Consider the following 230,686-nt stretch of genomic DNA (forward strand, 5'->3'; position numbering starts at 1 on the left):
AGGCAAGGGACTTTGACTCCCTCATGCGTTGGTTCGAATCCAGCTACCCCAGTTAAAAACTTGAGCCGGCGTGGCGGAATTGGCAGACGCGCTGGACTCAAAATCCAGTGTCCTCACGGACGTGCCGGTTCGACCCCGGCCGCCGGTATAGCTTAAGTTTAGCGAAGCATTTTAGCTTCGTTTTTTTGTCTTTTCTGTAGTATTTACTTGCAAGCTAATGCGGAAGATTGAATCATGATTTTACTTGTAAATCCACACTCAACTAATGTAATGGACTCACCATCAAATTGTTTATAGAATCTAGAATGCTAATATGAGTCAGCTCGGTTTGTTGCTTTTCATTCTCTGATTGAGTTTTATTTAGGGCTTAAGAATCTAATTGTATGATTAAATATTTTTTGTGAAAAGCATCTTACTTTTACTGAAAATTCTTGACTCTTTTCTTTTTTGTGGTATAATTAACCAGTAAAGCTTTAACTGGTTAAGAGAAGGAGGAGGAAATGACTCATTTAGCGCAGAAGATCGATCAATTTTTAAATGAAGTTATTTTGAAAGCAGAAAATCAGCATGAGATTCTGATTGGTTCTTGCACGAGTGATGTGCCTTTAACCAATACGCAAGAGCATATTTTGATGCTTTTGTCTGAGGAATCCTTGACAAATTCTGATTTGGCAAAAAAACTGAATGTGAGTCAAGCTGCGGTGACCAAGGCTGTGAAATCTTTGGCTCGGCAAGAGATGCTGCAAGCCTTTAAAGATAAAAGAGATGCACGGGTTACCTTTTACCGTTTGACTGACTTAGCGCAGCCGATTGCAAAGGAACACCAGCATCATCACGCGCATACTTTGGAGACTTATCAAAAATTGGCTGAGCAGTTTTCTGCTAGTGAACAGGCGACAATTGCGAAGTTTTTGGAAGCCTTAGTGGGAGAGATCGGCAAATGAGATATATCACAGTTGATAATCTTTCCTTTTACTATGACAAGGAGCCTGTGCTAGAGCATATTCATTATTTTCTAGACAGTGGTGAGTTTGTAACTTTGACGGGGGAAAATGGAGCTGCTAAGACGACGCTTATCAAGGCTAGTTTGGGTATTTTGCAGCCCAAGCATGGGGAAGTGAAGATTTCCAAGACCAATGTGCGAGGCAAGAAACTGCGGATTGCGTATCTACCTCAGCAGATTGCCAGTTTTAATGCTGGTTTTCCTAGTACGGTATATGAGTTTGTCAAGTCGGGACGTTATCCGCGTAAAGGCTGGTTTCGTCGCTTGAATGAGCATGATGAAGAGCATATAAAGGTAAGTCTTAAATCTGTAGGTATGTGGGAACATCGGGATAAGCGAATTGGTTCTCTCTCTGGAGGGCAAAAGCAGAGGGCTGTAATTGCTCGGATGTTTGCTTCGGATCCGGATATTTTTGTCCTAGATGAGCCGACAACAGGGATGGATGCAGGCAGCAAGGATGAATTTTACAAGCTCATGCACCATAGTGCTCATCAGCATGGGAAGGCTGTCTTGATGATTACACACGATCCGGAAGAAGTTCGTAAATATGCTGACCGCAACATTCACCTGGTCCGTAATCAGGACTCACCTTGGCGCTGTTTCAATGTTCATGAAAGTGACGGCCGACAGGAGGTGAGCCATGCTTAATCTATTTTCCTATGATTTTATGCAGCGAGCCTTCTTGGCAGTTATTGCCATGAGCCTCTTCTCACCGATTCTGGGGACATTCCTGATTTTACGTCGGCAGAGCCTTATGAGTGATACGCTCAGTCACGTTTCGCTGGCAGGTGTAGCTTTTGGATTGGTTCTTGGACTATCTCCCACTCTCACAACGGTGCTTGTCGTCATTGTTGCAGCAGTCTTTTTGGAGTATCTGCGGACTATCTATAAGAATTTCATGGAAATCGGAACGGCCATTCTCATGTCAACTGGCTTAGCTATTTCCTTGATTGTTATGAGTAAGGGTAAGAGTTCTAGCTCGATGAGTCTGGATCAGTATCTGTTTGGCTCCATTGTGACTATCAGTATGGAGCAGGTGATTTCTCTCTTTGTTATTGCTGCTGTGGTGCTTGTCTTGACCTTCCTCTTTATTCGCCCCATGTACATCTTGACCTTTGATGAGGATACGGCCTTTGTGGATGGGCTGCCTGTGCGTACCATGTCCATTCTCTTTAATATCGTGACGGGTGTTGCGATTGCCCTCATGATTCCAGCTGCGGGAGCCTTGCTGGTTTCGACCATTATGGTCTTGCCGGCCAGTATAGCTCTGCGGATTGGGAAAAATTTCAAGTCGGTTATTTTGCTGGCAAATGCCATCGGCTTCTTTGGTATGATTGCCGGACTTTATATTTCTTACTATGCAGAGACGCCAGCTAGTGCCAGCATTACGATTATTTTCGTCAGCTTGTTCTTGCTGGTCAATCTGGTCAAAAAATTTATGAAATAGGAGCAGAAAATGAAAAAAATTAGCTTACTATTAGCAGGTTTACTGAGTATTTTCTTAGTAGCTTGTTCCAATCAAAAAAATGCAGATGGCAAGCTCAATATTGTCACGACTTTTTATCCTGTTTATGAGTTTACCAAGCAGGTGGCTGGAGATGAGGCCAATGTTGAACTTCTAATCGGGGCAGGTACAGAGCCGCATGATTATGAGCCTTCAGCTAAGGCAGTTGCGACGATTCAGGATGCAGATGCCTTTGTCTATGAAAATGAAAACATGGAGACTTGGGTTCCTGATCTGTTAAAAACTTTGAAAAATAAGGAAGAAACAGTTATCAAGGCGACTGGAAATATGCTCTTGCTGCCTGGTGGTGAAGAGGAAGAAGGCCATGACCATGGTGAAGAGGGACATCATCATGCCTATGATCCCCATGTCTGGCTGTCACCGAAGCGAGCTATTAAAATGGTGGAGAACATCCGTGATAGCTTGAGCAAGTCTTATCCTGACAAGAAAGCTGCTTTTGAGAAAAATGCAGCGGCTTATATCAAGAAACTAGAAGCCTTGGACAAGGAATATGAAGATGGATTGGCCAACGCCAAGCAAAAGAGCTTTGTCACTCAGCACGCAGCCTTTAACTATCTGGCATTGGACTATGGTTTGAAGCAGGTGCCAATTTCTGGACTTTCACCAGACAGTGAGCCATCCGCTTCACGCTTGGCTGAATTGACCGAGTATATCAAGAAAAATAAAATCAAGTATATTTACTTTGAAGAGAATGCCTCTCAGGCTCTGGCTTCTACTCTGGCTAAGGAAACAGGGGTAGAGCTTGATGTCCTGAATCCGCTGGAAAGCTTGACCGAGGAGCAGACCAAGGATGGGGCAGACTATGTTTCTATCATGCAGGCCAATCTAAAGGCTCTCAAGAAGACAACTGACCAAGAGGGAGCGGAGATTGCAGCCGAGAAAGAAGAAGACGATAAGACAGTGCAAAACGGCTACTTTGAAGACAGTGCCGTCAAGGATCGGACCTTGTCTGATTATGCTGGCGAGTGGCAGTCTGTTTACCCTTATCTGAAAGACGGGACCTTGGACCAAGTCTTTGACTACAAGGCTAAGCTGACTGGAAAAATGACAGCAGCTGAATACAAGGACTACTATGACAAAGGCTACAAGACAGATGTTTCCAATATCAATATCACAGACAAGACTATGGAATTTGTGGTAGATGGAAAATCCAAGAAATATACGTATAAATACGTTGGCAAGCACACTTTGACTTACTCTAAGGGAAATCGTGGAGTTCGCTTCATGTTTGAAGCGACAGACGAGGATGCTGGGGAGTACAAGTATGTTCAGTTTAGCGACCACAACATTGCACCGACCAAGGCGGCTCACTTCCATATCTTCTATGGTGGCGAAAGCCAGGAAGCACTCTTTGATGAACTGGAAAACTGGCCAACCTATTATCCAAGTAAATTGACCGGTCAAGAAATTGCCCAAGAGATGTTGGCGCATTAATATAAATAAAGTAAGAAGACGGGACTATCCCGCCTTCTTTTTTTGTATATCAGGAAATATGACGATAAAAATACTTGACAAATTACGATTACAAATGTAAACTAATAAAGAGTTAGATTACAAATGTAAATGATAAGGGAGTGTTAAACAATGGAACAGCAAAATATTAGCCAAGCAGAATGGCAAGTGATGCGTGTGCTATGGGCCTATCCACACAGTCGCAGTACAGAGATTATAGCGCGTTTGGAAGCTGATTTTTCCTGGAAGCCGGCAACCATCAAGACCCTTTTGAATCGTCTGAAGACCAAAGAATTTATCGCTATGGAAAAAATCGAGGGCAAGTTTTACTACGATGCTCGGATTTTAGAAGCGGATCATCTGGAAAGTACTTGGCAGGCTCTTTTTGACAATATCTGTAATACTAAACATGGAGATCTTTTGATTTCAATGATTGAGGGCAATCAGTTTAGTCAGGGGGATTTGGAGCGGCTCAGTCAGGTTATAGACAAAAAAAGAGCTTCGGCTCCGCTGGAAATCAAATGCCACTGTCCGCAAGGTCAGTGTCGTTGCGGGCACGGAAAGGAGGCGCATTGATGAGCGAGAAGAAAGAATACAAACTCTCTGGTATGACCTGCGCTGCCTGTGCTATGACGGTGGAGATGGCGGTCAAGGACTTGGAAACGGTCGAGGATGTCAGTGTCAATCTGGCGACAGAACGTCTCAGTTTGCTTCCTAAGGCGGGATTTGATAGCCAGCAAGTGCTGGATGCTGTAGCTGAGGCTGGTTATCAGGCAGAAGAAAAAGGAAAAGACCGACCGTCTGATGTAAGCGAAGAAGCTGAGATTAAAGCTCAGAAATTGCAAAAAAAGAAACAAGAGTTGCTGATTCTTTTGATTACGGCTCTGCCCTTGCTTTATATCTCGATGGGCAGTATGGTCGGTCTTCCTCTGCCTAGCTTCTTGGACCATATGGCGCACCCTTTGGTCTTCGTTCTGTCACAACTACTTTTGACTCTGCCTGCTGTGTGGATTGGTCGTGGTTTCTATCAGAGGGGATTTCGCAATCTTATCAAGAGGCATCCTAATATGGATAGTTTGATTGCGGTGGGGACCAGCGCAGCATTTTTCTACAGCCTCTACTCGGTCAGTCAGGTTTTTCTTGGTCATCATCCCTTTGTTCATCAGCTTTATTTTGAGTCTGTTGCAGTGATTATTGCCTTGGTTCTTCTGGGTAAATATCTGGAAAGTTCAGCCAAGGGGAGAACGTCTCAGGCGATTCAGTCTCTGCTTGAGCTAGTGCCTAGTCAGGCGACAGTGATTCGTTATGGTGAGGCTGTGACCATTGATACGGAGGAAATCCGAGTTGGAGATATTATCCGTATCAAGCCAGGAGAGCGTATGCCGGTAGATGGCCTTGTGACGGAGGGGCAGACCTTTGTGGATGAGTCCATGATGACTGGTGAAAGTGTCCCGATTGAAAAGAAGGTCGGCGATACCATTACCAGTGCCACAATCAATCAAAATGGTAGTATTGATTACCAAGCAACTAGGGTGGGTTCGGATACGACCTTAGCTCAGATTGTCAGATTGGTGGAGGAAGCGCAAGGGTCTAAGGCACCGATAGCGGCTTTGGCCGATAAGATTTCGCTCTATTTTGTCCCGATTGTGCTAAGCTTGGCTACTTTGTCCGCGCTTGGCTGGTATTTTCTAGCTGGTGAGAGTCTTAGCTTTTCCCTGTCAATCTTTATCGCAGTTCTGGTCATTGCCTGCCCTTGTGCGCTGGGATTAGCCACTCCGACAGCCATCATGGTTGGGACTGGTAAAGGGGCTGAAAATGGAATTCTGATTAAGTCTGGTCAAGCTTTGGAAGCTGCTTATCAGCTGGATACTATTGTTCTTGATAAGACTGGGACGATTACGGTTGGTAAGCCTAGTCTGACAAATCTGTTAGCCTTGAGTGATTTTAATCGGTCCGACTTGTTGCGGTTAATAGCCAGTGCTGAGCAGCATTCCGAGCACCCTTTGGCTCAGGCTATTTTGGCAGCTGCTGAAGAGGAGGGGCTTGACTTAGTGTCTGTCAGTCATTTTGAGGCCGTAATTGGACGAGGCTTATCAGCTCAGGTTGAGGGCAGACAGCTTCTGGTGGGAAATGAAAGCTTGATGAAAGAAAAGAGCATTGACAGCAGTGTCTTTCAAGAACAGTTATTGGAGCTTTCCCAAGAAGGGAAGACAGCCATGTTTGTCGCAATAGATGGACAGCTAGAAGGTATTTTAGCGGTAGCAGATGAGATGAAGTCCAGCAGTCTGTCGGCTGTGCAGGAGCTCCAGTCTATGGGGCTGGAAGTTATCATGCTGACAGGAGATCGTGAAGAAACCGCGACAGCTATTGCCCAGAAAGCTGGAATTCAAAAAGTCATCGCAGGTGTATTGCCAGATGGGAAGGCCGCTGCTATCAAGAACTTACAGGAAGCTGGGAAAAAACTGGCTATGGTCGGAGACGGTATCAATGATGCTCCAGCTCTGGTCCAAGCAGATGTTGGAATAGCCATCGGCTCAGGCGCAGATGTAGCTATTGAGTCGGCAGATGTAGTGCTCATGCATAGTGATTTGCAGGATGTGGTCAAGGCTATCAAGCTCAGTCAGGCGAGCATCCGCAATATCAAGGAAAATCTTTTCTGGGCCTTTGCTTATAATACCCTGGGCATCCCGATTGCTATGGGGCTATTGCATCTTTTCGGCGGTCCCTTGCTCAATCCTATGTTGGCTGGTCTGGCCATGAGCTTAAGCTCAGTATCGGTTGTCGTCAATGCTCTGCGTCTAGGACGCTTTAAAATGAAGAAATATACGGAGGAATGAATCTATGAAACAAATAGTCCAATTAGAAAACTTATCTTGTCAAAACTGTGTCAAACACGTCACCCAGCACTTCCTGTCTATGGAGGGAGTGTCAGATGTGGCGGTAGACCTAGAACAGCAGACAGCCCACGTCACGACTGATAAGCCTTACGGTGCATCTGATTATGAAGCAGCTCTGGCAAAAACAATCTACAGGGTTCTGGATGTGGCAGAAGCTGAATGAATAAAGTCAGTAGCTTTGCGCCCGCCCAGTTGCTAGAATCCTTCTTGTAAAAAGCGATAAAATAATCTATAATGTTACTAATCACATGATTTATCTTACCGTGAGAAAGAGGAGAAAAATGAAGAAAAAAGCTTTACCTTTTTTACTAGCAGGAGCTGCTTTATTAGCTATGACAGCTTGCTCAAACGGCAGTGCTACGAATCAATCAGAGACACCTACTAGCAGTACTGGCTCGGTAACAAGTTCTGTGGAGCAGGCATCCAGTCAATCAACTGCAGCAGCATCTTCAGCGGCTAGCAGCGCTAGCTCAGAGAGTGCGAGCACAGAAAAAAACAAGGAAAAGAAGGAGGCGATGGACATTTCAGCACTTGCAAATGGTAATTATGCCAGCGTTAAAGGAACCTGGCAGGATGCTTCTGGCAACCAGCTTGTTTTTGATGACAAGGGCTTGGTTTCAAGTGTTTATGAATTGTATGGAGCTTCTCTGACAGACTATGGGACTGCTGCTGGCGGTGTCTACGGCGGAGAAAGCGGAGGTTTTCTGATTGAGTTTCTTCCTAAGGGAGTTAAGGTCGCAGACAAGGAAAACTTTACAGATAATTCAGATGTTGGTCAAGACAGAATCTGGACAGGAGTTGGCCTGAATAGCTTTGACGAACAAGGCAGCTTCTATTATCGAGTAGATTAAACGAAGCTTGGTGCTTAATTTTATAGCTTATATGTTGACGAGAGCAGAAGACTATCTGCTCTCTTTTCTTTGGGAGAGTAAGAAATTTTACAGACAAAAAAAGCCTGCCTAAATTAGGCGGGCTTCATAATTTTGAGTTGAATTAGGCTTCACTATGAGGTGTTATAAACTGATCCATAGGGGTTGAAATCACATTCAAGAAGAGCTTGGCGAAATCCTCTGCAGGCATAGGTTCTTCTTTGATAATCCAAATTTCAATGAGGGAATTAATCCATCTAACAACAATTTCCGTAGCCATTTCTTTTGGAATTCCCAATTTTTTAGAGTCAATTTCTAAATTTTGCACGACCCACTGAGTGAAGAAGGTAGATAGATAGTCACTCCAGAAAGGATCGATAGCTGTAGTGTAGAGCACCTTCATCCATTTCCTATGTTCATAAAGGGTAGGAATCATATGTTGGGCAAAGAAACAGAACGGATTTTCTCCATTTCCTTCTTCGTAGCTTTCATACAGGGGCAAAAACGGAGTCATAATTGTCTGGCGGATGTATTGGATAATGTCTTCAACATTACTAAAATGCTTTTTATAGATAGCCTGGCGCGATAGACCAGCTTGTTTTGCAATCTCTGAAAAAGTAAAATAAGACTTTTCAGGATTTTGCTCTGCCAGCTCAATTAAGGCATTAACGACTTTGTCTCGAGTATCTTGGGGCATAAGTACCTTCCTTCTTTTTTATTAAGTTCTTGCTGGTTTGTCTAAAAATAGCGCAAATTCCAACAAAATAGTTTACCGCTTGTCAACTAAAATGATAACACTTTATAGAGGAAATGTCCAATTATTTTTAAAATTTAATATAAAAATATTAAAAAACCAGTCTTCCCTTACAAGGACCGGTTCTGTCATTTCTCTGTTTTTCTTCTAGTTGGTTATGCGATAACAATTTTATTTGAAGGACCAGCTGGACTATCATAGGCAGCAAAGCTGGTTAGGGGTGAAGATACAAGGTTGAGAAATGTCTTAGAGAACTGCTTGCAAGGAACGGGGTCATCCTGAGTGATCCAATTCTCAATAAGAGAACTAATCCAGCCAGCCAGCAGTTGATTGGCCAGGTCTTCAGGAATACCTAATTTTTGGTGGTCAAGATTTAAATTCTGCTCGATCCAGTCCTTGTAACTGGCAGTAATAAAATCGCTCCACAAGGGATCGACAGAACTAGTATATAATATTTTAATGCGTTGGCGTTGCTCATAAATAGCGGGAAGAATCGTTTGAGCCAAAAAAGTGAAAGGATCTAAGTCCGCTTCAGCATTGTTGCTATTCCAGTTGGGGGCAAAGGCTTGCTTTACCATATCTTGGCGAATGTATTCGATAATTTCAGTAGTGTTATTAAAGTGTCGTTTGTAAATAGCTTGTCTTGACAAACCGGCTTCTTTAGCGATTTCTGTAAAGGTAAAACGCGACCTGTCTGGCTGTTTATCTGCTAATTCAAAAAATGCATCTAAAATCCTATCTCGTGTATTAAGAGCCATAATTTTATCCCTCCTATACCATTTTACTTTTTCTGTCTGAAATAAGCTAGAAAATAGCCCGGAATTTTTACTAAAAAAGTTTACACATTGTTAAATGGAAAAATTTTTAGTTTAATTTCTGGACATCATGTCTGTTTAAAAACTGGACGATTTCACAAAAATGTACATAAATCAAGCCAATAATTCTTTTGTTTTAATAAGTTAATATGATAAAATAATAAAAAGTCTTATCAGAAGTCAAATAGAAAGTGTAGTTTAAAGATTACCTAATCTGAAAGATTTATGGGAGGTTTGACTGGACTTTTTATTAAGGGTTACTGATCGGGATAATAAACTATGTTCAGGGGAGAAAAAGATGAAAAGAACAGAAAAAGTTTTGCGATATTCTATTCGGAAGTCAGTTTTAGGTGTTGGTTCAGTCCTTATTTGTGCTCTGTTTTTGGGTCACAGTTTGGTGGCGGCGGATGAGGAACAGCCAGTTGCAAATGCAGTAGAGAACCCAGTTGCTGCATCGCCAGTAAATCAGGATTTGACAACGGTTAGGGAGGCTGCTAACAAGGAAGTAGGCACATTTCTGGCTGAGAAAGTGACAGATCTTGGGAATAATCCAAATTTGTCAGATGAGGAGCTTGCAGCAGCTAAGGACGAAGTCAATCAAACAGCTGCAAAGGCTCAGAATGAAATTGCCGCAGCTGAAGATAAAGAAAGGATTGATCAAGCTAAAGAAGATGGATTGGCAGACATCAACTCTATCAATCCAGTCGGCAAAGATTTACTTCTAGATGAAATCCAAAATGGGAAAGCAGAGTTTGACAAACTTGTAGATAGTAGCGATTTATTGCCTGAGGAGCAAAAGAAAAGTTTCCAAGAGTCTGTAAGGAAGAAGGCTGCAGAAGCAGAAGATGCAATTCAGAAATTAGATGTTAATGCAGCAACAGCAGAGCAGGCAGAAGTGATTCAAGAGCAAGCAGTAACCGAGGAAGATAAGTTTTTCAAATTTATAGCAAGTTCAACCGTAGATTTCACTCTGGCTTCCAAGTTAGCTGACTTGGAAGCAAATCCTAATCTTTCAGAAGCAGAAAAGAAAGCAGTTAGAGGCGAGATAGAGCAGGTTGTGGAAGCGGCCAAGAAGGTTATTGAAGGAGCAGATTCTCAGGAAGTCTATGATCAGGCAAAAGAAACAGCCATAGCCCACTTAGCCAAGATTCACCCTATTGGCAAAGAGCAGTTTTTAAAAGAAATTCAGGAAGAAAGAACAGCCGCTATTGAGGCTGTTGAGAAGAGCCAAAGTATTTCTGCTGAAGAAAAAACGGCAGCTGAAAAGAAAATTGAAGATGTAGCAGACATAGCTAAAAAAGCAATTGCAGCTCATAATGCTTGGGTTGAAAGTCCTGATGATGCTGAAAAAATTCAAGAACAAGTAGCTGCAGAGAAGCAAAGTTTGCTAAAAGTTACGACTGGACTGAAACTAGATCTTGCTCTGTCTGATAAGCTAGCCGACTTGCGGAGCAACCCGAATCTGTCAGAGGCAGAACAGGCTACGGCAAAAGCTGAAGCGGAAGCAACTCTAGCAGATGCGAAAAGAGCGCTTGAAAAGGCTGATACCGAAGAGGAACTGGAGAGAATTGAGGCAGCTGGCATTGCTAGCTTGGACACGATTCATCCAGTTGGCAAAGATTTGGTTTTAGATGAGCTTGAAGAAGAAGTCGACAAGCAAATTGAAGCAATTGAACATCACCAAACACTTTCAGAGCTCGATAAAAAGCAAGCTAAAGAAAAGATTCGAGCAGCATTAAAGGCGGTGACAGATGCGATTGCACAGCTAGATGATAGTGTAGACAGTGCAGAAAAAGCAGAAAAGCTGCAGGAACAGATTGCTGCTGAGCAGACAAAAGCTCTTGAAAATCTAGAAGCGATTGTCAAGAATGCTACTAAAGCTGTGATGACTTCTTCTATTCCAGGTGATTCACCACAAGAAACTAGGAAAGAATTTAGTGGAGGAGTTAGCGACTCTGAGCCAGAAACGGCGACGGCGTCGGAATATGATTTGTTTAGCCATGAAGTTGGAATTCATCCTGATACAGCTCCGCAGTCTTCAGTACAACCAGAATTCAGTGGCAATGTTAATGATTCAGAAGCGGCAACCGTAACACGGCCTGAATTTACAGGAGGCGTCAGCGATTCTGAGCCGATAACAGCTGCAGAGTCAGAGTATGATTTATCTAGCCATGGGGTTGGAACTCATCCCGATACAGCTCCACAGGTGTCTGCACAACCAGAATTCAGTGGCAATGTCAGTGATTCAGAAGTTGCAACAGTAACACGGCCTGAATTTAGTGGAGGAGTCAATGATTCTGATCCAACTATTACAGAAAATAACACCTATGATGCTGGCGTTCAGCCATCAGTTAGGAGTGCGCATCCAGACAGCGCTCCTCAAATATCGGCTCTTCCAGAATTTGCCGGCGGTGTCAATGCCACTGACGCGGCAGTAGCTGATGCTTTACCTTCTTACCAAGTAACTAGTGGTATTTTGTCAGCAGTTGATGGGGCCAAATCAGTACAAGAGCAGTCTTCATTAGCTAAGGTCACTCAGCTTGCTCAGCTTAAAAACAAGGAAAGTAAGAGTGGTGCATCAGTCTTGCCACATACGGGTCAAGCTTCTAATGCTCTTCTTACAGTTGCAGGAGTTATCAGTGCTTTAGGCGCAGCTGGATTGTCATTCCGTAGTAGAAAAAAAGAAGAATAAGTTTTAAAGAGGCCCAGTGGCCTCTTTTTTGATGGAGAAATTTTTCAAAAATTATGCAAACGTTTTACTAAAAGTGCTTGAAAAAGTCAAAAAAAAACGATATAATGGACAATGTGAAAGCGCTTTGCAAACGAGAGCTTGAAAGAAAATATTTTTATTCAAAAGAAGGGGCTTATTATGGTCGAATTAAATCTGAAAAATATCTATAAAAAATATCCCAACAGCGACCACTACTCAGTGGAAGACTTCAATCTTGATATTAAGGACAAGGAATTTATCGTCTTTGTCGGTCCATCTGGTTGCGGGAAATCAACTACTCTACGTATGATTGCGGGTCTTGAGGACATCACAGAAGGAACTGCCTCTATTGATGGTACGGTGGTCAATGATGTAGCTCCAAAAGACCGCGACATCGCTATGGTCTTCCAGAACTATGCCCTTTATCCGCACATGACTGTCTACGACAACATGGCCTTTGGTCTCAAGCTGCGCAAGTACAGCAAGGAAGATATTGACAAACGGGTCAACGAAGCAGCAGAAATCCTAGGCTTGAAGGAATTCTTACAGCGTAAGCCAGCTGATTTGTCTGGTGGTCAGCGTCAGCGGGTAGCAATGGGACGCGCTATCGTTCGTGATGCAAAGGTTTTCCTTATGGATGAGCCTCTGTCTAACTTGGATGCTAAGCTGCGTGTTTCTATGCGGGCGGAGATTGCCAAGATTCACCGCCGTATCGGGGCAACTACTATTTATGTTACCCACGACCAGACTGAAGCTATGACCTTGGCGGATCGTATCGTTATCATGTCAGCGACCAAGAATCCTGCTGGAACTGGAACGATTGGACGAGTGGAGCAGATTGGTACGCCGCAGGAAGTCTATAACAACCCAGTTAATAAGTTCGTTGCCGGCTTCATTGGTAGCCCAGCTATGAACTTCATTCCAGTTAAGCTTGAAGGGAATGAGATTGTCGCAGAAGGGCTGCGCTTGACTGTGCCAGAAGGAGCTCTCAAGGTTCTGCGGGAGAAAGGTTACGAGGGCAAGGAGCTGATCTTCGGTATTCGTCCGGAAGATATCAATGCGGAAGCTGCTTTCTTGGAAACTTTCCCGAATTCAGTTGTGCATGCCAAGATTTCTGTTTCAGAATTGCTGGGAGCAGAGTCTCACCTCTACTGCCAAGTGGGTTCTAGTGAGTTTGTAGCGCGTGTGGATTCACGGGATTACCTAGAAACTGGTGCAGGTATTGACCTAGGATTTGACCTCAATAAAGCACACTTCTTTGATCCAGAGACAGAGAAGACAGTCTATTAATCAGTTGATAAACAAAGAACGCAGACAGGCTTGTCTGCGTTTTTAAAAGGGCTGCTATAACATCATTTTTGACTGAAAGCTGCTCAACTTTTTTCTTGTTTTAGTTTTCCGATAAGAATCTCAGCTGAAATGGTGGCATGTGTAAGCTGCTCCCAATTGATTAGATTTTTTTCAACATGAAAGAGTAAAGGAGTCATCTGCAGCAGGGCAGTTTTCTCCTCAGAATGCAGTTCATGGGTTGATTCTATGGTCTTTCTAGATAGGATGGTAAAGTGTTTCTGGAAATGCTGGATGATATGTTGATTAGAATAATCTTTCTTGTCCAGATACTGAGCAGCTTTTTGTCTAATTTCTTTCAGATGATTTTCTGTTGGGATGACTTTAATGATAAGCCCCTCTTTTTTCAATACTCGCTGAAATTCATGGTAATTAGCTGGTGAGAAGATGTCCAGCAAGACATCCATGCTTTGTTCCTGAACGGGCAAGTGTGCCAAATCACCTACGAACCATTTTACAGCCAGGCTCTGATCACTTTTTGCAGCTAACTGGATGGAATCTTTGGATAAATCAAAAGCGTAAATTTCTTTGTTGGGGAATTCTTCCTGAATTTTTCGAGCATAGTAGCCCTCTCCGCAAGCGACGTCTAGAATGGTCTGTTCTTCAGGCAGGGTCTGCAGCAGATCCTGCAACTCATCTAGGATATGCTGATAAAAGCCGGCTTCCAAGATGACTTTTCTATTTTGAAAGCTCGTTTTGTCATAGTCTCTAGCTTGTTTGACCTGGGGAGCTAGATTGACATAACCGAATTTGGCGATGTCGTAGGAATGGCGATTAAGACACTTGAGGCTGTTTTCTTCCATAGCCAAGCTTTGCTGGCAGAGTGGGCATGCCAGAGCTGGAGCTTGGGCAAAGCGGGCAAGTTTTGGTTTCATAGTCGCTCTCTTTCTATTGTTTTTATATAGCTGAATAGCTTCTTTTTGGTAAGACATAGAAAAATCCGATTTAGGTAATCGGATTTGTATCTTTAGTAGGTCAGGACAAAGTATTTCTTCTTACCGCGGCGGATAACTGTCAGCTCGTCTTCCAGTTTATCTGAGGCGCTAAGGACATAATCTAAATCTTGGATGCGCTCGCCATTGAGGTAGATAGCACCGTTTTGGACATCCTCGCGGGCTTGACGTTTTGAGTTTACCACGCCGGCTGTCACAAGCAGTTCTACAATATTGAGGTTGTCTTCTGCTTGGACCTGATAGTTAGGCACACCGCGCAAACCTTGTTTGAGTTCCTTGACGGACAAATTTTTGATATTTCCAGCAAAGAGCTGCTCAGTGATGTTGAGGGCTTCCTGATATGCTTCTTGACCGTGAACCAGACTGACCACTTCGCGAGCTAGGACTTTCTGCGCCAAGCGTTCGTGGGGTGCTGATTCAAACTGCTGGCGAATCTCCTCGATCTCATCCAAAGACAGGAAGGTGAAGATTTTCAGGAAGTGGATAGCGTCTGCGTCCATGACATTCATCCAGAATTGATACATTTCGTAAGGAGAAGTCTTGTCAGGATTGAGCCAGACAGCATTGCCTTCTGATTTGCCGAATTTTTTGCCAGTAGCGTCTGTAATGAGCGGAACAGTCATCACATGGCCAGTCTTGTCAGCCTTGCGGCGCAGGAGCTCTGTACCTGCTGTCATATTGCCCCACTGGTCAGAACCACCGATTTGCAGGGTCACGCCGTGGTTTTGATTGAGGATGTAGAAGTCATATCCTTGCATGATCTGGTAGGCGAATTCTGTATAGGAAATCCCTGTCTCAATCCGGCTCTTTACGGAATCTTTACTCATCATGTAGTTGACAGTGAAGTATTTCCCGACATCGCGCAGGAAGTCGATAAAGCTGATGCTGCTAAACCAGTCATAATTGTTGACCATTTCGGCCTTATTATCGCCCTTTTCAAAGTCCAGAAAGCGAGAAAGCTGATCTTGGATAGATTTCCCCCAGCCTTCCACGGTTTCCTTGGTTTGGAGGCTGCGCTCTGCATCCCTAAAGGATGGATCGCCAATCAATCCAGTTGCTCCTCCAACCAGAGCGTAGGGTTTATGGCCAGCTAGTTGCAGGCGGCGGCTAGTCAGAATGGCTACCAAGTGGCCAAGGTGCAGGCTATCAGCGGTTGGATCGTATCCACTATAATAAGAGACTTGTCCTTCTTCTAAGGCTTTGCGTAAAGCTGCTTCATCAGTGGTTTGGAATACCAAGCCACGTTCTTTTAGCTCATCAAAAATGTGCATCATGTCTCTCCTATTCTAAAAGCCAAGAAATTGGCTTATCTATATTTTAAATTTATGTTACTCTATTGTATCATAAAGCTTTTAAATAGCAATGTTTCCTTGAAATAAATCATAGATATTTGGTATAATGGGAGGATAACAAGGAGAATCGAACTTGGAACAATTAATAGAAAAATTAAAAGAGTTCTGGGGAAAAGCCCAGCAGTTTATCAAAAAAATACATCTTCCAGAATGGAGCAAGAAAATCGGCAGTAGCAACAACGGCTGGTCTATCGGTGATGTTTTTGCTGTTTTCTTGCGGATTTTTAAACTTCTGATGAATATGGCTTTTGTGTTTATCTTCTTCGGTGGCGTAATCGGTGCTGGGATTGGGATAGGCTATGCAGCTAGTCTTTTCAGCAAGGTGGAAGTGCCCAAGCAGGAAGAGCTAGTCAAGCAGGTGAATAATATCTCTGGTATTTCTAAGCTTACCTATGCCGATGGCAGCTTGATTTCAGATGTTGACAATGATTTGCTCCGCATTCCAGTTAAGAGTGACGCCATCTCTGAAAATGTAAAAAAAGCCGTTATCGCTACAGAGGATGAGAACTTTGAAACGCATAAGGGAGTTGTGCCCAAGGCTGTGCTTCGGGCTACGCTCGGTTCAGTTGTTGGAGTTGGCTCGTCTAGCGGGGGGTCAACCATTACCCAGCAGTTGATCAAGCAGCAGGTGGTGGGCGATGCGCCGACCTTCAAGCGGAAAGCGGCGGAGATTGTTGATGCGCTGGCTTTGGAACGCTACATGTCCAAGGATGATATTTTGACGACCTACTTGAACGTTTCGCCTTTCGGGCGTAACAATAAGGGGCAGAATATCGCTGGTGTGGAAGAAGCTGCTCAAGGAATTTTTGGTGTCTCTGCTAAGGATTTGACAGTGCCCCAGTCTGCTTTTATTGCCGGCTTGCCACAGAGTCCGATTGTTTATTCGCCTTATGCAGCGGATGGCAGTCTCAAGAGTGCAGGGGATTTAGCTCTGGGCTTGGAACGTGCCAAGGATGTGCTCTATAATATGTATCGTACGGGCCATCTAAGCGAGAAAGAGTACAAGGAGTACAAGGACTACGACTTGACCAAGGATTTCAAGCCATCTGAAAGCTCGGAAAAATCTTCGCATGGCTACCTTTATTACACTGCGGTCGAAGAAGCCCAGCAGACCATGTATGAGTACTTGATCCAGCGGGACAATGTTTCCCAGCAAGAGCTGAAAAACAATGACACTGTCAAAGCCTACAAGGAATTGGCTGCTAAAGAACTGAGTGATGGCGGCTATACTGTTACGACCACGATTAACAAGAACATTCACACCGCTATGCAAAATGCAGTAGCCAACTATGGTGGCATCTTGGATGACGGAACTGGTGCAATTGAAGTGGGAAATGTCCTCATGGACAATAAAACCGGTGCAGTGATTGGTTTTGTTGGTGGCAGAGACTATGCTTCCAATCAGAATAATCACGCCTTTGATACGGAACGGTCACCGGGTTCGACCATTAAGCCGATTCTGGCTTATGGGATTGCTATTGACCAAGGTCTGATGGGCAGCGCCAGCGTTCTTTCTAACTATCCGACTAACTTTTCAAGCGGCGACCCGATTATGCACGTGGACAGCCGTGGTACAGCCATGATGGACCTGCAAGAAGCGCTCAATACTTCTTGGAATATCCCGGCTTATTGGACTTACCGCGGATTACGTGAAAAAGGTGTCAATGTCCGTGGCTATATGGAAAAAATGGGTTATTACATCGATGACTACAGCATTGAGAGTCTCCCAATGGGCGGCGGAATCGAAGTATCTGTAGCTCAGCACACCAATGGTTTCCAAACCTTAGCCAATAATGGGACCTACCAGAAAAAATACATGGTTGAAAAAATCACAGACCGAGATGGCAAGGTGATTTACCAGCATAAGGCCAATCCTGTTCAGATTTACAGCCCAGCAGCGGCTACGATTATGCAGGAGCTCATGAGGGGAGTTATCAATTCTGGAGCTACTACGACCTATAAATCCAGAATCAGTCAGGTCAATGGAACCTTGGCTGGAGCCGACTGGATTGGTAAGACTGGAACGACCAACACCAATGGCGATATGTGGCTGATGCTTTCTACTCCAAAGATGACTTTGGGAGGCTGGATCGGTCATGATGATAATAGCTCTATGGCGGCGTTGACTGGTTATAACAATAACGCTTCCTACATGGCTTATATGGTAGATGCCATCTATCAAGCAGATCCGAATGCCTGGGGCGTTGGTGATAAGTTCACTCTTGATCCGAGTGTGATTAAGTCTGATGTACTCAAGTCCACAGGAGAAAAGCCAGGTACAGTAACGGTAAATGGGCGCTCTGTTAATCTCAGTGGTCCGACAGTGCCTAGCTATTGGGCCAAAAACGGCGCTCCGACTACGACCTACCGCTTTGGTATCGGGGCATCAGATGCGGATTATCAGAAGGCTTGGTCAGCTATTCTGGGCGGTTCTACCTCCAATTCTAATTCAAGTTCCAATTCCAACAATAACCGGCAAGGGAACTAGCGCATCAAGAGCAGTTTTAACTTTTCAGAAAGCGGATGAAATCCTTGCAATTTCTAGCTAAATAAGGTATAATGATAGCAATAATTTGTCGTGTGCTTTATTTGAAATATTGTCCAAATAGAAGCTTACAGCAGTTAAATCAAACTTGAATAAGTCAGATTTAGCTGCTCTTTTTGTGCCTATTTTTAGGAAAAACGAATTATGTAACCATAATTTAATTTTTCTGAAAATTAAACAAAAGGGACTGATTGTGGCTGTTTTGCAGCATTGTAAATGACAGAGGATCTTCCTCTGAAAACATTTCACAGAACTCGCCCTCAAAGCGTTAAGAAAAAGATACCTTTCTTCTCGCTTTATCAAGGGCTCAGTATCTTATCATAAAGGAGTAAAAACTTGGCAGGACATGAAGTTCGATACGGTAAACACCGTACCCGTCGTAGTTTTTCAAGAATTAAGGAAGTTCTTGATTTACCAAATTTGATTGAAATCCAAACGGATTCGTTCCAAGATTTCTTGGATCATGGTCTGAAGGAAGTCTTTGAAGATGTACTTCCTATTTCAAACTTTACCGACACCATGGAATTGGAATTTGTTGGCTATGAAATCCGTGAGCCTAAATATACGCTGGAAGAAGCACGTATCCACGATGCTAGCTATTCAGCGCCAATCTTTGTGACTTTCCGTCTGATTAACAAGGAAACAGGTGAAATCAAGACTCAGGAAGTCTTCTTTGGTGATTTCCCAATCATGACTGAAATGGGAACCTTCATCATCAATGGTGGTGAGCGGATTATCGTATCCCAGTTGGTGCGTTCTCCAGGGGTTTACTTTAACGATAAAGTTGACAAAAATGGAAAAGTTGGCTACGGTTCAACGGTTATTCCTAACCGCGGTGCTTGGTTAGAGTTGGAAACAGACTCAAAAGACATTGCCTACACTCGTATTGACCGGACACGGAAGATTCCATTTACCACTCTGGTGCGTGCGCTTGGTTTCTCAGGTGATGATGAGATCTTGGACATCTTTGGTGACAGCGACTTGGTTCGCAATACCATTGAAAAAGATATCCACAAGAACCCAATGGACTCTCGTACAGATGAAGCCCTGAAAGAAATCTATGAGCGTCTTCGTCCAGGTGAGCCTAAGACGGCTGAAAGTTCTCGCTCTCTCCTTGAGGCGCGTTTCTTTGATCCGCATCGTTATGACTTGGCAGCAGTTGGTCGTTACAAGATCAATAAGAAACTTAGCGTCAAGACACGCTTGCTGAACCAAACCATTGCAGAGCCATTGGTAGATGCTGAAACAGGAGAAATCTTGGTTGAAGCTGGTACAGTTATGACCCGCAGTGTCATTGACAGCATTGCAGAGCAGTTGGACAATGGTTTGAACAAAATCACTTATATTCCAAACGACTCAGCTGTCTTGACAGATCCTGTAGAATTGCAGAAGTTCAAGGTAGTGGCACCAACCGATCCAGACCGCGTTGTGACCATCATTGGTAACGCAAATCCATCTGACAAGGTTCGGATTGTGACACCAGCTGACATCTTGGCTGAGATGAGCTACTTCCTCAACTTAGCTGAAGGCATTGGTCGTGTAGATGATATTGACCACTTGGGGAACCGTCGTATTCGTGCAGTTGGTGAGCTTTTGGCCAACCAAGTCCGTTTGGGACTTTCTCGCATGGAGCGTAATGTTCGCGAACGGATGAGTGTTCAAGACAATGAAGTACTGACTCCGCAACAAATCATCAACATCCGTCCAGTAACTGCAGCTATTAAAGAATTCTTTGGTTCTTCTCAGTTGTCTCAGTTCATGGATCAACACAATCCGCTGTCTGAGCTTTCCCACAAGCGACGTTTGTCTGCCTTAGGACCTGGTGGTTTGACACGTGACCGCGCTGGTTATGAAGTGCGGGACGTGCACTATACTCACTATGGCCGTATGTGTCCGATTGAAACGCCTGAAGGACCGAACATTGGTTTGATCAATAACTTGTCTTCTTATGGACACCTTAACAAATATGGCTTTATTCAAACGCCTTACCGTAAGGTAGACCGTGAAGCTGGTGTAGTAACCAACGAAATCGTTTGGCTGACCGCTGATGAGGAAGATGAATTTATCGTAGCGCAGGCTAACTCTAAGCTGAATGAAAAAGGCGGTTTTGCTGAGCCTATCGTTATGGGACGCCACCAAGGTAATAACCAAGAATTCCCATCAGACCAAGTAGACTACATGGATGTATCGCCTAAGCAGGTAGTTGCCGTAGCGACAGCATGTATTCCTTTCTTGGAAAATGACGACTCCAACCGTGCCCTCATGGGTGCCAACATGCAACGTCAGGCTGTGCCTTTGATCGATCCAAAAGCACCTTACGTTGGTACTGGTATGGAATACCAAGCTGCCCACGATTCTGGTGCAGCAGTCATTGCTCAGCATGATGGTAAGGTTACCTATGCGGATGCCGACAAGGTTGAAGTCCGCCGCGAAGATGGTTCTCTTGATGTTTACCAAATTCAAAAATTCCGCCGTTCGAACTCAGGTACTGCTTATAACCAACGTACCTTGGTGAAAGTTGGCGATGTCGTTGAAAAAGGTGACTTTATCGCTGACGGACCTTCTATGGAAAAAGGAGAAATGGCCTTGGGACAAAACCCAATCGTTGCCTACATGACATGGGAAGGTTACAACTTCGAGGATGCCGTTATCATGAGCGAACGCTTGGTGAAAGACGATGTCTATACATCTGTCCACCTTGAAGAATACGAATCAGAAACACGCGATACAAAGCTCGGGCCTGAAGAAATCACTCGTGAAATTCCAAACGTTGGTGAAGATGCCCTTAAAGACCTTGACGAAATGGGTATTATCCGTATCGGTGCTGAGGTTAAAGAAGGCGATATCCTTGTAGGTAAAGTAACACCTAAGGGTGAGAAAGACCTTTCAGCTGAAGAACGTCTCTTGCACGCTATCTTTGGAGATAAGTCTCGTGAAGTGCGTGATACTTCTCTTCGTGTACCACACGGTGCCGATGGTGTCGTTCGTGATGTTAAGATCTTTACACGTGCAAATGGAGATGAGTTGCAATCAGGTGTTAACATGCTGGTTCGCGTCTACATCGCTCAAAAACGTAAGATCAAGGTCGGAGATAAGATGGCCGGTCGTCACGGAAACAAAGGGGTTGTATCCCGTATCGTTCCTGTGGAAGACATGCCTTATTTGCCAGACGGAACACCAGTTGATATCATGTTGAACCCACTCGGGGTACCATCTCGTATGAACATTGGTCAGGTTATGGAGCTCCACCTTGGTATGGCAGCACGTAACTTGGGCATCCATATTGCAACACCAGTCTTTGATGGAGCAAGCTCAGAAGATCTCTGGGATACTGTCCGCGAAGCTGGCATGGACAGCGATGCCAAGACCATTCTCTACGACGGACGTACCGGTGAGCCGTTTGACAACCGTGTATCTGTCGGTGTCATGTACATGATCAAGCTCCACCACATGGTAGATGATAAACTCCATGCCCGCTCAGTAGGACCTTACTCAATGGTTACCCAACAGCCGCTCGGAGGTAAAGCTCAGTTTGGTGGACAACGTTTTGGTGAGATGGAAGTTTGGGCCTTGGAAGCTTACGGTGCTTCTAACGTTCTGCAAGAAATCCTGACTTACAAGTCAGATGATGTCAACGGGCGTTTGAAGGCTTATGAAGCTATTACCAAAGGGAAACCAATTCCGAAACCAGGTGTGCCAGAATCCTTCCGCGTTCTTGTCAAAGAATTGCAATCTCTTGGTCTGGATATGCGCGTTCTTGATGAAGATGACAATGAAGTAGAACTGCGTGACCTTGACGAAGGCGAAGATGATGATGTGATTCACGTTGACGATCTTGAAAAAGCGCGTGAAAAAGCAGCTCAAGAAGCGAAAGCAGCTTTTGAGGCTGAAGGAAAAGAATAAGAATACACACTGATTAGAAAATGAAGAAAGGTAAGAAATAGTGGTTGATGTAAATCGTTTTAAAAGTATGCAAATCACCCTAGCTTCTCCAAATAAGGTCCGTTCATGGTCTTATGGAGAAGTGAAGAAACCTGAAACAATCAATTACCGAACCCTGAAACCAGAACGCGAAGGCCTTTTTGACGAAGTGATCTTCGGTCCAACCAAGGACTGGGAATGTGCCTGCGGTAAGTACAAACGGATCCGTTACAAAGGAATCGTCTGTGACCGCTGTGGTGTTGAAGTAACCCGTGCCAAGGTTCGTCGTGAGCGTATGGGCCACATCGAATTGAAGGCACCTGTTTCACATATTTGGTACTTTAAAGGAATTCCAAGCCGCATGGGGCTCACTTTGGATATGAGTCCACGTGCTCTGGAAGAAGTCATTTATTTTGCGGCTTATGTGGTGATTGATCCTAAGGATACACCGCTAGAGCACAAGTCAATCATGACGGAGCGTGAGTATCGTGAACGTTTACGCGAGTATGGTGCAGGCTCATTTGTAGCCAAAATGGGAGCAGAAGCTATTCAAGACCTCTTGAAACAAGTGGACTTGGAAGCTGAGATTGCTGTCCTCAAAGAAGAATTGAAAACTGCTTCAGGTCAAAAACGGATCAAGGCTGTCCGTCGCTTGGATGTCTTGGATGCCTTCTACAAGTCTGGCAACAAGCCAGAATGGATGGTCCTCAATATCCTGCCGGTTATTCCGCCAGATTTGCGCCCGATGGTTCAGCTGGATGGTGGTCGTTTTGCGGCTTCTGACCTTAATGATCTTTACCGTCGTGTTATTAACCGTAACAATCGTTTGGCGCGCTTGCTTGAGTTGAATGCACCTGGCATCATTGTTCAAAATGAGAAGCGGATGCTTCAAGAAGCGGTTGACGCTTTGATTGATAACGGTCGCCGCGGCCGTCCGATTACAGGACCAGGCAGCCGTCCGCTCAAGTCTCTGAGCCACATGCTCAAAGGAAAACAAGGGCGTTTCCGTCAAAACTTGCTGGGTAAACGGGTTGACTTCTCAGGTCGTTCCGTTATCGCCGTTGGTCCTACATTGAAAATGTATCAATGTGGGGTGCCGCGTGAAATGGCGATTGAGCTCTTCAAGCCGTTTGTGATGCGGGAAATCGTTGCCCGTGATATTGTGCAGAACGTGAAAGCTGCTAAACGCTTGGTAGAACGTGGAGATGAGCGTATCTGGGATATTCTGGAAGAAGTGATTAAGGAGCACCCAGTGCTTCTTAACCGCGCACCGACCCTTCACCGTTTGGGAATTCAGGCTTTCGAGCCAGTTCTGATTGATGGTAAAGCTCTTCGTTTGCATCCGCTGGTCTGTGAAGCCTACAATGCCGACTTTGACGGCGACCAAATGGCTATCCACGTACCGTTGTCAGAGGAAGCGCAAGCTGAAGCACGTATCCTCATGCTGGCTGCTGAGCATATCTTGAATCCGAAAGATGGTAAGCCAGTTGTAACACCATCTCAGGATATGGTCTTGGGGAACTACTACTTGACCATGGAAGAGGCTGGCCGCGAAGGCGAAGGCATGATTTTCAAAGATATGGATGAGGCAGTTATGGCTTTCCGCAACGGCTATGTTCACTTGCATACTCGTGTTGGTATCGCAACAGACAGTCTTAATAAGCCTTGGACAGAAGACCAGAAACATAAGATTTTGATCACAACTGTCGGTAAAATTCTCTTTAACGCGATTATGCCAGAGGAATTGCCTTACTTGCAAGAGCCGACTAATGCTAACTTGACAGAAGGTGTGCCAGCTAAGTACTTCTTGGAGTCAGGACAAAATATCAAGGAAGTCATTGAACAGCTTGAGATCAATGTTCCATTTAAGAAGAAAAATCTTGGAAATATCATCGCGGAAATCTTTAAACGTTTCCGTACAACAGAAACATCTGCTCTTCTTGACCGCTTGAAGAACTTGGGTTATCATCATTCTACTTTGGCTGGTCTGACAGTGGGTATCGCTGATATCCCAGTTGTTGAAGACAAGGCTGAGATTATCGAAGAATCTCACAAACGTGTAGAGCAAATCACTAAACAATTCCGTCGTGGTATGATTACCGACGATGAGCGCTACAACGCAGTTACTGCTGAATGGCGTGCTGCTCGTGAGAAATTGGAAAAACGTCTGGTTGCCAATCAGGATCCGAAGAACCCTATCGTTATGATGATGGACTCTGGAGCCCGTGGTAACATCTCTAACTTCTCCCAGCTTGCTGGAATGCGTGGTCTGATGGCTGCGCCAAATGGACGCATCATGGAATTGCCAATCTTGTCTAACTTCCGTGAAGGTCTGTCCGTTCTGGAAATGTTCTTCTCTACCCACGGTGCTCGTAAGGGTATGACCGATACGGCCCTTAAGACTGCCGACTCGGGTTACCTGACTCGTCGTCTGGTTGACGTTGCCCAAGATGTGATTATCCGTGAAGATGACTGTGGTACAGACCGCGGCTTGCTCATCACTTCTATCACAGAAGGCAAGGAAATGATCGAGTCTCTGGAAGAGCGTCTCAATGGTCGTTACACTAAGAAAACAGTTAAACATCCAGAAACTGGTGCTGTTATTATTGGTCCAAATGAATTGATCACAGAAGACAAGGCTCGTGAAATTGTTAATGCTGGTGTTGAAGAAGTGACAATCCGCTCTGTCTTTACATGTAACACCCGTCACGGTGTCTGCCGTCATTGTTACGGTATTAACTTGGCGACTGGGGATGCGGTTGAAGTTGGTGAAGCAGTTGGAACCATCGCTGCCCAGTCTATCGGGGAGCCTGGTACACAGCTGACCATGCGGACCTTCCACACGGGTGGTGTTGCCTCTAATACCGATATCACGCAAGGTCTTCCTCGTGTTCAAGAAATCTTTGAAGCCCGCAATCCGAAAGGGGAAGCGGTCATCACTGAAGTCAAGGGTGAAGTTACTGCCATCGAAGAAGATGCATCTACTCGTACTAAGAAAGTCTTTGTTACAGGTGCGACTGGCGAAGGTGAATACGTGGTGCCATTTACAGCTCGCATGAAGGTTGAAGTGGGCGACCAAGTCTCTCGTGGCTCTGCCTTGACTGAAGGTTCTATCCAGCCGAAGCACTTGCTGGCCGTCCGCGATGTCTTGTCTGTTGAAACTTACCTGCTTGCTGAGGTACAAAAAGTTTACCGCAGCCAAGGGGTAGAAATCGGCGACAAACACATCGAGGTAATGGTTCGTCAAATGATTCGCAAGGTGCGCGTCATGGATCCAGGTGACACAGATCTTCTTATGGGAACTCTCATGGATATTACAGACTTTACAGATGCTAACCGTGATGTGGTTATCTCAGGCGGAGTGCCTGCGACAGCCCGTCCAGTCCTCATGGGAATCACCAAGGCTTCCCTTGAGACAAATAGCTTCCTGTCTGCAGCTTCCTTCCAGGAAACAACTCGTGTCCTGACAGACGCTGCTATCCGTGGTAAGAAAGACCATCTGCTTGGCCTCAAGGAAAATGTTATCATCGGTAAGATTATCCCAGCTGGTACTGGTATGGCCCGCTACCGCAATCTGGAACCTCAGGCTGTCAATGAAGTTGAAATTATCAACGAAGTGACAGAACTGCCAGATGGATTTGAAACTGAAGAAAATATTGTTCTTAAATAAAGAACTTTCCCTCCCGAAAATCGGGAGGGATTTTTTCTTGCAGCCGATAATTTCTTGCCCGACACTAGATATTATCCTATAATATAATTAGGAACAGTGCTTTTTAATCTCCCCTTTATGACTAAACTATTATAGAAGAATCACGCAAGGTTTCGTGTTTCAGCTTTTTTAGGATAGGAGATGCCACATATATCTTTAATGAGAAAGATCAATGGTTTCTGGTGGTATGATAGCGCTAGGTTATACTATTTTAAAAATCCTAAAATAGTAGGAGGGGCAGGTTTGAAATTTTAAAAAAGAGGAGGTTGGTTTTAATGGTAGTAGTCGAAGATTGTGGAGAACAGTAGCTGGCGTTTATCTAGCTAGCTCATTCATGAAGGGAGGATTTTGAAATATAAAGAGTAGAAAACAATTAGATTACAAATAGAATAATATTTTATTACAATGAATAAAGATTAAAAAATATAGGTAAAAAACACAAAATTCTGCATAAATCAGGGCTTTAAGCCTATAAGTTCTTTCCTTTTTATTTATTTTTTTGAGAAAACCAAAAAATTTCAGCAATTTTAAGTTACAGTTAAGTTAAGAAAATTAAAATAATCTTAAATAAGTTACCAACATGTAAATTACTATTAAGAAAGTATAAAATAATAGTTCATGCTTTGATTATTGAAACGCTTGATGGTAAAATAACTAAGGTTACTTAAAACAAACATTTTTTAGTAAAAAGTTAATATAACAATGTTGATTTTTGGTGAGGAAAAATGAAGAAAATTAAGGTAATGGTTGTTTTTGGAACTCGTCCAGAAGCAATTAAGATGGCTCCACTGGTTATTGAACTGAAGAAGCAGGCAGACTTGTTTGAAACGACAACAGTTGTGACTGCTCAACATCGTCAGATGCTGGATCAGGTACTTGAAACTTTTAAGATTAAGCCTGATTATGATTTGGATATTATGGGGAAGAATCAAACCCTGACAGATATTACTGTCAAGATCCTGCATAAGCTAGATGACATCTTAAAGGAAAACAAGCCAGATATTATGCTGGTGCACGGTGATACGACAACGACTTTTGCGGCTAGTCTTGCAGCGTTTTATAATCAAGTTCGTATCGGCCACGTGGAAGCTGGCTTGCGGACTTGGAATAAATACTCTCCTTTCCCAGAAGAGATGAATCGTCAGATGACTGACTCTTTGACGGACTTGTATTTTGCGCCAACAGATCAGAGTAAGGCTAACTTGTTCAAGGAAAACCATCCGGCAGAAACAGTTTTTGTGACAGGAAATACAGCTATTGACGCTCTCAAGCTGACCGTCCAAGCTGATTATCAGCATGAGGTGCTTGACCGTATTGATCCAGCTCGCAAGATGATTTTGGTGACCATGCATCGCCGGGAAAATCAAGGAGAGCCAATGAGAAGGGTCTTTCGAACTCTACGGCAGATTGTAGATGCCCATGATGATGTAGAAATTGTCTATCCCGTTCACTTGAGCCCAGCGGTTCAGGAAGCGGCTAGAGAAATTCTGAGTGACAATGAGAAAATTCATCTGATTGAGCCTTTGGATGTGTTGGATTTCCATAATATCGCAGCTAAAAGCTATTTCATCATGTCAGACTCAGGCGGAGTACAAGAGGAAGCACCTTCCTTAGGTAAGCCTGTATTGGTACTTCGTGATACAACAGAGAGACCAGAAGGAGTTGAAGCCGGCACCTTGAAGCTGGTCGGTACAGAAACTCAAGCAGTAGCAGAGGCAATGGAAGCCCTGCTGACAGATGAGTCACTCTATCAGGAAATGGCCCAAGCCAGCAATCCATATGGTGACGGTAAGGCTTCGGAGCGGATTGCTCAAGCAATAGCTCACTATTTTAAGCAGACGGCTAGGCCGGAAGAATTTAAGACAGGAGTAAAGAATGTTTAGGAAAAAAGGACTAGAAAAATCATTAGCAGTCTTTGTACTGGCAATTGGACTAATTCTTTTCTACAGTTGGAATTTTGCAGCTAACATATTTTATATCGGAATCGCGCTGATTTTATTAGGTATTTTTAGTGTCTTTGTCCTATCTGATCTCTTGGTGACATGGGCTATGATTCTGGGTGTGGTTATCGCAACTCTGATTTTGCTCTTTGATGTAACCTATCTACCGGACAATCAAGTTCTCTTCTTGCTTTATGTCTTCCCTGTCAGTGCTTGGCTGACCAGCCGAGTGAATTTCTATCTCCATCAGCGCTTGGGATTAGTGCAGGATGACAGTGAAGATGCTGCTGAGGCTTATGAAGAAATGGTTCAGAAAGTAAATCAGAAACAAGCTCCAGCCTTTCAGGCTTTGCTGGTCCATTGGGCACACAATCATCATTTTTATCAAATTCACTCTCGGGAGTACAAGCGGATGCTCAAGAGAATTTTACGACTGCTTAACTGGGACTTCCAGAATGTAGAAACAGTTTACTATGTATCCAATGGTAACTTTCTCGTTCTGGTAGAAGATCTGGATCAGGAAGTCAAGGAATATTTCCAAGAGAAAGTGCGTGACGATTTAACGATGATGCACTTTGAGAATAAGAAAACTGACCAAAAAATTCAGTTTCAGTCCGGCAGTTTAAAATTGAACGCTCAAAACATTGACAAATTCCATAATTTTGATGACGCTTTGAGCAATCTGGAGCGTCAGCTTGAAACCGACATTATCGTAGAATACTAGGAGGTAAACACATGTCTTTAACAGAAGTATTTTTTATCATCTCTATGGTGCTAAGTATCTTTTTTGCTATTAGCTTTTTGGTCCTCTTCATCTATTATCTGGTTATTTACAATCGGGTCAATAAAAATTTTAGGGCGGTGACTCGTCATGATTAGTCAACTTATTATGATTGTCACTCTGTTCTCCATCTGGATATCTCTGGCTTGGGCTTTGGTTATTCTAGGCTCTTCCGTACATTTCTGGATGAAACGCAGTGACTTCAACGTGGATACCAGCCCATTGGAACATTATCCTATGGTTACAGTCGTTGTCCCAGCCCACAATGAAGATGTGGTTATCGCTCAGACAACTAAGGCCATTCTGGATTTGGACTATCCTCATGATCGAGTAGAAGTTCTGCTCTTTGCAGACAACTGCTCGGACGATACCTATCAGGAAATGCTGAAAGTACAGGCTATGCCTGAGTATGCTGGACGCAATGTTATAATTACAGACCGTACAGGTACGGGAGGTAAGGCAGGGGTGCTGAATGATGCCTTGAAGATGGCCAAGGGTGAATATATCTGTGTCTACGATGCGGATGCCATGCCAGAAAAGAATGCTCTTTACTTCCTAGTTAAGAAAGTTTTAGAAGATCCAGAACGTCACGTTGCTTCCTTTGGACGCAATAAGACCCGTAATGCCAACCAGAACTTCCTGACCCGTTGTATCAACCAAGAAATCGTTGTAACTCAGCGTGTTTACCACGTAGGTATGTGGCATCTCTTCAAGATTGGACGGATTCCAGGTACAAACTTCTTGATTAACACTGAGTTTGTTAAGAGTATTGGTGGTTGGAAAAATGGTGCCTTGACAGAGGATACGGAAATTTCCTTTAAGATTATGCAGAGCGGCAAACTGATTGCTTTGGCTTATAACTCAGAGGCTTTCCAGCAAGAACCAGAAACCCTCAAGTCCTACTACTTGCAGCGTAAGCGCTGGGCTAAGGGAAATTACGAGGTGGTTATTGACAACTTCAAGCATCTCTTTAGCGGCGGTAATTGGCGCGTGAAGCTAGAAGTGTTTAATTATTCTTGTATCTTCTTCTGGTTCAATCTGGCGATTGTCTTATCTGACTTGGTTTTCTTTGCCAATGTAGCGGCGATGATTACCCAGCTCTTTATACCGGATGTGCGGATTCCTTTCGCTTTTGATGCTCAGAATATCTATATCGTCCAGCTGATGCTCTTTAACTGGCTTCTGATGATTTTGCTTTATCTTTTGCAGATCAATATCGCCCTGGCTTCTCAGTTTGGACAGGCGACCACCAAACAGATTTGGCTGGCTCTTGTGTCCTATTTGACTTACTCTCAGCTCTTTATCGTTGTTTCTTTAGATGCAGTAGGATCTGTTATCTTGGACAAGATTTTGAAGCGGAAAGAAACCAAGTGGGTTAAAACAAAACGATTTGCAGGTTAGGAGAAAGTGTGAAAAGAACAAGATTAAGATTTATTTGGTTTGTGACAATTCTGGCTGTCTTGGCTGGTATCCTATTGTACACCCGCATGGGCAGTACTCCTAATATCAAAAAGAAAATATACAGCCAATGGTCTAAAGAATATGTCGTAACCAAGGACAAATTGTCTTATATCAGGACGACAAACAGTAAGACTGAAGATGTTGTGCTGTCTGAGGCACAGGGTTATGGCATGGTGATTGCTGTGGATGCAGCTAAGCAAGGCGATGCCAGTTCGGCTGATTTTGAAAAGCTCTACCAATATTATCTAGCTCATCGTCTGAAAGATACCCAGCTCATGTCTTGGAAGCAGACGATTAAGGATGGTAAGAGCAATCATGAAGACGAAAACAACGCTACAGACGGCGATCTTTACATTGCCTATGCTTTGATTCAGGCAGCTAAACAGTGGCCGGACAAGGCGAAAGAATACCAAGATCAGGCTCAGGCTATTCTGAAAGATGTCTTGGCATATAACTATAATGAAAGCAACGGCGTTTTGACGGTTGGGAACTGGGCAAATGCAGAATCGAAATTTTATAATCTCATGCGGACTTCTGATACCTTGCCGCAGCAGTTCCAAGCTTTCTATGACTTGACCAAAGATAAGCAGTGGCTGACAATCCGAGATAACATGCTCGGCAAACTTGAAGCAATCAGCGCTGATAACAAGACTGGTTTGATACCAGACTTTATCTGGGTTGAAGGCGACAAAGTACGGGCTGCTGAGCCTGATACGGTAGAGTCTGCAAATGATGGCTATTATTCTTATAATGCCTGCCGACTTCCTTACAACCTGGCTCAAAGCAAGGATGAAAAAAGTCAAAAAATGCTGAAGAAGATGTTGAGCTTCTTCCTCAATCAAGAAAAGATTTATGCGGGCTACAACCTGAAAGGCGAGGCTCTCAATAGCAATCAGGCTGGCAGCTTTACCGCTCCAGTATTCTATGCGGCTAATAACAATATAGAATTCCGCAAATTAGTACAGCAGAATAAATATCTCTTCATGCAAGGTTTACCGTCAGACAATTACTATGACGCAGCTGTGACGACGATGATTGCTTTAGAAACTTTATAATGCAGAAACGAGCAAGATGAACATTTTGCTTAAGAACATGCAGACAATAGGGTGGGACAAAATGACATTTGTCTCACCTTTTTTAAATATAAAGATTGAGTTTTATTTCCCAGACCGTTAAAATAGAAAGCCTTTATAAGAACACAACATTTGTTCCTAAGGTTATTAAGATTACTATCCGTGAGATTAATCTTCATATTATGAAGAGTGATGCGCTTATCTCCGTTCCAATAAAGTTCTTGTTTTCTGATTTTGAGCAAAATAGTTTTGTTCGTCAAAGAATTCATATATAATATACGGTACAAAGAGAGGACGAGTATGTATTGTGTAATTGAGATGTACGGGGACTATGAACCGTGGTGGTTCCTGGATGGCTGGGAAGATGATATCGTTGCAAAGAAGCAGTTTGATGATTATTATGAAGCCCTTAAGTATTATAAAAGCCGCTGGCTGCAAATGGAAGAGCAGTCACCTTTATATAAGAGCCGCTGTGATTTAATGACAATTTTTTGGGATCCGGAGGATCAGCGCTGGTGCGAGGAGTGCGATGAGAATGTTCAGCAGTATCACTCGCTGTTTTTGCTGGAGAATGACTGCCAGATTCCTAAGAGCAAGTACCGGCCAGGCTATACTAAGCAGAATGGCCTTGAAAAGCACCGAGCTTGCTCAGTTAAACTAAAATCCGCTAAGCCGCTTTAAATCGAAAGAATATATTTTGCAAATCGGATAATAGAGCAGCAGAAGAGACCTAACTTGTTAGAAGTTAAGTTTCTTCCGCTGTTTTTTCTTTTTCTGGATTTTTTGCGAATAGTAAGGTGAGGAGGATATATGGTTCAAGAAATTGCAAAAGAAATGATTAGGCAGGCTCGAAAAGAAGGGGCGCAGGATATTTACCTCATTCCTAAGATTACTTGCTATGAGCTTTATATGAGAATCGGTGATGAACGCCGCTTTATAAAAACTTATGATTTTGAGCTTCTGTCAGCTGTTATCAGCCACTTTAAGTTTGTCGCAGGTATGAATGTTGGAGAGAAACGCCGCAGTCAGCTTGGGTCTTGCGATTATGACTGCGAGGAAGCCAAGGTTTCAATCCGGCTGTCGACAGTTGGGGATTACCGTGGTTTTGAAAGCCTGGTTATTCGACTCCTTCATGATGAAGACAGGGAGTTGCGCTTTTGGTTTGAGCAATTGCCAGAGCTACGTAAGAAAATTCAGGCTCGCGGTCTCTATCTTTTCTCTGGCCCAGTCGGTAGCGGCAAGACGACCTTGATGTACCATTTGGCCCAGCTCAAATTTTCGGATCAGCAAGTCATGTCAATCGAAGATCCGGTTGAGATTAAGCAAGAGGCTATGCTGCAGCTGCAGCTGAACGAAACCATTGGCATGACTTATGACAGTCTGATTAAGCTGTCCCTGCGACATCGTCCAGATCTCTTGATTATCGGGGAAATCCGTGATCGAGAGACAGCTAGAGCAGTGGTTCGGGCAAGTTTGACTGGAGCTACGGTCTTTTCAACGATTCATGCTAAGAGTATTCGAGGTGTCTATGAGCGGCTTTTGGAATTGGGTGTTAGTGAGGACGAGCTAAGAATGGTCCTTCAGGGTGTGTGTTACCAGCGTTTAATTGGGGGAGGAGGTGTCGTTGATTTTGTCAGTCAAAACTATCAAGAGCACGAAGCCGCAGTCTGGAATCAGCAGATTGATCAGCTTTTTGCAGAAGGACATATCAGTGCTGAGCAAAGGCAGACCGAAAAAATTGTCTACGCCTAAGCAGAAAAAGATTATTGAGCTCTTTCATAATCTCTTCAGCAGCGGTTTTCACCTAGCAGAGATTGTAGACTTTCTGAGGCGAAGTGCCTTGCTGGAGGAGGCTTATGTGGCAGAAATGCGGGCAGGCTTGTCAGCTGGTCAGTCCTTTTCAGAGATTGTCAGTCGACTGGGATTTTCCGATAGCGTTGTTACCCAGCTGTCCTTATCTGAGCTGCATGGCAATCTGACACTTAGTCTAGGCAAAATTGAGGCCTATCTGGAAAATCTATCCAAGGTTAAGAAAAAATTGATAGAGGTAGGAACCTATCCTCTCATGCTGCTGGGCTTTTTGGTCCTTATCATGCTGGGATTGCGCAACTATCTTCTGCCTCAATTGGACAGCCAGAATCTAGCTACTCAGCTGATTAATCACCTGCCTCAGATCTTTTTTTGGAGCATCCTTGCTTTAGCTGTCTTGGTTTCAGTGGCTCTCTTTTACTATCGAAAGTCATCCAAGATTCGTTTTTTCAGCAAACTAGCAGCTCTGCCCTTTTTTGGACGCTTGGTACAGGCCTACTTGACCGCTTATTATGCTCGTGAATGGGGCAATATGATTGGTCAGGGTCTGGAATTGAGTCAGATTTTTGCGATTATGCAAGAGCAGCCTTCCCAGCTCTTTCAGGAAATCGGAGAAGATATGGCTGCTGCTTTGCAGGGTGGTCAGGGCTATGCGGAAAAGGTAGCAAGCTATCCATTCTTTAAGAAAGAATTGTCCCTGATGATCGAGTATGGTGAGGTTAAGTCCAAGCTAGGCAGTGAACTGGAAGTCTATGCTGAAAAGACTTGGGAGGAATTTTTCCTACGTATCAACCGGGCCATGAATTTCATTCAGCCCCTAGTATTTATTTTTGTTGCCTTAGTGATTGTTTTACTTTATGCGGCAATGCTCTTGCCCATTTATCAGAATATGGAGGTTCATTTGTAATGAAAAAACTTAATACCTTAAAAGTTCAAGCATTCACCCTTGTGGAAATGCTGATTGTCTTGCTGGTTATCAGCGTACTCTTGCTGCTCTTTGTGCCTAATCTGACCAAGCAAAAAGATGCTGTTTCAGATACAGGAACTGCAGCGGTGGTCAAGGTGGTAGAAAGCCAGGCGGAGCTGTATGAACTGAAGAATACCAATGAAAAGGCTAGCCTGAGCAAGCTAGTCAGTGCAGGAAATATCAGCCAGAAACAGGCAGATTCTTATAAGGCTTACTATGGAAAACACAGTGGCGAAACTCAAGCGGTTGCCAATTAAGGCTTTTACCCTGCTGGAAAGTCTCCTCGTTCTTTTTGTTGTTAGTTTTCTACTACTAGGATTATCTGGATCGGTGAGGGCTGGCTTCAATCAGGTTCAAGAGCAACTCTTCTTTTTAGAATTTGAGCGGCTCTATCAGGAGACGCAGAGGCTGAGCTTATCTGGGCATGAGAAACTTTCTCTCAAGATTTCAGGACGGCAGATTTCCAATGGCTATCAAGAACTGGATTTTCCGCAAACTTTGCAGAATCATGAGCAGCAAGTCATTCAGTTTGACCGGTCCGGTGGGAATTCATCACTCAGCAAGATTATTTTTCAGACGGAGGACAGGACAGTTGTTTACCAGCTTTATATGGGCAATGGCAAGTTTAAAAAGACGACAGCTTCAAGCTAGCATTCTGCTGGAAGCTCTGGTGGCCATGGCAGTTTTTGCGGCTATTGCCAGTCTGCTTCTGGGACAGATTAGCCGGTCTCGTAAAGAGCAGCAGATCCTTCTGCAGCAGGAAGAGGTGCTTCGGGTAGCTCGTATGGCCCTGCAAACAGGACAAGAAGAGCTTCATATCAATGGAATTGCTGTGCGTCAGCTTAAGACAGATAAGCAGCTGCTGGTCTATCACGAAGGGGAGGTAGTTATACGTGTCCAAAAACCTTAAAGTCAAGGCCTTTACTCTCTTGGAGACCTTGGTAGCCTTGCTGGTTCTCAGTGGCGGGGTGTTAGTCTTTCAGGCCATGACCCAGCTCATATCTTCAGAACTGCATCAGCAGGAGAACAATCAACAGCAAGAGTGGCTTTTGTTTGCCGACCAACTGGAGACAGAGCTTTCGCGAAGTCAATTTGATAAGGTTGAAGATAATAAAATCTACATCAGACAGGATGGCAGGGACTTGGCCTTGGGTAAATCCAAGGGAGATGATTTCCGTAAAACAGATAAGAGCGGTCGCGGCTACCAGCCCATGATTTATGGTTTAGAAGCAGCTGACGTCCGTCAGGAAGGTAAGCTTGTCCATCTTCATTTTCGCTTTGAAAAAGGCTTAGAGAGGGAGTTCATCTATCGTGTGGAAGAAGAAAGTTGAGGCTGGTATTTTACTGTATGCGCTATTGATGGCTGCTGTCTTTAGCCTGCTCCTGCAGTTTTATCTCAACCGTCAAGTCAGCAGTCAGCGTTTGCAGCTTTTCAACAGGGAAAGGACGGAAGCCTATGCAATGGCAGTTCTGACAAAAGCTACAGCCAAGGATGATAGCGATGAGATGGAGTTTGAGCAGGGCAAGGCGGTCTACCGTAAGAAAGGGAAGGAACTGGAAATCAGCAGTCAGCTCAGCAGCGGGCATTCCTATTCCTTTACTTTTACCATTTCTAAGAAGGAGGAAGAGAAAGCTAAGGAAGACAAGAAAGCAACTGAGAAAATTGAGAAAGCGGTTTCGGACGAAGCTAGTAAGTCGGACTAATATAACTGTAAAATCTTTGTAATTTTATATATCTTGGAAAGGTTCCTTATTTTTGGTATGATAGGATGAACGGAGGATTCCATGAATTTTGAAAAGATAGAACAAGCTTATACTCTGATTCTCGAAAACGTCCAGAATATCCAAAACGCTCTGGCGACCAATTTTTACGATGCTCTGATTGAGCAGAATGGCATTTACCTAGATGGAGATACGGACTTACAAGAAGTTCTGACCAACGATGAAAAAATCCGCTCTCTGCATTTGACCAAGGAAGAGTGGCGGAGAGCCTATCAGTTTATCCTAATGAAGGCTGCCCAGACGGAGCCCATGCAGGTCAATCATCAATTCACACCTGACACAATTGGTTTTCTGATTACTTTCTTATTGGACCAGCTAGCTCACGGAGAGGAAGCTGATGTATTAGAAATCGGCAGTGGAACTGGAAATTTGGCTGAGACTATTCTCAATCATACCCAAAAGAAGATTGACTATCTGGGTCTGGAGCTAGATGATTTATTAATTGACCTTTCTGCCAGCATTGCAGAGGTTATGAACTCTAAGGCTCACTTTGCTCAGGGGGATGCAGTTCGACCTCAGGTTCTGAAAGAGAGTGATATCATTATCAGTGATTTACCGGTCGGTTTTTATCCAGACGACAGTATCGCCTCTCGCTATGAAGTGGCTAGTCCGGATGAGCACACTTATGCCCACCATCTTCTAATGGAGCAGTCACTCAAATATCTGAAACCGGGAGGTTATGCTATATTTCTGGCGCCGAATGACCTCTTGACCAGCGCTCAAGCTCCTCTGCTGAAAAAATGGCTCCTAGCCAAGGCTCAGTTTATTGCGATGATAACCTTGCCAGAATCTATTTTCTCAAGCAGCAAACATGCCAAAACTCTTTTTGTCTTGAGGAAGCAAGAAGCGAATAACATTCAGCCATTTATCTATCCTCTGCGGGATTTGCAGGATCATGATGAAATGTTTAAATTCCGCCAAAGTTTTCAAAACTGGTACAAAGATAGTGAAATTCAAACAAAATTTTGATATAATGATTTTGAAAACGCTTAAAGAGGTGAAGAAATGTCGAAAACAATTTCTATTAATGCAGGAAGCTCAAGCTTAAAATGGCAACTCTATTTGATGCCGGAAGAAAAGGTCTTGGCTAAGGGCTTGCTGGAACGGATTGGTCTCAAGGATTCTATTTCAACAGTGAAATTTGATGGTCGTTCAGAAAAGCAGGTTCTTGATATTGCAGATCACACGCAGGCCGTAAGAATTTTGCTGGATGATTTGAAACGCTTTAATATCATCGAATCTTATGATGAAATTACCGGTGTGGGCCATCGTGTTGTGGCTGGTGGTGAACACTTTAAGGATTCAGCCCTCGTTGATGAAGAAGTGATTCAAAAGGTAGAGGAGTTGTCTCTTCTGGCTCCATTGCATAATCCAGCCAATGCTGCAGGCATCCGTGCTTTTAGAGAAATTCTGCCAGACATTACCAGCGTGGTAGTCTTTGACACCTCTTTCCATACAACTATGCCGGAAAAAGCTTATCGCTATCCGATTCCGACTAAATATTACACTGAAAACAAGGTCCGCAAGTACGGAGCTCACGGGACCAGCCATGAGTATGTAGCCAAGGAAGCTGCTAAAGTTTTGGGACGTCCAATTGAAGAACTCAAGCTTATCACTTGTCACATTGGTAACGGAGCTTCTATCACAGCAGTTGATAAGGGCGTTTCTGTAGATACCTCTATGGGATTCACACCACTTGGCGGCGTCATGATGGGAACGCGTACAGGGGATATTGACCCAGCTATCATTCCTTACCTGATGCAATACACAGATGACTTTAATACTCCAGAAGATATTAGTCGCGTCTTGAACCGTGAGTCAGGCCTGCTGGGAGTTTCTGAGAAGTCTAGTGATATGCGTGATATCCATGAAGCAATGCGGGCAGGTGATGCCAAGGCTCAATTAGCCAACGACATTTTTGTAGACCGGATTCAGAAATATATTGGTCAGTATCTTGCTGTTTTGAATGGAGCTGATGCTATCATCTTCACCGCAGGAATTGGTGAAAATTCTGTGACCATTCGTGAACTGGTTATTAATGGTATTTCTTGGTTTGGCTGTAACGTAGATCCAGAAAAGAATGTGCGTGGTGCAGAAGGCGTGATTTCCAGTCCTGATGCCAAGGTCAAAGTCTTGGTTATCCCAACTGACGAAGAGTTGGTCATCGCGCGTGATGTCGAGCGTTTCAAAAATCAATAAATTAAGAAAATCCAAAAGCTCAGTTTGACTGGGCTTTTTGTAAGCTTTAAGAAAGGCTTTTCTTGGTTGTTGGCCTTGTAAAAACTGAGCGATTCTATCTCATAGTCACTATCAGCACTTGTTCTCAATACTTGATATACAAAATGCTTGCAGTTAAGAATTGTCTATACAAAAAGAGAAAATTGAGCTATACTAGGAGGGAAAAGGAGGAAGATATGAAAGCGATTCTAAAAAAATTAGAGTACATTCTACTGACTCTGTTTGTCTTATTTCTCAGCCAGATACCATTTATATTTATCCGACAGATGACGTCTTCTGAGAAGAGTTTTTCAGTTGGACAGACTATCTTTGTGCTGGTGGTGTATCTTTTGATTATCTTTTTTGTTCTGAGAATGGCTAAGCAAGAAGAACTGCTGAGTTTAGACTTTAGCTTCTTCAAATGGTCTTCGTTTGGTTGGTTAGCTGTTTCTAATGTTGTCATGATTGGGGTCAACATGTTGGGAGCAATTATTATGCTGCTGGAAGGTCAAGCTATTTCCACTGCTAATCAGGATGCCTTGAATGCTTTATTTCAGCATGTACCCAAGATTTTATTAGTGGTAGGTGCTGTGATTCAGGCTCCTATCTTGGAGGAAGTAGTCTTTCGTGGCTTGATTCCTCAGAAGATTTTTACCAAGCATTATGTTTGGGGATTGGTTGTAGGAGTTATTCTTTTCGGTCTTTTTCATGGTCCGACCAATATCGGCAGTTTTGTTATCTATGCAGGTATGGGTGCTGTTTTAGCTGCTGTTGCTTACATATTTAAGCGTTTGGAAATGTCTATTTTGGCACACATGCTGAGAAATGGAGTTGCAGTACTCATCATGATACTGACAGGTTTGGTGAACAAGTAGGAAAGCAGAGAATATCTGCTTTTTTTGTCATTTGAGGCACAAATTAGGACATTTGAGGGGATTTCTCCCAGCTTGCTCTTACTTCTTCTATAATGATAAGGGAAGAATGGAGAGAATATGCTGAAACTAGAGAAAATCATTCAATTGTTACTACTGGCTATGTTGACTCAGACGGGACTGCTGCTCATGCTTCATCCAATGCCTCATCGCTTGGTCTTTAGTCAGGCTAATCTGCTTTTTATGGTGGGCTTGCTGGGGTTGCTTTTTTGTTGTGCCTTTTATTTTGCCAGAGAACTGCAGGAAATCAAAGATTCCTTGCGTCAGTCAAGCAATTATCGACACTTGCTTTTCTTGTATTTTTTGATGATTTTGGTCAATGCTGCGGGGGTTCTTCTGCTGTGTGGCAAGGAGGTACAGTCAGGACGGGCGGTGGAGCAGATGCTGACGGAGAGTTTTCTGTCATCTTCTCTTTTGCTTCTGGGGATTGATATTGCCGTTTTATCCCCTGCAGCACCGAAATTTGTTGACAGTGACTTTTCTCTTCGCTATCGGAAGAGCTGGGGGATTGCACTAGGTTTGCTCTGCTTTTCCCTTGCGAAAAATCCTCAGGAAACTCTGTGTTTTCTCTCCTATCTAGTTTTGGGACTGGTCTTTGCCCATCTCCTCAGGCCTTATTTTCAGCGTTTGGAGCTGTCTATGCTGGCCCATATTCTCCGAAATATGATTATTCTCAGCCTTTTACCCTTTTGCTTTTAGAAAGTGTTTTGTCAAATAGAAGAATTATGGTAAAATGGTAAATGAAACAAGGGACTAGATAAGGTCTTCTTGTGAAGTCGAGTGCAGTTCATAGGACTGGATGCTGCATCTGCTGAGAGCTTTGCAGTACACTAGATGAGTGTGCCTTTTTTGTTGAAGAGCAGGGCAGTCAATAGAAATGAGATGAAAATCAATGGTGAATCTAAAAGCAATCGCTCCAGATGGCCGAACGGGCCTCTGTGGCATTATCAATGCGACGCCGGATTCCTTTTCAGATGGTGGGCGCTACAACACGGTTGAGACGGCATTGGCTCAGGCTAGAAAGTTGATTGCTGAGGGAGCTCACATGCTGGATATTGGTGGTGAGTCTACTCGGCCAGGCAGTAGTCATTTTGTGGCTATTCAAGAAGAGATAGAGCGAGTCGTGCCAGTCATTGAAGCTATTCGTCGGGAAAGTGATATTGTGATTTCTGTGGACACTTGGAAGTCGGAAGTGGCTGCGGCGGCATTGGCTGCGGGTGCAGACATTATCAACGATATTACTGGTCTCTTGGGTGATGAAAAGATGGCGGAGACGGCTGCGAAATATGGCGCGCCAGTCATTGTCATGTTTAATCCAGTGATGGCTCGTCCTCAACATGCCAGCTCAAAAATTTTCCCAGAATTTGGCTTTGGTTCAGCCTTCACAAAGGAAGAGTTATCTCTTTTTGCAGAGCTGCCGATTGCAGAACTGATGTGGAAGTGTTTTGAGAAATCTTTGAAGGTGGCCGAAAATGCTGGCCTTTCGCGTGATAATATCATGCTGGATCCAGGGATTGGTTTCGGTTTAACCAAGCGGGAGAATCTTCTCATTTTGCAGGAGTTGGATAGTCTCCATCAGGCTGGTTTCCCTATTTTTCTTGGGGTTTCTCGTAAGCGGTTTCTCGTTAGTATCTTAGAAGAAAACGACTTTGAGGTCAATCCTGAGACTCAGGAAGGCTTCGAAAACCGTGATACAGCTTCAGCCCATCTGACTAGCCTTGCGGCTAGCAGAGGCGTTGAAGTTGTCAGAGTGCACGAAGTGGCTAAGCACCGGATGGCTGCTGCCGTTGGTGATGCGATTCGTCTAGCGCAGCAGACAGAAGATCTCAATCTAGGTCAGTATAAGTAAGATGAAAAAACAAGAATTACCTGATTTAAGTTGGCTGGAAGTCTATCGAACAGCCAGTCCCAATTTTGGCTTGGAGCGGATGGAGCGTTTGCTGGAGCTGCGGGGAAATCCACATTTGCGGCTGCCAGTCATCCATATTGCAGGGACTAATGGCAAGGGCTCAACCATTGCCCATCTGCGCCAACTCTTGGAGGTGCGAGGCTTGCGGGTTGGCACTTTCACCTCTCCCTACCTAGTCAGCTACAATGAGCAGATTGCCATTAATGGCAATGCGATCTCCGACCAAGACCTTCAGAGATTACTTTCTATTTACCAAGAGCTTTTGGCTCAGCATGCAACAGACTCTAGCTTGCAAGGGGTGACTGAGTTTGAGATTATAACTGCTCTGGCTTATGATTATTTTGTCCAGCAGCAGGTGGATGTGGCTATTATCGAGGTCGGCATGGGTGGGCTTTTGGACAGTACCAATGTATGTCAGCCCTTGCTGACCGCTATCACGACAGTCGGTCTGGATCATGTGGCCCTGCTGGGTGACAGCCTAGAGGCCATTGCCCAGCAGAAAGCTGGCATTATCAAGCCTGGAGTTCCCATTGTGACCGGTAGGTTAGAGCCAGAGGCTATGGCAGTAGTCGAGCAGAAGGCTGCTGAAAAAGATGCTCCGCTCTTTTCTTGGTCTCAAGCTTATCAAGTGGAACATCAAGAGTCAGAGAAGGGGGAGAGCTTTTCCTTTTCGAATGCCTATCGGGCCAAAGACTCGTATCAAACAGCTTTGATGGGACTGCATCAGGCGGACAATGCTGGACTAGCTCTGCACTTGTGTGACCTATACTGTCAGCTGCAGTCGCTGCCCTTATTGACAAAAGCAGAGGTTGAGACAGCCTTGCTTGCTGCTGTATGGCCAGGGCGTTTGGAAAGGATATCGGATCAGCCGCTCATCCTTCTGGATGGAGCTCATAATCCTCATGCCTTGCGGTCGCTAGCAGCAACACTGGACCAGCATTATCCGACTTATAAGAAGCGCATTTTATTTGCTTGTATCCAAACCAAGGCCTTGGATGATATGGTGAAGTTACTGCAAAAGATTCCCAAAGCAGCTATAAGCTTGACAGCCTTTGCTGATCCGCGGAGTTTTTCTAAAGAAAGCATGCAAGCCTTGGCTGAGCAGCAAGGTCTGTCTTACAAAGAATGGCCGGATTATTTAGCAGATTATTTAGCAGTAGAGCATGAGCCGGATGAGCTTTTGCTGATTACGGGTTCTCTTTATTTTCTGGCTCAGGTTAGAAAATCAATCCTTGAGAATCGCAAGTTAGACTTTGCTGAGCGTCCTTCTCAGTCAAGTCAATTATCAAAAAATAAAAATGAACATAGGAGCATATATGGACACGAAGAAAATTGAAGCAGCTGTAGCCCAGATTATTGAGGCGGTTGGAGAAGACGGAAGCCGCGAAGGTTTGCAGGAGACGCCACAGCGCATTGCTAAAATGTACCAGGAAATCTTTGCTGGGCTGGGTGAGACGGCTGAGGAGCATCTGGCCAAGTCTTTTGAAATCATTGACAATAATATGGTAGTGGAGAAGGATATTTTCTTTCATTCCATGTGTGAGCATCACTTCCTGCCATTTTACGGAAAAGTTCATATCGCCTATGTGCCTAATGGTCGGGTAGCAGGCCTGTCCAAGCTGGCCCGAACAGTAGAGGTCTATGCCAAGAAACCGCAGATTCAAGAGCGATTGACCGTAGAGATTGCTGAAGCCTTGATGGACTATCTGGGTGCTCAAGGAGCCTTGGTCTGGGTGGAAGCTGAGCATATGTGTATGAATATGCGCGGAGTCAGAAAGCCTGGCACTGCAACGGTTACTACAGCAGCGCGTGGCGTTTTAGCGACGGATAAGGACCTAAAAAATGAAGCTTACAAATTGATGGGGCATTGATCTTATCAGTGGTGGAGCATGTCAGGAAAGGCTAGATTATTTTATCAAGGATAAAATGCAGAAACTTGAATCAGAAAGGATAAGAGAATGGATCAGCTGCGCATTAAGGATTTGGAAGTGTATGCCTATCACGGTCTGTTTGGAGCAGAGAAGGAATTGGGCCAGCGTTTTGTGCTGGATCTGATTTTGGACTATGATATGACTCGGGCTGCTAAAACAGGCGACCTGACAGCTTCTATCCACTATGGAGAATTGGCTCATGATTTGACCCACTGGTGTCAGGAAAGCAAGGAAGACTTGATTGAGACGCTGGCTTATAAGCTGATTGATCGGATTTTTCTGACTCATCCTTTGGTACAGAAAGTCAGCTTGGAGGTCAAGAAGCCTTGGGCGCCGGTGCCGCTGCCTTTAGAGACCTGCTCAGTCAAGCTAGTGTGTCAAAAGCGGAAAGCCTTTATCGCTCTGGGGAGCAATCAAGGCAACCCAGCTGCCAATCTGGATGCGGCTTTGGAAAAAATGGCAGAGCAAAATATAAGAATTTTGCAGGAATCAAGCCGTATTGAGACAGAGCCTTGGGGTGGCGTTGAGCAGAATCGGTTCCTCAATCAAGTTGTTGAAGTTGAGACTTGGCTCAATCCTGAGGAATTAATGCAGACGCTCTTGGCTATCGAAGCGGATTTAGGGCGCGTGCGGGAGATCAAATGGGGACCTCGTGTGATTGATCTGGATATCCTTTACATAGGACAAGAAGAGTTTTATAGTCCGGGCTTGATTGTTCCTCATCCTTATGTGGCTGAGCGAGCTTTTGTCTTGCAATCTTTGGTGGAAATCGCTCCACACTTTGTCGATCCCGTGCAGAAAAAAAGTATCCGCCAACTCTGGGATGCAGTCGAAAAATGAGAAAAGAAACTTGTCGTAAGGCAAGTTTTTTTATTGTCTGAACTTTCTCTGAACTTGTCCTTGTATACTAAAGAAAAATCAAAAGGAGTTCAATATGGAACATATGGTGAAAATAGAAGGAGTCTGCAAAAAGCATGGCAGCAAGCAGATTTTAGAAGATATTTCTTTTACAGCTAGAAGCGGTCGGATTACAGCTTTTCTGGGTCCAAATGGTGCAGGGAAAAGTTCGACCTTGAGGATTTTGTTGGGGTTAGATCGGGCGACGTCTGGGACTGCGACTTTTAATGGGCAAGCCTATCAGTCAATGACCTATCCGCTCAGAACGGTAGGTGCAGCCTTTGACGGCATTGGCGGTCTGCCAAATCGAAAGGTCTATGACCACTTGAGGATTATTGCAGCGAGTAATGCTATTCCCAAGTCTCGGATCGATGAGGTTTTGGAGATGACTGGAATCGCTCATAAGAGGAAGGACCTCTTGTCAAGCCTGTCTCTAGGGGAAGGTCAGCGGCTGGGTTTGGCAGCAGCTTTGCTGGGTGATCCTCAGTTTCTTATATTAGATGAGCCGACTAATGGACTAGATCCAAGTGGGATTAAGTGGTTTAGAAAGTTCATCCGTCAGCAGGCTGATTTAGGGAAAACGGTACTTCTATCTTCTCATATCCTATCAGAGGTGCAAATGGTGACAGATGATGTGGTCTTGATTCATCATGGGCGAATTATTGAGCAGGGACGATTGGAAGAGGTGCTGCAAGATTCAGACAGTCTAGAAGATCTCTTCTTTGATTTGACAGAGGGGGTTTAAGATGAAAGAAACGATGTCCTTATTGCATTCAGAATGGTTGAAAATTTGTTCAACCAAGGCTTTCAAAGTGAGTATGGCCTTCATGCTGTTATTGGTGCCTGTCGTATCTTGGCTAGAGGGCCGACAGTATTTATCTGTCGGCTTGGATGCCACACCTGAAACGGTTCCTGGGCTGGCAGAAGCCGTTGATCCGCTGGAATATCTAGGTCTCAACGGGGCCTCTATGGTGGGCATGGTTTTGGTCATTTTAGCTGGAATTTTGGGAGCTATGGAATTTCAGTCTCATAGCTTGAGAACCAGTCTTTTGACCTGTAATAACCGTCTGAAGTTGCTTGTGGGGAAACTCATGATCTTTGCTTGCTTTTCTCTTGCCAGTAGCTTTTTATCAATCTACTTTAGTTATATGGTCATGCATCTGGCTTTAGGAAAGGAAGGGCTTGATCCGATTCTGCTCAATCAGGCAGCTTGGAGTTTGATTTTGTGGAAAACCTTATCTCTAACCTTATTAGGAATCCTTTCATTTTTGTTAGGTTTATTGGCTCGGACCATGCTAGTACCTCTGCTTTTTCTCGTACCCCAGATTTATAATCTGGGAAACTACCTGGCAGCTCACACGAGTTGGGGAGCTTATCTGCCACAACCAGCAGGAGAGTTGTTTGCTGCAACGCCAACTTCCCAATATGTCAACAATCCCTTGCAAGGGCTGTTGATACTTGGTGCATGGTTGCTAGTCATCGGCGGCATGACCTCTCTGCGCTTTTTGAAGACGGATTTAGGAGGGCGCTACTGATGATCAAAGCTCTGCTTAGAAGTGAATGGATTAAGTTCCGTTCTTACTATCTCGCTCTTGGTGCTGCCTTGGTGGTTCTGGTAGTCGTTCCTTTTTTTCTGATGAATCTTGACTATAGTCAGACAGCAGTTGGTCAGACGAAGGCTCTGAGCGAGGTTTTGCACGCCCTCTATCTGGCGCAGCCTGTCATCGTCATCTTTACTTCTCTCTATTTTGCTCAGGAGTTTGTCAAGTCTGGGATGCGAACGAATTTTCTAACCGTATCAAATAGAAAGGCTTGGTTGGCTGGGAAATTCCTTTTTCTGGTCTTGCTGCTCTTGGTCCTCTACAGTATCATTGTAGGCAGCTGTTTCCTTGTTATGCTGGCTCGTTTTGACCTAAGCTTTAGCTGGTCCTTACTGGGGAAACTCCTCTATTACAGCTCTTTTGGTGTTCTCAGCAATCTTTTTCTGGCTTTTTTAACTGCTGGCCTCGCTTTGCTATTTCAATCTTGGGTTGTGCCGGTGTCGGTGCTCTTTCCTCTCTTGATTGGTCTCAGCCGTTTATTGGCAACATTCATCAAGGAAGCAAAATACCTGCCCGATCTAGCTACCCTAAATCTTTTTGAGTATGAAGGGCTTCAGCATTCAATAGATCTCTCAGGGCTGGGAATACAGCTGTTCTGGTTAGCTTTGGTTTGGAGCTCTGCTATATTCTTAACCTTGAAACGAGATGTTCGCTAGAGGTATGCTATAATGGAAATTATGAGACAGTATCGTATTTTGGTGGTTGATGACGACCGGAGCATTTTGAAGCTGGTGAAAAACGTCCTAGAGCTCGATGCTTATGATGTAACGACGCTTGATCGGATAGAAGACCTAGAGCTGACGCATTTTGTCGGATATGACTTGATTCTGCTGGATGTGATGATGGAGCCTGTTAATGGTTTTGAGCTGTGTTCCTACATTCGTCCTCATCTTTCGTGTCCCATCATCTTTTTGACGGCCAAGGAATTGGAGGCGGACAAGGTGGAGGGGCTCTTTCGTGGTGCAGATGACTATATTGTCAAACCTTTTGGGACCAAAGAATTGCTGGCGCGTGTCAGGGCTCATCTTCGGCGGGAGGAAAGACGTGAGGAGCGCTATTCTGAGATTGCTTCTTGTCAATTTTATCCTGAGCGCTATGAAGTTGCCTGTTTTGGTAAAGTCTTGAAATTTTCGGAGCGAGAGTTTAAGTTGCTGCATTTACTAGCTAGCAATCCCAAGCAGACCTTTTCAGCTGAACGCCTGCATACCTTGCTTTACCCAGAAAGTTCAGAAACACAGCTTCGCTCCATCTCAGAATACGTATATCAGATTCGTCAAAAATGCAAACAAGAAGGGCTGCAAGCAATCGCAACTGTGAGAGGAGTAGGCTATAGATGGCAATTAGAACACGAAATTTCAAAAGCCTAGTCTGGACAACCAGTTTAAAAATCGTCTTTTTCCATGTTTTGATTTTTGTGCTTATAGGCTATGAATTTACGCAAGGAAGTGATTATGTCTTTTTTACCTTGTTCTTTTGGGCAGGGAGCTTGCTGCTGATTACTTTTTATCATATTTTGAAATTGCTCCGAAAAATCGACAGGGAAATAAAAATGCTAAAGAGTAATAAGCTTTTAGAAGAAAATCAAAGCCAGCTTTTTCGGATTGAGGAAATGCTCGAAGTCTATAGCGATTTACGGAGCAGCCACCAAGAAAATGCTCGTCTTTTAGAAAAAGAGCAGCAGCATAATCAGGAGTTGATTTTACAGCTATCAGCGACATCGCACGATTTGAAGACGCCCCTAACTGTGATTAAGGGGAATGCTGAGCTCTTGGAATTGGCGCAGTTGGGCCAGCCACAGGCAGACTATGCTGCTGAGATTTTGCAGGCCAGTCACAAGATGGAAGAATATTGTGGCTCTTTGATTGATTACGCTAAGACTTTTCAGATTGATTCTAATCAGTTCAGTCGGCTTTCCTTAGGGAGCTTTTTGGCTTATCTACAGGACGACTGGGCACTGTTCAGCAAACAGGAAAGCTATCGTTTTTATCTCCAAGAAGATTGTGAGCTTAGTCTGATTTTGTTGATCCATTTGGACTATCTCAAGCGAGCTTTGCTGAATATCTTACTGAATGCGCTTGAACATGCAGACCAGGATCAAAAGGAAGTCAAGCTAACGGTATCAGTGCAGCAGGACCAGTTGGTTTTTTCTATCTGGAACAACGGCCTTTCATTTTCAGAGGAGATGCTGCTGGGAGCGGAACAGCTCTTTTATCAGAGTGACCAAAGCCGCAATTCAGCTAATCCCCATCATGGTATCGGCTTAGCCTTTTCTAAGCAGGTAGCTCTCTTGCACGGTGGTCGTCTGACCCTGCTCAATCCAGACCAAGGAGGAGCCTGTGTCAAGTTGACTGTAGCTTTAAAAGGCAAATAACAAAGGAAATCAATAAAGATGATAAAAGAGAGTGGGACAGAAATCGGTAATTCGTTAGAATTCGATTTCGTCGTCCCACCTCCGCACAGTTGAGTAGGGCTGTAAAAGCTGATGAAATCAGCGTAATAGAGCCCACTCAACCACTGCGTCTTGCTCAACAATCCAAAGACAATTGAGAGGCTAGGACTTTTGTCCTAGCCTCTTTTTTGCCGCTTTCTTCTTGACAAAATATGTAAAGGAGACTATACTATATTTGAAAAGTAAAGTTTGTTTTATATTACAGAAAGGAGGCAACCTTGGAAAATCGAATTCAAGAATTACGAAAAAGAAAAAAGCTCAGCCAGGAGGAGCTGGCTGAGAAGCTAGAGGTCACGAGACAAACGATTATTTCTTTGGAAAAAGGCCGCTACAATGCCTCGCTGCTTTTGGCTCATAAAATTGCATCCTTTTTCAATTTAAGGATTGAAGAAGTGTTTCTCTTTGAGGAGGATGAATCATGAAATGGACTTATTTGTGTAAATGGATATTGGCTATTTTGGTGGTGGTTGGCTTATCTTATCTCCATTTTCAAGCCAATTTTATCCCTAAGGAAATCCTGCCTTTTGTGGGAATGTTCCTGATTGTGGTAATTTTGAAAATTTTTCAAGCGTATGAAAAATAGGAGGCCGACATGGAAACACTAACGAAACAAGAATTTAGGAAAAAAATTCAAAGGAAAGTTATCGTGGGGCGAATCTTAACTTTTATCATCTTGGTAGGATTGGCCTGGAGCCACTTTCATTCTCTGGATGATCAGCAGGAAGGAGTCATGGTCGGCATCCTACTGGGGTTTTCTTTGATGACCATTCGGTATAATCTTGCTCTAAGACGGGAAGAAAATTTTGATAAGCTCTACATTCAGGTGACTGATGAGCGCAATCGCATGATTGACGAAAAGACTCGTACTTTGCTTTTTAATATCCTTTTGCTGCTGGCAGCGTGCTTGAGTGTTCTGTCTATGGTTTTCCCAATCATCTTAAATCTCAATCAGTTTCTGACCTTGACCATTATCCTGGTTTTGGGACTTTACTATCTCTTGCGTTTTATCTTGTCTAAGCGTTATTAACAAAAAAAGCTGGCAGAGCCAGCTTCCTCAACAAGCTTTTAACAGAGCTTGTTTTTATTTTCTATAAAGTCGATCATACTGGTAAACGGGGTCCATTGTAACATGGATGCCTAGCTTGCGCAGGACATTTTTGTCTTCATCAGTCAGAGTGACAGTGGAGTGGGCTTCGCTGCCCTTGAGATTGCCGAGTTGCTGCATGGCATGCGCAGCATCCTGATTTTCCATGGCTGTGATTGCCAGAGCCATCAAGATTTCATTGGAGTGAAGACGAGGATTGCGACTGCCCAAATGATTGATTTTCAGTCCTTGGATTGGCTTGACATACTCAGGCTCGATCAGCTTGGTCTCTTTGGCAATGTTAGCTAATTTCTTAATGGCATTAATCAATACAGCAGCCGTAGGGCCAAAGAGTTCAGAGGTTTTACCAGTTACGATTTCACCGTTTGGCAATTCCAAGGCCAGAGCTGGCTCACCAGTGCTTTCAGCCTTGGCACGCGCAGCAACTGTTACCTTACGGTCCAGCGGTGTGATGCCTAGGTCGTTCATCAAGAGTTCGATTTTCTTGACAGCAGATTCAGGAACACGCTCTGCCTTGAAGTCCAGAATCGTCTGGTAGTAGCGACGGATGATTTCCTGTTGAGATGCTTCAATGGCAGCCTCATTGTCCACAATAGCAAAGCCGACCATGTTGACGCCCATGTCCGTTGGAGAAGCATAAGGTGATTTTCCAAGGATACGTTCTAGCATGCGCTTAAGGACTGGGAAAATTTCAATATCACGATTGTAGTTGACAGTGGTTTTTCCGTAGGTTTGCAGGTGGAAAGGATCAATCATGTTGACATCGTCGAGGTCTGCCGTAGCTGCCTCATAAGCTAAATTGACCGGATGGTGCAGGGGCAGATTCCAAACTGGGAAGGTTTCAAACTTGGCGTAGCCTGACTTAATGCCATTGATTTGGTCGTGGTACATATTGGATAGGCAAGTAGCTAATTTACCAGAACCAGGACCAGGTGCGGTCACTACGACTAGATTACGGCTAGTTTGGATGTAGTCGTTTTTCCCCATACCTTCAGGTGAGATGATATGGTCCATGTCGGTCGGATAGCCCTTGATCGGGTAGTGGATGTAGGAGGCGATACCATTCTTTTCCAGCTGGCTGCGGAAGAAATCAGCTGCCGGCTGACCGGAATACTGGGTGATGACCACTGAGCCTACATAAATATCCAGCTCGTTAAAGGTATCGATTAGTCGCAGCACTTCCTGATCATAGGAAATGCCCAAATCCCCACGCGCCTTAGAGTGCTCAATGTTGTTGGCATTGATGGCAATGACAATCTCTACTTGTTCCTTGAGCTCTTTAAGCAGTCTGATTTTATTGTCCGGCTCATAGCCTGGCAGGACACGGGCAGCATGGAAGTCTTCCAGCATTTTACCGCCGAATTCCATGTACAATTTGCCCTCAAATTGATTAATGCGCTCCAAGATATGGTCGCGCTGCAGGTTTAAGTATTTCTCAGAATCAAAAGCAATTTTTTTCATGTATATTTTCACCTCTGCTAAGCATTATAACAAAATTTTCTTCAAATTGGAAAGTTGAAAGAGGAAGTATCAGACAAAAGAGATAGCAGCCCGAATGAAGAACGGGCTGCCTTTTGAAATTAATAGTTGGTAATCGTGTCCACCGTTGAGCGATCTAGCTTTTTGACCAGAGCTTGCAGGAAAGCTTGGGCTTGCAGGAAATCGTCCATGGCATAGAGGGTTTGGTGGGAATGGATGTAGCGGGCGCAGACACCAATGGTAGTAGATGGTACGCCGCCGCTTTGGAGATGGGCAGCACCAGCATCCGTTCCGCCCTTACCGCAGTAGTATTGATACTTGATACCTGCTTCCTCAGCAGTTGTCAAGAGGAAGTCCTTCATAGCTGGCAGCATGAGATGACCAGGGTCAAAGAAGCGAATTAGCGTTCCGTCGCCGATGGCCCCTTGACCACCGTAGATGTCACCCGCTGGGGAGCAATCCACAGCCAGAAAGACTTCAGGGGCAAATTTTGTCGTTGAAGCATGGGCTCCACGCAGGCCAACCTCTTCTTGAACATTGGCGCCGACATAGAGTTGGCTGCCTAGTGGTTGACCAGACAAGGCTTGAGCCAATTCGCTGACCATTAGGACGCCGTAGCGATTGTCCCAGGCTTTGGAGATGATATTTTTACCGTTAGCTGTTAGAATAGCAGAGCTGTCTGGCACGATCGTGTCTCCTGGACGGATGCCGTAGCTTTCAGCTTCCGCCTTATCCACAAAGCCACCGTCAAAGACAATATCTGCAATCTGTGGCATAACTGGTCCGCCAGATCCGCGCGTCAGATGAGGAGGGACAGAGCCTGAGATAAGAGGGATTTCCCGACCTTCACGGGTAAAGAGTTTGAAGCGTTGGCTGCTAACGACCAGTGGGTTCCAGCCGCCGATTTCCACTACGCGGAAGGTTCCGTCAGCTTTGATCTCGCTGACCATGAAGCCAACCTCGTCCATGTGGGCCGCTACCAATACACGGGGAGCATTTTCAGCTTCTGCATGGCGAACCCCAAAGATACCGCCCAGACCGTCGGTGACGACCTCATCGACATGCGGAGTGATTTTTTCCCGCAGGTAGCTGCGAACAGGTGCCTCGTGACCTGAAATAGCAGAAAGCTCTGTTACTTCCTTGATTTTTGAAAATAATGTTGTCATAAACTTACCTTCTTTCTGCTCCCTATTTTATCACTTTTTGCGGTAAATGAGTAGGAAAATCTTATAGCTTGCCTGAATCAAGAGGACTGCCCGCTTAGGAATCCAGCTTCTCCCAGGAAAATCTGGAATATTGTTTGTCGCCTCTGCTCTTTTGTGTTAAAATATTCTACATGAAAGCTAAAAAAATCATTTTAACCACAACCGCCCTTTTGGGGGCTGGAGCGCTGGCTTTTGGGGCAGCCAAAGTCGTACAGGAGCAGAAACGACTGCGTAATCGTGAGGAAATCGTCGAGCTTGTGCGAGATTTCTTTTCCAGTCAGGGTACTATTTCCTGCCTTTATGTCAAGCTATACGAGTCCACAGATGACCGCTTGGTTGGTGGTCTGGTCCTAGAGGATGACCGTCATTTTGCCTTTGTCTATGAAAATGGTCAGCTAAGCTACGAGGAAGAAGCATGATTATCCCTACAAATTTAGAGGGATTGGCTTCTTATGTCAATGATGGGGAGAAGACTGTCTTCTTTTTCACGGCTGAATGGTGCGGAGATTGCCGATTTATCCAACCTTTTTTGCCAGAGATAGAAGGGGAAAATCCTGACTATCGCTTTATCCAAGTGGACCGTGATGCCTATTTGGATCTGGCCAAAGAGTGGGACATTTACGGGATTCCCAGCTTAGTAGTGTTGGAAAAGGGACAGGAGATTGGCCGTCTGGTCAATCGTGACCGCAAGACCAAGAGCCAAATCAATGAATTTTTAGCTAGTATAAGAGAAAAAGGGAGCGTAAAATGATTTTTACCTATAATAAAGAATATGTCGGCGACGTGTTGATGATTATTGCTGCGGACAATCAAGGAGCTAAACTGGCAGCTGAGCGCAAGGGACGGGTAGCGCGTGTTTACCGTGAAGACAATGGCCAGACTGTTGCTTGGAATATTTTTGAGCAGTCAGACCTTTTTGAAATTGCAGAGCGCGGACAGGTCTTTTTGACAGATGAGCAAGTGGTCATTCTCAATCAGGAGCTAAGCAAGGAAGGATTCCCAGCGGACTTGGTCAATGACAGCCAGCCGAAGTTTGTGGTTGGAGAAATCGTTGATATGGTAGCTCATCCAGATAGTGATCACCTGAATATTTGCCAAGTGCAGGTAGCTGCTGATAAGACCGTTCAAATCGTGGCCGGTGCTCCTAATGCCAAAGTCGGCCTCAAAACGATTGTGGCTCTGCCGGGTGCTATGATGCCGAAAGGGAATTTGATTTTCCCGGGAGAACTTCGAGGCGAAAAGAGTTTTGGGATGATGTGCAGCCCACGGGAACTTCAGTTACCTAATGCGCCTCAAAAACGCGGCATCATTGAATTAGCCGATAGTGAACTAGTTGGAACCGCCTTTGATCCAGCCAAACATTGGCAGGGATAAGGGAGAGGATTCAACATCATAAAAAGCTCAGAAATGGGCGGGGTATCCTAATAACATCCGAAATATAAAATAGGGCGAAACGATTTGTGTAGTCGTTTCGCTCTTTTTTTATAGTAATAAATTTAGCGTTATAAATCTATCTCATGCTAATGCTAGAGAAAATAAATGATTAACAGATGAAAAATCAATCTAACACAATGATGAGTATAATGAATTTGCTTCTTACTCATTTTTCTGTCATAGAAAAAACTTACTGAGATCAAAATTAAAAGTATGGATATTAAAGTTTTCAGTAAAAAATTGAAGAAAAATAAATTCAGAAGGGTTAGGGAAAAATAAAAATAAACTTACGATTAATGAGATTTTGGAGCTGCCAATCTTCTTTTTATAAGCAAAATAGGTTGAAAATAATAAGAGAATGGAGTAAACAAAAGCTATATAGTTCATTAGATATCCTCCGTAATCTAAAGTGATTTGTCTTAACAATCACAACACTGTCTCAAAAGAAGACGCAGTCGCTATTACTTTGCGAGTCGGTTGATGATTGAGGAGTGGCTGTGGGAATCTGGCTCGGAGTGCTGTATTTGTATTGGTAGATAAGGCTGTTTAGGCTGTGGTCTTCCAATGCTTTGAGGCGCTTTCTCTTGAAAACAATGCCGATGAGCTGGCTGTCAGGATAGGCATAAATTTTGTGGTGGGGATGGTTAAAGGCTGCAAAGTCATGGAAACCGTCCTCCATCCAAAGACTAATCTCGGATTCTTCACTGTCTCGGCTGTAGCGAGCATGACTAATCTGCTGCATAGGAATGCAGTAGGTGGCAGCTGATAAGAGTCCGCTATAATAGTAGGTTACATTTTCGTGGTCAAAGGAGAGGATAGTCGCATGAATGGTTAGCCTGCGAATAGCAAAGATAAGGAGCAGTAAGAAGAAAGCAGCAACCAGCAGACTAAGGACAAAGAAACTAGTGTCTTTGTAGGGGTTGGAGCTAGTTAGGTAGTCTACGGCAGCCCAGGCAGAAAAACCTCCGAACCACAGAGAAATCAGGATAAAAATAAGATTTTTCACAGGGGAATGTTTAATGGCCATCGGAGCCTCCATTATACAAATCTAATAGGAAGGGGACAAAAAGCTGCAACTTTCCTTTTTATCTATACTATACCACATTTTTTTCACTTTTTGCCTCCTTTTACGAATGATAAGTTAGGAGGATATAAAATGTATAATAAAGTAATTGTAATCGGCCGGCTGACGGCTATGCCTGAACTGCACAAGACTGCGAATGAAAAATCTGTGGCTCGTGCAACGGTCGCAGTTAATCGTCGTTATAAATCTCAGAGCGGTGAGCGTGAGGCGGATTTTGTAAATGTGGTTGTCTGGGGGCGTCTAGCTGAGACTTTAGCCAGTTATGCAAGTAAGGGCAGCTTGATTTCTCTGGATGGTGAGCTACGGACTCGTCGCTATGAGAAGGAGGGGGCGACTCATTATGTGACAGAAGTGCTCTGTCATAGCTTCCAGCTCCTGGAAAGTCGGGCCCAGCGCGCTCTGCGTGAAAATAATAGCGGAGCTGATTTAGCAGATTTGGTGTTGGAAGAAGAGGAACTTCCCTTTTAAGCAAGGAGCAAAGACTGGGAAATGACCTTGCTCTAAAAAATCATCATTCAGTTTTGCAGGATGCAAGATCTGTTTGACTGAAAGTCTATTTCTATCCAGCTTTTAAAAGTTTAATGATGATTGTCGAGGTGGGACCAAGAATCAAAAATCATGGATTTTTTAGATTCTGTCTCACCTCTTTTATTATAGCCGTTTCTGGAAAGATTTTGCTTTTTGGAGGCTTTGTAATATAATAATCCTATATGTTTCATAAAGGCGCTTACGGCATAGGGGGTGAAAAATGGTATCAGCTAAGGTCAAAAAACGGATACAGCATTATCAGAAGAAGGCTCTCTGGCCGCTTTTTATTCTGCTTATCTTGGGTTTGCTTTTTGTTTATTTCAAGGGTGTTCTGCCAGATGAGAAGCAGGTCAAGATTGGGGTGACCTACATGACCATGAATAATGACTTTTACAAGACCTTAAATGCGGAGCTGGAGAAGAAAACCAACCAGCAGGGCAGCAGGCTCTACGTTCGGGATCCTGAGCTGGATGAGGGCAAGCAGAGCCAGCAGATTGACTTTTTTGTCCGTGAAAAGGTTGATGTCATTGTTATCAATCCGGTGAAAAGCAATAGTCCAAGCATTATTTCCTCTCTTCAAAAGGCCAAGAAAGCTGGTATTAAAATCATCGTAGTGGATGCGCCTATCAGTCAGGATGTAAAAGTGGATACGACCATTGTGTCTGATAACTACCAAGCAGGCGTCCTGATTGCCCAGGACATGATGAAGCGCTTGCCTTCTGCCAACATTCTCCTTTTAGAGCACCGCAATGCCGTCTCTGCCATGGACCGGATTCAGGGATTTATTGATACGATTGAAAAACAGCCTAGCTACAGGATTATTTCCCAGAAAGAAACACTGGGCCAGACTGAGGAAACCATGCCGCAGGTCAAAGTGGCTCTAGACGAAGGTTTAGACTTTAATGTAGTTATGGCGCTCAATGATCGAGCAGCTATCGGGGCCTTGGCTGCTATTAAAAATCAAGGTCTTGATAAGAAAATCTCAATCTATGGCGTGGATGGTTCACCAGATATCAAAAACTTTCTGGCTACGACTAGCGATATAGAGGGAACCGTGGCCCAATCGCCCATTCAGATGGGGCGCAAGGTGGCGCAGGTAATTGAGCTGATGCAGGAGGGGAAATCCTACGACAGCCAATACCTGATTCCCGTTCATCTGGTTAATAGAGATAATATCAGTCAATACACAGTTACAGGGTGGCAATAATGAGACCTCAAAAAAGTATATTTTATAGCAAAATAGCCCTGATGGTCATCAATCTAGTTGCCATTGTCTATAATGCGTCCATCTATCTCTTTGCGACCAACTATGTAGCAGCTAAGGGCTTCAGTCACTCGCTTTTGGAGCGTTTGGATGCTATTCCGGGCTCTCCCAGCTTGATTTTCTGGGTATCAATTAGCCTCTATGGCAGTCTGCTTTTGGTCATGTACTATCGCGAGCGCCACCCCAATCAGCTGTCCGTCTATGACAAAGCGACCATTATTGAAATCTTGCTCATGCTGGTCATCTTTTCCGTCTTGCACTCGTCCTACAATGGCTTGATTCTCTTGGTGTTTGCGGATATTTTCTATGGCTCTAAGGAGTTCAATTCTTCTAAGGACAAGAAGTATTGGTTTTCTTTCATTATTTTGAGCTTTGGCATGCTGCTCTTGTCCAACTATGACCTCATGTCGCTCTTTATCAAGCTGCCTTCTCTAGATACCTATATTCGTTTTTACCCAGAGTCCGTCCGGCTGTTGCTGCTTTTTGGCAAGAACTTTCTCTACTCCCTCAATATCGTCGTCTTTATGATTTCTTTGCTCTTCTATATCTTGTCGGCTATTACAGAGCGTCATCGGATTGAGGAAGAGCTGCGCATGGCTTCTCAGGCCAATCGCGAGTTGAACTCTTATCTGGCCTTGTCCGAAAAAATAGCAGAAGATCGAGAGCGGAAGCGGATTGCCAGAGAGATTCACGATACATTGGGCCATGCCCTGACGGGAATTTCAGCGGGTATTGATGCGGTCAAGGTCTTGGTTGATATTGATACCAATCGGGCTAAGGAGCAGCTCAATAATGTCTCAGTCGTCGTTCGAGATGGTATCCGTGATGTCCGCGGCTCGCTCAATAAGATGCGACCGGGAGCTCTGGAAAATAATACTTTGAAGGAAGCTCTGATTAAGATTATCCGTGAGTATGAAGCCATCTCCAACTTAGAGATTCATCTTCGTTACGAATGGGATAATATTGACTTGGATATTGCCAAGGAAGACATTGTCTTCCGGGTGATTCAGGAGTCTATTACCAACTCTGTCCGCCATGGGCATGCCAAGACTATCTGGATTGATCTGCTAGAGGAAGAGTCCTATGTAATGACCATTCAGGATGATGGTGTTGGCTTTGATGAACTCCACTATGGCTATGGCCTCAAGCAGATGCAGGAGCGTCTAATGATTATTGGCGGAAGCGTCCGATTTGAAAATCGGGACGGTTTCTACACGCATATCGAAATCCCAAAAATAGGAGGAAGACATGATTAAGGTTTTAATAGCAGACGATCAGGCCTTGATTCGCGAGTCTCTGCAAATCATCCTGTCAGCCCACGCAGATATTGAGGTGGTCGGGACGGTCGGAGACGGCAAGGAAGTGCTGGAAAAGCTTCATCGGGTACGCCCAGATGTGATTCTGATGGATATTCGCATGCCAGTCATGGACGGTGTTCTCTGTACCAAGGCTGTCAAAGAGCAGTATCCGGATGTTAAGATTATCATTCTGACGACCTTTGATGACGATGAATTTATCTTCTCCGCTCTCAAATACGGTGCGTCTGGTTACATTCTCAAAGGGGTTTCGACAGAAGAACTTCACGAAGCCATTCAGACAGTCTATCGGGGCGGAGCTATGATCAATCCTAATATTGCCACCAAGGTCTTCAAAATCTTTTCACAGATGGCCCAGTCCAATTTTGCTATCACAGTGACGGAGGAAAATATAGAGGACATGAGCCGGACGGAGTGGAAGATTATTCAGCAGATTGGCTTTGGAATTTCGAATAAAGAAATTGCTGCCAAGCTCTTTCTATCAGAAGGGACAGTCCGAAATTACCTGTCAGGCATCCTAGCCAAGCTCAACTTGCGCGACCGAACCCAGCTGGCTATATGGGCTGTGCAGACCGGAGTCACTCAGAGAGATTTTAGTAAGGAAAGCGACAAATGAAGTGGAGACTGAGACATTTGGCCCTACTGGTTGTCCTGATCATATCTGTTGCCCTAGCTTTTGTCTTTTGGGCTTCAGCTCAGGAAAAAGTCCTGCGTATCGGGGTCTATGCTGGCTCTAGCTGGGATGTGCCTAACAGCCGGGAAAACAAGGTCTTGGACAGCCTGATTAAAAAATTTGAAAAGACGCATCCTCATGTCAAGGTCGTCTATGAAAGCGGTATTCCCAAGGATGATTACGCTGACTGGCTGGCAGAGCAAGTCTTGAAAGGCGAGCAGCCGGATCTCTTTATGGTACCGGAAAACGACTTTAGCATGTTGGCTTCGACTGGCGCGCTTAAATCCTTGGATACCCTCCTAACGGATGATGAACGAAAGGCTTTTTATCCGGTGGCTTATGAAGCCGGGCAATATCAGGGAGTCAGCTATGCTCTTCCAGTTGAGAGCAATCCCATCATGATGTGTGTCAATAAAGACCTGCTTGAAAAAGAAGGAATTAGCATTCCTGAGTCAGGTTGGACCCTGGCGGATTTCTATGAGATTTGCAAGAAAGTAACCAAGGATACCAATGACGATGGTGTGGTGGATCAGTACGGTATTACGGATTACACTTGGCAGCAGGCTCTGGTAGCTTACGGCGGTCATCTTACCGATAAATCCGGTATCAATGTAGACAGCTCAGAGATGCACCAAGCCTTGGCCTTTATGAGCAAGCTAGACATGCTCAGCCAGCATTATAAGGTGACTTCTAATGATTTTGATGAGGGGCGGGTGGCCTTCTACCCCATGAGTCTGGCCCAGTATCGGACCTACAAGCCCTACCCTTACCATGTTGCCAAGTATTCTAGCTTTTCTTGGACCTGTATCCCGATGCCAACAGCTAATAGCCAGGTGATGGGAACACAAGTTAAGACCTCGCTCTTTGCCATGTCTTCCAATACCAAGCAAGAAAAGTTGGCTTGGGAATTTATGCTCTTGCTGTCACAGGATAAAGAAAGTCAGCAGGCCTTGTTTGAAAAATCGCAGGGGACCTCAGTTTTACCATCTGTAGTGAAAAGTCAACAGGGTAGAGAAATCTTACAGGCCGATGATTTTGGCTTGGATTCCTTGACTTCTGAGAGGCTAGACCACATGATGAATCGCTCTATCATTGACATCAGTCTAGAAGTAGACCGTCATACGATGGACCGGATGGACTATCTGATTCAAAATGCTATGCAGAATCAAGAGATTGACAGCGCCCTACCGAGCATTCAAAGAGAAATAGAAAGCGGAAAATAATCTGCTTTCTTTTTTATTTCTAATTAAGCCAGAAAAAAGCACAGCTGACTAGACCAATATGACAAATGTCATATTTTTCCTAACAAATGTCATCTGGGCAAAATGACATTTGACAATATGAAACCGATTACAAATCTTGTACAATAAAATCATCAATAAATCCTTCGTCATCTAAAGCCTGACTTGGCTAAGAAGTTGAAGGATAAAGGAGGCAGTAAAGATGAAATACCTTGTACTGGTCAGCCATGGGGGACTGGCTGCAGGCGTGCAGAGTTCCTTGAAGATGTTTGCCGGAGATAAGACGGATCAGGTGATTGCGGTCGGTCTTCAGGAAGGCGAGTCAGTTGATGATTTTGCAGTTGATTTTACTCAGGCCTTGGCTGGCTTAAGCGCTGATGACAGTGTCTTAGTGCTGGCCGATATTGTAGGAGGCAGTCCTCTGACGACAGCAGCTAGCGTCTTAGCTGACATGGGTAAGCTCGACTCAGCAGTTATCTTGGGAGGTTTGAACCTGACTATGGGACTGACTGGCTTGGTTATGAAAGACATCTTAGACGGAAAAGAGCTGGCTCAGGCTATCCTTTCCGAGGCCACAGCTGCTTTGCAGGAATTTGAAGTCGTAAGCGATGTAGCTGACGAAGATGAAGACGACATTTAGTGCTTCCGCTATACATTATAAAAGATAAAAGGAGATTTTAAAGATGACAGTATCATTTGTACGGATTGACGACCGCATGATCCACGGTCAAACAGTCACTCGCTGGGCTAAGGAATACCCTTGTGATGGCTTGATTGCAGTTAATAATGCTGCGGCAGGAAACAAGGTTTTGATTCAGGCCTACAAGGGAGCTTCTGACAAGAAGACTTTTGTTTGGACCAAGGAAGCCTTCAAGGAAAAATCAGGCAAGGTCACCGAGTCAGACAGCCGCTATTTCCTCATTACGAAAAATCCCGTGGATATGAAGGAAATCCTAGTGGACCAAGGTTTTGTACCTGGGGATGTTAAGGAAATCATCGTTGGTCCGGCTAATGACCGTCCGGGAGCTGTTAAGCTGGGCAACAACCAGTCTATCACTCAGGAAGAGGCAGAAGCGATTGAAGCGATTGAAAAAGCTGGTTACAAAGTCAAATTCCAGCTCTTGCCAGATGTTTCCATCGGTTACTGGAGCGATTTCAAGTCTAAATTTGGTTTTTAATTACAATAATGAAAAGGAGAGTCTATTATGACAATTTCTTGGCTGCAAGCCGCTTTACTGGGTCTTTTCGCTAGTTTAGCTTCTATGCCTGGTATGGGTGGTTCTAGTATTGGTAACTACACTTTGGGACGTCCTCTGGTCGGAGGTTTGATTAGCGGGTTGATTCTTGGAGATTTAAAAACAGGGATTATGGTTGGGGTAGCCCTTCAGGTCCTCTATATCGCTCTGGTAACACCAGGTGGAACAGTTTCTGCTGACGTGCGGGCGATTTCTTACATTGGGATTCCTCTCGCAATCTTGTTTGTTCACTCTAAAGGAATCACGTCTGAATCTGCTATCGCTGCAGCAGCTGCACCAATCGGAGCAGCAGTTGGTACTATCGGTACAGTTCTCTTCTATGGAACAGCTACTACAAACTTGCTTTGGCAGCATATTGGCTGGAAAGCTGTTGAAAAAGGCGAATTCAAAAAGCTTTACGCTGTTGACTGGGTCTATCCTTGGATTTCCCACTTTGTCTTCTCTTTCCTTCCAACCATGATTATCACGAAGTTTGGTCCGAATATGGTTGAACTGATGAAGGCCCACCTGCCAATGGATGGCTTCATCATGAAATCCCTCTTTACAGTCGGAGCTCTTCTCCCATGTGTCGGTATTGCCATTCTTTTGAAACAAATCGTTACGAAAGCTGCTGACTTTATTCCATTCTTTGTGGGCTTCACCTTGGCTAAATCACTCGGTCTTAATTTGGTTGCCAGTGCAGTTGTTTCATTGATTTTTGCAGTAATTTACTATGAATTGGAAGTAATCAAATCAGCTCGAGTAACTGCGCCGGCTGGTGGGGCTGACTTTGATGACGATGAGGAGGATATCTAAGATGGCTGAAAGAAAGAAAATAACTAAAAAGACTTTAGCGAAATCATTCCACCATTGGTACTATGGTCACTTGACTTGCTTCTCTCAAGAGCACATGCAGACTTTCGGCTACTTGACCTCTATGCTGCCAATCGTGGAAGAACTCTACAAAGACAAAGCAGAGCAGAAAGAAGCTATGCAGACCTATACGGCTTTCTTCAACACAGAACCTCAGCTCGGAGCTTTGGTAGTGGGGATTACAGCTGGTTTGGAAGAAGCGCGTGCCAATGGTGACGCTGTTGATGGCGAAACTATCAATGGTATGCGTGCCGGTCTCATGGGACCTATCGCGGGTATTGGTGACTCTTTGGTTGTCGGAACTTTGATTCCGGTTCTGCTGGGGATTGCCCTTGGCCTCTCGAAAGGTGGAAATCCTATCGGGGCTCTCTTCTATATCCTTGTCTGGAATGTTCTCATCTATGGCGGTATGCGCTTTGCCTACTTCAAAGGCTATGAATTAGGGGACAAGGCGGTAGAATTCCTTGTAGGACCTAAAGGACAGGCGCTTCGTAAGGCAATCAGTGTCATTGGTGGTATGGTTATCGGGGCAGTTGCTGCAACTTGGGTATCTGTAACGACTTCATTAGAGCTGAAAAATGCTGATGGCGAAGCTTTCCTGAAGTTGCAAGAAAAGATTGATGGTGTTTATCCAGGTCTCTTAACAGCTGGCTTTATCACCCTTTGTTGGTGGCTGATGGCCAAGAAAAAAGTATCACCAAACCTCGTTATGCTCCTCTTGGTTGTCATTGCTTTGATTGGTGTAGCGCTTGGCATCTTTGACCCTCAACTTAAATACTAATTCTCGCTCAATTTTAGGCTGGCAGTAAGTCCGATTTTCTGCTAGCCTAATACAAATTTATTTGAGCAGAGTAAAAGAAAGAACGGAGAAGATCATGACAGAACAAGAATTGATTCAAGGCTATGAAACAGAAATTCACTACCAGAAGCATATGATTGAAAATCTAGGACGCTGGTTCAGTCTCTTCTTTGCCATTGCCAGCATCGGTCTTGTTCTGATTTATCTCTTTCATGAGACCAATCTCCTAGCACTGATTGCAGGAATCGTCCTAGCTCTACTAGGAATCTTAGCCATGCTTTTGTTTGGCTATGGTATCTATAGAGGACGCCTAAATCTGCAAAAAGTGATTGATGATTTTGAAGCAAAACTAAAACTTGCAAGATAGACATTCCCCCTAAAGACAAGTCTGAGAGGATTTTAGCTCGGACTTGTTTTTTTCTTTGACTCTAGGAAGCAGTGAATAAAAAAATAAAATTTTTCTTTCATCTAGCCGGTTTTTTTCTTGACTATTTCTGACCAAGTGATAAAATAATAACTATAGATTAGCACTCGATAGTTTAGAGTGCTAAAAATTCAATCTTTGGAGGAAAACCATGTTAAAACCATTAGGAGACCGTGTGGTCCTAAAAGTAGAAGAAAAAGAGCAGAAAGTTGGCGGATTTGTCATTGCAGGCAACGGCCAAGCAGCGACTAAGACAGGAGAAGTTGTCGCAGTCGGTCAAGGCATTCGTACTTTGAACGGTGAGCTAGTAGCCCTGAGCGTTAAGGAAGGGGACAAGGTTCTCGTAGAAAATCACGCAGGCATAGAAGTCAAGGACGGAGATGAAGCTTATCTCTTAGTCAGTGAAGCCAATATTCTAGCAGTTGTCGAGTAAGATTAGAAGAGAGGAATAATAAAATGGCAAAAGATATTAAATTTTCAGCAGATGCAAGAAGCAGTATGGTTCGTGGTGTTGACATCTTGGCGAATACTGTTAAGGTAACTTTGGGTCCTAAAGGCCGCAATGTCGTTTTGGAAAAATCCTTTGGCTCACCCCTTATCACTAATGACGGTGTGACCATTGCCAAGGAAATCGAACTGGAAGATCATTTTGAAAACATGGGCGCTAAGCTGGTGTCAGAAGTTGCTTCAAAGACTAACGATATCGCTGGTGACGGAACAACAACAGCAACTGTTTTGACACAGGCTATCGTCCGCGAGGGGATTAAAAATGTTACAGCTGGTGCTAATCCAATCGGTATCCGCCGCGGGATTGAAGCAGCTGTTGCGACAGCTGTTGAAGCTCTGAAATCTAACTCAGTACCTGTTTCTAACAAGGAAGCTATTGCACAGGTTGCTGCCGTATCTTCTCGCAGCGAAAAAGTCGGCGAGTACATCTCTGAAGCTATGGAAAAAGTTGGAAATGACGGAGTCATCACCATCGAAGAGTCCAAAGGGATGGAAACTGAGCTGGATGTGGTTGAGGGGATGCAATTTGACCGCGGCTACTTGTCTCAGTACATGGTAACCGACAATGAAAAAATGGTAGCCGAACTGGACAATCCTTACATCTTGATTACTGACAAGAAAATTTCTAACATTCAAGAGATTCTTCCTTTATTGGAAAATATCTTGAAAACTAATCGTCCGCTCTTGATTGTCGCAGATGATGTGGACGGAGAAGCTCTGCCAACGCTGGTTCTTAACAAGATTCGCGGAACCTTTAATGTCGTAGCTGTCAAGGCACCAGGCTTTGGTGATCGTCGTAAGGCTATGTTGGAAGACATCGCTATTTTGACAGGCGGTACAGTGATTACAGATGATCTTGGTTTAGAGCTCAAAGACGCTACGATTGAAGCGCTTGGACAAGCTTCTAAAGTCACTGTTGATAAGGACAGCACTGTGATTGTAGAAGGTTCTGGCAATCCTGAAGCTATTGCTAACCGTGTGGCAGTCATTAAGTCACAGATTGAAAGCAGCACTTCTGAATTTGACCGTGAAAAACTGCAAGAACGTCTGGCTAAATTGTCCGGTGGTGTAGCTGTGATTAAGGTTGGAGCTGCAACCGAAACAGAACTCAAAGAAATGAAACTCCGCATCGAAGATGCTCTTAATGCAACCCGTGCAGCGGTAGAAGAAGGAATCGTATCAGGTGGTGGTACGGCCTATATCAACGTACTGGACGCTGTCGCAGGTCTTGAGTTGGCAGGGGATGAAGCGACTGGTCGTAACATCGTTCTCCGTGCCTTGGAAGAGCCTGTTCGTCAAATCGCTCTGAATGCAGGCTTTGAAGGCTCAATCGTCATTGATCGTCTGAAAAACTCTGAAGCTGGTATAGGCTTCAATGCAGCGACTGGCGAATGGGTTAACATGATTGAGGCAGGAATCATTGACCCAGTTAAGGTGACCCGTTCAGCCTTGCAAAATGCCGCTTCTGTTGCCAGCCTTATCTTGACAACCGAAGCAGTAGTAGCTAATCAACCAGAACCAGCTAGCCCAGCTCCAGCTATGGATCCAGGCATGATGGGCGGTATGATGTAGAAAAATAGTAGGATTATATATTCGTATAAATTAGATATAATCTTTAGCTTATATTTACCAAACAAAAAACTGAGCAGATTTGTTCAGTTTTTTTGATTATAACAAGTCTTGTCCGAAGCTTTCATACTTATGTTTATTGTCAAAATATATTTATATATATGATTAATTTTGTAGTCATATTATCAATGTTTGTTCATTTATTAGGTTGTCAAATATTACAATTTTGTTTCAAAGAATACAAAAAGGTGACGAATGAAACTGTTTCCAACTCCTATATGACAAGGTTTTTGGAGAAATAAACTGGTTTACAACCTGTGTACCAAACCGGAACCGGTTAAGGTAATTAGTTGACTTATGGTCAATCGTATGCTAGTCTAATATATGTAGTAAATTGGAAATGTAAAGAAATCTTAATGTTTTTTACATGTTCAGTAAAAAGGAAAAAAGGAAAAATGGAGGGATTATTTATGAAAAAAATATCTCATACTATTGCGCGCTTTTTCTCAGTAGTCTTTGTGCTCCTCTTTAGCCTGTTTTCTAGCAGTCAATCTGCCAGAGCTAACACGGTAGATGATGTTATCACATCAATCAATGTCTACAATCAGAAGGGTGAAGCACTGACTGACAGCCTTTCCCCATGGGAAAAATTTCAAATTGACGCAAACTTTGCCTTCAATTACGGCAAGGTTCAGCCAGGAGATACTACTACCATTGGACTTCCTGTTGAGTTTGCCTTGGAGGGAGCTGATTTTGAAGTCAAAGATGATGACGGCAATCTCGTAGCGACAGCTGTGGTTGATGCAAGCTCTAAGCAGCTTACACTGACTTATACAGACTATGTCCTGACTCGCTCTCATATTGAAGGGAAAGTTCATCTTTTAGCTCGTGTTGACCATAATGTGGTTCGAGATAAAGGCTCAATCCCTCTGAAACTTATCGTTGGCAAGAAGATCATTGAGTATGGAAAAATTGACTACAAAGGTCTTCCTGGCCAAGCAACTCCTTATACTTTCATAAAATATGGCTGGAATAATGCGGATAATATCAAGAGCATTACTTACAGTCTGAATATCAACCAACAAAATCAAGAACTGGATAATGTTGTTATTTCAGATACTCTGGGCTTTAATACCGGAGAAATTGATCTTAACAGCTTCCAAATTCTTAAAGGTTCATGGGTTGTTGACCCAGCTGATAACTCTTATCGACTAAGTCAGCAACGCGAGGATGTGACAGCAAATTATACGATTAACCTTGCTGCTGACAAGCGTTCCTTTACCATTAACATGGGGCATATCGGTGCCAATGAAGGCTTCTATGTTCGCTATCGTGTTAACTTCCCTACAGTTCCGGCTGATGGAACAGTCTTCCCGAATGAAGCAATCATGCGAGCAGACAATATCGAAGAACAAAAATCATCAGTTGCTGTCCGCTACCAACGTGCGAACGGCTATGCACATGGGGATGTCTATGGTGTGCAGGTGACTAAGAAAGATGAAGCTGGTAAAGCCTTAGCAGGTGCTGAATTCACATTGTACGATGAAGATGGTGTGACAATTGTTCAAAAAGCAACCAGTGATGCTAATGGGATTGCTTCTTTCAGCAACTTGATTAAGGAGCATTATCTGATTAAGGAAACCAAGGCACCAGAAGGTTACCAACTGTCAGATGAAGAGATTCAGGTTAATGCCGCTCAGCTCAAAAATTATGGTTCTGGTATTATTTACAAAGACTTTACCAACCGTAAGGCATTGATTACCGCTTCAGGTACCAAGACTTGGAATGATGACAACAATAAAGATGGCAAACGTCCAGACAAGATTACCGTTCGTCTCTATGCAAATGGCGCCGAAGTCGCTCATAAAGAAGTTGGTCCGAATGATAAGGGTGAGTGGAAGTATGAGTTCACTGACTTGCCAGCGACTGGTGAAGATGGAAAAGATATTGTCTACTCAGTTACTGAAGACCGTGTTTATGGTTATACAGCTACTGTTGATGGTATGAACATTACCAATACACCAGTTCCAGGAGTTCCGCAGCCGCCGAAACCTAGCTCGGACAATAGTTCTAAGAGCAGCAGCAGTAGTAGTTCTAGCTCTAGCTCAAGTAGCAGTAGCACGACTTCTAGCTCAAGCAGCACTACAGGAAGCACTGTTGTGATCATCGAATCAGACAATGGTACTGGCGGAGGAAATGCTTCTAATGTTGGAACCAAGAAAGTTCTCCCTAAAGCGGGTGAGAATGCTAGCTGGATCATGATTGCTGCTGGAGTAGCTCTAGTAGGCTTGGTAGGCTTCATTGTCTTCCGTGCTAAGAAGAAATAAATTTCATCTCTGTTCCCTTAAGGGACAGAGATTTTTTACTCCAACTCCGAATTAGCAGTGGTCGCTTTTTAGAAAGCAGAGTTAAGAATGTTTTTTACAATCAGTCACTATCTTGTATCCTTTTGTTAATCAAGACTGTGATGTTCCGTAATATAGTTGTTTTAAAATAAAAAGCAACTAAGATGTTTCCTAGAACAAATTAGTTGCTCAGAACTACGGGGAAGGCCGCTTTGATGTACAAGCGTGAAGTACATCAAAACTTGATATATAATCTTTCTTAATTCCTAAACTAAAAAAATTATAAGACATCCTTAGGAATATGCTCGGTGTGTGATCATCTTTATCAAGTTTTCGTCAAACACATTTTGCTTCAGTCTTCTCTCGTAGTTTTTTCTATGTGATGCCCCTCCTTTTCTTGTGTCTAAAGGAAGGGGATTTTTTTGTGGAAATTTTCTAGAGGATTATATGTATACGTTTTCAATTATCTTCTTTTTTGTTATACTTGTACTAGAAATATGAGGAAAAGATTCACTCAATTTGAGGAACCAACATTTGGAATAAGGGGATATAAAAATGTCAGAGGAACTATTGAAAGAGACAGTTGTTGAACTGAGTATTGCTGATAATTGGGAAGAGGCAAAAATGGAGTGGACAAAAGCAGAACTTGTAAAAATTGATGCTGATAGAAAACAAAGTTGTTTATGCGGTCATAAAAGCCTCAAGAAAGTATTTGCTATTACTAGGAATGATGGCTCTGGGATAGAGCTTTCTCCAATCGGTTCTTCCTGTATTGAGAAGTTTGAAAATGAAGAACTAACTAAAAGTATAAAGAGAGCAGAAAAAACTTATAAATTAAAAAAGAATCTAAAGTTTGAAGATCTTCGTGAAGTGATGGATGAAGAGATGCTGGAAGATTTTTATAGTAGGGGTTATTTTAAAGAGGATAAAGAAAATGAGTTTAATCCATGGAACGATTATATTCTTTTTAAAATGGCTTTAAGCAGAAAAAATGAGGAACGTCAGTTGGCGTATAATAAGATTGAGCGTATCATTTATGTCATAAATGATTATCTTCATCCAGAACTCAATGAAATATTTGATATTGAAAGCTACAAAGAAAAATTGAAACAGTGGAGGAAGGAGGCGAAGCAAGAGGAGCAGGAGGCTGAGACGAGGAATAGAATTGCTAAAGAAGAAGAGGAAAGGAAATTAGAGGGGGAGCGGCTCCAAAGAGAAGAGGAGTTAAAGCTGCTAAAACGGAAGAACCTTTATGAGAGCTTTGAAGAATTAAAAAAATGGCTACAACAACAAGGAAACAGAATAAGAAGCGAATATGAAGAAAAGCTGAGTAATTTAACAGACCTTGCTGAAAAAGTAAAGGTATTAAAGGAGCTAAAACAATCAGAATTGAAGCAATCCCAAGAAGAAGCAAAGAAAGATGAAGAGCTGGTATTAGAGGCATTAGAAATGAGGGAAAAGGTAAAAGCTCTATATTCAGTCACTCCTAGAGCTAGGAAATGCTTGGAATACCTAGATGCTAATGTACATACAAATAAAGGACACTTGATCTATATGACAAGATTTTTAAAAGAGATAGAGGAAGGGAAGCTGTGATATACGTTTTAAAATTGAGAAAGATTCGAATAAACAATAAAAGTACAAACAAAAAAGCCTTGTAAATCAAGGCTTTTTCTTCTATATTTCTATGCCCCCTGCATGGATTTGGAAAGGATTTTCATATTGAGAGTAATTAAAAATATTGAAATATAAGTGATTTTAGGGAAGTACTTTTAGGTATTTCCAATGTCATGATTTAAAAATGGGGCAAAAGTGGGGCAAAAACGAATGACTCTCATTTGGTTTGAAAACCTATAATATCTGATGATTATGCTATACTAGAAATATAGTGTTGTTATCAATAAATATCAGTGCGAGACTAATCGGAGGATAAAATGGAAAAACAAATTAATGAAAAAATTATCGAAATGGATAGGGAATATCCCTTTTTATTTTGATTTAAATCAGATTTTTGGATGGAATAGTAGATGATAAGACAAAATATCTTTGAACATACAAAAAGACAAACGCCAAAAATGACGTTTGTCTACGTTCTGAGGTAGCCTTTAGGCTCCCTTTTTTCTTAGTAAATACCGATGAGTAATTGCATGCCAAGACTAGTCAGGATGATAGCAATCCAGCAAAGGGCTCCAAGAAGAATGGATTTTCCACTGGATTTGATCATAGCAATGAGGTTTGTTTTGAGACCAATAGCACTCATAGCCATGATGATGAGGAATTTGGAGAGCTGTTTGAGAGGTGAAAAGAAGCTATTGCTGACACCGAAAGATGTGAGAAGAGTAGTTAGCAGAGAAGCTAGGATAAAGTAGAGGATGAAAACGGGGAAGACTTTTTTAAGCTTTACCCCTTGGTTGTTGCCTTGTTGACGGCTTTGCCAATAGGAGAGGAAGAGAGTTATAGGGATAATAGCCAGGGTGCGTGTCAGTTTGACAATAGTGGCAGATTCAAGAGTGTTGCTATTGTAAAGACTATCCCAAGCGCTAGCTGTGGCTGTTACAGAGGAAGTATCGTTGACCGCAGTACCCGCAAAGAGAGCAAAACCTTCGTTGGAAAGATGGAGCCAAGAACCTAGAGTTGGAAAGATAAGAGCTGCCAAGACATTGAAGAAAAAGATAACAGAAATGGCTTGGGCCACTTCTTTTTCCTTGGCGTGAATAACAGGAGCAGTCGCTGCAATGGCAGAACCGCCACAGATAGAAGATCCAACTCCAATCAAGGTAGCTAGTTTTGTATCCAGATTAAAAAAGCGTTGGAAAAAGAAAGCTATAATCAAAGCAATTGAAATAGTTGAGAGGATGACAGGAAGGGAAGATTTTCCAACTGCGAAAACTTGAGAGATATTGAGTCCAAATCCAAGCAAGATAACAGCATACTGAAGCAATTTTTTGGAGCTATAAGTCAAGCCGGCATCCAGTTGTTTATAGGAAGTGAGAAAGGGATGGAGAATCATTCCGATAAAAATGGCGAAAACTGGTGCTCCTACAACAGGCAAGAAGCCTCCTAAAACCCAAGAGATGATAGATATAATAAGACAGGCTAACAGTCCTGCCCAATTTTTTGATAGAAATGACATAAAAACCTCCGAAAAAAAAATACTCCTTATTATAATCTTTTCTGTCAGAAAAGTAAAATAGAAAGTAGGAAGAAGGTTACAAATAAATGGAATTTTGCGGTCAGGGAGCTTTTGTAGCATAATAGATATATGTTCTTTGTTCAATAAGGATGCAAATATGGCATATGTTATTGAAAAAAATGAATTTGATGAGCCTGGACATGTGAAGTAATTATGTGAGATAAGAAAATAAATAAGAGAGTTGAAAATGTACTGCACCCCAAAAGTTAGACAGAAAAAATCTAACTTTTGGGATCAGTACATATCCTCGCTTTTTTTAATCTAATAGCTCCTTATTTTCAATTAAAAGTTCTAAAGGAGATTTTTCTCTTGCTACAATAAAACCAGGTTCATATTGAGTATGTAATGTTCTTTTCTGAGAAGTTGGATCAATATACAACTCTTCTCCATCTTCTGTGTATAGTTGTTTGCCTCTTGTTAGGTAAAGTAAATCCTCTAAGTACTGTCCATCAGTTTGTAGAAAATGTTCGGTGTATTTGACAGCCTTTAAGATCTCACTTACTTTATCAGAGTATTCATTCGATTCAAGAACACTCTTTTCTAATTCAATCTCTTTACTGGTTCCAAAAAGTTGGGTTGGAGTTGCATTAAAATATTCTGCTATCTTATCCAAATTTGCAAAGGTAGGATAGCTTTTTTGTTTTTCGTAATCAGAGATGGACTGTTTACCGATTCCTAAATCTTCAGCTAGTTGAGTTTGGCTTACTCCTTTTTCTATGCGTAGTCGTGCCAAATTGGGTCCAAAATTTTGAATAATAAAGGTCATGGGAAACTCCTATTTTTATTTTTAACTTATTTTATCACCTATAAACTTACAAATCAAGTTTTTAGTTGACTAATTAAAATATTTTTTATAAAATATATTTATAACTTATAAGTAAGTTATAAATAATAAAAAATAGCTCGTAAGTTTAGGATTGGTGAGTGGGGAGGAAGTTGAGGACGAGACTATGACTTATGACTATTCGAAGCCTTGGAGCTAGAAATTGTGTGGACAAGGACAAGGGACGAGCCTGACGGGAAGTCAGGCGAAGTCCTGCAGACTGCCGTCCAGACAATTTCTAGCCAAGCAAAAGCTGGCTATTCTAACAGCCAGCAAAAAGGTACACTTAGGACAACGTCCAAAGAACGACGGAACGAGCAAACGTTGATTTGACGGTGTTTCTGAGGCCTAAAAAATCTAAAAGAAGGGGGGACAATTTTGTTGGTTTCTATACAAGATTTAAGAAGCATTCAAGAACGATGTGATGTAAGAGAATTAGTACAGAGGTTAGATGTCAGTATTGATAGACTAACGGTTATCTGGGATACAGATACTGGTTCCCTAAGACGGATTTTCAAAAATCTGAAACAGGCAATAAGTACAAGAGTTGACTCATTTGAAATATATGATAATGTTCGAGATGATGTCTTTACTTTAGCTAAAGTTTTTAATGAGTATGATTCGATCAATATTATATTTTTTCAATTATCCATTTATGGAGGTGAACAATTGATTCGGATTGATTTCAATCCTAACACTTTAAAAGAATTTGATGGAATGAAAGTATGGAGGCAATTAATGTACTTTGCCAGATTGAATTCATTGACGGTACGTTTGTCTCGTTTTGATTTGGCATTTGACATTTTCAACAGGCCTGAGATTGTTAATTTGCAACATATTAAAGGTGGTGTTACCCATAAGGTCTTCTATGGTCGAGGGGGTGAATTAGAGACGAAATATTGGGGTTCTAGCGGTAGTAATGTACAAGTTAGGTTATATGATAAGAACAAAGAAATCATTGCTCACAAGCGTGAAGAGAAGCTAGATTTGGCTGTAAATCCGTTTTGGTGGAGACTGGAGTTCCAACTCAGAACCAAAGCGATTGGTGAGGAGATGGTCCAAGATATTATGAATCGACTTGATAATTTCGGATTTTATAAGCTAGAACATATTCGAGTGGAGCAAAGAGCATTTACAATTATCTTTCTCAACAATCCTGAACTTTTATCATTGGCTTTTCCAAATTTAAAATCAGACAGCATCAAAAAGAAAAAAACAAGAGTCCGCAAACTATTGAGAGAAGAAACGAACCAATTTGCGGAAGAATTAAAAGAAGTATTAATACAGAATCTCCCTAAATTAAATACAGAATTACAACTACTTGTAGGTGAGTTTCTGAATTTAGAAAATAAATAAGGAGGATAACTATGGATAATAATTTAATTAGTAACAAAGAATTAATTGAAATGGGCTATCGCCCTCATACAGCGAATGATATCATTCATCAGGCAAGAGAATTACTTGTATCACGAGGCTATACATTTTATAATCGCAAACGTTTGATGGTTGTTCCAAAAAGTGTTGTAAATGAGATTCTAGGAACAGAGGTGGCGTAATATGGCAAGTGTTCGTTACCGAAAGCGAGGAGATAGTAATTTATGGACCTATGAAATTCGTAACGAAGGAAAAACAGTTGCTCATAATAGCGGTTTTAAAACAAAAAAACTTGCAGAGTCAGAAGCTGAACCGATTCTGCAAGAACTTCGTTTAGGAAAAAGAATTTCTAGAGATATTTCTCTTGTAGATCTATATCAAGAATGGCTCGAACTAAAAATTCTACCGAGTAGTAGGTCGGAAGAGACAAAGAAAAAATATCTTCTCCGTAAAAACACAATTGAAAGATTATTTGGAAATAAAAAAGTCACTCAAATTCGTGCGAGTGAATACCAAAGAATTATGAATAAGTATGGGCAAACAGTTGGTAGAAATTTTCTTGGTAGATTAAATACTGGGATTCATCAGAGCATCCAAATGGCAATTGCCGACAAAGTTCTAATAGATGATTTTACACAACATGTCGAGTTATTTTCATCCAAAGAACAACAGATGACAGAAGAGAAATATTTACATACAGAAAAGGACTATCTGGATTTACTTTTAACAGTAAAGAGAAAATTTGATTACCAACGTTCAATTGTTCCTTATATCGTCTATTTTCTATTAAAAACAGGCATGAGGTTTGGAGAGTTAATAGCGTTAACTTGGAATGAAGTTGATTTTGATAGAGGACTGCTAAAAACATATAGGAGGTTTAACACCCTTTCTCATAAATTTGTCCCACCAAAAAACAAAACGTCTATTCGGATAGTACCGATAGACGAAGAATGTATTAAGATATTACAAGTTCTAAAAATTGAACAGGAGAATGCTAATAAAGAGCTAGGAATCAAGAATAGGTATAAAATGATTTTTCAGCATTATGGATATATTCACTTGGTACCAGACATTGCAAGTGTCAATAAAGCTTTGAGTGTTCTTTTAAATGAATTAGATATTTATCCAATTATCACGACAAAAGGAGCACGTCATACCTATGGAAGCTACCTCTGGCACAAAGGTTTTGACCTTGGAGTTATTGCAAAAATTTTAGGGCATAGAGATATTTCAATGTTAGTAGAAGTATATGGACACACTTTAGAGGAGAAAATTTTTGAGGAATTTAATCAAATCAGAGATGTCTGGAAAGATTGCTCATAAAAAAATGTGGGGCAAATGATGGGGCAAATCAGTTATAGACAAGCAAAAAAGCCTTGTAAATCAAGGCTTTTTCCTGTTGATTTAGATGCCCCCTGCAGGGCTCGAACCTGCGACCCATAGATTAAGAGTCTACTGCTCTACCAACTGAGCTAAGGAGGCAAAGAAAAAGCTGTATTGGTGCCGAAACTTCACGGTTTGTATTGAACCCGCGCAATTAAGCAGGTGGGCAACTCGCTCTAACTGAAGCTGTTTCCGTGTGAGACGGCCTACATGCTGTTAGAAGACTTTTGTTTCCCTAATAATACAAAAAATAGTCGGTCAACACTTAAGTGTGAAGTCGTACACCACAGCGTTTCTATAATTATGATACCATAAATTTTGAAAAATTCAAGAGAAAAATGTGATTTTTTGCAAACGATGTCATCATTTTTTTAAGTCGTCAATCTTATCCTTAGTCATTCCAAGAGCTCGCTCGTATTTGCCATTCTCATTAGGAGTGAAATAATTGGCGTCTTTTATCTTGTCGGGTAGATAGTCCTGCTTGACCCAATTGCCAGGATAGGAGTGAGGGTAGAGATAGTCCTGTGCGTTGCCCATTTCCTTACTGCCGGCATAGTGGCCATCTCGTAAGTGGCGGGGAATAGGTAGGTTTCCATTCTTTCGTAAGTCAGCTAGGGCCTTGTCCATGGCTAGATAGGCTGAGTTGGACTTGGGAGATAGAGCCAGATCGATAACAATATTGGCAATAAGGATACGGGCTTCAGGAAAACCAATCCGCTGAGCTGCCTCCAGAGCTGTAACAGTATGAACTTGAGCGTCAGGATTTGCCAGACCAATATCCTCGTAAGCGATAACGGTCAAGCGTCGAGCCAGGCTAGGCAGGTCTCCTGCCTCAACGAGACGAGCTGCGTAGTGGAGGCTAGCATTGACATCAGAGCCACGGATGGACTTCTGCAGGGCAGAGAGGACATCGTAATGGCCGTCCCCATCCTTATCCATAGTGATATAGCTCTTTTGCAGGCTGTTTTCCATGACATCGAGCGTGATATGGCGGATGCCCTTGTCATCTTCAGGGGTAGAGAGTACGGCTAAATCCAGCGAGTTATAGGCAGAGCGCAGGTCTCCGTTGGTAGAGATAGCAATGAAATCCATAGCTTCATCGTCTAGCTCCACTGGGAAATCAAATCCTCGCTCCTTATCCGTCAAGGCTAGCTGAATGGCTATCCGGATGTCGTCGTTGCTGAGGGGCTCAAGCTCAAATATCTGAACCCGACTTCGAATAGCAGGGGTGACCGAAAAGAAAGGATTTTCTGTCGTCGCTCCAATCATGATGACCAGACCGCTTTCTAACAGCGGTAGAAGAAAGTCTTGCTTGGTCTTGTCCAAGCGGTGAATCTCGTCCAGCAGGAGCACCAGTCCGCCAGAAAATTTAGCCTCTTCAGCGATCTCCTGCAGGCGCTTCTTGCTATCTACTGTCGCATTAAAGGTCCGAAAGGCATATTTAGTTGTGCCGGCAATAGCCGAAGCGATGGAGGTCTTGCCGATGCCGGGTGGCCCGTAGAGAATCATCGAGGACAGGCGGTTGGCTTCAACCATACGGCGGATGATTTTCCCAGGTCCAACCAGATGTTGCTGGCCGATGATCTGATCAATATCAGTAGGCCGCATGCGCAGGGCTAGGTTTTCTGGCATAAGATTTCCTTTCTGCAAGTGTTTTTCTTGGCTTTTTGTGTTACTATTGTAGATAGTAATATTTTATCACAATGAAAAGAGGAAATCATGGCTAAGTACGGTTTTTTGGAGATATTGGACGAGGAAATGGGGAAGAGCTTTCCTTTTGACTATGAGATAAACTGGGACAAGAAGAATCATGCAGTGGAAGCAGCCTTTCTTCTTGAGGTGCAAAATCCAGGCGGGATTGAGACGGTTGATGCTGAGGGCAATGCTTCGGCTGAGGATATTTACTTTGAGGAAGCCGTGCTTTTCTATAATCCGACCAAGTCTCGTTTTGAGGCCGAGGACTATCTGGCTACCCTGCCCTATGAGCCGAAGAAGGGGCTGTCACGGGAGTTTCTGGCTTATTTCGTGGATTTCCTAACCCAAACGGCTGAGTCTGGCCTTGATGCCCTCATGGACTTCTTAGTAGATCCTGAAGCAGAAGAGTTTGAGATAGCTTGGAATGCTGAGGCTTTTGAAGATGGCAGAGCAGATTTGACTGAGACAGACTTTTATCCTTATCCGAGATATTAGGAGGCGCTTATGGAAAATGCAGAAGAATTAGATTTGCTGCACAAACAGATGGAATTTTCAGGCTGCAAGATTGCCTTGCTCTGTGATGATAAGCTACTGACTATCTTGCGAGACGATATTTCAACCATTCCTTGGCCCAATATGTGGGAGCTGCCAGGTGGTGGCCGCGAGGACGAGGAGACACCTTTTGAATGTGTTCAAAGAGAAGTTTTTGAAGAGCTTGGTTTGAAGCTTGAAGAAGCGGATATTGTCTGGGTTAAGGAATATCAAGGAATGCTTGATCCTGACAAAACCTCTATTTTTATGGTGGGAACCATCACTCAGGAAGAATGTGCCAGCATTGTCTTTGGTGATGAGGGCCAGGCTTATCAGATGATGGATGTGAGCCAGTTTTTAGCAGATGAAAAGGTTATTCCGCAGCTACAGGACAGGTTGATAGATTATTTGGAGGTGCGAGCATGATTTATGTTGAACGGGCGGGAGCTGAGGATTTAGAGACCATTATTGCCATTCAGCGAGCGAGTTTTAAGGCCGTTTATGAGAAATATCAGGATCAATACGACCCTTATCTGGAGGAGCGTGAGCGGATTCGCTGGAAGCTGGTTGAACGGCCCAATAGTTTTTATTATTTTATCAAAGACGCCGAGAAGATTCTTGGCTTTATCCGCTTGAATACGAATGACGAACAGACAGCAGGCTGGATTGGAACAGTAGCGATTTTGCCACAGTACCAGAATAAAGGATATGGCTCTGAGGGGCTTGGTCTGATAGAGGAGACATTCTCCACCATTACACAATGGGATTTGTGCACGGTTTTGCAGGATAAAGGCATGGTGGCTTTTTATGAGAAAAACGGCTATCATCAGACCCATACGGAGCCCGAAAAAGAGGGCATGGATATGGTCTATATGACGAAAACAATGAAATAAACAAAGAAAGGATTGTTCAGTTAAATTTCTAAACTGAACCTGCCCTAAACACTGTGTCAAAAAAGATAAGGTTCTCATAGACGCAAGCGTCGTCAGAGAATTTCCTATTTTGGTCTTAGGTTTTACGGGCTTGGTATTTTAATGATGGACACTTGGCAGGAATTAACGATTGAAGTGAAGCGGGAGGCGGAGGAAGCGGCCTCTAATATTCTGATTGAGCTGGGCAGTCAGGGTGTGGCTATCGATGACAGCGCAGATTATCTGGGGCAGGTCGACCAGTACGGTGAGCTTTTTCCAGAAGTTGAGCAGAGCGAGCGGATCAGGATTACCGGCTACTACCCGGATTCAGTGGATATAGAGGCCATTGCGACCAAGGCCAATGAGCGTCTGGCTGAGCTGGATGGCTTCGGATTGGAGACGGGAGATATTCAGCTGACTCGGCAGGAACTGGCTGAGGAAGACTGGGCGGATAACTGGAAGAAATACTTTGAGCCGGCTCGTATCACACATGACTTGACTATTGTGCCGTCCTGGACGGAGTATGAAGCGACAGCTGGTGAGAAGATTATCAAGTTGGATCCTGGCATGGCCTTTGGTACGGGCACTCACCCGACGACCAAGATGAGCCTCTTTGCGCTGGAGCAGGTCCTGCGGGGTGGTGAAACGGTGTTGGATGTAGGCACAGGCAGCGGCGTCCTCTCCATTGCCAGCTCTCTCTTAGGCGCTAAGGATATCTACGCCTATGATTTGGACGAGGTGGCAGTGCGCGTGGCCCAGGAAAATATCGAGCTCAACCCTGGTATGGAGAATATCCATGTGGCACCGGGAGATCTTCTTCGAGGTGTAGAAATCGAGGCGGATGTCATTGTTGCCAATATTTTGGCCGATATTCTCATCCATCTGACAGAGGATGCCTATCGTCTGGTCAAGGATGAGGGCTATCTGATTATGAGTGGGATTATTTCTGAGAAGTGGGAAATGGTGCGCGAGTCAGCGGAAGCGGCAGGATTTTTCCTGGAAACGCATATGATTCAGGGCGAATGGAATGCCTGTGTCTTTAAGAAAACGCAGGACATTTCAGGCGTGATAGGTGGTTAGATGCAGCAGTATTTTATAAAAGGAAGTCCTCAGTCTCCTCTGGTGGTCACGGATAAGGACACGGCCAAACATATGTTTTCAGTCATGCGGTTCAAAGCGGGCGATCAAGTTACGCTGGTCTTTGATGATGGCGTGAAGCGACTGGCTCGGGTGTTGGACCCCAGTCAGCAGAGCTTGGAAATCTTGGAGGAGCTAGCAGACAATACCGAGCTGCCGGTTCAAGTGACCATTGCCTCAGGCTTTCCCAAGGGTGATAAGTTGGAATTTATCACTCAAAAGGTAACGGAGCTAGGAGCCAGTGCTATCTGGGCTTTCCCAGCGGACTGGTCGGTGGCTAAGTGGGATGGCAAAAAGCTATCCAAAAAGAGTGAAAAACTGGAGAAAATTGCTCAGGGAGCAGCGGAGCAGAGTAAGCGAAATCTGATTCCTGAGATTCGGCTCTTTGATAAAAAGGCAGACTTTCTGGCGGCCTTGGCAGCCTTTGACCGCATCATCGTGGCCTATGAAGAATCGGCCAAAGAAGGAGAATCTGCAGCTCTAGTCCGGGCTCTGTCGGGCTTGCCAGCCGGCGCAAAAGTGCTCTTTATCTTCGGACCGGAGGGCGGTCTATCGCCAGAGGAAATAGCATCCTTTGGCCAAGCAGGCGCTGTGTCAGCAGGTTTGGGTCCACGTATCTTGCGGGCTGAAACAGCTCCGCTTTATGCCTTGACCGCAGTCAGTGTTTTGTTGGAATTGAGCAAGGACAGTCTTTAAAAAGCAAAATCAGCAGCCATTTGGGCTGCTGATTTTTTAATTATTATTGTCTTTCTCGTTTTTTGAAGGCGAAGATTCCTGCAAGTCCAGTCACAACAAGTCCCAAGAGTCCGAGCGAGGCTGTCTTTTCTCCAGTTGCTGGGAGCCTTTCTGCTCCTACCTGTCTGTGGGACGCTTGCTTGTTTGTACTAGGGTCAACAGCAGTCAAGACAGGGAAGTCTACTCTGCTATGCTGCAGGTTGGCTGCTTCGACTGCGATAGTCGGAGAGATTGACTGTTCGATAGGCACCGGTTCAGTTTTCGGTGCGACGTAGACGAATTTGTATTCGCCGAATCCTTCTTGGGCAGATGCCGCTAGATAGACGATGTCTCCGTCAGTACTAATCAAGTTCTTGGCCTTATCAGCTGTCAGGAAGCGCAGGTCCAGTCCCTTGATGGTATCAGCGAAATGCCAGTTCTGATCAGCACTTGGATTGATATTTTTGACAGCCAAGATATAGTTGATGATAGCTTGACGGTTTTCCAGATTGAGGAGACGATTGAGGCTGGCTTCTCGAACACCAGGGAAGTTACCGTTAGACCGGTAGTTGTTGGTCACGACGATAAATTCCTGATTGGGGTCAATCTCTTTGCCTTGGTATTTCAGGTTGCGGACTCGGCTGGCATTTGGGTTGGCCAGTTTGCCTTCGCGGTCGTATTTGTTCGGCTGGGTAATGTCAAACTCATAGGTAACACCGTCGATAACATCAAAGTTATAAGTCCGGTAGTCAGTATTGATGAGATTTTGCGGTTGGTTATTATTTGGGTCAATGGTATTGAATTGGCCAGCTGACATTTCCAACCATTCTTTGAGCTGGGCACCGTTGACCTTGAGGATAGCTGTGACATTATCATAAAGATAGAGGTCTGCTACGTTCTTGATGGCAATAGGACCAGCTGGAATGTCTGTGTAGGCCGTTGCATCCCCACGAGTTCCTGCCTTGAAAGGCGCTGCTGCAGACAGGATAGGAAGGTTGGCTTCAGGCGTGCCAGCCAGCTCTTGCTTAGCATACCAAAGCTGGGCATTGTTGACGATTTGCACAGATGGATCGTCTTTGACCAGAGAGAAGTAGCTTGTAATGGGTGCAGTCGTAGTGCCGACTTGCTGGCGGACATAGTTGATAGTACCTTGGTGGGATTCTTTGGCAATGTCAATGACGCGCTGATCTGCTACATTAGACTTGGTATCTACTTTGCGGATGGAGCCCTTGCTGTCAGTGACTTTCCATTTGCCGTCGGTATAGTTCAGCTTGAGGTCAATGACGCCCAGATGGTCGCCGTATTTTCCAGCCATGGTTACTGGAGTACCGTTGATTTTCCCGTTGACACCGTCTACGCCAGGGTATTTTTCGTAGAAGCCAGTTCCGTTTCCACTTGGAAATTCTGCGTGGGAGTGGCCCGTTACGACAGCATCCACACCTGGCAGGCTAGCGATTTGATAACCTTCATTTTCCTCGCCTTTTTCATACTTGTCATCTCCGATACCAGAGTGAGAAAGCACCAAAGTGATGTCTGCACCAGCCTTGCGCATCTCAGGAATGATATCTCGAATAGCCTCAACAGAATCGCGAACAACCACTTTTCCTTCTAGGTTTGCCTTATCCCAGTTTAGAATCTGTGGCGGTACAATCCCAGTCACACCAATCTTGACGGTCGTCAAGCGGCCCTGAGTATCTGTAAAGGTCTTTTCGATGATTTTGTAAGGCTGATAGATGAATTTACCAGTCGCTGGATCCAGCACATTTGCATTGACAATAGGCAGGCCAGCTGTCTCAATCACGCGGTTCAGATAGTCCAGACCATAGTTAAACTCATGGTTCCCAAGCGTACCAGCTTCAAAGCCCAGAGCTTGTAAGGCAGCGTACATAGGGTGCTGTTCGCCCTTCTCCACAGGATTCACAATGGCCTTGTAGGTTCCAAGCGGCGTTCCTTGGATGGTATCGCCATTGTCCACCAAGAGGACGTTCGGATTTTCTTTCTTGGCCTTCTCGATCAGCACGGCTGTTTTAGCCAGTCCCAAGGTCTCGACCGGCTTGTCCTGATAGTAGTCGTAGTTGACTAAGTTGGTATGGAGGTCGGTTGTTGCCAAGATACGAACATCGACAGTCTGTCCCTCCACGGGCTTAGTGTCCTCAGTAGCCGCGACGTTGCGAGCCATAGCCATCAGAGCATCAGCGTTCCCACTGGCATTTTCTGGAGAAATAGCAGAGCTAGGCTCCGTGCTCTCTGGTGTCGCAGTAGCTTCAGTAGGACTTGCAGCAGTCGTTGGTTTTGCTTCCGCTGCGCTGCTTTCTACTGCAGCAGGATTAGCAGTGACCGGTGCAGTATTTTCATCAGCCTGAACAGCATTTACAGCTGCCGCAAGAGTCGCTGCACTCAAAAGCGCAACCGTTTTTTGAAGGGATGATTTAGACATAATATCTCCTTTGTTAAAATGAATTTCAGACTTATATTATACTATATTAAAACGCTATCATCAAGTTTTTAGAAAACTATATAAGTAATAAGAAGTGTTCAAAAAAATAGAATATAGCCTTTAATAGTAATCACATAATAAAAATCTATTGTAAAATACTTGACAATCATTAACAAAAAAGTTAAAATTGTTAACATAAGATGTTCTATCAAGAACAATTAAATTATAAATAAGGAGTCCAATTATGGCAGAAATTTCATTATCCCCAGAACAGCTCACCTCGCAAGCTGCAGTTTATTCTAATGCTCGCGATCAAATCGAAGCAGCTATTCAGACAGTAAATACTGCTAACGGTGAAATGCAAGCACACTGGAAAGGTAGTGCCTTCCAATCTTATCTTGAACAATATCAACAATTGCATGGTGATGTGGTTAAATTCCAAGAATTGTTGAGCTCTATCAATCAACAATTGGTTAGTTATGCTAATACTGTATCAGAACGTGATACAGCGGATGCAAATAGCTTTGGTTTTAAAGGATAAAAAAAACTCTGGAATGGAGGGATGGGATTGCTTCCTGTCTCTCTTTAATTTAGCCAGAATTCAGAAAGAGGAGAATAAAAATGTCGAGTGCATCTTATTATCAAGGATTAGCTAATCAAGAATCTCAAAATCATGATGATGCAATTTCTCAAAAAGCTGCCGTAGATGCAAAGATTTCTCGCTTAGAAACTGCCAAATCGGACTTATCCACTCAGATAAATAATTTTCAGACAGGTATTATAGATGCCTTAACGAAAATAAAAGGGGAAGATGAATCCAGTTTTAAAGGGGATCGGAAGAATAAATATGCAGAGAAGTACGATTCTGCTAATACTGCTGCTACAACTAATAAAACGAGTCACGACACAAATTTGAGTAGTATAGATGCTAAGATTGGGGAGCTTCAAGCAGAGTCGGCCAGCTTACAGACAGCAGCAGATACGGCCTATAATAACATGCTTAATTATCAGTCTTTGGCAAATTCAGCTAGTTCAGAATAGAGGATGGAAAGATAAATGGCAAATACAGGAACGGATTATGGTGTTTGGACCGGACTGACCAATTCAGTTAGTACAAGCATCTCTGGCATTTCAGATATGGCAGAGTTAACTTTTTCAGCAACAACAATGACTCCTTTTACATCTTTTAATGACGAGATTAAGTCATTTAATACAGCGATTAGCAGTCTCAAGACTTTCACGACAACGGATGTAACTCGTATGAATCAAGCGGCTGAAAATAAAGTGACTGATGACCAAAATCAAGCAAATGCTAAATAGGTAAGTTAGCAGAAAGGAACGAGATAGATGAATGAGATAAGTGACCTTTATCAAAAATCCTTGCTTCAATTAGGAATTGATGAGGGTGAGAGAGCCATTTTGGAGCAAGTGGGTCAATCCTTAATTAGTCAAGGAGATGCATTTCGTAGGCTTCAGTTGGCAATTGTCAAGAAAGAGTCCTTTTATAGCTACAGTAGCTTGCTTGGCACATCTGTTACGATGGAGTTTGATTGGGAACGGGGAAAAGTAACTCTGGCTTATTTAGGCTCGGAGCTCATTTTGTCTATGAAAGACTTTAGAATTTGGTTATCTTATACTGATTTGCTTTTAGCTCCGATCCTCCCCTTGGGCAGTTTGGTAGAGTTAGATCGCGAGCTGCTTCCAGAGGAATTGGTATCCGAGATGGAGAAGGCCAAAGTTCCCCTTATGGCGATGATTACGGGGCGTAGGTTAATCTCTGAACCAGATGATCGGGAATACATAGATTATCTAGCTAGCATCTATCCCTATGGTATGAGGCCAGATATTGAACCTTTATTTATCCCAAGCTATTTGATTTCTCAGGTTATCCAAGAAGGTTACAGCGATACTTTGGATCAATCCTATGTAGATCAGCAGTATCGTAGGGATTATTTTCGACAGAGGATTTTTTCCGTAACACATAGTATTGAAGGAGAAGATAGATGAAAATAGATATGACAGAGGTTCATAACCAGAAGACAGCATTGTCTAACTCACAAACCTCGATTACTACTCAGCTTGAGACAGCTAAGACCTCTTTTGTGAATTTGGTGAGTTCGGAAAGCCTCAAAGGAGATGTCAAGGGAGCAATTGATGCCAAGATTAGCAATCACCAAGTTCCCTTATTGACGAATTTTTCTAATGCATTAGCGGTGCTCTCTGCTCAATATGATAAGACTATTGAACAGTTTAAATCAACAGTTTCAGAGACCGCAGCAGATGCAATTATTGATACGGATTATCTGCAAGGGCTTTTAGATGGTTTTTCGAGTATAGAGACCAATATTAGTACGGTGAATCAAGCAACTGCAAATATTTATAGCTCCATCTCTGATATTATCAGTCTGACGAATCCAGATGCTAGTACAATTACTACTCCTTTGTCAGAAGGAAAGACCATTTTGACTGATACTAAAACCAATATGGCTAGCTTCAATGGTTGGAAGCGGGGAGATGAGTATAGTAAGGTACTGCAGTCGCAAACTCAAACTTTAGAAAGTCTTTCTACTATGGCGGGTCTTTCATTTACTGATGCAGAAGCCAAGGCGTTCTATAATAGCCAAGATTTCTTAAAAGCAGTTAAGAAAATTTCCTCCAAAGCAAATGGCTCAACACCAGTAGAACTGTTAGGATTGGTTTCTAAGACGATTAATAAAGATTTGGGGAAATGGAAGAGGTGGAATGCATATGACCACTTTGTAGCCTTTATGGGTAGGGATGAAGTGAAGCGCATTGCACAAATTCTAGGGCTTACTCCTTCAAAATTAACTAAGGCACTCCTTAAGTCGGATGGTATTTGGGAGATTTTAGACGCGCTAGAAAAGAAAGGCCCTAAAGCATATAAATTTGTCTCAAAGATTCTGGATGGAATGGCAAAGTACGAGTCGCTGGGTAAATTTGGTGGTAAATTGGGCAAAGCGCTAGGTAAAGGATTTGATTGGTTGCAAAAGGCAGCTAGTCCTTTAAAATCATTTGCTAAATGGGGCTTGCAGAAAGTTTCTGGTTTCAAATCTTTAGAAGAAGCAATTAAAACTGGTAAAAATTTAGTTGGTGATGCTAAGTTTTTGGGCAAAGGTATAAAGTTTTTAGGGAAATTAGGAACTGTTGCAACATTCGCAGAACTGGGAATCACTGGTATTTCTAGTGGTATTAATGAGTATTCTAAAACGGGACATGTAGGTAAAGCTGTAGCGGGTGGATTAATTGATACAGTTAGAAGTATCGGTCCATTGGAAGGAGCGACGATAGGAGCTACTATTGGAGGAGCGTTTGGAACAGCAATACCTGTACCAGTTTTAGGGACTGTTTCTGGTGCTGCAATCGGTGCGACAGTTGGTTTGGTTGTTGGAGGAGTAAATTCTGTTGCACAGTGGATAAATCCACATTTATATGATGATGCAAAAAAACTCGCATACGACGGAATTGACGCAATAGGAAAAGGAATTGAGAGTGCTCAAAAAACTGCTTCTAATGTGTTTGGTGGTATAGGCAAGGCACTAGGATTTGGGTGATGGCTTATGATTAAAAAATCGTTATTTAAAGCTAGTTTTGAAGAGAGTCTAAATTTACAGGATGATCCCATTTCAGGAGAATTTTCCAATAAAAATTTAGCATCTGCTCAAGAAAAAGAGAAATACAGAGGTACTCCAAAATCGTATGTATGGTTAACTGTTTTAACAATTGTTTTCATAATCGGTCCTAATTGGCTTATAACAGCTTTAACTAACTACCTTTATCATCATTCTGAGGATTCTCCTCTATTGCCACCGATTCATAATTTCTTGCCTAACTGGCTATTTATTATTTTCTTACTCGTATGGCTTTTACTGATTCTTTTTGGGAAACGCTTTTCTCAGCAGTTTATCCTTATATATAGAGGACAATTTCACTTATTTGTCACATTCCTAATTTGGTTGATTGTCGAAATGAATCTATTTTTATTGACATTTTTGTATAGTACGATGAAAGCGACAGGAACAATCCTTTTCTTTCTTTTGTTTGGGCTTATGTGCTACATTATCGTCCGAAGCAGGCGAACTTCGTTACTGTCATTGCTATATGGCAAACAAGAAGATGCACAAGGCGAACAAGACTGGCTGGGGAGACTGTTTCATAAAGTGGCTGCATTTATCTTCAAATATGGTCTTGGAGTTATTGTAGTTTTGCTTATTTCTAGGTTGATTTTTCCTCAGATGGTAGGTTTTAGATTGGATATCCTAGGAGTTTTGCTTATTTGGTTTGCAGGTGATTTGTTATTTGTTATGCTAGAAATTTTTCTAATATTTCCATTTATGCTTCAAGGATATTACAAATGGAAATACCCAGAAGAATATCGTCAGTGGGAAGGTAAGACTGTAGAGGAATGGTATGGGAAAAAATATTTAAAAAAACATAAGGAGTTATTAGAAAATGAGTAAATCAAAAGAATTATTACCGTTAGGTAGTATTGTTTATTTGGAAGAAGGAACCCAGAAATTAGTTATTGTTGGCCGTGGCGTTATCTTTGATGATCCTGACACTGGGAAACAAGTATTAGCAGATTATATGGGCGTTCTTTACCCTCAAGGCTTACAACCAGAGTCAACAATTTTTTTCCAGCATGAAAATATAGATAAAATAATTTTTGAAGGATATAGAGATGAGGAAGAATCTCGCTTTTTGGAAATTTATCATGACTGGGAATCAGAATTGACTATTCCAAGAAAGGAAATTGTTAAATAAAAAGGTAGTATAGGTGGCTATTCTATCGCAGAGAATCAGTTTTATGATTCTTAATAGAACTAGAAAATCGCTTCATTGTATTGAAGCGATTTTCTAGTTCTCAGCTATTGAAACTGTGGTATAATGGAAGGAGCATGATTCCCGATAGTGTCTGGACCATTATAATGGATATATGACAGAGGTTCATAACCAGAAGACAGCATTGTCTAACTCACAAACCTCGATTACAACTCAGCTTGAGACAGCTAAGACCTCTTTTGTGAATTTGGTAAGTTCGGAAAGCCTCAAAGGAGATGTCAAGGAAGCAATTGATGCCAAGATTAGCAATCATCAGGTCCCCTTATTGACGAATTTTTCCAATGCTTTAGCCGTTCTTTCTGCTCAATACGATAAGACTATCGAACAGTTTAAATCAACAGTCTCAGAGACAGCGGCAGATGCGATTATTGATACGGATTATTTACAAGGGCTTTTAGATGGCTTTTCGAGTATAGAGACCAATATTAGTACGGTGAATCAAGCAACTGCAAATATTTATAGCTCCATCTCTGATATTATCAGTCTGACGAATCCAGATGCTAGTACAATTACTACTCCTTTGTCAGAAGGAAAGACCATTTTGACTGATACTAAAACCAATATGGCCAGCTTCAATGGTTGGAAGCGGGGAGATGAGTATAGTAAGCTCTTACAAGTTCAGGCGACTGCTCTGAAGGGACTGGAAGGAGCAGGTAAGAGTTCCTTTACATCAAAAGAAGCACAGGCGTTTTATAAAGGCACTGCCTTTATGGATGGAGTTGAGGAAGTTACTAGTGCTGTTTCAAGTTCGACACCTTTAAAAATTCTGGCGAATGTTTCGAAAACAGTGACTAAAATATTAGGTAATAAATATGTTCAGCTAGGGATACAAAAAGCAGAAGTCAAGGTTAAAGAAAAGATAACAGATCCTTTTTGGGTTGCTAGACAAATTGCAAAACAAGTTAAGAAATTCGGAATCAAAATGAAAGGTGATGGTTGGAAACGTTTAGCTAAAGATGGGTTAGATCATTTTGGGACTCGTATGCAGAAGAATATTCTGGGGAATATCATAAAAGGCTCTAAAATAAAAAATGGTGCTACTAAAGCTTTAGGTACTTTATCTGATCTAAGGATGGATAAAGGGGTTAAGACCGCACTGAAGGACGTTAAGGATAGTTTCAAAAACTTGAAAACACCCAAGGGGGTTGTCAAATCTATCGGTATTATAGGGACTGTTGAAGCATTATGGGAAGGTAAGGAAACGTATGACAAGAGTCTAAAAAAATATGGACAAGCGACAGCTATTCGAGATGCAGCAGCTCACACAGCTAGTAGTGTGACTGGTCGGGTTCTCGGAGCACAAATCGGAGCAATCGCTGGTTCCTTTATTCCATTTCCAGTTGTGGGTAATCTTGTTGGAGCCTATGTTGGAGGACTGGTTGGAGGTGCTATATCATCAGGTATAAACCATGTATGGGATAAATTTTCTCATGGGGAGTGGAAGTTGCCTAAACTAGGGTGATAGAATTTGGATGAGTAATTAGAAAGAGGTTAGAATGTTTTTTCTTAGACGTCGTCGAGTATTTATTGGCGAGTGTGATGGTCAGGCAGTCTATTATGACCAGCAGACTAGAGAGGCTTTAGCAGCTCCCAAAAGTTTCCTACTCAATACTGAAGGAGCACGTAAGACCAATGCCTATATTCCTGAATTGGTGATTCTATTGATAGCAGGTGGACCTGCGGTCTTCGGATTCTTTTCAGCTTTGTCCATTGGTGTCTATAACTGGACCAGTTTGACCTATATCCTACTATTTTGGTTGGCTGAATTTTTGCTTTTGGTTGCTATTTTTGAGCGAGGATTTTATAAAAATGTTCGCAAGGCTGTTCCAACAACAGAGAAGGTGTTCTACTATGCAGTGTCACATAATTTGATGGTAAGGGATGATAATTTTGACCCAGCTAAGGCATCTGCCACAGTCTACCGAATTGTTCGATGGATTCTTGTGCTTTTTAATTTTCATTCTATATATGTTATTTATAGTTGTATTAAATCATTTGGTCAGCCTATTGAGACTAATTATGAGTTCTGGGGGATAGGGATAATCTGGTGTACAATGATATTGCTTTATAACCAAAACAACCCGGTTCGTTTTGTGAAGATTATGAAACTATACAGTCAAGGGAAAGTACGTTTTAAGGAAGAAGGAGAAGAAAATGACAGATAAAATTTTACCTTTGGGTTCAGTTGTAACCCTCAAAAATGGTGATGATAGTGAAGTGATGATTGTTTCACGAGCTAGTGTAATCGAAGTGGAAGATGGTCAAGGAGGGACTCAGAGTGTCTATTTTGACTACGGTTCAGTAGTTATTCCGAACGGGATGCAGACACCAGACAATTTGTTCTTTTTCAATAGAGAAAATGTCAAAGAAGTTTTATTTGAGGGATATAGAAACGAAGATGAGAAGGCTTTTGAAGAGCATTATGATACTTGGATGAAGTCAGCAGAAGTTCCAAAAGGTTCTATTTAAATAATGATATGAGAAGAATCGCTATATTAGAGCGATTTTTTTCTTGAGATCACTTCGTTTGTGATATAATCGCAGTCGAAATGTCCTTTCAATGTACTTTCTGATAAAAAGATTATGGGAAAGATATCTAGAGATGTTTTGAGTAGCGCAAGAAATAAAAAATACCATTAAATAAAGACAATAGATAAAACTCTGAGCAATAATATTTTAATATTAATCGGTGATAAATCAGAAGTATCTTAGGGAGGTAAGATTTACAGCAATTGAATTGGGTCAGTTTATTTGGATTCAGAATTATATATCATAGTATCTAAATTTATTTAGGTGCTATATTTTTTGTCACAACAGTACAATCTGCTTGTGAATAACTGTTTGAAAGTTTGAATATTAATACAATTCGTGATAAAATAAGACTAATCTTTGAATGAGACTAGTCAATATAAAATTTATTAAAGCTTTTTATGATAGGTAAATGTTGTTTAGAAATATTTATAACGTACTTATTGATGCTAAATATTTTTCTTAGTCTTTTAAGCTAGAAAGCAGAGATGAAATGTTGAAAAAATCAAGTCGAGTTTTAGTGATATTTTTATTGTTATTGCTTACTGGAAGTACTGTTTATGCTAAGGACGGCGAATTAGATTTAAAAACAGATTCGATAACGCAAAAAAAGCAGCGTTCCCAAGGTAATGAAATTGAGCATATTTATGCACCGAACTTATTTATGGATAGAATAGAGCAAGAAGCGACGAAATCTAAAACTGATGCTCAGGAAATGCTTAAGACTGCAAACCAAGCTAATTTCAGTAAGAAAGAAGTTCGGAGTGGTGATGGACTCGACCTCCAAGTTTATCGACAAGCTCTTTTTCAGAACTATCAGGTTTCTGACAATATTATTGTAGACACAGAGGAATCAGGGGTCACAATGATATGGTCAATTCTTGGTGCAGTATTATTTATTGTAGCAATGATTTTAATTGGAATTTATTTAGGAAGGATTTTTCATGGGGGAAAAATATTTAAACGCAACAATTAGATATGAAGATAAGGAAATAGATATTCGCTTTTCTAAACTATTATCTTTACAGGGAGTAAAGATGTTAATGTGTTCAAACAATCTAGATAAAACATTATCTATTCATCAAAATAATTGGCATTTAGAGGTTCGAGGAAAGCTTCTAAGAATAGAACAGCATAGAGCTTTAAAGGAATATCCATTAGGGGATGGAGATGTATTGGAGGTAATTATAAATGAGTGATAAAATTGAAATTAAATATAGCAAGGAAAAGGTCAAGGTTATTCTGCCAGCCAGCCATTTTTCTCGTCAAAAATTATCTACAATTGAAAATTATGTGGATGCTTCCGTGACATTAGAAGATAATGGTTTTTTATCACTAATTTATGATAAGCCAAAATATTCTTATAGTCTTAAAGAGCTTATTGCGGAAGAGATGACAGAAGTAAAGCGTTTGGAGTTGGCTCAGAAAATGGAGTCTTTGACATTCTCTGAGCATAATTTTAAGGTACCTTATATCCATCCGAAAAATATATTTTTACAAGGAAGTGTTGTTAAGATTCTTCATTTTGGTTTAGAAGGAATTATGAGTCCTATACCTTATACTTCAGAGACGTTTCTAATGAGCTACAAGGCTTTGGTTGTCTCTATTCTACGACCAAAACTTGATTTTGAATTACTAATAGATGGTATAGCTGCAATAAGAGATTCATTGGTACAGGATATAGCTGCATGTAAGACATATGATGAAGTAATAAAATATGTTAATGAAGCTTATGACAAAGCTTATCAAGAAGAAAAGAAAACAAAGATAGTTGTTTCAAAACGGAGTTGGCGTATTTTTTCTATTGGAATGGGAATTTTTAGCGTTACAACTGTTGCTTTAGGAGCTTTTGCAGCATATTTTTATTTTTGGTCTATCCCAGTTCAGCGTGCGACAGTGGATGCACAAAGTCATTTTATTTCTAAACATTATGATGATGTGGCAGATGATTTACAAAAATTTCAAGTAAATCGTTTAGGTAAAGAAGCAAAATATGTTTTAGCGTCCTCTTATGTTCATTTAGATAACTTGTCTGAGGAGCAGAAATCAAGCGTTTTAAATACAATCACTCCATCTAGCGAGGAAAATCTTTTAGATTATTGGATTTATCTTGGAAGGGGAGACTATAAAAAATCTCTAGATTTAGCTCAGAACATTGGGGATGATCAGTTGACCCTACACGCTTATACTAATTTATATGAACAAACCCGTGAAGATAAGAATATGAAGGGTGCTAAAAAACAAAAAAAATTAAGTGAATATCGCAAAGAAATCGAAGAGCTTTCTAAAAAACTAGGTGTAAAAGTAGGTGAAGAAAAAGATGAGTAGAGAAGATAAAAAATTTTTTCACAATACAGAAAAAGAACCGGTTTCTAATAAAATTTCAGGGCAAATTAAAGTGGTTATATTTGGCAAGCGACTTTCTTTACTCACTTTTATGGAAGGCGACAGTGCTGAAGTGCAAGGGCTTTTTTTCAACGTGAATGATAGTAAGGTCTACTCTAATGGAAAAGAATTAACCAGAGGAAAAAATACTATTGAAAATAAGACTGTTTTTGTCCTTGAAGAAGAGAGTGACATTTCTGTTAGTTACATCTCTCCTCCAAATCAAGATTTTATTATTTCAAAAGAGAAAGAAGCAGATCTTCTCATTCACTCGAAAGCCTATGTTTTGTTCTCCAATGGTAAAGTGTATCTCTATCCAAATGGCTGTGTCTTCTATTTGAACGAGCAATTGATTTCTTCTGATATTATTTCTGAATTTAAAAAAGGAGATAGTATTTTTGTAGAGAACTATTTTATAGAGTTTTTAGAAAATCAATGGCAAATTTCATCGTTCTTTGAGAAAGCAAATTTTAATAGTCAAAGTGTCCTGTTGGAAGAGAAAAAGTCAATTTATCAATCTAATTTCCCAGTTTATCGTCGTAGCCCTCGAGTACTCCCCACGATATACGATAAACGTCAGAGAATAGAAAAACCTAAAAATCCCCCAACAAAACCTAAAAATGCTATTTGGCGAGCAATTGTTCCACCTTTAGGTATGGTTGCTCTTTCTGGATTGGTAGTGGTTCTAATGGGACGAAATGCCATTATGATGTTGAGTATGGGGGGGATGAGTGTTCTTACAGCTGCATTTTCAATTACGAGTTATTTTACTGATAAAAAAGAGTATAAACAAAAGAAGATAACAAGGGTAGAAGATTACGAGGCGTATTTATTAAAACAATTATCCACTCTACAGAAGCATTATGCAGAGGAAAAGAATATTCTATTTTATCAGCAACCAAATATCAATACGTTAATTGATATGATTATGCGTTATGATGAACGTCTCTATGAACGCTTACCTTTTAATGAGGATTTTATGACTGTCTCGCTTGGCTTGGGAGATATTGATAGTCAGCTTCAAATTGATTATCAAACAGACTTTTTAACCAAAGATAAGCTGACAATTTTTTCTCAAGATTTGTTAAAGACTTATGAGAAACAAAAAGGCGTTCCTGTTACAACAACACTTGCTCAGAATATTGTTGGGCTGGTTGCTCAACATGACATAGGTCAGTTGTTTATCCAGCAACTTTTATTGCAAGTTGCAGCTTTTCATTCTTATCACGATGTAATATTTGTTAATTTGACTTCGCAGGAAGATTATGATCAAATTTGGAAAAAATGGCGGTTTTTACCTCATTTTCTGTTACCAATGATTAATGTTCGTGGTTTTGTACATGATGATCGTACGAAAGATGCTGTGCTTACAAGTCTTTATCAAGTATTACAGTCTCGCATTCAAGACAAGGAACAGAAGGAAAGAACCTTTTTACCTCAGATTGTGATTGTCATTTCAGATGATCGCTTGTTGTCTGGTCATGCTATCAACGAAAGTCTTTCACGAGCAGATTTGGCTTCTTTTGGAGTAACTGTTATTTGGGTAAAAGAAAGTCGTCGTCAATTACCTGAAACGGTAACAACGCTTATTGATTTAAAGAATGGAGATACAGCTACTTTAATCAATAATAGAGGAATATATGTAAACCAAGTTTTTACTCCGTATCCGTTGATAGATGATTATGAAGGTGCTGTTCGTAGTTTAAGTAATCTAATTCATGAGGAAACTCAAAAAAATGCACTTCCTGATGCAATTACATTCTTAGAATTGTATAATGTAGAACAAGTTGGGGACTTAAATATTTCTAGCCGATGGGCTCGAGGAGATACATCGAAGAGCCTTGCTGTTCCACTTGGGGTTCGAGGAAAAGATGATATTGTCTACTTGAACTTACATGAGCGTGCTCATGGTCCTCACGGTCTTGTTGCCGGGACAACGGGATCGGGTAAGTCGGAGATATTACAATCTTACATTTTATCGCTAGCATTAAACTTTAGTCCAGAAGATATTGGTTTTCTCCCAATAGACTTTAAAGGTGGAGGGATGGCAAATTTATTTAAAGATTTGCCACATTTGATGGGCGTTATTACAAACTTAGATGGAGCAGGAATCCAGCGTGCGTTAGCTTCCATTAGAGCAGAGTTGCAAAAGCGTCAACGCCTATTTGGTAGATTTGGGGTCAATCATATTAATGGATATACAAAATTATACAAGGAAGGCCGCTCCGGAATAGAGGGAGATTTCCCTACTGAGCCGCTTCCACATCTATTTTTGATCTCTGATGAGTTTGCTGAGTTGAAGCAAAATGAACCGGAGTTTATGACAGAGCTTGTAACAACGGCGCGTATTGGGCGTTCCTTAGGAATTCATTTGATTCTAGCTACTCAAAAGCCTTCTGGAGTTGTTAATGATCAAATTTGGTCTAATTCTCGATTTAAGTTGGCGCTCAAAGTGGCGGAAAAAGCTGATTCAAATGAGATTATAAAAACACCAGATGCTGCAAGTATTACTCAGCCAGGTCGTGCTTATTTGCAAGTTGGGAATAATGAAATATATGAACTCTTTCAATCAGCATGGAGTGGAGCACGATATGCACCAACAGTGAAAGCTCGTAGTGAAGAAGTTGACAATAGGCTTTGGATAATCAATGAGCTGGGGCAGTATGAACTCGCTACTACAGATTTGTCTTATTTAGAAGAGACGGTTAGCACAGACGCTAATACTGATGAGACTGAACTAGATGCTGTTGTAGAGTATATTGCTCAACACGCAAAGAATGTAGATCTTTGTATACCAGCTAAGCCATGGTTACCTCCGCTTGATGAAGATATTACGTCACCAATTTTAACTACGAAATGGACAGAGAAGAAACTTCACAAAGCTCCTTTTGCTCTAATGGATATTCCTTCAGAGCAGGCTCAGCGGATGCTAGAGTTTGATTTAGAAGAGTTTAGTCACAGTATCATTTATGCTTCTCCAGGGTTTGGAAAATCTCAAGCGCTTCAGACGCTAGTTATGAATTTTGCTCGGCTTAATAGACCAGATCAAATGCATTTTAATCTGTTTGATTTTGGAACGAATGGACTTTTTCCTCTGAAAGGTCTACCGCATGTGGCAGATATTGCTACTTTAGATGATGCTGAAAAGCTATTGAAGCTCCTTAAGAGTTTACAAAAAGAGATACAAAAACGCCGTGATTTATTGGCGGAATATGGAGTTACTTCTATTGAACAGTATGAGCAGAAGACAGGTCAGTATTTACCATTTATTTTAAATATTGTTGACTCTTATGATACTGTACGTGATCATCCACTCGAAAGTTCTGTTGAATCCGCTTTTCATCAGGTGTTGCGTGAGGGCGCAAGCTTAGGTATCTATTTGATAGCAACAGTTCTTCGGAACACTACTATGAAGTTAAGTATGCGAAGTAATTTTGCTACACAGTTTGTTTTGTATTTGGTCGACAAGGATTCTAAAAAAGATCTTATTGGTTTTGATGCTCTAGCTGATCAAGTAATTCCTGGTCGTGGTCAGATTAGATTTGAAGAACCTATTCGTTTTCAAGTATACCTTGCAACAGAAGGAAGTTCCAATCTTGAAAGATTGCAGAGTTTAGAAAACGCTATTGAGGTAATGGATAAGTTATGGGATGGCTCTAGACCAGAAGCTGTTCCAATGCTGGCTAATGAAATTACTTTTGAGCAATTTGAAAATGATGTAGCTGTCCAAGAGGAACGTCAAAAATACAATATTCCAATTGGTTATGATAAGGAAACAACGTTGGTTCGCTCTATCGAACCAATGAACTATGAATTTATTCTTCTCATGGATGATACTCCTTCTCAAACATATAGTATTGAGCGTACGATATTATCTGCTTTTTCAGAGTTTTCTGGGAAAGTTGATCGCGTAGTGGTTGATACTGATGGACGTTTTGTTGGTATGAATGAATACTTTGATACTAGAATTGAGGAGGCGAATATTAGCCAATTCCTTGGTGAACTATTAGGCATTATTCAGTCTGGTAAGCGTAGAGAGCAACCAATGTTTGTTTATCTTCCAGATATAAACTTAGCTGGTGATAAGATTGTACTGATGGATAAAGATGTAAATACTTTGTTCACAAAATCTTCGTCGGTCAACATTCATTTGATTTTCCATGGTTATCAAAGTGGCATAGTTAGCAAATTCACACCGTTCTTCAAACGGCTTCGCCAAAATGTTCCAATGGGAACGTTTGGTACCATCTTTAACGAACAGAAAGTTGTGCCTGGTCGTACTCAATATAATGAACCGTTGGTTGAACTTAATGAAACACAGTTCTTCGTTGGTAGAAGTGTTCATCGTTTGAGAATTCCGCAAGAAAAATAGGTACATAAAGCTTCCATGATAATTTCTGAATATGCTATAATAGAAGAAATCCTACTATTTGTAATAATTATAATGATTGTAGGATGTATATTATCATGAATAAATTATAAATATTTTGATGATAATGTTAAAATCAATTTAGGAGAAAAATCCATAATGGGTATAAAAAAAGGAAAAAATCACTTGCTTAGGAAAGGCTTGGCTATTTTATGTATAGTAATTACTGCAGGACTTCTTATCTATATGGGACAGTCAGATAGCCTTTCTTTTGTTTTAGGGACTAAAGAGAAGACACATCTTCGTATTGGGATTGTAAATCAAGATGAAGGCGAACAGTTAAATAACGCTCAATATAATTTTGGAGATGATTTTACAAAATTACTAGCAAAAGATGAGAGAAAAAAAGCAAGTTGGAAAGTCATGTCTAGGGATCAGGCGGAGAGTCAGTACAAAGACAATTCCCTCGAAGCTATCATTTACATTCCTAAAGATTTTTCACACAATATATTGCAGCTATCTAGTTTTAATCCTGAAAAGGCCAAAATTACATATAAAGTAAAAGATTCTGTAAAAAAAGAACAGTCGCTTGAGATGGCCCAGCAGGTCGGAGATTATGTTAATAGTTTGAATCAGAAAACAATTCGTCTGTACTTTACAAGTGTCATTAATAACCTTGATGATGCTAAACTTCAGATGAATACAATTGTTGGTGACGAGTCTGATATCTATGATTCTTTATCTACTTCAATTGTTCAACCTGCTGATAGGAGTATCAAATCAATAGATTCGATCCCTTCAATTGCAGAGAGTGTTCAGTCCTCTAATAGATCATTTGAGCAAGCAACATCAAATTTCAAAACTTCAACTTCTGATTTATTAAAAAGAAATGCTGAATCTTTAATGGGTCAAACAGATCCAATTTTAAAGTATAAGCAAGTTCAATCACAAGTTGCTAGTCATAATGCTCAGGTGGCAGGAAACTCCGTTAAGAATCAATATGATAAAGATAACAAATTATATCTTGACCTTTATAAAAATTCAATAAGTTATTTACATCTTTTTGGGAATACAGAAGCACCTACTGAGCCAAATGAACCAGATTCTTATTTGCTTCGTTTAGCTAAGCACATAGAAAGTTATAATGATAAAATAAATCATTCTCAAGAGCAGATTGAGCAATCTCAAAAGGAACTGGAGTCTATTAAAAACTCACTTGAGGGTTCTCGTGACCAAATTTCTCAGAATTATTTTAATGGGGTGCAGGTTGATACAAGTTCTTTGGGAGAAGATAAAGATGCGATTTTAAAAGCTGTTAGTGATGGTGTGGATAAAGATAATGTGAGGCAGGCACTGGCCAAACAGGTTGTTAATACTTTATCAGATTCAGATGAGTTGCCTGGAGATTATACTAATTATGTAAATAGTACAATTGCTTCTATTAGTGTTAATTCTGGGGATTACGTGACCTTATTTAATAAACTAAAAGAGTTTGGGGCTTTAACAGATGACCAAATTGCTTCTTACTATGCAAAATTAAACTTGTTGGCTAGCTATGCTAGTGTTAAAGGTGCTACTACTGGCTCAATGCCAGGCTATACTTTTATAACTGTAGCTAATGATTCTTTGCCGTCAACAGATGCAAAAACAGTTACAATGGAGCATGTTTACCCTGAGATGACTTCTGAAGGAAATGGGGGTAATAAATATACTGCAACTACTATCCGTGTGACGAATATACAGGTTCAAGGGGCTCAGGGAGCTACGGTAGTTCCAAGTGTTGATAGTATTTCTGAACCTACTAGCCTTCAACTGCAAATTCAGCTTTCTCCTAATTATGGTCTCAATACGGTTGCATTTGATCTTGAGATTGGTAGCGAGAGAATACCTTTACAATACAGTTTCTTTTATGATAACAATAAGGGAAATGATGCATTAATTAAGACAGATTTGTCTAATATTTTTGAACAACTATCTAGAATTGATACCGCAGCAGCTACGATTAAGAACTTATATGGAAGCCCATCTTCGTCCTACGATATTGATATTGCTAATCCAGCAAGTAACTCAGTTGCAAAGATGTATGGGAACATTTCGCCATCGTCTGTAGCGGATAAGCTACAACCAGAAGATGTGGACCAATATCGACAGTCAGGGATTGAACTATATGTTAAGTTAAGTGCAGAGATAAATCGACTTCGGAAAAATACCGCTTCTCTTCCACAACTGACAAAAGAAGAATTACCGAATGATTATTTTGCTGCAATTGTTGGAGAACTATCTGATTGGCATCAACAAGCTGTTGACGATCTAAATAAACAGTATGAAGAGTGGAAGAAAAGTGGTCCAGAGCTTCTGGAAGTTTCTCCAACAAGTTCTGGTGACAGTTTATCTAATAATAGACTTTATACAACGGATGATAGTAGTAATAGTCTGCTAGATATTGTTACAAAGCTGGCGTCTAGTACTCGAAATACATCTGATACAATTACCTCTAATGGGAATGCAATCGGATCTATGGATACGCAATTTAACACTTTAGCAGAGCAAGCTAAAAGGATCCAAGGAGAAGTGAAGGAAGTTCACCAACAAACAGAGTCGCTTATTAAGAATCAGGCTAAGAATATTGAAGATAGTACTGACTTTAATAAGAACTTTCAAGGAGTATTATCGAATGCTCGTTCAAACGGAACGGATAACCAAGCTGTTTTGAATTTCTTATCCAATCCTGTTGTAACTGAAAAAACAAGCCAATCTGGTGTTTTATCAAATACTCCAATATGGGTTTACTTACTCGTAATCTTACTTTTAACCAACATTGCTACGGGTCTGACAATTAGAGAATACGCTCATAGAAAGAAAGAGAAGATGGTTGAAAAAGAAGAAGAGGAACAATTTGAATAGGTAGAATCTTAGCAATAGAAATGCTACTGGAAGTTGTAGAAAGTAATGATGAAACCAGTTTTAATATTGTGTATATCATCTATACTTAGCTTCGTTTATTCTAATAGCTCTTAAATTATTGGATAAGGCTGTGATAGAAATGTCATAGCCTTATTTTGAATAGATAAGTAAAAGTATAGAAACCTAATCTCAAGATTAAAGCGACAACATAAAAAATGAGAATTGAGGCTCAAATAGCTGTCTTTAATGATTTCTCAAACAATTTTAATAAATTTTTAAACAGTCTGCTGCTTGAAATATTAACTAGGTGGACTAAATAAATATTTCTTATAGATTTTATAAAGAATGCTGTTTACCTTTCAAATTTTGAGATCAACTTCCCTTTTTGCTTCAAGAATTGAAGAGGTGCTATTCAGCTATTATCCATTTCAAAATTTTAGGGTGGAGTAGTTTTGGGCTCTATGTTTCTTTGTTTGGGTTTTGCTCAACAATTAGTATAAAATATAGCTGTTTTTTTAGTTTTAGGAGGCTAACTTCAGTTTAGATCTTACTACTTATTATTGATTCCACTTTTTTGTACTAAAACAAACACAGGACCGTCTTCTAGGTTTTCATATTGGGTTAAAAGTGATAAAATAGTAGGCAGGAATTGGAGAGACGAGATGCCAAAAGAAGTGAATTTGACGGGCGATCAGGTATTGGCCCTTACGAGAAAATATCTGGCTGCGGAGGATGTGGCCTTTATACAGAAAGCTTTGATCTATGCGATTGACTGTCACAGTGGGCAGTTTCGCAGGTCAGGTGAGCCTTATATTGTGCATCCTATTCAGGTGGCAGGGATTTTGGCCACGCTCAAGCTAGATGCAGTAACGGTTGCCTGCGGTTTTCTGCATGATGTAGTAGAGGATACCCGTGCGACGCTGGATGATTTGGAAAGAGAGTTTGGGACGGATGTGCGCGTGATTGTGGACGGGGTTACTAAGCTGGGCAAGGTCAAGTACAAATCTCATGAAGAGCAGCTGGCAGAAAATCACCGTAAGATGCTGATGGCCATGTCGGAGGATATCCGGGTTATTTTGGTCAAACTGGCAGACCGTCTCCACAATATGCGGACGCTCAAGCATCTGCGCAAGGATAAGCAGGAGCGGATTTCCCGAGAAACAATGGAAATCTACGCACCCTTGGCTCACCGCCTGGGGATTTCCAGTGTCAAGTGGGAGCTGGAAGATTTGTCCTTCCGTTATCTCAATGAAGTGGAATTTTACAAAATTTCCCACATGATGAAGGAGAAGCGTCGGGAGCGTGAAGCTCTGGTAGAAGAGGTAGTTCAGAAGATTGAGACCTATGCTGGCGAGCGCAATCTGCATGGTAAGATTTATGGCCGGCCCAAGCATATCTACTCGATCTATCGCAAGATGCAGGACAAGAAGAAGCGCTTTGATGAGATTTATGATTTAATCGCCATTCGTTGTATCTTGGATACTCAGAGTGATGTCTATGCTATGCTGGGCTACATTCATGAGCTTTGGCGGCCGATGCCAGGGCGGTTCAAGGATTATATCGCCAACCGCAAGGCCAATGGCTATCAGTCTATCCATACGACCGTTTATGGCCCCAAAGGTCCGATTGAGTTTCAGATTCGGACCAAGGAAATGCATGAAGTGGCAGAGTACGGGGTTGCGGCCCACTGGGCTTATAAGAAAGGCGTCAAGGGACAGGTAGACAGCAGAGAATCAGCCATTGGGATGAACTGGATCAAGGAGCTGATGGAGCTACAGGACCAGTCTAACGATGCCAAGGATTTTGTTGACTCGGTCAAGGAGAGCTATCTAGCTGAGGAAATCTACGTCTTCACACCAGATGGAGCGGTGCGTTCTCTGCCTAAGGACTCGGGCCCCATTGACTTTGCCTATGAGATTCATACCAAGGTCGGTGAGAAAGCCACGGGAGCCAAGGTCAATGGCCGCATGGTACCCCTGACAACCAAGCTCAGGACAGGTGATCAGGTGGAAATCATCACCAATGCTAACTCCTTCGGCCCGAGCCGCGACTGGCTCAATATTGTCAAGACCAGTAAGGCCAGAAATAAAATCCGTCAGTTCTTTAAAAATCAAGACAAGGAGCTGTCTATCTCCAAAGGGCGGGAGCTCTTGCAGGCTCAATTCCAGGAGCATGGTTATGTAGCCAATAAGTACATGGACAAGAAGCACATGGAAGAAGTGTTGCAGAAGACCAGCTATAAGACCGAGGAAGCGCTTTTTGCGGCGATTGGCTTCGGTGAGATTGGTGCTATCAGCATTTTCAATCGCCTGACAGAAAAAGAGCGCCGTGAGGAAGAACGGGCCAAGGCAAGAGCAGAAGCGGAGGAATTGGTCAAGGGCGGCGAGGTCAAGGTCGAAAACAAAAAAGATACTCTCAAGGTCAAGCACGAAGGCGGTGTGGTTATTCAGGGGGCGTCTGGCCTCCTCATCCGGATTGCTAAGTGCTGTAATCCCGTACCGGGTGATGACATTGTCGGCTATATTACCAAAGGCCGCGGTGTAGCCATTCACCGGCAGGACTGCATGAATCTCAAGGCTCAGGAAAATTACGAGCAGCGGCTGATTGATGTGGAATGGGAAGACAACAACACGACTAAAGAGTACACGGCTCACATTGATATTTACGGTCTCAACCGCTCTGGCCTCCTCAATGATGTGTTGCAGGTTCTGTCCAATACCACCAAGAATATCTCAACAGTCAATGCTCAGCCGACCAAGGATATGAAATTTGCTAATATCCACGTTTCTTTTGGCATTGCGAATCTGTCCATGCTGACAACGGTGGTGGATAAGATTAAGAGCGTGCCGGAGGTCTACTCGGTCAAGCGGACTAATGGCTGATTCTCTTCGGAAATCATTATCTAGCTATAGGTTACCGTTAAATCAAAGGAAAAGATATGAAAATAGTGATTCAGCGCGTAAAACGTGCTCAGGTCAGCATTGACCAGCAGCTGCACAGCAGTATTGGACAAGGTCTCTTGCTCCTAGTAGGCGTAGGGCCTGACGATAGTCAGGAGGATATGGATTATGCAGTCAGGAAGATTGTCAATATGCGGATTTTTTCTGATGCTGAGCGCAAGATGAACCTGTCTATTAAGGACATTGCTGGAGAGATTTTGTCAATTTCCCAGTTCACTCTGCATGCAGATACCAAAAAGGGTAATCGGCCAGCCTTTGTTAAGGCTGCTCCGCCAGAGATAGCTAGCAATTTTTATGATGCCTTCAATCTTGCCTTGAAGCAGGAGGTGCCGACTCGGACGGGGATTTTTGGAGCAGACATGCAGGTAGAGCTAATCAATGATGGTCCAGTGACCATTATATTGGATACAAAGAATCGCTGAGAAGAGAAGAAGAATGAAAAGAGGCTGGGACAAAAGTCCTAGCCTCTCAATTGTCTTTGGATTGTCGAGCAAGACGCAGTGGTTGAGTGGGCTCTACTACGCTGATTTCATCAGCTTTTACAGCCCTACTCAACTGTGCGGAGGTGGGACGACGAAATCGAATTCTAACGAATTACCGATTTCTGTCCCACTCTCTAATTTTTTTAGCTTCTGCAGCAATGGGGCTGTGGCTTCAGGTTGCATTCCTAAAAACTACCAATAATTTCTTGAGGAATGACTGGTTTGATGGTCGTCACTAGCTGATTGATAAGCTTTATCGCTTCAGCGGGCTCAGTGTAGAGTTTTTGAAAATAGGTCTGTATATTTTCTTCAAAATGCTGAGGCAATAGCGTGCAGTTGGTTTTTGCAAACTCTAGCATTCTCTTTTCTCCAGGGTGAGTCTGTTCGTTTAGGGCGAAGAGTAAGTCAAAATAGGAAGCAAAAAATTCACTGCTACGGTGATTGATACTGAGCAAGTCCTGACGCTTGAGCGCTTTTTCTATTTGTTTGGAGAAAGCTGGCATGGCTTGATCAAGTAAGAGGAGTTGCTTCTTAATAATATTCTTTTTCAGCTCAGCTGGATAAGGACGTCTGTACTTGTTTTGAAGTGCTTCATAGCGACCATTTCGGTCATAGATGATTTTGCTGTGGAGCAGATTGTGCCACATACAGGTGGTATAGGCATTCTGAGCTTGGTGGTCTAGGACTACAGTCTGCAGGTCTTTATCAAAGCTATCTAGTGTACGGTAAATGAGCTCAATTTCGATCTTGCTCTTCAGCACACAGTCATCCTCTAGTTCCCAAAACTGATTGCCGATTTCCATGTAGGAGCAGTACTTGCTGAGGATATCGCGTCGAGTCAGGGGATCGATGGAATCTGTCAAGTAGATATAAACATCATAGTCTGAGTCTTTGTCAAAATGCTGTCCAGCACGAGAGCCACCGAGAACAATAGCTTCCACTTGATCTAGCTGGGCAAATTCTTTAAAGAGTTGTTGTGGCATAATTTTTCCTCGCTGATTTTTGACATCATTGTAGCAAAATGTAAGCGAGTTGGCAAGAAGGAAAAAGCTTTTGGCATGGTTCCGAGTCTGTAAAATTAAGACCCCGAGGGGGATGAAATGGATGAGCAGGAGCTGGAAGTATTGGACTAAAAAGAAAATTATCTAGGATAGATAGGCTGAAAATTTGACTTTGTGTGATAAAATTTTAGGAGTTTTTCCCTTACTTTAACGTATAGCCAGTTTTTTATTTTTTAACTCGACGCCTTATTTTTATCTGCAACTTTTCTTAGATTTTGAGATAGGTCTTTAAAGAGTTTTTTGACATCATTTAGTCCAAAAATGAGAAGCATAGTAAGCAAGTGGAAGTGGCGATAATCCTTGATTTGTTTATGTTTATGATTTCTTTCATTCTTTAGAAATATTTTAGAATTACTTTATAAATTCTTGAAGTTTGTCTTGTATAATCTTATTAAAGAAAAGAAAGGAGTCTCTCATCATGGAAAATCTAGTTCAACAGATGCTGAATGCTCTGATTCAAATTGCTTTGTTTGCTTTTCTTCCTTTTGTTTGGTGGTTGATAAGGGCTAGAAGAAAAAGTCCATTTTTAGAATGGCTTGGCTTAAAACCACTAAAAGACACTGGCAGCTGGAAGATCTGGCTGTGGATTTTGTTGGGTTCACTATTTTTCTTGCTTCTTTCGTTTTTGCTAGTATATCCTGCTGTAAAAAATCTGGATACAGCGACTTCAAACTTCTCAGGCCTCGGCTTCCAAGCCTTGCCAGCTGTTCTGATTTATGGTATTTTTCAAACTTCTCTGTCGGAAGAACTGCTATTCAGAGGTTTTCTTTTAAAGAGATTGGCTAGTCGCTTATCCTTTGTGGTAGCCAACACCATACAAGCTGCTCTTTTTGGTCTGCTGCATGGCTTGATGTTTATAACAGTGCTCTCTTGGCTGCAAACCCTGCTCATCATTTTGTGTACGGCTGGCATCGCGGCCTATATGGGTTTTGTCAATGAAAAGAAATCCGATGGCTCCATTTTAGCCAGCTGGATCATGCATGCCCTAGCAAATTTGATTACGGGTAGTTTATCGGCTTTTATGCTGATTTAATCAATCGAGATTTTCACTGCAAATCAAAAAGTTCCGATTTCCCTTGAGAATCGGAACTTTAGATTTGATGACAGGTGAGCAAAGAGTTCGGTGTAAGTCAAACATAGCTGTTTCTACTGATTTGCAGAGCTGTCTAGTTTCATTTGCTCAAAAACATAAAGGAAGAAGTCTTTCGAAACTTCGAAATGTCCGTATCTTATCTGAGAAGCATACTGGCGCCACTGAGGATGCTGGCGGACTTGGTCAATGGGGCAGTCTCTGACAGGCTGGTAGTAGCTGACATCTCGCCGAAATGGGACAAAGCCTTCAAACATCTCTACTTGGTAGGCAGTGTCATCTAGAATCTTGCCAACTGCTGTAAAGGCCTGCAGCTTTTCCTGACCGCTCAGTTGATACTTGGGGCTGTAGTAGAGAAGATAGTCCCCCTTTTTCATTCGGTTCAATGGTGCTTTCTTTCCATGGCAGACTTGGCAAAATCCACCTTCTACACCTCTTAGTACATGTTCTTTTGATACGACACCAATCCAAAATCTAGTCATTTTCTGCCTCCAGTTTGATTAAGAGTTGGTTTAATATTTCTGTATTATTTCCTAATTTTCCAAAGAACGCCTGATCAATACCTTCTACTAGAGGAAGGGCTTGGTTGACCTTTTGCAGCCCCGTATCCGTTAGAAGTATGATGTTGGCACGGCTGTCCTTGGGATGGACTTCCCGCATGATCAAACCTTTCTTGACCAAGAGGCGGATGATTTGGGATACGGTCATAACATCCATGTCAGAAAATCGTGCAATATCGGTCTGACTAACCCATTCTTGCTGACGCAGAAGCGCTGCAAGAGTGGTCAGAACGACAAACTGAGGATGGGTCAAATCAATCGTTTTCAGTTGTTTTTTTATCAGCCCATGCCACTTGTGGTAGGCACGGATAAAGAGCAGACCGGTTGATTTTTTGTATTCATCCTTGTAGATGGAGTTAAACTGCGATTTTTCCATTAGCTTTCCCTCTAGATATTTTATAAGTATACTTATTATAATTCGAAATCTTATTTTTGTCAATAAAAACCCAGTTTAGACTAAAAAGTCCGAACTGGGTTCTGTTTATAGTTTTTCCACATAAATCTGCTGGGCAATCATAGGATTGATTTGGATTTCTTGGGTTTCTGTCTTGAGGAGATAAGCCTGAGCGAAAGAATCGTATTGGATGAAGGTGATGGTTTGGCCGATTTGCAGGTTGTATTTTTCTAAGTATTTGAGTAAGTCAAAGTCGTCATGCACCCGTTTAATGATATAGTCGCCAGGGGCAGAAGCCTCTTCCAGAGTCAGTTGGTTTTCTTCGTCCAGAAGCTCTCCCTTGGCTGGGATGGTACCTCCGTGAGGACAGGTCTTGGGGTACTGGAGCATGGCATCCAGACGCTCAACGAAGCGCTCAGAAACAGTGTGCTCTAGGACTTCGGCTTCTTCATGGATTTCATCAGTCGAGTAGCCGAGATGGTTGACCAGAAAGACTTCAATCAGCCGGTGCTTGCGATAGAGGTCGGAAACTAGCCTTAGCCCCAAATCAGTCAGCAGGTAGCCGGCTTTTTTATCCTTGACCAGAAGTTCTTCCGCCAGCATTTTTTTCATCATTTCCGTCACAGCCGGAGGTGAAACCTGCATGAGCTGGGCGATTTCTTTATTGGTGATTTTTTTGTGGCGGCTGCCAATCTCATAGATACACTTGAGATAGTCTTCTTTATTTGGGGTCATCTTGCATCCTCGCTGAACTTTCTATCACTAGTATAACAAAAATCGCTGCAAGAATACAGTGTAGAAGCCCTTCATTGGCCTTTGGATTTTCTTGATTTACTTGTAATCGTTTTACGATTATTATATAATCAAATCGTACGATTTAAAAAATAAAAAAGTAAAAAATTTTTAGCTGGTTTGCAAAAATTTGGCTTGCTTTTTACTTTTTTGCAAAAGGAGAATTCTATTATGAAAAAAAGACGAATGATGGCGTCTCGAGCAGAGAAGTTTACTCGTTTTGGTATTCGCAAATGCAGTCTGGGAGCAGTCTCAGTAGCGATTGCGACTGGCCTGGCCTTTCTTGGAAGTGGAGCAGTGCAGGCAGATCAGCTAGCATCTAGTCAGACAGCTGACAGTGTCGCTGTCAGCCAGGCTGTGGAGAACCAAGCTAGCACAGCTGCAACTCCAACTGTGACAGAAATCAGTCTGTCAAGCATGGATAAGGCTGCACCAGCACCGGAGGCTGTTAGTCCTGACGCTAGTCAGGTACCTGCGTCTTCCGATACCAGTGCTCAGTCTACTTCTTCTGATCCTGTAGAAAATGCTCGGCCGAAAAGTGATACTGTCACTTTAGCGGGAAATCAAGCTGTTGCGGCAGTGAGTCCCAAGAAAGAGGAAGAGGCCAATCAGCCAGTAAAACCAGCTGCTGTTGAAGTGCGCCCTTTAGCGGCAGCAGAAGTCAAAAAGCCTCAAGGTAAGATTACCATTCAGAACAACAATTCACAGACAGGTGAATTTGATATAGTCGTGTCTGATATTGCCGCACCGGATGGACTGAAGACAGTTTACTTGCCGACTTGGTCAACTGTTAACGACCAAGACGACGTGCAGTGGTACACAGCCGAAAGACGCGCTGATGGAACCTATTTTAAGCATGTCAGCTACCGCAATCATAAGAACTCTCTGGGGGAGTATAATGTTCACCTTTATTTCGTGAATAATGCAGATCAGCTGCAGGGTGCAGGCTCAACAAAGACGGTGGTTGACCGCGCGCAACCAAAAGGCAAGATTACTATTCAGAACAACAATCCGCAGACAGGTGAATTTGATATAGTCGTGTCAGATATTGTAGCCCCAGATGGCCTGAAGGCGGTCTACCTGCCGACTTGGTCTGTTGCTAACGACCAAGACGATGTGCAGTGGTACACAGCCGAAAGGCGCGCTGATGGGACCTATTTCAAACACGTCAGCTACCGCAACCACAAGAACTCTCTGGGCGAGTATAATGTTCATCTCTATTTCGTGAATGATGCAGGCCAGTTGCAGGGTGCAGGCTCAACTAAGACAGTGGTTACTCGCGCCCAGCCACAGGGAAAAATCACCATTCAGAACAACAATCCACAGACAGGTGAATTTGATATTGTCGTGTCCGATATTGTAGCCCCGGATGGCCTGAAGGCGGTCTACCTACCGACATGGTCAGCTGCTAATGATCAAGACGATGTGCAGTGGTACACCGCTGAAAGACGCGCTGATGGGACCTATTTCAAACATGTCAGTTACCGCAATCATAAGAACTCTCTAGGTGAGTATAATGTTCACCTCTATTTTGTGAATGAGGCAGGTCAGCTGCAGGGTGCAGGCTCGGCTAAGACGGTTGTTACTCGCGCGCAGCCACAAGGCAAGATCACCATTCAGAACAACAATCTGCAGACAGGTGAATTTGATATTGTCGTTTCTGATATTGTTGCCCCAGATGGTCTGAAGGCGGTCTACCTGCCGACTTGGTCAGCTGCTAATGACCAAGACGATGTGCAGTGGTACACAGCCGAAAGACGCGCCGATGGGACCTATTTCAAGCATGTCAGCTACCGCAATCATAAGAACTCTCTGGGTGAGTATAATGTTCATCTCTATTTTGTGAATGAGGCAGGCCAGCTGCAGGGTGCAGGCTCAGCAAAGACGGTGGTTGACCGCGCGCAACCACAAGGCAAGATTACCATTCAGAACAACAATCCGCAGACAGGTGAATTTGACATTGTCGTTTCTGATATTGTTGCCCCAGATGGTCTGAAGGCGGTCTACCTACCGACTTGGTCCAGCAAGGATGACCAAGACGACGTGCAGTGGTATATCGCTGAGCGCCAAGCTGACGACACCTATAAAAAACATGTCCGAGCTCAGGATCATAAGTTTTCAGTGGGTGAGTACAAGGTTCATCTTTACTATCTGAACGAGGATGGTCAGATGCAAGGTGCAGGTGGCGAGAAGTTGATGGTTTCTGTAGTACCTGAAAACATCCGTGCGACTGGAAAAATCAATATCCAAAACAATAATACGCGAACAGGAACTTTTGATGTGGTTGTGACAAATGTCTCCAATCCAGGCGGAATTCAAGCAGTCTATCTACCAACTTGGTCCACAGATAAGGATCAGGATGATGTCAAATGGTATTTAGCTCAAAAGCAGGCGAATGGCACCTATAAGATCACAGTCCGAGCTAGTGACCATAAGCTTTCTACCGGCGAGTACAAGATTCATCTTTACTATAAGCAGGACAATGGTCAGCTCATCGCTGTTGATGCTACTACGACCCAGGTATCAAAAGCGGTTTACAATACTCCGTACTACTCACAGCGTGATGGTCGCTGGGGTGGCAGGAAGTATGGTCCTTACAGCATGGATGCGACAGGATGCGTGCCGACAACGCTAGCCATGGTTATTTCTGGAATTACTGGGACAGAAGTGCTTCCAACAACCGTTGCGGATTACCTGTATAACCATACCAATGAATTTAATAAAGATGGATTTGGCACCAGCAGCCGTGGTATTGTCCGAGCTGCACAGCACTGGGATCTGACGACTGAGACCCTGTTTACTGCTTCCGCAGTCAAAGAAGTGCTTTCGCAGGGGCATCATGTCCTAGGTGCCGTTGGTACTAGCATCTTTGCCCATTATCCAGTCACTCATGAGCTGGTTCTCAAAGGCTATGACAATGGAAAAACCTATGTCCGTGACCCTTATAATGCAGCTAATAATGGCTGGTATCCAGTAGACTATCTCTTTGGAGTCAAGAGTGTAGATCCGACGGATAATACAGAAGGATCACCCTTTATTGCCATCAAAGGATAAGAAATTCGTGAATAAGAAGACCGCTCGTTGCTTGACGGGCGGTCTTCTGTATTCTATGACTAGTATACTTGTACTCGTTCAAGAGTTTATCATTGACAAAGTCAGTAAGGGGCAAGTTTATTATGGGATAGATAGCAGGACACACAGATTTTTTAGAAGTGATTGAGAAGAGATTCTATTTTTGGACATATTGCGATAAATGTTCTCAAAAAAACATGTAAATAGTTTGACAAACAAAGTTTTTCTCATTATACTATTAACATATCAGGAGGAAAAACATGAAAAAAATCCAAAAACATGTCATTCTAGGGGCAGCAGTTCTTGCTAGTACTGGCATTGCTCACACTGTAGCTGCAGATACAACTCCAGTGGATGCAAAGGCCCCTGCAAACCAAGATAAGGCTCTATCTGCAAGTCCAGAAGCTCTTAAACAGCAGACTGAGCAGGTTAATCAAGCAAAAGCGTCTGTTGACCAAGCCAAAGAACAGGTTACAGCAGCTGAGACTAAGGTTGAAACAGCTAAGAAAGATAATACTGATACAAGTGCACAAAAAATTGCCGAAGCTCAAGCAGCTGTGACAGAAGCTGAGAAGAAAGTTGCTCCAGCAGAAAACGCGGCCAAGCAAGCCCAAGCAGCTCTTGATACAGCTAAAAAAGTAGAAAACACACAGGCAGCTGTAGCTCAGGATGCTCAAGCTCAAGCAGCTAAGGCACAAAACGAGACTGAAGCAGCTCAGGATGCTGTGAATGCAGCCCAAAAAGCTGTGGATAGCAAACTGGTGAGTGAAAAGGTAACGAAGGCAAAGGATGAGCTTGACAAGGCTAAAAACCACTTAGCTTCTTACGAAGACCAGTTGAAGACAGCTGAAGTGGAAGATGCCAAACGCCAAGCAGTGATTGATCAAGCCCAGGCTGATATCAAAGTAGCCCAAGCAGAAATCAAGGAAAAAGAAGCGAAACTTTCGTCCCAAGATCAGGTTCACAATACTTTTACCCTATCGAAAGCTTATATAAATGCAATTAAAAGTAACAATATCAACGGTACAGCTAAATTAACATCTGAGGCACAAGAAACACTTGCTAAAGAAGCAGCTATCCTAAAATCTAGCAACAATTATATTGGTAGTCAAAAAGATGCGCAACGAATAGTTAACATCAATGCTATTCCAAATGATGTTCTGATGGAATTGAACTATTTTGCACAAGATTTGATTAATCAAATCCGTAAGCAAGCAGGAACAGCACCAGTAACATTAACACAAAATAGTATTGACTATGCAGCAGCTCTAAGCCAAGCAGCCCGTGAACAAAAATATAAATACCAATCAAAAGAACCTATAACTTCACAAGTAGATGTTCCAAGAAGTGTGGTTGCTAAATTTGGACTGGATCAGTTTGGTCATAGAGTATCAGGAACTAACGAACTCGGCCCTTATCCTATTCTTGCTAGCCAAGAGAATGTCTCTGTTGACTATTTAAAAAAGGCAATTTACGATGATATCAAATTCCAACTGTTTGATTTAGGAGATAGCAGTGCGTATAGGGAGAGAGGGACTATCTATGCCCAAAAGGTAGTGGGGCATCTTGATAATCAGAAGAAAGGTGCATATGTTGCTGTTAACTTTAGCAACAACGGCATTATTAACCGAATTAACTTCCTTCTTTTCCCAAATAATGACGGTGATATTAAAGATCCTTCCAAAATAACACCAGCCTTGATCAATCCAAATGCCAATAATCAAGAGGCAGACGCTGCTCGTAAAGATTTGGCGGCTTCACAAGCTAAGTTGGACGCTGCTCAACGTACGTTGACAAATGCTCAGAACAAGCAGGAGACAGCCCCATTACTGCGTGAGGTTGTGAAAACTGCTAAGGACAAGTTGGCCAAGGCGGAACGTACTTACCAAGCTGAACTCGAAAATAGCAAGAATTCGGCTTCTGAAGAAACCAAGGCTAATCTTGCAGTTTTAGCTAAAGCTCAAGCAAGCTTGAAAGAAAAAGAAGCAGCCCAAGCAAGTGCGCAAAAAACAGCTGAGGAAGCTAATGCCAAACTTGCCGAATTGAAAGCAGCTACAGCAAATGCTCAAGAAAAGGCAACTGCTGCGGCTACAGCTCTAGAAGAGGCTCAACGCTCTGTTCAAGCTGCTAAAGACTACGTTGCTCGCCTACAAAATGCCCCTGCTCTTCTAAAAGAAGCAGAAGCGGCTCTCAATGATGCTAAAGCTAACTTGGCAAGTAAGGAAGAAACATATAGAGTTGAAAATGCCAAACTTGAAGCTTTGAAAGCAGCTCTTGCAGCCCTAGAGACAGACGACCCAACCAACCTCGTTTCTAAGAATGAGCGAAAGGTTCTGAAAGTCACTACAACGGGAGTGAAGAATAGAAAGAAACCAGTTCAGACCTATCAGGCTCTGGCAGCTCTTCCAAAAACAGGTTCTGCTGAATCTTCTCTAGCACTTGCAGGTCTGGGGTTGCTCTCTACGCTGGGACTAGCTTTTGCAAAACGCCGTAAAGCTTAAGCTAAGTCGTTGCCAAAATCGAATTCTAGATGAATTGTCCAGTCGTGAAAAGTTGGACGACTCATTTCAATAAAACTCATACTGAGAGAGGGCCGGTTTGGTCTTCTCTTTATTTATTGAGTGATTTGTTAAGAACATCTTTATTGTTAGTACTCCAAGGATTCATATTTTGTTCTTTGCTATCATGTGAGTTTGTGATAAAATCTAATTGTTCCATGTACATTAGGTTTTTTTATTATAACCTCTACAGTTTTTAACTACTAGAGCTAAAAGAAAGGAGGGGAGTCATGTATCCGAAAGAAGAAAAAGAGCAGCTCTTTCAGCAATTGCAATCAATCGGTTGGTCTCAGTCAGCGCTGGAACAAGTTTTTGAAGAGATTAGTGTGCAAGGGAAAACATTGACAGAAGAAGATTACTTGCAGGAGGCTCTGCTTTTTGGCAGTCCCTTCTTTCAAGAGCTTTGGCAGGCTGAGGAGGCTCAAATCAGCAGATTAGGAGCTCAGGAGCTGCTGGTTTTGGCTATGAATATTGTAAATATGCCTGAGGAGCTGAGCGGAGACAAGTCAGAGACGGATTTTTTGCTGGCTCGGATTGCTCCAAGCCTAACACCTCATGATTGCTTTTGGAAGATTTTTTCAAGGACCTTGCGTCAGGCTTTTCCGGCAGATGATTTCAGCCAAAAGGATGGCAATCAAAAGCTCAAAAGGCAGCTACATCAGTTTCGCTATGTCATTTCCTGCCAGCAGGCCCAGTGGGTCAGAGATCACTACCGTCAGATTGGTATGACAGATGCAGAAGCCTTGGCCTCCTATCTAAAGGCTTTTCCAGCGCTGCCTTATAACTTTCAAGAATCCTCTCGCTTGCATAATAAAGCCTATATTGATAAGATGTCTAGTCAAGCTATCTATCCGGATGGTCAAGCAAGTCAGGCCAATATAAAAATCCTGATTGATTTTCATACAGAGTTTATTCTAGATCAGGCAGGTCGTTTTCTCAATATCATCGATCCAGAGGGGGCTAGCCAAAATGGTATTGTGAATGGCGCCAGCTTTAACTATGGTGAGCGCAATCGTCCGGTCAATCAGGCTTCTCATACCCGCTACGATGTCAAAACGCCTGCGGTCTGGGATCCTCGCTTTCGCAGGCTTGCCATTGAAAATGGTGACCGCAAGTTCAAGTCACCTCAGAACAATCGTGGGCCATTGGGCTATCGTTCGGCTAAGAGCCCTTATGCTCGAAAGGGGCGGAGTGCTTATAAACAGGTAAAGGCAGAGATTGCTCAATTCAAGAAATTACTGGATCGACCATCCTTTCTCTTGCGTTCTTGGGCTTGGTTCCGTCAGTTTTGGCAGAAGTTTTTCGCACAAAAAAATACGGACTAGCAAATCCGTATTTTTATCTCTTATAAACTCTTAACTGCTGCAATCGCCGCATCATAGTCTGGCTCGGTGTTGATATTGTCTACATACTCAGCGTAGGTCACAGTGTTGTTTTCGTCCAAAACTAGAACTGCGCGAGCCAAAAGGTGCCATTCATTGATAAGGACAGCATAGTCGCGACCGAAAGAATGATCGAAGTAGTCAGAGAGCATGACAGCATTCTCAATGCCTTCAGCAGCACACCACTTGCCTTGAGCAAAAGGCAAGTCAACTGAAACCGTGATCACAACGGTATTGTCCAAGTCAGAGAGTTCTTGGTTAAAACGACGAGTCTGAGTCGAGCAGACACCAGTATCGATAGATGGGATGATGCTCAGGACTTTCTTTTTGCCAGCAAAGTCAGCCAGAGTTTTCTTTGAAAGGTCAGTAGCTGTCAGGCTAAAATCGTGGGCGGTATCGCCGACTTGCAGTTGCTTTCCAGTAAAGGTTACAGGATTTCCGAGAAAAGTTGTCATAAGGAGTCTCCATTCATGTTTGATAGCTTCATTGTACAGCGAATAGTGATTTTTTTCGAATAATTTGACCGGAAATTTGAGAGTGCTACAAATTAAAACTCCTTATACAAAAATAAAGAGGTTAGGATTTTGTCTTCCTAACCTTTTATCATTATTTTGCCAATCCTTCAGAAATTTTATCCAGATTGTATTTCATCATGCTGTAGTAGCTGTCGCCTTCTTCGCCTTTGTCAGCGATTGAGTCAGTGAAGATTTTAGCGTGGATTGGGATGTTGGTGTCTTTAGAAACAGTCTTCATCGGACGGTCGTCCACACTTGATTCGACAAAGAGAGATGGCACTTTGGTCTTGCGTAGTTTTTCAACCAAGCTTTTGATTTGGTCTGGAGTTCCTTCTTCCTCGGTGTTGATTTCCCAGATGTAGGCCGACGGCACGTTGTAGGCTTTAGAGAAGTACTTGAAGCATCCTTCACTGGTCACAATCATTTTCTTTTCTTCTGGGATATTGTTGAATTTCTCCTTGGCTTCCTTATCCAGAGCGGTTAGCTTTTCCACATAGGCTTTGAGATTTTTCTCGTAAGTGGCCCTATTGTCAGGGTCTTTTTCAATCAAACGCTTGGCAATATTTTGTGCATAGATGATACCATTTTCCAAGTTGAGCCAAGCATGAGGGTCTTCTTTGCCCTTTTCACTTTGCCCTTCAAGGTAAATGACGTCAACGCCATCGCTGACAGCATAGTAGTCCTTGTTTTCTTCCTTATTGGCATTTTTGACCAACTTGGTGAACCAAGCATTGCCGCCAGTTTCCAGGTTGATACCGTTGTAGAAGATGAGATCCGCTTGAGAAGTCTTTTTGACATCTTCAGGCAGAGGTTCGTATTCGTGGGGGTCTTTGCCGACTGGTACAATGCTGTGCAGGTCAATCTTATCGCCAGCTATATTTTTGGTAATATCAGCGATAATTGAGTTGGTTGCAACAACCTTGAGCTTGGATGACTCACTGGACGCCTTCTTCTGACCGGAGCAGGCAAAGAGAGTGCAGACTGCTAGCAAAAGCAGGGATAAAAAACCTAATTTTTTCATGGGATTCCTCCATCAAATTTTATTTTAGTTTAGGTTGGTTTTTAAGTTTTAAATAGCGTTGTTTAGGGGCAATAAAGAAAGAGATGAGAAAGATGATGGCTGAGGTCAGGACAATGCTGGAACCTGCAGCGACATTAAAGCTGTAGCCGATAAAGAGGCCCAGTACAGAAGCTAGAGCGCCCAGTCCTGAGGACAGCAGAATCATGGTTTTCAGACTGTTGGCATAGAGGTAGGCCGTTGCTGCCGGCGTTATCAAGAGAGCGACAATCAGAATGGTTCCCACGCTCTGCATGGCTGTCACAGAGACCAAGGTCAAGAGAATCATCAGCAGATAGTGATAGAAGCTGACCGGCATGCCCATGGCTTGAGCCAGCAGGGGGTCAAAGGAGGTAATCAATAGCTGCTTGAAAAAGAGGATGATGATTAAGAGCACAGCTATTCCGACTCCAATACTAATCCACATATCAATGTCCTGTACGGCCAAAATATTCCCAAAGAGAATATGAAAGAGGTCAGTGGAGCTATTGGCAACGCCAATCAGGATCACACCCAGAGCTAGGAAGGAAGAAAAGGTAATCCCAATGGCTGTATCGCTTTTGATAATGGAATTGCCCTTGATGTAGGTGATAATAATCGAGGCCAAAAGTCCGAAGGTGATGGCTCCGATAAAGAAATTAATCCCTAAAATGTAGGACAGGGCCACACCGGGCAGAACCGCATGAGAGATAGCATCCCCCATGAGTGACATGCCGCGCAGAATGATAAAGCAGCCGACAGCTCCAGCAACAATCCCAATGACGATGGCTGTGATGAGGGCATTTTGCAGGAAGTGAAAGTCCCGCAGCCCTTGGAAAAATTCTAAAATCATCCTAGGCACCTCCATTCATAAAGAGCTGGGAGCCGTAAGTCTTTTTCATATTGTCCTTGGTAAAGCTGGTCTCGGTAGGACCGAAGGCAATCAGCTTACGATTGAGCAGGATGACCCGATCAAAATAATCAACCACCTTACTCAGGTCATGATGGACAATCAGGATAATCTTGCCTGCGGCTTTGAGACTGCGCAGGGTAGACATGATAATCTCTTCGCTGACAGAGTCAATCCCGACGAAGGGCTCGTCCAAAAAGATACAATCCGCTTCTTGAACCAAGCAGCGAGCAATCAAGACCCGCTGAAATTGCCCGCCGGACAGCTGGCTAATCTGACGCTCTGCCAAGTCTTCTAAACCGACAATTTTCAATGCCTCAGCCACCTTGTTCCAATGGGAACTCTTTAGCCCCTGAAAAATCTTGAGCTGAGGGTAAAGCCCCAAAGAGACACACTCTTTGACTTTGATAGGAAAATGATAATCAATATTAATCTTTTGCTCTACGTAGGCGACCCTCTGGAGAGAGTTTTGCAGCGGCTTTTGATCCAGCAGAGTCTGGCCTTGGTGGTCAATAATCCCTAGCATGCCCTTGAGCAGGGTGGATTTTCCGGCTCCGTTAGGACCAATAATCCCAGTAATGGTTGGCTCCTTAATGGTTAATGAAAGGGGCTCAAGAGCCAGCGTATCCTGATAGCTGACAGTCAAATCTTTAATCGTAATCATCTCATACACCTCTATGGTTTTAATATACATTAAAACAAAAATTAAGTCAAGTTAATTTTTAGTAAATTTTTAAAATTAATATAAGAAATGTTTGAAAAAAGAAGTGGATTTTGATAAGGTTATATCAAAAGCATGAAAGTGAGAAGAAGATGACACGACTACAAGATGATTTCTATGATGCGGTTAATGGTGAGTGGGCCAAGACGGCGGTTATTCCTGATGATAAGCCAGTGACGGGCGGCTTCATGGATTTGGCAGATGAGATTGAGGAACTTATGCTCGCAACGACCGACAAATGGCTGGCTGGAGATGGAGTGCCAGAAGATGCCATTCTGCAGAACTTTGTTGCTTACCATCGCTTGGCAGCGGATTATGATAAACGGGAAGCGGCTGGTATTGAGCCTGCGCGTGCTTACATTGATGAAATTCGCAACCTAGCGTCTTTTGAAGACTATGCTTCTAAGATTGCTGATTTTGAGCTGGCTGGCAAGCCGACTTATTTCCCCTTTGGTGTGGCGCCTGACTTTATGGATGCCCGTATCAATGTTCTCTGGGCAGACGGACCGGGAACCATTTTGCCAGACACGACCTACTATGCTGAGGACCATCCGCAGAAGGCTGACCTGCTTGCAAAATGGCGCAAGGCTCAGGAAGATTTGCTGGCAAAATTTGACTTTGCAGAAGAGGAAATCAAGGATCTTTTGGATAAGGTCTTGGAGTTGGATGCTGTTTTTGCTCAGTATGTTCTGTCTAGTGAAGAAAGCTCTGAGTATGCTAAGCTCTACCATCCTTATAAGTGGGAAGATTTCAAAGCCTTGGTGCCGGAGTTGCCTTTGGCGGATATTTTCACCAAGTTGATCGGTCAAGAACCCGACCAAGTTATTGTTCCTGAGGAACGCTTCTGGAAAGCAGCTAAGGATATCTATACAGCCGCTAACTGGGACAAACTCCATGCTCTGCTGATTCTCTCTGCGGTCCGCAATACAACCCCTTATCTAACGGATGATATCCGTGTCTTGGCAGGAGCTTATCATCGTGCTCTATCAGGGACTCCTCAGGCTCAGGACAAGAAAAAAGCAGCCTTTTACCTGGCCCAAGGTCCCTTTAATCAAGCTGTCGGTCTTTGGTATGCTGGTCAAAAGTTCTCACCAGAAGCCAAGGCTGATGTGGAGCAGAAAGTGGCGACGATGATTGAAGTTTACAAAAACCGCCTGGCCCAGAATGACTGGCTGACACCAGAAACTCGGGACAAGGCTATTGTCAAACTCAATGTCATCAAGCCTTATATTGGCTATCCTGACGAGCTGCCTGAGCGTTATTCTCGGAAGGTCGTCGATGAAAAGCTGACTCTCTTTGAAAATGCTCAGAAGCTGAGCCAGATTGATATTGCTTACAGCTGGAGCAAATGGAATCAACCGGTAGATTACAAGGAATGGGGAATGCCAGCCCATATGGTCAATGCCTACTATAATCCGCAGAAAAACCTGATTGTCTTTCCAGCGGCTATCCTGCAGGCGCCTTTCTATGACTTGCACCAATCCTCATCAGCTAATTACGGTGGTATCGGGGCGGTCATTGCCCATGAGATTTCTCATGCTTTTGATACCAACGGCGCTTCCTTTGATGAAAATGGCAGTCTTAATAATTGGTGGACGGAGCACGACTACCAAGCCTTCACCGAGCGGACTCAAAAGGTCATTGACCAGTTCGAAGGCCAGGATTCCTATGGTGCTAAGGTCAACGGCAAGCTGACCGTTTCAGAAAATGTGGCAGATCTGGGCGGCATTGCAGCAGCTCTAGAAGCAGCCAAGAAAGAAGCGGATTTCTCTGCTGAGGAATTCTTTACCAACTTTGCCCGTATCTGGCGAATGAAGGGACGCGAAGAGTATATGAAGCTTCTGGCAAGCGTTGATGTCCATGCGCCAGCCAAACTTCGGACCAATGTGCAGCTGCCAAACTTTGACGACTTCTTTACAACCTTTGATGTGAAAGAGGGAGACGGCATGTGGCGGAGCCCAGAAGAGCGGGTGGTCATCTGGTGATGCAGAGATAAGAGTACTTATCGAATCCTGCTCAAATCAAAAATAATCGAGTTCGTTTCAATAGTCTGCTTTTGTTTGTGAAAGCAGACTATTTTGTCAAAGAAATTATAAAGCGTTTACATTTCTATGACCTTGTGCTATACTGTAGTTGATAACAAAAAACAAACAAAATATCCAAATAGAATAGATTTCAAAGTGTTTATTAATGAATAATAAAGAAAAGAGATGTTCTTATGGTAAAACGATTCATTAGTTCAAATGCTTCAGAAATTTTAAGTATGACTGCGCCGGAGCTGAAACAGAGTATCAAGGCCAGTGAGGGCCGCGTTATCCTGTCTGAAAACGTAGCTTTTAAAGAATCTTATATCGGTGATGTGACCAATGCAGAGATTGCTCGGTCTTTTGGTGCTGACTTGATTTTGCTGAATGGGATTGATATCTTCCAGCCTTTTGTAGCTGGTCTGGACGCCAAAGAAGATTTTATTGAGGAACTGCACCGCTTGGTTGGCCGTCCTATCGGTATCAATCTAGAGCCGGTGGACAGTCAGGCCCAGATGGCAGGAGAACGCCTGATTATTGATGAGGGGCGTCAGGCTAGTCTAGCGACCATTCAGCGAGCAGAAGAGTTGGGCGTTGACTTTATCTGCCTGACGGGTAATCCGGGAACTGGTGTCACCAATCAAGCCATTATTGACACCATTCGAGTGGTCAAGGAGAATTTTTCAGGCCTCCTGATTGCAGGCAAAATGCATGCTTCGGGTGTGGATGAGCCGGTAGCAGACCTAGAAGCAATCGCTCAATTTATCGAAGCTGGTGTTGATATTGTCCTAGCACCGGCAGTCGGCAGTGTGCCAGGCTTTGATGAGCAGGACTTGAAGCAGATTGTCCGCCTGGCCCATCAAAAGGGGGCTCTGGTTATGAGTGCGATCGGTACCAGCCAAGAGAGTGCTGATGAAGATATTGTCAAGCAAATGGCTATCCGTAACAAAATCTGCGGTGTAGATATCCAGCATATCGGAGATTCCGGCTATGGCTGTCTGGCTCCGGTTGAAAATATCTTTGCCATGAGCAAGGCTCTCAGAGGACAGCGCCACACCATTTCCATGATTTCACGTTCGATTAATAGATAGTAAAATGAGACAGGCTTTTAGGGGTAAGCTCCTAGAAAGCCTGTCTCTATTTTTTATAAAAAAGACCGAGATTCTTGCCTCGGCTTTTATAGGTTTCCTTTTTTATCTAAAAATTCATGATAGACACAGAGGCTGACTGCAGAGCGGGCAATACTGTATTTAGAGTAGGGGATAATAACAATCTCCGCTTGTTTTTGCTTTGGAAAGAGAGGGACTTCCTGCTCTAACTGAGCCAGAACCTGCTCGGCAATAACTGGATAAGAGAAGAGCTGGCCGTCCAGATAAATCCTTTCGCTATCAATAAGCTGGCAGAGATTGGAAATGGAAATGGCCAGATAGCGGCAGGCAGTATGAATCAACTCAATGCTGCCCAAGTCTCCTAAGCGATAGGCAGTCATCAAACTTGTCAAATCAATGTCATTCACGTCCTCTACAAGGGTCTTTAAGAGCGAGGTCTGGGAAGCCCGATACAGGATAGCTGCTTTATCAATCAGAGCACTCTCGCTGGCATAAACCTGCAGGCAGCCGTGCTTGCCGCAAGGACAGCGCTCGCCTTCAGGATTGATGACGGTATGCCCCACCTCCCCGATAAGATAATTCTCCTGACTGTAAATACTGCCCTTGTACATGTAGGAGCAATGAATACCTCTAGCGACATGATAGACGATAAAATTACTGTCTGTAGGATGATAGCTAAAGAGGCGTTCAGCCATTGTCAAACAGTGGGACTTATTGGCAAAGTAGACAGGAAGGTCAAAGGCTTCTTGAATAGTCTGCAGGTTAATCTGTCCCCAGTGGGGATTTTTAGAAATGATAAAATCACTTTCAGAGAGATTCACATGTCCCGGCAGCCCGAGGGCAATCGCTGAGATGGAGTGTTTGCTATTCTTTTTCAGAAAATCTTGAATCAGCCGGATAATTTCCTGGTCAGACGGGCCACCTGTCACCTCGACCTGATAAGTCCGAATATTGCTTTCTACAATCTCACCGGTATTATCAGCGATGACCATAGCCAGCTGTTTTTCAGAAATCTCAAAGCCCAGATAGTAGCGGCTATGAGGCGCAATATCCAGTAGAGTTTTTTTGCGGCCTACACTCTCATCATTGAGCTCGCCCAGCTCCAGTACCAAGCCTTCCTTGATCAGTTCATTGATGATACTGCCAGTCGTGGCTGGTGTAATCTGAGTTTCTTTTGAAATATCAATCCGAGAAATCGGTCGTTTGGCATAGAGCTGATCCAGGACAGTTGCCCTTAGCTCGTTTTGTTTTCTAGTTCGTGTCATCTTGTTTCCTCTGCTGCTATACTATCAAAAAAAGCTATAAATCTCAAATGTAAGCGTTGACATAGTACAAAAAAATAGTTATAATGTTTATAGAATATTAATAACATAGTGAAAAATATTCTGTTTTCGGATTTTTGTTTATATATTGAAAATAAATAGCAAGCGTCGTTGCAGGCTAGGTCAGATTCATAAAGGAGGATGCTGATGGAAACAAAACAAATTATGTTAGTCTGTGCGGCTGGGATGAGCACCAGTCTCATGGTCAATAAAATGCAGAAAGCTGCAGAGGAGCGCGGCTTGGCTGCGACGATATTTGCGGTGCCAGTATCAGAAGCAGAAGACTATCTAAACGAGAAAAAGGTTGATGTCCTTTTGCTGGGGCCTCAGGTCCGCTATCTGTTGGAGGATTTGCAGGAAAAATTAGCTTCAAAAGGTATTCCGGTCGATGTTATCCCTATGACGGACTACGGAATGATGAAGGGGGATAAGGTCCTGGATCTGGCAGAGTCGCTCATGAAGTAGGTACTTTTATGGAAAATAAAGATTCCTTAGAGGTCGCTATGACCCTCATTATGTATGGCGGAGAGGCCAAGTCTTGTGCTATTGAAGCCATTGCAGCAGCTAAAAAGCAGGACTTTGACCGGGCTCAGGAGAGGCTGAGTCAGGCTCAGAAGGCCCTGCTGCAAGCCCATCACGCTCAGGCTGAAATGCTGACCAAGGAGGCACAAGGAGAGAAGACAGAACTTAGTTTATTTATGGTGCATGGGCAGGATCATCTCATGACCAGTATCGCCTTTGTTGATTTGGCAAAGGAGATTGTTGATTTGCATAAAAAATTTGATGAATAGGAGAAATGCAGATGAGTAGTTTGGTTGATAAATGGCAAGCGCGTCTCATGCCTATTGCCAATAAAATCGGCAACCAAAAATTTCTGGTTGCCCTGCGGGATTCCTTTATTGGAACCATGCCTGTGATTATGACGGGCTCTTTCGCCCTCATGGTAAATGCCTTTCTATCTGACTTGCCAGGACAGTTCGGCTGGATCTGGATTTCATCTACCTTCCAGTGGCTGATTGATATTAACTGGCTGGTATTTAAGGGCAGTATTCCTATCGTTACCCTCTTATTCCTCTTTACCTTCGGGGTCAATATCGCTAAGATTTACAATACTGATAAGGTGTCTGCTGGTCTGGTAGCTGTGGCTTCCTACATCATTACCATTGGTGGCTCAGTCACTAAAACCTTTGAGTTGGCTGGCAAAATACCAGGGCTGAGCAAGGCAATTTCAAAACTTCCAGAGCTAAAACTTGACGGCAGTGACCTGTCTGTGACGATTAACAGTGTCATTCCAGGTGACCAGATCAGTGCGCGTGGTTATTTTACTGCCATTCTGATTGGTTTTGTGTCTGTCATTATCTTCTGTAAGGTTATGAATCGTAACTGGACGATCAAGCTTCCAGATTCTGTTCCACCAGCTATCATGAAGCCCTTCCTGTCTATCATTCCAGCTGCGATTGCCATGTATGTCGTGGGAATTGCGACCTATCTCTTTAATCTGGTGACAGGCGAGCTCTTGATTGACTGGATTTACAAGATTCTTCAGGCGCCGCTTCTCAGCTTGTCTCAAAGCTTCTGGGCTGTGCTGCTCATTGTCTTTCTCAATAAGATTTTCTGGTTCTTCGGACTGCACGGCGGTAATGTGCTGGCGCCAGTTATGGCCAGTCTCTTTGGTGTGACCATGCTGGCTAATCTAGAAGCTTATCAGGCTGGGCAAGCGATTCCTTACATGTGGACGGATAATTCTTTTGGTGCTTTTGTCTGGTTTGATGCGATTGGGGTTGCCATTGCCATTCTCTGGCAATCTCGGAACAAGCACTATCGCGAAGTGGCCAAGTTGGGAATTTTCCCAATGGTCTTCAACATCGGTGAGCCGGTCATGTATGGTCTGCCAATCGTTTTGAATCCAATTATGTTTATTCCATACGTCCTGACTCCAATGGTCATGGTAACAGTAGCCTACTTTGCAACCTCTATGGGCTTGGTTGCGCCGGTTACTCAAAACGTTACTTGGGTAATGCCGCCGATTCTCTACGGTTTCTTTGCGACAGCCTTCGACTGGCGGGCAATTATTCTTTCGCTAGTTAACATCGCTATTTCGACCGCTATATATCTGCCCTTTGTCAAGATGGCAGATAAACAGGAGGAGCTTGGATAGATGGCAAAATTTGAAATTAAAGAAGAATTTTACCTGGATGGCAAACCTTTTAAGATTTTATCGGGAGCTATTCAGTATTTCCGGCTTCATCCAGACCAGTGGCGAGATACCCTTTACAATCTCAAAGCTCTAGGCTTTAATACGGTAGAAACCTATATTCCTTGGGCATTGCATGAGCCTCAGGAAGGACAGTTTCAGGCAGAGGGCATGCTGGATTTTGAAGCATACTTCAAGTTGGTTGAGGAGATGGGGCTTTATCTCATTGTCCGTCCGACGCCTTACATCTGTGCAGAGTTTGACTTTGGCGGCCTGCCGGCCTGGCTCTTGAGATATCCTTCGATGCGCCTGCGGGTCAATCATCCGCTTTTTCTGGAAAAGGTCAGTCATTTCTATGACTGGCTCTTTCCCAAGCTTTTGCCCTATCAGAGTGATCAAGGCGGCCCTATCCTCATGATGCAGGTGGAAAATGAATACGGGTCTTATGCCGAGGACAAGGCCTACATGCGCAGCATTGCACAGATGATGAAGGTACGTGGCGTTACGGTTCCCCTCTTTACCTCTGACGGGACATGGATAGAGGCTTTGGAGTCTGGAACCTTGATTGAGGATGATATTTTTGTGACGGGGAATTTTGGCTCCCAACCCAAAGAAAATACAGACAATCTACGAGCTTTCATGGAGCGCTATGGCAAGAAATGGCCTCTTATGTGTACTGAGTTTTGGGACGGCTGGTTTAGCCGCTGGAGCGAGGAAATCGTTCGGCGAGAGGCAGAAGATTTGGCTCAGGATGTCAAAGAAATGCTGCAGCTGGGCAGCATGAATCTCTTCCTATTGAGAGGTGGGACAAACTTTGGCTTTATCAGTGGCTGTTCAGCTCGAAAGACCAAGGATTTGCCACAGATTACCTCCTATGATTTTGACGCACCCATTACTGAGTGGGGGCAGCCGACCGAGAAATACTACGCTGTTCAGCGGGTGACCCACGAGGTCTTTCCAGAGCTTGAGCAGATGGAGCCTATTAGCCGACAGGCTAAGGCCTATGGCAGTTTTCCACTGCTTGGTACTGCAAGCCTGCTAGATGTGGCAGCGGATATCACAGAGGAAATTCTGCTGGATTATCCGCAGCCTATGGAGCAGATTGGGCAGAATCATGGTTATATCCTCTACCGTTCCGATATCAAAAATCAATACCATGAGGAAAGGCTCAAGGCATTGGAGACTCATGACCGCTGTCATTTCTATATCAATCAGGAGCACCTAGCTACCCAGTATCGGGAAGAAATCGGTGATGAGATGCTCTTCTCAGCTGATACCAAGCGAATTCAGATTGATGTGCTGGTGGAAAATATGGGACGGGTCAACTATGGTTACAAGCTGGGCGCACCCAGTCAATCCAAGGGAGTCAAGGGTGGTATCATGATTAACCACCAGTTCCGCAAGGGTTGGAAGCATTATGCGCTCAAGTTTGACCGGGAAATGCTGGCCAAGCTAGACTGCTACTCAGCTCCACCGGAAAGAGTCAAGGCACCGACCTTCTATCGCTTTGAAGCAGAGTTAGATGATATCGCTGATACCTTCATTGACTGCTCTAAGTATGGGAAGGGCTGTATTTCGGTCAACGGCTTCAACCTTGGCCGCTACTGGAATGAAGGGCCAATTCACTATCTCTATGTGCCGTCTGGCTTGCTTAAGGAAAAGAATGAATTTATCGTCTTTGAAACTGAAAATGTCAAGATTGAAGAGTTGACCTTGCTTGACCATCCAGTCTATAAGAAATGAGGTGTTGCGATGAAATATATAACAGTCGGGAATGAACTGGAGGGAGCCAGTCAGCTGATTTTGGGCTGCATGCGATTGGCAGAACACAATCCTGAAGAGGTCGTTTCCGTTCTTGAAACAGCCATAGAAGTGGGAATTAATTTCTTTGACCACTCAGATGTTTATGCTGGCGGGCAGTCTGAAACCAAGTTTGCGCAGGCTCTTCGCTCGGCTAAGATTCCTCGGGACCAAGTTCTCATCCAGTCCAAGTGCGGACTGAGGGATGTTCACACCAACTACCATTTTGACTTTTCTAAGGATTATATCATCAACTCGGTTGAAGGCAGCTTGGAGCGCTTGCAGACAGACTATCTGGATGTGCTCCTCCTGCACCGGCCAGATGCTCTTGTAGAGCCAGAAGAGGTGGCTGAAGCTTTCTCACAGCTGCACCAAGCTGGGAAGGTCCGCTATTTCGGAGTCAGTAATCAAAATCCTTATCAGATCGAGCTGCTGCAGAAAAGTGTGGAGCAGCCCTTGATTGCTAACCAACTGCAGTTTGGCCCAGCCCATACTCCGATGCTGGATGCTGGGCTCAATGCCAATATGCTCAATCCTTTGGCAATCGTCCGGGATGGTAGTGTATTGGACTATTGTCGATTGCATCATATCACGATTCAGCCTTGGTCACCATTTCAGGTTGACTTGAACCAGGGACTTTTTATGGAGCATCCTAAATATGCTCAGCTTACAGAAACTCTGCATGCCTTTGCGTCAGAATATCAAGTTTCCTTTGAAGCCTTAGTTCTTGCCTGGATTTTGCGCCATCCGGCACAAATGCAGCCGATTGTTGGCTCTATGAATCCGCAGCGAATTCGCTCAATGGTGGCTGCTTTTGATATTGAGTTATCTCGGGCTGACTGGTATAAGATATACAAGAGCGCGGGGAATCCTCTACCCTAAGCTTGTTTTTGCAGGGAGATTATTTGTTATTCAGAGTCAATGAAGGCTAAGAGCAATGAATCAGTCTGCTTGTTTCATTGATTAAGCTAGATTCTGTACCTTATGAAAGGAGAATGATATGAATAATAAGTTTTCTTGGCAAGGCCTAACAAAATCTGCTTCTGCTGCCAAGTATGGGAGCGGCTTGCTGCTATGTGTTTCCCTCTTGTCCTTAGCAGCTTTGACAGCTGTATCAAGAGTTGAAGCAGAAGATGTTGCGCCTGCCCCTGCCGCAGTAGCTGAAACGTCGGCTTCTCCAGCAGCCCAAGCAAGTCCTGAGGTTGAAAATCCAGCTGTGGCTGAACCCCAAGCAGCTCCTGCAAGTCAGGCTGAATCAGCTGCAGCTGCTAGCGAGTTGCCAGCCAGTCAGGTCATGTCCGATGAGCAGAAGCAGCGCGCCATTGCTCAGATGGGAGCTAATCAAGGGGATGTCTGGGTTTGGTCGGAGGAAAATGTCGTTGAAGAAAATGGGGAGCGTCAAAAGCGCGGTCCTAATGGCGGCCCCGGCCAATTTAATGGCGGAGCCGTTGTCTTAGGCGGCCGTCCGACTTATGACCCCGCAGCTGATTGGTACTACCTAGCTTATAAAGGCGAAGGGATGACCGACGAAGAAGCACAGGCTGTCTTTGACAAGGAACGCGGCAAATGGATGAATGAATTTGATCCTTGGGGCGTTGTGATGGAAATGACGGACAATAAGGCCAGCAATGCTTGGGCGGATATTCGGAACATGCAAGCTTTTGTGCTCCGGAAGGATTCCAATGTCTGGGAGAAAATTGTGGATCACCCTCAAGGGGTTCAATGGGTTTCTCAATTCAAGGGAAATATGTCCAGCAACGTAGGAGATGCCCGGCAGGAAGCCTTGGCTGGCGGGGGAACAGCTATTGAGGTCTTACCTAAGCAGGATCGGGTTGCCCACTGGGGTTCTGATCAGGCTCGTGATATTCCAAGTCCTCAAACCATTCGGGCTGTTCTGGTTTCTGTCGAAGCGCGTATTTCTGAAAAATCTGACCCAGATGCCAAGCTTGGTATTCAAGTTGGCGGTGACTGGAAATTTGCTGAAGAAGTGAGTAAGCCGCTCTGGTATCCAGGAGCTGGTTTGGCTGGTATTCAGCGACTGACCAAGGATTGGGCTCGTTACTATTTTGTAAGCCTCACTGGTATTCAAGATGCAGTCGAAGAAAGGGCCATTTCACAAGAGGAGTTTATGAAGAGTATCGTGCCGCTGGCCGATATGGAGCAAGCCGCCCAAAATCAAGCTCAGCAGCCAACCCCTGCAAAGCCTGATCCAAAGGGTAGCCAAGCGGAAAATCTGACCTACAAAACAAGCGGCAAGACGGGCCCTCAAGCAGCGTCTCAAGAGCTAACTCTTGAGCAATCTTCTTCCAAACAATTGCCTAAAACCGGCAGCCAAAGCAGTCTATTGACCAATCTGCTTGGGCTCGGACTCTTAGGACTGGGTGCAGGCTTCCTTGGCCTAAAGAAAAAATCTTAGTTTTGCAAGCTAGAGGAAAAATAATCTACAAAAAAAGCAACAGCAGATTCTAGCTGTTGCTTTGTGTTTGGTTTAGGTTTTGCACGACGGGCTGTCCAAGGTTAGGTGCTTGCGCAACCTGCTCAGCAATCGGACTGCAGACAGGCTCTTGGTATTTTTGAGTAAAGCGGCATCTTGGGAAGTTGGAGCAGCCCCAAAATTTCTGACCGGCCTTAGAACCTTTGGCTGCTGTACGGAGCACCAATCCATGCTGGCAGCGAGGACAGATCTTTTCTGCTTCTCTACGCTGTTTATTCTGAGCAATGCTGTTAATATGGCGCTCTTTGATGACCTGCTTTCGCTTGGTCAAGGGCAGGAGCATACGATAGAGGTCGTCAATCTGCTCGGGCGACAGGCAGACTTGACTTTGGCAGGCCTGCCTGTCAATTGCCCCAATCACTTGCCAGATCTGAATAACCTTATGCCTGTCACTGTTTAGATGGATTTCCTTAAGCTGACAGTCATTGCCAAAGACGATATAGGAATATAGATTTGGCGTGTATTGGTTGAGATAATAGCTGAGCCATTTGAGATGGACTTTATTTTGAATAATGGGATTGAAAAAAGAATGCTTGTAAGATTTTCCGCGTCCACCGGAAAGAACCTGAGTCCAGTATTGCTGATTTTCTGAGCCGAAGATCCAGCCCTTGTAGTTTTTTGACTCAAAAATGTAAATTCCAGATGGATGAATCAGCAGTGCATCAATCTCAGTGGTAGATCCATCTTCTTTGAAAATATAGAGATTGTACAAAATCTTTTTATAGCCATAGAGCTGGTTCAGGACCTGACCAAGCTGGTACTCTCCCTGTTTTCCCTTGTTATATTTGAGTTCCCAAGGGGCAGTCTGGGTTTGCTGGAAATAGTCAGGCTCTGGGCTTTGGCTGGACGACCAATCCGAGTCCGTATCTTCCCTGTCTTCAAGTAGCTTATAACTGATAAAAAAGACGATGCCAAAGACAGCTACAAATGCGACGAAAAAGAATCCAAACATTTCCTAATCTCCCTTAAAATCCCTAATTCGAGTATAGCACAAAATAAAGGACGGAAGATTTTTATAAGTGTAAAAACACAACAATTGAACAATAGGTTAAAATATGTCTAAAAAGATAAAACTATCCTTTAAAAACTTATTTTCCAAAAACACCTCACAACCCTAAAAAATCATGTATAATAAAAAGACAGGAAAAGAATAGGAGTTATCATGTCTCAGGAATTAATCAGTGTTATCATCCCTGTTTACAATGTTGAGCAGTATTTAGCAGAATGTGTGAACAGCGTCTGTCGTCAGACCTATCAAAATCTGGAAATTATTCTAGTCAATGATGGTTCAACAGATGCTTCTGGCCAGATTTGCCAAGAGCTGGCTGACCAGGATGCGAGGATTCGTTTCATTCATCAGGACAATCAAGGCTTGTCCGGTGCCCGCAACACAGGGATTGAGCACTCTAGTGCAGACTATTTGATTTTTGTTGATTCAGATGACTGGCTGCCGGAGCAGCATGTCGCCCGCCTTTATGAAAAGCTCAAGGAGTACGATGCGGACATTGCCATTGGTCACCACTGTAGTTTCCGTGCAGAGGACTCAGCCTTCCTCTACTATTCGACAGAGCATTTTGAAACTCTCTATACGCGAGAAGAGATAATCAAGGAGTACCCTAAACGACGCATGATAGACGGTGTCTTTCTCTGTGCCTGGGCCAAGCTCTATAAGCGTAAGCTTTTTGATACAGTACGCTATCCAGTCGGCCGAGTGGCCGAAGATGCCTTCACGACTTATAAGCTTTATCTTCAGTCAGAGAAGATTATCTATCTCAATGAACCGCTCTATTACTATCGCTTGCGGCCAAATAGTATCTCCATGACTTGGAATGAGCAGTGGTTCCGAGACTTGATTGTAGGTTTTGAGGAGCAGCTAGCCATTCTAGGTAAGCTGGGCTATGACCTGAGCTTCTACTACAAGTACTACACCTTCCTGCTCCAGTATTGTCGCGACAGCGCTGCAGCCGTCGGCATGCAGTCCAGTCTGGTCTATCAGGAAATTGAAAGCAAACTCAAACTATTTGGAGAATAAATAAAACAAGCTACCTTTCAACCATATGGCCGAAAGCGTAGCTTGTTTTTTAGCGTTTTAAAAATTAAAGACTAAAAATAACAATTAATGTCATGCTTCAAAAAGACATCTTGGTATTCAAATAAGTCTTCGGGGTGCAAGGCCTTGACATCCTTCATTGCATACTTTCGGCCGAGTAATTTGTATTTATTTTCGCCAAATTGATGGAAAGGCAGCAGCTGGACTTGATCGATGGATAGTTCATTAAACAGGGTCGCAAACTGCTCCGCATCTTCTAAAGAGTCATTAAAATCTGGAATGACTGGAATGCGCAGAACAATCGTCTTTTGATGAGTAAAGGCGTAGTGGATATTCTGAACAATCAATTCGTTTTTTACTCCAGTCACCTTGCGATGGTTGACAGAGTTATAATGTTTCAGGTCTGTATAGATAAAATCAACGTACTGGATGAGATCCACGAATTTTTCATGTTCTACAAAGGCAGTTGTTTCAATAGCGGTATGAATCCCTTTTTCCTTAGCCGCTTTGAGAATGGCCTTGGCAAATTCAAACTGGGCGAAAATCTCTCCGCCAGATAAGGTTAGGCCACCGCCAGATTCTTCATAAAAATCTCTGTCCTTTAGGACTTCGTTGATAATCTCCTCGACACTTCTTTCCTCCCCCATAGTGATGCTTTTTTTGGTAGTAGCATCCAGCATAGGCTCAGGTCTGAATTGCTGTGATTCTGGATTGGAGCACCAAGGGCAGCGCAGAGGACAGCCCTTGAGGAAAACAGTTGTACGAATCCCTGGTCCATCATGAATACTGAAATGTTGGATGTTGAAAATAATTCCTTTTGTTGTTTCCATACTCAGGCCTCCTTTGGATACAATCATTATAACTTATTTTAGAAAGAAAAACAATTACGAATGAAAGTTATTTTTATTTTATTTTTAAGACGTCTTTTGTTACAATAATAGCAGAGGTGATAGAATGGAACGTTTAGATGAAATTGTTAAATTAGTATCTGAATTTGAACGAATCGATGTCAATACTTTGTCTGACCGCTTAAAAGTGTCCAAAGTAACGATTCGCAAAGACTTGGATAAGCTGGAAACCAAAGGTCTGTTGCGCAGAGAGCATGGCTATGCTGTTTTAAATAGCGGCGATGATCTGAATGTAAGACTTTCCTTTCATTATGATACAAAACGCCGGATTGCCCAGGAAGCAGCAAAAATCGTTCAGGATAATGAAACCATTATGATTGAATCAGGCTCGACCTGTGCCTTACTAGCTGAGGAAATCTGCCGAACGAAGAAGAATGTCAAGATTATTACCAATTCTTATTTTATTGCGGATTATATAAAACAAACTGATTCTTGTAAAATTATCTTACTGGGCGGAGAATTTCAGAAAGATTCGCAGGTGACAGTGGGGCCTCTTCTCAAGGAGATGATTCGCTTTTTTTACGTAGAACATGCGTTTGTTGGAACAGATGGCTATGATGAAAATCTAGGTTTTACAGGCAAGGATTTGATGCGGAGTGAGGTTGTTCAGTATATGTCAGAGGCATCTGACCAGATGATTGTTTTGACGGACTCAAGCAAGTTTACCAGAAAAGGTACAGTTAAGAGATTTGGCTTTAAGCAAATTGCCCAAGTGGTGACAGATAGAGCGATTCCTAAAGAGGCTGTTGAGCGCTTGAAAGCTGCCGATATCAAGCTGACTCTGATCTAGCAGAGAAGGAGATAAGATGAAAAATGAAAGAAAAAAACTATTGGCAAAAATTGCTTATCTCTACTATATCGAAGAAAGAAGCCAGTCTGACATTGCGGCTGAGACAGGGATTTATCGCACCACCATTAGCCGAATGCTGGCAGAAGCTAAAAAAGAGGGCATTGTAAAGATTGAGATTGAAGACTTTGATACCCGCTTGTTCCATTTGGAAAACTATGTAAAAGAAAAATATGGGCTCAAGGGAATCGAAATTGTCAGTAATTTAGTGGATGAATCTCCAGCAGACCTGGAAGAGAGGTTGGCTCAAGCTGCTGCAGGTATGCTGCGCAGCCTGATTAAAGACAATGATAAAGTAGGATTTTCTTGGGGCAAGAGCTTGAGCCTTTTAGTAGAGCACTCCAGCAACAAGCATTTGACAAATGTTCATTTCTTTCCTTTGGCAGGTGGTCCCAGTCATATCCATGCTCGCTATCATGTGAATACCCTCATCTATAGCATGGCTGGAAAATACCATGGGGACTGCCGTTTTATGAATTCCACGATTATTCAGGAGAATGAGCAACTGACAAATGGAATATTGGCTTCTAAATATTTTGAAGATCTGAAAAGCAGCTGGCAGGAGCTGGATGTAGCTGTGGTTGGTATTGGCGGGCAGGTTGACACCAGAAATCGTCAATGGCTGGACATGCTGACCTCAGAGGATTTTCTTGCTCTAGAGAGTCAGGATGCTGTTGGAGAAATCTGCTGTCGCTTCTTTAATAAAAAGGGGGATATGGTCTACCAGCATTTGCAAAATAGAACGATTGCCATCTCTTTGGAAAATTTGAAAAAGGTGCCGCTTAGTTTGGCCTTTGCCTATGGCAGTCAAAAATCTGCTGCTATCTTAGCGGTGTTGCGAGCTGGCTATGTCAATCATTTGGTTACGGATGAAGCGACGATTCTAAAAATGCTTGACTTGGATGGAGATAGGAGTTTCTTCACTTCTTGATAGTAGCGGCATCTCAGGTGCAAGAGATTTCCAAAACTAAATTTAGGAATCCTATTTTTTAATAGTGGATTTGCAGCTATGTATGGAGGTGGATTGTTGATTTGAAAAAGCCGATGAAACAAAAATTGGTTAGTTTAGCCACAGGAGAGCTAGTCGCTGTACTAGTATTTTGGCTGAATTTTTTCCTGCTCAAAAGATGGATTCTTACTACTGGAGCTTTGATTTCTATTTCTTTCTCCTTGTTTGTACTGAGTTTTATTCTGATACAGGGCTCTGTTTTTTGGTGGCTTTTGATAAAAAGGATTTCCAATCCAAGATTTGCTGAAAGATATACAGGCAAGATTTACAGGGTACTAAAGATTTTAGACCTTATTTTACTGGGTGTGGGAACCCTGATAATCATTTTTAATTCCAGTGATTTTTCCACCTTCATAATCTCTGTAGCAATTTGGTTTTTTGCTGTCATCGAGTGGATTAATTATTTTAAATGGCAATTATCCTACAGTCTGAATCCTGCTGTTTTATTGAAATACATCCTCCAGAGGAAATTGCGGAAAAGTAAAATAGCAAAGGAAATTGAGAAGGCCGTATAAAAAGATAAGTTTCGGTTTCTTAAAATAGCATATATGAGGAAGTAGAAGCAAATAGCTGCTGCTTCTTTTTTGTGCCGAATCTGCTTATCGTTCTTATCTAATATAGAGTGCCTTTGAATCGCAGATGAATACAGCTGTACAGAACTGTCCTTTATGGGGGGAGTTTTTGTCCTGCACAAATGTGCAAAATAATTTAAATAAGCTAATTTGTTCTATAATATATTGACGGACTGAGATAAAGGTGATACATTCTAGTTACAAACAAAAATAAATCACTTTCAAACAAAAGAACAGGTTTTTGTTAATTATAAAGATAGGAGCGGTTGTAGCATATGGAAATGATTGTAGCAGATCAAATTATCATGGGTCTTATCTTAGACGCTGGTGATGCCAAGCAGCATATTTATCAAGCTTTATCACTAGCTAAAGATGGTAAGTTTTCAGAATGCGATGAGCAGATTGAGCTGGCAGATAAGGCGCTGTTAGAGGCTCATAACTTGCAGACACAGTTTCTAGCTCAGGAAGCTGGAGGAACGAAAACAGAGATTACAGCACTGTTTGTTCATTCTCAAGATCATTTGATGACTAGCATTACAGAGATTAACCTCATCAAAGAAATCATCGACTTGAGAAGAGAATTACAAGGGGAAAAATAAATCATCAGGAGGATGAAAAGATGGTTAAGATTGGTTTGTTTTGCGCGGCAGGTTTTTCAACAGGAATGTTGGTCAACAATATGAAAATAGCTGCAGCTGAAAAAGGGCTGGAAGCTGAGATTGAAGCCTACTCTCAGGCTAAGTTGGCTGATTATGCAGCGGATCTGGATGTCGCTTTATTGGGCCCGCAGGTAGCTTATACTCTGGACAAATCTACAGCTATTTGCGACAGCTGCCATACTCCGATTGCAGTTATTCCGATGGCTGATTACGGTATGCTAGATGGCGAAAAAGTGTTAAATCTCGCTTTGAGTTTGTTGGATAAACATTAAAATCAAGGAGCTTCGTTATGTCTAAAGTGGATACTCAAAAAATCATTGCGCCGATTATGAAGTTTGTCAATATGCGCGGGATTATCGCCTTAAAAGACGGTATGTTGGCAATTTTGCCCCTTACAGTTGTGGGAAGTCTATTCTTGATTGTAGGGCAATTGCCGTTTGAAGGTCTAAATCAAGCCATTGCTGGTGTGTTTGGGGCTGACTGGACAGAACCGTTTATGCAGGTTTATTCAGGTACCTTTGCCATTATGGGGCTGATTTCCTGTTTTTCAATTGGCTATTCTTATGCTAAGAACAGTGGTGTAGAGCCTCTGCCGGCAGGGGTGTTGTCTCTTTCTTCTTTCTTTATCCTTTTGAAATCCTCCTACATACCAGAAAAGGGTGAAGCGATTGCAGATGCGATTGCCAAGGTCTGGTTTGGCGGTCAAGGAATCATTGGGGCCATTCTTATTGGTTTGGCAGTTGGCAGTATCTATACGATTTTCATTCAAAAGCATATTGTCATCAAAATGCCAGAGCAAGTTCCTCAAGCGATTGCCAAGCAGTTTGAAGCCATGATTCCAGCTTTCGTTATTTTCTTGCTGTCAATGCTTGTTTATATTATTGCCAAGATAGCGACTGGTGGCGGTACCTTTATTGAGATGATTTACGATGTTATTCAGGTGCCTCTGCAAGGTCTGACGGGCTCTCTGTATGGAGCTATCGGTATTGCTTTCTTTATTTCTTTCTTATGGTGGTTTGGCGTCCATGGCCAGTCCGTTGTCAATGGTGTCGTAACAGCCTTACTATTGTCTAACCTGGATGCAAATAAGGCTTTACTTGCTGCAGATAAGCTGTCTGTCAGTCAAGGCGCTCATATTGTGACCCAACAGTTCTTGGATAGTTTTCTTATCTTATCGGGATCCGGTATCACTTTTGGAGTGGTCGTAGCCATGCTCTTTGCTGCCAAGTCCAAGCAGTATAAGGCCCTGGGGAAAGTTGCTGCTTTCCCGGCAATCTTTAATGTCAATGAGCCAGTTGTCTTTGGTTTTCCGATTGTGATGAATCCGGTCATGTTCCTGCCCTTTGTTTTGGTACCGGTTCTAGCCGCTTTGATTGTCTACATGGCGATTGCGGTCGGCTTTATGCAGCCATTCGCAGGTGTGACTTTGCCTTGGAGTACGCCGGCTATCATTTCTGGCTTTATGGTCGCTGGCTGGCAAGGGGCAGTCATTCAAATTGTCATCTTAGCCATGTCCGCCTTTGCCTATTTCCCATTTGTGAAGTTTCAGGATAAGATTGCCTACAATAACGAATTGAAAAATGAAGAATAATCTGATTTTGATGGATAAAAACACAAAAGTTTCTTGGCTCAGATGGCACAAATGTGCAAAAAATCTTTAATTCAGTAATCGCCTATAAATGATTGAATTCTAGAATTTTGCATGTTACAATAGTTACGAAAGAAATAAATTAAATTTCATAAGAAAGGTCGTAACCAAATGATCCAAGTAAAAGAAGTAGAAAAAACAACAATAAAAACAGACTATTTTGGCAGCTTAACAGAGCGGATGGATAAGTATCGGGAAGATGTTTTAAATAAAAAGCCCTATATTGACGCAGAGCGCGCTGTCCTAGCTACCAAGGCTTATGATAAGCATAAGGAAAAACCAAATGTGCTGAAGCGTGCTTACATGCTCAAAGAGATTTTGGAGAATATGACGCTCTATATCGAAGATGAAACGATGATTGTCGGCAATCAGGCTTCATCTAATAAAGATGCGCCTATCTTCCCAGAGTATACTTTAGAGTTTGTACTCAATGAACTAGATCTTTTTGAGAAGCGGGACGGAGACGTTTTCTACATCACAGAGGAAACCAAAGAGCAGCTCCGTAGCATCGCTCCTTTCTGGGAAAACAATAACCTCCGTGCGAGAGCTGGAGCTCTACTTCCAGAAGAAGTTCAGGTTTATATGGAAACTGGCTTCTTTGGCATGGAAGGAAAGATGAACTCTGGGGATGCCCACTTGGCGGTCAACTATCAAAAACTCTTGGCCTATGGACTGAAAGGTTTTGAAGAAAAAGCTCGCGCAGCTAAGGAAGCCTTGGATTTGACCGATCCGGCTAGTATTGACAAATACCACTTCTATGATTCCATTTTCATCGTAGTAGATGCTGTGAAAGCTTATGCGGAGCGTTTTGTGGCCTTGGCCAATCAGATGGCTGAAAAAGCAGATCCTAAGCGCCGTCAGGAGCTCTTAGAAATCGCTAGAATCTGTTCTAAAGTGCCGTACGAGCCAGCATCAACCTTTGCTGAAGCCGTTCAGTCTGTTTGGTTTATCCAGTGTATCCTTCAGATTGAGTCCAACGGACATTCACTCTCTTATGGACGCTTTGACCAGTACATGTACCCTTATGTCAAGGCAGATTTGGAAGCTGGACGTGAAACAGAGGCTAGTATTGTAGAACGCTTAACCAATCTCTGGATTAAGACGATCACCATTAATAAAGTACGCAGCCAGGCTCACACATTCTCATCTGCGGGCAGTCCCCTTTATCAAAATGTGACAATCGGTGGCCAAACGAGAGATAAGAGAGATGCAGTCAACCAACTTTCCTACCTTGTGTTGAAATCTGTAGCTCAAACTCATCTTCCTCAGCCGAATCTGACTGTTCGTTATCATGCAGGCTTAGATGCTCGCTTTATGAATGAGTGTATCGAAGTCATGAAGCTTGGTTTCGGTATGCCGGCTTTCAATAATGATGAAATCATCATTCCGTCCTTTATCGCCAAAGGCGTTTTAGAAGAAGATGCTTACGACTACAGTGCTATCGGCTGTGTGGAAACTGCTGTGCCTGGTAAATGGGGCTACCGTTGTACAGGTATGAGCTACATGAACTTCCCTAAGGTGCTCCTGATCACTATGAACGATGGGATTGATCCGGCGTCTGGCAAGCGCTTTGCGCCAAGCTTCGGTCATTTTAAAGATATGAAGAGCTTTGCTGAGCTGCAAACGGCTTGGGACAAGACCTTGCGTCATTTGACCCGCATGAGTGTCATCGTGGAAAATTCTATCGACCTATCTCTTGAAAGAGAAGTGCCGGATATCCTCTGCTCAGCTTTGACAGATGACTGTATCGGACGCGGCAAGCATTTGAAAGAAGGCGGAGCAGTCTATGACTATATTTCCGGTCTTCAAGTCGGTATTGCCAATCTATCAGACTCACTGGCGGCTATCAAGAAGCTGGTCTTTGAGGAAGGCAGGCTGACTCCAGCTGAACTCTGGCATGCACTTGAAACGGACTATGCAGGTGAGCGTGGTAAAGAAATTCAAGAAATGCTGATTCATGATGCACCGAAATATGGTAATGATGATGATTACGCAGATAAGCTAGTGACAGATGCTTATGATATTTATGTGGATGAAATCGCTAAATATCCAAATACCCGTTATGGCCGTGGTCCAATTGGCGGTATCCGATACTCTGGAACATCTTCTATTTCAGCCAATGTAGGTCAAGGTCGCGGTACCTTGGCGACACCAGATGGCCGCAATGCCGGAACACCGCTCGCTGAAGGCTGCTCTCCATCCCACAATATGGACAAGAACGGCCCGACCTCTGTATTGAAATCTGTTTCCAAATTACCGACAGATGAAATCGTTGGTGGCGTTCTGCTCAATCAAAAAGTTAATCCTCAGACCCTGTCTAAGGAAGAAGATAAAGTGAAACTTATTGCCTTGCTTCGTACATTCTTTAACCGTCTGCATGGCTATCATATCCAATACAATGTCGTTTCTCGGGAAACATTGATTGATGCTCAGAAGCATCCTGAAAAACACCGCGATTTGATTGTTCGCGTTGCAGGCTACTCTGCTTTCTTCAATGTGCTTTCCAAGGCGACGCAAGATGATATTATCGGACGTACGGAGCACACGTTGTAAAAGAGGTCCAATTTATGGAATTCATGCTTGATACCTTAAATTTAGAGGAGATAAAAAAATGGTCGGAAGTCCTCCCTTTGGCGGGAGTGACTTCTAATCCGACCATCGCAAAAAAAGAAGGAAAAATAGACTTCTTCGAACGGATTCGCACTGTTCGGGAAATCATAGGAGAAGGTCCATCTATCCATGTGCAGGTTGTTGCCAAGGATTATGAGGGAATCTTGAAAGATGCTACTGAAATTCGAAAAAAATGCGACGATGCTGTCTACATTAAAGTTCCGGTCACACCGGCTGGGCTAGCAGCTATCAAAACTCTCAAAGCAGAGGGCTACAAGATTACAGCGACAGCCATTTATACAACCTTTCAAGGGCTATTAGCCATTGAAGCGGGGGCTGACTATCTTGCTCCTTACTATAACCGCATGGAAAATCTCAATATTGATTCAGATGCTGTAATTAGCCAGTTGGCTCAAGCGATTGAGCGGGAACATTCCGCCAGCAAAATATTGGCAGCGTCCTTTAAGAATGTTAGCCAAATTAATAGTGCTTTTGCTGATGGGGCCCAAGCCATTACAGCAGGACCAGATATCTTTGCAGCAGCCTTTGCCATGCCGTCTATCTCTAAGGCAGTGGATGACTTTGCTGCTGACTGGTCAGCAATTCACAATCAGGAATACATTTAAAAGGCATATTTAATGCTCTATTTATGAATAAATGAAAGAGGTGTTCTATGAGAATTTTTGCAAGTCCGTCTCGTTATATTCAGGGAGAAAATGCCCTGTTTGAAAATGCAAAACAGATTCTTCAATTAGGAAGCCATCCAGTCTTGCTTTGTGATGATGTAGTTTACCAGATTGTTGGGGAAAAATTCAATGACTACCTTACTCGTTATGGTTTTCATGTGCTGCATGTCGCTTTTAACGGAGAAGCTTCAGATGCTGAAATTGATCGGGTCGTTGCTCTGGCTGAAAAAGACGGAGCAGACTTGGTTATTGGTCTAGGCGGTGGGAAAACGATTGACAGTGCGAAGGCGATTGCAGACATACTAGGTCGTCCCGTAGTCATTGCGCCAACCATTGCCTCTACAGATGCCCCAACCTCAGCACTTTCTGTTATCTATACAGAAGATGGCGCCTTTGAAAAGTACATTTTCTATAGTAAAAACCCTGAACTCGTCTTGGTAGATACGAAAGTGATTGCTGGAGCGCCAAAACGGCTTCTGGCTTCTGGGATTGCAGATGGTTTAGCGACTTGGGTAGAGGCGCGTGCTGTCCAGCAAAGAAATGGCACTACCATGCTGGGACAAAGACAGAGCTTAGCTGGTGTAGCAATTGCGAAGAAGTGTGAAGAAACACTGTTTGCAGATGGCCTGCAGGCTATTGCAGCCTGTGAAGCAAAAGTTGTAACTCCAGCTCTGGAAAATATCATTGAAGCCAATACCCTTCTCAGCGGCGTCGGCTTTGAGAGCGGCGGTTTAGCGGCAGCCCATGCTATCCACAACGGCTTTACAGCTCTTACAGGCGATATTCATCACTTGACCCACGGCGAAAAAGTTGCTTATGGAACCTTGACCCAGCTCTTCTTAGAAAACCGACCTAAAGAAGAATTGGAAAAATATATTCGCTTCTATCAAAAGATTGGTATGCCGACAACTCTGAAAGAAATGCATTTAGAAAATGCCAGCTATGAAGATTTGCTCAAAGTTGGTCAGCAAGCGACGATTGAGGGCGAAACCATCCATCAGATGCCATTTGAGATCTCAGCTTCTGACATTGCAGGTGCCATCCTAGCAGTCGACCAATACGTCAGGGATTTGGATAAATAAAAGCAAAATACAAAACAAGCCACCTTTCAAACGCAGGGTTGATAGCGTGGCTTGTTTTTTGATGGAGAGCTCCCTTGTCTGATGTGTCTGGCAGTCATGAAATTCCGTCTTTCAAAATCCCTTGAAAATGGTATAATAGAAACAGTACAAAAAATGGAGAAAAGAATGGCTTATTATAATCACAAAGAAATCGAGCCCAAGTGGCAGAAATACTGGGCAGAGCACCATACATTTAAGACAGGTACGGATAAGGACAAGCCTAACTTTTATGCGCTGGACATGTTTCCCTACCCATCAGGAGCGGGGCTCCATGTAGGGCATCCGGAGGGCTACACGGCGACAGATATTCTCAGCCGCTACAAGCGGGCTCAGGGCTATAATGTCCTGCATCCTATGGGCTGGGATGCCTTTGGTCTGCCGGCTGAGCAGTACGCCATGGATACAGGCAATGACCCGGCTGACTTTACAGCGAAAAATATTGCCAACTTCAAGCGTCAAATCAACGCTCTAGGATTTTCGTATGACTGGGACCGGGAGGTCAATACAACTGACCCCAACTACTACAAGTGGACCCAGTGGATTTTCACCAAGCTTTACGAAAAAGGCCTGGCTTATGAAGCTGAAGTGCCAGTAAACTGGGTTGAAGAGCTGGGAACGGCTATCGCCAATGAGGAAGTTCTGCCGGATGGCACATCTGAGCGCGGTGGTTATCCAGTCGTTCGTAAACCCATGCGTCAGTGGATGCTGAAAATCACAGCTTATGCAGAACGTTTGCTCAATGACTTGGAGGAGCTGGACTGGCCAGAGTCTATCAAGGATATGCAGCGCAACTGGATTGGTAAGTCAACCGGTGCCAATGTAACCTTCAAGATTAAGGACACAGACAAGGACTTCACCGTCTTTACGACTCGTCCGGATACTCTTTTTGGTGCGACCTATGCTGTTTTGGCTCCAGAGCATGCTCTCGTCGATGCCATTACAAGTGCAGAACAAGCCCAAGCAGTAGCAGACTACAAACATGCAGCCAGCCTCAAATCTGACCTGGCTCGGACTGATCTAGCTAAGGAGAAGACCGGTGTCTGGACAGGAGCTTATGCTATCAATCCTGTCAATGGCAAGGAAATCCCAATCTGGATTGCCGACTATGTGCTTGCAAGCTACGGAACAGGGGCTATCATGGCTGTTCCTGCGCATGACGAGCGCGATTGGGAGTTTGCTAAGCAGTTTAACTTGGAGATTATTCCGGTTCTAGAGGGTGGCAATGTTGCTGACGCTGCTTATACAGAAGACGGGCCGCACATTAACTCTGGGTTCCTAGATGGCTTGGACAAGGCTGCCGCTATTGAAAAGATGGTTGCTTGGCTGGAAGCAGAAGGTGTAGGAAATGAAAAAGTCACCTATCGTCTGCGCGACTGGCTCTTTAGCCGTCAGCGCTACTGGGGTGAGCCGATTCCAATCATTCATTGGGAAGATGGGACTTCAACAGCTGTCCCTGAAAATGAACTGCCGCTAGTCTTGCCTGTAACCAAGGATATCCGCCCTTCTGGTACTGGTGAAAGCCCTCTGGCCAATCTGACTGACTGGCTGGAAGTGACTCGGGAGGATGGTGTCAAAGGACGCCGCGAAACCAACACCATGCCTCAATGGGCTGGTTCTAGCTGGTATTACCTGCGTTACATTGACCCGCACAACAATGAGAAATTAGCAGGCGAGGACTTGCTCAAGGCTTGGCTCCCAGTTGATATTTACATCGGAGGTGCGGAGCACGCTGTGCTCCATCTCCTCTATGCTCGCTTCTGGCACAAATTCCTCTATGATATCGGAGTGGTTCCGACCAAAGAGCCTTTCCAAAAACTCTTTAACCAAGGGATGATTCTGGGGACTAGCTACCGTGATAGTCGAGGTGCCCTAGTGGCGACAGACAAGGTGGAAAAACGCGATGGTTCTTTCTTTAACATCGAAACAGGAGAAGAGCTGGAGCAGGCGCCTGCTAAGATGTCTAAGTCTCTGAAGAATGTAGTCAACCCAGATGATGTAGTAGAGCAATACGGTGCCGATACACTGCGTGTCTATGAAATGTTCATGGGGCCGCTGGATGCATCTATCGCTTGGAGCGAGGAAGGGTTAGAAGGCAGTCGTAAGTTCCTGGATCGGGTCTATCGTTTGATTACAAGTAAAGAAATCGTTGCGGATAACAATGGTGCTCTCGACAAGGTATACAACGAAACAGTCAAGTCTGTCACAGAGCAGATTGAGGAGCTCAAGTTTAACACAGCCATTGCCCAGCTCATGATCTTTGTCAATGCAGCTAACAAGGAAGAAAAACTCTATGTCGAATATGCTAAAGGTTTCATTCAATTGCTTGCGCCTTTTGCACCGCACTTGGCTGAAGAACTCTGGCAGGCAGTCGCTCAAACTGGCAAGAGCATTTCCTACGTAGCTTGGCCAACTTATGACGAAAGCAAACTGGTCGAGGCAGAGGTTGAAATCGTAGTTCAAATCAAGGGCAAAGTTCGTGCTAAGCTAGTCGTAGCCAAGGAACTGAGCCGTGAGGAACTGCAGGAAATCGCTCTGGCAGATGAGAAAATTAAATCTGAAATTGCTGGCAAAGAAGTCGTGAAAGTGATTAGCGTGCCAAATAAATTGGTTAATATTGTGGTGAAATAATCAGTTTGTTACAGCATTATAGTAAATTTAGAGAGGAGTCGTTTAAAACGGCTCTTTTTTCAATACTTTTCTTCTCTTAAATAGTAGAACTTTTCTCATTTTTCGATTTTCTCTTGTATTAGTTCTAGATTTTATTTATAATCATTATAAATAAAAAAGAAAGAGAAAATTTAAATAGTGGAAGAAAATAAAATTGATACGAACTTTAGTGGGCGGCTGAATATATTGCGGGCCGGAGTTTTAGGAGCCAATGATGGTATTATTTCCATAGCAGGTGTGGTTATTGGGGTAGCTAGTGCGACGGACGATGTCTGGATTATCTTTCTGTCTGGTTTGGCGGCAGTCTTTGCGGGTGCCTTTTCTATGGCTGGTGGAGAGTATGTTTCTGTTTCTACTCAAAAGGATACAGAGGAAGCTGCTGTTGCCAGAGAGCGGGAGCTTTTAGAGAAAAATCCGGATATCGCTAGGCAGTCTCTCTATGCTGCCTATGTTCAAAATGGCGAGTGTGAGACTTCTGCCCAGCTCATGACCAACCGGGCTTTTCTCCAAAATCCGTTGGAATCCTTAGTGGCGGAAAAGTATGGAATCGAGATTGAGGAGTTCACTAATCCCTGGCATGCTGCCGTATCAAGCTTTTTAGCCTTTGCTGTTGGTGCGCTTTTCCCTATGATTACGATTATCCTGCTTCCAGCCAGCGTCCGTATCTGGGCAACCGTTCTAATCGTGGCCTTGGCCCTCTTGGGAACAGGCTATACCAGCGCTAGATTGGGCAAAGCACCGCTCAAAAATGCTATGATTCGCAACCTCGTGATCGGTCTTTTAACCATGGCAGTCACCTATGCAGTAGGGCAAGTCTTTGCAATTTAGATAGTAGAAAAAGTTGAAGTCAGTAGTTTTACTGATTTTTTGAATTGTTAAATCTAGAGAAAAAATCCAGCTTTAACTATTGTCTGAATGAGTTCAGCGCCCTTTTTCCTATTCTCTAATTCCAAAGTTCGAGAGAAAGAAGTGCGTGGCACTTCTTTTTTGTGAAAATTTTCCTTATATCAAGAAAACTTTTGGAAAATATGATATAATAGTTGCGTATAAAATATGAAAAGGAGTTTTTGTAACATGGCAAAACTTACTGTTAAAGACGTTGATTTGAAAGGTAAAAAAGTCCTCGTTCGTGTAGACTTTAACGTACCATTGAAAGACGGAGTGATTACAAATGACAACCGTATCACTGCTGCTCTTCCAACTATTAAATACATTATTGAGCAAGGCGGTCGCGCAATTCTCTTTTCTCACCTTGGACGTGTCAAAGAAGAAGCGGACAAAGAAGGTAAATCACTTGCACCAGTAGCTGCAGACTTGGCTGCTAAATTGGGTCAAGACGTTGTTTTCCCAGGTGTCACTCGTGGTGCTGAATTGGAAGCAGCTATCAATGCTCTTGAAGATGGACAAGTTCTTTTGGTTGAAAACACTCGTTTTGAAGATGTGGACGGCAAGAAAGAATCTAAAAACGATCCAGAACTTGGTAAATACTGGGCATCTCTTGGAGATGGTATCTTCGTAAACGATGCATTTGGTACAGCTCACCGTGCACACGCATCAAACGTCGGTATCTCTGCAAACGTTGAAAAAGCTGTTGCTGGCTTCCTTCTTGAAAATGAAATTGCCTACATCCAAGAAGCAGTTGAAACTCCAGAACGTCCATTCGTAGCTATTCTTGGTGGTTCAAAAGTATCTGACAAGATCGGTGTTATCGAAAACTTGCTTGAAAAAGCTGATAAAGTCCTTATCGGTGGTGGTATGACTTACACATTCTACAAAGCACAAGGTATCGAAATCGGTAACTCACTTGTAGAAGAAGACAAATTGGATGTTGCGAAAGCTCTTCTTGAAAAAGCAAATGGTAAATTGGTTCTGCCAGTTGACTCTAAAGAAGCAAATGCTTTTGCGGACTACACTGAAGTGAAAGACACTGAAGGTGAAGCAGTGGATCCAGGCTTCCTTGGTTTGGATATCGGTCCTAAATCTATCGCTAAATTTGATGAAGCCTTGACTGGTGCGAAAACAGTTGTATGGAACGGACCTATGGGTGTATTTGAAAACCCAGACTTCCAAGCTGGTACAATCGGTGTCATGGACGCTATCGTGAAACAACCTGGCGTAAAATCAATCATCGGCGGTGGTGACTCAGCTGCCGCAGCCATCAACCTTGGCCGTGCAGACAAGTTCTCATGGATTTCTACTGGTGGTGGTGCATCAATGGAACTCCTTGAAGGTAAAGTATTACCAGGACTTGCAGCACTGACTGAGAAATAAGCGGTATACTCAGAATATTTAATATACCATAAAACTATAATAAGAGAAGGACTAGTAAAGACTGGTCCTTTCTTTTTTACGTAAAATCTGTGGAACAGAGAGGGAAGAGAAAATCAAAAATAGACATTATACACTTAATGTCTAAAAAACAAAAAAGGTAAATAAACTGAGGAAAAAATGCTTGCAAAACGAGGGAAAACTTGATAGGATAAAGGTATGTATTCTGATGCTTACAGATAGTCAAAATGAGAATGGAGCTTCTAATAGGAGGTTTCAATTATTTTTTGATTTTCGGAGGGCTTGGGAAAACGGCAGACTGTAAAAGTTTGCAGGGGGAGGAGAAAATGAAGAAAAAAGAAGTTTTTGGTTTTCGGAAAAATAAGGCTGTTAAAACTTTATGCGGTGCTGTTCTAGGTGCGGCTTTTTTAACGTCAACGATGCAAGTAAGAGCAGATGAAGCGGTATCTGATACCAATAGTCCTGTCAATACTGAAATGGTAGGTACTGGAAATGCAGCGACCAATCTGCCTCAAGCTCAAGGGGCAGCCAGTCAGGCATCTCAAGAGAGTCAGGCGCGAGCAGGTCAGGCAGATGGCAGTGTGACAGTGACTGTTCCAACAGCTGGTTTAGATGAAAGCGTCAAAAAGGCTCAAGAAGCTGGGCTGACAGTGGTCAAAGACCCAGCTGTTGACAAAGGAGTAGCCCAGACTGCTCAAGAAACAGCAGACAAAAAAGCGGAGATTGCAGCAGATTATCAAGCGCAGGTAACCGAGATTGATGCCAAGGTCAAGGAGTACAAAGAAAAAGTATCAGCCTACGAGGCGGAAGTAGCTCGGATTACAGCAGAAAACAAAGCGACAGCGGAGCAATACGCTAAAGATTTGGCTGCTCATCAAGCAGAAGTAGCTCGGATCACAGCAGGAAATGCTCAGCTGAAAGCAGATTATGAAGCAGCACTGAGCAAGTACAAAACAGATTTAGCAGCGGTTCAAAAGACGAATGCGGATAATGCGGCAGCCTATCAAGCAGCTAAAGCTGCCTATGATGCAGAATTAGCTCGTGTTCAAAAACTGAATGCGGAAACAAAGGCTAATTATGATACGGCTCTGGCGGCTTATGCTAGTGAGCTGGACCGTGTTCAAAAAGCGAATGCGGAAGCTAAGGCTCGGTATGAAAAAGCTTTGGCTGACAATGAAGCTGCCAATGCTAAGATTGCTGCTGATAATGAAGCTATTAAACAGAGGAATGCGGCTGCAAAAGCGGCCTACGAGGCAGCACTTGCCCAATATCAAACAGATTTAGCTACTGTCCGAAAGATCAATGCTGATAATGAAGCGGCATATCAAGCTGCTCAGGCGAATTATCAGGCAGAATTGGCCCGTATCCAAAAGGAAAATCAAGATAAAAAAGCTCAATATGAAGCAGATTTAGCAGCTTATGAAGCTAAAAAGACTCAAATTGAAGCTGAAAATGCAGCAGCTCAAAAAGAATATGAGCAAAAGCTGGCAGAGAACCAAGCTAAGAATGCCACTATAGCAGCTGAAAATGAAGAAATCAAGAAGCGTAATGCTCAAGCCCAAGCAAATTATCAAGCTCAGTTGGCCCAGTATAATGCTGATTTGGCTGTCTATAATACAAAATTAGCCAAGTATCAGCAAGATAAGGCTAAGTATGATGCTGAACAGGCCAAGATTAAGGCTGGACTGGCTATCGCAGAAGCAAAGAAGACTGAAGACGGGCATCTGAGCCGTCCAATTGCGCAAAGTCTGGTTTTCAAATCAGAACCTAATGCTGATCTGTCACTGACTACAACTGGTGAGTTTGTCAGCTATGCTGGCATGGAAGCCGCTGTGAAGAACACTGCAGAGTTTTCTAAGAAACTCTTCCAGTTGGACAACTTCAAAGTAACAGATATTCAAAATGCTAACTATCAGACCAATCAGCAGGAAAGCTTTGGTACGGTTGGCAAGTATGCAGACTATAGTTCTAACGTAACAAGTGGTAAAGGGCCGACTGAATGGTCTTCTGTTTTGCTGAGCCGCGGTCAGTCTGCAACAGCAACCTATACAAATCTTCAGGGAACTTATTATCGAGGGAAAAAAGTTTCTAAAATCGTTTATACTTATACTCTTGATCCAAGCTCCCAATTCCGCAATGATAAGGCTTGGTTAGGTATTTTTAAAGATCCAACCATGGGAGTGTTTGCTTCAGCTTATACAGGAAATTTTGAAGATGCAACCTCTCTCTTTGTGAAGACGGAATTTGTCTTTTATGATGATAAAGGCCAACCGATTAATTTTGACCAGGCCTTGATGTCCGTGGCTTCCCTCAACCGTGAAGCTAACTCTATCGAAATGGCCAAAGATTATACCGGAACTTTCAACAAGATTTCGGGTTCATCTATTGGTGAAAAGAACGGCCAAATCTATGCGACCGAGTCTGAAAACTTCAAAAAAGGAGTTGGCGGATCTCGCTTTACCATGTATAAGAATGCTCAGCCGGACTCAGGCTGGGACACTACAGATGCTCCTAACTCATGGTATGGGGCAGGAGCGGTGGAAATTTCTGGTACAACCAACAGCATGACGATTGGAACGATTTCCTCTTCTGAAGTGTTAGGCCAGCCAGAAGCTACTGATCCACGTAGGGCTGACAAACTAGCTCCTAAGAAACCAAATATTTGGTTTGCGATTAATGGTGATGTTCGAGCGAATGATCTGCCAATCATCACAGTAGAAGAACCGGAAGCGCCCGTAGCTCCTACAGCTCCTGCAGTGCCAAGCGAAGAAGCGCTTAAGCCTTTGGATCCAGCTCCAACTACACCAACACCGAAGGCTCTTCCAACACCTCCGGCAGCACCGACTTATGAAAAAGATCCGACGCCACCGACGCGTACACCGGATACACCAGAGCCTAGTAAGCCATCTGAGCCAAGCTATGAAGTGGAAAAAACTGTTCGGCCAGCAGTGGTAGAACCGACCTATGAAAAGGAGCCAACACCTCCGGCAACACCGACTTATGAGAAGGAGCCGGAAGCGCCAACTCGTACACCAGATACACCGGAGCCTAATAAGCCGGTAGAACCAACTTATAGCCCGCTGCCAACCTCACCAGCAGAGCCTGTTTATCAAAAAGAGCCAGCAGCGCCCGTATCTCCGACTGTGCATTATCATTATCATCTCTTGCAATCTCAACCGCAGATTAATAAAGAGATTCAAAATGACCAAGGTACCAATATTGATAAGACTCTGGTGGCTAAGCAGTCCGTCGTTCAGTTTGCCTTAAAGACAGAAGCTCTTCCAGCTGGACGCAGTGAAACAACTTCATTTGTCATTGCTGATCCGTTGCCAAGTGGTTATGAAGTTGACTTAGAAGCAACAAAAGCTGCTAGTGCAGGCTTTGATATCAGCTATGATAAGGCTAGTCACACAGTGACATTTAAAGCAACTGCAGCAACGCTAGCTACTTATAACGCTGATAGGACCAAAGAAGTTGCTACGCTCTTTCCAACGGTAGTCGGCCGAGTTCTCAATGATGGTGCAACCTATACTAATAATTTCACCCTGACAGTCAATGACGCCTATGGTGTCCGTTCGAACGTAGTACGCGTGACTACGCCAGGCAAGCCAGACGATTCAGATAATCCTAGCAATAATTACATCAAGCCAACCAAGGTCAATAAAAATAAGGCAGGATTGGTGATTGATGGTAAGGAAGTCTTGGCTGGTTCGACCAATTACTACGAGCTGACTTGGGATTTGGATCAGTATAAGGGTGACAAGTCATCTAAGAGCACGATTCAAAAAAGTTTCTACTATGTAGATGACTATCCGGAAGAAGCACTTGAACTTCGTCCGGAATTAGTCAAGCTAGTAGATGCGGATGGCAAAGCTGTGGCAGGTGTGACAGTGACCCACTACGAGAGTCTTGAAACAGCCCCTGCAGCAGTTCGAGAGCTCCTTCAAAAGGCGAATATCACTGTTAAAGGTTCTTTCCAACTCTTTGCAGCAGACGATGCCCAAGCCTTTTATGACCAATATGTCGTAACAGGTAAGTCTTTGACGATAACAAGCCCTATGGCGGTCAAAGAAGGAATGGGCCGCACAGGCGGTAAATTCGAGAACCGAGCTTATCAAATTGACTTTGGAAATGGTTATGCGACAGACATAGTCGTGAACAATGTTCCTAAAATCAGTCCTGAAAAGGATATTACCCTGAGTTTGGATCCGACAAGTGCAGAGAACTTGGATGGCAAGGAACTGACTTTGGGACGGCACTTTAACTACCGTCTCATCGGCGGCTTGATTCCTGCTAACCACTCTGAAGATTTGACAGACTATAGCTTTGTGGATGATTATGATCAACGAGGCGATGAGTACACGGGTGCTTACAAAACCTTTGCCAAAGTAGACATCGCGCTTAAAGATGGTAAGGTGATAAAGGCTGGTACAGATTTGACTGAGTATACAGCTGCGAATATTGATCTTGAGAAAGGCTTGATTTCTATTCGTTTCAAGGAAGAATTCTTAGAGACCATTTCTCTGGATTCAGCTTTTCAGGCTGAAACCTATCTACAGATGAAGCGGATTGCTGCAGGTACTTTTGAAAATACCTACATCAATACGGTCAATCATGTAGTCTATGCTTCAAATACAGTTACAACAGTCACTCCTAAGGCACAGCATCTGATTGTTTTAGATGTAAACGATCCAAGAAGAACCAATCCAACTCCAGTGGCTAAAAAGATTCCTGTTTCTCTTCTGCCAGAAACGGGAGCCAAAGATGCAGTCTATCTGCCATATCTAGGTTTAGCAGCCATTATTGGTGCTTTAGGTCTAGGAAAATTGAGACGTAAAGAAGACTGATAATAGATGAGGCTAGGGAATTCCTAGCCTTTTTATCTTTAAAAATACTGCAAAATCTCATGTAGCAAAAGTCTAAATCATTTGTAACATGACAAAAACATAACTCTAAAAAAACTGACATGTAAATGAGGTATGATTTTTTTATCATCAAATTATACGGAGAAAAACAGTTATGAAAAAAACATTTGCTAAAGCGACTCTTGGTTTAACTTCCACAGCTTTATTAGCGACAATCGGCGCTCAAGCTGTCAATGCAGATTCTTACGTTGTCCAGCAAGGGGACTCTTTTTTTGCCATTGCTAGCGCCAATGGGATGAATCCTTACGAACTTGCTGCCAATAATGGAAAATCAATTTTTGATACGATTAACCCAGGAGATGTGCTGCAAGTAAATGGCACAGCTTTGGCACAGACTTACAATCCATACAGTGCTCCAGCTTATGAAGCGACAAGCGATGCTGCTTTGGTATCTGATACTGAAGATGTTGTCTTAAATACACCAACTGACTATGGCAATTCTTACCCAATCGGCCAATGTACTTGGGGTGTGAAAGAAATGGCTCCTTGGGCAAGCAACTGGTGGGGCAATGCTAATACTTGGGCAATCAATGCTGGTGCTCAGGGTTATGCAACAGGAAATGTCCCAGTAGCAGGCGCTATTGCAGTTTGGGATGGCGGAGAATACGGACACGTTGCTTATGTGACAGATGTGCAAAGCGACAGCTCTATTCAAGTCTTGGAAGCGAACTACAATCGCCAAAAGCAGATTAACAACTATCGTGGCTACTTTAATCCGAATGAATTTATGGGTGGCGTTACCTACATTTATCCAAACTAAAGATAATAACAACGAGGCTGGGACAGATAATGTCTCAGCTTTTAAATAGTCAATAGCTCTTGATGCGGTAGCTGATAGGGCTTTTTCTTTGTGCGGGAAGAGTCCTGAGCAGAAAGAGTTTTTTTGAGGCGAAATATGTTAAAATGAAGAGAGGGAGGATTTCCTGGAAGGAGACTAATGAGTTATTTCAATAAGTACAAGTTTGATAAATCGAAATTTCGTCTGGGCATGCGTACCTTTAAAACCGGTCTGGCTGTCTTCATCATCCTACTGCTCTTTGGGCTTTTTGGTTGGAAAGGCCTGCAAATCGGTGCTTTGACGGCAGTCTTTAGTCTTCGTGAGGATTTTGATAAGAGTGTCCACTTCGGGACATCGCGAATCTTGGGAAACAGCATTGGTGGTTTTTACGCTCTGCTATTTTTCATTGCCAATAGTGTTTTTAAGGAGCAGTATTGGGTCACCCTCCTTTTGGTGCCGGTCTGTACTATGCTGACAATCATGACCAATGTCGCCATGAACAACAAGGCGGGAGTCATTGGCGGAGTATCTGCCATGCTGATTATTACCCTGTCCATTCGGCCGGAAGATACCATCCTGTATGTCTTTGCTAGAATCTTTGAAACCTTCATGGGAGTCTTTGTTGCGATTCTGGTAAATTCTGATATGAATCGGCTGCGAGCCATCTTTGAAAAGAAAAAATAAAATCTGTGTAAGAAAATCTGACATTATTTCTTGACATAAGATCTATTTCGTCCTATAATAGTGCGTAGAGAGGAATTTGAATGAAGGAAAAAGAGTTTCGCCGAAACATGGCAGTCTTTCCCATCGGCAGTGTTATGAAACTGACGGACCTATCTGCCCGTCAGATCCGTTATTATGAAGACCAGAATCTGATTACCCCTGCTCGGAATGAGGGCAATCGTCGGATGTATTCTTTGAATGATATGGACCGCCTTTTAGAAATTAAGGATTATATTTCAGAAGGCTATAATATTGCTGCGATTAAGAGGAAATATGCTGAGCGTGAAGCCAAGTCCCGCAAGACCGTTAGTGACAAAGATGTCCGCCGTGCCCTGCATCATGACATCTTGCAGCAAGGCCGTTTTGCTTCTTCTCTGCCAACCTTTGGTCAGATGCATCGACCATAGCTATTTTGTTTGAATTACAAGGAGAAATTTAATGTCTATTACAGCAGCTGATATCCGTCGCGAAGTAAAAGAGAAAAATGTTACCTTTATTCGTCTTATGTTCTCTGATATTTTAGGGACTATGAAGAATGTGGAAATTCCTGCTACGGATGAACAGCTTGACAAGGTCTTATCCAATAAAGCCATGTTTGATGGTTCTTCCATTGAAGGTTTTGTCCGTATCAATGAATCAGATATGTATCTTTATCCTGATTTAGATACTTGGACAGTCTTTCCCTGGGGAGATGAAAACGGTAGTGTAGCGGGTCTGATTTGCGATGTTTATACGACAGATCATGTACCGTTTCTAGGGGATCCACGGAGCAACCTCAAGCGTGCCCTCAAGCATATGGAAGAGCTGGGATTTAAGTCCTTTAACCTCGGACCAGAGCCAGAATTTTTCCTCTTTAAGCTGGATGAAAATGGTGATCCGACGCTGGAAGTAAATGACAAGGGCGGTTATTTTGACTTGGCGCCGACAGATTTGGCAGACAATACTCGTCGGGAAATCGTCAATGTCCTGACCAAGATGGGCTTTGAAGTAGAAGCTAGTCACCATGAGGTAGCAGTCGGCCAGCACGAGATTGACTTTAAGTATGACGAAGTGCTTCGGGCTTGTGACAAGATTCAGATTTTCAAGCTGGTTGTGAAAACTATTGCTCGTAAGCACGGTTTGTATGCAACCTTTATGGCCAAGCCTAAGTTTGGCATTGCAGGATCTGGTATGCACTGTAATATGTCTCTCTTTGATCAAGACGGCAATAATGCCTTCTTCGATCCAGAAGATCCAAAAGGTATGCAGCTGTCAGAAACAGCCTACCATTTCTTGGGTGGTTTGATTAACCATGCTTATAACTACACAGCTATCATGAATCCAACGGTCAACTCATATAAACGTCTGGTTCCTGGATATGAAGCACCAGTTTATATTGCTTGGGCAGGACGTAATCGTTCACCGTTGGTGCGTGTGCCAGCCTCTCGTGGTATGGGTACTCGCTTGGAGCTGCGTTCGGTTGATCCGATGGCCAATCCATATATTGCTATGGCAGTTCTCTTGGAAGTTGGCCTGCACGGTGTTGAGAATAAAATCGAAGCTCCAGCCCCAATCGAAGAGAATATCTATATCATGACTCCAGAGGAGCGTAAGGAAGCTGGAATTACAGACCTACCATCAACTCTTCACAATGCCTTGAAGGCATTGACAGAAGACGAAGTCGTTAAAGCGGCTCTTGGCGAGCATATCTATACAAGCTTCTTAGAAGCTAAGCGCATCGAGTGGGCAAGCTATGCAACCTTTGTCTCCCAATGGGAAGTGGATAATTATCTGGATTTATACTAAACTTAGAGCAGGAGGATTGGCATATCCCCTGCTTTTTCGTGGAGGAGGAGAAAGATGGGAAAATTTCATGATTTTATTAAGCGTGTTTTTGATGAGCAATATGAAGCCTATTTTGGTCCAGATATGCTTGAAAAACTTGGACCTCAAGATTATTATTTAAGGCGGGAGGAAGATGGCCAGTTAATTGCCTTGCTCCATGCCCGGCAGGTGTTGGAAAATATTCATGTCAAGGCTTTGGTGGTGGATAAAGAACATCAGAAAAAAGGTTTGGGAGCCAGTCTGCTGGCAGAATTAGAAGAAAAGGCTGTAGAAGCTGGAGTAACTAGCATTACCTTGTCCACTAAATCTTATCAGGCCAGGGATTTTTACATCAAGCAAGGCTATGAAATCTACGCCAGTCTAACAGATGTCCCGCAAAAGGGCATTACCAAATATCATTTTATCAAGCGATTGAATTGAGCTAGTCTCAAATAGATGTAAGCCAATTTGGCTTCTGTTTTTTAATATTCATTTGCATACATTCAGTATGTATGTTTAAATAAAGTTTAAGAAAAGGAGAACAAATGATTACCAGTTTATACCCCGTTTTAATGAGCGAAGATGTCCATCAAGCGGCACAATTTTTCATTAATCATTTCCAATTTCAGGAAAGCTTCCGTTCAGATTGGTATATTAGTTTAAAGAATATCGAGAGTGGTTTTGAGCTTGCTTTTATTGATAGTAAGCATAGGACAGTGCCACAAGCCTACCAGTCTAAGGCGAGTGGCCTAATCATCAATATCGAAGTTGACAATGTGGATTGTTTTTATGAAGAATTGCGTCAGCAAGAAGAAATGGAGTTCCTTCTTCCTATTAAGAGTGAAGATTTTGGTCAGCGCCATTTCATTGTGGAAGCGCCGGGTTCTGTTTTGGTTGATGTAATTCAAGTAATTCCACCTAGCGCTGAGTTTGCGGCAAATTATTTGGAGAGTGAAGATGAATAAAAAACAGCAGGCTTCTCTAGAGACAAGCAAGAAAATATTAGCTATCGCCCGGAAACATTTTTCTTTAAAGGGTTATGCAGAAACTTCCTTGGAAGAAATTGTAGATGAATTGGGAATGACAAGAGGCGCACTTTATCATCATTTCGGGAATAAGAAAACTTTATTTACTGCCGTACTGGCACAAATTCAGTCCGAACTGGGGTCTTATGTAGAAAAAAATGCCCTGGAAGCACACGATTCTTGGGAGCAGTTGGTGGAAGGCTGTGTTGCTTTTGTTCGTTTTGCGACCTTGACCGAAAATAAACATATTCTCCTGCTTGATGGTCCCAATATCGTTGAGTGGAAAGAGTGGCGTCGTCAGGACGAGGCTAATTCTTTCTTTCATTTGAGAGAGCAATTAGACATTTTATCTAAAGAAGGGAAACTTATCTCTATTGATCTGGATATGGCAGCTCATATGATTTCAGGCGCCTTGAACGAGTTGTCTCTTTTTCTTGCTGAGAAAGAGGAAGAAGCAGAAGTCAGAGAAGCAGTGAGAAGTCTGTTAAGGGGATTTAAAAATCATGGCGAAAAAGGTTAAAGATTATTATGATTTGGTTTATGCGAAGGATTTGAGCCGTCGCTTGCAAGAAGTCACAGATAAATTTGATGCTCAGCATTTTAGATCTCTAGTTGAAAGCGACTTAGAGGCTTTGGAATTTACTCAGCGTCAAGAGCTGCTGGCAAAGAGTATCAAAGAATGCTTGCCGCTTTCTTATGCTGATTCTCTGAAGGTTTTTGAGCAGATACTTGGTCCGGAGTTAGAGGGCGGCTTGGGGATGTTCTCAGAGGGGTACTGGTTGTGGCCGATTGGCAAATACGTAGAACTTTACGGAGGTCAAGAATTCGAGCTGAGTGCAGCCTTCAGTAAGGAATTAACCAAGCGATTTACTGGAGAATTTTCCATGCGGCCCTTGCTGGCTAATTATCCTAAAGTTACGATGGATTTACTATTAGAGTGGAGCCGAGATGAGAATATGCGCGTCCGCAGGTTAGCTAGCGAGTGTATGCGTATCCGACTGCCCTGGGCTAAGAAGCAGACTGTGGTTTTAGATTATTTTGATGAGTTTACCGCTATTCTAAAGAATCTAAAGGATGATGCGGATAAATCAATCCAAAAAAGTGTCGCTAATAATCTGAATGATTTATATAAAGAAGATCCTGAAAAATTCGAGAGGGTGATTAGGACTTGGCAAGAGGAAAAACTGAGTCCGAGTTGTGCTTGGATTATCAAGCATGCTTCGCGAACAAAAAATAAAGCAATAAAATAAGCTTTGCTAGACTAGCAAAGCTTATTTTTTAGTTGTCTTCGTCTGGTGTAAGCACCATCGGAATAATAATAGGTTCGCGCTCGGTACTTTCGTAGAGGAAAGGACGCAAGGCGTTGACGATAGCGCCGCTAACAGATTGGACGCTGGCATCTTTATTCTTAAGGGCAATGCGAATGGCATTGAAGAGGATGCGCTGGCTTTGGCGAATGAGGTCGCCTGATTCGCGCATGTAGATAAAGCCGCGGCTGAGAATATCTGGACCGGCTAAGATCATCTTGGATTCAAAGTCAACCGTCGCGACAGCCAGGACAACACCGTCCTCTGACAGGTCTTTACGGTCGCGCAGGACTGCAGCTCCGATTTCACCAATGCGGTTCCCATCAACATAGATATCTTGAGCGTTGAAGCTACCGGCAATACGAGCTGAGTCAGCTGTCAGAGCCAGCACGTCACCATTGCTCATGATGAAGATATTGTCTTTTGGTACTCCAGTATCAACGGCTAGACCTGCATGGACTTTCTGCATACGGTATTCACCATGGACTGGCATGAAATATTTAGGCTTGATCAAGCGAAGCATGAGTTTCTGCTCTTGCTGGCCACCGTGTCCAGAGGTGTGGATGTTGTTAATCTTACCGTGAATCACTTCTACACCGGCCTCGGAAATGATGTTAATCAATTTGTTAACGCTGGTCGTATTACCAGGGATAGGACTAGATGAGAAGATGACTGTATCTCCAGGTTGCAGCTGAACCTGACGGTGGGTACCATTGGCAATCCGAGACAGGGCTGCCATCGGCTCACCCTGACTTCCGGTACACATAATCAGCACTTCGCCAGCTGGGTAGTCCTTAAGCTCGTTTGGCTCGATAAAGGTATCTTTGGGAACCTTTATATAGCCCAGCTCAATCCCATTGACAATAGCCTTTTCCATGGAGCGGCCAAAGACCGCAATCTTACGACCGGTCTTGACAGCAGCATCAGCTGCCTGCTGGAGCCGGAAGATATTTGAAGCAAAAGAGGCGAAAATAATCCGTCCATTAATGCCTTCAATGATCTTCATAATAGACTGGCCGACAACTTTTTCGGAATTAGTAAAGGTCGGAACTTCAGCATTGGTCGAGTCAGATAGGAGACAGAGAACGCCTTCCTCGCCCAGAGCAGCCATACGGTGCAAGTCTGCCGGCTCACCAACTGGTGTAAAGTCAAACTTGAAGTCACCTGTACAGACAATCTTACCCTGCGGCGTATGGATGACAATTCCCAAAGGCTCTGGAATAGAGTGGGTTGTCCGGAAGAAAGTAGCTTTCAGATGCTTGAACTGCAGTTCTGTGTTTTGATTGATTTCATAGAGCTTGGCATCGCGCAAAAGTCCATGCTCTTCTAGCTTGCCGCGAATGAGTGCCAGCGCCAAAGGACCAGCATAGATAGGAACATTGGCTTGCTTGAGCAGGAAAGGAATACCGCCGATATGGTCCTCGTGCCCGTGGGTGATGAGGACAGCTTTTACGCGGTCGATATTTTCAACGATATAAGAGTAGTCGGGAATGACATAGTCAATTCCTAGTAGGTCGTCTTCTGGGAACTTGATACCGGCATCCACGATGATGATTTCATTTTGGTATTCAATCCCGTAGGTGTTTTTACCGATTTCGCCTAACCCACCAATCGCAAAAACGCCAACTTCTTTGGGTTTTAAGGTATATGCCATGGGTTAGAACTCCGTCAATTCAAAAGTGCCTGACTCTTTTTCGTATTCGAGGTGTTTGTCAGACAAGAGCTCAATAAATTCAATATTGTAAGGGGTATTTTCTTCGACTAACTTACGAGCCTGAATGCGGCCTTCCAATTCATTAGCTGCTTCGACATCTAAATAAAGGGCACGTGTCTTTTCACGGCGCGGACTGCGCTCTTTTGTTTCTTGATAAAAAACTTTGTAAATCATTACATTTCCTTTCATATTTTCATGATTAACCTGCAGAAAACAACAGCTGATTAGCTGTTTTCTTTTATTCAATTCTGAGTAGTAGATTAATCCTGATTCGTTACAATTATAATGATTATAACATAAAATAAGGGAATAGTAAAAGGTGGAGATAAGAAAATGTAAGAGTGATTTAGTCTGAAAGCATTCGGATTCCATATTCCTGAAATGCCTGTTCTGGATACTTTTAATCTTATGATAGGTAGCCGTGCTCTTTGTACCAAGCTAGGACATCTTTGAGAGTTTCTTCAAAGGGACGGAAATGGGCTCCCAACTCATTTTGAGATTTTGCAGAATTGAAATGTGTTCGGAGATATTCCTCTTCAGTAGAGGTCACAGCAGCCTTACTCAACAGAATAGGACGTTTTGTTAGACGATGATATAGTTCATTGTATTGAGCAATTATATTTAGAAGAAAAAGAGGAATCCGTCTAGTTGGAGCGGCAACTCCGCTGACCGCTTCTAGGTTCTTCAATAATTCTTCCATCGTCATATGCCTACCAGCTGCTAAATATCGTTCTCCTTGTCGGCCATACTGCATAGCTAGGATTTCGCAGTCTGCGACGTCTCGGGCATCTACGACGCTGTAGCTGCCGGGAATGATTCCAGGCAGTTTTTTATGAACGAAGTCGAAAATCAACTGTCCCGCAGAGGTAGGACCGATATCGCCTGGGCCAAACATAAATCCAGGCAGGACAAAACTAACAAAAAAATCAGGATGTTTTTTTGAAAAATCTAAGAGAACCTCTTCGCTTAATATCTTACTGCGGTAGTAGTCATTGCTTGTATTCCTGCTGCGTAACATGCTTTCATCAATCAGTTGATTTTGCTCACCATAGAGAACTGTAATCGATGAGGTATGGACCGCCTGACGAATGCCAGCTTTATAAGCGGCTTCAAAAAGTTCCAAACTACCCTTCACATTGGTATTATACAGTTCTTGCCAGTGCTGACCGCCTTTCAAACTATCTCGAAAGAAAGCAGCTGTGTGAAAAAGACTATCACAATCTTGCATATGATTTTGATAGCTGTCTGGCTGGCAAATATCTCCTTCAATGAAATGGATCGGCAGATTGCCAAACTGCTCTAAGGCTTTCTGTCGAGAGCGTACTAAAGCAGTCACCTGAATTCCTTTTTTTAGAAGGGATCGCACCAGATTATTTCCTAGTAAACCTGTTGCGCCAGTAACGAAGGCGTGGTGAATACTTCGGCTTTGGTGTTTTGGGGGCATGGCTCTTCTCCTTAAATTATATTTAGATGACATGTCATCTATTCTCTTATTTTATATTTTGCAAGATTAATTGTCAACAATTAAGGGAATTAGTGTAAAATAGATACAGAAGAAATTTGCAAAGGACAGGAATAGAATGTCATCTTTAGGAGACCGTTTTAGATATTTATTCAGAAGTGCGGAAAATCAAGCGATGAACATTTGGTCACTTGATTTTGAGGGCTGCTTATTTGGCGAAATAGCCGTGCTTGCGGTACCAATCTACCACGTCAGCTAAGCTTTCTTCGAGAGGGCGATGCTGTCCGCCTAGCTCGCTCTCGGTTTTGGCAAAGCTAAAATTACTTTTGAGATATTCTTCGGCCATGAGATGAGCGAGCTCATTGGTAACCAAAATTGGTTTTTTGGTGAGCCGGTGGTAGAGCTCACTTGCTTGGGCATAGATTTTGACGAAAAGAGGGGAGATCTTGCGCTTGGGGGCGGGAACGCCAGTGATTTTTTCCAGTATTTGGTACAATTCTGTCATGGTCACTTGCCGTCCAACTGCCAGATAGCGCTCCTTTGAGCGTCCGTATTTCATGGCGCGGAGATGAATATCTGCTACATCTCTAGCATCCACCATATTATAGCTAGCCTTTAAGATACCTGGAAGTTTTTGCTCTACAAAATTGATAATCAGCTGCCCACTGGAGGTCGGACCAAGGTCTCTAGGACCCAACATTACACTCGGCAAGATAAAGCAACCGAAAACATCTGAATGCTTGTCCAAGAAATCACGAACGGCCTCTTCACTCAAAATCTTGCTGCGATAGTAATCAAAAGGAGTATCTTTTGAGCGAGACATGCTTTCATCGATTAGCTGATTGGCCTCACCTTCCAGTACGACACAGGAGGAAGTATGGACAAATTGGCGGATACCAGCCTCGTAAGCAGCTTCTAGGAGGTTATTTGTGCCTATAATATTAGTGTCGTAGAGCTCCTGCCAGTGCTTGCCGCCTTTATAATTATCGCGGAAAAAAGCAGCGGTATGAAAGAGGCTGTCGCAGCCTGCTAGATAGTCACGATAGCTTTCGGGCTCTAAAATATCCCCCTTGACAATCTGGATAGGCAGGTCGGCAAATTGTTTGCGCGCTTTTTCCTCGGAGCGAACGAGAGCGGTCACTTGAATGTTTTCTTTTAGCAGAGCACGCACGAGATTATTTCCTAAAAGACCGGTCGCACCAGTCACAAAAGCGTGGGTCATTGTTCTAGCTGGTTTTTGATTTGTAGGGTTTGGGGTCATCCGTTTTTCCTCCTTTTGCAAATAGATGATATATCATCTATTTAAGATTTTATATTTTTTAACTAAAATTGTCAACAATTTACCTAATCTAGTGTAAAATAGTATAGAAGTGATTTTTGAAAGGAGAGCAGCGTGGTAGCAGAAGGAATTCGATTTGGCTATTTGTTTAGAAGTGCAGAGAGCTTAGCGACGAGAGAATATGGGAAGTTGCTAGAGCCTTTGGGAATTACGCCCAATCAAAGCGAGGTCCTGCTCGTTTTGGGCGAACATGCTCCGCTGTCTCTCAAGGGCTTGGGGGAATCCCTGATTTGTGAGGAAAAAAGCCCTAGTCGCTTGGTGCAGGCTTTGATTAAAAAAGGCTTGGTCAAGAAGGAAATTTCTAGCAAGGACAAGCGCAGTTCTCGCTTGAGCTTGACTGCTGCTGGAGCGGATTTGCTGCCCAAGATTGCTGAGCAAGAAGCGATTTTTGGAAAACACTTGGCGCAGCAAGTGCCTAATTTGGAGGCTTTTAGTCAGATTTTAGAGGAATTTTTGGTAGATAGTTTCTACGAAGACAAATTAAAACGCCGCTCACTTTGGTACAGTGAAGAATGAGAGGATTTTTATGAACATTTTAGCGATGGATACGTCCAACAAAGCCTTGTCCTTGACCCTTTTGCAGGATAAGGAGGTCTTGGGGCAGGTGACGCTCAATATCAAGAAAAATCATAGTATTACCCTTATGCCGGCTATTGATTTTCTCATGAATAGTCTGGATATGAAGCCGACGGATTTGGATCGTATCGCGGTGGCGCAGGGGCCAGGCAGCTACACAGGTCTGAGAATTGCGGTGGCGACAGCCAAGGCCCTGGCGCATACCCTCAAGATTGAGCTGGTCGGTGTGTCTAGTCTGCTGGCTTTAGTCCCAGAGCAGGTGGAAGGTTTGGTCATTCCTGTCATGGATGCCCGCCGAAATAATGTCTATGCTGGTTTTTATCAGTCTGGTCAGACTGTGCAGCCGGAAGCTCATCTGCCTTTGGCAGAGGTTTTAGAAATAGCTGGCGCTGCTAATCAGCCAGTCACTTTTGTCGGAGAGACAGCAGCTTTTGCGGAGCAGATTGGAGCTGCTCTTCCTCAGGCTGCCATTCAGCCAAGCTTGCCAGATGCGGCAGCTATTGGTCGTCTCGGTTTAGACCTGCCAGCCCAGTCCATTCATGACTTTGTTCCTAACTATCTCAAGCGTGTAGAAGCTGAGGAAAATTGGCTCAAGACCCACCAGGAATCCAGCAATTCTTACATTCAGCGTCTATGATTAAGTTGAGAAAATGGAGCGTCAGTTCGGATGTGGACGCGGCAACTCTCGCAAAAGAGCTGGAACAGCTCTTACTAGCTGTTTACGAGGTCAGTCCTTGGACCGCAGGCCAAGTGGCAGAGGTCCTGCGTTCGGATGTGAACAGTTGTGCACTAGCAGCAGATGAGAGTCAGCTTGTCGGCTTTTTAGTCTGGCAGGAGACAGACTTTGAAGCAGAAGTTCTGCAGATTGCTGTATTGCCTAGCTATCAGGGACAGAAAATCGCGACAGCCTTGTTTGACTTTTTGCCAGCAGACAAAGAAATTTTCCTCGAAGTGAGGGAGTCCAACAAGCCAGCTCTTCTATTTTACAAAAAAGAAAAATTTGAAGAAATCGCGCGGCGGAAGGCCTACTATCATGCGCCGGTGGAAGATGCGATTGTCATGAAAAGAGAGATCCATGAAAGATAGATATATTTTAGCTTTTGAGACGTCCTGTGATGAGACCAGTGTGGCGGTTCTGAAGAATGAGACCGAGCTTTTGAGCAATGTTATTGCCAGCCAGATTGAGAGCCACAAGCGTTTTGGCGGAGTGGTGCCTGAAGTGGCCAGCCGTCACCATGTGGAGGTCATTACGGTTTGCATTGAGGAGGCCTTGGCAGAAGCAGGGATTAGCGAGGAGCAGGTCACAGTAGTGGCTGTTACCTATGGTCCTGGTCTGGTTGGGGCGCTTCTGGTCGGTTTGGCGGCAGCCAAGTCCTTTGCCTGGGCTCATGATATTCCCCTGATTCCAGTCAATCACATGGCTGGACACCTGATGGCAGCTCAGAGCGTGGAGCCCTTGGAGTTTCCCTTGCTGGCTCTCTTGGTCAGCGGCGGTCATACTGAGCTGGTCTATGTCAGTCAGGCTGGTGACTATAAGATTGTAGGGGAAACTCGAGATGATGCGGTCGGTGAAGCCTATGACAAGGTCGGTCGCGTTATGGGCCTGACCTATCCAGCAGGTCGAGAGATTGATCAGTTAGCTCATGAGGGACAGGATATTTATGATTTTCCGCGGGCCATGATCAAGGAGGACAATCTGGAATTTTCTTTTTCTGGTCTCAAGTCGTCCTTTATCAACTTGCACCACAATGCCCAGCAAAAAGGAGAGGTCTTGTCTAATCAAGACTTGTCAGCAAGCTTTCAGGCAGCGGTCATGGATATTCTCATGGCCAAGACTAGAAAAGCCCTGGAAAAATATCCAGTCAAGACTCTGGTCGTGGCGGGCGGTGTTGCGGCCAATCAAGGCCTGAGAGAACGCTTGGCAGCTGAGATTCAGGATGTGAAGGTGATTATTCCGCCATTGCGCCTTTGCGGTGACAACGCTGGTATGATTGCCTATGCCAGTGTCAGTGAGTGGAACAAGGAAAATTTTGCCAGTTTGGACCTCAATGCTAAGCCGAGTCTGGCTTTTGAAACGATGGAGTAAGGGAGAAGAATGCGCGGACAGACATTTAAACAAGGGACACAAGCAGCAGTGCCAACGGCTCTGGGCTATATTGGGATTGGTCTAGCCTGCGGCATCATGGCGGCGCCCTATATGAATCCCTTGGAGATGGGACTGATGAGTATTCTGGTTTATGCTGGCAGTGCCCAGTTTGCCATGATTGGTTTATTTGCCCAGCAGGCGCCTGTCTTGGCCATCGCACTGACTGTTTTTCTTATTAATATCCGGCATCTTTTGCTCTGTCTGCATGCATCGACTCTTTTTCGTAAGTCTAGCTTGACTCAGAATATTGTCATTGGTTCTTTTTTGACAGATGAATCTTACGGAGTTTTGATGGGAGAGCGGGCACATACAGAGGAAATCGCTGCTAGTTGGATGATGGGTAACAATTTCATGAGTTATACTTCTTGGATTTTGGGTACTATTTTAGGAACAGCCCTCGGTGCCCTTCTGCCCAATCCTGAGAGCTTTGGCCTGGACTTTGCCCTGGTCGCCATGTTTATTGGTATTTTCTCTTCTCAGTTTACAATCATGCTGCGCCGGGTCAAGATAAAGAAGCTCTTTTTCGTCTTGGGCGTGGTGGGTCTTGCCTACTTAGTCCTAACTATGCTGCTTCAAAATTCGCTGGCGGTGCTTTTTGCAACCTTGCTAGGCTGTACAGTGGGGGTGCTTTTGGATGATAAGTAAATATATTTTGCTGGCTATTCTTTTGTCAGCCCTGGTCACTTGGATTCCGCGGATTTTGCCTTTTATCCTAGTCAAGTACAAGGGTCTTCCGCCTATGGCAGAGCGTTTCCTCAAATATCTGCCAGTTTCCATTATCTTTGCCCTTATCCTGTCTAGTGTCACCAATGCTAAAACAGGTCAGCTGCCAAGCTTTAAATGGTTGGATTTAATAGCCGTATTTCCGACTAGCTATGTGGCTTTTAAGTATAAGAACTTAATTGCAACTGTTGTATTTGGTGTAGTCTTGGTGGCCTTGCTGCGCTATCTAGCTGGGTTTCTTGGCTTGTAAAGAAAGTACAAGACAGATTGAATCGGTCGATTCGGTCTGTTTTTTGATAAAATCTAAGAATTATCTGAAAATATAATATTTTATGCTATAATGGAACCAATCAAAATCATGGAGGTTCGGAAATGGCAGAAGCAGGTCATAAATTTTTAGCAAAATTAGGAAAGAAACGTCTTCGTCCTGGTGGCAAGCTGGCAACAGACTGGCTGATTGAGCAGGGACAGTTTTCCAGCGAAAAGAAGGTTCTAGAAGTTGCCTGCAATATGGGGACCACAACAATCGAGCTAGCTAAAAAATATGGCTGCCAAATTACTGCAGTTGATTTGGATAAGGCTGCGCTGGCTCAGGCTAAGATTAATGGACACAAGGCTAGTGTTGGTGAACTCGTCACATTTGAGCAGGCTAATGCCATGAAGCTGCCTTATGATGACAATTCTTTTGATATTGTTATCAATGAAGCCATGCTGACCATGCAGACGGATAAGGGAAAAGCTAAATGTATGGATGAGTACTACCGGGTGCTGAAGCCAGGTGGAGTGCTCCTCACCCATGACGTCATGCTCAAACAAAGAGATGAGAATGTCCGGGAAGAGCTATCTCGTGCGATTAACGTCAATGTGGGACCTATGACAGAAGGTTCTTGGATTCAGCTGGCACGTTCTCATGCTTTTGACCGTGTGGACACCTTTGTCGGCGAAATGACCTTGATGAGTCTTCGAGGTATGATTTATGACGAAGGACTGGGCGGCACACTGCAAATCTGCTTCAATGCCCTTAAAAAAGAAAACTACAGTCAATTTATGAAGATGTTTAAGATGTTCCAAAAAAATCAGGAAAAACTGGGGTTCATAGCCATGGTTTCTCGTAAATAACTGCTAGCCGCTTTGGAAACTCTAAAGCTGTTTTAAAAAATTTCTAAAAAAGCTTGACCCTGACCTTTGGTCAGGGCTTATACTATAGTGGTAAGGAGGTCTATCATGTACCATATCAAAGAAGCTGCGCAGCTTTCGGGAGTCTCTGTCAAAACCCTGCATCATTACGACAAAATCGGACTTTTAGTACCCGCCAAATCAGAAAATGGCTATCGGACATACAGCCAAGATGATTTGGAGCGGCTGCAGGTCATCCTTTACTATAAGTATCTGGGCTTTTCCTTAGAGAAAATAGCAGAGCTGCTGAGTCAGGACGATCAGGCCTTATTGCCGCATCTGGTTAGGCAGTTAGAGTATTTGCAGCAAGAAAGAGATCGCTTGGATACCTTGATTTCTACCTTACAAAAAACCATCCAAGAAGAAAAAGGAGAAAGAAAGATGACAATGAAAGAAAAATTCGCAGGCTTTACCTACGAAGATAATCACAAATACCATCAAGAAGCGGTAGAAAAATACGGTCAAGAAGTTATGGCGGAAGCATTGACGCGTCAAAATGGACGGGAAGAAGAAGCTGCCGCAGCCTTCAATCAAGTTTTTCAAAGTCTGGCAGAGAATATGGGACAAGGCTTGCCGGTTGAAGCAGCAGAAAATCAGGAGCAGGCAGCGCGTCTCTTACAAGCCATTCGCACTTACGGCTTTGACTGCTCACTGCAAGTCTTTGCTTACATCGGTCAGGGCTATGTCCACAATCCAGAGTTTAAGAAGAATATTGACAAGTTCGGATCAGGGACTGCCCAGTACACAGCAGATGTGATTGCGGCTTATGTGCGGACAAATGCGAAATAAATAGACTAGGAATTTCCTAGCCTATTTATTCTACTTCAAGTCATAAAGCCAGTCGTCACCGTCTTTATAGTAAAAGAATTCACTTAAATCGTCTTCTAAAAAAACACGTAGCATATCAGACATGTCACTGGTTGCCAGCTTTAAATAGGACAGATTTTTAAAATCTTCCCACCAGACCTTTCCTTCATTTGAGGATTGCAGTACACCAGAATAGTGCCTTGTCTTATAGAGCAGGACGACATAACGAAAATCTTTATCATTATACCAATCCTTTATGCCGCAAAGTTGAGGCTTGGATATGGTTAATCCAGTTTCTTCTTTGACTTCTCTGATAACTGCATCGGTAAAAGATTCTCCACGCTCTACATGCCCGCCAGGAAAAGTGATGCCGGGCCAGTCAGACTTCACTCGTTCTTGGACGAGAACTTTTTCTCCGTCATAAATCATGCACATATTGACGAATTCGACTGTTTCGCATCTGTTCATCTTGTTCTCCCTTGAATTTTTAATCATAATGCAAACTGCCTGCCACCCAGCCGGTGCAGAGGGCAGAAGTGATGTTGAAGCCACCCGTGTGGGCATTGATGTCTAGGACCTCTCCAGCGAAGTGGAGGCCGGGAACGAGTTTGCTTTCCAGGGTTTTAGGATTGATTTCCTTGAGACTAACGCCACCCTTGGTGACAAAGGATTTAGCCAGAGACATTTTGCCAGTGACAGGGATGGCTAGTTCTTTGATTTGTTTAATAAGAGCCTCTTTTTCACTGAGATTGAGTTGTTTGACTTTCTCGGGAAAGGGCTGGGCAAAAAAGTCTGCTATTCGCTCAGGTAGGAGGATTTTCAGGCAGTTCTTCAGGGATTTTTCCCGGTTTTCTTCTAAAAATTCTGTCAAATCCGGCTTCCTCATCTGTGGCAAAAGGTCCAGATAGATGGTTTCACCGCCCTTGACAAAGCTAGACAAGCGCAGAGCTGCCGGACCTGATAGGCCAAAGTGGGTAAAGAGCAAGTCGTGGGTGCTGACATGCTTGCCATAGCTGAGGGTCACATCGTCCAGCGAAATCCCCTGAAGCGCTTTGTGAGGAAAGTCAGTCAGAAGAGGACTTTCAGCAGCTTCCAGGTCAGTCACCGTGTGCTTGAAGTGTCGGGCAATATCATGACCGAAGCCTGTCGAGCCTGTTGAAGGGTAGGACTTGCCGCCAGTCGTCACAATCAATTTCTGGCAGGTCCAAGTCTGGTCGCTGGATCTGACAGTGAAAAGGTCGTCGGATTTTTTAACGGAGATGATTTCAGTATTGGTGATGACAGTGCCACCCAGCTCTGCAATTTTCTTTTCCAAAGCTTCAATAATAGTGCGGGACTTGTCTGTCGCTGGGAAAACACGTCCGTGGTCCTCAACCTTGAGTTTGACACCGTTCTCTGTAAAAAAGTTGATGATGTCATGGTTGTCAAACTGGGAAAAGACGCTGTAAAGAAAGCGCCCGTTGCCTGGAATACCGGCCATGAGGTCATCCAGGTTTCCGTTGTTGGTCACATTGCAGCGACCACCACCCGTTCCGGCTAGTTTCTTGCCCAGTCGTTTATTTTTCTCGAGGAGCAGGGTCTTCTGTCCGTAGAAAGAACTGGAAATGGCAGCCATCATGCCAGCCGGTCCTCCGCCGATGATGATTGTGTCGAAATGGTTCATTGGTCTTTTCCTTTCGTAGGGAGTGGTTTCTATCAGTTAGTCAGAAATCTTGTGCTTCCTTGGTGAGCCGGCTTTTGCTGTCTTGTAGACGTTCTTGGAAGCCTTTAGCTCAACATCTCTAGCTTCTAAATTCATTCGATTTTTTCATTTCTCTTACTAGACTAATCTGTCTCATTGTATCATAAAAAAGGGCTAAAAAGATAGGAGTCAGGCTCAAAAAATATTGTGAAATTTGACAGTTAAGGCTTGATATGATAAGATTTAGGTATCTACAAACTAGAAAAAGTTTTTGAGGAAATTATGGCAATTGAAAAGACAGTCAGCGAGTTAGCCGAGATTCTTGGAGTTAGCCGCCAGGCGATTAACAATCGTGTCAAGGCACTGCCGCCAGAAGATACGGAAAAGAATGAAAAAGGAGTCACGGTGGTGACCCGCAGCGGCTTGATTAAGCTGGAAGAGATTTATAAGAAAACTATTTTTGAAGATGAACCTGTCAGCGAAGATGTGAAGCAACGCGAGCTGATGGAAATCTTGGTGGACGAAAAAAATGCTGAGATTGTGCGTCTCTATGAGCAGCTTAAGGCCAAGGACAGCCAGCTAGCTAAGAAAGATGAGCAGCTGCGCATTAAGGATGTCCAGATTGCTGAAAAGGACAAGCAGTTGGACCAGCAGCAGCAGCTGACAGCCAAGGCCATGAATGAGCGTGAAACCTTGCTGTTGGAGTTGGATGAAGCCAAGGAAAAGGTGCAGGAGCAGGAAAGCAAGGGCTTCTGGGCACGTTTATTTGGAAAGTAAAAATAAGGTTGGGACATCTGTCTCAACCTTGTTTTAAATAAGAATCAATTTTTAGCAAGTTTTGTATCGTTCACAACATAAAGGAGGAAAATGAAATCACAAAGACTGGGACTTTTACGTCTCTATCGCAATCTTGATAAAATTTTGTTGCTCTTTTTCACAGTCTTTATGCTCATGGAGCTGGCCTGGGTGCCTTTCAACTCCTTTGCAGCAGAGACTCTGCTCAAGCAGACAGGCTACCTCTTCTTATCTTATACGAATGCCTTGAAGGTTCTGACTTCAAATGTCTGGGTTGGCTTGGCCTTTCTAGTGCTTTTTGCAGCCAACCTCTTTGTCGCTTATTTTCAGATTGGGCTGATATTTATGGGGCTCCGCAATCTTCTGGACGAGGAAGAACGAAGCGCCTTTCAGTTTATCAAGAAAAGTTTCAAAGACAGCGGATCGCTGATTCGCTACGCCCGGCCCAGCAAGGTCCTCTTTATTGCACTGTATATGGGCTTTATCTTTCCCTTTCTGCGGCAAATTCTCAAAATCTACTACTTGAATAAAATTCTGATTCCAGAATTTATCGTGACCTATCTCAAGACGGCCTTATGGATGAGATTATCAATCTATGCTTTAGGTTTTCTGCTTTTTTTGATAGCGGTTCGCCTGATGTTTGCCCTGCCCAAGCTCTTTTTTGAGCATTTCCGCCTACGAGATGCGATTAGGTATAGTTTGGAGAAGACCAAGGGGCACTTGATTCGCTATACTTGGCAGCTCTTTTGGATATTGGCTAAGAGCTTTCTCTTCTTTCTTTTAAGCAGTATTCCGATTTTAGTGTTGCAGCAGTATGCGGATAGCCAGTCCAATCAGATAGCCTTGATAGCAGCGGTTGTTAATTACTGCCTCATCAAGCTGGCTTATTACTTCATGGTAGCTTACTTTTTGATTAAGTTTGTGGCTTTTTTGACAGACAGTAAGCTGTCTGAATACCGCTACAGAAAAGGCCTGCCTCTCATGCGCTGGTTTATCCTTTTGGTCACTAGCTCTGTCTTTGCCCTTGAAGGCTTTGTCTATCTCAATCTGCCCTTGGAAAACGTCCCTCTGACCATCTCTCACCGCGGAGTTTCGCAGGGAAATGGTGTCCAGAATACGGTTGAGTCGCTAGAGAAAACCGCCCTTCTCAAGCCAGATTATATCGAAATGGATGTACAGGAGACCAAGGACGGACAGTTTGTCATGATGCACGATGCCAATCTAAAAGCCTTGGCCGGCGTTGATGCTAAACCGCAAGAGCTGACTCTGCAAGAGCTGACAGCTTTAGATATTTCAGAAAATGGACACACTGCCAAAATTTCCAGCTTTGATGCTTATCTCAAACGAGCCAATCAAATGGGCCAGAGACTCTTGATAGAAATCAAGACTAGCAACTTGGACTCAGCTGATATGATGGACCGTTTCCTTAGTCAATACGGAGCCAATATCAAGGTTTATGGCCACCAGATTCAGTCTTTGGACTATCAGGTTATTGACAAGACAGTCCAGTATGATAAGGGCATACCAACCTTCTTTATCCTGCCCTACAATACTATTTTCCCACGGACACAGGCTTCCGGCTATACGATGGAGTACTCGACCCTTGATGAAAACTTTGTCGATAAGCTATGGACGACAGATAAGAAGCTTTATGACTGGACCATTAATGATGCAGACAGCATTGGCAAATCCTTCCGTCTGGGTGTTGACGGCATGATTACCGACGATTTGGAGCTGGTGCAGAGCTCTATCAAGGAACTGCAGAACAATCCTGACTATGCCCTGCTTTTGATGAGTAAGGCAGCAGATTTGCTTAATTTTGTGTAGTGGACTAGTGAGGAAACGACTATAAATCAAAAAGACTGAGATTCTTCAGTCTTTTTTTGCTGGTTCGAGTATCTCTTGACTTATGTTTAGTCAAGAGGTAAGGTTATTTATCTTGCTTAAAAAGGCAATTTGCCTGCGAAAGCGCCCATTTTCTTCTGAGTGGCCTCATCAATCTGAGCCAGCGCGTGATTCAGGGCCTGCGCAGTCATCTCTGACAGAGTCTCCAAATCTTCAGGATCAACAACGGCTGGATTGAAGTCAATGCTGACTACCTTTTTATCGCCAGTCAGTTTAGCAACGACTAAATCTTGGGCTGATTTGCCGGTGAATTCTGTTGCAGCCAGTTCTGCTTGGCCTTTTTCCATTTGTTTTTGAAGCTTTTGTGCTTGCTTCATCATGCTTTGCATGTTCATCATAAGATTTTCTAAATTCCTTTCATATCAAGGGTTTAGGCCGTCTTGTTTAATTTTTACTGCCCACCTCTGCCCTTTTTTTCTAAAAATCGTCCAATGTATTAGAGGACAGTGGGTTTTAAAGTTAGTTTAATTCTTTGTAATATAAAGAAGATTGCATAGTATAAAGCTCTTCATAGTATTTGTTTGTTTTCATTAAAGAATCATGCTTATCAAACCCTTCAATCGTTCCATTTCTCATTAACAAAATTTTATCTGCTTGTCTGACGCTTGATAATCTATGTGTAATGAAAAATACGGTTTTTCCTTCCGTTAATTTTAAGAATTTCTCAAATAATTCAAATTCTGTTCTTGCATCGAGTGCAGCTGTAGGCTCATCTAGAATCAGTATGGGTGAATTTGAAAAGAAAGCTCTCGCCAGTGCAACTTTTTGCCATTGACCTCCTGAAAGATCACGACTATTATCAAATTTTTTCCCAAGAATAGTATTTAAGTCATTTAAACTACTTTCAAACCCACTGTCCTCTAATGCCTTTAAGATTTTACCATCTGCATTTATCTCATTTATATTCGAAATTCCCACGTTCTCTCTAAGAGTAATATCAAATTTAGAAAAATCCTGAAAAATAGCTGATACATTTTCCCTAAATTTCTCTGGGTCAAATTTACTAATTGATAAGTTATTGACTAATAATTCTCCCTCTTCAATATTATAAAACATGGTAAGTAATTTAATTAGTGTAGTTTTTCCTGCGCCATTTTCTCCAACAATAGCAATCTTTTCTCCCTTATTAATACTGAAGCTTATATTTTTTAAAACATAGTTTTCACTATTCGGATACTTAAATGATACGTCTACGAAATCTATTTTTTCAATACTTGATGGAACTGAAACTGTAGCACTCTCAGAGTCTGATGGTAGTGCAATAAACTTGAAAAATTTTTCCATATAAAGCAAGGTATCGTAAAGCAAACTAGAATCTTCAATTAATCTTGACATACTATTAATTGCATAAACAATACTTGAAGAAAAAAGCATTACAGCTCCAATTCCCAATTGTCCTACTTTTATAGAATAGATAATATAGATAAAACTTCCTACACTCAATAGAGCAGTTAAAATTAAAAAAATGACAGAATTGTTAAACTTTTTTAATCTTGTCTTCTGAATATTTCTTTTTATCTGCGAGAAAGAATGAGTATATTTATTCATAAAGAAACTATATAGGTTATATAGTCTCACATCTTTGATCGCCTCTGACGATAGTAAAACCTGGCTATAATATTCCAGTTTTCTTGATTCTTCACTATTAGAAACAAGGACTTCAAAAGCTTGTTGTTGAAGGGAATAAGAAATTATTCCTTGTGGAACTAAAACAAGCAACATGAGTAAAGCGATTACTGGATGAAATGATGCAAATATAACAAGCATTGAAATAAACAGTATTGCATTTGAAATAATACTTGTCCCAAATACCAATAAATTCACAGGTCTCCAACTTGCTTCTGAACTTAATAATTGGATATCATTATAAAAATTATTGTCTTCAAAATAGTCAATTGTCTGAATTTCCTCAGACTTTTTCATAATATCACAGTTCAATGTATAAGTAAGATCATCTGTTAGCTTTCCTTGAATCATTGTTGTTAATGGTGTAAATATATTATTTAAAAGGAATGCTACACCCCATACTCCAAGTAATAAAAATAATAATTGTTGTGAAAGGTTGTCCATTCTATTAATGAGTGTATTAGAAATGTACAATGATAACGAAGGTAATAATGCCTGAATCGGTATCGTGATGATTAAAATTAAAATATTTAATGGTGAAGTTTTCCACAGATAGAGTATACTTTTAAAATATAATACAAGGTAAGTTTTATATTCACTAACTTTAACCATTTGACCCCCTCACTAATAAAACAGCATAGCCCAAAGAAAATATGATCTAAATGAACTTCTCTTTAGATTTAGCCTCAGCTACATTATACCCCCAGTTGAAAGGCATTTTATATGTTTCGTACAACCTGCGAATATCTGATTCAGAAATCTCATTCTGTTCTATAACGGAATAGCGAGATTTCATTTTTCCATCCTTGTATTGAACAATACAGTACTGAAAAGCATCAAGTGTGAAGAGTGAAAATCTTCTACCACACTCATCATACTCAAAAACTTCAATTGGAGAATCATAAGAATAATAAATATCTAAATCAGGTGCAAGAGCTTCGATTGTGATTGTAGTTGATTTAGATGTCCAACAACTGGTTCGATATTTATGTTGTGCAACAACATTTACTAGATTAGATGGTTCATAGTGAACTTTTCCGAAATAAACAATTGTCAATCCTTTAACTGTCATTTCAATGCAAAGTTGACTATTATTCCAAAGTCGATAAATATTTTCATCTGAATCAGCTACTTCTACTAGTGAGGAATGCGTTGATAAAATCGCATTTTGTCCTAGGATCATCCCTTCCTCTAATGGAATAACTTTATCATCAAAGCTGACAGTCGCACCTTCGCCAGAAATTGATCTAACAATGATTGTAATACTCCCATCAGAAAAATTTCCAATTTTTTTTATAGCAAGACTCGTGTTTGCCAATATCTCTAACTGAATGATATAAACCAAGTATTTTTGTCATAGCATAGCTCCTTTTCATGATATGTAAATATGTAAACGTTTACAAATGAATTATAGCATTTTTTTTATAATTAGTCAATTAAATTTTAATTTTTTATTTAAAATAATAGAAATATCTTTCGTGCTATCAATTTATACATTCGACAAAGCAAGAAAATCCTTATAAAAGGGTCAAGTGGTTGTGGAAAATCAACGCTCTTTTGAATAATCATAGGTGAAGAAAAACCTGATGGTAGTATGGTTACTTGTGGCACAAGGGATGGAGCTAAAACAAGTCACTTTATTCGTCAGGTGGGCATCATCAGCCAGGATTCTTTCCTCTTTAATAATACTGTTCGTTACAACCTCAGCTTGGGACAAGAGTTTTCAGATCAAGAGTTGGAGACTGGTTTGAAACAAGTCAAACTCGACCACGAACTGACCGATGGACTTGATTTTGTAATCACTGATAATGGAGAAAATATTTCAGGTGGACAGCGTGTTCGGATTGAACTAGCTCGCTTTCTACTTCGTAAAAAGGATATTTTATTAGCGGATGAGGTAACTGCAACTCTTGACGCAGAAAATAGCCAGATGGTCCGAAACTTGAATTTCTCACTACCGATGATGGTTTTAGAAATCGCTCACCATATTGATAATGAAAGTTGATATGTTCAAGTCATTGAACTAAGAAAAAATTGAATTATTTTTATAAAATAGTTATTGGTTTTTGAAGAAGTAACAAAAATTAGACTTCCCCCTAATTTTTGTTTGATTAGGAAATTATAGATATAATTTATTTCTCCTTTAAAAAATGTATAAAATTATAACAATTTAAATGATATGAACTTTTTGGTAAAATCTAGCTCAATTCGTATATTTTTAGGGTAAAATTCACACCATTCAAATGAAAGTTATTCAAATTAGATGAAATATTTCTTTCTGAAAACGTGGGAAAACATTGATTTTAAGCATATAATGAAATTCATTCAAATACGAGATTTTCAAATCAGATTTTATAAAATGGTAAATAACTAAAACACATTCTCCCTATCCATATTTTACTGATCCCAAAAAGTTAGACAAACCAGAGTTTTTCTTCTGTATTAAATACTTACTTAGTTTTTTTAAAACTATATTAAATTCTTAAAATAAATTAATTTTAAACTAGCTAAAATACAAACAAAAGAGGCACTTAAGCCTCTTTTACTCTCCCTCAAACACTCTGCCACTGTCCAGTTACTGTCCAACATAATGTAACATTACTGAATGTTGTTAATTTATTGAATGCTAAAACTTTTAAGATCAAGATTTCTAATGATAGCAAGTCCTAAAGAATCTTAAATTAAGTCTTGCATGTTCATCATAAGATTTTCTTTCCTTTCTCTCGCAAGGGCTGAGCCCTTGGTAATCTTCACTCTTCAAATTATATCATTTTTTGAAAAAGTGGCAAGAAGAACATTTCTAAGAGGTTTGACAAAGATTTAGCATTTATAGTAGAATGGTCATGAATCTATATATCAAGGAGAAGACAACTTGAAAAACAAGAAGATAAAAGGTTTGTTGTTGGTAGTGCTCTCATCCCTCTTCATCCTAATTGGCTGCAGCGGCAGCCCCAAAATTCAGGGAAAATGGAATGTACAGGACGCTAGCGGTGAACAAAAGACCATTGAAATAAAAGACAAGACTATCATTGTCAACGAAGAAGAGTATGAGTATACTCAAAATGCAGTTGGTTTTAAGAATGGGGTGAGTTATTATGGCCTGACCCGGAAAGATAATGGCGGAACATTTTCTATCATCTTTCCTGAGAAAGATAAAAATATTGCTATTATGCTAATTCCTGACTCAGACGATGACTATCTCACAGGCAGTATGCTCTTTGCTATGAACCGCAAGGAAAAGCCGGATTATAAAAAATATGCAGAGGAATATCTCAATCTACGATAAAAGAAAAGGCGCTGAATTTCAGCGCCTTTTAGGTTTTATTAATGTGATGTCATGGTCGGCAAATCCAGACTAGACTGCTCCAAGTCTACCGTCAGCTGATAATCGGTCTTATCACGGACGGTATGCTCAAAGTCTGTAGTGTAGAGGACGAGGCGCAGTTGGTCGCCTTTTTTCATTTTATAGATGGTTGGTTGCAGTTCAAAGGAAAATTCCAGCCATTGGTCAGGAGTGACTTCTTCGACAGTCAGTAGGTTGGTCCGGTTTTGCAGATTGAGGAAGCCTTTGGTGATGACACGGTGTGGCGTTTCAGCAAAAGGCAGCTCAAGCAGATTGTCCAGCATATAGTAGCGGCCGTTATCCATGACTCTAGGCTCAATAAGCGTAGGAATTGGTGTGAGGCGCTTAGCTGGTCCGAAGTCCAGCAATTGAGCAGAAATCAGTCCTTTATCAGTGCTGGATTTGAGGCGAAGATTGAGCTGGCTCGCTCCGTTGAGGAAGAGGTCCCTTTCCAAGGTCCAGTCCAGACTAATCTGGTTGACCTTGCCTTCAAAAAGCTCCGTTTTAAAGCTTTGGTAGTTTTTGGCAAAGCGATTATAGTCTTCTTCTGGATATTGATTTTTGATAGCTTGGCAGTCTTGGCCTAGTTGGAGATGAAGATTCTTCTCTTGTCCACCGAAGTCTTCTAAGGTCAGCCAGCTTTGAGCTTGGCTGTTGTCCTGCCAGATGACTGCTGGAAGTTCATAGTCTGATTCACAACCCAGCAGTTTTTTGCTCAGCAGAGCATTGATAGACTCACGGAAGTCGATGGACTGCCAGTTGTTCATGTAAACATGGGCACCGTTATGGAAGAAGAGATGCATTTTGATGTGGGAGGGTAGGGCTCTAAACATCTGATAGACGTGAAGTGGTTTGACATTCCAGTCTTGAGAGCCGTGGGTAAAGACGACTTCGGCCTTGACCTTATCTACATGGAGCAGGTAATTGCGGTCATGCCAAAATTGATTGTAATCCCCAGTTTGCCGGTCTAGGTCTTTGCGCTGCTGCTCTAGGCTTTGCTGATAAGCGTCGTTGTTGCGCAGGTAGTCACCAGCCCTCAGGTTGCGGGAGTAGGTCAGTTCGGTCAGGGATTCAAAATCCTCTCCTGGATAGCCACCAGGACTAGTGACAAGTCCGTTTTCGCGGTAGTAATTATACCAAGAAGAAATCCCAGCTTCAGCGATAATGACCTCCAAACCATCTACGCCAGTCGTTGCCAGCCCGTTGGACATGGTGCCCAGATAGGAGATACCGGTCGTAGCCACTTTTCCGTTGGACCAAGTGGCCTTGATTTCCCGCTGGCGTGTGTGGTCGGTGAAGGCTCGGCAGCGGCCGTTGAGCCAATCAATAACGTTCTTATAAGCCTCGATCTGCTGATAGTCGCCGCTGGTCATCAGTCCTTCAGAGTCTTTGGTTCCCACACCAGACACATAGAGATTGGCAAAGCCACGGGGCAGCAAGTAATCATTGAGCGTGTAGGTGCCGATATGACCTAATTTTTCCTCGGCTTCAGAGACTTCTTGGGCAAAATTCGGCGAATCCAGCTGGAGCAATTTGAGCTCAGGATCTTGTACTGTGATTTGATGAGGCTCTTTTTTTACTAAGTCCACATTCATATCATGGAGAGCCTTGTCGCTTGCGGGGTCATTGGTCCCTTGATGATAAGGAGAAGCGGTCATAACTGCAGGAATTTGTCCTTGATAGTGGGGCCGGATAATGCTGACTTTGATGAGGTCCGGACGGCCGTCTCGATCAGTATCTACACGTGATTCCACATAAACCACTTCTCGGATGGCATCATGGCTGGAAAAGGTTGCCAAGCTCTTGCCATTGAAGTAGTGGAGGGTATTGTCCTCAGGAATCAAACCCTCGCTGACTAGCTTATCAATCAGCAAATTACCATTTTTTGTCCGAGTGTTGAGCAGCTGGTAGAGGTTTTCCAACAAGTCTCCAAATGTAATGGGAAAGCCTGTTTCTTTGCGAAAGGTCTCAACATCTGTAAAATCGATAAAGGGTGAGAACTCAAGCAGCTGAAAGGCTACAGTATAAAAGACAGGAGCTGTAAGTTCTCTGTCAGACTGGAAAAAGCTCAGCAGGTCTGTTTGGCTGTCAGCAGCCCAGGATTTCAAGGGATAATCTGTATTTTTATAAGTGAAAAAGCTGGTGCGGAGAAAATCTTCAAGATTTTCCTTGTCAGAGCGATTGCTGTCATAAAAAAAGCCTAATTCAGCTAATTCTATCAACATATTTTCCCGTTTCGTTCTTGCATAACTATACTGATTAAAACGCATATTCTTCCCTCTTTTTCTTATTTTTATTAAAAATGACCTTTACATTATCCATTATACTTGATAAAATAGACTTTGTCTAAAAAATATTTAAGGAGTATCACTAAATGGATTTCGAATGGGTCGTTAAATACGCCACAGAATTTTTAGGAACAGCTATCCTCATTGTTTTGGGGAACGGAGCTGTTGCCAACGTTGAATTAAAAGGAACTAAGGGACATCAGAGCGGTTGGTTAGTCATCGCTGTCGGTTACGGTATGGGGGTTATGATTCCAGCTTTGATGTTTGGTAATGTGTCTGGTAACCATATCAACCCTGCCTTTACTTTGGGACTGGCTGTCAGCGGTTATTTCCCTTGGGCACAGGTTGCGCCATACATTGCAGCGCAGATTTTGGGAGCTATCTTCGGACAGGCCTTGGTCGTTGCGACCCACCGTCCTTACTATCTGAAAACAGAAAATCCTAACAATATCTTAGGTACTTTCTCTACTATCTCTAGTCTAGACCATGGCACGCCTGAATCACGTAAAGCAGCCTTGTTCAATGGTTTTATCAATGAATTTGTTGGTTCTTTTGTTCTTTTCTTTGCTGCTCTAGGCTTGACAAAACTTCATTTTGGTGCAGAGCTAAAATCAATTATTGAGTCAAATGTTCAGCAACAAGCTTTACAAGCGGCTCAAGTTGGTCAAAAAATAGCAGAAGCTGATTTGGATAAGGCGGTGCATAATACCTTTGCTCAAGCAACCAATGCTTCATCAGCAGTCGCTCACTTGGCACTTGGTTTCTTGGTAATGGCTTTGGTAACCTCACTGGGAGGCCCTACTGGACCTGGACTGAACCCAGCTCGTGACCTTGGACCTCGTATCCTCCACTTCATCCTGCCAGAATCTATTTTGGGCAAACACAAGGGTGATTCAAAATGGTGGTATTCTTGGGTTCCAGTTGTGGCACCGATTCTTGCAGGTATCACAGCAGTCCTCTTGTTTAAAACAATCTACGGATAAGCACATAAGATCAGAGTTGGGGGATTTCCCCAGCTCTTTTTTCGAACGATAGAGAAGGTAAAGATGGAGATGCAAGTATCAAAATTTCATAAGGTCAGTGGCCGCAGGACCTTACTCTTTGGTTTTTTAGCCCTTGTTTTTGGCCTGATTATCATTGTCAATGGCTTCAGATTTACCAAGCTGGCCTTCGATTTTATTTCGCTTTATCTGACAGTTGTTGGCTTGGTAAATATTGTTCTTCATGTTTTTACGCGCAAGAAAGAAGGGGCTGTCTGGCCTAGTCTGCTTCAGATTGCAGTCGCCATGGGTATCAGCTGGCTCAACCGAATCAGTGATGTGCCTGTCAATATTGTGATTATTAGTTTGGGTAGCTACCAGCTCTTGACTGCCGGTATTTACGGAATGACCTATCTGCTTTATCGGCAAAATCATGTCAAGGGAGGTTTGCGCTATCTATTTGATACCATTCTCTATGGTGGGATTGGGCTGACCAGTATTCTTTCGCCTGCGACCGACGGACACTTACAGTTTTTGATTTTGGGAATCTATTTGATGATGCTGGGAATGTCCAATATTCGGGATGGCCTCTTTTTTGATAATGACCGGGAAAAACATCGGCTGCGTAGGCAAATTCGTATTAACCTACCTATTATTTTTGCAGCCTTTATTCCGGTAGAAAATCTGGAGCGCTTTAATCGACTGATTCAGGGAGATGCAGCTTCTGATCGTAAAAATGTTTATAGTCTTGTTAAGAATAGAGAAAAAAAGGCGGACTTGGAGGTCTTGGTCCATACTTCAAAGACGAGTTTATTAGGGGGCATTGGTCATGTAGATATTTGCTATCAGGGACAAGTGATTTCTTATGGCAGCTATGATGTTTTTTCTGAGCGATGCAAGGGTATGATTGGAGACGGTGTTCTCTTCAAGGTTCCTAAAGACGCTTATATTGAGCTTTGCAAAAAAGAAAGCAAGAAAACACTCTTTGGTTATTCTCTGGCTTTGACAGATAAGGAGAAAGAGGCGGTTGAAAAGCGCTTGGCTGAAATCGATCAGCTGTTGGTAGAATGGGAGCCGCCAGCAGAATTGAAAAATGGCCATCCAACATACTCCTACAAGTTGAAGCATGAACTAGGAGCGCAGCTATATAAGTTTAAAACCAGTCGTTTCAAGACGTATTTTGTCCTATCGACCAACTGTTGCCTACTAGCAGATTCGATTATTGGACAGGCTGGGACAGATATTCTGGATATTCGCGGGATTATCGCGCCCGGTACCTACCAGTCCTATCTGCAGTACGAGTTTGAGTCCGCTAGGGGTTTGGTCATTGCTCAGACCGTTTACCAATAAATCCAAGGCCTTCTTGTTTTAAAAATTGTTTATTTGCGCATAATTTCTTGTCAAAAAGATGAAAATCCATTACAATAAAATGGTTTGGAGGAATTATGAGCGCGAATCATATTATTAGAATTATCCCTGTATTAAAGATCAATAATCGTCATTTAAATCAAGAATTTTTCGTAAATCAGCTGGGCATGAAGGCCTTTTTAGAGGAAGCTGCATTTCTGTCCTTGGGTGATCAGACTAAGACAGAGAAACTGCAGCTGGAAGAATCACCCAGTATGCGGTCGCGGCGAGTCAAAGGTCCTAAAAAATTAGCCAGAATCGTTGTCAAGGTTGCAGATGCTAAAGAAATCGAGTCTCTATTGGCTCAAAAGCCTGCTTGGACAAAGCTTTATCAAGGAGAGAAAGGATATGCTTTTGAAGCTCTGTCACCAGAGGGTGACTTAGTTCTCTTGCATGCTGAAGATAATAGAGCAAATCTGCAAGAGGTCACGGCAGCGCCTGAATTTGAAAAGCAAGAGGACTTTATCGGTCTTAGCCAATTTGAAATAGAGACGGTAGAAATTCGTGTACCAAATGCCGATGAAGCCCAAGAATTTTACAGCAAGATTGAAAATGCGCTGGACTTTCTGACCTTTACAGAAGCAGAGGGTCAAGACTTGCAGGCAGACAATGCCCTAACTTGGGACTTGACAATGCTTAAAGTTCAGGTCAATCGTTTAGAAACCGCTGCGCTGCGTTATGTCTTTGAAGGACACGAGGTCTTTGTGCCCAAGTCAGATAAGTTCCTGCTGAGTCAGGATTCGAGCAAGATTGAATTGTGGTTTGAAGCATGACTCTAGAAAACATCATCAGTAAAATCAAAGAACAGCTGAAAGACGGTATCTATCCCGGTGCTAGTCTGGCCTTGTATCAAGCTGGCCGGTGGCAGGAATTCTACTTTGGTCTGGCAGATCCGCAAGAAGGAAAGAAGACTCAAGCGGGATTGGTCTATGACTTGGCTAGCGTCAGCAAGGTGGTCGGAGTTGGTACTCTGGCAGCCTTTTTGTATAATCAGGGCAAGCTAGAGCTGGATTTGCCCTTGCAGCATTATTATCCGGCCTTCCATCGAGAAGATGTGACCTTGCGTCAGCTCTTGACCCACACATCTGGGCTAGATCCCTTTATTCCCAATCGTGATGAGCTGACAGCTCCTGAGTTGAAAGCAGCACTCAATCATTTGACGGTGCTTGAAGATAAGGCCTTCCGCTATACGGATGTGAATTTTCTGCTCTTGGGCATTATGTTGGAAGAAATCTATGGTCAGGCCTTGGATCAGATTTTTCAAAGTCAGATTTTCCAGCCTTGGGGTTTGACTGAGACAGGTTTTGGGCCAGTTCCAGGAGCTGTGCCGACCGTTTGCGGTGTCAAGGATGGTCAGGTTCATGATCCCAAGGCGCGTGTACTGGGTGTCCATGCTGGCAGTGCAGGCTTATTTTCAAGTCTCAGGGATTTGGAAATATTTCTGGAACATTATCTGCAGGATGATTTTGCGGCCAATCTGACCCAGAATTTTTCTAAAGAGCCGGGTAAAAGGCGCAGTCTAGCCTGGAATTTGGAGGGCAGCTGGCTGGATCACACTGGCTACACGGGCACTTTTATCATGTATAATCGCAAGGAGCAAAAGGCGGCTATTTTCCTATCCAACCGGACCTATGAAAAAGATGAGCGGGCTCAATGGATCTTGGATCGGAACCAGCTGATGGACCTGATAAGAATAGAACTTTAAAAGACTCCGGATGCAAGTCCCGGAGTTTTATCATGTCTGCCTATATAAATATCGGTCTCTAGCCCCAGTGATTTCCTCTTAATAAAAATCGCTTTTTTTGCCAAAGTATATTAAAATAAGATAGAGAGAATCTACAGACAAGAGAAGAATATGACAAAAGCAATCGGTGTCGGCAAGGCACACAGTAAAATTATTTTAATGGGAGAGCATTCGGTGGTCTATGGCTATCCGGCTATTTCCCTGCCTCTTAATCGTATTGAAGTGACCTGTCAGGTCTTTCCGTCTGAGCGGGCCTGGACTCTCTACGCTGAGGATACGCTGTCCATGGCTGTTTTTGCCTGTCTAGAACATCTCGGTCGGCAAGGAGCTAAGATTCGCTGTCAAGTAGAGTCCATGGTCCCTGAGAAGAGAGGGATGGGCTCTTCAGCCGCGGTCAGTATTGCGGCCATTCGGGCGGTCTTTGACTACTTTGAGGAAGAACTGGATGACCAGACACTGGAGATTCTAGCCAATCGGGCAGAGATGATTGCCCATATGAATCCCAGCGGGCTTGATGCCAAGACCTGCCTTAGCGATGTAGCTATCAAATTCATCCGCAATTTCGGTTTCAGTGAAATTGAGCTGGATTTGGATGCCTTTTTAGTGATTGCAGATACGGGCATTCACGGTCATACCCGCGAAGCCATCCGTGCTGTAGAAAGTCAGGGTCAAAAGGCTCTGCCTTTGCTGCAGGAATTGGGGAATTTAACGAAAATCCTTGAGAAAGCCATTTCTATCAAGGACTTGATGACTATGGGTCAAGCTATGACCAAGGCTCATGAGAAGTTAGCCAAGCTAGGAGTGTCTTGCCAGAAAGCGGATGAGCTGGTAGCGGCAGCTCTTGAAAATGGAGCTTTGGGTGCTAAAATGAGCGGCGGCGGTCTGGGTGGCTGTGTCATTGCTCTTGTAGGAGAAAAAAGTCAGGCGGAGGCCTTAGCCGCCTTATTGAGAGAGAAAGGGGCCATTAACACATGGATCGAAAGCCTGTAAGTGTCAAATCCTATGCCAATATTGCAATTGTCAAATATTGGGGGAAGAAAGATGCAGAAAAGATGATTCCGTCTACTAGCAGTATCTCGCTGACACTGGAAAATATGTATACCGAGACGCAACTGAGTCCTTTGCCGGATACAGCGACTGGAGATGAATTTTATATTGACGGTCAGCTGCAAAGCCCAGCAGAACATGCTAAAATCAGTAAGATTATTGACCGTTTTCGCTCTCCAGAAGATGGTTTTGTCCGAGTTGATACCAGTAACAATATGCCAACAGCAGCGGGTCTGTCTTCCAGCTCCAGTGGTCTATCAGCCCTAGTCAAGGCCTGCAATGCTTATTTTCAGACGGGCTATCAGACGGAAGAACTGGCTCAGCTGGCCAAATTTGCTTCAGGGTCCTCTGCTCGGTCTTTCTTTGGCCCGCTAGCAGCCTGGGATAAGGACAGTGGGGCCATTTATCCAGTCAAGACGGATTTGAAATTAGCTATGATTATGCTAGTTCTGCACGATGAGAAAAAGCCTATTTCCAGCCGCGACGGTATGGAGCTCTGTGCCAAAACTTCCACGATTTTCCCAGATTGGATTACCCAGTCTACCTTGGATTATCAGGCTATGCTAGGCTATTTGCAGGGCAATGATTTTGCCAAGGTGGGTCAGCTGACGGAAGAAAATGCTCTTCGAATGCATGCTACAACAGAAAAAGCTTATCCGCCCTTTTCTTATCTGACAGAGGAGTCTTACCAAGCTATGGATGCTGTCAGAAAGCTGCGGGACCAGGGCGAGCGTTGCTACTTTACCATGGATGCGGGGCCAAATGTCAAGGTCCTCTGCTTGGAGGAAGACCTAGACCATCTGGTGGCTATTTTTGAGAAGGACTACCGACTTATCGTCTCCAAAACAAAGGACTTGTCAGATGAAAGTTAGTGCAAGAGTTCAAACCTGCGGCAAGCTCTATCTGGCGGGTGAATATGCAGTGCTGACGGCCGGCCAGCCAGCCATTATCAAGGCCATTCCTATCTATATGACGGGGGAAATCCAGGCAGCCTCTGCCTATTGCTTGACATCAGATATGTTTGATCACAGCGCTAACCTAAAGCCAGACCCTGATTATGCCTTGATTCAGGAGACGGTAGCAGTTATGAACACTTATTTGCTAGCCTTAGGCTACCAACTTCAGCCTTTTTCTCTAAAGATTAGTGGCAAGATGGAAAGGGACGGCAAGAAGTTCGGGATTGGCTCCAGCGGTAGTGTGGTTATTCTGACCATCAAGGCTATGGCGGCACTTTATGAGCTAGACTTAGAGCCGGAGCCACTCTTTAAGCTGGCTTCCTACGTTCTCCTCAAGTGCGGAGACAATGGCTCCATGGGAGATCTAGCCTGCATTGCTTATGAAGACTTGATATACTATCGGTCTTTTGATAGAGAATTGGTCCGTAAGCGTATGGACAAAGTCGACTTGCCACAGCTGTTAGCAGAGGATTGGGATTTTAAAATTCGCATCATTAAGCCTTGCTTAGCCATGGATTTTCTGGTTGGCTGGACCAAGCAGCCAGCGATTTCTAAGGACTTGGTCGATCAGGTCAAGTCAGCTATTTCAGAGTCCTTTTTGACAGGCAGTAGGACACAGGTTGATGCTTTGGAGAGAGCTTTATTAGCAGGAGAGAAGCTCGCTATTCAGTCTAGCCTGGAAAAGGCTAGCCAACTCTTAGAAAGGCTCAGCCCAGCTATTTATATAGACAGGCTGAAAGTCTTAAAAGAAGCAGCAGAGGGACTGAACTGTGTGGCTAAGAGCAGTGGTGCCGGCGGTGGCGACTGCGGGATTGCTCTCAGCTTTGATGCCACATCTAGCAACCAACTGATTCAAGCCTGGCAAGAAGCTGGCATTGAGCTATTATACAGAGAAAGGATAGGCCATGATGAGCCAGAATCGTAAGGATGACCATATCAAATACGCTTTAGAGCAGCGTCCGGGTTATAACAGTTTTGATGAAATGGAACTGGTTCACCGCTCTTTGCCCAAGTACGATTTGGCAGAGATTGACCTATCTACTCACTTTGCTGGTCGTGATTGGGAGTTTCCTTTTTACATCAATGCCATGACTGGCGGTAGCCAAAAAGGTGGTCAGATCAATGAAAAGCTGGCTCAAGTAGCTGAAAGTTGCGGCCTTCTTTTTGTAACTGGCTCTTACAGCGCAGCCTTGAAAAATCCTTCTGATCCTTCCTATCGGGTTGCGGCTGGTCGGCCTAATTTATTGCTGGCTACCAATATCGGCTTGGACAAGCCTTATCAAGCCGCCCAGCAGGCAGTAGCCGATTTGCAGCCCCTCTTTTTGCAGGTCCATGTCAATCTCATGCAGGAATTGCTTATGCCAGAGGGCGAGCGGGAGTTTCGTTCTTGGCGCCAGCACTTGACTGATTATAGTCAGCGATTAGAAATCCCTCTAATTCTTAAAGAAGTTGGCTTTGGCATGGATCGCTCTACTGTCGAAGAAGCGCGTTCCTTGGGTATTCAGACTTTTGATATTTCCGGTCGGGGTGGCACTAGCTTTGCCTATATCGAGAATCAGAGGGGTGGCAATCGTGATTACCTCAATGATTGGGGGCAATCTACTCTGCAGAGTCTGCTAGCTCTTCAGCCAATTCGCGATGAGGTCGAACTCTTGGCTAGTGGAGGTGTCCGTCATCCTTTGGATATAATCAAAGTCTTGGTCTTAGGAGCCAAGGCGGTCGGCCTCTCTCGTACCATGCTGGACTTGGTGGAAAATCACTTAGTGGAAGAAGTTATTGATATTGTAGAAGGCTGGAAATCGGATCTGCGGCTTATCATGTGCGCCCTGTCCTGCCGAAACTTGCAAGAACTAAAGAGTGTACCCTATCTACTCTATGGACGGCTGAAAGAAGCTCAAGAACAGATTAAATAAATAGCATAAAGACATACAAAAAAGGCCATCAAGGCCTTTTTACTTTACTTGTCCTGCTTTCGTAAGTCAGCTAGTATTTCCTGGGCAGCAGCTAGGTTGAAAGTCTTATTGGCTGTTAAGCGACTAGCTACAGCAGCAATTTCTTCGTCCTGGGCTCCAGCCTGTAATGCTAAAGATTTGGCTTGCAATTTCATGTGTCCGGCTTGGATGCCAGTGCTGACTAGGGCTTTGAGGGCAGCGAAATTTTGCGCCAATCCGACTGATACGATGAGGGAAGCCAAGTCCTTGGCCTGAGGCTGCCCCAGTAAGTCAAAGCTGGCTGTCACTGCTGGATTGAGACCGATAGAGCCTCCCTTAGTCGCAATGGGCATGGGCAGGGTCATCTGACCATGAAGTTGGCGTTTGTCTGGGTCTGCCGTCCAAGTAGAGAGGCCGCGGTAGCTTCCTTCTCGGCTGGCATAGGCATGAGCACCGGCTTCCACAGCCCTCCAGTCATTTCCAGTAGCTAGCACCAAAGCATCAATACCATTAAAGATACCTTTATTGTGGGTAGCCGCCCGGTAAGGGTCGACCTGTGCTAGTTTGCTAGCCAGCTGCATCTTATCCGCAAGTAGCTCTGCCTCAGCCTTATCCCGGCTGAGAAAGCGATAATCAATGACACAGTGGGCTGTTACTAGGCTATCTGTTGCATAGTTTGACAGGATAGCCATCAGACTCTTACCGCCAGTCAGCTCTTCCAGAGGAAGGGTGAGAGCTTCCAGCATAGTGTTGAGCATATTGGCTCCCATGGCTTCCTGCGTATCCACAGATAGATAGAAAATGAGGAAGTCTTCCTTTGGCTCCAGCCAGAGCTCTCTAGCTCCGCCACCACGGGCAACAATCGATGGATAGGCCTGGTTGGCCTGTTCCAGCAACTCTTTCTTTTTCCTGAGAACATCTTTAATGGCTTGTTCGACCTTCTCAACCTGATAGAGGGCGATTTGCCCAATCATCTGGCGTTTGTGGACCTCTGTCTCAAATCCGCCTGAACGTTTGATAATCTTAGCTGCAAAGCTAGCCGCTGCTACCACAGATGGCTCTTCAGTCACAAAAGGAACTTGATAGGTCTTGCCATCCACCAAAAAGTCTGGCACCAGAGAGTAAGGCAGGGCCAGAGTGGCCAGTACATTTTCACTCATCTGGTTGGCTGTTTCCAGAGGCAAAGTCTGCTGACTGTCTAGCCGCTGCCAATGTTCATTTTGTAAAATCCCCTTTTCTTTCAGCATCTGCAGCCGCTCGGCAGAAGTTTTTTTGGAAAATCCAGTCCAGTTTACTTTCATGATGATTTCTCAACTTTGATGTACTTACGCTGATGCTCTGCAATTTCCGCCAGAGCAAAGCTTTGGTCTTCATAGCCAGAAAAGCTGGCATTACCTTCCGCATCCAGCTCAGCTTCTTCAAAAAAGATACGCTCGTAATCCGAGATGGAAAGAGCCTGACGCTGGTCTAATTCCTCTAGACGTGTCTTGGATAGATGCTTTTCATAGCCCTCTACCAAATTGGCACTAAAGATTTCAGAGACAGCTCCGCTGCCATAGCCGAAAAGAGCAATTCGATCGCCAGCCTTGAGGTTGTCAGAGTTTTCTAAAAGAGACAGGAGGCCTAGGAAGAGGGAGCCTGTATAGATATTTCCAACTTTTTGGCTGTAAAGAATAGAGGCTTCAAAGTTCTTTCTAAGCTGGTCTTGCTGCTCTTGAGGCAGGCTTTTATCCATGATTTTATTAAGGCCTTTGAGAGCCAATTTTGGATAAGGCAGGTGGAAGCAGTAGGCTGCAAAATCTTTGAGAGCAAGCTTGTGGCGTCTTTGGTACTCCGTCCAAGTTGTCTTTAAGCTATCCAGATACTGCTGGGTTGAATAGAGCCCGTTGACATAAGGCGTTGTCGAGTAATTTGGGCGCCAAAAATCCATGACATCGCGTGTCTGAGCTACATTATCATCATTGAAAGCGAGGATACGAGGATTGCTGCTAATCAGCATAGAAATAGCTCCTGCTCCCTGAGTTGGCTCGCCCGGTGTATGAATGCCATACTTGGCAATGTCGCTAGCTAGCACCAAAACTTTGCTGTCTGGATGTTTTTCGATATGGAGCTTGGCATAGTCCAGTGCAGCAGTAGCTCCATAGCAGGCTTCCTTGATTTCAAAGCTACGGGCAAAAGGCTGGATGCCCAAAAGGCCGTGGACAAAAACGGCTGCAGCCTTGCTCTGGTCAATCCCTGACTCAGTAGCCACGATGACCATATCAATCTTTTCTTTGTCCTCTGTTGTCAGGATGGGTTCTGCTGCCGCCGCTCCCAAGGTAACAATATCCTCAGTCAGAGGAGCAATGCTTAGTTCTTTGAGCAGGAGTCCCTTGCTAAGCTTTTCCGGGTCAGTTCCACGGGCTGCAGCTAAATCATTTAATTTTAAGACATAATTACTGGTCGCAAAACCGATTTTGTCGATTCCGATTGTCATTATAAGACCTCTTTAAATCCTTTTATTCTAGTATATTCCGAAAACTATTTTACCATACTTAGGAATAAAACTCTTACAAAAAACATCTAATCTCAGCTAAATCAGGCTTAAGATGTATTTTCCAAAATAAAAACAGCAGATGGCTCTACTGTTTATTTGCTATGAGTTTGATTTGGCGCTTTTTTAAATAGTGATAGAGCTTGAGTACGACAGTGCCACTGGCCATGCCAATTGAGATGACCAAGGCCAGAATGACCACCAGAGTAGCGTGAATCATGGCCTGGCTGTAATCACCAGTGACAAAGAAAGCAGTCGTCCGATAGGAAATGTAGCCTGGGACCAAGGGCGCTAGAATAGCCAAAATAAAAACAACAGCAGGCGTTTTGTAGATGATGCTGAGAATTTGGCTGACGCAGGAACCGACGATAGCAGCCACAAAGGTTGCTATGATGACGTTGGTCGGTCCTTTGAGCAGGAGATAGAGTAGCCAAATAGCCATGCCCAAGACTCCGCCGGGAATCAGCATACTGCGCTGGACATTTAGAACGATTAAAAAAGTAATGATAGCCAGTAGGCTGGCAACTGCTTGCAGTAAGAAAGTCAAGATTGTCATAGGCTTATTTCATAATAAGGAGGGCGACAGAGGTACCTGCACCGAGAGCAAGAGTGATGAGGAGCGATTCAAAGAGCTTGCTCATCCCAGAGTTGATATGGTTGGTCATGATGTCACGCACAGAGTTGGTCAGAGCAATGCCGGGCACAAAAGGCATGACAGAACCTGCAATAATCAAATCATCTGTGGAATTAAAACCGGAATAACGCGTCCAGATATGAGCCAGCAGTCCGAAGACAAAGGCTCCAGCAAAAGCTGTCACAAAAGGAATGCGGATATATTTGTCCACATACAAAGAGAAGGCAAAGCCAAAGAAGGTAGCAATGGCCGCGCCTAAAGCATCGTAGAAGTTTCCGCCAAACATGATGGAGAAGAAGGGAGCACTGAGCGTTGCCGCAGCAATCAGCTGCTTGTTATTATAGGGCAGCTCCTTAACTTTGAGGCGATTCAGCTCATCAAAAGCCTCTTGAAGGCTGATTTCTCCTGTAACCAACTGACGGGAGACCTGATTGACGTCGCAGACCTTCTCGATATTGTAGTTGGTCTTGAGATTGCGCTTCATCCGTGAGACATTTGTATTTTCGATCGAAAAGAAAATAGCCACTGGCATTGCTAAGGCATTGCAGTCGATAATCCCTTGCGAATGAGCGATGCGAATCATGGTGTCTTCTACCCGATAGGTCTCGGATCCGCTCTGCAGCAGCAGTGTCCCAGCCAGCATGATGACATCTACCGCCAGATTGAAATCTTTGGCTTCTTCCCTGATACCTTTCTCTGTCATTTCCCCAGTCCTTTTCCTAGTATAGCAATAGAACCATTATACCATAAAGCCTCTTAAAAATATCATCAAGTTAGTAGTCACTTGAAGTCTGAAATACAAAAAAGAAGATTGGGGATTTCCAATCTTCTTTCAAATGGTTTGTAAGTCTTTAGTCGTTTATTAGCTCAAAGCATCGTCCATAGAGAGTACTTCGTGGAAGACACGTTGAGTCAATTCAGTCTTTTGCTCTGGAGTCAAGTACTTAGTATTTACACAGTAACCTGAGATACGAACGATAACATCTTCGCCAGACATAATCTTCTCGTAAACATCCTTCAAGTCCATAACGTTCAAGTTAACGTGTTGTCCACCGTTTTCAAAGTAACCATCAAGGATTGTTACCAAGTTATCAACTTGTTCGTCACGAGTCTTACCAAGAGCGCGAGGTGATACTTGTGTAGTCAATGAGATACCGTCAGCTGCATAACTAAAGTCAAGGCTAGAAAGTGAGTTCAAGTTTTGCAACCATCCACCTTTAGCTTTGTTAGATGGGTTAGCACCTGGTGAGAAGAATTCAAGTTTAGACAAGTTCACAGAACCATCTTCGTTGAGGTATACACCTTTGTGGACTGGTGAGTTACCAGTTTGTTTAGAGTAAGCAACGTTAGATGTGATTGTCAAAAGTGATACTGTAGCTTCTGCGTCTTTGTAAAGTTTGTGGCTACGTAGACGAGTAGTGTAAGCTTCGATCAACCATTCTGCCAATTCGTTTGAACGTGGGTCATCTTCACCCCAACGTGGGTATTCACCGATTGTTTCGTAATCGTAGATGTAGCCATTCTCATCACGGATTGGTTTAACAGTAGCGTATTTAATCGCTGACAATGTATCAACAGTGTTAGCAAATCCACAGATACCGAATCCCATGTTAGCACGTTGTTTAGTTGGCAAGAAGGCCATTTGAACAGCTTCGTAGTTGTACTTATCAGTCATGTAGTGGATGATGTTCAAAGCATCTACGTAAGTGTCAGTCAACCAGTCAAGAGATTTTTCAAAGTTAGCTTTAACTGATTCGAATTCAAGAACTTCGTCACGGATTGGTTCGATGTCAAATACTTTGTAGTCTTTGTGAACATCGTCGTAACCACCGTTCAAACCAGTAAGAAGGGCTTTCAATACGTTTACACGAGCACCGAAGTACTGGATGTTGTGGCGTTGTTCTTCATTTTCTGGGTCAAGTGGAGACACACAGCATGAGATACAGCTCATTTCACCATATCCGTCTTTAGCCATTGTTGTTACACCTTCGTATTGGATAGAAGAGTGTTTGTGGCTCATGTGCATACAGTAGCGACGGAAGTTGTATGGCAATTTGTCAGTCCAAAGAACTGTCAAGTTTGGTTCTGGTGAGTTACCGATGTTGTCAAGAGTGTTCAAGAAACGGTAGTCCATCTTAGTAACACGGTGACGACCGTCGTTACCCATACCAGCCATAGAAGTTGTGATGAAGGTTGGGTCACCTGAGTACAATTGGTCATAAGCTTTTGTACGAGCAAATTTAACTGTACGAAGTTTCATAACGAAATCATCAACAAATTCTTGGATTTCTGATTCAGTGTAAGTACCGCGAGCCAAGTCACGTTCAGCATAGATGTCAAGAACGATAGGCACACGTCCAAGAGAAGTAGCAGCACCGTTGATAACACGGCAGACAGCCATGAAGGCGATGTTAGTCCATTGGATAGCTTCTTTAACGTCGAAGGCAGGACGGCGAACGTCAACTCCGTAAAGGTCACCCAATTTTACAACTTCACCAAGTGCTTGGTATTGCAGGTTGATTTCTTCGCGCAGACGGATTGTTTCTTCGTCAATATCAGTCAAACCATTCCAGTCGCGAACTTTTTCAGCCATGAGGTAGTCAGCTCCATAAAGAGCAAGACGTGCGTAAACCCCGATGATACGTCCACGTGAGTAAGCATCTGGAAGACCAGTTACAGTGTGGGCGTGACGAGCACGGCGGATGTTAGAAGTGTAAGCACGGAAGATTCCGTCATTTACTGTAGTAACATATTTAGTAAAGATTTCATGAACAGCAGGATCTGGTTCGTATCCATTTTCTTTCAAAGTAGTTTCAGCCATGCGGATACCGCCTTTTGGCATGAAGTTCAATTTGAAGAGTTCGTCGTTTTGGATACCGTAAATCAGTTCGTTGTCCTTGTCAATGTAACCAGCGTCAATATCAGCGATAGATGCTGGACGAGTGTCCATTGGGAAACGAGTTTCTTCGTAGTGAGCTTTTGTTTCTTCTACGATTTTCTTGATGTGGAGTGAGCGCTCAGTAGGACCTGCCAAGAAGCTTTCATCTCCATCATAAGGTGTGTAGTTAGCTTGAACGAAGCGAGAAACACTTGCTTTCTCTTTCCAGTCTTCACCTTTGAAGCCTTCCCAAGCTTTGTCAAAAATATCTTGAGCTTCAACAACTGTTTTTACAACCATTTGATTTTCCTCTTTATTCTAGCAACATAAACTGTTACATTTATAAGTAAAGTATATCATACGGTAATCGGTTTCACAAACCATTTTCGGCAGAAAGAAAGACTTTCTTTTATAATACAGAAAGTAAAAAGTCGCGGATGTGTACTATAGATTTGAAAAACATAACTCTTTTCAAATATTTTGGAAAAATGGGTAAAAAAGTTATAATAAAAGTAATTAAAATGTCATATAAAAATTACTGACGAAGAATCTTACTTTTAAAATACTTTTTACAAGAACAAAAAACTGTTTCAGATTTATTTGAGCAAAAAGGGCCGACTTTGTGAAAGCTCATAAGCTGAAATTTATGGTAGGAGAAAGGAGGAGGCATGCTGATTTTTCCACTGATTAACGATACATCTCGGAAGATTATCCACATTGATATGGATGCTTTTTTCGCTTCGGTGGAAGAGCGGGATAATCCTAAGTTAAAGGGGCATCCGGTCATCATCGGCAGCGACCCACGCTTGACTGGAGGTCGTGGTGTCGTCTCCACCTGCAATTATGAGGCTAGAAAGTTCGGAGTTCATTCGGCTATGAGTTCCAAGGAAGCCTATGAGCGTTGCCCTCAGGGGATTTTTATATCGGGGAATTACGAAAAATATCAGGCGGTCGGATTGCAGATCCGAGAAATTTTCAAACGCTATACGGACTTGATTGAGCCAATGAGCATCGACGAGGCTTATCTGGATGTAACGGAAAACAAGCTTGGGATTAAATCCGCAGTCAAAATAGCCAAGCTGATTCAGCACGATATCTGGAATGAACTCCATCTGACAGCTTCGGCAGGCGTTTCTTATAATAAGTTTCTAGCCAAGATTGCTAGCGACTATGAGAAGCCTCATGGTCTGACTGTTATTCTACCCGAAGAGGCTGAGGCCTTTCTGGCGCCTATGGACATCGCCAAGTTTCATGGAGTTGGTAAGAAGAGCGTTGAAAAACTGCATGAAATGGGAGTTTATACTGGTGCAGATCTGCTCAAGATACCAGAAATGACCCTGATTGATAAGTTTGGCCGCTTTGGTTTTGACCTCTACCGGAAAGCGCGTGGCATCAGTAATAGTCCAGTCAAGTCCAATCGCATCCGTAAGTCAATCGGGAAGGAGCGGACCTATGCCAAACTGCTCTATAGTGAGGAGGACATCAAGAAGGAGCTGACCTTGCTGGCTCAGAAGGTAGAAAATAGCTTGACTAAGCATGATAAGAAAGGACTAACCATCGTTCTGAAAATCCGCTATGCTGATTTCTCCACCTTGACTAAAAGAAAAAGTTTGAATCTAGCCACTCGAGACAAGGAGCAAATCGAGCGAACTGCGCATGAGATATACGATAGCTTGGAAGAGCAACCACGAGGTATCCGACTGCTAGGACTGACAGTGACGGGGTTTGAATAAAGATAAAGGCTTGGTTCGTTACCGGGCTTTTTTAGATATAGCTTTTAGTATGAGAGAGTTGCTTGTGACGAGTTTCTAAGTTGTCTGATGATTTTCATTGACTAAAAATAATATTTTTTGAAAAAATACTGGACAAAGTTTTCTGTGTCTGTTATACTGTGTCTATAAAATAAAAAACCGCCCGGTCGGTTTTTAAAAAGAAAGGAGCAGAAATGAAGAAATCTGTAGTAGAAAAAACAAGCCAGCACATCCTCAAGTTTAATCAGGAGCTGGATCGACAGCGGGAAGGTCAGAAAGAGTTTTTGCAGCAGCAGGCAGAAAAACGTAAGGTGCAGCTGGCAAAGATAACACAGGGTGAGAATGGCATACGCTATTCTAAGTGGGGAGTCAAAGCTGGATATGCTGTCCTTGCTGGTGGCTTGTTGACTTCTGTCTTTAGCCCTTGGCGAGGACTGGGTATTATGGCAGTAGGGGGTCTGAGCCTTGCCTCCAATCTCTGGCATATCCGGCGATTGCAAAATCAAGAAAGGAGCAAGTAGCAGAGAGATGGCCTGTCTTAAGCATCAGAGTCAGGACAACTTAGAAACTAAAAGCAGCAGGCAGTAGCTAGACAGTGCTGACATAGCTTTTAGCATTATTTAGTCTATCTTTGCTTTTTATTTTAAGCAAGGACTAAAAGACTATGTTTTCTATTTGGCGCAGGTCTTTATTTTTTATAACAAAACAAACCGAATGGTCGGATTTTAAAAATCTGCGTTTCAAAACAGGCAATCATCTGAAAGACTGAGAGTAAAGGATGCCTTTGTCCAGTTTTCGGATGGCTTTTCACTATTCTACATTTGATAAGGAGTTACCGTATGAACACACAAACACATGTAGGGCCAGAACCCAAGCATATTTGGCCTTTCTTAGCTTGGACCTTTGGTATTAGCTGGGGATCCTGGCTGATTCTGTATATTTTAGCCGCCCTGAAGCTGACCAGCGGGGCTGAGCCTTTGGGCTATGCTCTCATTATCATCGGTGGCTTCGGACCGGCCTTGGGAACTTTTATCAGCCTCAAAATTTGTCATCCTAAGAAGATGCTGGACTTTATCTTTTCTCATGCTAAGGGCTGGTGGATTTATATGCTGGCCTTCTGTCTGGTTCGGATTTTGACTCTCTTTATTGCCAATCCTGTATTACCGCCGCTCAATGCCATGCTCATGTTTCCTCTGGGCTGGACCTTTATCACCTTTGCTGGGGGCGGGAATGAAGAGTTGGGCTGGCGGGGAGTGCTGCAGCCGGCTCTGGAGAAAAAATTCTCCTTCCCTCTGGCAACTGTCATCACGGCTCTGGTCTGGGTGGCCTGGCATCTGCCCCTCTGGCTGATTCCGGGAACGAGTCAAAGTCAGCTTTCTTTGACCTTCTATCTCTCCTTTGGTATCTTGCTCTGTTTCAGTCTGGCGGTTCTCTACAAGCAGACGGCCTCTGTCTTTGCCTGCATGGCCTTTCACGGCTGCATTAACTTTGCTCAGGCGACGATTGTCGGCAGTGCTACAAATGGCGGAAGGTATCTCAGCTTCCAGGTTGCTAATCTGGTCATGACCGCCCTGCTGGTCGGCTGGTGGTATTGGAAGGGCAATCGGAAAGGAGTTCAGAAAGATGCAGGCTAAAAATCTTGGCAATCGCTCTTCTGCCAAAGAAAAAGGAGTAATCAAAAGAAAAAGGAGTAATCATATGAAAACACAAACACATGTAGAGCCAGAGACAAGGCATATCCTGCCCTTTCTGGCCTGGACTTTTGGCATTACCTGGGGATCCTGGCTGATTCTGTATATTTTAACCGCCCTGAAGTTGACCAGCGGAGCCCAGCCTTTGGGCTTTGCTCTCAATTTCATCGGGGGCTTCGGACCGACCTTGGGAACTTTTATCAGCCTCAAAATTTCTCATCCCAAGAAGATGCTGGACTTTATCTTCTCCCATGCCAAAGGCTGGTGGATTTACATGCTGGTCTTCTGTCTGGTTCGGGTTTTGACCCTTTTTATCGCTAATCCAGCCTTGCCGCCTCTGAATGCCGTTCTGATGTTTCCTCTGGGCTGGACCTTTGTCACCTTTGTTGGAGGCGGGAACGAAGAGCTGGGCTGGCGGGGAGTGCTGCAGCCGGCTCTGGAGAAAAAATTCTCCTTCCCTCTGGCAACTGTCATCACGGCTCTGGTCTGGGTGGCCTGGCATCTGCCCCTCTGGCTGATTCCGGGAACGAGTCAAAGTCAGCTTTCTTTGACCTTCTATCTCTCCTTTGGTATCTTGCTCTGTTTCAGTCTGGCGGTTCTCTACAAGCAGACGGCCTCTGTCTTTGCCTGCATGGCCTTTCACGGCTGCATTAACTTTGCTCAGGCGACGATTGTCGGCAGTGCTACAAATGGCGGAAGGTATCTCAGCTTCCAGGTTGCTAATCTGGTCATGACCGCCCTGCTGGTCGGCTGGTGGTATTGGAAGGGCAATCGGAAAGGAGTTCAGAAAGATGCAAGCTAGAAGCTATAAAGATTCCTCATCTGTCAAGCAAATTCTAATGTTTCTGCTTAGGACTTTTGGTATCACTTGGTCTGCGTGGATTCTCTCAGCTGTGCTGAAAGAACGAGTGCCGCTGCTTTATCCGCTTCTCATGATAGTGGGAACATTTGGTCCTGCTATAAGTGCCAAGCTTGTCTTAGGTAAGTCTTTGAAAGAAATGCTGGCTTTTATCAAGTTTACTAGGAAAAGAAGCTGGCCTTATCTATTGATTTTTGTGGGGCTATACACGATTTCCATTGCCTTTGTGACCAGGCCGCTGCCAGGTTTGAATCTTTTGAATGTCTTGGTTCTGGCTCTGGTAACGACTCTTCTGACAGGCGGCAATGAAGAGATTGGCTGGCAGGGCTTCCTGCAGCCAAGTATGGAGAAGATCCTGCCCTTCCCTTTGGCAACTGTAGCAACTGGGTTAATCTGGGCTGTCTGGCATCTGCCCCTCTTCTTTATGCCCGGCAGCAGTCAGGCGGGGACCTCCTTTCTGGTCTTTACAGCCGCTTGCCTGCTCAGCCGTTTCTGGCTGGCAGCTCTTTACAAGGTCAGTCAGTCTGTCCTCTATTGTGTCCTCTTTCATGGGCTCATTAATACTATTGGCGAAGCCATCTTTGTAGGCAAGGGAACGGAAAATCCCCTCTTTTTCCTAGGCTATATCTTGATGGCGGCTTACAGTATCTATCTTTGGTATCAAAGGGATCAGCAAGACAAGGCTTAAAGATATTTTTATGATTTTGTATTTCTCCGGCTTTTTTGGTAGAATAAAGCTATATTAGAAACAAAGGGGAACAGAATGGCGCAGCGAAAAGACAAATCCCAGGCCATGAGAGAAAAAATTTTAAATACAGCAACCCAGCTCTTTATCCAAAAGGGGTCCGAAAAGACCAGTATGCAGGACATCGCCCAGACGGCGGGCATCTCCAAGGGGGCTATCTACCATCATTTCAAGTCAAAAGATGAGATTGTCCTTGCGGTGATTAGGAGCCGGCAGGAGCTGATGGAAGAAGAGATGAAGCAGTGGTTCAAGGCTACGGAAAATCTGACCGGCAGGGAGCAGCTGCAAGCCATCCTCAAGTCCAATCTGGAAAGTCAGACAGCCCGGGCCATAGACGGCATTGTGGATGAGTACGAGCAGGATGCAGGTTTTATTTTGACCATGATGCGGGACAATCTGCGGATAGGCGCCCCTCTGGTCAGCGATATTATCAAAAAAGGCATGGCAGATGGGTCTATCCAGACTCAGTATCCGGACCAGACTGCGGAAGTCTTTCTGCTGCTGGTGAACTTCTGGATGAATGAGACCGTTTTTGAAAGCGATCCTGAAAAACTGCCAGAACGCTTCCATTTTCTGCAGTTTATGATGACCTCGGTCGGCATGGATATCTTTAATGATGAGCTCATGCAGCTCTTTAGCCAGAAAAATAAAGCATAAAAAAGGCGATAGGACAGAACTAAAAAATTTAATTCTGTCCCAGCCTTTTTATTTATGTGCTGAATATACTGTGGATATCTTCCTCGGTCAGGCCGATTAGGGGGTCGATTTTCTGGAAGTTTTCTTCAGTCAGGACATAGTTTTCCACAGGCGTTTTCATTTTATCCACAGGATTGTGAATATTGCTCTCAGCTTGCGGGAAGTCGCCAAAGCGCTCGATGAGATAGGTTTTGCGGGCGGTGCCAGTGTTTTTTGCAGCATAGTCAAAGGCAGCTTTTTCCCCAAGTAAGATCAACTTGCTCTTGGCGCGGGTGATAGCGGTGTAGATGAGATTGCGCTGCAGCATCCGATGACTGCTCTTGGTGATGGGCAAGATGACCACGGGAAATTCACTGCCCTGAGACTTGTGGATGCTCATAGCGTAGGCTAGGCGAATCTTGTACCACTCGCTACGCTGATAAACAAGTTCATTGCCATCAAAGTCAATGGTCAGCTCGTCCTGCTTGGAGTCGGTGTACTTAGCAGGCAGCAGGTCGCTGATGTAGCCTAAGTCACCGTTGAAGACATTGCTTTCAGCATCATTGACCAAGTGAATAACCCTGTCTCCTTGGCGATACTGACAGTCGGGAGCTTCAAAGGTCAGTTCGTCTTTCTCTACAGGATTGATGAGATTTTGCATAAGATTGTTAATCTGGTCAATGCCGGCTGGCCCCCGATACATAGGTGCCAATACCTGAACATCTTGAGCTGGGATGCCGCTGCGAATGGCTGCGCTAGCGATTTTCTCAATCATAGGCGGGATATGCTCATTTTTAGCTTCAAAATAAGAACGGTCCGCTTTTTTCTCTGTGAAGTCTGCTGGTAAAATGCCCTTCTGAATCTGGCTGGCCAGTGTGACGATTGTAGACTCTTCGCTCTGCCGATAGATGGTTTCCAGCTTGGTCTGTGGGATAGTCGGTATCTGCAGCAAGTCTGCCAGAACCTGACCTGGACTGACAGACGGAAGTTGATCCGCATCTCCGACAATCAAGAGCTTGGTCTGAGAGGAGATATTGCTGAGCAGCTGATTAGCCAGCCAAGTATCCACCATGGAAAATTCATCCACAATGATAAAATCAGCATCCAGATAATCATCCAAATGACTGGTATCATCATCGCCAGTCATTCCCAAATGGCGGTGAATAGTGGCGCTAGGAAGACCGGTCAATTCGTTCATGCGCCGAGCAGCACGTCCAGTGGGAGCCGCGAGCAGAATAGGCAGATCATTGACCTTTCGCAGATCCAAACCGCGAAGCTGGGCGTAGACTGCGATGATACAGTTGATAACGGTAGTTTTTCCAGTTCCCGGTCCGCCAGTTAGGATAAAGACCTTCTGATTGATAGCCTGACGGATGGCTTCTTTTTGGATGCTGTCATAGGAGATGCCGGAGTTCTCCTCCACTTGCTGGATAGCCGCAGTAATCTTATCTTGGTCGAAAGAATCTTGCTCTCCTTTTTCTAGCAGACGGACCAGATTACTTTTTATTCCTTCTTCAGCAAAGAAGAGGCTGTTTTCAAAGATTTTAGTATCGACATTCTGGACCTTATCTTCCTCAATCAGATGAGCCAGCTCATCAGCGACTAGACTAGGGTCCAGCTCCACTTGGCGTGAGCTTTCTAAGAGCTCGATGGTATGTTCGAGTAAATCACGAGCTTCAACATAGGTATCTCCCCGCTCCATGGACTGGGTCAGCAAGGTGTGGACAAGGCCAGCCCGAAATCGCTCAGGGGCATCACTTTGGATCCCCAGTTCATCTGCCAGATGGTCAGCGATTTTAAAGCCGATCCCCTGAATATCCTCTACCAGCTGATAGGGATATTTTTCGACAATATCCAGCGTTTCTTCCTTATAGGTATCCTGGATTTGAAAAGCAAGCTTATTGGGAATGCCGTAGGCTGCCAGCTTGGCTAGTACCATCTCAGTTCCGTAGTTGAGTCTGAGCTTGGCGACAAAGGCCTCGCGGTTCTTGGCTGCTAAGCCATTTATCTGAGTCAGCTTTTCCGGCTCTGCTAAAATCTTGTCAATGGTGTCCTCGGTATCTTCTCCGTAGAGCTGGACGATTTTTTGAGCAGTCTTGACCCCGATGCCCTTGAAATGGTCGCTGGAGAAGTATTTTACTAGGCCTTTACTGCTGGGTTTTGCTCGCTCATAGCGGGAAATTTTCAGCTGCTGGCCATATTTGGGGTGTTGGACAAGACTGCCCCAGAAGGTGTAGTCTTCGCCTTCCATGACATCTGCCATGGATCCGGTGACAATGATTTCAAAATCTTCAAAATCCTCAGCATCCGTATCCTCAATATCTAAGAGCAGAATACGAAAAAAGTTGCTGGGATTTTCAAAAATAATCCGTTCAATCGTTCCTGAAAAGTAAAATTCCATAGTTTATAGGTTCTTCTTTTAAAACGAACCCAGCTGACGTTCAACTGAGTTCGGTATGCTTAGTAGGTCTTAAAGGGTAGCAGAGGCCAGAAGCGGAACTTGGCTTCGCCCTGAATTTGTTCTTTTTGGAAGGTACCGACTTGGCGACTATCCTTGGAAACAATCCGATCGTCACCTAGAAGCAGATATTCATCATCCAGAAGCTTGACGGTGAAGACAGGGCTGCCTTCACTATCAACAGTGAAGGCTTGAGCCTGAGCAGCGAGTTTTCTGAAAAAATCACCATTATCATCATAATCGTCCCCAGTGTAAGTGGATTGGAGCTTGTCTTCTTTAAATTTCTTGATGTAGTCCGTCAGGTAAGGCTCATCTGTTTTTTTACCGTTGATGTAAAGAGTATCATTTTCATACTGAATAGTGTCACCTGGCATACCGATGACCCGCTTGACAATCTCCTTGGTCGTTCCGTCATTATCTGTCTCAGTGGCGACAACGATATCAAATCGGTCAATAGACTGATGTTTGAGGACAAGCAGGTATTCCCCATTAGCCAGCGTAGGGTCCATAGAGTGGCCATCTACCTTTACAGGGGACCAGAGAAAGAGCCGTGACAGGATAATGACAGAGATGAAGAAGAGAAAGAGGCCCCATTCTTTGAGAAATGAGAGGACAGGATTTGATTTTTTCATAGGTTACCTTTCTAGAAGTTTTTGTGCTTTTTCAGTATTTTTAAAGTGGAGTTTGGCAGAATGCTGCAGACCGGCCATTCCGTAGGCTTGAAGAATCTGGCTGGCAACATGATCGCTCTTGCTTCCGGCTCCGCTAGGCAGGGTATAGCCTAACTCTTGACTGAGATTTTCTAGGTTTTCCAGAAAGAGGTCACGAGCAATAATAGAGCTGACCGCAACAGCTAGGAACTTTCCTTCAGCCTTTTCAATCAGACTTACTGGATTTGGGAAATGATTTTTTTCCTGCTTTAAGTATTTATTGTAGTTTTGCTGGCTGGTAAAGGCATCGATGACGATGTTTTCGGGATTGATGCCTTTTTGCAGCAGTAGGTAAATAGCTTGATTATGTAAGGCTACCTTGACAGAGACGGCGTTGTAGCCAGAAGTGATGACTTCATTGTACTTCTCTGGCGATAAGAGCAGAGCTTGGTGGGCAATCTTTTCTTTCAAGACCGGCGCCAGTTGGCGAATCTTGCTATCGTTCAAGGTTTTAGAATCACCGACACCCAGTTTTCTCAGAAAGTCGTGCTGTTCTGGAGTGACGAAAGAAGCTACGACGGCTAGACCTCCAAAGTAGGAGCCGTTGCCGACTTCATCTGTCCCAATGAGGGCAAAATTCTGAGAATCAGGACTAGAACTGGATTTTTCTGGTTGATGGCCAAAAAAGCCAGCGTAGTGAGCAGCTTTTGCCCCTTGAAAGAGAACTTTTCCGGAGCTAAAGACACTGACCGTCGCCTGATCCAGCCGGAAGAAATATTGAATATGCGGGTTCTTGCTGGGAGCCAGCTGGCTCTGATATTTCTTAACAAAAGCCTGAATTTCTTGCTGTTTGGGACTGAGGGTGATATTTTCCATACCCCCTATTGTACCATAAAAAGGAAAAGTCGAAAGCCATAAGATTGAAAATCCTACAAAAATTTTGTAGGAGCGCACCGCTGCTTGCAATGTCAAAAAAGATGAAAAAGAAAGTCCCTGTCTAGTTCCAAGTGTTTTTATAACTGACAAAGGGCTTCTTTTTTGATATAATACAATGAGGTGATTTTATGGCAAATTTGAATCGATATAAATTTACATTTGGAAACAAGACCTTAACTCTAACAACAGAACACGATAATCTCTTTATGGAAGAAGTAGAACGGGTAGCAAAGGAAAAATACAAGGCTATCAAAGAGCAGATGCCTGCGGCAGATGATGAAGTCTTGGCGATTTTGCTGGCTGTCAATAGCCTATCTACCCAGCTCAGCCGCGAGATTGAGTTTGACGACAAGGAAAAAGAACTAGAAGATTTTCGTCACAAAATGCTCAGTGATTTGAGAGAAAAGTCGGGTAAATAGAGGAGAAATAATGCTTTCTATTATTATTTTACTAATATTGGCCTGGAGCTTTTATATCGGCTACTCGCGTGGTATTGTTTTGCAGGGCTATTATGCTGCTGCAACCATGGTTTCTATGCTGGTGGCTGGAGCTTTTTATAAGAGCTTGGCTAAGTTTATCAGCCTCTGGGTGCCTTATGCCAGCGCGACTCAGGGCTCTTCGACCTATTTTTTCCCTAGCTCCCAACTTTTTCACTTGGACCAGGTTTTTTATGCTGGTTTGGCCTATCTCATTATTTTTACGGCTGTCTACATCCTTGGGCGCTTTTTCGGGATTTTTGCGAATCTGATTCCCTACCCCAATAAGCTGGATACCAAATGGTACAATGTGACCAGCGGAGCCATCGCTGTTTGCATCTCTATTTTTGTTTTGGGAATGTGCCTGACTATTTTAGCGACGGTGCCGATGGAGATGGTTCAGGAGCGGCTCAACAGCAGCTTTATGATTCGCTTTATTGTCAAGTATACCCCTATCACATCCAATATCCTCAAAGATCTCTGGGTGAATCAAGTTATCGGATAAAAGACGACTCAGTTGGCCTGCTAGCTGGGTTCTTTTTTACTAGAAAAGAAAATTATGAACACAAAAATTTTAGAAACCTTAGAATTTAGCAAGATTAAAGAACTGTTTGCTCCCTATCTTTTGACCGAGCAAGGGCAGCTGGAGCTGGGTCTGCTTTTGCCGACCAGTAAGAAGGAGACAGTGGCCTCAGCTTTTCTGGAAATGACAGATATGCAGCAGATTTTTGTGCAGCATCCGCACTTTAGTCTGGCTGCAACTCAGGATATCACCGCCTTGACCAAGCGGTTGGAGCTGGAGAGCGACTTGAATATCGAGGAGTTTTTAGCCCTCAAGCGCGTCTTGGCTGTGACTCAGGAGCTCAAGTCCTTTTATGAGGACTTGGAAAATGTGCACTTGGAAAAGCTAGACCGTCTGTTTGAGAATCTAGCTGTGTTCCCTAAGCTGCAAGGAGGTCTGCAGGCTGTTAATGATGGCGGCTTTATTGAAAGCTTTGCCAGCGAAAGTTTGAGCCGTATCCGACGGAAAATTCAAGAAAATGAAAATCAGGTGCGGGAAATTCTGCAGGAGATTCTCAAAAATAAGGGAGAGATGCTGGCGGATCAGGTAGTGGCCAGCCGGAATGGCCGCAATGTGCTGCCTGTGAAAAATACCTACCGCAACCGTATTTCTGGTGTGGTTCATGATATTTCAGCCAGTGGCAATACCGTCTATATCGAGCCTAGAGCAGTTGTCAATCTCAACGAAGAAATCGCCAGCAGTCGAGCGGACGAACGATATGAAATTCAGCGGATTTTGCAGGAATTATCAGAGCTCTTCCGTCCTCATGCAGCTGAAATTGCCAACAATGCTTGGATTATCGGTCATCTGGACCTAGTGCGTGCCAAGGTCCGCTTCATGCAGGAGACGAGAGCGGTAGTGCCAGACCTGTCGGAAGAGCAGGATATCCAACTGCTCAGTGTCCGCCATCCCCTGATTGAAAATGCAGTGGCTAATGACTTGCATTTCGGGCCAGACTTGACAGAGATTGTCATTACTGGGCCTAATACGGGTGGTAAGACCATCATGCTGAAGACCTTGGGTTTGGCTCAGATCATGGCCCAGTCAGGTCTGCCGATTCTGGCGGACAAGGGGAGTCGCGTCGGGATTTTCAGTCAGATTTTTGCAGACATTGGTGATGAGCAGTCCATTGAGCAGAGCCTGTCAACTTTCTCTAGTCACATGACCAATATCGTCTCTATTTTAGAGCAGGTTGATAGCGAGAGTTTGGTTCTGCTGGATGAGCTGGGAGCTGGGACTGACCCGCAGGAGGGTGCAGCTCTGGCTATTGCTATCTTGGAAGATTTGCGGCTAAGACAGATTAAAACCATGGCGACGACCCACTATCCTGAGCTGAAAGCCTATGGGATTGAGACGGACTGGGTGGAAAATGCCAGCATGGAATTTGATACAGATAGTTTAAGGCCGACCTATCGCTTTATGCAGGGAGTGCCTGGTCGCTCCAATGCCTTTGAAATTGCCCGACGTTTGGGCTTGGCGGAAGTTATCGTTGGCCATGCCCAAGAGCAGACCAACACAGACAGTGATGTCAATCGGATTATTGAGCGCTTAGAAGAGCAGACGCTGGAAAGCCGCAAGCGCTTGGATAATATCCGCGAGGTGGAGCAGGAAAATCTCAAATTTAACCGAGCCCTCAAAAAGCTATATAATGAGCTCAATCGAGAAAAGGAAACCGAGCTCAATAAGGCGCGGGTGGAAGCCCAGGAAATCGTTGATTTGGCTTTGTCAGAGAGTGAGAGCATTCTCAAAAATCTCCATGATAAGTCTAGTCTCAAACCACATGAGATTATTGAAGCTAAGGCTCAGCTTAAAAAGTTGGCACCAGAAACGGTTGATTTATCAAAGAATAAGGTGCTCAAACAGGCCAAGAAAAATCGGGCACCCAAGGTGGGAGATGATATCCTAGTCACCAGCTATGGTCAGCGGGGAACCTTGGTCAAGCAGCTCAAGGACGGCCGCTGGGAAGCTCAGGTCGGTCTGATTAAGATGACTCTGGAAGAGCAGGAATTCAACTTACTCAAGGCTGAAAAGGACCAGCAGCCTAAGCGCAAGCAGGTCAATGTGGTCAAGCGGGCCAATACTGCTGGCCCCAAAGCCAGACTGGATCTGCGCGGCAAACGCTATGAAGAGGCTATGGAAGAGCTGGATGCCTTTATCGATCAGGCTCTCCTCAATAACATGGCTCAGGTGGATATTATCCACGGTATCGGGACCGGCGTCATCCGTGAAGGGGTGACAAAATACCTCCGCCGCAACAAGCACGTCAAGTCTTTCGGCTATGCTCCACAAAATGCTGGGGGGAGCGGTGCAACGATTGTAGTCTTTAAGTAAGAAGGATAAAGAAAAATGGCTAGTTAAGCCATTTTTTGTGCTATAATGTAGGCGTATAATAGATTGGAGGAAGAAGCCATGAGATTAAAACATGCATCAGATTCCTGCACGACTATTTTGGTGGGCAAGAAGGCCAGTTACGACGGTTCAACCATTGTGGCTCGTACAGAGGATTCACAAAATGGGGTCTTTACACCCAAGAAGTTTGTCGTAGTGGAGCCACAAGACCAGCCCCGCCATTATCAGTCAGTTTTGACATCTTTTGAGCTGGATTTGCCGGACAATCCAGTCCGCTATACGGCAGTGCCAGATGCAGTTCCCAAGGACGGGATTTGGGGAGCAGCTGGGATTAACAGCTACAATGTTGCTGTCAGCGCAACGGAAACGATTACGACCAACAGCCGTGTCCTGGGTGCTGACCCACTGGTCGAATCAGGAATCAGCGAGGAAGATATTCTCACGCTGGTCTTGCCCTATATTAAAACAGCCCGCGAAGGGGTTCTACGATTAGGGAAAATCCTAGAGGAGTACGGCACTTATGAGTCCAATGGGATTGCTATTTCAGATGTTAATGAAATATGGTGGCTGGAGACCATTGGCGGCCACCATTGGATGGCGCGGCGCGTGCCAGATGATGCCTATGTGACCAACCCCAATCAGCTGGGCAGTGATTATTTTGAATTTGACAATCCAGAGCACTTCCTCTGTCATCCAAATCTCAAAAATTTTATCGAGGAAAACCATCTCAATCTGAATTACTCGGACGAGGGCTTCAATCCGCGCTATGCTTTTGGTAGCCAGAAGGATAAGGACCGCCATTACAATACGCCGCGAGCTTGGGATATCCAGCGTTTTCTCAATCCAGAAGCGGAGCAAGATCCAAGGAGTTTCTTCATTCCATGGTGTCGCAAGCCTTACCGCAAGATCACGATCGAAGATGTCAAGTATGTCCTGAGCAGTCACTATCAGGATTCGCCTTATGATCCTTACGGAGCAGAAGGGGACCAGCACAGCAGACGAGCCTTCCGGACCATTGGTATCAATCGGACCAGTCAGACAGCTATCTTGCAGCTACGCCCTAATCAACCGCAGGCAACGACGGGTATCCAGTGGCTATCTTCCGGCTCCATGCCTTACAATACAGCTGTTCCTTTCTTTACTCAAGTCTCAACAACGCCAGACTACTTTGCCAATACGACGGACAAGGTTTCGACAGATTCCTTCTACTGGGCCAATCGCTTGATTGCTGGTCTGGCTGATGCTCATTTTAGCAGTCATGTCGGTGATTTGGATGATTACCAAGAGCAGACTATGGCTTGGGGACATGAAATGATTGGTCGGGTAGACCGGGCTCTGGTCAAGGGCGAGGCTGTGGACTTTGAAGCTGAAAATCAAGCCATGAGCGACAAGGTGCAAGAAGCGACAAACCAGCTCTTGGAGAAGGTTCTCTTGGATGCCAGCAATCTCATGACCAACCACTTCTCGCTGAGTGACTAAGCTCCTACCCGTAGCAAATATTTTTCTTTCTGATGTTTTTGGTGTAAAATGTTATCAAAAGTAAGCAATAAAAGGAGAAGATTTATGGTAGCAGCAGTTACAGATGCAACATTCGCAGAAGAAACAAAAGACGGATTGGTTCTGATTGACTTTTGGGCAACTTGGTGCGGTCCATGCCGCATGCAGGCGCCTATCTTGGAGCAGTTGGCAGGAGAAGTCCATGAGGATGAATTGAAAATCCTCAAAATGGATGTGGATGAAAATCCAAATACGGCCCGTGAATTTGGCATTATGTCCATTCCGACCCTTCTGTTCAAGAAAGACGGTCAAGTCGTGAAGCAAGTCGCAGGTGTTCACACCAAAGACCAGCTCAAGGCTATTATCGCGGAATTGAGTTAATATCATAGCTAAAAAAATCGTTACATGGCGTAACGATTTTTTCATTTAGCTGATGACAGTAAAGGTCATACAGAAAAGCAAGTATACTCTCAGAGTGTGCAAAATAGCATTGAAGAAGTGTTTGCTCAGGCATTTCTCTATTACTTATCATAGGCGCTTATTGTGAAATGTGCAAAATTTCAAATGTTGGTAGTTGTGTATCGGGTTTATTGGTATAAAAAGTAAAAATACATTTTTTCCATTTATCAGGATTGAAAATAACGACTTTACCACTTTCGTTGTTTTGCATTTGCTCGTGAATAGTAAAGGATTTTAAACTTTCAGATGCTTCTATATCAATGATTTCCAATGTAGCATATTTACTTGAATTAAAATGATCAGATATTTCGACTGATGAAGTCACTCCGATTTCAATATTCTGCCAGCCAAAAGAATTTAAAATATGATCAAAGTAACCATCAAATATGAATTTTGTCATTCCTTTGGTATTTTTCCATATATATAGTGGACAGTAACTGTTAAATAATTGGCCTTCAGACTTTTCAGAGATTAAATAAACTTTGAAAAACAAATCGTCGAATCCATCCATTAAATGACCTGTATTTTGGACACGTTGTCTAATGATATCCATGTCATAATCTGATGGTAATTTTATAGTATATTGCATTGCAGTACCTCTTTTCTAATTAACTATTGACAGTATAAATGATTTATATCATGTTGAATAATACTTAAAAATGATATAATTATCATAAAAAGTGATAAGGTATTTTAAATGAATTTTAATGATATGAGCATTTTTGTGACAATCTATGAGACAAGATCAATAAACAAAAGTTCAAAGATCTTACAATATGCGCAATCTAATCTCAGTGCTAGATTGAAGGTGCTTGAAACTGAATTAGATACAAAATTATTTTACAGAAAATATAATGGTTTAATTCCGACAGAAAGTGGAGACTTATTTTATCAATTTTGTAAGGAAACTTCTAACAATTTAGAGAAATTAAAAAAGAAATGTGAAACCTCGAAAATATCCATCTTAATTTCAGAATTGTTATTCAATCACGATATTAATAATTCGCAAACAATTGATTTGGATAAAAGTGAGATTAATATCCAAAAAACTTCGGATATACCAATCATTGCTCATCAGGAAGACTTTGATAAAATTTTTTGCTTTCAAAAAATTGAAAATTTAAAGCATTATGATGAGACTATCGGACATATTGAGTCAGTTTATGCTTGTTCGAGTATCATAAAGGCTAGTGAGGGAATGCCCATACTCGTTAATAAAGATGAAAATTGTCCTTTTAGAAAACAAAGCTTAATGAGGTTTGCTCATTTAAAATCAGTTGTAGAAATTGATTCTTTTGAAAACATTATTAGCTTAGTTGAGAACGGGAAAGGAATCGCACTATTGCCTAAATGGTTAAATAAGAGAGCGAATATCAGGTCATACGACCAAGACATCGTTCTTATCCCATTTTATCAGTATGAAAAGCAGAACCAAATCAAGTAGAATATTTTAGAAGAAATACTATTGCTAGAAAGAAAAAATGTTTGACAAATATTATAAATACACTTATAATAAGTATGCATATTATAAAGGAGTTGTTGTAATGGAATTTAGTTTCAGTTTAAGCATGAAAGCAGCAAAAGAAGATGTATGGTCCTACTATGAAAATATTGAAAAGTGGTATGAATGGGAAGAAGATTTAAAAAATATTACATTAAATGGTGGATTTAAGACAGGTTCTTGTGGGATGATGGAACTCGAAGGAATGCCCCCAATGGAATATCAGCTGACACTTGTCAAGCCCTTTGAGGAATTTTGGGATAAAACAGCGACTCCGTTTGGAGATATCCTTTTTGGTCATCAGATCATTGAGAACGATGATGGCACTGTAAATGTCAAGCACACCGTAGCTTTAGATAGCAAAGATCAGCAACATTTGGAATTTTTAAGCCAAGTTTTCTCAGATGTTCCTCAATCTATTTTTATTTTAAAAAATTGTTTGGAAAAATAAGAATTCTTTACTTAGCTAGAGAATTTTTTCTTTCTCTGGATTTTGGTGTAAAATGTTAAACAAAAGTAAGCTATTCAAAGGAGAAGATTTATGGTAGCAGCAGTTACAGATGCAACATTCGCAGAAGAAACAAAAGACGGATTGGTTCTGATTGACTTTTGGGCAACTTGGTGCGGTCCATGCCGCATGCAGGCGCCTATCTTGGAGCAGTTGGCAGGAGAAGTCCATGAGGATGAATTGAAAATCCTCAAAATGGATGTGGATGAAAATCCAAATACGGCCCGTGAATTTGGCATTATGTCCATTCCGACCCTTCTGTTCAAGAAAGACGGTCAAGTCGTGAAGCAAGTCGCAGGTGTTCACACCAAAGACCAGCTCAAGGCTATTATCGCGGAATTAAGCTAAGCAAGAAGCCTGAGGGCTTCTTTTTTGTATCAAAAAACGTTTACATGCTCGAAAATTTTTATAAAATATTGACAAAAAGCGAATGTTCTTTTAGAATAATATAAAATTAATAATCAACACCGAACGAAGTTTTTCAGAAAGAGGCAGGCGCCTCTGACTGTGAAATGGACGGAACTCTGGAGAGACCATGAATGGCACCGAAGGGGCAAGGCGGTTTAGAACCGCTCAAACTCTCAGGTAAAAGGACAGAGCGAAGAGGCAGGGATTTCCCTACTCCAGCACATCCAGAGTACATGTTTTGCATGTGCTCTTTCTTTTTCTCGGTGTGAAAAGGAGCTTATATCATGTTGGAAATATTGAATCGTCTGGATTCTTTGGTTTGGGGTCCGCCCCTGCTCATTTTGCTGGTTGGTACCGGTATCTATCTTAGTCTGCGTCTGGGCTTGCTGCAGATTTTTCGTCTTCCGCGTGCCTTTCGGCTAATCTTTGTATCAGACGAGGAGCATCAGGGCGATGTCTCTAGCTTTGCGGCTCTCTGTACGGCTCTAGCCGCGACGGTGGGAACGGGCAATATCATTGGAGTGGCAACAGCCATTAAAACCGGTGGACCGGGTGCCCTCTTCTGGATGTGGGTAGCTGCTTTCTTTGGAATGGCGACCAAGTATGCCGAAGGTCTCTTGGCTATCAAGTACCGGCGCAAGGATGCTCATGGTGCTATGGCGGGCGGTCCTATGCACTATATCTTACTAGGGATGGGCGAGAAGTGGCGCCCGCTGGCTATCTTTTTTGCGATAGCTGGTATCTTGGTGGCTCTCCTAGGGATCGGGACCTTTACGCAGGTCAATTCCATCACAGAGGCCATGCAGAATACCATGCAGCTGCCTCCAGCTGTGACAGCTTCTATCTTGGCTATTTTAGTAGCTCTGGTTATTTTCAGCGGCATTCAGTCTATTGCTCGAGTATCGACTAAGGTTGTGCCCTTTATGGCGGCGATTTATATCTTGGGTACTGTGACTGTCTTGGCGGTCAATCTAGATCGATTACTGCCCACTCTCCAGCTGGTCTTTAGCTCAGCTTTCAGCCAGACAGCTGCTGTCGGTGGCTTTGCCGGTGCGACCATCCAGATGGCAATTCAAAACGGGGTCGCGCGTGGAGTTTTCTCCAATGAATCTGGCTTGGGATCGGCCCCCATTGCAGCGGCGGCAGCTCGGACTAAGGAACCGGTAGAACAGGGCTTGATTTCCATGACCGGAACCTTCATCGACACCCTGATTATTTGTAGCCTGACAGGATTAACGATTTTAATCACAGGAGTCTGGGATGGCAATCTCAACGGTGTGTCCCTGACTCAGGCCGCCTTTGCGACTGTTTTTGCTAATTTTGGTCCGGTCCTGCTTTCAGTCTTTCTGGTCCTGTTTGCCTTTACGACTATCTTGGGCTGGAACTACTATGGTGAGCGCTGTTTTGAGTTTCTCTTTGGGGTTCGCTATATCCGCGTTTATCGTCTGCTCTTTGTCCTGATGATTGTCCTCGGTGGCTTTGTGGGTCTGGAGGCGGTCTGGATTCTTGCAGATATTGTCAACGCCCTCATGGCCTTGCCAAACTTGATTGCCTTATTAGTCTTGTCTCCAATTGTAATCAGTGAGACGAAGAGATATTTTGACAAGCATCGAAAGAACTAACTTTCGCACATAAAAAAGCCTCTAGCTTTCCGTAATGATGGAAGTCTAGAGGTTTTTTGTCGAAATTAATAGCGTTTTTCTTTTGGCCAGCTGCTCATCTCAGCCACAGCTGTAAAGAGAACGTCAGTAGAAGAGTTGAGGGCTGTCTCGCAGGAGTCCTGAATGACACCGATAACGAAGCCGACGCTGACTACCTGCATAGCCAAATCATTGGAAATTCCAAAGAGGCTGCAGGCGACCGGAATGAGTAGGAGAGACCCGCCAGCTACACCGGAAGCCCCGCAGGCAGAAATTGCCGCTACGACACTGAGAACTAGAGCTGTGCCAAAATCAACTCTGATACCCAGCGTGTTGACAGCAGCCAAGGTCAGGGTATTGATAGTAATAGCAGCCCCTGCCATGTTGATAGTGGCTCCCAGAGGAATAGAGACTGAGTAGGTCTCTGGATTGAGCCCCAGATCCCGACAGAGTTTCATATTGACGGGGATGTTAGCCGCAGAGCTGCGCGTGAAAAAGGCAGTCACGCCACTGACCCGCAAACAGCGCCAGACCAAGGGATAGGGATTTTTCCGCAGCATGATAAAGGTAATCAAAGGATTGATAATCAGAGCGACAATCAGCATGCTGGCTATCAAGGCCAGCAACAGGATACCATAGCTTTTTAGAGCCTGAAAGCCCTTGCCGGAAATGGTCGTGTAGACCAAGCCTAGAATACCAAGAGGGGCTAGATTGATAATCCACTCGACAATCTTAGAAGTTATATCTGCCAAGGTCTGCAGCAGTTCCTTGCTGTGGTGGCTGGCTTCTCGCATGGCAATTCCAAAGATGACAGCCCAGGATAGGATACCGATGTAGTTCGCGGTGATGAGGGAGTTGACGGGATTGTCCACCAGCTGAAGCAGAAGATTGCTGAGGACTTGTCCGATCCCATCTGGCGGAGAAACCTTTTGGGAGGATGAAGCCAACTCTATACTAATTGGAAAGAAGAAATTGACTAGGACCGCTACCAGGGCTGCCGCAAAGGTCCCTAGAAGATAGAGCAAGACGACTGTTTTCATATTGCTCTTTTGCCCTTTCTGCTACTGAGAAAGGGCATTTGCCACCAGAGCGAAGACTAGGAGCGGAGCGATGGCCTGGAGGCCGCCAACGAAGATTTGGCCCAAAAGTCCAATGGCTTGTGCTTGGGGGAAGATGATAGCCAGCAGGACACCAATGCCAATACCGATGGAAATCCGCTTGATTAGATTGGTTTTATTCCAAATAGTGATGAAGCGATGGACAATGTATGTTCCTTTCTTGTCTTGGATACTTATTTTATTATACGATAGAAAGGGGGCGAAAGCAATGCTAGGTCGGGTTAACCATTCTATGTCCGCGCTGATTGGTCTTTGTGGTATAATGGTAGTAATCTTTTTGGAGGTAGCCTATGTCTAAGACCGGAAATGTCTTTTCCCGCTATATCCAGCAGTTTGACTGGAGCAAGATTGCAGATGACCTCTTTTCCAAGCTGGTTTCTTTACTTCTGCTTTTTATCTTATTTTACATCGTTAAGAAAATCCTGCATTTGTCAGTGACCAAGATTATTGCCCCCTCTCTCAAGCTATCCAAGCAGGATGTAGCCAGACAGAAAACTATTACCCGTCTGATTGAGAATCTGCTTAATTATGTCCTGTATTTTCTCTTGATTTACTGGGTTTTATCCATCTTGGGACTGCCGGTTTCCAGTCTTTTGGCTGGTGCGGGGATTGCCGGAGTGGCCATCGGGATGGGAGCCCAGGGCTTCCTGTCGGATCTGGTCAATGGTTTCTTTATCCTTCTCGAGCGACAGTTAGATGTCGGTGACAATGTCCGCCTGACTAACGGTCCTATCAACATCGCTGGAACAGTAATCAGTGTTGGGATTCGGACGACGCAGGTACGGGACGCGGACGGAACGCTTCATTTTGTTCCCAACCGTAATATCATGGTTGTCAGTAATCTTTCCCGTGGAGATATGCGGGTCTTGATTGATATCCCCATTTATGCCCAGACGGATTTGGACGAAATTTACCGCATCATTTCTAAGGTCAATGAAGAAGCCGTGCCAGAACATCCAGAGATTCTCAAAGAGCCGAATATCTTGGGACCACAGATGGCTTCAAATGGCCAGTTCAACTTTCGTATCAGCATGATAGTGCAGGGTGGCATGCAGATTTCTATTTACCATATCTTCTACCGTCTTTACCATGAGGCGCTTTTACGAGAGGGGATTGAGCTTCCGACGCTTGGACCCCTTTCAAAAGGCAAGTAATTATTGATTAGAAAGGTCCATATGAATCAGCGAATTCAGCAGGAAATTGTCAGTGAGGACAATCTTGTTTACCGTTTAAAACGTCCTCTCCACAAGCAGGGTCTCTTTTGGGCAGCTCTGGTGTCTGGTATTATCATCTTTCTTCTGGCCTTGCTCAGCATTCTCCTCGTCATTACTACGATTGGTCTTATGGAGGAAAATGACCATCTCAAGTCTCTCACAGGTTATCATAACTCGCCTTTAGAGACCTATTCCAGCCATGCTTTTGAGAAAACAGTTGAATTTTCCAGCGGACTCAAGGTGACAGTTCATTCAGCAGTGGAAGACAGCAAGAGAGTCATGAGCGATGAGTCGACAGGAGTAGCTGTTGTTGCGACTATCACGGTTGAAAATACTTCTAAAAAGCCTATTCTGGTCAGTCCTTATGACTTTGGACTATATGACAAGAAAGAAAATGTCTATATTTTGGATGGCTCAACCTTTGACAATACACAAATCGGAACCAATCTGGCGCCAGGCAAGTCTATCCGCTTTGACCTAATCTTTGACGGTGAGGGCGGCGATGAGGATACCTATACCGTGACCTACGACAATGCTAAGTGGCAAAAGGAGAAAAGCAAGCCAAAGCAAGAGAAAAAGAAGGAGCAATAGGAAAAATTATCCCATTACTCTAATACCTTTGCTACTTTCCTCACTAGATTTGAAAGTGGAGGCAGCAAACTGTATAGATAAAAGAGGATTTGAGGCGAAAGTTTCAAATCTTTTTCTTGACTCTGACCTTAGAGGAGGGTGTATACTGGTGAAAATTAGAAAAGGAGATTACCATGCAAATCAATATGATTCGTTCAGATAAAGTTTATCAAGAGATGCTCGAGCTGCCTTTAGAAAAGAGAGAAGGTTGTTTTCGGGCTAAGATTTTAGCACCTTTTGCAACGAAATACCAAACTCAACATATTCCTCTGAAAGCGAAGTATCCCGGAGGATTTGATGCCTTGTTCCTGCTTGGCTTTATGAATCTGTTGCCCGCAACTCTGTCAGAAAATGATAGACCGGCTATTGATGCTCTGAGCTCTGATCAACTCTGGCAAAATTGTCAAGATACCATCAAGAGGAGTATCGGTCTTTTTGAGCAGGATGGCTATGATTTAGAGGTTGAGGATTATCATTTCACTATTTTGTTGGGCAATCCAGAAAAGCCCATGTTACAGCTCAATAAAGGTTACAGCGGAGATGGTGGAATTCCAGGCTACCTCATGCTTAGTCTGCTACCGAATGACTATACTTTGCCACGTGTGCAGGCTGCGTTGGCTCACGAGTGCAACCATAATGTCCGCTTCCAATTTATCAAATGGAACCAGCAGACGACATTAGCAGACTGGGTAGTTAGTGAAGGATTGGCAGAGTCTTTTGCAGCTGAGCTCTATGGCAAAGAGCTCATCGGACCTTGGGTCACTTTAACTAGTTCCGAGCAGTTAGAAAAGATTAAGCCCATCATCTCCAGTCAGCTTCAGCTAACGGGGATGGCGGAAATGGCTCCTTATCTATACGGTGATGAAATTGCAGAGATACAGGGTCAAATACCAGTCGGTATGCCTTATGCTGCGGGCTATGCTTATGGCTATCATCTGATACAAGCCTATCTGAAAAAGACTGGCAAGAGCATTATTGAAGCGACAGTAACACCGACAGAAGAGATTTTAGAGGCGACGAAAGACTTTTGGCAATGACACATTTTTGCTTGAAAATCTGCCAGGACCTGATATAATATAGGTAATTTCTGGAGGTGACTATATGCACTATAAAAGAGTCGAATTGAAAGTTACAAATCAAGGTATCCATGAGCGCAAGATTTTTCAAGGTGTCAAAATTTTCAGCCGTAGTAAGCTGTCCAAAGATCAGAAAAGCATTCTGACGCAGAAGCTTTACCTGACTCCGAAGCAAAACATTGTTTACTATCAACGGACAGATGTCAACTATGACCAGAACTGGCATCATAAGAAGGATTATTATGAACTAGCTTATGGCCAATTAGACAAAGAGACTGTTTTTAAGGTTTACCAAGATTTTGACGAACTAAGTCCTTTTCTGGAGACTGAGCTGCTTGAGAAGCTAAAAGAAAAGCAGTCTGCAGGCAAATTTTTTGAAAAATTAGATATATAAAAATCCGGCTGCTTTGATAAGCAGTCGGATTAATTCTAGTTTGATAGTGCTTAAACAATACCTTGAGCAATCATAGCTTTGGCTACGTTTTCGAAGGCAGCGATATTAGCACCAGCCAGATAGTCTTTGCTAAGTCCGTAAGTTTCAGCGGTAGTTTTAGCTGTGTTGAGGATGTTGGTCATGATATTCTTGAGACAGCCAGAGTATACAGACATCTATTCATCTGGTAAGAGGGATTTTATCATCCAAATATTCATAGCTGGGTGTCCGGCAGCATTAGAAAGTGGTTGTTGCAGTGATGTAAAACCATAGTGTTGATAGACGGCCACGGCCGTAGCCAGTTCAGTAGTGGTTTCTAGATAAAGCTGTTCATAACCTGCTAGGCGGGCTTCTTGGAATATCTGCTTTATCAGCCGACTGGAATAACCTTTGCCACGACTGTTTTTAGTGACATACAGTTTTTGTAATTCAGCAATTTTATCAGACACAGGTGCAAAACCACCGCAGCCAACGAGATGACCTTCATCTTCCAGAACAAAGTAAGCTGCCTTCTCTTGATGTTGATAGTAGTCGGCCAAATGATCTAGATGAGAATCAAAGTAGACAGTTCCTGGTTTGTCAAGCCCGAATTCTTCTAGGCTGGCTCGAATGAGCTGCGCTACAGCTGGATTGTCTCTCACTTCCATTGGCCGTAAGTTCATCATTTGTCCTCCGATAGGATGTATCGACTAATTAAACAATACCTTGTGCAATCATAGCGTTTGCTACATTTTCAAAGGCAGCAATGTTAGCTCCTGCAAGGTAGTCTTTATCAAGACCGTATGTTTCTGAAGTTGTTTTAGCTGTGTTGAAGATGTTTGTCATGATGTCTTTGAGACGTCCATCAACTTCTTCACGAGTCCATGAGAGGCGAAGGCTATTTTGGCTCATTTCAAGGGCTGAAACGGCTACACCACCAGCGTTGGCAGCTTTGGCAGGTCCGTAGAAGATACCATTTTCTTTGTAAACTTTGATGGCATCAAGGTCGCTTGGCATGTTGGCACCTTCAGATACACAGATAACGCCTTGAGCAACCAAACGTTTAGCTGCTTCACCGTTGATTTCGTTTTGAGTCGCACATGGAAGAGCGATGTCATAGTTTCCAGCGTAAGTCCATACAGAACCTTCATGATAAGTAGCAGTTGCTTTCTCAGCTGCATACTCAGTCAAACGAGCGCGACGTTTTTCTTTAACATCAACCAAAAGATCGAAGTCGATACCATTTTCATCGATGACATAACCATTTGAGTCAGAAACAGAGATAACAGTTGCACCAAGTTCAGTTGCTTTTTGAAGAGCGTACTGAGCTACGTTACCAGAACCTGAAATAACAACTTTCTTACCAGCAAAGCTGTTGCCGTTAGTTTTGAGCATTTCTTCAGTGTAGTAAACCAAACCGTAACCAGTTGCTTCTGGACGAATCAAGCTACCACCAAATCCAAGAGGTTTACCAGTCAAGACACCAGCATCAAATTGGTTAAGACGTTTGTATTGTCCGTAAAGGTAACCAATTTCACGTCCACCAACACCGATATCACCAGCAGGTACGTCAAGTGATGGTCCGATGTGTTTTTGCAATTCAGTCATGAAGCTTTGGCAGAAGCGCATCACTTCAGCATCTGTCTTGCCTTTTGGATCAAAGTCAGATCCACCTTTACCACCGCCGATTGGAAGGCCTGTCAATACGTTTTTAAAGATTTGCTCAAATCCAAGGAATTTCAAGATACCTTGGTTTACAGTTGGGTGGAAACGAAGTCCGCCTTTATAAGGGCCAACTGCTGAGTTAAATTGTACACGGTAACCGCGGTTGACTTGTACGTTACCTTCGCGGTCTACCCAAGGAACACGGAAGCTGATAACGCGCTCAGGCTCAGTAATACGCGCTAGGATGTTTTCTTCAATGTATTCTGGGTGTTTTTCGAAAACGGGCTCCAGAGTATTGAGAAACTCTTCAACAGCTTGGAGGAATTCTGCCTCGTGTCCGTTGCGGGCTTTTACGGTCTCGAAAGTGCTTTGGATATATTCTTTAGCAGTTGTCATCTGTCATTCTCCTTTAAATAAAATAGTAAACCATCCTGTCAAAAGCTGCTTGCAGCTTGTGTGACGAGGATGTGTTTAAATTTTTAAAACAGACATCTTTTAGATGTCATATTTTATTACACGGAACATTATAGCAGACATTTTTTCTCTTGTAAAGAAAAAAGTTGAATTTTCTAAAAATTTCCACAATTTATTTTCTGAAATATTCCAGAAAATAGATGATCGAACTGGATGTTTTCCGAACGTTAGTCAGGAATTGCTGGTTTAAAAAACGAAAAAGCGGGTTTTGGTGATATAATAGAGGAAATGAGCTAAAGGCACTCGCCTTCAGAAGAAAAAGGAGCGTTTTACTATGGTTTCGACATCTACACAGATTGCTGGTTTTGCATTTGACAACTGCCTGATGAATGCAGCTGGGGTTGCCTGCATGACAAAAGAGGAACTGGCAGAAGTCAAAGATTCTGCTGCGGGAACATTTGTGACCAAGACAGCGACGCTGGAATTTCGTCAGGGAAACCCAGAACCGCGCTATCAGGATGTTCCGCTGGGGTCTATCAACTCCATGGGCCTGCCCAACAATGGTTTAGACTACTATCTTGACTATCTGCTGGAACTCCAGAAAAGCGAACCAAATCGGACTTTCTTCCTCTCTTTGGTCGGTATGTCGCCAGAAGAAACCCACACCATTCTTCAGAAAGTGCAGGCAAGTGACTTTAAAGGCATTACTGAGCTCAATCTCTCCTGCCCCAATGTCCCTGGCAAGCCGCAGATTGCCTATGACTTTGAAACGACGGAAAAGATTTTGTCAGAGGTTTTTGCTTATTTTACCAAGCCGTTGGGTATCAAGCTGCCTCCTTATTTTGATATCGTGCATTTTGATCAGGCTGCTGCGATTTTTAACAAATATCCGCTCAAGTTTGTCAATTGCGTAAACTCTATCGGAAACGGCCTTTATATAGAAGATGAGTCAGTGGTCATTCGTCCGAAAAACGGTTTTGGAGGTATCGGAGGCCAGTACATCAAGCCGACCGCTCTAGCTAATGTCCATGCCTTTTACCAACGCCTTAAACCAGAAATCCAAATCATCGGAACAGGTGGTGTTCTGACGGGGCGTGATGCCTTTGAGCATATCCTCTGTGGTGCCAGTATGGTGCAAGTAGGAACAACCCTTCATAAAGAAGGAGTAGCAGCTTTCGAGCGCATTACCACAGAACTCAAGGCTATTATGGAAGAAAAAGGCTATGAAAGTCTGGAAGATTTTCGAGGAAAATTGAAGTATATTGAGGGGTAATCTTCTATTTCTAAAAAGATTTAATGCAAGAGTTGTTGTGATTTGAAATAAAGAACATGGCTGGGTTAATGGTCATTAAGACCCAGCTTTTTCATATCAATTTGAAGAAAGTTCTAATCAAATTGCTATAATTTCGACTCCTTTTATGAGAAAATAGACGCAAAGAAATGAGGTGTTTTTATGTCAGAAATTTATTTAGCAGGAGGATGCTTCTGGGGATTGGAAGAGTACTTTTCCCGCATTGAGGGGGTTAAGGAAACGACAGTGGGATACGCCAATGGACAGGTGGAATCAACTAACTACCAGCTGATTCACCAGACGGACCATGCAGAGACGGTTCATCTAATCTATGATGAAGAGCGGGTCAGTCTGCGGGAAATCCTGCTCTATTATTTCCGAATCATTGATCCTCTGTCAGTCAATAAGCAGGGCAATGATGTTGGCCGTCAATATCGGACGGGCGTTTACTATACCAATCAAGCCGATAAGGCGGTCATTGAGCAGGTCTTTGCTGAGCAGGAAAAGCAGCTGGGCCGAAAGATTGCTGTTGAGCTAGAGCCTTTGCGCCACTATGTCCTAGCTGAGGACTATCATCAGGATTATCTCAAGAAAAATCCTGGTGGCTACTGTCATATCAATGTCAATGATGCCTATCAGCCCTTGGTTGATCCTGGCCAATACGAGAAGCCTACAGATGCGGAACTAAAAGAGCAGCTGACGGAAGAGCAGTACCAGGTGACCCAGAACAGTGCGACAGAGCGTCCTTTCCATAATGCCTACAATGCCACTTTTGAAGAAGGAATTTATGTCGATGTGACGACTGGAGAGCCCCTCTTTTTTGCCGGAGACAAGTTTGAGTCTGGTTGCGGCTGGCCTAGCTTTAGCCGACCTATTGCCAGAGATGTTCTAAAATACTATGAAGACAAGAGTCACGGCATGGAGCGTATCGAAGTGCGCAGCCGTTCTGGCAATGCCCATCTGGGCCATGTTTTTACTGACGGCCCAGAAGCAGCAGGTGGTCTTCGCTACTGCATCAACTCAGCAGCTCTGCGATTTATTCCAAAAGAAAAAATGGAGGCAGAAGGATATGGCTATCTGCTGACCTTCATGCAGTAAAAGGGCATAAAATCAACTCAATTGCTTCAATCAGTCATATAAATTTTTTATCACGACGATAAATTATTTATATAAGCCAAGTCTCCTTGAACATGGTAAAATGAGAAGTAATCTTATAAAATAGAAGATTTAGAATTTTATCCATTAAAGGAGAATAAATGATGAATTTGAAAAAAATCTTTTCAGTCGGCTTAGTCGGCCTTGCAACCTTGGGTTTGGCAGCTTGCGGAGGCTCTTCTAGTAAGGAGAGCAAATCAGCAGACGGACCTGTAACCGTCAAGGTTGGAGTGATGAGCCTGAGTGATACAGAAGAAGCGCGCTGGAACAAGGTTCAAGAGATTCTTGACAAAGAAAATGCAGGCGTTAAATTAGAGTATACACAATTTACAGACTACTCTCAGCCGAACCAGGCCTTGCTTGACGGTGATGTCGATATCAATGCTTTCCAACATTACAACTTCCTTGAGAACTGGAATAAAGAGAAGGGAGTAGACCTTGTGTCTGTTGCGGATACTTATATCGCACCTATTCGTCTCTACTCTGGCACAAAGGACGGCAAAAATAAATATACAGATGTGAAAGACATCCCAGAAAATGGTACAATTGCCGTTCCAAATGATGCGACAAATGAGAGCCGCGCTCTTTATCTTCTTGAATCAGCTGGCTTGATCAAGCTTGATGTTAAAGGAAACGAGCTTGCGACTGTTGCCAACATCAAAGAAAACAAGAAGAATCTGACAATTTCTGAGTTGGATGCTTCTCAAACACCAGCTTCTCTGACTTCAGCAGATGCTGCGGTTGTCAATAATACTTTCGTCCGCGAAGCAGGCATTGACTACAAGAAGGCTCTCTTCAAAGAAGAAGCCAATGAAAACTCAAAACAATGGTATAACCTGATTGCAGCGAAACCAGATTGGAAGAAATCAGACAAGGCTGACGCGATTGAAAAAATTATCAAGGCTTACCACACTGATGAAGTGAAAAAAGTTATCGAAGAATCATCAGATGGTATGGATCAACCAGTTTGGTAATTTTTAAGTTGCAGAAGGTCATTGTATTGAATAAATGAAATGATTAAGAAGGGCGGAGATTAGCTTCTCCAGCCCTTTATCTGCTATTATGGTCATTTAGTTTGATCATTATCTAGCTTTGAGCTAGGTCGGTATAGATTGTAGCTTATGATTTTACATTTCCCTAGTCGAGCTACAGACGAAAATCAAACTAAAAGGCTACAGAGATACATCACATATTGGACAAATCAAGGAGTGAATCGGAAATTATGGGCAAAGAAATTATCAAATTGGATCACATTGATGTCGTTTTTAATCAAAAAAAGCAAGACATTAAGGCCGTAGAAGATGTGACCATTCATATTAATCAGGGAGATATTTATGGAATTGTAGGCTATTCTGGTGCCGGGAAATCTACTCTGGTCCGTGTCATTAACTTGCTGCAGGTGCCGTCTGCTGGTAAGATTACGGTGGATGATACGGTTTTCTATGATTATCATCAGGTTCAGCTTACTGCAGCTCAGTTGCGCCAAAAGCGTAAGGATATTGGGATGATTTTCCAGCATTTTAACCTCATGGCACAGATGACGGCCAAGGAAAATGTTGCCTTTGCGCTCAAGCACTCTCCTTTATCAGCTGCTGAAAAAGAGAAAAAAGTTCATACGCTTTTGGACTTGGTAGGCTTAGCGGATCGGGCGGATAATTATCCTGCTCAGCTGTCTGGTGGTCAGAAGCAGCGGGTAGCCATTGCACGGGCCTTGGCCAATGATCCCAAAATCCTAATCTCGGACGAGTCCACATCTGCTCTGGATCCTAAGACCACCAAGCAGATTCTGGCTCTATTGCAGGATTTGAATCAAAAATTGGGTCTGACTATTGTCCTCATTACCCACGAAATGCAGATTGTCAAGGACATTGCTAACCGTGTAGCAGTTATGCAAAATGGCCGGCTGATTGAGGAAGGCTCAGTTCTGGATATTTTCTCTAATCCCAAGAATGAGCTGACCCAAGACTTCATTACGACCGCAACCGGTATCAATGAGGCTATGATCAAAATCAACCAGCAAAAGATTGTGCAAAACCTGCCAGAAAATTCCATTCTGGCCCACCTGAAATACTCTGGTGTGGTAACAGACACAGCCATTATAAACGACATTTACAAGCAGTATCACATATCGGCCAATATTCTTCACGCTAATATTGAGATTTTAGACCATGTACCAGTCGGAGAAATGGTCGTTATCTTATCTGGAGAGACCAAGCAACTGGCGGCGGTGCAGGAAAGTCTGCGCGAAGCAGGAGTAGAGCTGCATGTTCTGAAAGAAAGGAGTAACTAATGCTACAGCTGATTCAACAATTTATGCCCAATGTTTATAGAATGGGCTGGTCTGGGCAGGCTGGCTGGGGAACAGCTATTTACCTGACTCTATATATGACTATCATTCCTTTCTTTATCGGAGGGATTCTAGGCTTTATCGCTGGTCTCTTACTCGTCTTGACAGGGCCGAGAGGTATTTTGGAAAATAGACTTGTCTTTTTCGTCCTAGATAAGGTTACCTCTATCTTCCGGGCGATTCCTTTCATCATTCTCCTAGCCCTCATCAATCCTTTTACTCGGATTATTGTGGGAACTGGGATTGGACCGACTGCGGCCTTGGTGCCTCTCTCGCTGGCTGTCTTTCCTTTCTTTGCCCGTCAGGTTCAGGTGGTCTTATCCGAACTAGACCGAGGAGTCATTGAAGCAGCGCAGGCTAGTGGAGCAACCTTCTGGGACATTGTTGGTGTTTACTTGCGGGAAGGTCTGCCGGATTTGATTCGTGTGACGACAGTTACGCTCATCTCTCTGGTTGGTGAGACTGCTATGGCCGGAGCGATTGGAGCTGGTGGACTGGGAAATGTTGCCCTGACTTATGGTTATCAGCGTTTCAACCATGATGTGACTATTCTTGCGACCATTCTTATTTTGCTGCTCATCTTCTTTATTCAGTTTGTTGGGGATTTCCTGACACGGAAGATTAGTCATAGATAATGATTGACAACTAGGGCCTCAGCTGGGGCCCCTTTTTTATGCCATAATTTTATAAAAAGGCTTGCACAATTAGATTAGGCTTGTTATAATAGCTAAAATCTCTTGAAACCAAGTGTCGGGAAAGTGAGGATATGGCGGATGAAAGCTTATACAAATGTCAATCTGGTGACCTGTGACAGCGCATTTCATGTTTACCGGGACGGGCTGCTAGTGATTGAGGGCGACCGTATTGCCTACTGCGGCACATATGATGAGACTTGGCTGGAACAATGCAGCGAGCTAGTGGATTATGAAGGGGCTTGGATCATGCCAGGGCTGGTCAACTGTCATACTCACTCGGCCATGACCTTGCTGCGCGGGATTCGTGATGACAGCAATCTGCATGAATGGCTGGAGGACTATATCTGGCCAGCAGAAAGTCAATTCACAGCGGATCTAACGACCCAGGCTGTCCAGCTAGCTCTAGCTGAAATGCTGCAGTCAGGAACAACGACTTTTAACGACATGTATAATCCTCAGGGAGTGGAGATTGACCGAATTTATCAGACTGTGCGGCAGTCTGGTATGCGCTGCTATTTCTCACCAACACTCTTTAGCTCAGGGTCGGAAACAGCAGAAGAGACTCTGGCACGTACTCGGACCATTATTGAGAAAATTCTCTCCTATAATGATGAATATTTTCAGGTTATGGTGGCGCCTCATTCACCTTATGCCTGTGACGAAGATCTGCTCAAGGGCAGTCTTGAGCTAGCGCGTGAGCTGGATTTGAAGCTTCATATCCATGTGGCAGAGACCCAGGAAGAAAATAAAATCATTCTGGGGCGCTATGGTAAACGGCCTCTGGCTTTCTTAAAAGGCTTGGGCTACTTGGAGCAGCCAGCAATTTTTGCTCACGGGGTTGAGCTGAATCCGTCAGAGATTTCGGATTTAGCGGCTTCACCAGTCAGCATCGCCCACAATCCTATCAGCAACCTCAAGTTGGCTTCTGGTGTAGCTCCAGTGACGGACTTATTATCCGCTGGGGTGACCGTTGGCTTAGCGACGGACTCTGTCGCTTCCAATAATAATCTGGATATGTTTGAAGAGGGGCGGACAGCTGCCCTCCTTCAGAAGATGAGGGCAGGCGATGCGACTCAGTTTACGATTGAGCAGGCCTTGAAAGCTTTGACTATTGAGGGAGCAAATGTTCTGGGCTTGGAGAAGAAAATCGGTAGTCTGGAAGTGGGCAAACAAGCCGATTTCATTGTCATTCAGCCTAAGGGACGACTTCATCTTTATCCTTTGGAAAATATGCTGTCGCACCTAGTGTACGCAGTCAAAGGCAGCGATGTTCAGGATGTCTACATTGCAGGACAGCAGGTTGTCCGAAACGGCCAAGTGCTGACCGTTGATGTAGGGAGTTTTGTGTAAGAATGAAAGTCGAGTTTCAGCTCGGCAATCAGCTCTTAGAATTGAAAAAATAGAAAATGAAGCAGGAGATTGGGAGAGATTGCCGTAATTTGAAGATTGTAGCATGCTTCTCCCAGCTTCTGCTTTTTGCTTTCCTTTTCTTTTGGCAGTAAAAATAGTACAATATAGTAAAGGTTGATGCGCTATTATTAAGCAAGAAAAAGCGGAGAAATGCGATGGATAAAAAATTTCTTTGGGAGAAGATTCAGACTTTTGTTCAGGAACTTTGGAAAAAGATATCGGGTTTTGCTGCAGAGCATACTCTCCTGACAGATGCCTACCAAGCTTGGCGGGATTGGATTAAGAAGTTGCCGCTTCCTCGTCCTAAGTTCTTTCAAAAACAGCTTAGCAATCGGCAGTTTGTCGGAGTGCTTTTGACAGTTGTTGGATTGTCAGCTGGTCTCATCCTCTTGTCAGAGCATTTACCTGACTTCAGCTTTTCCTTCCCTGCAAAGAAAGAGCAGCGGACGGATTCCTCGAAGAATCCGACGGTGCGTATCATGGCGACTGGGGATTTGCTTTATCACGACGGCCTCTATCTGAGTGCTCAGAAAGAAGATGGAACTTATGATTTTTCTGAGAATTTCCACTATGCCAAAGAATGGCTTCGGCAGGGAGACTTGGTCTTAGGGGACTTTGAAGGCACGATTCGCCCGGACTATCCCCTAAATGGCTATCCGCTCTTTAATGCTCCGGAAGCTGTAGTTCCAGCAATCAAGGATGCCGGCTATCAGGTGATGGACCTGGCTCATAACCACATTTTAGACTCTGGCTTGGAGGGAGTTTTTACTACAGCTCAGGCTTTTGAAAAAGAGGGAATCACTCCCATCGGTGTTTATCCACATGAAAGCCGCAGTCAGGCGCCGATTTTGATAAAAGAAGTCAAGGGCATTAAGATTGCACTGCTGGCTTACTCCTATGGCTACAATGGCATGGAGGGGCTTCTCAGTCAGGAAGATTATGATGCTCGCCTATCCGATCTGGATGAAGAAAAGATGCGAGCCGAGATTGAGCGGGCAGAAAAGGAAGCAGATATTACAGTCGTCATGCCTCAGATGGGGATAGAGTACCAGCTAGAGCCGACCGAGGAGCAGATGACCCTCTACCATAAAATGATTGACTGGGGAGCAGATATCGTCTTTGGGGGCCATCCTCATGTGGTTCAGCCGGCGGAGATTTTAGAGAAAGACGGCCAGAAGAAGCTGATTATGTATTCTATGGGAAATTTCATTTCCAATCAGCGCATCGAAACCATGGAGGAGATTGAAAATGCTCATTGGACCGAGCGCGGAGTGCTGATGGATGTTACCATTGAAAAGACACCAAAGGGCACGCAGATAAAAAGTGCTCAGGCTCATCCGAGCTGGGTCAGCCGAGTTGAAAAGGGTAATACTTCAGCAGACGGCTCTCCTTTATACACTTATCAAACCTGGATTTTGGACGACTTTATCGAAGGCGGCAAGTATCGAGACAAACTGAACCAAGAAACCAGAGCACGGATCGATACCGCCTATCAGGAAATGAAGTCGCATATTGGTTTAAATTGGCCGGGGCAATAAATTGCTTGAATATGATTTTTAGCCAGATTGAATTTTCCAATCTGGTTTTTGCTGTTGTAAAGTTGAGGACTTTGTTATAATTAAAAAGGATTATAGAACTGTTAATGAATGAAACTGGCCGCTTTCGAGCTCGTCTATTATTTTGACTTATTTTATTAGAAAGAAAATGAAATGCAATTTGGTTTGTGGCTGCTTTTGTATATTATACCCATGTTTATCTTGTTTTTGTTGCTAGTTTGCTCCTTGGTCTTGCTGGTTTTCTGCCTGTTTTTGCGGAGAAATTTCTTCAAGGAAAAGCAAGGGCGCTATTTGCTGCTAGCTATCTTTTGGTTAGGACTCTTCAATCTCCTGCTGAACTTGCTAGTATAGAAACGATGAGGTCGTAAGGACAACAATCGAAACACTTAGGTCTTAGCTGACTTATATGTAAAAACATACTATTATTTCTGTCCTTCTTGTGAAATTAGCATAAAAAAACGAATACCCTCAGCATATTTTGGTTAGCAGGTATTCGTTTTTTATTTTCTATTTTAGCGCTTCATTTCTTCCGATACTGGCTTGGTGTCATTTGGTAGTATTTTTTAAACTGGCGGTTGAAGTTGGACAGGTTATTAAAGCCTGCTTGGCTGGAGATTTCCAGTACAGAGAGGTTAGAGTGCTGCAGGAGTTCGGCTGCCTTGCGCAGGCGGAATTGGATCAGGTACTCAATGCAGGAAACACCCAGATGCTTCTTGAAGAAGTTCATGAAATGGGTGGAGCTGTAGCCACAAATGCCAGCCAGTTGGTCAATATTCAGGTCTTCTTGGTAGTGGGCATTGATGTAGTCAATGATGGAGCGGATTTTTTCTTCCTTGCGGTAGCCTTCTGGTGATAGGTCTTTGGAAATGACATAGCCGTTCTCAAAGAGCAGGTAGAAGAGCTGGTTGAGTTGGGCTTTGAGCTGAAACTCGTAGTGAGATTTACGGAAATAGCCTGTTTCCATAGCTGCTAAGAGGCACTGGCGAATCTCCGCATAGGCTGTATCATTGGGCTTGATCACATGAGTCAAGTCCAGCTGACCATTGTAGAGGGGCTGCAGGTAGTTGATGCTGGTCTGATCCATGGCAGAGTAGCCCATCAGATCCAGATGAAAATTAATGGCGTCCATATAATGGTGCTCGTCGTTGATGGGGTGGATGGAGTGTAGGGCATTGGGGCGAATCAGGATAATATCACCTTTTTCGCTGTTAAAGTAGTCGTCGTCAATATGAAATTGTGCTTTTCCTTCGTGGACATAAATCAGTTCAACATCGGTATGCCAGTGGAAAAGAATATCTGGATGACCATTCTCAGTGATGGTGCGGGTCAGAGAATAAGGGGTTCCTTGGTTTTTGAAAACGGTATTTTTATGTAGTTGGCCTAAATCAATCATGGGGACACTCTTTCATAGAATAGTACAATTTATTAAGATAATTGTGTTAGAAAATATGTTTGACAACTATTATAATATAAATATAAAAAAAACGAAAGCGAGAAAATGCAAATGGGTAAATTTCCGCAGAATTTCCTCTGGGGCGGTGCAACTGCAGCCAACCAGTATGAAGGAGCCTATAATATGGATGGAAAAGGCCTGTCTGTTCAGGATGTGACTCCAAAAGGCGGAGTGCCAGCCACGCCAGGTGATTGCAACCCTTTGATTACCGAGGAGCCGACAGCAGATAATCTCAAGCTGGAAGGGATTGATTTCTATCATCGTTACAAGGAGGACATCGCCCTCTTTGCGGAGATGGGTTTCAAGGTTTACCGGACTTCCATAGCCTGGTCTCGGATTTTTCCAAATGGGGACGAGCTGGAGCCCAATGAAGCTGGTTTGCAATTTTATGACAATCTTTTTGACGAGCTGGCTAAATATGGCATTGAGCCTCTGATTACCTTGTCTCACTATGAAACGCCCCTGCATTTGGCGCGTCAATACAATGGCTGGGCAAACCGTGATTTGATTGGCTTCTACGAGCGTTATGTCCGCACGGTTTTTACCCGCTATAAGGACAAGGTCAAGTATTGGCTGACCTTTAATGAAATCAACTCTGTTCTCCATGCGCCTTTTATGAGCGGTGGCATTGCCACGCCAGCTGAAGAACTATCCAAGCAGGACCTCTATCAAGCGGTCCATCATGAGCTAGTGGCATCTGCCTTGGCAACGAAGATTGGTCATGAGATTAATCCTGATTTTAAGATTGGCTGTATGGTTCTGGCTATGCCGGCCTATCCTATGACACCTAAGCCTGAAGATGTGCTGGCAGCTCGGGAATTTGAAAATCAAAACTACCTCTTCTCTGATATCCATGCGCGTGGAAAATATCCAGCCTATATCAATCGTTTCTTCAAGGAGAATGGGATTGAGATTCAGTTTGCGCCGGGCGACAAAGAGCTTTTGGCTGAAAATACTGTAGACTTCATTTCCTTCTCTTACTATATGAGTGTGGTTGCGGCTCATGATCCGGAAAATTATTCTTCCGGCCGAGGCAATCTTCTAGGTGGCATCCTAAATCCTCATCTGGCTAGCTCAGAATGGGGTTGGCAGATTGACCCAGTCGGCCTGCGCTTGGTGTTAAATAGCTTTTATGACCGCTATCAGCTGCCTCTCTTCATCGTGGAAAATGGTCTTGGTGCTAAGGATGTCTTGGTGGATGGTCCAAATGGCCCAACGGTTGAAGATGACTACCGCATTGATTATCTCAAACAGCACTTGCAGCAGGTAGGAGAAGCGCTGGAAGATGGCGTAGAACTGCTAGGTTACACAACTTGGGGCTGTATTGACCTGGTCTCAGCCAGCACGGCAGAACTCAGCAAGCGTTACGGCTTTATCTACGTTGACCGCAACGATGACGGTAGCGGAACTCTAGCCCGTTACAAGAAAAAATCTTTTGATTGGTACAAAGAGGTCATTGCGACGAATGGAGACAATCTCTATCAGGATTGAATGACTTAAACAAAATAGAATGGCTCCTTATAAAAAAAGGATGAATCAAAAGATTCATCCTTTTTTATATACTTTTATTTCTTCCAGCTTTCGACTTCTTTCTGATGGTTTTTGATCCACTCTTTGGCTGCAGCTTCTGGTGAGCTGCCTTCGTTAATCTTAAGCATGACTTCTTCCATGTCCTTTTGAGTCCATTTGAAGTTGTCTAGGACCTTATTGACTTCTGGTAAGTCCTTGTCTAGATTTTTCCGAGTCATAGTGTGGATAGCTTCCTTACCACCCATGGTTCCTTTAGGATCCTTGAGGTACTTAAGGTCATATTTGGAGAACATCCAGTGAGGTGACCAGCCGGTTACGATGATATCTTCTTTATTCTTAATAGCCTGATCCAGAGCAGTGGTCATGGCTCCTGTTGAGGAAGAAGAAAGATTCCAGCCACTGAGATTGCTGTATTCTTGCATAGTCTTCTCAGTCGCGGTCATGATACCAGCGCCGGGCTCAATACCTGTGATAGTTTTCTTGGCTTGGTCTGACAGATCTTCGATAGAGTCAGCATCCATATAACTTGGTACGACTAGCCCTGTCTTAACGCCCTCAAGGTTTGGTCCCAAGTCCACTAGCTTGTCCTTGTACTCATCATAAAGAGCAGCATGGGTAGTCGGCAACCAGGCAGAAACCATGGCATCGGCTTCGCCATTAGCAACAGACTTCCACATAACGGCATTGTCCAGCGGTGTGATGGTGACATCGTAGCCCATTTCCTTGAGAGCTTCTGCTACGACATTGGTTGAGGCAACTTCGGAGTCCCATTCAACATAGGCAAGGTTGACCTTTTCTTTTTTGCTTTGCTGAAGCTTGGTTACTTGATTTCCGACAAAGGCTGTCAAGATGACAGCAGCCAGAGCTGACCAGAGCATAATCTTCTTGCGTTTTTCCTTGGCAGTGACCGGCGATTTTTTAGCCAGAGGCTGGTTGAGCTTCTGGGTCAGGCGGTCAATGATAATGGCCAGGATAACCAGAGACACCCCATTGACAAAACCGGAACCAATGTCAGCATGCTGCAAGGCAGAGAGAACGCCGCGGCCCAGTCCTGGTGCCCCAATCATAGAGGCAGTAACGACCATAGACAGAGCCAGCATGATGGTCTGATTGACCCCAGCTAGGATGGTATTTTTAGCCAGAGGCAGCTCGACTTTGAAGAGCTTCTGCTTGCCAGTGCCCCCGAAGGAGTCTGATGCTTCAATCAGCTCGGTCGGAATTTGACGAATGGCTAGATTGGTAAAACGGACAGTCGGTGGCAGGGCAAATATGACAGAGGCAAAGACCCCAGGCACCATACCGATGCCGAAGAAGGCCACGGCCGGTATCAGGTAGACAAAGGCCGGCATGGTCTGCATAAAGTCCAGCAAGGGCTTGATAACTGCTTCGACACGATTGCTCTTAGCCATCCAAATCCCCAGTGGAATACCAATGATAATGGAAATGGCACTGGAGACGATGACCAAGGTCACAGTGTTCATAAGATTTTCCCAGAGGCCTTGGTTGTAAACAAAGAGCAGGCCTAGGAAGGTGAGTAGGGGCAGCCCCAGCTTACGCTTGGAAATCAAATAGGTAAAAATAGTGATGACTGCGATAAAGAGCAGGGGTGGAATGAAGAGCAGGGTGTCTGTCATTCCATTCATGATGGCATTTCCGATAGCCTGAAGGACCGAGAAAAGCCCGGAGAAGGTATCAGTTACCCAGTTAGTAAAGGCCTCAACCCATTGAGAAACGGGGATTGGCTGTTGTAAAATATTCAAAATGCGAACCTCCCTTATTCTTCAGATTCAGTAGTATTGGCCAAGGCTTCGATGACTCGGCCTTTGATAATAACGCCGACTAACTTGTCCTTATCATCTACAACGGCCAGAGGCGCTGGTGAATCGTAGATCAGCGGGAAAATATCGGTAATCAGGGTTTCCTGAGTGACCTTGCGGACGTTCTTATCAATCACTTCAGCCAGTGCTTGATGCTGTTTACGGGCATCGCGGGCGGCTTCGGCAGTCAGACTGCCCTTGAGGTGCCGCTTCCTATCCACAGCCAGCAGCATACTGACCTCTTCTTTTTTCATGCGATTGAGAGCCACGGTTGGTCCGTCGATGTCAATGTTGGTAGTCAGTGGCGTTGTCATGATATTCTGGGCAGTCAAGACCTTGGAGCGGTCCACATCTTCAACGAACTCTCGAACGAAGTCGTTGGCTGGATTGGTCAGGATTTCCTCACCGGTGCCAATCTGCATAATCTGACCGTCAGCCATAATAGCAATACGGTCACCAATACGCAGGGCCTCATTGAGATCGTGGGTGATAAAGATAATAGTACGCTCATGCTCTGCCTGCAGATCCAGTAACTCATCCTGCATTTCTCGTCGGATAAGGGGATCTAGAGCTGAGAAGGCCTCGTCCATGAGCAGAATGTCAGGATTGTTGGCCAAAGCTCGAGCGAGACCGACCCGCTGCTGCATCCCACCGGAGAGCTGATCGGGGTATTGGTCCTTGAAGGACAGGAGACCGGCATTGTCTAGAGCTTGTTCAGCTAGGCGCGTGCGCTCTTCCTTATCAACACCTCGAACTTCCAGACCGAACTCAGTATTTTCCAGAATGGTCCGATGCGGGAAGAGTCCAAAGTTTTGGAAGACCATATTGAGCTTGTGGCGGCGAACGTCACGCAGCTCCTCTTCGTTCATCTTGGCCACATCTTGGCCGTCAATGTAAATGTCGCCTGATGTTGGGTCAATCAATCGGTTGAGCAGGCGGATAAGGGTAGACTTCCCACTACCGGACAGTCCCATGATGACAAAAATTTCTCCGGTCTGAACCTCAAAGTTTACATCGTAAACTCCGACAGTAGCACCTGTTTTTTCTAAAATTTCCGTCTTGCTTTTGGCTTGCTGCACCATTTCTAGTGCCTGCTTTTGCCTTTTTCCGAAAATTTTAGTCAAATGTTTTACTTCTAGTTTATTCAACGTATTTCTCCTTTTACACAAGTGACTACATATTTATTTTGATGAGTTGTCACTTAAAAGACCATCACAGTATAACATCGTGTGGTCACTTTGTCAAACCCAAAAGACCGCCAGACCGGCCTTTTTCGGCTATTATAAAAAAGGGAGTGGGGATTTTTGGAATATTTCTGAAAGTCATAAAAACCTTGTCAGACAGCGGATTCGCCTGTCTATTCTGTTTTTTTGACAAAGAAAAAACAAGTGCTGTTTCACTTGTTTGTTTCAATTTCATTAAAAAATAAATTATGCATCAAACCGACTGATAATTCGTTGCCAACAAAATAGATGGTATTGCCGGCTTCCAGCTTGGTATAAGGACCAGGCGAGATTAGGAGTTGGTCTCCCTGCTGGACTGCGACAATGGTAGCGCCAGTCGAGTGCCAGATATTGAGTTCATTGATAGATTTTCCTAGGTTGATGGCGTCTGCTGAGAGCTGGAGCTCGTAGGGATTGAAAGGGAAGCGCTGCTGGACATCTTTAGTTCGGCTGAGAAGCTGGTTAAGCAGCTGGGAAAAGTTAGCAAATTCTTCCTCTTGGCGTTGGATGCTCTGGTGGAGCTTGCTTTTGAGGTCCTGCAGAGAGTTGACATCTTTATAGGTCTCGAGAAACTGCTGAGCTTTTTCCTTGGAGGAGATGAAGGCTCCACTGCCATGACGGACTTCCATGATTTCCAGATCTACCAGCACATTGATAGCCTTGCGGGCTGTCTCAGGGGAGACATTGAAGTTACTGGCTAGGGTAGAGCGGGCATAGATCTTGCTGCCGATGGGATATTTGCCATCAACAATTCGCTCGGCAATGGCGACGGCAATCTGCTGGTAGCGTGGGAA

Annotated in this window: 213 protein-coding genes, 2 tRNA genes, 3 pseudogenes and 1 riboswitch (1 of these 219 cut by a window edge); of the genes and pseudogenes, 168 read left to right on the plus strand and 50 right to left on the minus strand. The window is 43.5% G+C overall.

Features of this window, described 5'->3' with window-relative positions; genetic code table 11:
• The first annotated feature begins 64 nt into the window (after nt 1-64).
• The 9 genes from RYK49_RS00005 (at nt 65) to RYK49_RS00045 (ending at nt 7,728) form a co-directional block, all read left to right on the plus strand.
• A tRNA-Leu gene (locus RYK49_RS00005) sits at nt 65-148 on the plus strand.
• A 352-nt stretch (nt 149-500) separates the two neighbouring features.
• A complete protein-coding gene (locus RYK49_RS00010; RefSeq protein ID WP_111676771.1) occupies nt 501-944 on the plus strand; it encodes a zinc-dependent MarR family transcriptional regulator in 444 nt (147 codons plus the stop codon).
• On the plus strand, nt 941-1,651 hold the full coding sequence (locus tag RYK49_RS00015; RefSeq protein ID WP_111676769.1) for a metal ABC transporter ATP-binding protein: 711 nt from the start codon (nt 941-943) through the stop codon (nt 1,649-1,651). The genes RYK49_RS00010 and RYK49_RS00015 overlap by 4 nt, the downstream gene beginning before the upstream one ends.
• A complete protein-coding gene (locus RYK49_RS00020; protein ID WP_004193783.1) occupies nt 1,644-2,450 on the plus strand; it encodes a metal ABC transporter permease in 807 nt (268 codons plus the stop codon). Before RYK49_RS00015 ends, RYK49_RS00020 begins: the two co-directional genes overlap by 8 nt.
• A gap of 9 nt (nt 2,451-2,459) precedes the next feature.
• The gene (locus tag RYK49_RS00025) at nt 2,460-3,962 is read left to right on the plus strand and encodes a zinc ABC transporter substrate-binding protein AdcA (RefSeq protein ID WP_002923004.1); all 1,503 of its coding nucleotides are present in this window, start codon (nt 2,460-2,462) and stop codon (nt 3,960-3,962) included.
• 150 nt (nt 3,963-4,112) lie between these two features.
• Nucleotides 4,113-4,556: a CopY/TcrY family copper transport repressor gene (locus RYK49_RS00030; RefSeq protein ID WP_002898703.1), complete on the plus strand. Its 444-nt coding sequence runs from the start codon at nt 4,113-4,115 to the stop codon at nt 4,554-4,556.
• Nucleotides 4,556-6,817: a heavy metal translocating P-type ATPase gene (locus RYK49_RS00035; RefSeq protein WP_314864498.1), complete on the plus strand. Its 2,262-nt coding sequence runs from the start codon at nt 4,556-4,558 to the stop codon at nt 6,815-6,817. Before RYK49_RS00030 ends, RYK49_RS00035 begins: the two co-directional genes overlap by 1 nt.
• A 4-nt stretch (nt 6,818-6,821) precedes the next feature.
• On the plus strand, nt 6,822-7,040 hold the full coding sequence (locus RYK49_RS00040) for a heavy metal-associated domain-containing protein (RefSeq protein WP_314864500.1): 219 nt from the start codon (nt 6,822-6,824) through the stop codon (nt 7,038-7,040).
• An 85-nt stretch (nt 7,041-7,125) separates the two neighbouring features.
• Nucleotides 7,126-7,728, plus strand: a complete 603-nt coding sequence (locus tag RYK49_RS00045) for a DUF6287 domain-containing protein (protein ID WP_314864502.1) — start codon at nt 7,126-7,128, stop codon at nt 7,726-7,728.
• A gap of 142 nt (nt 7,729-7,870) precedes the next feature.
• Here RYK49_RS00045 and RYK49_RS00050 read toward each other — a convergent pair whose 3' ends face one another.
• Together RYK49_RS00050 and RYK49_RS00055 are read right to left on the minus strand one after the other, a co-directional pair.
• Nucleotides 7,871-8,443 (minus strand): TetR/AcrR family transcriptional regulator, encoded by a 573-nt coding sequence (locus RYK49_RS00050; RefSeq protein WP_002911050.1) that lies wholly within the window; start codon nt 8,441-8,443, stop codon nt 7,871-7,873.
• A 212-nt stretch (nt 8,444-8,655) separates the two neighbouring features.
• Complete coding sequence (locus tag RYK49_RS00055) at nt 8,656-9,258, minus strand: TetR/AcrR family transcriptional regulator (protein WP_002896831.1); 603 nt, start codon at nt 9,256-9,258, stop codon at nt 8,656-8,658.
• 355 nt (nt 9,259-9,613) lie between these two features.
• Between RYK49_RS00055 and RYK49_RS00060 the strand changes: the two genes are divergently transcribed.
• Entirely contained in the window at nt 9,614-12,007 is a 2,394-nt protein-coding gene (locus tag RYK49_RS00060) for an SIALI-17 repeat-containing surface protein (protein WP_314831031.1), read from the plus strand.
• 177 nt (nt 12,008-12,184) lie between these two features.
• Nucleotides 12,185-13,315 (plus strand): ABC transporter ATP-binding protein, encoded by a 1,131-nt coding sequence (locus RYK49_RS00065; protein WP_002896829.1) that lies wholly within the window; start codon nt 12,185-12,187, stop codon nt 13,313-13,315.
• 83 nt (nt 13,316-13,398) lie between these two features.
• Here RYK49_RS00065 and RYK49_RS00070 read toward each other — a convergent pair whose 3' ends face one another.
• Entirely contained in the window at nt 13,399-14,247 is an 849-nt protein-coding gene (locus tag RYK49_RS00070; protein ID WP_314831032.1) for a putative RNA methyltransferase, read from the minus strand.
• Between the two features lie 92 nt (nt 14,248-14,339).
• Entirely contained in the window at nt 14,340-15,596 is a 1,257-nt protein-coding gene (gene tyrS, locus RYK49_RS00075) for a tyrosine--tRNA ligase (protein ID WP_314831046.1), read from the minus strand.
• 154 nt (nt 15,597-15,750) lie between these two features.
• Between tyrS and pbp1b the strand changes: the two genes are divergently transcribed.
• From pbp1b to RYK49_RS00235, 32 genes are all read left to right on the plus strand, one after another.
• Nucleotides 15,751-18,165, plus strand: a complete 2,415-nt coding sequence (pbp1b, locus tag RYK49_RS00080; RefSeq protein ID WP_314864505.1) for a penicillin-binding protein PBP1B — start codon at nt 15,751-15,753, stop codon at nt 18,163-18,165.
• 393 nt (nt 18,166-18,558) lie between these two features.
• Nucleotides 18,559-22,125: a DNA-directed RNA polymerase subunit beta gene (gene rpoB / locus RYK49_RS00085; RefSeq protein ID WP_314864506.1), complete on the plus strand. Its 3,567-nt coding sequence runs from the start codon at nt 18,559-18,561 to the stop codon at nt 22,123-22,125.
• Nucleotides 22,126-22,165: 40 nt separating this feature from the next.
• Nucleotides 22,166-25,813 (plus strand): DNA-directed RNA polymerase subunit beta', encoded by a 3,648-nt coding sequence (gene rpoC / locus RYK49_RS00090; RefSeq protein WP_314864508.1) that lies wholly within the window; start codon nt 22,166-22,168, stop codon nt 25,811-25,813.
• Nucleotides 25,814-26,577: 764 nt separating this feature from the next.
• Complete coding sequence (wecB, locus tag RYK49_RS00095) at nt 26,578-27,735, plus strand: non-hydrolyzing UDP-N-acetylglucosamine 2-epimerase (RefSeq protein ID WP_314831035.1); 1,158 nt, start codon at nt 26,578-26,580, stop codon at nt 27,733-27,735.
• Nucleotides 27,728-28,516, plus strand: coding sequence for a hypothetical protein (locus tag RYK49_RS00100; protein WP_002896779.1), 789 nt, complete (start codon nt 27,728-27,730; stop codon nt 28,514-28,516). The genes wecB and RYK49_RS00100 overlap by 8 nt, the downstream gene beginning before the upstream one ends.
• An 11-nt stretch (nt 28,517-28,527) precedes the next feature.
• Entirely contained in the window at nt 28,528-28,671 is a 144-nt protein-coding gene (locus RYK49_RS00105; RefSeq protein ID WP_002896778.1) for a hypothetical protein, read from the plus strand.
• Nucleotides 28,664-29,974 carry a glycosyltransferase family 2 protein gene (locus tag RYK49_RS00110; protein WP_314831036.1) on the plus strand — a complete coding sequence of 437 codons (1,311 nt, stop codon included), beginning with the start codon at nt 28,664-28,666 and terminating at the stop codon, nt 29,972-29,974. Before RYK49_RS00105 ends, RYK49_RS00110 begins: the two co-directional genes overlap by 8 nt.
• Nucleotides 29,975-29,982: 8 nt before the next feature.
• Complete coding sequence (locus tag RYK49_RS00115; protein ID WP_314831037.1) at nt 29,983-31,089, plus strand: glycosyl hydrolase family 8; 1,107 nt, start codon at nt 29,983-29,985, stop codon at nt 31,087-31,089.
• A 318-nt stretch (nt 31,090-31,407) separates the two neighbouring features.
• Nucleotides 31,408-31,788, plus strand: a complete 381-nt coding sequence (locus tag RYK49_RS00120; RefSeq protein WP_314831038.1) for a DUF1033 family protein — start codon at nt 31,408-31,410, stop codon at nt 31,786-31,788.
• A 129-nt stretch (nt 31,789-31,917) separates the two neighbouring features.
• A complete protein-coding gene (comGA, locus tag RYK49_RS00125) occupies nt 31,918-32,859 on the plus strand; it encodes a competence type IV pilus ATPase ComGA (RefSeq protein WP_314831039.1) in 942 nt (313 codons plus the stop codon).
• Complete coding sequence (gene comGB / locus RYK49_RS00130; protein WP_314831047.1) at nt 32,789-33,823, plus strand: competence type IV pilus assembly protein ComGB; 1,035 nt, start codon at nt 32,789-32,791, stop codon at nt 33,821-33,823. The genes comGA and comGB overlap by 71 nt, the downstream gene beginning before the upstream one ends.
• Entirely contained in the window at nt 33,823-34,140 is a 318-nt protein-coding gene (gene comGC, locus RYK49_RS00135) for a competence type IV pilus major pilin ComGC (RefSeq protein ID WP_002896769.1), read from the plus strand. Before comGB ends, comGC begins: the two co-directional genes overlap by 1 nt.
• On the plus strand, nt 34,100-34,534 hold the full coding sequence (gene comGD, locus RYK49_RS00140; protein WP_314831040.1) for a competence type IV pilus minor pilin ComGD: 435 nt from the start codon (nt 34,100-34,102) through the stop codon (nt 34,532-34,534). The genes comGC and comGD overlap by 41 nt, the downstream gene beginning before the upstream one ends.
• A complete protein-coding gene (gene comGE, locus RYK49_RS00145) occupies nt 34,500-34,793 on the plus strand; it encodes a competence type IV pilus minor pilin ComGE (protein WP_002911065.1) in 294 nt (97 codons plus the stop codon). Before comGD ends, comGE begins: the two co-directional genes overlap by 35 nt.
• Nucleotides 34,777-35,214 carry a competence type IV pilus minor pilin ComGF gene (comGF, locus tag RYK49_RS00150; RefSeq protein ID WP_311154182.1) on the plus strand — a complete coding sequence of 146 codons (438 nt, stop codon included), beginning with the start codon at nt 34,777-34,779 and terminating at the stop codon, nt 35,212-35,214. Before comGE ends, comGF begins: the two co-directional genes overlap by 17 nt.
• Nucleotides 35,195-35,587: a competence type IV pilus minor pilin ComGG gene (comGG, locus tag RYK49_RS00155; protein WP_314864510.1), complete on the plus strand. Its 393-nt coding sequence runs from the start codon at nt 35,195-35,197 to the stop codon at nt 35,585-35,587. The genes comGF and comGG overlap by 20 nt, the downstream gene beginning before the upstream one ends.
• An 81-nt stretch (nt 35,588-35,668) precedes the next feature.
• Nucleotides 35,669-36,634: a class I SAM-dependent methyltransferase gene (locus RYK49_RS00160; protein ID WP_314864512.1), complete on the plus strand. Its 966-nt coding sequence runs from the start codon at nt 35,669-35,671 to the stop codon at nt 36,632-36,634.
• A gap of 36 nt (nt 36,635-36,670) precedes the next feature.
• Entirely contained in the window at nt 36,671-37,864 is a 1,194-nt protein-coding gene (locus RYK49_RS00165; protein WP_314864514.1) for an acetate kinase, read from the plus strand.
• Nucleotides 37,865-38,007: 143 nt separating this feature from the next.
• The gene (locus RYK49_RS00170; protein WP_002910845.1) at nt 38,008-38,757 is read left to right on the plus strand and encodes a CPBP family intramembrane glutamic endopeptidase; all 750 of its coding nucleotides are present in this window, start codon (nt 38,008-38,010) and stop codon (nt 38,755-38,757) included.
• A 117-nt stretch (nt 38,758-38,874) separates the two neighbouring features.
• Entirely contained in the window at nt 38,875-39,513 is a 639-nt protein-coding gene (locus tag RYK49_RS00175; RefSeq protein WP_125337886.1) for a type II CAAX prenyl endopeptidase Rce1 family protein, read from the plus strand.
• 193 nt (nt 39,514-39,706) lie between these two features.
• Nucleotides 39,707-40,663 carry a dihydropteroate synthase gene (gene folP, locus RYK49_RS00180; protein WP_314864518.1) on the plus strand — a complete coding sequence of 319 codons (957 nt, stop codon included), beginning with the start codon at nt 39,707-39,709 and terminating at the stop codon, nt 40,661-40,663.
• Between the two features lies 1 nt (nt 40,664).
• Nucleotides 40,665-42,059, plus strand: coding sequence for a folylpolyglutamate synthase/dihydrofolate synthase family protein (locus RYK49_RS00185; protein WP_314864519.1), 1,395 nt, complete (start codon nt 40,665-40,667; stop codon nt 42,057-42,059).
• Complete coding sequence (gene folE / locus RYK49_RS00190; protein WP_002896758.1) at nt 42,040-42,594, plus strand: GTP cyclohydrolase I FolE; 555 nt, start codon at nt 42,040-42,042, stop codon at nt 42,592-42,594. Before RYK49_RS00185 ends, folE begins: the two co-directional genes overlap by 20 nt.
• A gap of 87 nt (nt 42,595-42,681) precedes the next feature.
• A complete protein-coding gene (folK, locus tag RYK49_RS00195) occupies nt 42,682-43,494 on the plus strand; it encodes a 2-amino-4-hydroxy-6-hydroxymethyldihydropteridine diphosphokinase (protein WP_314864520.1) in 813 nt (270 codons plus the stop codon).
• 94 nt (nt 43,495-43,588) lie between these two features.
• On the plus strand, nt 43,589-44,296 hold the full coding sequence (locus RYK49_RS00200; protein ID WP_314864521.1) for an ATP-binding cassette domain-containing protein: 708 nt from the start codon (nt 43,589-43,591) through the stop codon (nt 44,294-44,296).
• Between the two features lies 1 nt (nt 44,297).
• On the plus strand, nt 44,298-45,086 hold the full coding sequence (locus tag RYK49_RS00205; RefSeq protein WP_314864523.1) for a lantibiotic ABC transporter permease: 789 nt from the start codon (nt 44,298-44,300) through the stop codon (nt 45,084-45,086).
• Entirely contained in the window at nt 45,086-45,808 is a 723-nt protein-coding gene (locus tag RYK49_RS00210; RefSeq protein ID WP_314831612.1) for a lantibiotic ABC transporter permease, read from the plus strand. The genes RYK49_RS00205 and RYK49_RS00210 overlap by 1 nt, the downstream gene beginning before the upstream one ends.
• A gap of 12 nt (nt 45,809-45,820) precedes the next feature.
• Complete coding sequence (locus RYK49_RS00215) at nt 45,821-46,519, plus strand: response regulator transcription factor (RefSeq protein WP_019775565.1); 699 nt, start codon at nt 45,821-45,823, stop codon at nt 46,517-46,519.
• A complete protein-coding gene (locus tag RYK49_RS00220; RefSeq protein ID WP_314864527.1) occupies nt 46,486-47,523 on the plus strand; it encodes a HAMP domain-containing sensor histidine kinase in 1,038 nt (345 codons plus the stop codon). The genes RYK49_RS00215 and RYK49_RS00220 overlap by 34 nt, the downstream gene beginning before the upstream one ends.
• Before the next feature lie 296 nt (nt 47,524-47,819).
• Entirely contained in the window at nt 47,820-48,023 is a 204-nt protein-coding gene (locus RYK49_RS00225; protein WP_002896748.1) for a helix-turn-helix transcriptional regulator, read from the plus strand.
• Nucleotides 48,020-48,184 carry a hypothetical protein gene (locus RYK49_RS00230; RefSeq protein ID WP_227969940.1) on the plus strand — a complete coding sequence of 55 codons (165 nt, stop codon included), beginning with the start codon at nt 48,020-48,022 and terminating at the stop codon, nt 48,182-48,184. Before RYK49_RS00225 ends, RYK49_RS00230 begins: the two co-directional genes overlap by 4 nt.
• Nucleotides 48,185-48,193: 9 nt before the next feature.
• Complete coding sequence (locus RYK49_RS00235) at nt 48,194-48,628, plus strand: hypothetical protein (protein WP_314831624.1); 435 nt, start codon at nt 48,194-48,196, stop codon at nt 48,626-48,628.
• Between the two features lie 54 nt (nt 48,629-48,682).
• On the opposite strand, the gene RYK49_RS00240 is transcribed toward RYK49_RS00235, so the two are convergent.
• Both RYK49_RS00240 and pepA read right to left on the minus strand, forming a co-directional pair.
• Entirely contained in the window at nt 48,683-50,167 is a 1,485-nt protein-coding gene (locus RYK49_RS00240) for a DUF1846 domain-containing protein (RefSeq protein ID WP_314864529.1), read from the minus strand.
• Nucleotides 50,168-50,286: 119 nt separating this feature from the next.
• Nucleotides 50,287-51,351, minus strand: coding sequence for a glutamyl aminopeptidase (pepA, locus tag RYK49_RS00245; protein WP_111676713.1), 1,065 nt, complete (start codon nt 51,349-51,351; stop codon nt 50,287-50,289).
• Between the two features lie 170 nt (nt 51,352-51,521).
• Here pepA and RYK49_RS00250 point away from each other — a divergent pair, with 170 nt between their 5' ends.
• From RYK49_RS00250 to ytpR, 3 genes are read left to right on the plus strand one after another with little or no spacing between them, the layout of a single operon-like run.
• The gene (locus RYK49_RS00250; protein WP_002903480.1) at nt 51,522-51,809 is read left to right on the plus strand and encodes a DUF4651 domain-containing protein; all 288 of its coding nucleotides are present in this window, start codon (nt 51,522-51,524) and stop codon (nt 51,807-51,809) included.
• Entirely contained in the window at nt 51,806-52,141 is a 336-nt protein-coding gene (locus tag RYK49_RS00255; RefSeq protein WP_002903478.1) for a thioredoxin family protein, read from the plus strand. Before RYK49_RS00250 ends, RYK49_RS00255 begins: the two co-directional genes overlap by 4 nt.
• Nucleotides 52,138-52,764, plus strand: a complete 627-nt coding sequence (ytpR, locus tag RYK49_RS00260; protein WP_002903477.1) for a YtpR family tRNA-binding protein — start codon at nt 52,138-52,140, stop codon at nt 52,762-52,764. Before RYK49_RS00255 ends, ytpR begins: the two co-directional genes overlap by 4 nt.
• A gap of 499 nt (nt 52,765-53,263) precedes the next feature.
• Here ytpR and RYK49_RS00265 read toward each other — a convergent pair whose 3' ends face one another.
• Nucleotides 53,264-53,851 carry a hypothetical protein gene (locus RYK49_RS00265; RefSeq protein WP_002911087.1) on the minus strand — a complete coding sequence of 196 codons (588 nt, stop codon included), beginning with the start codon at nt 53,849-53,851 and terminating at the stop codon, nt 53,264-53,266.
• 129 nt (nt 53,852-53,980) lie between these two features.
• Between RYK49_RS00265 and RYK49_RS00270 the strand changes: the two genes are divergently transcribed.
• From RYK49_RS00270 to RYK49_RS00335, 14 genes are all read left to right on the plus strand, one after another.
• Nucleotides 53,981-54,376 carry a single-stranded DNA-binding protein gene (locus tag RYK49_RS00270; RefSeq protein WP_002903597.1) on the plus strand — a complete coding sequence of 132 codons (396 nt, stop codon included), beginning with the start codon at nt 53,981-53,983 and terminating at the stop codon, nt 54,374-54,376.
• 280 nt (nt 54,377-54,656) lie between these two features.
• Entirely contained in the window at nt 54,657-55,643 is a 987-nt protein-coding gene (locus RYK49_RS00275; protein WP_111676709.1) for a substrate-binding domain-containing protein, read from the plus strand.
• Entirely contained in the window at nt 55,643-56,956 is a 1,314-nt protein-coding gene (locus tag RYK49_RS00280) for a sensor histidine kinase (RefSeq protein WP_111676707.1), read from the plus strand. The genes RYK49_RS00275 and RYK49_RS00280 overlap by 1 nt, the downstream gene beginning before the upstream one ends.
• Complete coding sequence (locus tag RYK49_RS00285; protein ID WP_002896732.1) at nt 56,949-57,632, plus strand: response regulator transcription factor; 684 nt, start codon at nt 56,949-56,951, stop codon at nt 57,630-57,632. Before RYK49_RS00280 ends, RYK49_RS00285 begins: the two co-directional genes overlap by 8 nt.
• Nucleotides 57,629-58,912 carry an ABC transporter substrate-binding protein gene (locus RYK49_RS00290; protein WP_111676705.1) on the plus strand — a complete coding sequence of 428 codons (1,284 nt, stop codon included), beginning with the start codon at nt 57,629-57,631 and terminating at the stop codon, nt 58,910-58,912. Before RYK49_RS00285 ends, RYK49_RS00290 begins: the two co-directional genes overlap by 4 nt.
• Before the next feature lie 220 nt (nt 58,913-59,132).
• A complete protein-coding gene (locus RYK49_RS00295) occupies nt 59,133-59,570 on the plus strand; it encodes a PTS sugar transporter subunit IIA (RefSeq protein ID WP_002903468.1) in 438 nt (145 codons plus the stop codon).
• A 43-nt stretch (nt 59,571-59,613) separates the two neighbouring features.
• Complete coding sequence (locus tag RYK49_RS00300; protein WP_002896729.1) at nt 59,614-60,108, plus strand: PTS sugar transporter subunit IIB; 495 nt, start codon at nt 59,614-59,616, stop codon at nt 60,106-60,108.
• A 27-nt stretch (nt 60,109-60,135) separates the two neighbouring features.
• Complete coding sequence (locus RYK49_RS00305) at nt 60,136-60,981, plus strand: PTS sugar transporter subunit IIC (protein WP_314831467.1); 846 nt, start codon at nt 60,136-60,138, stop codon at nt 60,979-60,981.
• The gene (locus RYK49_RS00310) at nt 60,965-61,819 is read left to right on the plus strand and encodes a PTS system mannose/fructose/sorbose family transporter subunit IID (protein WP_002896727.1); all 855 of its coding nucleotides are present in this window, start codon (nt 60,965-60,967) and stop codon (nt 61,817-61,819) included. The genes RYK49_RS00305 and RYK49_RS00310 overlap by 17 nt, the downstream gene beginning before the upstream one ends.
• 94 nt (nt 61,820-61,913) lie before the next feature.
• On the plus strand, nt 61,914-62,204 hold the full coding sequence (locus tag RYK49_RS00315; protein WP_002901670.1) for a hypothetical protein: 291 nt from the start codon (nt 61,914-61,916) through the stop codon (nt 62,202-62,204).
• 208 nt (nt 62,205-62,412) lie between these two features.
• Nucleotides 62,413-62,694 (plus strand): co-chaperone GroES, encoded by a 282-nt coding sequence (gene groES / locus RYK49_RS00320; RefSeq protein ID WP_314831469.1) that lies wholly within the window; start codon nt 62,413-62,415, stop codon nt 62,692-62,694.
• 23 nt (nt 62,695-62,717) lie between these two features.
• Entirely contained in the window at nt 62,718-64,340 is a 1,623-nt protein-coding gene (gene groL / locus RYK49_RS00325; protein ID WP_314831470.1) for a chaperonin GroEL, read from the plus strand.
• Nucleotides 64,341-64,807: 467 nt separating this feature from the next.
• Complete coding sequence (locus RYK49_RS00330) at nt 64,808-66,664, plus strand: Cna B-type domain-containing protein (protein WP_314831471.1); 1,857 nt, start codon at nt 64,808-64,810, stop codon at nt 66,662-66,664.
• A 573-nt stretch (nt 66,665-67,237) separates the two neighbouring features.
• Nucleotides 67,238-68,278 carry a hypothetical protein gene (locus tag RYK49_RS00335; protein ID WP_314831472.1) on the plus strand — a complete coding sequence of 347 codons (1,041 nt, stop codon included), beginning with the start codon at nt 67,238-67,240 and terminating at the stop codon, nt 68,276-68,278.
• A 526-nt stretch (nt 68,279-68,804) separates the two neighbouring features.
• Here RYK49_RS00335 and RYK49_RS00340 read toward each other — a convergent pair.
• Complete coding sequence (locus RYK49_RS00340; protein ID WP_314864538.1) at nt 68,805-69,815, minus strand: YeiH family protein; 1,011 nt, start codon at nt 69,813-69,815, stop codon at nt 68,805-68,807.
• A 316-nt stretch (nt 69,816-70,131) separates the two neighbouring features.
• Nucleotides 70,132-70,641, minus strand: a complete 510-nt coding sequence (locus tag RYK49_RS00345; RefSeq protein ID WP_314864540.1) for a helix-turn-helix transcriptional regulator — start codon at nt 70,639-70,641, stop codon at nt 70,132-70,134.
• Nucleotides 70,642-70,848: 207 nt separating this feature from the next.
• Here RYK49_RS00345 and RYK49_RS00350 point away from each other — a divergent pair, with 207 nt between their 5' ends.
• Genes RYK49_RS00350 through RYK49_RS00365 form a run of 4 tightly spaced genes read left to right on the plus strand, consistent with a single transcriptional unit; the run spans nt 70,849 to nt 73,395 of the window.
• On the plus strand, nt 70,849-71,031 hold the full coding sequence (locus tag RYK49_RS00350) for a hypothetical protein (RefSeq protein WP_080558681.1): 183 nt from the start codon (nt 70,849-70,851) through the stop codon (nt 71,029-71,031).
• A gap of 45 nt (nt 71,032-71,076) precedes the next feature.
• Nucleotides 71,077-72,054 carry a replication initiation protein gene (locus RYK49_RS00355; protein ID WP_314831474.1) on the plus strand — a complete coding sequence of 326 codons (978 nt, stop codon included), beginning with the start codon at nt 71,077-71,079 and terminating at the stop codon, nt 72,052-72,054.
• Between the two features lie 11 nt (nt 72,055-72,065).
• Nucleotides 72,066-72,254 carry a DUF3173 domain-containing protein gene (locus RYK49_RS00360; protein ID WP_000369785.1) on the plus strand — a complete coding sequence of 63 codons (189 nt, stop codon included), beginning with the start codon at nt 72,066-72,068 and terminating at the stop codon, nt 72,252-72,254.
• 1 nt (nt 72,255) lies between these two features.
• On the plus strand, nt 72,256-73,395 hold the full coding sequence (locus tag RYK49_RS00365; protein WP_314864542.1) for a site-specific integrase: 1,140 nt from the start codon (nt 72,256-72,258) through the stop codon (nt 73,393-73,395).
• A gap of 86 nt (nt 73,396-73,481) precedes the next feature.
• Here the strand turns inward: RYK49_RS00365 and RYK49_RS00370 are convergent.
• Nucleotides 73,482-73,554, minus strand: a tRNA-Lys gene (locus tag RYK49_RS00370).
• A 264-nt stretch (nt 73,555-73,818) separates the two neighbouring features.
• Nucleotides 73,819-75,087 (minus strand): replication-associated recombination protein A, encoded by a 1,269-nt coding sequence (locus RYK49_RS00375; protein ID WP_314864544.1) that lies wholly within the window; start codon nt 75,085-75,087, stop codon nt 73,819-73,821.
• A gap of 87 nt (nt 75,088-75,174) precedes the next feature.
• Here RYK49_RS00375 and RYK49_RS00380 point away from each other — a divergent pair, with 87 nt between their 5' ends.
• The 5 genes from RYK49_RS00380 (at nt 75,175) to RYK49_RS00400 (ending at nt 78,425) form a co-directional block, all read left to right on the plus strand.
• A complete protein-coding gene (locus tag RYK49_RS00380) occupies nt 75,175-75,645 on the plus strand; it encodes a DUF3013 family protein (RefSeq protein ID WP_314864546.1) in 471 nt (156 codons plus the stop codon).
• Between the two features lie 9 nt (nt 75,646-75,654).
• Nucleotides 75,655-76,107: an NUDIX hydrolase gene (locus tag RYK49_RS00385; RefSeq protein WP_314864548.1), complete on the plus strand. Its 453-nt coding sequence runs from the start codon at nt 75,655-75,657 to the stop codon at nt 76,105-76,107.
• Entirely contained in the window at nt 76,104-76,574 is a 471-nt protein-coding gene (locus RYK49_RS00390; protein WP_023916732.1) for a GNAT family N-acetyltransferase, read from the plus strand. The genes RYK49_RS00385 and RYK49_RS00390 overlap by 4 nt, the downstream gene beginning before the upstream one ends.
• A gap of 144 nt (nt 76,575-76,718) precedes the next feature.
• The gene (prmA, locus tag RYK49_RS00395; protein ID WP_314864633.1) at nt 76,719-77,672 is read left to right on the plus strand and encodes a 50S ribosomal protein L11 methyltransferase; all 954 of its coding nucleotides are present in this window, start codon (nt 76,719-76,721) and stop codon (nt 77,670-77,672) included.
• A complete protein-coding gene (locus RYK49_RS00400; RefSeq protein ID WP_023916736.1) occupies nt 77,673-78,425 on the plus strand; it encodes a 16S rRNA (uracil(1498)-N(3))-methyltransferase in 753 nt (250 codons plus the stop codon).
• A 43-nt stretch (nt 78,426-78,468) separates the two neighbouring features.
• Here RYK49_RS00400 and RYK49_RS00405 read toward each other — a convergent pair whose 3' ends face one another.
• Entirely contained in the window at nt 78,469-80,880 is a 2,412-nt protein-coding gene (locus tag RYK49_RS00405) for a bifunctional 2',3'-cyclic-nucleotide 2'-phosphodiesterase/3'-nucleotidase (protein WP_314864554.1), read from the minus strand.
• 244 nt (nt 80,881-81,124) lie between these two features.
• Between RYK49_RS00405 and RYK49_RS00410 the strand changes: the two genes are divergently transcribed.
• The 17 genes from RYK49_RS00410 (at nt 81,125) to dtd (ending at nt 101,309) form a co-directional block, all read left to right on the plus strand.
• Nucleotides 81,125-81,421, plus strand: coding sequence for a WXG100 family type VII secretion target (locus tag RYK49_RS00410; RefSeq protein ID WP_111676673.1), 297 nt, complete (start codon nt 81,125-81,127; stop codon nt 81,419-81,421).
• Between the two features lie 80 nt (nt 81,422-81,501).
• On the plus strand, nt 81,502-81,921 hold the full coding sequence (locus tag RYK49_RS00415) for a DUF5082 family protein (protein WP_314831242.1): 420 nt from the start codon (nt 81,502-81,504) through the stop codon (nt 81,919-81,921).
• Nucleotides 81,922-81,936: 15 nt separating this feature from the next.
• Nucleotides 81,937-82,200: a hypothetical protein gene (locus tag RYK49_RS00420; RefSeq protein ID WP_002916165.1), complete on the plus strand. Its 264-nt coding sequence runs from the start codon at nt 81,937-81,939 to the stop codon at nt 82,198-82,200.
• Nucleotides 82,201-82,227: 27 nt separating this feature from the next.
• Complete coding sequence (locus RYK49_RS00425) at nt 82,228-82,887, plus strand: DUF4176 domain-containing protein (protein WP_314831243.1); 660 nt, start codon at nt 82,228-82,230, stop codon at nt 82,885-82,887.
• Nucleotides 82,884-84,452, plus strand: a complete 1,569-nt coding sequence (locus RYK49_RS00430; RefSeq protein WP_314831244.1) for a T7SS effector LXG polymorphic toxin — start codon at nt 82,884-82,886, stop codon at nt 84,450-84,452. The genes RYK49_RS00425 and RYK49_RS00430 overlap by 4 nt, the downstream gene beginning before the upstream one ends.
• A gap of 6 nt (nt 84,453-84,458) precedes the next feature.
• Nucleotides 84,459-85,358: a hypothetical protein gene (locus RYK49_RS00435; RefSeq protein ID WP_314831245.1), complete on the plus strand. Its 900-nt coding sequence runs from the start codon at nt 84,459-84,461 to the stop codon at nt 85,356-85,358.
• The gene (locus RYK49_RS00440; protein WP_004188959.1) at nt 85,351-85,662 is read left to right on the plus strand and encodes a DUF4176 domain-containing protein; all 312 of its coding nucleotides are present in this window, start codon (nt 85,351-85,353) and stop codon (nt 85,660-85,662) included. The genes RYK49_RS00435 and RYK49_RS00440 overlap by 8 nt, the downstream gene beginning before the upstream one ends.
• A 172-nt stretch (nt 85,663-85,834) precedes the next feature.
• Nucleotides 85,835-87,202: a T7SS effector LXG polymorphic toxin gene (locus RYK49_RS00445; RefSeq protein ID WP_314831246.1), complete on the plus strand. Its 1,368-nt coding sequence runs from the start codon at nt 85,835-85,837 to the stop codon at nt 87,200-87,202.
• A gap of 34 nt (nt 87,203-87,236) precedes the next feature.
• Nucleotides 87,237-87,905: a hypothetical protein gene (locus RYK49_RS00450; RefSeq protein ID WP_314864556.1), complete on the plus strand. Its 669-nt coding sequence runs from the start codon at nt 87,237-87,239 to the stop codon at nt 87,903-87,905.
• Nucleotides 87,895-88,209, plus strand: a complete 315-nt coding sequence (locus tag RYK49_RS00455; protein ID WP_314831248.1) for a DUF4176 domain-containing protein — start codon at nt 87,895-87,897, stop codon at nt 88,207-88,209. The genes RYK49_RS00450 and RYK49_RS00455 overlap by 11 nt, the downstream gene beginning before the upstream one ends.
• A 553-nt stretch (nt 88,210-88,762) precedes the next feature.
• Nucleotides 88,763-89,245: a type VII secretion EssA family protein gene (locus tag RYK49_RS00460; protein WP_314831249.1), complete on the plus strand. Its 483-nt coding sequence runs from the start codon at nt 88,763-88,765 to the stop codon at nt 89,243-89,245.
• The gene (locus RYK49_RS00465; protein ID WP_002916152.1) at nt 89,214-89,468 is read left to right on the plus strand and encodes a hypothetical protein; all 255 of its coding nucleotides are present in this window, start codon (nt 89,214-89,216) and stop codon (nt 89,466-89,468) included. The genes RYK49_RS00460 and RYK49_RS00465 overlap by 32 nt, the downstream gene beginning before the upstream one ends.
• Nucleotides 89,461-90,597: a type VII secretion protein EssB gene (gene essB, locus RYK49_RS00470; protein WP_125332749.1), complete on the plus strand. Its 1,137-nt coding sequence runs from the start codon at nt 89,461-89,463 to the stop codon at nt 90,595-90,597. The genes RYK49_RS00465 and essB overlap by 8 nt, the downstream gene beginning before the upstream one ends.
• Nucleotides 90,590-95,026 (plus strand): type VII secretion protein EssC, encoded by a 4,437-nt coding sequence (essC, locus tag RYK49_RS00475; RefSeq protein WP_314831250.1) that lies wholly within the window; start codon nt 90,590-90,592, stop codon nt 95,024-95,026. The genes essB and essC overlap by 8 nt, the downstream gene beginning before the upstream one ends.
• A 156-nt stretch (nt 95,027-95,182) precedes the next feature.
• Nucleotides 95,183-97,927, plus strand: coding sequence for a type VII secretion protein EsaA (esaA, locus tag RYK49_RS00480; RefSeq protein ID WP_314831251.1), 2,745 nt, complete (start codon nt 95,183-95,185; stop codon nt 97,925-97,927).
• 662 nt (nt 97,928-98,589) lie between these two features.
• On the plus strand, nt 98,590-100,809 hold the full coding sequence (locus tag RYK49_RS00485) for a bifunctional (p)ppGpp synthetase/guanosine-3',5'-bis(diphosphate) 3'-pyrophosphohydrolase (RefSeq protein ID WP_049543311.1): 2,220 nt from the start codon (nt 98,590-98,592) through the stop codon (nt 100,807-100,809).
• A 56-nt stretch (nt 100,810-100,865) separates the two neighbouring features.
• Nucleotides 100,866-101,309 carry a D-aminoacyl-tRNA deacylase gene (gene dtd / locus RYK49_RS00490; protein ID WP_314831252.1) on the plus strand — a complete coding sequence of 148 codons (444 nt, stop codon included), beginning with the start codon at nt 100,866-100,868 and terminating at the stop codon, nt 101,307-101,309.
• A gap of 245 nt (nt 101,310-101,554) precedes the next feature.
• Here the strand turns inward: dtd and RYK49_RS00495 are convergent, their stop codons facing one another.
• Nucleotides 101,555-102,352, minus strand: coding sequence for a nucleotidyltransferase domain-containing protein (locus tag RYK49_RS00495; protein ID WP_314830632.1), 798 nt, complete (start codon nt 102,350-102,352; stop codon nt 101,555-101,557).
• 496 nt (nt 102,353-102,848) lie between these two features.
• Here RYK49_RS00495 and RYK49_RS00500 point away from each other — a divergent pair, with 496 nt between their 5' ends.
• Nucleotides 102,849-103,463, plus strand: a complete 615-nt coding sequence (locus RYK49_RS00500; protein WP_314830633.1) for a CPBP family intramembrane glutamic endopeptidase — start codon at nt 102,849-102,851, stop codon at nt 103,461-103,463.
• A 113-nt stretch (nt 103,464-103,576) separates the two neighbouring features.
• On the opposite strand, the gene RYK49_RS00505 is transcribed toward RYK49_RS00500, so the two are convergent.
• The 3 genes from RYK49_RS00505 to RYK49_RS00515 all read right to left on the minus strand — a co-directional run bounded on the left by RYK49_RS00505 (nt 103,577) and on the right by RYK49_RS00515 (nt 105,209).
• Entirely contained in the window at nt 103,577-104,002 is a 426-nt protein-coding gene (locus RYK49_RS00505) for an EVE domain-containing protein (protein WP_314830634.1), read from the minus strand.
• Entirely contained in the window at nt 103,995-104,456 is a 462-nt protein-coding gene (locus RYK49_RS00510; RefSeq protein ID WP_314830635.1) for a MarR family transcriptional regulator, read from the minus strand. The genes RYK49_RS00505 and RYK49_RS00510 overlap by 8 nt, the downstream gene beginning before the upstream one ends.
• A 105-nt stretch (nt 104,457-104,561) precedes the next feature.
• Entirely contained in the window at nt 104,562-105,209 is a 648-nt protein-coding gene (locus tag RYK49_RS00515) for a metal-dependent transcriptional regulator (RefSeq protein WP_002896686.1), read from the minus strand.
• Between the two features lie 228 nt (nt 105,210-105,437).
• On the opposite strand from RYK49_RS00515, the gene RYK49_RS00520 reads away from it, so the two are divergent.
• From RYK49_RS00520 to RYK49_RS00530, 3 genes are all read left to right on the plus strand, one after another.
• Nucleotides 105,438-108,320 (plus strand): GBS Bsp-like repeat-containing protein, encoded by a 2,883-nt coding sequence (locus tag RYK49_RS00520; RefSeq protein ID WP_314830636.1) that lies wholly within the window; start codon nt 105,438-105,440, stop codon nt 108,318-108,320.
• A gap of 278 nt (nt 108,321-108,598) precedes the next feature.
• Nucleotides 108,599-110,839 carry an SEC10/PgrA surface exclusion domain-containing protein gene (locus RYK49_RS00525; protein WP_314864559.1) on the plus strand — a complete coding sequence of 747 codons (2,241 nt, stop codon included), beginning with the start codon at nt 108,599-108,601 and terminating at the stop codon, nt 110,837-110,839.
• Between the two features lie 287 nt (nt 110,840-111,126).
• Entirely contained in the window at nt 111,127-112,221 is a 1,095-nt protein-coding gene (locus RYK49_RS00530) for a DUF3114 domain-containing protein (RefSeq protein ID WP_314864560.1), read from the plus strand.
• A gap of 20 nt (nt 112,222-112,241) precedes the next feature.
• Here RYK49_RS00530 and tpx read toward each other — a convergent pair whose 3' ends face one another.
• From tpx to RYK49_RS00550, 4 genes are all read right to left on the minus strand, one after another.
• Nucleotides 112,242-112,733 (minus strand): thiol peroxidase, encoded by a 492-nt coding sequence (gene tpx / locus RYK49_RS00535; protein WP_033179104.1) that lies wholly within the window; start codon nt 112,731-112,733, stop codon nt 112,242-112,244.
• A gap of 151 nt (nt 112,734-112,884) precedes the next feature.
• Complete coding sequence (gene ssaB, locus RYK49_RS00540; RefSeq protein WP_314864562.1) at nt 112,885-113,814, minus strand: metal ABC transporter substrate-binding lipoprotein/adhesin SsaB; 930 nt, start codon at nt 113,812-113,814, stop codon at nt 112,885-112,887.
• A 19-nt stretch (nt 113,815-113,833) separates the two neighbouring features.
• Nucleotides 113,834-114,682, minus strand: coding sequence for a metal ABC transporter permease (locus RYK49_RS00545; RefSeq protein WP_032913327.1), 849 nt, complete (start codon nt 114,680-114,682; stop codon nt 113,834-113,836).
• A 1-nt stretch (nt 114,683) separates the two neighbouring features.
• On the minus strand, nt 114,684-115,403 hold the full coding sequence (locus RYK49_RS00550; protein WP_032913328.1) for a metal ABC transporter ATP-binding protein: 720 nt from the start codon (nt 115,401-115,403) through the stop codon (nt 114,684-114,686).
• Nucleotides 115,404-115,552: 149 nt separating this feature from the next.
• Here RYK49_RS00550 and RYK49_RS00555 point away from each other — a divergent pair, with 149 nt between their 5' ends.
• Nucleotides 115,553-117,445 (plus strand): M13-type metalloendopeptidase, encoded by a 1,893-nt coding sequence (locus RYK49_RS00555; RefSeq protein WP_314864565.1) that lies wholly within the window; start codon nt 115,553-115,555, stop codon nt 117,443-117,445.
• Between the two features lie 233 nt (nt 117,446-117,678).
• Nucleotides 117,679-118,575: a PEP phosphonomutase gene (locus tag RYK49_RS00560; RefSeq protein ID WP_002918209.1), complete on the plus strand. Its 897-nt coding sequence runs from the start codon at nt 117,679-117,681 to the stop codon at nt 118,573-118,575.
• Between the two features lie 86 nt (nt 118,576-118,661).
• On the opposite strand, the gene RYK49_RS00565 is transcribed toward RYK49_RS00560, so the two are convergent.
• Complete coding sequence (locus tag RYK49_RS00565; protein WP_125408758.1) at nt 118,662-119,858, minus strand: ROK family protein; 1,197 nt, start codon at nt 119,856-119,858, stop codon at nt 118,662-118,664.
• 204 nt (nt 119,859-120,062) lie between these two features.
• Between RYK49_RS00565 and RYK49_RS00570 the strand changes: the two genes are divergently transcribed.
• From RYK49_RS00570 to RYK49_RS00595, 6 genes are all read left to right on the plus strand, one after another.
• The gene (locus RYK49_RS00570; RefSeq protein ID WP_081107570.1) at nt 120,063-120,380 is read left to right on the plus strand and encodes a PTS sugar transporter subunit IIB; all 318 of its coding nucleotides are present in this window, start codon (nt 120,063-120,065) and stop codon (nt 120,378-120,380) included.
• A gap of 8 nt (nt 120,381-120,388) precedes the next feature.
• A complete protein-coding gene (locus RYK49_RS00575) occupies nt 120,389-120,706 on the plus strand; it encodes a PTS lactose/cellobiose transporter subunit IIA (protein ID WP_002914454.1) in 318 nt (105 codons plus the stop codon).
• 5 nt (nt 120,707-120,711) lie between these two features.
• Nucleotides 120,712-122,073 carry a PTS transporter subunit EIIC gene (locus RYK49_RS00580; protein WP_314864573.1) on the plus strand — a complete coding sequence of 454 codons (1,362 nt, stop codon included), beginning with the start codon at nt 120,712-120,714 and terminating at the stop codon, nt 122,071-122,073.
• Nucleotides 122,074-123,852: a beta-galactosidase gene (locus RYK49_RS00585; protein WP_314830646.1), complete on the plus strand. Its 1,779-nt coding sequence runs from the start codon at nt 122,074-122,076 to the stop codon at nt 123,850-123,852.
• A 9-nt stretch (nt 123,853-123,861) separates the two neighbouring features.
• Nucleotides 123,862-124,791, plus strand: coding sequence for an aldo/keto reductase (locus RYK49_RS00590; RefSeq protein ID WP_314830647.1), 930 nt, complete (start codon nt 123,862-123,864; stop codon nt 124,789-124,791).
• A 118-nt stretch (nt 124,792-124,909) separates the two neighbouring features.
• The gene (locus RYK49_RS00595; protein ID WP_314830648.1) at nt 124,910-126,325 is read left to right on the plus strand and encodes an LPXTG cell wall anchor domain-containing protein; all 1,416 of its coding nucleotides are present in this window, start codon (nt 124,910-124,912) and stop codon (nt 126,323-126,325) included.
• 49 nt (nt 126,326-126,374) lie between these two features.
• On the opposite strand, the gene RYK49_RS00600 is transcribed toward RYK49_RS00595, so the two are convergent.
• Nucleotides 126,375-127,355 (minus strand): NERD domain-containing protein, encoded by a 981-nt coding sequence (locus tag RYK49_RS00600; protein WP_314830649.1) that lies wholly within the window; start codon nt 127,353-127,355, stop codon nt 126,375-126,377.
• 210 nt (nt 127,356-127,565) lie between these two features.
• On the opposite strand from RYK49_RS00600, the gene RYK49_RS00605 reads away from it, so the two are divergent.
• The gene (locus RYK49_RS00605) at nt 127,566-128,435 is read left to right on the plus strand and encodes a glycosyltransferase family 2 protein (RefSeq protein ID WP_314830650.1); all 870 of its coding nucleotides are present in this window, start codon (nt 127,566-127,568) and stop codon (nt 128,433-128,435) included.
• A 71-nt stretch (nt 128,436-128,506) separates the two neighbouring features.
• Here the strand turns inward: RYK49_RS00605 and RYK49_RS00610 are convergent, their stop codons facing one another.
• A complete protein-coding gene (locus RYK49_RS00610; RefSeq protein WP_314830651.1) occupies nt 128,507-129,283 on the minus strand; it encodes a glycyl-radical enzyme activating protein in 777 nt (258 codons plus the stop codon).
• Nucleotides 129,284-129,407: 124 nt separating this feature from the next.
• On the opposite strand from RYK49_RS00610, the gene RYK49_RS00615 reads away from it, so the two are divergent.
• The 21 genes from RYK49_RS00615 (at nt 129,408) to RYK49_RS00715 (ending at nt 153,973) form a co-directional block, all read left to right on the plus strand.
• A complete protein-coding gene (locus tag RYK49_RS00615) occupies nt 129,408-130,151 on the plus strand; it encodes a DeoR/GlpR family DNA-binding transcription regulator (RefSeq protein WP_314830652.1) in 744 nt (247 codons plus the stop codon).
• A 16-nt stretch (nt 130,152-130,167) separates the two neighbouring features.
• A complete protein-coding gene (locus RYK49_RS00620; RefSeq protein ID WP_314864576.1) occupies nt 130,168-131,139 on the plus strand; it encodes a sugar-binding transcriptional regulator in 972 nt (323 codons plus the stop codon).
• Between the two features lie 101 nt (nt 131,140-131,240).
• Nucleotides 131,241-131,732, plus strand: a complete 492-nt coding sequence (locus RYK49_RS00625) for a hypothetical protein (protein ID WP_002911148.1) — start codon at nt 131,241-131,243, stop codon at nt 131,730-131,732.
• A 332-nt stretch (nt 131,733-132,064) separates the two neighbouring features.
• Nucleotides 132,065-132,388, plus strand: coding sequence for a PTS lactose/cellobiose transporter subunit IIA (locus RYK49_RS00630; RefSeq protein ID WP_002911150.1), 324 nt, complete (start codon nt 132,065-132,067; stop codon nt 132,386-132,388).
• Between the two features lie 20 nt (nt 132,389-132,408).
• Complete coding sequence (locus RYK49_RS00635) at nt 132,409-132,720, plus strand: PTS sugar transporter subunit IIB (protein ID WP_002896658.1); 312 nt, start codon at nt 132,409-132,411, stop codon at nt 132,718-132,720.
• A gap of 17 nt (nt 132,721-132,737) precedes the next feature.
• A complete protein-coding gene (locus RYK49_RS00640; RefSeq protein ID WP_011836408.1) occupies nt 132,738-134,039 on the plus strand; it encodes a PTS sugar transporter subunit IIC in 1,302 nt (433 codons plus the stop codon).
• A gap of 168 nt (nt 134,040-134,207) precedes the next feature.
• The gene (locus RYK49_RS00645; protein WP_048772108.1) at nt 134,208-136,649 is read left to right on the plus strand and encodes a glycyl radical protein; all 2,442 of its coding nucleotides are present in this window, start codon (nt 134,208-134,210) and stop codon (nt 136,647-136,649) included.
• A 14-nt stretch (nt 136,650-136,663) separates the two neighbouring features.
• On the plus strand, nt 136,664-137,332 hold the full coding sequence (locus tag RYK49_RS00650) for a fructose-6-phosphate aldolase (RefSeq protein ID WP_048772112.1): 669 nt from the start codon (nt 136,664-136,666) through the stop codon (nt 137,330-137,332).
• Nucleotides 137,333-137,379: 47 nt separating this feature from the next.
• Nucleotides 137,380-138,474: a glycerol dehydrogenase gene (locus tag RYK49_RS00655; RefSeq protein ID WP_048772116.1), complete on the plus strand. Its 1,095-nt coding sequence runs from the start codon at nt 137,380-137,382 to the stop codon at nt 138,472-138,474.
• Between the two features lie 165 nt (nt 138,475-138,639).
• Complete coding sequence (gene leuS, locus RYK49_RS00660) at nt 138,640-141,141, plus strand: leucine--tRNA ligase (RefSeq protein ID WP_314830658.1); 2,502 nt, start codon at nt 138,640-138,642, stop codon at nt 141,139-141,141.
• A 177-nt stretch (nt 141,142-141,318) separates the two neighbouring features.
• Nucleotides 141,319-142,008 (plus strand): VIT family protein, encoded by a 690-nt coding sequence (locus tag RYK49_RS00665; protein WP_314830659.1) that lies wholly within the window; start codon nt 141,319-141,321, stop codon nt 142,006-142,008.
• 246 nt (nt 142,009-142,254) lie between these two features.
• Nucleotides 142,255-143,451, plus strand: a complete 1,197-nt coding sequence (locus tag RYK49_RS00670) for a phosphoglycerate kinase (protein WP_002926909.1) — start codon at nt 142,255-142,257, stop codon at nt 143,449-143,451.
• 344 nt (nt 143,452-143,795) lie between these two features.
• On the plus strand, nt 143,796-148,316 hold the full coding sequence (locus RYK49_RS00675) for an antigen I/II family LPXTG-anchored adhesin (RefSeq protein WP_314830660.1): 4,521 nt from the start codon (nt 143,796-143,798) through the stop codon (nt 148,314-148,316).
• Between the two features lie 172 nt (nt 148,317-148,488).
• Nucleotides 148,489-149,154 carry a CHAP domain-containing protein gene (locus RYK49_RS00680; protein WP_002907349.1) on the plus strand — a complete coding sequence of 222 codons (666 nt, stop codon included), beginning with the start codon at nt 148,489-148,491 and terminating at the stop codon, nt 149,152-149,154.
• Between the two features lie 177 nt (nt 149,155-149,331).
• Nucleotides 149,332-149,856 (plus strand): aromatic acid exporter family protein, encoded by a 525-nt coding sequence (locus tag RYK49_RS00685; protein WP_314830661.1) that lies wholly within the window; start codon nt 149,332-149,334, stop codon nt 149,854-149,856.
• 80 nt (nt 149,857-149,936) lie between these two features.
• The gene (locus RYK49_RS00690; protein ID WP_314830662.1) at nt 149,937-150,302 is read left to right on the plus strand and encodes a MerR family transcriptional regulator; all 366 of its coding nucleotides are present in this window, start codon (nt 149,937-149,939) and stop codon (nt 150,300-150,302) included.
• 31 nt (nt 150,303-150,333) lie between these two features.
• Entirely contained in the window at nt 150,334-151,680 is a 1,347-nt protein-coding gene (gene glnA / locus RYK49_RS00695) for a type I glutamate--ammonia ligase (protein WP_002896640.1), read from the plus strand.
• Nucleotides 151,681-151,734: 54 nt separating this feature from the next.
• The gene (locus RYK49_RS00700; protein ID WP_314830663.1) at nt 151,735-152,139 is read left to right on the plus strand and encodes a GNAT family N-acetyltransferase; all 405 of its coding nucleotides are present in this window, start codon (nt 151,735-151,737) and stop codon (nt 152,137-152,139) included.
• Nucleotides 152,140-152,243: 104 nt separating this feature from the next.
• Nucleotides 152,244-152,663 carry a VOC family protein gene (locus tag RYK49_RS00705; RefSeq protein ID WP_314830664.1) on the plus strand — a complete coding sequence of 140 codons (420 nt, stop codon included), beginning with the start codon at nt 152,244-152,246 and terminating at the stop codon, nt 152,661-152,663.
• Nucleotides 152,656-153,243, plus strand: coding sequence for a TetR/AcrR family transcriptional regulator (locus RYK49_RS00710; RefSeq protein ID WP_314830665.1), 588 nt, complete (start codon nt 152,656-152,658; stop codon nt 153,241-153,243). The genes RYK49_RS00705 and RYK49_RS00710 overlap by 8 nt, the downstream gene beginning before the upstream one ends.
• Nucleotides 153,227-153,973, plus strand: coding sequence for a DNA alkylation repair protein (locus RYK49_RS00715; RefSeq protein ID WP_314830666.1), 747 nt, complete (start codon nt 153,227-153,229; stop codon nt 153,971-153,973). Before RYK49_RS00710 ends, RYK49_RS00715 begins: the two co-directional genes overlap by 17 nt.
• 28 nt (nt 153,974-154,001) lie before the next feature.
• Here the strand turns inward: RYK49_RS00715 and rnjA are convergent, their stop codons facing one another.
• The 4 genes from rnjA to RYK49_RS00735 form a co-directional block, all read right to left on the minus strand.
• Entirely contained in the window at nt 154,002-155,684 is a 1,683-nt protein-coding gene (gene rnjA, locus RYK49_RS00720; protein WP_002929089.1) for a ribonuclease J1, read from the minus strand.
• A 3-nt stretch (nt 155,685-155,687) separates the two neighbouring features.
• The gene (locus RYK49_RS00725) at nt 155,688-155,918 is read right to left on the minus strand and encodes a DNA-dependent RNA polymerase subunit epsilon (protein ID WP_032906349.1); all 231 of its coding nucleotides are present in this window, start codon (nt 155,916-155,918) and stop codon (nt 155,688-155,690) included.
• 232 nt (nt 155,919-156,150) lie between these two features.
• The gene (locus tag RYK49_RS00730) at nt 156,151-157,188 is read right to left on the minus strand and encodes an SDR family oxidoreductase (RefSeq protein WP_314864583.1); all 1,038 of its coding nucleotides are present in this window, start codon (nt 157,186-157,188) and stop codon (nt 156,151-156,153) included.
• A gap of 226 nt (nt 157,189-157,414) precedes the next feature.
• Nucleotides 157,415-158,467: an SDR family oxidoreductase gene (locus RYK49_RS00735; protein WP_002903702.1), complete on the minus strand. Its 1,053-nt coding sequence runs from the start codon at nt 158,465-158,467 to the stop codon at nt 157,415-157,417.
• Nucleotides 158,468-158,599: 132 nt separating this feature from the next.
• Between RYK49_RS00735 and RYK49_RS00740 the strand changes: the two genes are divergently transcribed.
• The 8 genes from RYK49_RS00740 (at nt 158,600) to RYK49_RS00775 (ending at nt 163,955) form a co-directional block, all read left to right on the plus strand.
• Nucleotides 158,600-159,061, plus strand: coding sequence for a MarR family winged helix-turn-helix transcriptional regulator (locus RYK49_RS00740; RefSeq protein WP_002929093.1), 462 nt, complete (start codon nt 158,600-158,602; stop codon nt 159,059-159,061).
• Nucleotides 159,062-159,071: 10 nt separating this feature from the next.
• Complete coding sequence (tsaB, locus tag RYK49_RS00745) at nt 159,072-159,758, plus strand: tRNA (adenosine(37)-N6)-threonylcarbamoyltransferase complex dimerization subunit type 1 TsaB (protein ID WP_314864585.1); 687 nt, start codon at nt 159,072-159,074, stop codon at nt 159,756-159,758.
• A complete protein-coding gene (rimI, locus tag RYK49_RS00750; RefSeq protein WP_314864587.1) occupies nt 159,755-160,207 on the plus strand; it encodes a ribosomal protein S18-alanine N-acetyltransferase in 453 nt (150 codons plus the stop codon). The genes tsaB and rimI overlap by 4 nt, the downstream gene beginning before the upstream one ends.
• Nucleotides 160,197-161,207, plus strand: coding sequence for a tRNA (adenosine(37)-N6)-threonylcarbamoyltransferase complex transferase subunit TsaD (gene tsaD / locus RYK49_RS00755; protein ID WP_314864589.1), 1,011 nt, complete (start codon nt 160,197-160,199; stop codon nt 161,205-161,207). Before rimI ends, tsaD begins: the two co-directional genes overlap by 11 nt.
• 9 nt (nt 161,208-161,216) lie before the next feature.
• The gene (locus tag RYK49_RS00760; protein WP_314864591.1) at nt 161,217-161,912 is read left to right on the plus strand and encodes an AzlC family ABC transporter permease; all 696 of its coding nucleotides are present in this window, start codon (nt 161,217-161,219) and stop codon (nt 161,910-161,912) included.
• Entirely contained in the window at nt 161,902-162,240 is a 339-nt protein-coding gene (locus tag RYK49_RS00765) for an AzlD domain-containing protein (RefSeq protein WP_314830670.1), read from the plus strand. Before RYK49_RS00760 ends, RYK49_RS00765 begins: the two co-directional genes overlap by 11 nt.
• A gap of 122 nt (nt 162,241-162,362) precedes the next feature.
• Complete coding sequence (locus tag RYK49_RS00770; RefSeq protein ID WP_314830671.1) at nt 162,363-163,109, plus strand: class I SAM-dependent methyltransferase; 747 nt, start codon at nt 162,363-162,365, stop codon at nt 163,107-163,109.
• A 105-nt stretch (nt 163,110-163,214) separates the two neighbouring features.
• The gene (locus RYK49_RS00775; protein ID WP_002929108.1) at nt 163,215-163,955 is read left to right on the plus strand and encodes a MerR family transcriptional regulator; all 741 of its coding nucleotides are present in this window, start codon (nt 163,215-163,217) and stop codon (nt 163,953-163,955) included.
• 30 nt (nt 163,956-163,985) lie between these two features.
• Here the strand turns inward: RYK49_RS00775 and RYK49_RS00780 are convergent, their stop codons facing one another.
• Together RYK49_RS00780 and RYK49_RS00785 are read right to left on the minus strand one after the other, a co-directional pair.
• Nucleotides 163,986-164,441 (minus strand): 8-oxo-dGTP diphosphatase, encoded by a 456-nt coding sequence (locus RYK49_RS00780; RefSeq protein ID WP_314830672.1) that lies wholly within the window; start codon nt 164,439-164,441, stop codon nt 163,986-163,988.
• Nucleotides 164,442-164,460: 19 nt separating this feature from the next.
• A complete protein-coding gene (locus RYK49_RS00785) occupies nt 164,461-165,636 on the minus strand; it encodes an NAD(P)/FAD-dependent oxidoreductase (RefSeq protein WP_314864593.1) in 1,176 nt (391 codons plus the stop codon).
• A gap of 300 nt (nt 165,637-165,936) precedes the next feature.
• Here RYK49_RS00785 and RYK49_RS00790 point away from each other — a divergent pair, with 300 nt between their 5' ends.
• Nucleotides 165,937-166,431: a DUF536 domain-containing protein gene (locus RYK49_RS00790; RefSeq protein ID WP_002896624.1), complete on the plus strand. Its 495-nt coding sequence runs from the start codon at nt 165,937-165,939 to the stop codon at nt 166,429-166,431.
• A 90-nt stretch (nt 166,432-166,521) separates the two neighbouring features.
• Nucleotides 166,522-168,276, plus strand: coding sequence for a glycerophosphodiester phosphodiesterase (locus tag RYK49_RS00795; RefSeq protein ID WP_314864595.1), 1,755 nt, complete (start codon nt 166,522-166,524; stop codon nt 168,274-168,276).
• Nucleotides 168,277-168,392: 116 nt separating this feature from the next.
• On the opposite strand, the gene RYK49_RS00800 is transcribed toward RYK49_RS00795, so the two are convergent.
• From RYK49_RS00800 to RYK49_RS00810, 3 genes are all read right to left on the minus strand, one after another.
• Entirely contained in the window at nt 168,393-168,692 is a 300-nt protein-coding gene (locus RYK49_RS00800) for a YbaB/EbfC family nucleoid-associated protein (protein ID WP_032906355.1), read from the minus strand.
• 121 nt (nt 168,693-168,813) lie between these two features.
• Complete coding sequence (locus tag RYK49_RS00805) at nt 168,814-170,592, minus strand: ABC transporter ATP-binding protein (protein WP_223310888.1); 1,779 nt, start codon at nt 170,590-170,592, stop codon at nt 168,814-168,816.
• Nucleotides 170,593-170,638: 46 nt separating this feature from the next.
• Nucleotides 170,639-171,325 (minus strand): hypothetical protein, encoded by a 687-nt coding sequence (locus tag RYK49_RS00810; RefSeq protein ID WP_314864596.1) that lies wholly within the window; start codon nt 171,323-171,325, stop codon nt 170,639-170,641.
• A 117-nt stretch (nt 171,326-171,442) separates the two neighbouring features.
• Between RYK49_RS00810 and RYK49_RS00815 the strand changes: the two are divergent.
• Together RYK49_RS00815 and RYK49_RS00820 are read left to right on the plus strand one after the other, a co-directional pair.
• Nucleotides 171,443-171,985 (plus strand): annotated as a pseudogene (locus tag RYK49_RS00815) (ATP-binding cassette domain-containing protein); the annotation flags it as partial.
• 867 nt (nt 171,986-172,852) lie between these two features.
• Nucleotides 172,853-173,266, plus strand: a complete 414-nt coding sequence (locus RYK49_RS00820) for a glycosyltransferase (protein ID WP_223310890.1) — start codon at nt 172,853-172,855, stop codon at nt 173,264-173,266.
• A gap of 38 nt (nt 173,267-173,304) precedes the next feature.
• Here the strand turns inward: RYK49_RS00820 and RYK49_RS00825 are convergent, their stop codons facing one another.
• Complete coding sequence (locus RYK49_RS00825) at nt 173,305-175,593, minus strand: Xaa-Pro dipeptidyl-peptidase (RefSeq protein ID WP_314830676.1); 2,289 nt, start codon at nt 175,591-175,593, stop codon at nt 173,305-173,307.
• Between the two features lie 104 nt (nt 175,594-175,697).
• Here RYK49_RS00825 and gla point away from each other — a divergent pair, with 104 nt between their 5' ends.
• The 8 genes from gla to fni all read left to right on the plus strand — a co-directional run bounded on the left by gla (nt 175,698) and on the right by fni (nt 183,658).
• The gene (gla, locus tag RYK49_RS00830; protein ID WP_314864598.1) at nt 175,698-176,594 is read left to right on the plus strand and encodes an aquaglyceroporin Gla; all 897 of its coding nucleotides are present in this window, start codon (nt 175,698-175,700) and stop codon (nt 176,592-176,594) included.
• Between the two features lie 63 nt (nt 176,595-176,657).
• Nucleotides 176,658-177,941 carry a DUF308 domain-containing protein gene (locus tag RYK49_RS00835; protein ID WP_314864600.1) on the plus strand — a complete coding sequence of 428 codons (1,284 nt, stop codon included), beginning with the start codon at nt 176,658-176,660 and terminating at the stop codon, nt 177,939-177,941.
• Nucleotides 177,942-178,036: 95 nt separating this feature from the next.
• Complete coding sequence (locus RYK49_RS00840) at nt 178,037-178,771, plus strand: CppA N-terminal domain-containing protein (protein ID WP_314864602.1); 735 nt, start codon at nt 178,037-178,039, stop codon at nt 178,769-178,771.
• Complete coding sequence (locus RYK49_RS00845) at nt 178,768-179,703, plus strand: serine hydrolase domain-containing protein (RefSeq protein WP_314830677.1); 936 nt, start codon at nt 178,768-178,770, stop codon at nt 179,701-179,703. The genes RYK49_RS00840 and RYK49_RS00845 overlap by 4 nt, the downstream gene beginning before the upstream one ends.
• Before the next feature lie 150 nt (nt 179,704-179,853).
• Complete coding sequence (mvk, locus tag RYK49_RS00850; protein WP_314830678.1) at nt 179,854-180,732, plus strand: mevalonate kinase; 879 nt, start codon at nt 179,854-179,856, stop codon at nt 180,730-180,732.
• Nucleotides 180,714-181,661, plus strand: a complete 948-nt coding sequence (gene mvaD / locus RYK49_RS00855; protein ID WP_314830679.1) for a diphosphomevalonate decarboxylase — start codon at nt 180,714-180,716, stop codon at nt 181,659-181,661. Before mvk ends, mvaD begins: the two co-directional genes overlap by 19 nt.
• Entirely contained in the window at nt 181,651-182,670 is a 1,020-nt protein-coding gene (locus RYK49_RS00860) for a phosphomevalonate kinase (RefSeq protein WP_314830680.1), read from the plus strand. Before mvaD ends, RYK49_RS00860 begins: the two co-directional genes overlap by 11 nt.
• Nucleotides 182,651-183,658, plus strand: coding sequence for a type 2 isopentenyl-diphosphate Delta-isomerase (gene fni / locus RYK49_RS00865; RefSeq protein WP_314830681.1), 1,008 nt, complete (start codon nt 182,651-182,653; stop codon nt 183,656-183,658). Before RYK49_RS00860 ends, fni begins: the two co-directional genes overlap by 20 nt.
• Before the next feature lie 44 nt (nt 183,659-183,702).
• Here the strand turns inward: fni and RYK49_RS00870 are convergent, their stop codons facing one another.
• The 5 genes from RYK49_RS00870 to pflB form a co-directional block, all read right to left on the minus strand.
• Nucleotides 183,703-184,977, minus strand: a complete 1,275-nt coding sequence (locus tag RYK49_RS00870; RefSeq protein ID WP_314830682.1) for a hydroxymethylglutaryl-CoA reductase, degradative — start codon at nt 184,975-184,977, stop codon at nt 183,703-183,705.
• Nucleotides 184,974-186,152, minus strand: coding sequence for a hydroxymethylglutaryl-CoA synthase (locus tag RYK49_RS00875; RefSeq protein ID WP_314830683.1), 1,179 nt, complete (start codon nt 186,150-186,152; stop codon nt 184,974-184,976). Before RYK49_RS00875 ends, RYK49_RS00870 begins: the two co-directional genes overlap by 4 nt.
• Before the next feature lie 145 nt (nt 186,153-186,297).
• Nucleotides 186,298-186,765, minus strand: coding sequence for a threonine/serine exporter family protein (locus tag RYK49_RS00880; protein WP_314830684.1), 468 nt, complete (start codon nt 186,763-186,765; stop codon nt 186,298-186,300).
• Nucleotides 186,766-186,769: 4 nt separating this feature from the next.
• Nucleotides 186,770-187,546: a threonine/serine exporter family protein gene (locus RYK49_RS00885; RefSeq protein ID WP_002901514.1), complete on the minus strand. Its 777-nt coding sequence runs from the start codon at nt 187,544-187,546 to the stop codon at nt 186,770-186,772.
• A 159-nt stretch (nt 187,547-187,705) separates the two neighbouring features.
• Nucleotides 187,706-190,021, minus strand: a complete 2,316-nt coding sequence (gene pflB, locus RYK49_RS00890; RefSeq protein WP_314864604.1) for a formate C-acetyltransferase — start codon at nt 190,019-190,021, stop codon at nt 187,706-187,708.
• Between the two features lie 368 nt (nt 190,022-190,389).
• Between pflB and dinB the strand changes: the two genes are divergently transcribed.
• The 6 genes from dinB to RYK49_RS00920 all read left to right on the plus strand — a co-directional run bounded on the left by dinB (nt 190,390) and on the right by RYK49_RS00920 (nt 195,424).
• Complete coding sequence (gene dinB, locus RYK49_RS00895; protein WP_314864606.1) at nt 190,390-191,454, plus strand: DNA polymerase IV; 1,065 nt, start codon at nt 190,390-190,392, stop codon at nt 191,452-191,454.
• A gap of 212 nt (nt 191,455-191,666) precedes the next feature.
• Complete coding sequence (locus RYK49_RS00900) at nt 191,667-191,993, plus strand: hypothetical protein (protein ID WP_125402231.1); 327 nt, start codon at nt 191,667-191,669, stop codon at nt 191,991-191,993.
• 318 nt (nt 191,994-192,311) lie between these two features.
• The gene (locus RYK49_RS00905) at nt 192,312-193,106 is read left to right on the plus strand and encodes a CPBP family intramembrane glutamic endopeptidase (RefSeq protein ID WP_314864609.1); all 795 of its coding nucleotides are present in this window, start codon (nt 192,312-192,314) and stop codon (nt 193,104-193,106) included.
• 64 nt (nt 193,107-193,170) lie between these two features.
• The gene (locus tag RYK49_RS00910; protein ID WP_314864611.1) at nt 193,171-193,965 is read left to right on the plus strand and encodes a CPBP family intramembrane glutamic endopeptidase; all 795 of its coding nucleotides are present in this window, start codon (nt 193,171-193,173) and stop codon (nt 193,963-193,965) included.
• Nucleotides 193,955-194,710 carry a CPBP family intramembrane glutamic endopeptidase gene (locus tag RYK49_RS00915; RefSeq protein ID WP_125330882.1) on the plus strand — a complete coding sequence of 252 codons (756 nt, stop codon included), beginning with the start codon at nt 193,955-193,957 and terminating at the stop codon, nt 194,708-194,710. The genes RYK49_RS00910 and RYK49_RS00915 overlap by 11 nt, the downstream gene beginning before the upstream one ends.
• Nucleotides 194,711-194,785: 75 nt before the next feature.
• Nucleotides 194,786-195,424 carry a TetR/AcrR family transcriptional regulator gene (locus RYK49_RS00920; RefSeq protein ID WP_314366907.1) on the plus strand — a complete coding sequence of 213 codons (639 nt, stop codon included), beginning with the start codon at nt 194,786-194,788 and terminating at the stop codon, nt 195,422-195,424.
• A gap of 52 nt (nt 195,425-195,476) precedes the next feature.
• Here RYK49_RS00920 and RYK49_RS00925 read toward each other — a convergent pair whose 3' ends face one another.
• Genes RYK49_RS00925 through rnhC form a run of 3 tightly spaced genes read right to left on the minus strand, consistent with a single transcriptional unit; the run spans nt 195,477 to nt 199,426 of the window.
• Nucleotides 195,477-197,843: an ATP-dependent RecD-like DNA helicase gene (locus RYK49_RS00925; RefSeq protein WP_314830690.1), complete on the minus strand. Its 2,367-nt coding sequence runs from the start codon at nt 197,841-197,843 to the stop codon at nt 195,477-195,479.
• A 59-nt stretch (nt 197,844-197,902) separates the two neighbouring features.
• Nucleotides 197,903-198,532, minus strand: a complete 630-nt coding sequence (gene lepB / locus RYK49_RS00930; RefSeq protein WP_314830691.1) for a signal peptidase I — start codon at nt 198,530-198,532, stop codon at nt 197,903-197,905.
• A 3-nt stretch (nt 198,533-198,535) separates the two neighbouring features.
• Nucleotides 198,536-199,426 (minus strand): ribonuclease HIII, encoded by an 891-nt coding sequence (gene rnhC / locus RYK49_RS00935; protein ID WP_314830692.1) that lies wholly within the window; start codon nt 199,424-199,426, stop codon nt 198,536-198,538.
• 188 nt (nt 199,427-199,614) lie between these two features.
• On the opposite strand from rnhC, the gene RYK49_RS00940 reads away from it, so the two are divergent.
• The 5 genes from RYK49_RS00940 to trxA (RYK49_RS00960) all read left to right on the plus strand — a co-directional run bounded on the left by RYK49_RS00940 (nt 199,615) and on the right by trxA (RYK49_RS00960) (nt 204,751).
• Nucleotides 199,615-199,905 carry a hypothetical protein gene (locus RYK49_RS00940; RefSeq protein WP_002896593.1) on the plus strand — a complete coding sequence of 97 codons (291 nt, stop codon included), beginning with the start codon at nt 199,615-199,617 and terminating at the stop codon, nt 199,903-199,905.
• Between the two features lie 10 nt (nt 199,906-199,915).
• Entirely contained in the window at nt 199,916-200,467 is a 552-nt protein-coding gene (locus RYK49_RS00945) for a CvpA family protein (protein WP_002901497.1), read from the plus strand.
• A gap of 54 nt (nt 200,468-200,521) precedes the next feature.
• Nucleotides 200,522-202,855, plus strand: coding sequence for an endonuclease MutS2 (locus RYK49_RS00950; protein ID WP_314830693.1), 2,334 nt, complete (start codon nt 200,522-200,524; stop codon nt 202,853-202,855).
• Nucleotides 202,856-202,933: 78 nt separating this feature from the next.
• Complete coding sequence (locus RYK49_RS00955) at nt 202,934-204,352, plus strand: C69 family dipeptidase (RefSeq protein WP_314830694.1); 1,419 nt, start codon at nt 202,934-202,936, stop codon at nt 204,350-204,352.
• Between the two features lie 84 nt (nt 204,353-204,436).
• Nucleotides 204,437-204,751: a thioredoxin gene (gene trxA, locus RYK49_RS00960; RefSeq protein WP_002898369.1), complete on the plus strand. Its 315-nt coding sequence runs from the start codon at nt 204,437-204,439 to the stop codon at nt 204,749-204,751.
• Nucleotides 204,752-204,908: 157 nt separating this feature from the next.
• On the opposite strand, the gene RYK49_RS00965 is transcribed toward trxA (RYK49_RS00960), so the two are convergent.
• Entirely contained in the window at nt 204,909-205,418 is a 510-nt protein-coding gene (locus tag RYK49_RS00965; protein WP_314864613.1) for a DUF4865 family protein, read from the minus strand.
• A 108-nt stretch (nt 205,419-205,526) separates the two neighbouring features.
• On the opposite strand from RYK49_RS00965, the gene RYK49_RS00970 reads away from it, so the two are divergent.
• The 4 genes from RYK49_RS00970 (at nt 205,527) to RYK49_RS00985 (ending at nt 208,868) form a co-directional block, all read left to right on the plus strand.
• On the plus strand, nt 205,527-206,273 hold the full coding sequence (locus tag RYK49_RS00970) for a LysR family transcriptional regulator (protein ID WP_314864615.1): 747 nt from the start codon (nt 205,527-205,529) through the stop codon (nt 206,271-206,273).
• A gap of 100 nt (nt 206,274-206,373) precedes the next feature.
• Nucleotides 206,374-206,781 carry a polyketide cyclase gene (locus RYK49_RS00975; protein WP_314864617.1) on the plus strand — a complete coding sequence of 136 codons (408 nt, stop codon included), beginning with the start codon at nt 206,374-206,376 and terminating at the stop codon, nt 206,779-206,781.
• Nucleotides 206,782-206,871: 90 nt separating this feature from the next.
• Complete coding sequence (gene trxA, locus RYK49_RS00980; RefSeq protein WP_002898369.1) at nt 206,872-207,186, plus strand: thioredoxin; 315 nt, start codon at nt 206,872-206,874, stop codon at nt 207,184-207,186.
• 166 nt (nt 207,187-207,352) lie between these two features.
• Nucleotides 207,353-207,445: riboswitch (glycine riboswitch) on the plus strand.
• 85 nt (nt 207,446-207,530) lie between these two features.
• Nucleotides 207,531-208,868: a sodium:alanine symporter family protein gene (locus RYK49_RS00985; RefSeq protein ID WP_314831574.1), complete on the plus strand. Its 1,338-nt coding sequence runs from the start codon at nt 207,531-207,533 to the stop codon at nt 208,866-208,868.
• A 65-nt stretch (nt 208,869-208,933) separates the two neighbouring features.
• Here the strand turns inward: RYK49_RS00985 and sstT are convergent.
• A pseudogene (gene sstT / locus RYK49_RS00990) lies at nt 208,934-210,151 on the minus strand (serine/threonine transporter SstT).
• A gap of 143 nt (nt 210,152-210,294) precedes the next feature.
• Between sstT and RYK49_RS00995 the strand changes: the two are divergent.
• The 4 genes from RYK49_RS00995 (at nt 210,295) to RYK49_RS01010 (ending at nt 213,318) form a co-directional block, all read left to right on the plus strand.
• Nucleotides 210,295-211,158, plus strand: a complete 864-nt coding sequence (locus RYK49_RS00995) for a mechanosensitive ion channel family protein (RefSeq protein WP_002907299.1) — start codon at nt 210,295-210,297, stop codon at nt 211,156-211,158.
• A 21-nt stretch (nt 211,159-211,179) separates the two neighbouring features.
• On the plus strand, nt 211,180-211,809 hold the full coding sequence (locus tag RYK49_RS01000; protein WP_314831575.1) for a DUF4352 domain-containing protein: 630 nt from the start codon (nt 211,180-211,182) through the stop codon (nt 211,807-211,809).
• 173 nt (nt 211,810-211,982) lie between these two features.
• Complete coding sequence (locus tag RYK49_RS01005; protein WP_314864619.1) at nt 211,983-212,885, plus strand: DUF2268 domain-containing protein; 903 nt, start codon at nt 211,983-211,985, stop codon at nt 212,883-212,885.
• A 64-nt stretch (nt 212,886-212,949) separates the two neighbouring features.
• On the plus strand, nt 212,950-213,318 hold the full coding sequence (locus tag RYK49_RS01010; RefSeq protein ID WP_314864621.1) for an EXLDI protein: 369 nt from the start codon (nt 212,950-212,952) through the stop codon (nt 213,316-213,318).
• Nucleotides 213,319-213,368: 50 nt separating this feature from the next.
• Here RYK49_RS01010 and RYK49_RS01015 read toward each other — a convergent pair.
• From RYK49_RS01015 to gdhA, 3 genes and pseudogenes are all read right to left on the minus strand, one after another.
• Nucleotides 213,369-213,518: pseudogene (locus RYK49_RS01015) on the minus strand (NADP oxidoreductase); the annotation flags it as partial.
• A 15-nt stretch (nt 213,519-213,533) separates the two neighbouring features.
• The gene (locus tag RYK49_RS01020; protein ID WP_314864635.1) at nt 213,534-214,019 is read right to left on the minus strand and encodes a GNAT family N-acetyltransferase; all 486 of its coding nucleotides are present in this window, start codon (nt 214,017-214,019) and stop codon (nt 213,534-213,536) included.
• A gap of 31 nt (nt 214,020-214,050) precedes the next feature.
• Nucleotides 214,051-215,397 (minus strand): NADP-specific glutamate dehydrogenase, encoded by a 1,347-nt coding sequence (gdhA, locus tag RYK49_RS01025; RefSeq protein WP_314864623.1) that lies wholly within the window; start codon nt 215,395-215,397, stop codon nt 214,051-214,053.
• A 352-nt stretch (nt 215,398-215,749) separates the two neighbouring features.
• Between gdhA and RYK49_RS01030 the strand changes: the two genes are divergently transcribed.
• The 8 genes from RYK49_RS01030 (at nt 215,750) to RYK49_RS01065 (ending at nt 224,237) form a co-directional block, all read left to right on the plus strand.
• Entirely contained in the window at nt 215,750-216,688 is a 939-nt protein-coding gene (locus RYK49_RS01030; protein ID WP_314864625.1) for a dihydroorotate oxidase, read from the plus strand.
• Between the two features lie 180 nt (nt 216,689-216,868).
• Nucleotides 216,869-217,804: a peptide-methionine (R)-S-oxide reductase MsrB gene (gene msrB, locus RYK49_RS01035; RefSeq protein ID WP_314864627.1), complete on the plus strand. Its 936-nt coding sequence runs from the start codon at nt 216,869-216,871 to the stop codon at nt 217,802-217,804.
• 158 nt (nt 217,805-217,962) lie between these two features.
• Nucleotides 217,963-218,835, plus strand: a complete 873-nt coding sequence (locus tag RYK49_RS01040) for a MetQ/NlpA family ABC transporter substrate-binding protein (RefSeq protein WP_314864628.1) — start codon at nt 217,963-217,965, stop codon at nt 218,833-218,835.
• A 248-nt stretch (nt 218,836-219,083) separates the two neighbouring features.
• Nucleotides 219,084-220,151: a methionine ABC transporter ATP-binding protein gene (locus RYK49_RS01045; RefSeq protein WP_149566024.1), complete on the plus strand. Its 1,068-nt coding sequence runs from the start codon at nt 219,084-219,086 to the stop codon at nt 220,149-220,151.
• Nucleotides 220,151-220,843 carry a methionine ABC transporter permease gene (locus RYK49_RS01050; RefSeq protein WP_002898357.1) on the plus strand — a complete coding sequence of 231 codons (693 nt, stop codon included), beginning with the start codon at nt 220,151-220,153 and terminating at the stop codon, nt 220,841-220,843. Before RYK49_RS01045 ends, RYK49_RS01050 begins: the two co-directional genes overlap by 1 nt.
• 138 nt (nt 220,844-220,981) lie before the next feature.
• The gene (locus tag RYK49_RS01055; RefSeq protein ID WP_314831433.1) at nt 220,982-222,253 is read left to right on the plus strand and encodes a TRZ/ATZ family protein; all 1,272 of its coding nucleotides are present in this window, start codon (nt 220,982-220,984) and stop codon (nt 222,251-222,253) included.
• Between the two features lie 215 nt (nt 222,254-222,468).
• A complete protein-coding gene (locus tag RYK49_RS01060) occupies nt 222,469-223,851 on the plus strand; it encodes a CapA family protein (RefSeq protein WP_314831434.1) in 1,383 nt (460 codons plus the stop codon).
• A gap of 185 nt (nt 223,852-224,036) precedes the next feature.
• Nucleotides 224,037-224,237, plus strand: coding sequence for a RhtB family transporter (locus RYK49_RS01065; RefSeq protein WP_314831435.1), 201 nt, complete (start codon nt 224,037-224,039; stop codon nt 224,235-224,237).
• A 152-nt stretch (nt 224,238-224,389) separates the two neighbouring features.
• On the opposite strand, the gene RYK49_RS01070 is transcribed toward RYK49_RS01065, so the two are convergent.
• A complete protein-coding gene (locus RYK49_RS01070) occupies nt 224,390-225,262 on the minus strand; it encodes an AraC family transcriptional regulator (RefSeq protein ID WP_314831436.1) in 873 nt (290 codons plus the stop codon).
• Nucleotides 225,263-225,367: 105 nt separating this feature from the next.
• Here RYK49_RS01070 and RYK49_RS01075 point away from each other — a divergent pair, with 105 nt between their 5' ends.
• Entirely contained in the window at nt 225,368-226,813 is a 1,446-nt protein-coding gene (locus RYK49_RS01075; protein WP_314831437.1) for a glycoside hydrolase family 1 protein, read from the plus strand.
• Between the two features lie 74 nt (nt 226,814-226,887).
• On the opposite strand, the gene RYK49_RS01080 is transcribed toward RYK49_RS01075, so the two are convergent.
• From RYK49_RS01080 to RYK49_RS01090, 3 genes are all read right to left on the minus strand, one after another.
• A complete protein-coding gene (locus RYK49_RS01080) occupies nt 226,888-228,612 on the minus strand; it encodes an ABC transporter permease/substrate binding protein (protein ID WP_314831438.1) in 1,725 nt (574 codons plus the stop codon).
• Between the two features lie 14 nt (nt 228,613-228,626).
• The gene (locus RYK49_RS01085) at nt 228,627-229,817 is read right to left on the minus strand and encodes a glycine betaine/L-proline ABC transporter ATP-binding protein (RefSeq protein WP_002898349.1); all 1,191 of its coding nucleotides are present in this window, start codon (nt 229,815-229,817) and stop codon (nt 228,627-228,629) included.
• Nucleotides 229,818-230,065: 248 nt separating this feature from the next.
• Nucleotides 230,066-230,686 carry the 3' portion of a GntR family transcriptional regulator gene (locus RYK49_RS01090; RefSeq protein ID WP_002896558.1) on the minus strand. Its footprint extends 21 nt past the window's final position, so the window shows 621 of its 642 coding nt (coding positions 22-642); its start codon lies off the right edge, out of view — the gene reads right to left on this strand; it ends in the stop codon at nt 230,066-230,068.

The organism is uncultured Streptococcus sp. (assembly GCF_963525625.1).
Lineage (GTDB): Bacteria > Bacillota > Bacilli > Lactobacillales > Streptococcaceae > Streptococcus.

Excerpts from the sequence above, each read along its gene's own strand:
- RYK49_RS00010 (WP_111676771.1), top strand. The coding sequence starts at position 501 with ATGACTCATTTAGCGCAGAAGATCGATCAATTTTTAAATGAAGTTATT.
- RYK49_RS00015 (WP_111676769.1), top strand. The coding sequence starts at position 941 with ATGAGATATATCACAGTTGATAATCTTTCCTTTTACTATGACAAGGAG.
- RYK49_RS00020 (WP_004193783.1), top strand. The coding sequence starts at position 1,644 with ATGCTTAATCTATTTTCCTATGATTTTATGCAGCGAGCCTTCTTGGCA.
- RYK49_RS00025 (WP_002923004.1), top strand. The coding sequence starts at position 2,460 with ATGAAAAAAATTAGCTTACTATTAGCAGGTTTACTGAGTATTTTCTTA.
- RYK49_RS00030 (WP_002898703.1), top strand. The coding sequence starts at position 4,113 with ATGGAACAGCAAAATATTAGCCAAGCAGAATGGCAAGTGATGCGTGTG.
- RYK49_RS00035 (WP_314864498.1), top strand. The coding sequence starts at position 4,556 with ATGAGCGAGAAGAAAGAATACAAACTCTCTGGTATGACCTGCGCTGCC.
- RYK49_RS00040 (WP_314864500.1), top strand. The coding sequence starts at position 6,822 with ATGAAACAAATAGTCCAATTAGAAAACTTATCTTGTCAAAACTGTGTC.
- RYK49_RS00045 (WP_314864502.1), top strand. The coding sequence starts at position 7,126 with ATGATTTATCTTACCGTGAGAAAGAGGAGAAAAATGAAGAAAAAAGCT.
- RYK49_RS00050 (WP_002911050.1), bottom strand. The coding sequence starts at position 8,443 with ATGCCCCAAGATACTCGAGACAAAGTCGTTAATGCCTTAATTGAGCTG.
- RYK49_RS00055 (WP_002896831.1), bottom strand. The coding sequence starts at position 9,258 with ATGGCTCTTAATACACGAGATAGGATTTTAGATGCATTTTTTGAATTA.
- RYK49_RS00060 (WP_314831031.1), top strand. The coding sequence starts at position 9,614 with ATGAAAAGAACAGAAAAAGTTTTGCGATATTCTATTCGGAAGTCAGTT.
- RYK49_RS00065 (WP_002896829.1), top strand. The coding sequence starts at position 12,185 with ATGGTCGAATTAAATCTGAAAAATATCTATAAAAAATATCCCAACAGC.
- RYK49_RS00070 (WP_314831032.1), bottom strand. The coding sequence starts at position 14,247 with ATGAAACCAAAACTTGCCCGCTTTGCCCAAGCTCCAGCTCTGGCATGC.
- tyrS (WP_314831046.1), bottom strand. The coding sequence starts at position 15,596 with ATGCACATTTTTGATGAGCTAAAAGAACGTGGCTTGGTATTCCAAACC.
- wecB (WP_314831035.1), top strand. The coding sequence starts at position 26,578 with ATGAAGAAAATTAAGGTAATGGTTGTTTTTGGAACTCGTCCAGAAGCA.
- RYK49_RS00100 (WP_002896779.1), top strand. The coding sequence starts at position 27,728 with ATGTTTAGGAAAAAAGGACTAGAAAAATCATTAGCAGTCTTTGTACTG.
- RYK49_RS00105 (WP_002896778.1), top strand. The coding sequence starts at position 28,528 with ATGTCTTTAACAGAAGTATTTTTTATCATCTCTATGGTGCTAAGTATC.
- RYK49_RS00110 (WP_314831036.1), top strand. The coding sequence starts at position 28,664 with ATGATTAGTCAACTTATTATGATTGTCACTCTGTTCTCCATCTGGATA.
- RYK49_RS00120 (WP_314831038.1), top strand. The coding sequence starts at position 31,408 with ATGTATTGTGTAATTGAGATGTACGGGGACTATGAACCGTGGTGGTTC.
- comGA (WP_314831039.1), top strand. The coding sequence starts at position 31,918 with ATGGTTCAAGAAATTGCAAAAGAAATGATTAGGCAGGCTCGAAAAGAA.
- comGC (WP_002896769.1), top strand. The coding sequence starts at position 33,823 with ATGAAAAAACTTAATACCTTAAAAGTTCAAGCATTCACCCTTGTGGAA.
- comGD (WP_314831040.1), top strand. The coding sequence starts at position 34,100 with ATGGAAAACACAGTGGCGAAACTCAAGCGGTTGCCAATTAAGGCTTTT.
- comGE (WP_002911065.1), top strand. The coding sequence starts at position 34,500 with ATGGCAAGTTTAAAAAGACGACAGCTTCAAGCTAGCATTCTGCTGGAA.
- RYK49_RS00160 (WP_314864512.1), top strand. The coding sequence starts at position 35,669 with ATGAATTTTGAAAAGATAGAACAAGCTTATACTCTGATTCTCGAAAAC.
- RYK49_RS00165 (WP_314864514.1), top strand. The coding sequence starts at position 36,671 with ATGTCGAAAACAATTTCTATTAATGCAGGAAGCTCAAGCTTAAAATGG.
- RYK49_RS00170 (WP_002910845.1), top strand. The coding sequence starts at position 38,008 with ATGCTTGCAGTTAAGAATTGTCTATACAAAAAGAGAAAATTGAGCTAT.
- RYK49_RS00175 (WP_125337886.1), top strand. The coding sequence starts at position 38,875 with ATGCTGAAACTAGAGAAAATCATTCAATTGTTACTACTGGCTATGTTG.
- folP (WP_314864518.1), top strand. The coding sequence starts at position 39,707 with ATGGTGAATCTAAAAGCAATCGCTCCAGATGGCCGAACGGGCCTCTGT.
- RYK49_RS00185 (WP_314864519.1), top strand. The coding sequence starts at position 40,665 with ATGAAAAAACAAGAATTACCTGATTTAAGTTGGCTGGAAGTCTATCGA.
- folE (WP_002896758.1), top strand. The coding sequence starts at position 42,040 with ATGGACACGAAGAAAATTGAAGCAGCTGTAGCCCAGATTATTGAGGCG.
- folK (WP_314864520.1), top strand. The coding sequence starts at position 42,682 with ATGGATCAGCTGCGCATTAAGGATTTGGAAGTGTATGCCTATCACGGT.
- RYK49_RS00200 (WP_314864521.1), top strand. The coding sequence starts at position 43,589 with ATGGAACATATGGTGAAAATAGAAGGAGTCTGCAAAAAGCATGGCAGC.
- RYK49_RS00205 (WP_314864523.1), top strand. The coding sequence starts at position 44,298 with ATGAAAGAAACGATGTCCTTATTGCATTCAGAATGGTTGAAAATTTGT.
- RYK49_RS00210 (WP_314831612.1), top strand. The coding sequence starts at position 45,086 with ATGATCAAAGCTCTGCTTAGAAGTGAATGGATTAAGTTCCGTTCTTAC.
- RYK49_RS00215 (WP_019775565.1), top strand. The coding sequence starts at position 45,821 with ATGGAAATTATGAGACAGTATCGTATTTTGGTGGTTGATGACGACCGG.
- RYK49_RS00220 (WP_314864527.1), top strand. The coding sequence starts at position 46,486 with ATGGCAATTAGAACACGAAATTTCAAAAGCCTAGTCTGGACAACCAGT.
- RYK49_RS00230 (WP_227969940.1), top strand. The coding sequence starts at position 48,020 with ATGAAATGGACTTATTTGTGTAAATGGATATTGGCTATTTTGGTGGTG.
- RYK49_RS00235 (WP_314831624.1), top strand. The coding sequence starts at position 48,194 with ATGGAAACACTAACGAAACAAGAATTTAGGAAAAAAATTCAAAGGAAA.
- RYK49_RS00240 (WP_314864529.1), bottom strand. The coding sequence starts at position 50,167 with ATGAAAAAAATTGCTTTTGATTCTGAGAAATACTTAAACCTGCAGCGC.
- pepA (WP_111676713.1), bottom strand. The coding sequence starts at position 51,351 with ATGACAACATTATTTTCAAAAATCAAGGAAGTAACAGAGCTTTCTGCT.
- RYK49_RS00250 (WP_002903480.1), top strand. The coding sequence starts at position 51,522 with ATGAAAGCTAAAAAAATCATTTTAACCACAACCGCCCTTTTGGGGGCT.
- RYK49_RS00255 (WP_002903478.1), top strand. The coding sequence starts at position 51,806 with ATGATTATCCCTACAAATTTAGAGGGATTGGCTTCTTATGTCAATGAT.
- ytpR (WP_002903477.1), top strand. The coding sequence starts at position 52,138 with ATGATTTTTACCTATAATAAAGAATATGTCGGCGACGTGTTGATGATT.
- RYK49_RS00265 (WP_002911087.1), bottom strand. The coding sequence starts at position 53,851 with ATGGCCATTAAACATTCCCCTGTGAAAAATCTTATTTTTATCCTGATT.
- RYK49_RS00270 (WP_002903597.1), top strand. The coding sequence starts at position 53,981 with ATGTATAATAAAGTAATTGTAATCGGCCGGCTGACGGCTATGCCTGAA.
- RYK49_RS00275 (WP_111676709.1), top strand. The coding sequence starts at position 54,657 with ATGGTATCAGCTAAGGTCAAAAAACGGATACAGCATTATCAGAAGAAG.
- RYK49_RS00280 (WP_111676707.1), top strand. The coding sequence starts at position 55,643 with ATGAGACCTCAAAAAAGTATATTTTATAGCAAAATAGCCCTGATGGTC.
- RYK49_RS00285 (WP_002896732.1), top strand. The coding sequence starts at position 56,949 with ATGATTAAGGTTTTAATAGCAGACGATCAGGCCTTGATTCGCGAGTCT.
- RYK49_RS00290 (WP_111676705.1), top strand. The coding sequence starts at position 57,629 with ATGAAGTGGAGACTGAGACATTTGGCCCTACTGGTTGTCCTGATCATA.
- RYK49_RS00295 (WP_002903468.1), top strand. The coding sequence starts at position 59,133 with ATGAAATACCTTGTACTGGTCAGCCATGGGGGACTGGCTGCAGGCGTG.
- RYK49_RS00300 (WP_002896729.1), top strand. The coding sequence starts at position 59,614 with ATGACAGTATCATTTGTACGGATTGACGACCGCATGATCCACGGTCAA.
- RYK49_RS00305 (WP_314831467.1), top strand. The coding sequence starts at position 60,136 with ATGACAATTTCTTGGCTGCAAGCCGCTTTACTGGGTCTTTTCGCTAGT.
- RYK49_RS00310 (WP_002896727.1), top strand. The coding sequence starts at position 60,965 with ATGAGGAGGATATCTAAGATGGCTGAAAGAAAGAAAATAACTAAAAAG.
- RYK49_RS00315 (WP_002901670.1), top strand. The coding sequence starts at position 61,914 with ATGACAGAACAAGAATTGATTCAAGGCTATGAAACAGAAATTCACTAC.
- groES (WP_314831469.1), top strand. The coding sequence starts at position 62,413 with ATGTTAAAACCATTAGGAGACCGTGTGGTCCTAAAAGTAGAAGAAAAA.
- groL (WP_314831470.1), top strand. The coding sequence starts at position 62,718 with ATGGCAAAAGATATTAAATTTTCAGCAGATGCAAGAAGCAGTATGGTT.
- RYK49_RS00330 (WP_314831471.1), top strand. The coding sequence starts at position 64,808 with ATGAAAAAAATATCTCATACTATTGCGCGCTTTTTCTCAGTAGTCTTT.
- RYK49_RS00335 (WP_314831472.1), top strand. The coding sequence starts at position 67,238 with ATGTCAGAGGAACTATTGAAAGAGACAGTTGTTGAACTGAGTATTGCT.
- RYK49_RS00340 (WP_314864538.1), bottom strand. The coding sequence starts at position 69,815 with ATGTCATTTCTATCAAAAAATTGGGCAGGACTGTTAGCCTGTCTTATT.
- RYK49_RS00345 (WP_314864540.1), bottom strand. The coding sequence starts at position 70,641 with ATGACCTTTATTATTCAAAATTTTGGACCCAATTTGGCACGACTACGC.
- RYK49_RS00360 (WP_000369785.1), top strand. The coding sequence starts at position 72,066 with ATGGATAATAATTTAATTAGTAACAAAGAATTAATTGAAATGGGCTAT.
- RYK49_RS00365 (WP_314864542.1), top strand. The coding sequence starts at position 72,256 with ATGGCAAGTGTTCGTTACCGAAAGCGAGGAGATAGTAATTTATGGACC.
- RYK49_RS00375 (WP_314864544.1), bottom strand. The coding sequence starts at position 75,087 with ATGCCAGAAAACCTAGCCCTGCGCATGCGGCCTACTGATATTGATCAG.
- RYK49_RS00380 (WP_314864546.1), top strand. The coding sequence starts at position 75,175 with ATGGCTAAGTACGGTTTTTTGGAGATATTGGACGAGGAAATGGGGAAG.
- RYK49_RS00385 (WP_314864548.1), top strand. The coding sequence starts at position 75,655 with ATGGAAAATGCAGAAGAATTAGATTTGCTGCACAAACAGATGGAATTT.
- RYK49_RS00390 (WP_023916732.1), top strand. The coding sequence starts at position 76,104 with ATGATTTATGTTGAACGGGCGGGAGCTGAGGATTTAGAGACCATTATT.
- prmA (WP_314864633.1), top strand. The coding sequence starts at position 76,719 with ATGGACACTTGGCAGGAATTAACGATTGAAGTGAAGCGGGAGGCGGAG.
- RYK49_RS00400 (WP_023916736.1), top strand. The coding sequence starts at position 77,673 with ATGCAGCAGTATTTTATAAAAGGAAGTCCTCAGTCTCCTCTGGTGGTC.
- RYK49_RS00405 (WP_314864554.1), bottom strand. The coding sequence starts at position 80,880 with ATGTCTAAATCATCCCTTCAAAAAACGGTTGCGCTTTTGAGTGCAGCG.
- RYK49_RS00410 (WP_111676673.1), top strand. The coding sequence starts at position 81,125 with ATGGCAGAAATTTCATTATCCCCAGAACAGCTCACCTCGCAAGCTGCA.
- RYK49_RS00415 (WP_314831242.1), top strand. The coding sequence starts at position 81,502 with ATGTCGAGTGCATCTTATTATCAAGGATTAGCTAATCAAGAATCTCAA.
- RYK49_RS00420 (WP_002916165.1), top strand. The coding sequence starts at position 81,937 with ATGGCAAATACAGGAACGGATTATGGTGTTTGGACCGGACTGACCAAT.
- RYK49_RS00425 (WP_314831243.1), top strand. The coding sequence starts at position 82,228 with ATGAATGAGATAAGTGACCTTTATCAAAAATCCTTGCTTCAATTAGGA.
- RYK49_RS00430 (WP_314831244.1), top strand. The coding sequence starts at position 82,884 with ATGAAAATAGATATGACAGAGGTTCATAACCAGAAGACAGCATTGTCT.
- RYK49_RS00435 (WP_314831245.1), top strand. The coding sequence starts at position 84,459 with ATGATTAAAAAATCGTTATTTAAAGCTAGTTTTGAAGAGAGTCTAAAT.
- RYK49_RS00440 (WP_004188959.1), top strand. The coding sequence starts at position 85,351 with ATGAGTAAATCAAAAGAATTATTACCGTTAGGTAGTATTGTTTATTTG.
- RYK49_RS00445 (WP_314831246.1), top strand. The coding sequence starts at position 85,835 with ATGACAGAGGTTCATAACCAGAAGACAGCATTGTCTAACTCACAAACC.
- RYK49_RS00450 (WP_314864556.1), top strand. The coding sequence starts at position 87,237 with ATGTTTTTTCTTAGACGTCGTCGAGTATTTATTGGCGAGTGTGATGGT.
- RYK49_RS00455 (WP_314831248.1), top strand. The coding sequence starts at position 87,895 with ATGACAGATAAAATTTTACCTTTGGGTTCAGTTGTAACCCTCAAAAAT.
- RYK49_RS00460 (WP_314831249.1), top strand. The coding sequence starts at position 88,763 with ATGTTGAAAAAATCAAGTCGAGTTTTAGTGATATTTTTATTGTTATTG.
- RYK49_RS00465 (WP_002916152.1), top strand. The coding sequence starts at position 89,214 with ATGGGGGAAAAATATTTAAACGCAACAATTAGATATGAAGATAAGGAA.
- essB (WP_125332749.1), top strand. The coding sequence starts at position 89,461 with ATGAGTGATAAAATTGAAATTAAATATAGCAAGGAAAAGGTCAAGGTT.
- essC (WP_314831250.1), top strand. The coding sequence starts at position 90,590 with ATGAGTAGAGAAGATAAAAAATTTTTTCACAATACAGAAAAAGAACCG.
- esaA (WP_314831251.1), top strand. The coding sequence starts at position 95,183 with ATGGGTATAAAAAAAGGAAAAAATCACTTGCTTAGGAAAGGCTTGGCT.
- RYK49_RS00485 (WP_049543311.1), top strand. The coding sequence starts at position 98,590 with ATGCCAAAAGAAGTGAATTTGACGGGCGATCAGGTATTGGCCCTTACG.
- dtd (WP_314831252.1), top strand. The coding sequence starts at position 100,866 with ATGAAAATAGTGATTCAGCGCGTAAAACGTGCTCAGGTCAGCATTGAC.
- RYK49_RS00495 (WP_314830632.1), bottom strand. The coding sequence starts at position 102,352 with ATGCCACAACAACTCTTTAAAGAATTTGCCCAGCTAGATCAAGTGGAA.
- RYK49_RS00500 (WP_314830633.1), top strand. The coding sequence starts at position 102,849 with ATGGAAAATCTAGTTCAACAGATGCTGAATGCTCTGATTCAAATTGCT.
- RYK49_RS00505 (WP_314830634.1), bottom strand. The coding sequence starts at position 104,002 with ATGACTAGATTTTGGATTGGTGTCGTATCAAAAGAACATGTACTAAGA.
- RYK49_RS00510 (WP_314830635.1), bottom strand. The coding sequence starts at position 104,456 with ATGGAAAAATCGCAGTTTAACTCCATCTACAAGGATGAATACAAAAAA.
- RYK49_RS00515 (WP_002896686.1), bottom strand. The coding sequence starts at position 105,209 with ATGACCCCAAATAAAGAAGACTATCTCAAGTGTATCTATGAGATTGGC.
- RYK49_RS00520 (WP_314830636.1), top strand. The coding sequence starts at position 105,438 with ATGAAAAAAAGACGAATGATGGCGTCTCGAGCAGAGAAGTTTACTCGT.
- RYK49_RS00525 (WP_314864559.1), top strand. The coding sequence starts at position 108,599 with ATGAAAAAAATCCAAAAACATGTCATTCTAGGGGCAGCAGTTCTTGCT.
- RYK49_RS00530 (WP_314864560.1), top strand. The coding sequence starts at position 111,127 with ATGTATCCGAAAGAAGAAAAAGAGCAGCTCTTTCAGCAATTGCAATCA.
- tpx (WP_033179104.1), bottom strand. The coding sequence starts at position 112,733 with ATGACAACTTTTCTCGGAAATCCTGTAACCTTTACTGGAAAGCAACTG.
- ssaB (WP_314864562.1), bottom strand. The coding sequence starts at position 113,814 with ATGAAAAAATTAGGTTTTTTATCCCTGCTTTTGCTAGCAGTCTGCACT.
- RYK49_RS00545 (WP_032913327.1), bottom strand. The coding sequence starts at position 114,682 with ATGATTTTAGAATTTTTCCAAGGGCTGCGGGACTTTCACTTCCTGCAA.
- RYK49_RS00550 (WP_032913328.1), bottom strand. The coding sequence starts at position 115,403 with ATGATTACGATTAAAGATTTGACTGTCAGCTATCAGGATACGCTGGCT.
- RYK49_RS00555 (WP_314864565.1), top strand. The coding sequence starts at position 115,553 with ATGACACGACTACAAGATGATTTCTATGATGCGGTTAATGGTGAGTGG.
- RYK49_RS00560 (WP_002918209.1), top strand. The coding sequence starts at position 117,679 with ATGGTAAAACGATTCATTAGTTCAAATGCTTCAGAAATTTTAAGTATG.
- RYK49_RS00565 (WP_125408758.1), bottom strand. The coding sequence starts at position 119,858 with ATGACACGAACTAGAAAACAAAACGAGCTAAGGGCAACTGTCCTGGAT.
- RYK49_RS00570 (WP_081107570.1), top strand. The coding sequence starts at position 120,063 with ATGGAAACAAAACAAATTATGTTAGTCTGTGCGGCTGGGATGAGCACC.
- RYK49_RS00575 (WP_002914454.1), top strand. The coding sequence starts at position 120,389 with ATGGAAAATAAAGATTCCTTAGAGGTCGCTATGACCCTCATTATGTAT.
- RYK49_RS00580 (WP_314864573.1), top strand. The coding sequence starts at position 120,712 with ATGCAGATGAGTAGTTTGGTTGATAAATGGCAAGCGCGTCTCATGCCT.
- RYK49_RS00585 (WP_314830646.1), top strand. The coding sequence starts at position 122,074 with ATGGCAAAATTTGAAATTAAAGAAGAATTTTACCTGGATGGCAAACCT.
- RYK49_RS00590 (WP_314830647.1), top strand. The coding sequence starts at position 123,862 with ATGAAATATATAACAGTCGGGAATGAACTGGAGGGAGCCAGTCAGCTG.
- RYK49_RS00595 (WP_314830648.1), top strand. The coding sequence starts at position 124,910 with ATGAATAATAAGTTTTCTTGGCAAGGCCTAACAAAATCTGCTTCTGCT.
- RYK49_RS00600 (WP_314830649.1), bottom strand. The coding sequence starts at position 127,355 with ATGTTTGGATTCTTTTTCGTCGCATTTGTAGCTGTCTTTGGCATCGTC.
- RYK49_RS00605 (WP_314830650.1), top strand. The coding sequence starts at position 127,566 with ATGTCTCAGGAATTAATCAGTGTTATCATCCCTGTTTACAATGTTGAG.
- RYK49_RS00610 (WP_314830651.1), bottom strand. The coding sequence starts at position 129,283 with ATGGAAACAACAAAAGGAATTATTTTCAACATCCAACATTTCAGTATT.
- RYK49_RS00615 (WP_314830652.1), top strand. The coding sequence starts at position 129,408 with ATGGAACGTTTAGATGAAATTGTTAAATTAGTATCTGAATTTGAACGA.
- RYK49_RS00620 (WP_314864576.1), top strand. The coding sequence starts at position 130,168 with ATGAAAAATGAAAGAAAAAAACTATTGGCAAAAATTGCTTATCTCTAC.
- RYK49_RS00630 (WP_002911150.1), top strand. The coding sequence starts at position 132,065 with ATGGAAATGATTGTAGCAGATCAAATTATCATGGGTCTTATCTTAGAC.
- RYK49_RS00635 (WP_002896658.1), top strand. The coding sequence starts at position 132,409 with ATGGTTAAGATTGGTTTGTTTTGCGCGGCAGGTTTTTCAACAGGAATG.
- RYK49_RS00640 (WP_011836408.1), top strand. The coding sequence starts at position 132,738 with ATGTCTAAAGTGGATACTCAAAAAATCATTGCGCCGATTATGAAGTTT.
- RYK49_RS00645 (WP_048772108.1), top strand. The coding sequence starts at position 134,208 with ATGATCCAAGTAAAAGAAGTAGAAAAAACAACAATAAAAACAGACTAT.
- RYK49_RS00650 (WP_048772112.1), top strand. The coding sequence starts at position 136,664 with ATGGAATTCATGCTTGATACCTTAAATTTAGAGGAGATAAAAAAATGG.
- RYK49_RS00655 (WP_048772116.1), top strand. The coding sequence starts at position 137,380 with ATGAGAATTTTTGCAAGTCCGTCTCGTTATATTCAGGGAGAAAATGCC.
- leuS (WP_314830658.1), top strand. The coding sequence starts at position 138,640 with ATGGCTTATTATAATCACAAAGAAATCGAGCCCAAGTGGCAGAAATAC.
- RYK49_RS00670 (WP_002926909.1), top strand. The coding sequence starts at position 142,255 with ATGGCAAAACTTACTGTTAAAGACGTTGATTTGAAAGGTAAAAAAGTC.
- RYK49_RS00675 (WP_314830660.1), top strand. The coding sequence starts at position 143,796 with ATGAAGAAAAAAGAAGTTTTTGGTTTTCGGAAAAATAAGGCTGTTAAA.
- RYK49_RS00680 (WP_002907349.1), top strand. The coding sequence starts at position 148,489 with ATGAAAAAAACATTTGCTAAAGCGACTCTTGGTTTAACTTCCACAGCT.
- RYK49_RS00685 (WP_314830661.1), top strand. The coding sequence starts at position 149,332 with ATGAGTTATTTCAATAAGTACAAGTTTGATAAATCGAAATTTCGTCTG.
- RYK49_RS00690 (WP_314830662.1), top strand. The coding sequence starts at position 149,937 with ATGAAGGAAAAAGAGTTTCGCCGAAACATGGCAGTCTTTCCCATCGGC.
- glnA (WP_002896640.1), top strand. The coding sequence starts at position 150,334 with ATGTCTATTACAGCAGCTGATATCCGTCGCGAAGTAAAAGAGAAAAAT.
- RYK49_RS00700 (WP_314830663.1), top strand. The coding sequence starts at position 151,735 with ATGGGAAAATTTCATGATTTTATTAAGCGTGTTTTTGATGAGCAATAT.
- RYK49_RS00705 (WP_314830664.1), top strand. The coding sequence starts at position 152,244 with ATGATTACCAGTTTATACCCCGTTTTAATGAGCGAAGATGTCCATCAA.
- RYK49_RS00710 (WP_314830665.1), top strand. The coding sequence starts at position 152,656 with ATGAATAAAAAACAGCAGGCTTCTCTAGAGACAAGCAAGAAAATATTA.
- RYK49_RS00715 (WP_314830666.1), top strand. The coding sequence starts at position 153,227 with ATGGCGAAAAAGGTTAAAGATTATTATGATTTGGTTTATGCGAAGGAT.
- rnjA (WP_002929089.1), bottom strand. The coding sequence starts at position 155,684 with ATGGCATATACCTTAAAACCCAAAGAAGTTGGCGTTTTTGCGATTGGT.
- RYK49_RS00725 (WP_032906349.1), bottom strand. The coding sequence starts at position 155,918 with ATGATTTACAAAGTTTTTTATCAAGAAACAAAAGAGCGCAGTCCGCGC.
- RYK49_RS00730 (WP_314864583.1), bottom strand. The coding sequence starts at position 157,188 with ATGCCCCCAAAACACCAAAGCCGAAGTATTCACCACGCCTTCGTTACT.
- RYK49_RS00735 (WP_002903702.1), bottom strand. The coding sequence starts at position 158,467 with ATGACCCCAAACCCTACAAATCAAAAACCAGCTAGAACAATGACCCAC.
- tsaB (WP_314864585.1), top strand. The coding sequence starts at position 159,072 with ATGAACATTTTAGCGATGGATACGTCCAACAAAGCCTTGTCCTTGACC.
- rimI (WP_314864587.1), top strand. The coding sequence starts at position 159,755 with ATGATTAAGTTGAGAAAATGGAGCGTCAGTTCGGATGTGGACGCGGCA.
- tsaD (WP_314864589.1), top strand. The coding sequence starts at position 160,197 with ATGAAAGATAGATATATTTTAGCTTTTGAGACGTCCTGTGATGAGACC.
- RYK49_RS00760 (WP_314864591.1), top strand. The coding sequence starts at position 161,217 with ATGCGCGGACAGACATTTAAACAAGGGACACAAGCAGCAGTGCCAACG.
- RYK49_RS00765 (WP_314830670.1), top strand. The coding sequence starts at position 161,902 with ATGATAAGTAAATATATTTTGCTGGCTATTCTTTTGTCAGCCCTGGTC.
- RYK49_RS00770 (WP_314830671.1), top strand. The coding sequence starts at position 162,363 with ATGGCAGAAGCAGGTCATAAATTTTTAGCAAAATTAGGAAAGAAACGT.
- RYK49_RS00775 (WP_002929108.1), top strand. The coding sequence starts at position 163,215 with ATGTACCATATCAAAGAAGCTGCGCAGCTTTCGGGAGTCTCTGTCAAA.
- RYK49_RS00780 (WP_314830672.1), bottom strand. The coding sequence starts at position 164,441 with ATGAACAGATGCGAAACAGTCGAATTCGTCAATATGTGCATGATTTAT.
- RYK49_RS00785 (WP_314864593.1), bottom strand. The coding sequence starts at position 165,636 with ATGAACCATTTCGACACAATCATCATCGGCGGAGGACCGGCTGGCATG.
- RYK49_RS00790 (WP_002896624.1), top strand. The coding sequence starts at position 165,937 with ATGGCAATTGAAAAGACAGTCAGCGAGTTAGCCGAGATTCTTGGAGTT.
- RYK49_RS00795 (WP_314864595.1), top strand. The coding sequence starts at position 166,522 with ATGAAATCACAAAGACTGGGACTTTTACGTCTCTATCGCAATCTTGAT.
- RYK49_RS00800 (WP_032906355.1), bottom strand. The coding sequence starts at position 168,692 with ATGATGAACATGCAAAGCATGATGAAGCAAGCACAAAAGCTTCAAAAA.
- RYK49_RS00805 (WP_223310888.1), bottom strand. The coding sequence starts at position 170,592 with ATGGTTAAAGTTAGTGAATATAAAACTTACCTTGTATTATATTTTAAA.
- RYK49_RS00825 (WP_314830676.1), bottom strand. The coding sequence starts at position 175,593 with ATGCGTTTTAATCAGTATAGTTATGCAAGAACGAAACGGGAAAATATG.
- gla (WP_314864598.1), top strand. The coding sequence starts at position 175,698 with ATGGATTTCGAATGGGTCGTTAAATACGCCACAGAATTTTTAGGAACA.
- RYK49_RS00835 (WP_314864600.1), top strand. The coding sequence starts at position 176,658 with ATGGAGATGCAAGTATCAAAATTTCATAAGGTCAGTGGCCGCAGGACC.
- RYK49_RS00840 (WP_314864602.1), top strand. The coding sequence starts at position 178,037 with ATGAGCGCGAATCATATTATTAGAATTATCCCTGTATTAAAGATCAAT.
- RYK49_RS00845 (WP_314830677.1), top strand. The coding sequence starts at position 178,768 with ATGACTCTAGAAAACATCATCAGTAAAATCAAAGAACAGCTGAAAGAC.
- mvk (WP_314830678.1), top strand. The coding sequence starts at position 179,854 with ATGACAAAAGCAATCGGTGTCGGCAAGGCACACAGTAAAATTATTTTA.
- mvaD (WP_314830679.1), top strand. The coding sequence starts at position 180,714 with ATGGATCGAAAGCCTGTAAGTGTCAAATCCTATGCCAATATTGCAATT.
- RYK49_RS00860 (WP_314830680.1), top strand. The coding sequence starts at position 181,651 with ATGAAAGTTAGTGCAAGAGTTCAAACCTGCGGCAAGCTCTATCTGGCG.
- fni (WP_314830681.1), top strand. The coding sequence starts at position 182,651 with ATGATGAGCCAGAATCGTAAGGATGACCATATCAAATACGCTTTAGAG.
- RYK49_RS00870 (WP_314830682.1), bottom strand. The coding sequence starts at position 184,977 with ATGAAAGTAAACTGGACTGGATTTTCCAAAAAAACTTCTGCCGAGCGG.
- RYK49_RS00875 (WP_314830683.1), bottom strand. The coding sequence starts at position 186,152 with ATGACAATCGGAATCGACAAAATCGGTTTTGCGACCAGTAATTATGTC.
- RYK49_RS00880 (WP_314830684.1), bottom strand. The coding sequence starts at position 186,765 with ATGACAATCTTGACTTTCTTACTGCAAGCAGTTGCCAGCCTACTGGCT.
- RYK49_RS00885 (WP_002901514.1), bottom strand. The coding sequence starts at position 187,546 with ATGACAGAGAAAGGTATCAGGGAAGAAGCCAAAGATTTCAATCTGGCG.
- pflB (WP_314864604.1), bottom strand. The coding sequence starts at position 190,021 with ATGGTTGTAAAAACAGTTGTTGAAGCTCAAGATATTTTTGACAAAGCT.
- dinB (WP_314864606.1), top strand. The coding sequence starts at position 190,390 with ATGCTGATTTTTCCACTGATTAACGATACATCTCGGAAGATTATCCAC.
- RYK49_RS00900 (WP_125402231.1), top strand. The coding sequence starts at position 191,667 with ATGAAGAAATCTGTAGTAGAAAAAACAAGCCAGCACATCCTCAAGTTT.
- RYK49_RS00905 (WP_314864609.1), top strand. The coding sequence starts at position 192,312 with ATGAACACACAAACACATGTAGGGCCAGAACCCAAGCATATTTGGCCT.
- RYK49_RS00910 (WP_314864611.1), top strand. The coding sequence starts at position 193,171 with ATGAAAACACAAACACATGTAGAGCCAGAGACAAGGCATATCCTGCCC.
- RYK49_RS00915 (WP_125330882.1), top strand. The coding sequence starts at position 193,955 with ATGCAAGCTAGAAGCTATAAAGATTCCTCATCTGTCAAGCAAATTCTA.
- RYK49_RS00920 (WP_314366907.1), top strand. The coding sequence starts at position 194,786 with ATGGCGCAGCGAAAAGACAAATCCCAGGCCATGAGAGAAAAAATTTTA.
- RYK49_RS00925 (WP_314830690.1), bottom strand. The coding sequence starts at position 197,843 with ATGGAATTTTACTTTTCAGGAACGATTGAACGGATTATTTTTGAAAAT.
- lepB (WP_314830691.1), bottom strand. The coding sequence starts at position 198,532 with ATGAAAAAATCAAATCCTGTCCTCTCATTTCTCAAAGAATGGGGCCTC.
- rnhC (WP_314830692.1), bottom strand. The coding sequence starts at position 199,426 with ATGGAAAATATCACCCTCAGTCCCAAACAGCAAGAAATTCAGGCTTTT.
- RYK49_RS00940 (WP_002896593.1), top strand. The coding sequence starts at position 199,615 with ATGGCAAATTTGAATCGATATAAATTTACATTTGGAAACAAGACCTTA.
- RYK49_RS00945 (WP_002901497.1), top strand. The coding sequence starts at position 199,916 with ATGCTTTCTATTATTATTTTACTAATATTGGCCTGGAGCTTTTATATC.
- RYK49_RS00950 (WP_314830693.1), top strand. The coding sequence starts at position 200,522 with ATGAACACAAAAATTTTAGAAACCTTAGAATTTAGCAAGATTAAAGAA.
- RYK49_RS00955 (WP_314830694.1), top strand. The coding sequence starts at position 202,934 with ATGAGATTAAAACATGCATCAGATTCCTGCACGACTATTTTGGTGGGC.
- trxA (WP_002898369.1), top strand. The coding sequence starts at position 204,437 with ATGGTAGCAGCAGTTACAGATGCAACATTCGCAGAAGAAACAAAAGAC.
- RYK49_RS00965 (WP_314864613.1), bottom strand. The coding sequence starts at position 205,418 with ATGCAATATACTATAAAATTACCATCAGATTATGACATGGATATCATT.
- RYK49_RS00970 (WP_314864615.1), top strand. The coding sequence starts at position 205,527 with ATGAATTTTAATGATATGAGCATTTTTGTGACAATCTATGAGACAAGA.
- RYK49_RS00975 (WP_314864617.1), top strand. The coding sequence starts at position 206,374 with ATGGAATTTAGTTTCAGTTTAAGCATGAAAGCAGCAAAAGAAGATGTA.
- trxA (WP_002898369.1), top strand. The coding sequence starts at position 206,872 with ATGGTAGCAGCAGTTACAGATGCAACATTCGCAGAAGAAACAAAAGAC.
- RYK49_RS00985 (WP_314831574.1), top strand. The coding sequence starts at position 207,531 with ATGTTGGAAATATTGAATCGTCTGGATTCTTTGGTTTGGGGTCCGCCC.
- RYK49_RS00995 (WP_002907299.1), top strand. The coding sequence starts at position 210,295 with ATGTCTAAGACCGGAAATGTCTTTTCCCGCTATATCCAGCAGTTTGAC.
- RYK49_RS01000 (WP_314831575.1), top strand. The coding sequence starts at position 211,180 with ATGAATCAGCGAATTCAGCAGGAAATTGTCAGTGAGGACAATCTTGTT.
- RYK49_RS01005 (WP_314864619.1), top strand. The coding sequence starts at position 211,983 with ATGCAAATCAATATGATTCGTTCAGATAAAGTTTATCAAGAGATGCTC.
- RYK49_RS01010 (WP_314864621.1), top strand. The coding sequence starts at position 212,950 with ATGCACTATAAAAGAGTCGAATTGAAAGTTACAAATCAAGGTATCCAT.
- RYK49_RS01020 (WP_314864635.1), bottom strand. The coding sequence starts at position 214,019 with ATGAACTTACGGCCAATGGAAGTGAGAGACAATCCAGCTGTAGCGCAG.
- gdhA (WP_314864623.1), bottom strand. The coding sequence starts at position 215,397 with ATGACAACTGCTAAAGAATATATCCAAAGCACTTTCGAGACCGTAAAA.
- RYK49_RS01030 (WP_314864625.1), top strand. The coding sequence starts at position 215,750 with ATGGTTTCGACATCTACACAGATTGCTGGTTTTGCATTTGACAACTGC.
- msrB (WP_314864627.1), top strand. The coding sequence starts at position 216,869 with ATGTCAGAAATTTATTTAGCAGGAGGATGCTTCTGGGGATTGGAAGAG.
- RYK49_RS01040 (WP_314864628.1), top strand. The coding sequence starts at position 217,963 with ATGATGAATTTGAAAAAAATCTTTTCAGTCGGCTTAGTCGGCCTTGCA.
- RYK49_RS01045 (WP_149566024.1), top strand. The coding sequence starts at position 219,084 with ATGGGCAAAGAAATTATCAAATTGGATCACATTGATGTCGTTTTTAAT.
- RYK49_RS01050 (WP_002898357.1), top strand. The coding sequence starts at position 220,151 with ATGCTACAGCTGATTCAACAATTTATGCCCAATGTTTATAGAATGGGC.
- RYK49_RS01055 (WP_314831433.1), top strand. The coding sequence starts at position 220,982 with ATGAAAGCTTATACAAATGTCAATCTGGTGACCTGTGACAGCGCATTT.
- RYK49_RS01060 (WP_314831434.1), top strand. The coding sequence starts at position 222,469 with ATGGATAAAAAATTTCTTTGGGAGAAGATTCAGACTTTTGTTCAGGAA.
- RYK49_RS01070 (WP_314831436.1), bottom strand. The coding sequence starts at position 225,262 with ATGATTGATTTAGGCCAACTACATAAAAATACCGTTTTCAAAAACCAA.
- RYK49_RS01075 (WP_314831437.1), top strand. The coding sequence starts at position 225,368 with ATGCAAATGGGTAAATTTCCGCAGAATTTCCTCTGGGGCGGTGCAACT.